This window comes from Streptomyces sp. NPDC017936, assembly GCF_044328485.1.
Classification (GTDB): Bacteria; Actinomycetota; Actinomycetes; order Streptomycetales; family Streptomycetaceae; genus Streptomyces.
Genome location: NZ_JBIRHK010000001.1, coordinates 324,995 through 506,597, shown reverse-complemented (window position 1 = coordinate 506,597; position 181,603 = coordinate 324,995). Strand labels below are relative to the sequence as shown.

At 74.5% G+C, this 181,603-nt stretch carries 149 protein-coding genes and 4 pseudogenes; 86 read left to right on the top strand and 67 right to left on the bottom strand.

The annotated features are described in order from the left end of the window. Nucleotides 1-137 precede the first annotated feature (137 nt). Nucleotides 138-1,886: an immunity 49 family protein gene (locus tag ACH4F6_RS02030; RefSeq protein WP_397957888.1), complete on the top strand. Its 1,749-nt coding sequence runs from the start codon at nt 138-140 to the stop codon at nt 1,884-1,886. A 26-nt stretch (nt 1,887-1,912) separates the two neighbouring features. Next, nucleotides 1,913-2,323 (top strand): hypothetical protein, encoded by a 411-nt coding sequence (locus ACH4F6_RS02025; RefSeq protein ID WP_397957887.1) that lies wholly within the window; start codon nt 1,913-1,915, stop codon nt 2,321-2,323. Between the two features lie 523 nt (nt 2,324-2,846). Here ACH4F6_RS02025 and ACH4F6_RS02020 read toward each other — a convergent pair. Then, a pseudogene (locus ACH4F6_RS02020) lies at nt 2,847-3,890 on the bottom strand (immunoglobulin-like domain-containing protein); the annotation flags it as partial. 170 nt (nt 3,891-4,060) lie between these two features. Between ACH4F6_RS02020 and ACH4F6_RS02015 the strand changes: the two are divergent. The 6 genes from ACH4F6_RS02015 (at nt 4,061) to ACH4F6_RS01990 (ending at nt 12,484) form a co-directional block, all read left to right on the top strand. After that, nucleotides 4,061-4,720 (top strand): beta-glucanase, encoded by a 660-nt coding sequence (locus tag ACH4F6_RS02015; RefSeq protein ID WP_397957886.1) that lies wholly within the window; start codon nt 4,061-4,063, stop codon nt 4,718-4,720. 140 nt (nt 4,721-4,860) lie between these two features. After that, nucleotides 4,861-5,058: a hypothetical protein gene (locus ACH4F6_RS02010; protein ID WP_397957884.1), complete on the top strand. Its 198-nt coding sequence runs from the start codon at nt 4,861-4,863 to the stop codon at nt 5,056-5,058. Between the two features lie 504 nt (nt 5,059-5,562). Then, nucleotides 5,563-8,937: a pyruvate carboxylase gene (locus ACH4F6_RS02005; RefSeq protein WP_397957882.1), complete on the top strand. Its 3,375-nt coding sequence runs from the start codon at nt 5,563-5,565 to the stop codon at nt 8,935-8,937. Between the two features lie 300 nt (nt 8,938-9,237). After that, a complete protein-coding gene (locus ACH4F6_RS02000; RefSeq protein ID WP_397957881.1) occupies nt 9,238-9,792 on the top strand; it encodes a hypothetical protein in 555 nt (184 codons plus the stop codon). Between the two features lie 60 nt (nt 9,793-9,852). Further along, nucleotides 9,853-10,575 carry an FAD binding domain-containing protein gene (locus ACH4F6_RS01995; RefSeq protein WP_397957880.1) on the top strand — a complete coding sequence of 241 codons (723 nt, stop codon included), beginning with the start codon at nt 9,853-9,855 and terminating at the stop codon, nt 10,573-10,575. Nucleotides 10,576-10,891: 316 nt separating this feature from the next. Next, complete coding sequence (locus ACH4F6_RS01990; RefSeq protein ID WP_397957879.1) at nt 10,892-12,484, top strand: CHAD domain-containing protein; 1,593 nt, start codon at nt 10,892-10,894, stop codon at nt 12,482-12,484. A gap of 80 nt (nt 12,485-12,564) precedes the next feature. Here ACH4F6_RS01990 and ACH4F6_RS01985 read toward each other — a convergent pair whose 3' ends face one another. The 5 genes from ACH4F6_RS01985 to ACH4F6_RS01965 all read right to left on the bottom strand — a co-directional run bounded on the left by ACH4F6_RS01985 (nt 12,565) and on the right by ACH4F6_RS01965 (nt 20,145). Continuing rightward, nucleotides 12,565-14,598, bottom strand: coding sequence for an RICIN domain-containing protein (locus ACH4F6_RS01985; protein ID WP_397957878.1), 2,034 nt, complete (start codon nt 14,596-14,598; stop codon nt 12,565-12,567). Nucleotides 14,599-14,722: 124 nt separating this feature from the next. Then, a complete protein-coding gene (locus ACH4F6_RS01980; protein ID WP_397957877.1) occupies nt 14,723-16,765 on the bottom strand; it encodes a beta-galactosidase in 2,043 nt (680 codons plus the stop codon). Between the two features lie 74 nt (nt 16,766-16,839). Further along, nucleotides 16,840-18,177 carry an ABC transporter substrate-binding protein gene (locus ACH4F6_RS01975; protein ID WP_397957876.1) on the bottom strand — a complete coding sequence of 446 codons (1,338 nt, stop codon included), beginning with the start codon at nt 18,175-18,177 and terminating at the stop codon, nt 16,840-16,842. A gap of 89 nt (nt 18,178-18,266) precedes the next feature. Continuing rightward, on the bottom strand, nt 18,267-19,214 hold the full coding sequence (locus tag ACH4F6_RS01970) for a carbohydrate ABC transporter permease (RefSeq protein ID WP_397957875.1): 948 nt from the start codon (nt 19,212-19,214) through the stop codon (nt 18,267-18,269). Nucleotides 19,215-19,218: 4 nt separating this feature from the next. Beyond that, the gene (locus tag ACH4F6_RS01965) at nt 19,219-20,145 is read right to left on the bottom strand and encodes a carbohydrate ABC transporter permease (RefSeq protein ID WP_397957874.1); all 927 of its coding nucleotides are present in this window, start codon (nt 20,143-20,145) and stop codon (nt 19,219-19,221) included. 351 nt (nt 20,146-20,496) lie between these two features. Here ACH4F6_RS01965 and ACH4F6_RS01960 point away from each other — a divergent pair, with 351 nt between their 5' ends. Next, nucleotides 20,497-21,522: a LacI family DNA-binding transcriptional regulator gene (locus ACH4F6_RS01960; protein ID WP_397958198.1), complete on the top strand. Its 1,026-nt coding sequence runs from the start codon at nt 20,497-20,499 to the stop codon at nt 21,520-21,522. Nucleotides 21,523-22,037: 515 nt separating this feature from the next. Here the strand turns inward: ACH4F6_RS01960 and ACH4F6_RS01955 are convergent. Then, nucleotides 22,038-22,706: a lysophospholipid acyltransferase family protein gene (locus tag ACH4F6_RS01955; protein ID WP_397957873.1), complete on the bottom strand. Its 669-nt coding sequence runs from the start codon at nt 22,704-22,706 to the stop codon at nt 22,038-22,040. A gap of 269 nt (nt 22,707-22,975) precedes the next feature. Here ACH4F6_RS01955 and ACH4F6_RS01950 point away from each other — a divergent pair, with 269 nt between their 5' ends. The 9 genes from ACH4F6_RS01950 (at nt 22,976) to ACH4F6_RS01910 (ending at nt 33,703) form a co-directional block, all read left to right on the top strand. After that, complete coding sequence (locus ACH4F6_RS01950; RefSeq protein WP_397957872.1) at nt 22,976-23,152, top strand: hypothetical protein; 177 nt, start codon at nt 22,976-22,978, stop codon at nt 23,150-23,152. Between the two features lie 67 nt (nt 23,153-23,219). Then, entirely contained in the window at nt 23,220-23,537 is a 318-nt protein-coding gene (locus ACH4F6_RS01945) for a hypothetical protein (protein ID WP_397957870.1), read from the top strand. A 690-nt stretch (nt 23,538-24,227) separates the two neighbouring features. Then, nucleotides 24,228-25,868, top strand: coding sequence for a phosphoglucomutase (alpha-D-glucose-1,6-bisphosphate-dependent) (gene pgm / locus ACH4F6_RS01940; RefSeq protein ID WP_397957869.1), 1,641 nt, complete (start codon nt 24,228-24,230; stop codon nt 25,866-25,868). 398 nt (nt 25,869-26,266) lie between these two features. Further along, the gene (locus tag ACH4F6_RS01935) at nt 26,267-27,925 is read left to right on the top strand and encodes a catalase (protein WP_397957868.1); all 1,659 of its coding nucleotides are present in this window, start codon (nt 26,267-26,269) and stop codon (nt 27,923-27,925) included. Nucleotides 27,926-28,152: 227 nt separating this feature from the next. Beyond that, on the top strand, nt 28,153-29,805 hold the full coding sequence (locus ACH4F6_RS01930) for a cellulase family glycosylhydrolase (protein WP_397957866.1): 1,653 nt from the start codon (nt 28,153-28,155) through the stop codon (nt 29,803-29,805). A 242-nt stretch (nt 29,806-30,047) separates the two neighbouring features. Further along, nucleotides 30,048-30,434: a hypothetical protein gene (locus ACH4F6_RS01925; protein WP_397957865.1), complete on the top strand. Its 387-nt coding sequence runs from the start codon at nt 30,048-30,050 to the stop codon at nt 30,432-30,434. Further along, nucleotides 30,428-31,240 (top strand): cupin, encoded by an 813-nt coding sequence (locus tag ACH4F6_RS01920; RefSeq protein ID WP_397957863.1) that lies wholly within the window; start codon nt 30,428-30,430, stop codon nt 31,238-31,240. The genes ACH4F6_RS01925 and ACH4F6_RS01920 overlap by 7 nt, the downstream gene beginning before the upstream one ends. Before the next feature lie 417 nt (nt 31,241-31,657). After that, nucleotides 31,658-31,804, top strand: coding sequence for a hypothetical protein (locus ACH4F6_RS01915; RefSeq protein WP_397958220.1), 147 nt, complete (start codon nt 31,658-31,660; stop codon nt 31,802-31,804). Nucleotides 31,805-32,299: 495 nt separating this feature from the next. Beyond that, on the top strand, nt 32,300-33,703 hold the full coding sequence (locus tag ACH4F6_RS01910) for a protein kinase (RefSeq protein ID WP_397957862.1): 1,404 nt from the start codon (nt 32,300-32,302) through the stop codon (nt 33,701-33,703). Nucleotides 33,704-33,793: 90 nt separating this feature from the next. On the opposite strand, the gene ACH4F6_RS01905 is transcribed toward ACH4F6_RS01910, so the two are convergent. Both ACH4F6_RS01905 and ACH4F6_RS01900 read right to left on the bottom strand, forming a co-directional pair. Further along, nucleotides 33,794-35,122 carry an acyltransferase family protein gene (locus ACH4F6_RS01905; protein WP_397957861.1) on the bottom strand — a complete coding sequence of 443 codons (1,329 nt, stop codon included), beginning with the start codon at nt 35,120-35,122 and terminating at the stop codon, nt 33,794-33,796. A 128-nt stretch (nt 35,123-35,250) separates the two neighbouring features. After that, a complete protein-coding gene (locus ACH4F6_RS01900; protein ID WP_397957860.1) occupies nt 35,251-35,721 on the bottom strand; it encodes a GNAT family N-acetyltransferase in 471 nt (156 codons plus the stop codon). Nucleotides 35,722-36,057: 336 nt separating this feature from the next. On the opposite strand from ACH4F6_RS01900, the gene htpG reads away from it, so the two are divergent. Next, complete coding sequence (gene htpG, locus ACH4F6_RS01895; protein ID WP_397957858.1) at nt 36,058-37,980, top strand: molecular chaperone HtpG; 1,923 nt, start codon at nt 36,058-36,060, stop codon at nt 37,978-37,980. Between the two features lie 54 nt (nt 37,981-38,034). Here htpG and ACH4F6_RS01890 read toward each other — a convergent pair whose 3' ends face one another. Next, nucleotides 38,035-38,925: an SDR family oxidoreductase gene (locus ACH4F6_RS01890; RefSeq protein ID WP_397957857.1), complete on the bottom strand. Its 891-nt coding sequence runs from the start codon at nt 38,923-38,925 to the stop codon at nt 38,035-38,037. Between the two features lie 393 nt (nt 38,926-39,318). Between ACH4F6_RS01890 and ACH4F6_RS01885 the strand changes: the two genes are divergently transcribed. Both ACH4F6_RS01885 and ACH4F6_RS01880 read left to right on the top strand, forming a co-directional pair. Next, nucleotides 39,319-40,317: a glycoside hydrolase family 11 protein gene (locus ACH4F6_RS01885; protein WP_397957856.1), complete on the top strand. Its 999-nt coding sequence runs from the start codon at nt 39,319-39,321 to the stop codon at nt 40,315-40,317. A gap of 36 nt (nt 40,318-40,353) precedes the next feature. Then, nucleotides 40,354-41,361: a polysaccharide deacetylase family protein gene (locus tag ACH4F6_RS01880; protein WP_397957855.1), complete on the top strand. Its 1,008-nt coding sequence runs from the start codon at nt 40,354-40,356 to the stop codon at nt 41,359-41,361. A gap of 300 nt (nt 41,362-41,661) precedes the next feature. Here ACH4F6_RS01880 and ACH4F6_RS01875 read toward each other — a convergent pair whose 3' ends face one another. Further along, entirely contained in the window at nt 41,662-43,263 is a 1,602-nt protein-coding gene (locus ACH4F6_RS01875) for a glycerol-3-phosphate dehydrogenase/oxidase (RefSeq protein WP_397957854.1), read from the bottom strand. After that, nucleotides 43,260-43,859: a TetR/AcrR family transcriptional regulator gene (locus ACH4F6_RS01870; protein WP_397957853.1), complete on the bottom strand. Its 600-nt coding sequence runs from the start codon at nt 43,857-43,859 to the stop codon at nt 43,260-43,262. Before ACH4F6_RS01870 ends, ACH4F6_RS01875 begins: the two co-directional genes overlap by 4 nt. A 71-nt stretch (nt 43,860-43,930) precedes the next feature. Here ACH4F6_RS01870 and ACH4F6_RS01865 point away from each other — a divergent pair, with 71 nt between their 5' ends. Together ACH4F6_RS01865 and ACH4F6_RS01860 are read left to right on the top strand one after the other, a co-directional pair. After that, nucleotides 43,931-45,526, top strand: coding sequence for an FAD-binding oxidoreductase (locus tag ACH4F6_RS01865; RefSeq protein ID WP_397957852.1), 1,596 nt, complete (start codon nt 43,931-43,933; stop codon nt 45,524-45,526). Between the two features lie 232 nt (nt 45,527-45,758). Then, nucleotides 45,759-46,640: a diacylglycerol kinase family protein gene (locus tag ACH4F6_RS01860; RefSeq protein ID WP_397957851.1), complete on the top strand. Its 882-nt coding sequence runs from the start codon at nt 45,759-45,761 to the stop codon at nt 46,638-46,640. Nucleotides 46,641-46,655: 15 nt separating this feature from the next. Here ACH4F6_RS01860 and ACH4F6_RS01855 read toward each other — a convergent pair whose 3' ends face one another. Both ACH4F6_RS01855 and ACH4F6_RS01850 read right to left on the bottom strand, forming a co-directional pair. Next, complete coding sequence (locus ACH4F6_RS01855) at nt 46,656-47,024, bottom strand: transglycosylase family protein (protein WP_397957850.1); 369 nt, start codon at nt 47,022-47,024, stop codon at nt 46,656-46,658. Nucleotides 47,025-47,171: 147 nt separating this feature from the next. Continuing rightward, nucleotides 47,172-47,699 (bottom strand): MarR family winged helix-turn-helix transcriptional regulator, encoded by a 528-nt coding sequence (locus ACH4F6_RS01850; RefSeq protein WP_397957849.1) that lies wholly within the window; start codon nt 47,697-47,699, stop codon nt 47,172-47,174. A 55-nt stretch (nt 47,700-47,754) separates the two neighbouring features. On the opposite strand from ACH4F6_RS01850, the gene ACH4F6_RS01845 reads away from it, so the two are divergent. Continuing rightward, nucleotides 47,755-48,318, top strand: a complete 564-nt coding sequence (locus ACH4F6_RS01845) for a quercetin 2,3-dioxygenase (RefSeq protein WP_397957848.1) — start codon at nt 47,755-47,757, stop codon at nt 48,316-48,318. Beyond that, nucleotides 48,308-49,180, top strand: a complete 873-nt coding sequence (locus tag ACH4F6_RS01840) for an alpha/beta hydrolase fold domain-containing protein (protein ID WP_397957847.1) — start codon at nt 48,308-48,310, stop codon at nt 49,178-49,180. The genes ACH4F6_RS01845 and ACH4F6_RS01840 overlap by 11 nt, the downstream gene beginning before the upstream one ends. Nucleotides 49,181-49,471: 291 nt before the next feature. Here the strand turns inward: ACH4F6_RS01840 and ACH4F6_RS01835 are convergent, their stop codons facing one another. Together ACH4F6_RS01835 and ACH4F6_RS01830 are read right to left on the bottom strand one after the other, a co-directional pair. Next, nucleotides 49,472-50,005: a DoxX family membrane protein gene (locus ACH4F6_RS01835; RefSeq protein WP_397957846.1), complete on the bottom strand. Its 534-nt coding sequence runs from the start codon at nt 50,003-50,005 to the stop codon at nt 49,472-49,474. Between the two features lie 145 nt (nt 50,006-50,150). Next, a complete protein-coding gene (locus ACH4F6_RS01830) occupies nt 50,151-51,200 on the bottom strand; it encodes an ABC transporter permease (RefSeq protein ID WP_397957845.1) in 1,050 nt (349 codons plus the stop codon). A 509-nt stretch (nt 51,201-51,709) separates the two neighbouring features. Between ACH4F6_RS01830 and ACH4F6_RS01825 the strand changes: the two genes are divergently transcribed. The 4 genes from ACH4F6_RS01825 to ACH4F6_RS01810 all read left to right on the top strand — a co-directional run bounded on the left by ACH4F6_RS01825 (nt 51,710) and on the right by ACH4F6_RS01810 (nt 57,089). Continuing rightward, nucleotides 51,710-53,416 carry a sigma-70 family RNA polymerase sigma factor gene (locus tag ACH4F6_RS01825; protein ID WP_397957844.1) on the top strand — a complete coding sequence of 569 codons (1,707 nt, stop codon included), beginning with the start codon at nt 51,710-51,712 and terminating at the stop codon, nt 53,414-53,416. A 348-nt stretch (nt 53,417-53,764) separates the two neighbouring features. Further along, complete coding sequence (locus tag ACH4F6_RS01820; RefSeq protein ID WP_397957843.1) at nt 53,765-54,637, top strand: SGNH/GDSL hydrolase family protein; 873 nt, start codon at nt 53,765-53,767, stop codon at nt 54,635-54,637. Nucleotides 54,638-54,975: 338 nt separating this feature from the next. After that, complete coding sequence (locus ACH4F6_RS01815) at nt 54,976-55,740, top strand: IclR family transcriptional regulator (protein ID WP_397957842.1); 765 nt, start codon at nt 54,976-54,978, stop codon at nt 55,738-55,740. A gap of 98 nt (nt 55,741-55,838) precedes the next feature. Beyond that, nucleotides 55,839-57,089: a PP2C family protein-serine/threonine phosphatase gene (locus tag ACH4F6_RS01810; protein WP_397957841.1), complete on the top strand. Its 1,251-nt coding sequence runs from the start codon at nt 55,839-55,841 to the stop codon at nt 57,087-57,089. A gap of 268 nt (nt 57,090-57,357) precedes the next feature. On the opposite strand, the gene ACH4F6_RS01805 is transcribed toward ACH4F6_RS01810, so the two are convergent. Next, on the bottom strand, nt 57,358-57,786 hold the full coding sequence (locus ACH4F6_RS01805; protein ID WP_397957840.1) for an ATP-binding protein: 429 nt from the start codon (nt 57,784-57,786) through the stop codon (nt 57,358-57,360). A gap of 195 nt (nt 57,787-57,981) precedes the next feature. Between ACH4F6_RS01805 and ACH4F6_RS01800 the strand changes: the two genes are divergently transcribed. The 5 genes from ACH4F6_RS01800 to ACH4F6_RS01780 all read left to right on the top strand — a co-directional run bounded on the left by ACH4F6_RS01800 (nt 57,982) and on the right by ACH4F6_RS01780 (nt 63,008). After that, a complete protein-coding gene (locus ACH4F6_RS01800) occupies nt 57,982-58,749 on the top strand; it encodes an IclR family transcriptional regulator (RefSeq protein WP_397957839.1) in 768 nt (255 codons plus the stop codon). Nucleotides 58,750-58,789: 40 nt separating this feature from the next. After that, a complete protein-coding gene (gene glpK / locus ACH4F6_RS01795; protein WP_397957837.1) occupies nt 58,790-60,340 on the top strand; it encodes a glycerol kinase GlpK in 1,551 nt (516 codons plus the stop codon). 72 nt (nt 60,341-60,412) lie between these two features. Then, a complete protein-coding gene (locus ACH4F6_RS01790; protein ID WP_397957836.1) occupies nt 60,413-61,261 on the top strand; it encodes a class I SAM-dependent methyltransferase in 849 nt (282 codons plus the stop codon). Between the two features lie 109 nt (nt 61,262-61,370). After that, nucleotides 61,371-62,030 carry a maleylpyruvate isomerase N-terminal domain-containing protein gene (locus ACH4F6_RS01785; RefSeq protein WP_397957835.1) on the top strand — a complete coding sequence of 220 codons (660 nt, stop codon included), beginning with the start codon at nt 61,371-61,373 and terminating at the stop codon, nt 62,028-62,030. Between the two features lie 255 nt (nt 62,031-62,285). Continuing rightward, nucleotides 62,286-63,008 (top strand): flavodoxin family protein, encoded by a 723-nt coding sequence (locus ACH4F6_RS01780; RefSeq protein WP_397957834.1) that lies wholly within the window; start codon nt 62,286-62,288, stop codon nt 63,006-63,008. 48 nt (nt 63,009-63,056) lie between these two features. On the opposite strand, the gene ACH4F6_RS01775 is transcribed toward ACH4F6_RS01780, so the two are convergent. Next, on the bottom strand, nt 63,057-64,046 hold the full coding sequence (locus ACH4F6_RS01775; RefSeq protein WP_397957833.1) for an NAD(P)-dependent alcohol dehydrogenase: 990 nt from the start codon (nt 64,044-64,046) through the stop codon (nt 63,057-63,059). 198 nt (nt 64,047-64,244) lie between these two features. Continuing rightward, nucleotides 64,245-64,946, bottom strand: a complete 702-nt coding sequence (locus ACH4F6_RS01770; RefSeq protein ID WP_397957832.1) for a TetR/AcrR family transcriptional regulator — start codon at nt 64,944-64,946, stop codon at nt 64,245-64,247. Between the two features lie 207 nt (nt 64,947-65,153). Here ACH4F6_RS01770 and ACH4F6_RS01765 point away from each other — a divergent pair, with 207 nt between their 5' ends. Further along, nucleotides 65,154-65,984, top strand: coding sequence for an alpha/beta fold hydrolase (locus ACH4F6_RS01765; RefSeq protein ID WP_397957831.1), 831 nt, complete (start codon nt 65,154-65,156; stop codon nt 65,982-65,984). Here ACH4F6_RS01765 and ACH4F6_RS01760 read toward each other — a convergent pair. The 3 genes from ACH4F6_RS01760 to ACH4F6_RS01750 all read right to left on the bottom strand — a co-directional run bounded on the left by ACH4F6_RS01760 (nt 65,959) and on the right by ACH4F6_RS01750 (nt 67,198). Next, nucleotides 65,959-66,237, bottom strand: a complete 279-nt coding sequence (locus ACH4F6_RS01760) for a hypothetical protein (protein ID WP_397957830.1) — start codon at nt 66,235-66,237, stop codon at nt 65,959-65,961. The genes ACH4F6_RS01765 and ACH4F6_RS01760 overlap by 26 nt on opposite strands. Then, nucleotides 66,234-66,542: a glycosyltransferase family 2 protein gene (locus tag ACH4F6_RS01755; protein ID WP_397957828.1), complete on the bottom strand. Its 309-nt coding sequence runs from the start codon at nt 66,540-66,542 to the stop codon at nt 66,234-66,236. The genes ACH4F6_RS01760 and ACH4F6_RS01755 overlap by 4 nt, the downstream gene beginning before the upstream one ends. A gap of 149 nt (nt 66,543-66,691) precedes the next feature. Next, nucleotides 66,692-67,198 carry a GNAT family N-acetyltransferase gene (locus tag ACH4F6_RS01750; RefSeq protein WP_397957827.1) on the bottom strand — a complete coding sequence of 169 codons (507 nt, stop codon included), beginning with the start codon at nt 67,196-67,198 and terminating at the stop codon, nt 66,692-66,694. 87 nt (nt 67,199-67,285) lie between these two features. Here ACH4F6_RS01750 and ACH4F6_RS01745 point away from each other — a divergent pair, with 87 nt between their 5' ends. After that, nucleotides 67,286-67,507: a hypothetical protein gene (locus tag ACH4F6_RS01745; protein WP_397957826.1), complete on the top strand. Its 222-nt coding sequence runs from the start codon at nt 67,286-67,288 to the stop codon at nt 67,505-67,507. 82 nt (nt 67,508-67,589) lie between these two features. Here ACH4F6_RS01745 and ppk2 read toward each other — a convergent pair. Then, nucleotides 67,590-68,393, bottom strand: a pseudogene (gene ppk2, locus ACH4F6_RS01740) (polyphosphate kinase 2). Nucleotides 68,394-68,686: 293 nt separating this feature from the next. On the opposite strand from ppk2, the gene ACH4F6_RS01735 reads away from it, so the two are divergent. Together ACH4F6_RS01735 and ACH4F6_RS01730 are read left to right on the top strand one after the other, a co-directional pair. Next, on the top strand, nt 68,687-69,757 hold the full coding sequence (locus tag ACH4F6_RS01735) for a zinc-dependent alcohol dehydrogenase family protein (RefSeq protein WP_397957825.1): 1,071 nt from the start codon (nt 68,687-68,689) through the stop codon (nt 69,755-69,757). A 19-nt stretch (nt 69,758-69,776) separates the two neighbouring features. Next, complete coding sequence (locus tag ACH4F6_RS01730; protein WP_397957824.1) at nt 69,777-70,451, top strand: helix-turn-helix domain-containing protein; 675 nt, start codon at nt 69,777-69,779, stop codon at nt 70,449-70,451. A gap of 665 nt (nt 70,452-71,116) precedes the next feature. Here ACH4F6_RS01730 and ACH4F6_RS01725 read toward each other — a convergent pair. The 7 genes from ACH4F6_RS01725 to mdlC form a co-directional block, all read right to left on the bottom strand. Beyond that, the gene (locus ACH4F6_RS01725) at nt 71,117-72,355 is read right to left on the bottom strand and encodes a cytochrome P450 (protein WP_397957823.1); all 1,239 of its coding nucleotides are present in this window, start codon (nt 72,353-72,355) and stop codon (nt 71,117-71,119) included. Between the two features lie 24 nt (nt 72,356-72,379). Next, the gene (locus tag ACH4F6_RS01720) at nt 72,380-73,771 is read right to left on the bottom strand and encodes an NAD(P)/FAD-dependent oxidoreductase (protein ID WP_397957821.1); all 1,392 of its coding nucleotides are present in this window, start codon (nt 73,769-73,771) and stop codon (nt 72,380-72,382) included. Next, entirely contained in the window at nt 73,761-73,985 is a 225-nt protein-coding gene (locus ACH4F6_RS01715) for a ferredoxin (protein WP_397958197.1), read from the bottom strand. Before ACH4F6_RS01715 ends, ACH4F6_RS01720 begins: the two co-directional genes overlap by 11 nt. A gap of 160 nt (nt 73,986-74,145) precedes the next feature. Next, nucleotides 74,146-74,781 (bottom strand): hypothetical protein, encoded by a 636-nt coding sequence (locus ACH4F6_RS01710; RefSeq protein WP_397957820.1) that lies wholly within the window; start codon nt 74,779-74,781, stop codon nt 74,146-74,148. Nucleotides 74,782-74,962: 181 nt separating this feature from the next. Then, on the bottom strand, nt 74,963-76,219 hold the full coding sequence (locus ACH4F6_RS01705; RefSeq protein ID WP_397957819.1) for an MFS transporter: 1,257 nt from the start codon (nt 76,217-76,219) through the stop codon (nt 74,963-74,965). A 252-nt stretch (nt 76,220-76,471) separates the two neighbouring features. Next, nucleotides 76,472-77,926, bottom strand: a complete 1,455-nt coding sequence (locus ACH4F6_RS01700) for a benzaldehyde dehydrogenase (RefSeq protein ID WP_397957818.1) — start codon at nt 77,924-77,926, stop codon at nt 76,472-76,474. Nucleotides 77,927-77,953: 27 nt separating this feature from the next. Continuing rightward, the gene (mdlC, locus tag ACH4F6_RS01695) at nt 77,954-79,534 is read right to left on the bottom strand and encodes a benzoylformate decarboxylase (RefSeq protein WP_397957817.1); all 1,581 of its coding nucleotides are present in this window, start codon (nt 79,532-79,534) and stop codon (nt 77,954-77,956) included. Between the two features lie 96 nt (nt 79,535-79,630). Between mdlC and ACH4F6_RS01690 the strand changes: the two genes are divergently transcribed. Further along, nucleotides 79,631-80,578: a LysR family transcriptional regulator gene (locus ACH4F6_RS01690; RefSeq protein ID WP_397957816.1), complete on the top strand. Its 948-nt coding sequence runs from the start codon at nt 79,631-79,633 to the stop codon at nt 80,576-80,578. A gap of 126 nt (nt 80,579-80,704) precedes the next feature. On the opposite strand, the gene ACH4F6_RS01685 is transcribed toward ACH4F6_RS01690, so the two are convergent. Then, nucleotides 80,705-81,214: a MarR family winged helix-turn-helix transcriptional regulator gene (locus tag ACH4F6_RS01685; protein WP_397957815.1), complete on the bottom strand. Its 510-nt coding sequence runs from the start codon at nt 81,212-81,214 to the stop codon at nt 80,705-80,707. Nucleotides 81,215-81,260: 46 nt separating this feature from the next. On the opposite strand from ACH4F6_RS01685, the gene ACH4F6_RS01680 reads away from it, so the two are divergent. Continuing rightward, entirely contained in the window at nt 81,261-82,586 is a 1,326-nt protein-coding gene (locus tag ACH4F6_RS01680) for a multidrug effflux MFS transporter (RefSeq protein ID WP_397957814.1), read from the top strand. A 645-nt stretch (nt 82,587-83,231) separates the two neighbouring features. On the opposite strand, the gene ACH4F6_RS01675 is transcribed toward ACH4F6_RS01680, so the two are convergent. Beyond that, nucleotides 83,232-83,864 carry a TetR/AcrR family transcriptional regulator gene (locus ACH4F6_RS01675; RefSeq protein ID WP_397957813.1) on the bottom strand — a complete coding sequence of 211 codons (633 nt, stop codon included), beginning with the start codon at nt 83,862-83,864 and terminating at the stop codon, nt 83,232-83,234. A gap of 168 nt (nt 83,865-84,032) precedes the next feature. On the opposite strand from ACH4F6_RS01675, the gene ACH4F6_RS01670 reads away from it, so the two are divergent. Further along, a complete protein-coding gene (locus ACH4F6_RS01670; protein WP_397957812.1) occupies nt 84,033-85,547 on the top strand; it encodes an MFS transporter in 1,515 nt (504 codons plus the stop codon). 66 nt (nt 85,548-85,613) lie between these two features. After that, nucleotides 85,614-88,355 carry a family 78 glycoside hydrolase catalytic domain gene (locus ACH4F6_RS01665; RefSeq protein WP_397957811.1) on the top strand — a complete coding sequence of 914 codons (2,742 nt, stop codon included), beginning with the start codon at nt 85,614-85,616 and terminating at the stop codon, nt 88,353-88,355. Here the strand turns inward: ACH4F6_RS01665 and ACH4F6_RS01660 are convergent. Both ACH4F6_RS01660 and ACH4F6_RS01655 read right to left on the bottom strand, forming a co-directional pair. After that, on the bottom strand, nt 88,336-89,136 hold the full coding sequence (locus tag ACH4F6_RS01660) for a DUF427 domain-containing protein (protein WP_397957810.1): 801 nt from the start codon (nt 89,134-89,136) through the stop codon (nt 88,336-88,338). The two genes, ACH4F6_RS01665 and ACH4F6_RS01660, sit on opposite strands and share 20 nt — an antisense overlap. A gap of 109 nt (nt 89,137-89,245) precedes the next feature. Continuing rightward, on the bottom strand, nt 89,246-90,973 hold the full coding sequence (locus ACH4F6_RS01655; protein ID WP_397957809.1) for a VanW family protein: 1,728 nt from the start codon (nt 90,971-90,973) through the stop codon (nt 89,246-89,248). Between the two features lie 229 nt (nt 90,974-91,202). Between ACH4F6_RS01655 and ACH4F6_RS01650 the strand changes: the two genes are divergently transcribed. Both ACH4F6_RS01650 and ACH4F6_RS01645 read left to right on the top strand, forming a co-directional pair. Then, a complete protein-coding gene (locus ACH4F6_RS01650; protein WP_397957808.1) occupies nt 91,203-92,054 on the top strand; it encodes an endo alpha-1,4 polygalactosaminidase in 852 nt (283 codons plus the stop codon). 156 nt (nt 92,055-92,210) lie between these two features. Then, a complete protein-coding gene (locus ACH4F6_RS01645; RefSeq protein ID WP_397957806.1) occupies nt 92,211-93,425 on the top strand; it encodes a twin-arginine translocation signal domain-containing protein in 1,215 nt (404 codons plus the stop codon). Between the two features lie 96 nt (nt 93,426-93,521). Here ACH4F6_RS01645 and ACH4F6_RS01640 read toward each other — a convergent pair whose 3' ends face one another. Continuing rightward, the gene (locus ACH4F6_RS01640) at nt 93,522-94,088 is read right to left on the bottom strand and encodes a TetR/AcrR family transcriptional regulator (protein WP_397957804.1); all 567 of its coding nucleotides are present in this window, start codon (nt 94,086-94,088) and stop codon (nt 93,522-93,524) included. 87 nt (nt 94,089-94,175) lie between these two features. Here ACH4F6_RS01640 and ACH4F6_RS01635 point away from each other — a divergent pair, with 87 nt between their 5' ends. Continuing rightward, nucleotides 94,176-95,099 (top strand): SDR family oxidoreductase, encoded by a 924-nt coding sequence (locus ACH4F6_RS01635; RefSeq protein ID WP_397957803.1) that lies wholly within the window; start codon nt 94,176-94,178, stop codon nt 95,097-95,099. Between the two features lie 30 nt (nt 95,100-95,129). Here ACH4F6_RS01635 and rox read toward each other — a convergent pair whose 3' ends face one another. The 6 genes from rox to ACH4F6_RS01605 form a co-directional block, all read right to left on the bottom strand. Beyond that, a complete protein-coding gene (gene rox, locus ACH4F6_RS01630) occupies nt 95,130-96,653 on the bottom strand; it encodes a rifampin monooxygenase (protein ID WP_397957802.1) in 1,524 nt (507 codons plus the stop codon). A gap of 223 nt (nt 96,654-96,876) precedes the next feature. Next, nucleotides 96,877-97,902: an MASE1 domain-containing protein gene (locus ACH4F6_RS01625; protein ID WP_397957800.1), complete on the bottom strand. Its 1,026-nt coding sequence runs from the start codon at nt 97,900-97,902 to the stop codon at nt 96,877-96,879. A 109-nt stretch (nt 97,903-98,011) separates the two neighbouring features. Beyond that, complete coding sequence (locus ACH4F6_RS01620) at nt 98,012-99,349, bottom strand: PP2C family protein-serine/threonine phosphatase (protein ID WP_397957798.1); 1,338 nt, start codon at nt 99,347-99,349, stop codon at nt 98,012-98,014. Between the two features lie 237 nt (nt 99,350-99,586). Beyond that, on the bottom strand, nt 99,587-100,258 hold the full coding sequence (locus tag ACH4F6_RS01615) for a class F sortase (protein ID WP_397957796.1): 672 nt from the start codon (nt 100,256-100,258) through the stop codon (nt 99,587-99,589). Between the two features lie 102 nt (nt 100,259-100,360). Then, nucleotides 100,361-100,852, bottom strand: a complete 492-nt coding sequence (locus tag ACH4F6_RS01610) for a sortase (RefSeq protein ID WP_397957795.1) — start codon at nt 100,850-100,852, stop codon at nt 100,361-100,363. A gap of 302 nt (nt 100,853-101,154) precedes the next feature. Then, the gene (locus tag ACH4F6_RS01605; protein ID WP_397957793.1) at nt 101,155-101,817 is read right to left on the bottom strand and encodes a DUF4232 domain-containing protein; all 663 of its coding nucleotides are present in this window, start codon (nt 101,815-101,817) and stop codon (nt 101,155-101,157) included. Between the two features lie 286 nt (nt 101,818-102,103). On the opposite strand from ACH4F6_RS01605, the gene ACH4F6_RS01600 reads away from it, so the two are divergent. From ACH4F6_RS01600 to ACH4F6_RS01585, 4 genes are all read left to right on the top strand, one after another. Then, nucleotides 102,104-103,072: a restriction endonuclease gene (locus ACH4F6_RS01600; protein ID WP_397957792.1), complete on the top strand. Its 969-nt coding sequence runs from the start codon at nt 102,104-102,106 to the stop codon at nt 103,070-103,072. 153 nt (nt 103,073-103,225) lie between these two features. Continuing rightward, the gene (locus ACH4F6_RS01595) at nt 103,226-104,800 is read left to right on the top strand and encodes a hypothetical protein (RefSeq protein WP_397957791.1); all 1,575 of its coding nucleotides are present in this window, start codon (nt 103,226-103,228) and stop codon (nt 104,798-104,800) included. A gap of 214 nt (nt 104,801-105,014) precedes the next feature. Next, nucleotides 105,015-106,325: a sigma 54-interacting transcriptional regulator gene (locus ACH4F6_RS01590; RefSeq protein WP_397957790.1), complete on the top strand. Its 1,311-nt coding sequence runs from the start codon at nt 105,015-105,017 to the stop codon at nt 106,323-106,325. Nucleotides 106,326-106,602: 277 nt separating this feature from the next. Beyond that, nucleotides 106,603-107,946, top strand: coding sequence for a VWA-like domain-containing protein (locus tag ACH4F6_RS01585; RefSeq protein ID WP_397958196.1), 1,344 nt, complete (start codon nt 106,603-106,605; stop codon nt 107,944-107,946). A 50-nt stretch (nt 107,947-107,996) separates the two neighbouring features. On the opposite strand, the gene ACH4F6_RS01580 is transcribed toward ACH4F6_RS01585, so the two are convergent. Next, nucleotides 107,997-108,794, bottom strand: a complete 798-nt coding sequence (locus ACH4F6_RS01580; RefSeq protein WP_397957789.1) for a TioE family transcriptional regulator — start codon at nt 108,792-108,794, stop codon at nt 107,997-107,999. 57 nt (nt 108,795-108,851) lie between these two features. On the opposite strand from ACH4F6_RS01580, the gene ACH4F6_RS01575 reads away from it, so the two are divergent. The 3 genes from ACH4F6_RS01575 to ACH4F6_RS01565 all read left to right on the top strand — a co-directional run bounded on the left by ACH4F6_RS01575 (nt 108,852) and on the right by ACH4F6_RS01565 (nt 113,941). Continuing rightward, on the top strand, nt 108,852-110,057 hold the full coding sequence (locus ACH4F6_RS01575; RefSeq protein ID WP_397957787.1) for an erythromycin esterase family protein: 1,206 nt from the start codon (nt 108,852-108,854) through the stop codon (nt 110,055-110,057). Between the two features lie 183 nt (nt 110,058-110,240). Continuing rightward, nucleotides 110,241-112,373, top strand: a complete 2,133-nt coding sequence (locus ACH4F6_RS01570; RefSeq protein ID WP_397957786.1) for a DUF4139 domain-containing protein — start codon at nt 110,241-110,243, stop codon at nt 112,371-112,373. Between the two features lie 8 nt (nt 112,374-112,381). Next, nucleotides 112,382-113,941, top strand: coding sequence for a DUF4139 domain-containing protein (locus ACH4F6_RS01565; protein ID WP_397957785.1), 1,560 nt, complete (start codon nt 112,382-112,384; stop codon nt 113,939-113,941). 268 nt (nt 113,942-114,209) lie between these two features. Here ACH4F6_RS01565 and ACH4F6_RS01560 read toward each other — a convergent pair whose 3' ends face one another. Then, a complete protein-coding gene (locus tag ACH4F6_RS01560) occupies nt 114,210-115,472 on the bottom strand; it encodes an extracellular solute-binding protein (protein WP_397957784.1) in 1,263 nt (420 codons plus the stop codon). Between the two features lie 337 nt (nt 115,473-115,809). Between ACH4F6_RS01560 and ACH4F6_RS01555 the strand changes: the two genes are divergently transcribed. After that, nucleotides 115,810-116,913 (top strand): AI-2E family transporter, encoded by a 1,104-nt coding sequence (locus ACH4F6_RS01555; RefSeq protein WP_397957783.1) that lies wholly within the window; start codon nt 115,810-115,812, stop codon nt 116,911-116,913. 101 nt (nt 116,914-117,014) lie between these two features. Beyond that, entirely contained in the window at nt 117,015-117,179 is a 165-nt protein-coding gene (locus ACH4F6_RS01550) for a hypothetical protein (protein ID WP_397957782.1), read from the top strand. 132 nt (nt 117,180-117,311) lie between these two features. Here the strand turns inward: ACH4F6_RS01550 and ACH4F6_RS01545 are convergent, their stop codons facing one another. Next, nucleotides 117,312-117,587: a hypothetical protein gene (locus ACH4F6_RS01545; protein ID WP_397957781.1), complete on the bottom strand. Its 276-nt coding sequence runs from the start codon at nt 117,585-117,587 to the stop codon at nt 117,312-117,314. Between the two features lie 70 nt (nt 117,588-117,657). Between ACH4F6_RS01545 and ACH4F6_RS01540 the strand changes: the two genes are divergently transcribed. The 4 genes from ACH4F6_RS01540 to ACH4F6_RS01525 all read left to right on the top strand — a co-directional run bounded on the left by ACH4F6_RS01540 (nt 117,658) and on the right by ACH4F6_RS01525 (nt 122,298). After that, nucleotides 117,658-118,236, top strand: a complete 579-nt coding sequence (locus ACH4F6_RS01540; protein WP_397957780.1) for a TetR/AcrR family transcriptional regulator — start codon at nt 117,658-117,660, stop codon at nt 118,234-118,236. Between the two features lie 436 nt (nt 118,237-118,672). Further along, a complete protein-coding gene (locus ACH4F6_RS01535) occupies nt 118,673-119,629 on the top strand; it encodes a GlxA family transcriptional regulator (protein WP_397957779.1) in 957 nt (318 codons plus the stop codon). Between the two features lie 106 nt (nt 119,630-119,735). After that, the gene (gap, locus tag ACH4F6_RS01530; RefSeq protein ID WP_397957778.1) at nt 119,736-120,734 is read left to right on the top strand and encodes a type I glyceraldehyde-3-phosphate dehydrogenase; all 999 of its coding nucleotides are present in this window, start codon (nt 119,736-119,738) and stop codon (nt 120,732-120,734) included. 133 nt (nt 120,735-120,867) lie between these two features. Beyond that, nucleotides 120,868-122,298, top strand: a complete 1,431-nt coding sequence (locus ACH4F6_RS01525; protein WP_397957777.1) for an MFS transporter — start codon at nt 120,868-120,870, stop codon at nt 122,296-122,298. Nucleotides 122,299-122,303: 5 nt separating this feature from the next. Here the strand turns inward: ACH4F6_RS01525 and ACH4F6_RS01520 are convergent, their stop codons facing one another. After that, nucleotides 122,304-123,107, bottom strand: coding sequence for an SDR family oxidoreductase (locus ACH4F6_RS01520; protein ID WP_397957776.1), 804 nt, complete (start codon nt 123,105-123,107; stop codon nt 122,304-122,306). A gap of 395 nt (nt 123,108-123,502) precedes the next feature. On the opposite strand from ACH4F6_RS01520, the gene ACH4F6_RS01515 reads away from it, so the two are divergent. Continuing rightward, nucleotides 123,503-124,369 (top strand): helix-turn-helix domain-containing protein, encoded by an 867-nt coding sequence (locus ACH4F6_RS01515; protein WP_397957775.1) that lies wholly within the window; start codon nt 123,503-123,505, stop codon nt 124,367-124,369. A gap of 46 nt (nt 124,370-124,415) precedes the next feature. Here the strand turns inward: ACH4F6_RS01515 and ACH4F6_RS01510 are convergent, their stop codons facing one another. From ACH4F6_RS01510 to ACH4F6_RS01485, 6 genes are all read right to left on the bottom strand, one after another. Next, nucleotides 124,416-125,261 (bottom strand): hypothetical protein, encoded by an 846-nt coding sequence (locus ACH4F6_RS01510; RefSeq protein ID WP_397957774.1) that lies wholly within the window; start codon nt 125,259-125,261, stop codon nt 124,416-124,418. 39 nt (nt 125,262-125,300) lie between these two features. After that, the gene (locus ACH4F6_RS01505; protein ID WP_397957773.1) at nt 125,301-126,713 is read right to left on the bottom strand and encodes an amino acid permease; all 1,413 of its coding nucleotides are present in this window, start codon (nt 126,711-126,713) and stop codon (nt 125,301-125,303) included. 254 nt (nt 126,714-126,967) lie between these two features. Next, nucleotides 126,968-127,588, bottom strand: coding sequence for a hypothetical protein (locus tag ACH4F6_RS01500; RefSeq protein ID WP_397957772.1), 621 nt, complete (start codon nt 127,586-127,588; stop codon nt 126,968-126,970). Between the two features lie 370 nt (nt 127,589-127,958). Next, nucleotides 127,959-128,780: a hypothetical protein gene (locus ACH4F6_RS01495; protein WP_397957771.1), complete on the bottom strand. Its 822-nt coding sequence runs from the start codon at nt 128,778-128,780 to the stop codon at nt 127,959-127,961. Further along, complete coding sequence (locus tag ACH4F6_RS01490; RefSeq protein WP_397957770.1) at nt 128,777-129,151, bottom strand: TraR/DksA family transcriptional regulator; 375 nt, start codon at nt 129,149-129,151, stop codon at nt 128,777-128,779. Before ACH4F6_RS01490 ends, ACH4F6_RS01495 begins: the two co-directional genes overlap by 4 nt. Before the next feature lie 51 nt (nt 129,152-129,202). Then, nucleotides 129,203-129,514 (bottom strand): TraR/DksA C4-type zinc finger protein, encoded by a 312-nt coding sequence (locus ACH4F6_RS01485; protein WP_397957769.1) that lies wholly within the window; start codon nt 129,512-129,514, stop codon nt 129,203-129,205. Between the two features lie 352 nt (nt 129,515-129,866). Here ACH4F6_RS01485 and ACH4F6_RS01480 point away from each other — a divergent pair, with 352 nt between their 5' ends. The 4 genes from ACH4F6_RS01480 (at nt 129,867) to secD (ending at nt 134,789) form a co-directional block, all read left to right on the top strand. Further along, complete coding sequence (locus ACH4F6_RS01480) at nt 129,867-130,820, top strand: HAMP domain-containing sensor histidine kinase (protein WP_397957768.1); 954 nt, start codon at nt 129,867-129,869, stop codon at nt 130,818-130,820. 2 nt (nt 130,821-130,822) lie between these two features. After that, entirely contained in the window at nt 130,823-131,506 is a 684-nt protein-coding gene (locus ACH4F6_RS01475; protein ID WP_397957767.1) for a response regulator, read from the top strand. Between the two features lie 576 nt (nt 131,507-132,082). After that, nucleotides 132,083-132,430: a hypothetical protein gene (locus ACH4F6_RS01470; protein WP_397957766.1), complete on the top strand. Its 348-nt coding sequence runs from the start codon at nt 132,083-132,085 to the stop codon at nt 132,428-132,430. Between the two features lie 91 nt (nt 132,431-132,521). After that, a complete protein-coding gene (gene secD, locus ACH4F6_RS01465) occupies nt 132,522-134,789 on the top strand; it encodes a protein translocase subunit SecD (protein WP_397957765.1) in 2,268 nt (755 codons plus the stop codon). 164 nt (nt 134,790-134,953) lie between these two features. Here secD and ACH4F6_RS01460 read toward each other — a convergent pair. The 5 genes and pseudogenes from ACH4F6_RS01460 to ACH4F6_RS01440 form a co-directional block, all read right to left on the bottom strand. Next, nucleotides 134,954-135,241 (bottom strand): annotated as a pseudogene (locus ACH4F6_RS01460) (M23 family metallopeptidase); the annotation flags it as partial. Between the two features lie 126 nt (nt 135,242-135,367). Further along, nucleotides 135,368-135,610, bottom strand: a pseudogene (locus ACH4F6_RS01455) (peptidoglycan-binding protein); the annotation flags it as partial. A 24-nt stretch (nt 135,611-135,634) separates the two neighbouring features. Continuing rightward, on the bottom strand, nt 135,635-136,330 hold the full coding sequence (locus tag ACH4F6_RS01450) for a transglycosylase SLT domain-containing protein (protein ID WP_397957764.1): 696 nt from the start codon (nt 136,328-136,330) through the stop codon (nt 135,635-135,637). A gap of 212 nt (nt 136,331-136,542) precedes the next feature. Beyond that, the gene (locus ACH4F6_RS01445) at nt 136,543-137,100 is read right to left on the bottom strand and encodes a pyridoxamine 5'-phosphate oxidase family protein (RefSeq protein WP_397957763.1); all 558 of its coding nucleotides are present in this window, start codon (nt 137,098-137,100) and stop codon (nt 136,543-136,545) included. A gap of 304 nt (nt 137,101-137,404) precedes the next feature. Then, on the bottom strand, nt 137,405-138,145 hold the full coding sequence (locus tag ACH4F6_RS01440; RefSeq protein WP_397957761.1) for a class I SAM-dependent DNA methyltransferase: 741 nt from the start codon (nt 138,143-138,145) through the stop codon (nt 137,405-137,407). Between the two features lie 321 nt (nt 138,146-138,466). On the opposite strand from ACH4F6_RS01440, the gene ACH4F6_RS01435 reads away from it, so the two are divergent. From ACH4F6_RS01435 to ACH4F6_RS01425, 3 genes are all read left to right on the top strand, one after another. Next, entirely contained in the window at nt 138,467-139,222 is a 756-nt protein-coding gene (locus ACH4F6_RS01435; protein ID WP_397957760.1) for an alpha/beta fold hydrolase, read from the top strand. A 572-nt stretch (nt 139,223-139,794) separates the two neighbouring features. Next, entirely contained in the window at nt 139,795-140,358 is a 564-nt protein-coding gene (locus ACH4F6_RS01430; protein ID WP_397957759.1) for a DUF2243 domain-containing protein, read from the top strand. Next, nucleotides 140,358-141,248, top strand: a complete 891-nt coding sequence (locus tag ACH4F6_RS01425; RefSeq protein WP_397957758.1) for a cytochrome c oxidase assembly protein — start codon at nt 140,358-140,360, stop codon at nt 141,246-141,248. The genes ACH4F6_RS01430 and ACH4F6_RS01425 overlap by 1 nt, the downstream gene beginning before the upstream one ends. On the opposite strand, the gene ACH4F6_RS01420 is transcribed toward ACH4F6_RS01425, so the two are convergent. Beyond that, nucleotides 141,218-142,057, bottom strand: coding sequence for an SDR family NAD(P)-dependent oxidoreductase (locus ACH4F6_RS01420; RefSeq protein ID WP_397957757.1), 840 nt, complete (start codon nt 142,055-142,057; stop codon nt 141,218-141,220). The two genes, ACH4F6_RS01425 and ACH4F6_RS01420, sit on opposite strands and share 31 nt — an antisense overlap. 530 nt (nt 142,058-142,587) lie before the next feature. Here ACH4F6_RS01420 and ACH4F6_RS01415 point away from each other — a divergent pair. The 3 genes from ACH4F6_RS01415 (at nt 142,588) to ACH4F6_RS01405 (ending at nt 146,069) form a co-directional block, all read left to right on the top strand. Beyond that, nucleotides 142,588-144,702, top strand: a complete 2,115-nt coding sequence (locus ACH4F6_RS01415; protein ID WP_397957756.1) for a SpoIIE family protein phosphatase — start codon at nt 142,588-142,590, stop codon at nt 144,700-144,702. A 77-nt stretch (nt 144,703-144,779) separates the two neighbouring features. After that, complete coding sequence (locus ACH4F6_RS01410; protein ID WP_397957755.1) at nt 144,780-145,256, top strand: AAA family ATPase; 477 nt, start codon at nt 144,780-144,782, stop codon at nt 145,254-145,256. Nucleotides 145,257-145,505: 249 nt separating this feature from the next. Further along, nucleotides 145,506-146,069, top strand: a complete 564-nt coding sequence (locus ACH4F6_RS01405) for a snapalysin family zinc-dependent metalloprotease (RefSeq protein WP_397957754.1) — start codon at nt 145,506-145,508, stop codon at nt 146,067-146,069. Between the two features lie 78 nt (nt 146,070-146,147). On the opposite strand, the gene ACH4F6_RS01400 is transcribed toward ACH4F6_RS01405, so the two are convergent. Further along, a complete protein-coding gene (locus ACH4F6_RS01400) occupies nt 146,148-146,447 on the bottom strand; it encodes a hypothetical protein (protein ID WP_397957753.1) in 300 nt (99 codons plus the stop codon). A 307-nt stretch (nt 146,448-146,754) separates the two neighbouring features. Between ACH4F6_RS01400 and ACH4F6_RS01395 the strand changes: the two genes are divergently transcribed. The 3 genes from ACH4F6_RS01395 to ACH4F6_RS01385 all read left to right on the top strand — a co-directional run bounded on the left by ACH4F6_RS01395 (nt 146,755) and on the right by ACH4F6_RS01385 (nt 149,518). After that, nucleotides 146,755-146,832 carry a putative leader peptide gene (locus ACH4F6_RS01395; protein WP_397958195.1) on the top strand — a complete coding sequence of 26 codons (78 nt, stop codon included), beginning with the start codon at nt 146,755-146,757 and terminating at the stop codon, nt 146,830-146,832. 453 nt (nt 146,833-147,285) lie between these two features. Continuing rightward, on the top strand, nt 147,286-148,377 hold the full coding sequence (locus tag ACH4F6_RS01390) for an LLM class flavin-dependent oxidoreductase (protein WP_397957752.1): 1,092 nt from the start codon (nt 147,286-147,288) through the stop codon (nt 148,375-148,377). Next, nucleotides 148,370-149,518: an LLM class flavin-dependent oxidoreductase gene (locus ACH4F6_RS01385; RefSeq protein WP_397957751.1), complete on the top strand. Its 1,149-nt coding sequence runs from the start codon at nt 148,370-148,372 to the stop codon at nt 149,516-149,518. Before ACH4F6_RS01390 ends, ACH4F6_RS01385 begins: the two co-directional genes overlap by 8 nt. A gap of 151 nt (nt 149,519-149,669) precedes the next feature. Here ACH4F6_RS01385 and ACH4F6_RS01380 read toward each other — a convergent pair whose 3' ends face one another. Further along, nucleotides 149,670-150,047 carry a MerR family transcriptional regulator gene (locus tag ACH4F6_RS01380; RefSeq protein ID WP_397957750.1) on the bottom strand — a complete coding sequence of 126 codons (378 nt, stop codon included), beginning with the start codon at nt 150,045-150,047 and terminating at the stop codon, nt 149,670-149,672. Between the two features lie 58 nt (nt 150,048-150,105). Beyond that, nucleotides 150,106-151,149, bottom strand: a complete 1,044-nt coding sequence (locus ACH4F6_RS01375; RefSeq protein ID WP_397957749.1) for an MDR family NADP-dependent oxidoreductase — start codon at nt 151,147-151,149, stop codon at nt 150,106-150,108. Nucleotides 151,150-151,884: 735 nt separating this feature from the next. On the opposite strand from ACH4F6_RS01375, the gene ACH4F6_RS01370 reads away from it, so the two are divergent. Further along, nucleotides 151,885-154,485, top strand: coding sequence for a Pls/PosA family non-ribosomal peptide synthetase (locus ACH4F6_RS01370; RefSeq protein ID WP_397957748.1), 2,601 nt, complete (start codon nt 151,885-151,887; stop codon nt 154,483-154,485). A 79-nt stretch (nt 154,486-154,564) separates the two neighbouring features. Here ACH4F6_RS01370 and ACH4F6_RS01365 read toward each other — a convergent pair whose 3' ends face one another. Then, a complete protein-coding gene (locus ACH4F6_RS01365; RefSeq protein WP_397957747.1) occupies nt 154,565-157,366 on the bottom strand; it encodes a SpoIIE family protein phosphatase in 2,802 nt (933 codons plus the stop codon). Nucleotides 157,367-157,693: 327 nt separating this feature from the next. On the opposite strand from ACH4F6_RS01365, the gene ACH4F6_RS01360 reads away from it, so the two are divergent. The 6 genes from ACH4F6_RS01360 (at nt 157,694) to ACH4F6_RS01335 (ending at nt 163,769) form a co-directional block, all read left to right on the top strand. Then, nucleotides 157,694-160,660, top strand: coding sequence for a carbohydrate binding domain-containing protein (locus ACH4F6_RS01360; RefSeq protein WP_397957746.1), 2,967 nt, complete (start codon nt 157,694-157,696; stop codon nt 160,658-160,660). Between the two features lie 221 nt (nt 160,661-160,881). After that, the gene (locus tag ACH4F6_RS01355) at nt 160,882-161,142 is read left to right on the top strand and encodes a hypothetical protein (protein WP_397957745.1); all 261 of its coding nucleotides are present in this window, start codon (nt 160,882-160,884) and stop codon (nt 161,140-161,142) included. A gap of 148 nt (nt 161,143-161,290) precedes the next feature. Continuing rightward, the gene (locus ACH4F6_RS01350) at nt 161,291-161,806 is read left to right on the top strand and encodes a helix-turn-helix domain-containing protein (RefSeq protein WP_397957744.1); all 516 of its coding nucleotides are present in this window, start codon (nt 161,291-161,293) and stop codon (nt 161,804-161,806) included. Nucleotides 161,807-162,061: 255 nt separating this feature from the next. After that, complete coding sequence (locus ACH4F6_RS01345; RefSeq protein ID WP_397958194.1) at nt 162,062-162,547, top strand: DoxX family protein; 486 nt, start codon at nt 162,062-162,064, stop codon at nt 162,545-162,547. A 113-nt stretch (nt 162,548-162,660) separates the two neighbouring features. After that, the gene (locus ACH4F6_RS01340) at nt 162,661-163,053 is read left to right on the top strand and encodes a VOC family protein (protein ID WP_397957743.1); all 393 of its coding nucleotides are present in this window, start codon (nt 162,661-162,663) and stop codon (nt 163,051-163,053) included. Nucleotides 163,054-163,166: 113 nt separating this feature from the next. Beyond that, on the top strand, nt 163,167-163,769 hold the full coding sequence (locus tag ACH4F6_RS01335; RefSeq protein ID WP_397957742.1) for an HD domain-containing protein: 603 nt from the start codon (nt 163,167-163,169) through the stop codon (nt 163,767-163,769). Nucleotides 163,770-163,964: 195 nt separating this feature from the next. Here ACH4F6_RS01335 and ACH4F6_RS01330 read toward each other — a convergent pair whose 3' ends face one another. The 3 genes from ACH4F6_RS01330 to ACH4F6_RS01320 all read right to left on the bottom strand — a co-directional run bounded on the left by ACH4F6_RS01330 (nt 163,965) and on the right by ACH4F6_RS01320 (nt 166,606). Then, on the bottom strand, nt 163,965-164,726 hold the full coding sequence (locus ACH4F6_RS01330) for a hypothetical protein (protein ID WP_397957741.1): 762 nt from the start codon (nt 164,724-164,726) through the stop codon (nt 163,965-163,967). Then, the gene (locus ACH4F6_RS01325; protein ID WP_397957740.1) at nt 164,723-165,340 is read right to left on the bottom strand and encodes an ABC transporter ATP-binding protein; all 618 of its coding nucleotides are present in this window, start codon (nt 165,338-165,340) and stop codon (nt 164,723-164,725) included. Before ACH4F6_RS01325 ends, ACH4F6_RS01330 begins: the two co-directional genes overlap by 4 nt. A 225-nt stretch (nt 165,341-165,565) precedes the next feature. Beyond that, on the bottom strand, nt 165,566-166,606 hold the full coding sequence (locus ACH4F6_RS01320) for a vWA domain-containing protein (protein WP_397957739.1): 1,041 nt from the start codon (nt 166,604-166,606) through the stop codon (nt 165,566-165,568). A 316-nt stretch (nt 166,607-166,922) separates the two neighbouring features. Between ACH4F6_RS01320 and ACH4F6_RS01315 the strand changes: the two genes are divergently transcribed. The 3 genes from ACH4F6_RS01315 to ACH4F6_RS01305 are packed head-to-tail and all read left to right on the top strand — an operon-like array spanning nt 166,923 to nt 170,076. Continuing rightward, nucleotides 166,923-168,593, top strand: a complete 1,671-nt coding sequence (locus ACH4F6_RS01315; protein ID WP_397957738.1) for a PP2C family protein-serine/threonine phosphatase — start codon at nt 166,923-166,925, stop codon at nt 168,591-168,593. Further along, on the top strand, nt 168,590-169,681 hold the full coding sequence (locus ACH4F6_RS01310) for a B12-binding domain-containing protein (RefSeq protein ID WP_397957737.1): 1,092 nt from the start codon (nt 168,590-168,592) through the stop codon (nt 169,679-169,681). The genes ACH4F6_RS01315 and ACH4F6_RS01310 overlap by 4 nt, the downstream gene beginning before the upstream one ends. Next, on the top strand, nt 169,678-170,076 hold the full coding sequence (locus tag ACH4F6_RS01305; protein WP_397957736.1) for an STAS domain-containing protein: 399 nt from the start codon (nt 169,678-169,680) through the stop codon (nt 170,074-170,076). The genes ACH4F6_RS01310 and ACH4F6_RS01305 overlap by 4 nt, the downstream gene beginning before the upstream one ends. Nucleotides 170,077-170,112: 36 nt before the next feature. Here ACH4F6_RS01305 and ACH4F6_RS01300 read toward each other — a convergent pair whose 3' ends face one another. Both ACH4F6_RS01300 and ACH4F6_RS01295 read right to left on the bottom strand, forming a co-directional pair. Then, a complete protein-coding gene (locus ACH4F6_RS01300) occupies nt 170,113-170,502 on the bottom strand; it encodes an ATP-binding protein (protein WP_397957735.1) in 390 nt (129 codons plus the stop codon). 146 nt (nt 170,503-170,648) lie between these two features. Beyond that, complete coding sequence (locus tag ACH4F6_RS01295; protein WP_397957734.1) at nt 170,649-170,996, bottom strand: STAS domain-containing protein; 348 nt, start codon at nt 170,994-170,996, stop codon at nt 170,649-170,651. Nucleotides 170,997-171,310: 314 nt separating this feature from the next. On the opposite strand from ACH4F6_RS01295, the gene ACH4F6_RS01290 reads away from it, so the two are divergent. Then, nucleotides 171,311-172,276, top strand: coding sequence for a YihY/virulence factor BrkB family protein (locus tag ACH4F6_RS01290; protein ID WP_397957733.1), 966 nt, complete (start codon nt 171,311-171,313; stop codon nt 172,274-172,276). Between the two features lie 77 nt (nt 172,277-172,353). On the opposite strand, the gene ACH4F6_RS01285 is transcribed toward ACH4F6_RS01290, so the two are convergent. Continuing rightward, on the bottom strand, nt 172,354-172,779 hold the full coding sequence (locus tag ACH4F6_RS01285) for a DUF6003 family protein (RefSeq protein ID WP_397957732.1): 426 nt from the start codon (nt 172,777-172,779) through the stop codon (nt 172,354-172,356). A gap of 793 nt (nt 172,780-173,572) precedes the next feature. Between ACH4F6_RS01285 and ACH4F6_RS01280 the strand changes: the two genes are divergently transcribed. From ACH4F6_RS01280 to ACH4F6_RS01270, 3 genes are all read left to right on the top strand, one after another. Further along, nucleotides 173,573-174,634 (top strand): PucR family transcriptional regulator, encoded by a 1,062-nt coding sequence (locus ACH4F6_RS01280; protein ID WP_397957731.1) that lies wholly within the window; start codon nt 173,573-173,575, stop codon nt 174,632-174,634. A 196-nt stretch (nt 174,635-174,830) separates the two neighbouring features. Next, nucleotides 174,831-180,317, top strand: coding sequence for an amino acid adenylation domain-containing protein (locus tag ACH4F6_RS01275; RefSeq protein WP_397957730.1), 5,487 nt, complete (start codon nt 174,831-174,833; stop codon nt 180,315-180,317). After that, nucleotides 180,314-181,456: a saccharopine dehydrogenase NADP-binding domain-containing protein gene (locus tag ACH4F6_RS01270; protein ID WP_397957729.1), complete on the top strand. Its 1,143-nt coding sequence runs from the start codon at nt 180,314-180,316 to the stop codon at nt 181,454-181,456. The genes ACH4F6_RS01275 and ACH4F6_RS01270 overlap by 4 nt, the downstream gene beginning before the upstream one ends. Nucleotides 181,457-181,603: the final 147 nt, after the last annotated feature.

The following is a 181,603-nucleotide window of genomic DNA, read 5'->3' as shown; positions in this document are numbered from 1 at the left end:
GGGCGCCCCCGGGGGGGGGGGGCCGCCCCCGCCGCCCCCCCCCCCCCCCGGCGGGGCCCCCCCCGGGGGGGGGGGGGGGGGGCCGCGGGGCGCCCCCCCCCCCCCGGGGCCCCCCGCCCCCTCCGTACAGTGATCACGTGACGCGACACGACGCACCCGACACCTCCTTGCCCTCCCTCACCGTCGCCCAGGCGGACCGCCTGCGGACCCTGACGGCCGACCACTTCGCGGCCCGGCACGGCATACGCCCGGCGGTCACGGCGGACGCCGTCGAGCACGACGGCCACCGGTACCCGCTCGCCAACCTCGCCCGCTGGTGCCGGGACGCGCCGGAGGAGACCTGGCCGGACCTCGTCGGGCAGCACTTCACCCGCCTGGAGTCCGCCTCCCGCGGCGACGAGGACGCGGAGCGACTGCTGCGCGGCACCCGGCTGCGTCTGCTGCCGCACGACGCCTTCCCGGCCGACGCCGCGGACCGGTTCCGGTACGTCCGCCCGGTGGCCGAGGACCTCGTCGTCGCCCTCGCGCTGGACGCGCCCGAGACCGTGCGCGTCCTCGGCGACAGCGACGTGGCCCGGGCCGGCCTCGACGCGCTGTGGGCCGCCGGGCGCGCGAACCTGCTCGCCGAGCCGGTCGAGCACACCCGGGTCCCCGCCCCGTCGGGAGCGCTGCTGCACTCCGTGCACGGCGACTCCCCCTTCGTCTCGAGCAAGGCGCTGGTCCTGCCGGAGCTGGTCCGGGAGGTCACCGGACGGGACCTGCCGGAGGCGGGCGCCCTCGTCGCCGTGCCGACCCGGCATCTGCTGGCCTTCCACCCGATCGTCGACGGCACGGTCGTGGACGCCGTCAACGACCTCCAGGCCTACGCCTTCGGCGCCTACCAGGACGGCCCCGGCGCGCTCACCCCGCGGCTGTACTGGTGGCACGGGGGCCGGCTGGTGTGCGTCACGGCCTTCGACCGCGACAGCCGCGTCCTGTCCGTGGTGCCGCCGCCGGAGCTGCTGGAGCTGATGAGGACCCTGCACGGCGCCGGCCGGCCGGCGTCCGCCGAGCCCGGCGTACGCACCGCGCCCGACGTGCCCGACGTCGACGGGCTCGCCCGGACCGTCGCCGAGGCGACCGAGCGGCTCACCGAGGACCCGTCCGCCTTCCCGTTCGCTCTCGAGACCGCCCTGGCCCACGCGCTGGCCCGCTGTGCCGACGACGCCGACGCGGCGGAGCTCGGGACCTGGGAGGCCTGGGTCACGGCGATGCAGATCGGCAGCGCCCTGTTCGCCACCACCCTGGTCCGCGAGGGGACGGTGGACTGCCGGATCGGCGACCGGGTCCTCGCGCTGCCCGCCACCGGCCCGGCCCCGCACGCGACCGCCCGCGCCTGGCTCGACGCCTTCTGCCTCGCCCTCGTCTGCCGCGAGGCCGCCCGGCTGAGGACCCTCGCCATGGTTCCGACGGCGGACCTGCGCCGGGCCGGTCCGGACGAGGACGACTACCTCTTCCACTGGATCGACACCCTCCAGGGCTACTTCGGGGACGTCCCCGTCGACGACGTGGTGCCCCGGCTCGTCGCCACCATGGAGACCTCCCACCCCCAGGTGGCCACCCGCACCCCGGCCGACTTCCTGAACCTCGTCGACTACCAGCCCGTCGCCGTCTTCCACCGCGTCCTCACCGGACAGCAGGACCTCTTCCCCGGGGTGCTCGCCGAGGCGCTCGCCCACCACGCCCGCTACTACGACGGATCCTCCGACCCGCGCCGCCACGTCGCGCTGGGCCCCCTCGCGATGGCCTGCCTCGCCCACGAGAGGGGCTTCCCCGTCGACACCGCCTCGCCGCACCTGCCGAAGCACCTCGTCCTGGGCTCCTGGCGCGGGGAGTTCGACACCTGACGGCGGACTTCTGGAAGGATCGGCGCATGACGTTCCCTCCCCGTACCGACGGCTCCCGGGGCGCGCCCCGGCCGGGCCGGGCGGCCCTGTCCGTGAGGTCGGCCGGTTCCTCCCTGTCCGCCGGCTCCGTCGGCAGCTTCCTGTCCGTCGGGTCCGTGGGCAGTTTCCTGTCCGTCGGGTCGGTCGGCAGTTTCCTGTCCGTCGGGTCCGTGGGCAGCGCGCTGTCCGTCGGGTCGGTCGGCAGCGTGCTGTCGGTGGTCTCGGTCGGCTCCGCCGGGTCCGTCGCCTCCGTCGGGTCCTCGCTGAGCGTGGGATCCGTCGGGTCGGCCCGCCCGCTCCCGCGGGGACGCTCCCGCGGCCGTGCCCTCGCCGCCGCCGTCGGCGTCGCGGCGGTCGGCCTGGCCCTGGTGTACGGGCGCCGCCGAGTCACCCGCTGAGCACACGACGGCCCGGTGGGCGCGCCCACCGGGCCGTGGCGTGCCGACGGCCGCGTCCGGCCGTCTCTCAGCGGCCCACGGAGACCACCCCGGCCACCTTCGCCCCGATGCCGTTGTCGTACACGACGCCCCCCGTGGACTTCTTCCAGATCCGGATCCGGAAGGCGTCCGGGGCGTCCGTGGCGGTGACGCGGAAGGCGTAGCCGTTCACGCCGTCGACCGTGCCGGAGCCCTGGAGGACGCCTTCGGAGCCCGTGACGACCAGCCGGTCGGCGGCCGTCGAGCGGAACTTCAGGCGGGCCGGGCCGAAGGCGAGGGTGACGTGGCCGGTCGGCACGGTCACGCTGCCGGCGTTCTCCAGCAGCCCGTTGGGGATCTGCACGTACGGGGAGGCGGCGGAGTCGCCCGACATGCTGAACGAGCCCCCGTGCACGCCGGTGCCGAAGCCGGGCGTGCGGACGTACGTGCCGTGGTGGCCGTGGCCGCCGGAGTCACGGGCGACGCTGCCGCCGGTCCCGTCGAAGGACCTGCCGCCGGTGCGCTGGGCGGCGTCCCAGTCGCCGTTGCCGTAGATCCTCAGGTCGGTGGCTGTCTGGTAGGACTTGTCGCCCTCCGGGGAGCGGATGACGAACGGGTCGCGCAGGCCCTTCTCGCCGAGCGACGAGGTCAGGACGGGCCTGCCGTCGTTCAGCTCGCGCCACTTCAGCGGGTCGTCGCCCTTGCTGAGCGCGAAGTGGAGCTGCTCGCCGTCGGCGGTCCCCTCGCCGGTGAAGCAGCTGAACAGGCAGCCCTTCAGGGCGGCGGGCGCGGGGAGTTCGGGGACCTTCGCGGTGAACACGCGGGTCGCCGTCGCGTCGCCCTTGGTGACGGTCGCGGTCAGTTCGACCGTGGTGGCGCCGGCGCCGTGCGCGGGCCGGTGGACCACTCCGTCCGCGGCGACCGCGTCCGGCCGCGCGGAGGCCCGGGTGACGGCGGTGCCGCGGGCGCCGGCCGACGGGAGGGTGAGGTTGCCGCGCACGTCGTCGAGGCCGTGCACGGTCAGCGCGTCGGCGGCCCGCCGGGCGGCGGTGGCGTCGGCGAAGGCCGCGAGGACCGTGACGTCGAAGGACTTGGTGGCCGTCACGGTGCCCTTCGTCAGGGTCGCCGTGAGCGTGGCGCGGCCGTCGGGCGCGCCGGCCGCGGGGCGGGTCACCTTGCCGCTGTCCGTCACCACGGACGGGGTGTCGCTGGCCCAGGTGATCGCGGAGCCGCCCGCCGTGCCGGTCCTCGGCAGGTCCAGGTCGGCGGTCACGGCGCTCGTGTCGCCGAGGCCGAGCGCGGCCCCGTCGTCGGCGACGCCCCGGGTGGCGACGGGGAGCGCGAGCTGCTCCACCTCGGCGGCCGCCAGGGCCCGGTCGTGGACGCGGAAGTCGCGCATCCGGCCCTTGAACAGCTTGTCGCCGGAGTGGACGGACCTGCCGAGGTGGTCGGCGGTGGTGGTGCCGGAGCCGATGGCGCCCGGGGTGATGGTGACGGACGTGTTGCGGGCGACCCCGACGCCGTCCTCGTACAGCACACCGGTGGGGCCGGGGGTCCTCCGCGGCCGGCGTCCCGTGACGACGCGCCCCGCACACCCGTGCCCTCCCGTCCCCCGGCCGGGCGGTTTGCCGCCCCCCGTGCCCGCGGTCCTCGCATGACGCCGGCCGGAACGGGGATGCCTCGCGCGACGCACCGCGTCCCAGGACGAGGAGGACGCCCGTGACCGACCCCTGCTTCAGAGCCGACTTCGCTTCGCCCCGGCAGTGGATCGCCGGCCGCTCGTGGGCCTATCCCGACGGCGGGCCGGTGAATCCCGGCGACAACAAACTCGACCACCTGGTGTCCGATCCCGCCTACTCCCGAAGCGGCACCTTCCGGGCCACCCGCCGCGCCGACGGACTGTGGGACAGCGGACTGCTGACCACCGAGGGCAGCGAGGAGGGCTTCACCGTCCGGGCGGGCGACCGGCTCGACGCCCGGGTCCGGCTGCCCGTCGAGACGGGGGCCTGGCCGGCGATCTGGACCTGGCGGGACGGCGACCAGGAGATCGACGTGTTCGAGTACCACCCCGACAACCCCGACCTGCTGGAACTCTCCAACCACGTACGGCGCGCCCACCGGTACCACCGCGACGAGGCCGTCCGCCCCGGCGGCTGGATCGACCTGAGCGTGCGGTTCGGCGCCGACGACGTCGTGTGGGCCCTGAACGGCCGTACCGTCTTCGCCGACCACCGGGGCGTGGGGCGGGGCTGGCACGCCTACCTCATCGTCAACCTGTCCGTATGCGCCGGCCGCTACCATCCGGCGCCCGCTCCGGACGTCACGGAGATGTCCTTCGAGGTGTCCTCCCTCACCGTGCACCGCGACGCGCGAAGCTGAACGACCCTCCCACGGCCGACGCGCCGGGGCCACCCGGGCTGCGCCGTCCGGGAGCGGGATCCTTCGAACGGCCCAGCCCGACGGGACGCGCGGCGCCGCACGCGGTCTGCTGGAGGCATGCCCGGCAGAAGGGAAGAGCCGTGTACGAGATGAAGGTGGGCCTGGCGTCGGGCGGCGGTGAGCTGGTGTGGCACGTGGTGTCCCGGCACCACCACGACAGCAGTCTGTGCGGAACCGAACTCTCGGTCGTCCGAGCGTCGTCCGCGCACGACACCGACCGCCACTGCGCCTCATGCATGGTCCGGCTCCAGGAACTGATGGACGCCGCTCGCGACTGACGACAGCCGTCCCCGGCACACCGTCCACGGTGCGGACTCCGGCCGTCGACGGCGGCCGGTCGCGAGGCCGTTCCCCCGGACCGGACCCCGCGACCCGGCGCGACCCGGAAGGGAGGCCCTGACCGTCGGCCGGCATCACCCGGGTCACCCGACCCCTGGTGCCGGCCTCCACCCACCCGGCCCGGTGCCGGCCTCCGCCCACCCGGTGCGGCCGTCCTCGTCGCCGGGGTGGACGGCCCTGTCCGCAGGGGGGCGCTCGGCGTCCGCTCCGCCTCGGCGAGCAGCGCGGGCGCCCGGTCCCGGACGGAACCGTCCGCGACCACCGGCAGCCAGGAGCCGGGCAGCCGGCCCGTGCGCCTCCCCTCGCCGTGGTCCGGGCGGCTTCCGGGGCTCCCCGCCCTCGCACGGGCGGCGGAGGAGCGGTGAGTGGCCTGACTCACATGGCACTCCGTGCCCGGCACGGACACCATGGTCCCGTCACCGGGCAGGCTGAAGGGATCCAGGATGTTCCGCAAGGTGCTGGTCGCCAACCGTGGTGAGATCGCGATCCGGGCGTTCCGCGCCGGCTACGAGCTGGGTGCGCGCACCGTCGCCGTCTTCCCCCACGAGGACCGCAACTCGCTGCACCGGCTGAAGGCCGACGAGGCCTACGAGATCGGTGAACCGGGCCACCCGGTGCGCGCCTACCTCTCCGTCGAGGAGATCGTGGCCGCGGCGCGCCGGGCGGGCGCGGACGCGGTGTACCCGGGGTACGGATTCCTCTCCGAGAACCCCGAACTGGCCCGCGCCTGCGAGGAGGCGGGCATCACCTTCGTCGGGCCGGACGCCCGCACCCTCGAGCTGACCGGCAACAAGGCCCGCGCGGTCGCCGCGGCGCGCGCCGCCGGCGTACCCGTGCTCGGCTCCTCCGCGCCCTCCAACGACGTGGACGAACTGGTGCGGGCCGCCGAGGAGATCGGCTTCCCGGTCTTCGTCAAGGCGGTCGCCGGCGGCGGCGGGCGCGGCATGCGCCGGGTGGAGGACCCCGCCCAGTTGCGCGAGTCCATCGAGGCGGCCTCCCGCGAGGCCGCGTCCGCGTTCGGCGACCCGACCGTCTTCCTGGAGAAGGCCGTCGTGGACCCGCGCCACATCGAGGTGCAGATCCTCGCCGACGGCGAGGGCGGTGTCATCCACCTCTTCGAGCGCGACTGCTCGCTCCAGCGCCGCCACCAGAAGGTCATCGAACTGGCGCCCGCGCCCGACCTCGACCCCGGACTGCGGGAGCGGATCTGCGGCGACGCGGTGCGCTTCGCCCGCGAGATCGGCTACCGCAACGCGGGCACCGTCGAGTTCCTCCTCGACCGCGACGGCAACCACGTCTTCATCGAGATGAACCCGCGCATCCAGGTCGAGCACACGGTCACCGAGGAGGTCACCGACGTCGACCTGGTCCAGGCCCAGCTGCGCATCGCCTCCGGCGAGACGCTGGCCGACCTCGGCCTGTCCCAGGACACCGTCACCCTGCGCGGCGCGGCCCTGCAGTGCCGCATCACCACCGAGGACCCCGCCAACGGGTTCCGCCCCGACACCGGCCGCATCAGCGCCTACCGCTCGCCGGGCGGCTCCGGCATCCGCCTCGACGGCGGCACCACCCACGCCGGTACGGAGATCAGCGCCCACTTCGACTCCATGCTGGTCAAGCTCACCTGCCGGGGCCGCGACTTCCAGGCCGCGATCGGCCGCGCCCGGCGCGCCGTGGCCGAGTTCCGCATCCGCGGCGTGGCCACCAACATCCCGTTCCTCCAGGCCGTCCTCGACGACCCGGACTTCCAGGCCGGACGGGTCACGACCTCGTTCATCGAGCAGCGGCCGCACCTGCTGACCGCCCGTCACTCCGCCGACCGCGGCACCAAGCTGCTCACCTACCTCGCCGACGTCACGGTCAACAAGCCGCACGGCGAGCGGCCCGACCTGGTCGACCCGGTCACCAAGCTGCCCCCGACGCCGGACGGCGAGCCGCCCGCCGGTTCCCGGCAGCGCCTGATCCACCTCGGGCCCGAGGGCTTCGCCCGCCGGCTGCGCGAGTCGCCCACCATCGGCGTCACCGACACCACCTTCCGCGACGCCCACCAGTCGCTGCTCGCCACCCGGGTCCGCACCAAGGACCTCCTCGCCTCGGCCCCGCTGGTGGCCCGCACCCTGCCCGAACTGCTCTCCCTGGAGTGCTGGGGCGGCGCCACCTACGACGTCGCCCTGCGCTTCCTCGCCGAGGACCCGTGGGAGCGGCTGGCCGCCCTGCGCGAGGTCGTCCCCAACATCTGCCTCCAGATGCTGCTGCGCGGCCGCAACACCGTCGGCTACACCCCGTACCCCACCGAGGTGACCGACGCCTTCGTGCAGGAGGCCGCCGCCACCGGCATCGACATCTTCCGCATCTTCGACGCGCTCAACGACGTCGACCAGATGCGCCCCGCCATCGACGCCGTGCGCGGGACGGGCACGGCGGTCGCCGAGGTCGCCCTCTGCTACACCTCCGACCTGTCCGACCCGAACGAGCGCCTCTACACCCTCGACTACTACCTGCGGCTCGCCGAGCGGATCGTCGAGGCCGGCGCGCACGTCCTGGCCGTCAAGGACATGGCGGGACTGCTGCGCGCCCCGGCCGCCGCCACCCTCGTCTCCGCGCTGCGCCGCGAGTTCGACCTGCCGGTGCACCTGCACACCCACGACACGGCGGGCGGCCAGCTGGCCACCTACCTCGCCGCGATCCAGGCCGGCGCGGACGCCGTCGACGGAGCCGTGGCCTCCATGGCCGGGACCACCTCGCAGCCGTCGCTGTCGGCGCTCGTCGCCGCCACCGACCACTCCGCCCGCCCCACCGGCCTCGACCTCCAGGCCGTCGGCGACCTCGAACCGTACTGGGAGGGCGTCCGCCGGATCTACGCCCCGTTCGAGGCGGGCCTCGCCTCGCCCACCGGCCGCGTCTACCACCACGAGATCCCCGGCGGCCAGCTGTCCAACCTGCGCACCCAGGCCGTCGCGCTCGGCCTCGGCGACCGCTTCGAGGAGATCGAGGCGATGTACGCCGCCGCCGACCGCATCCTCGGCCGGCTGGTCAAGGTCACCCCGTCCTCCAAGGTGGTCGGAGACCTCGCCCTGCACCTGGTCGGCGCCGGGGTGCGCCCCGAGGACTTCGAAGGGGCCCCGGACCGGTACGACATCCCCGACTCGGTCATCGGCTTCCTGCGCGGCGAACTCGGCACCCCGCCCGGCGGCTGGCCCGAGCCGTTCCGCACCAAGGCCCTCCAGGGCCGCGCCGAGCCCAAGCCCGTGACGGAGCTGACCGCCGAGGACCGCGAAGGCCTGGAGAAGACCCGCCGCACCACCCTCAACCGGCTGCTCTTCCCCGCGCCGACCCGCGAGTTCGAGACCCACCGCCAGGCCTTCGGCGACACCAGCGTCCTGGACAGCAAGGACTTCTTCTACGGGCTGCGCCCGGGCAAGGAGTACGCCGTCGACCTCGAGCCGGGCGTGCGGCTGCTGATCGAGCTCCAGGCGATCGGCGAGGCCGACGAACGCGGCATGCGCACCGTGATGTCCACCCTGAACGGCCAGCTGCGGCCCATCCAGGTCCGCGACAGGGCGGCCGCCACCGACGTCCCGGTGACCGAGAAGGCCGACCGGTCCGACCCGCGCCACGTCGCCGCGCCGTTCGCGGGCGTGGTGACGCTGGCGGTCGCCGAGGGCGACGAGGTGGAGGCCGGTGCCACCGTCGCCACCATCGAGGCGATGAAGATGGAGGCCACCATCACCGCCCCGAAGGGCGGCCGGGTGAACCGACTGGCCATCAACCGGATCCAGCAGGTGGAGGGCGGCGACCTCCTGGCCGAGATCGGCTAGCCGCCTCCCGCCCGACGGCGGCCGCGGACCGGTTCCCCGGTCGGCGACCACGAACCGGCCGCCGTCGGTCGCCGGCCGCGGACTGGTTCCTGTCGGTCGTCGGCCGCGGACCGGTTCCCGTCCGCCGTCGGCCGCGGACCGGTTCCCGTCGGTCGCCGGCCGCGCCCTGGGTTCCGTGGCGGACCGGTACAGCCCGCGCACCCGCGGCCGGTCGGCCTCGGTGGCACAGGACCGCACCCGTACGCCCTCCGGCAGGGCGGGCGCCGTGTCCGCGGCGGGGTCCACGGGCCGGCGCGGCACGTGGTGGCGCCGTACGACGGACCGGCCCCGGGCGCGGATCAGACCGGTGTCGAGCGTGGGGCGCACGTTCAGGTGCAGGTGCACCACGGCGCGCCGCGCGCCGTTCTCGCGCGCCTTGCGCACCGCGCGGGCCTCCAGCGCGTCGAAGACCAGCTGCCCGGCCTCCTGATGGCCGGGCAGGGCGTAGGGGTCGACGTCGATGCGCTCACCGCCCGACTCGTCCCCCAGCAGCCCGTGGGCCACCAGCCGGTCGCCCTCGAGGACCAGCCAGGAGTCCTGCGCGAGATCGGTGCGCGGGCGCTTCAGGTCCGCCTCGACGGTGCGCAGATCCGTCTCGGGACGGCCGATCCCCACGAGGTCGATCGCGTTGAGCAGGTCGGTGACGGCGGGCGCGTCACCGAGGGCGGCGGGACGCAGGACGGAGGACGGCGGGCCGGGGTCCGGGGCGGGACGCCGGGCCGCAACGGCATTCCCGGCACGAGGGGGCGCATGGACGAAGGGCGTGTGCTCTGTATGCGCCCCCGTCGGCACGGGCACAATCCGGTCAGCCGGTGATCGCACGGCGGAAGACCGGCTTCCGTACCGTCGACTTCCCGGGAAGGCAGGTCGGTTGTCGTGTTGGTGCGTCTTCCCACCTCCGTGTCCGAAGCGCAGCAGTGTCTCGCCGAGGGCGCCGTGCCGATCGGCGGGGCGAGCCTCGTGTGGGCGACCTGGCAGCGGGACGGCTTCCCCGAACTGGCCGTGTCCCTGCGGCAGGTGCCCGAGGCCAACGTGATCGGGCACGGGACGCTCGGCGCGGCCGTGGTGCTGCACCGGATCGACGACACCGTGCCGGAGGTGCTGCGGCGGGCGGCCGCCACGGTGGGCACGGGAGCGGTGCGCCGCACCGCCACGGTCGGCGGCAACATCGTCGGCAGCACCCTGCGCTGTCTGCTGCCCGCCGCGCTCGTCCTCGACGCCCGGGCCACGGTGCTGGAACCCGACGGCGTCCATGAGGCGGATCTCGCCGAAGTCGTCGCCAAACGGCCCCTCCTGCTGGGCATCCACTGGCAGGACCCCCTGGCCAGCGGCTACCGCAAGCTGGCCGCCGAAGCGGGCGGTCCGCCGCCCTTCGTGGTCGCCGCCGCCGTCCACGCCGACGGCGCGGGGCGCAGGCTGCTGCGCGTGGCCGTCCGCGACGGCTACGAGGTGCTCAGCGCGAGCACTCCCGGCGACGAGGGGACCGGACCGGCTCTCGACGCCCTGGAGCGGACGGACATCGGGGCGCTGCACGCTCAGGACCGGGACGCCGTCCGCGAAGTGGTCACCGACGTCCTGCACCGCGCCGCGGCCGCCTGACACCGCGCGCCCGCCCGTCCGTCCGGCCCAGCGCCGCCCGACACCGCGCGTCAGCGCCGCGCCTGACATCCTGCCTCCACGCCTCCACGCCTCCACGCCTCCACGCCTCCACGCGGACCGCGCGGCCCTCGAACGGTTCGCGCGGTGGGCCGCCTGCCGGTCCTGTCCCCCCTGTGGCGAGGGCCGGTCCGTTCCTGGGACCGGCGCGGGGGCGCGTCGCCCGCGGCCGCCGCGGGAACCGCCGTCGGCCTGCCGCGTCCCGTGCACGGGGCCGCCCGGGAGGTTTGATTCCGCCCGTCGTGTCAACCGGGAAGACATGACGCAGTCGACACGGGAGACGGAACGGAAGTACGCGGTGCCGGCCTCGGGCGGCCTGCCCCGGTTGTCCGGCCTGACCGGCGGGGGCGGCAAGGGCGGCAGGGGCGGCGGCGCCTCCCTCGTCGACGCGGGCACCCACGACCTGGACGCGGTCTACTACGACACCGCGGACCTGCGCCTGAGCCGCGGCTCCGCGACCCTGCGCCGCCGCACGGGCGGCTCGGACGCCGGCTGGCACCTCAAGCTGCCGCTGGGCGGCGACACCCGCGAGGAGATCCGCGCCCCCCTGCAGGAGGAGATCCCCGACCGGCTGCGTGAGCTGGCGCTCTCCCGGACCCGCGGCGCCCGCCTCGAGCCGGTGGTCCGCATCCGTTCCCGCCGTGCCGTGCGCGACCTCGTGGACGCCGACGGAGCGTGCGTCGCCGAGATCGTCCTCGACCGGGTGGAGGCGGAGTCGCTGCTCCCCGGGGGCGGGCGGACCGCCTGGTCGGAACTGGAGGTCGAACTCGTCGGGGACGGCGACCCCCGTCTGCTGAAGCGCGTCGACAAGGCACTCGGCAAGGAGGGCTTCACCCGGGCCGACACCCCGTCCAAGCTGGCCCGGGCGCTCGCCGAGACCCTGCCGGACCAGGGCCGGGACCAGGACCGGGACCGGGAGCCGGCTCCCGGCGGGGCCGCGCCCGGCCGGCCCGCCGGGGCGGCCCCGGGCTCCGCGGGCGAGCACGTGCTCGCCTACCTCACGGAGCAGGTCCGCACCATCGTGGCCCTCGACCCGGCGGTGCGCCGCGGGCTGCCCGACTCGGTGCACCGGATGCGGGTCGCCTGCCGGCGCCTGCGCAGCGGCCTGCGCTCCTACCGCTCGCTCCTCGACCGCGGGGTCACCGAACCGGTCCGGGCCGAGCTCAAGTGGCTCGGCGGCGAACTGGGCGCCGAACGCGACCAGGAGGTGCTGGCGGAGCGGCTGCGCCAGGGCACGGAGGAACTGCCCGGCGAACTGGTCCTCGGGCCCGTCGCGGCCCGCCTGAAGGCCTGGGACGCCGCGGAGTCCACCGCGGCCCGCGAACGCTCCCTCGCCGCGCTGTCCTCCGCCCGCTACGTCGCCCTCCTCGAGTCGCTGGACCGGCTGACGACCCACCCGCCGCTGCGCTCCCGGGCGGCCCGGAAGCCGGCGAAGGCCCTGCCCCGGGCGGTCCTGAAGGAGTACGACCGGCTCGCCGACCGCATCGACCGCGCCCGGCGCAAGTCCCCGGGACCGCAGCGCGACGCCGCTTTCCACGAAGCCCGCAAGAAGGCCAAGCGCCTCCGCTACGCCGCCGAGGCGGCCCGCCCCGCCCTCGGCAAGCCCGCCGCGCGGCTGGCCAAGGAGATCAAGGCCGTGCAGAAGTCGCTCGGCGACCACCACGACAGCGTGGTCGCCCGCGAGAGCCTGCGCCGCCACGCGGTGGCCGCCCACGCGGCGGGCGAACCGGGCTTCACCTGGGGGCTGTTGTACGGCCGGGAGCAGGCCGCGGCCGCCGAGCGGGAGCGGGAGCTCGCACAGCTGTGGCGGCGGGGCTCACGCGGACGCGTCCGCAAGGCGCTGCGCTCCTGACGGACCCGCCCCCGCCCGCACCGTGACGCGCACGGCGCGGGCGGAGGCCCTCACCAGGTGACCAGGTGACCGACACGTGTTCAGGCCGTGTCGGTCACGTCTGTCACCCTCCAGCGCTGGTTCGCGCCGGAGTTGGGCTGCCAGGTGGTGACGGCGGCGCCCTCGTGGGTCGCCTGGCCCCCGACCTCCAGGACGCGGCCGGTGGCGACGTTCACCAGGGTCCAGGTGCCGTCACCGGTGGTCGACATGATCCACTCGGTGGCCGGGTCGCGCTCGCCGGTGTCGGGCTCCACCACGGGCACGTCGTCCCGCACGGCCAGCCGCTCGCCCTCCGCCGGGTTGGCGAAGACGTACCGCTGACGGGCGCCGGTCTGACCGTACCGGGCGTCCAGCCGCCACTGCTGCGCGGTGGTGCCGTTGCCGGCGCCGATGACCAGGTGGGCGCCGTCGGCGGCGACGGTGACGGCCTTGCCGCTCTGGACGCCGGTCAGGGTGTAGGTGTGGCCCTTGCGGATCAGCGGGGCGTCCTCGGCGACGCCGGACACGCCCTTGACGGCGAAGGAGGTCACCGACCGGGCGGGCACCGTGAAGGTGGCCTTGCGGTCGCGGACCTCGACGGGCGCCTGCCGCTGGAGCTTGCCGTCGGCGCTGGTGACGACCGGAGTGACGGTCGCGTCGGCGCCGACCTTGCGGAACTTCGACAGGTCGATGGTGACCGTGCGGGCCTCGGTGGTGCTGTTGACGTGGACCAGCGAGGCGCCCTTGCCGTCCTTCGTCACCGCGGCCGCGCTGGAGGTGTCGTCCACCTTGATCAGCTTGTCGCCGGGCTTGATGAAGTGCGTGAAGTTGCGGGCGGTGTCGAACTTCGTGTTCGTGCGGATCGGGCAGGACTCGAGCGTGTCCGTGCCGGTGCAGCTGAACGGCAGCTGGATGGAGCCCCAGTTGCCGCCCTTGGCGGACTCGCCGCCCGGCTTCATGTTGTCGTGGTCCTCGACCGGCTGCCAGAACACCCAGGCCGTGGGCTCCAGTTCGCGCAGGTCGTTGACGATCTGCTGGGCGAGGCCGAGGCCCGGCCGCATGTCGGTGAAGCTCTGCCCGTCGCCCCAGTCGCCCTCGACCTCGCTCATCCACAGCGGCTTGTCGGCCGCCTTGGCGAGGTCGCGCACGGTGGTGCGCTGCCCGGTGCCGTAGGTGTGGACGTTCATCTGGCCGACGGCGTCCTTGGCCGCCTGCGAGTAGGAGTTCCAGTTCGTCGCGAAGATGCCCGGGTTGGTCTCGTCCATCGCCGAGATCTCGGCCTTGACCTTGGCCTTCTTCAGCGCGGCGGGAAGCGCGGCGAGCACCTTCTGCTGGAGCTCGGGCCCGATGTGGGCGCCCTCCTGCCGGCCGCCGACCGGCTCGCCGTCCGAGCCCAGGCGAGTGCTCCAGTAACCGGTGTTGGGCTCGTTGAACGGGTCGATCGTGTCGACCTCGATGCCCTCGGACTTCTCCAGGAGCCTGGTCGCCCCGGCGAGGTAGGCGGCGAAGTCGTCGACCGACTCGGTCTTCAACTGGTCGGCGTCGGCGTCGAACCCGCCGGAGACGTAGCCGCTGACGGTCATGAACCACGGCGGGGAGTTGCTGAAGGTCTCCCAGTGGTCGATGTCGTTCTTGATGCGGTTCACCCACCAGCGCTGGGTGGCGTCGGCGTCCTTGTTCCAGTCGGCCGGGTCGTCGGCGCTCCACCAGTCGGTGTCCTCGCGGGTGGTGCCCGCGGGCGCCTTCCACCAGCCCTCGACCGCGCCGCCGGCGCGCAGGTAGTCCTCGACGTCCGGGGCGTTGCCGCCGCCGATGTTGTACCGGGCGATGTTCAGCGCGAGCCCGTCGTCGTCGAAGAGGAGCTTCGCGAGCTTCTCGCGGATCGCGGGCGGGTAGTCGCCGGTCGCGTTGGCGAACCAGACCAGGCTGGTGCCCCAGCCCTCGAACTTCTCCTGCCGGTACGACGGGTCCGGCGTCACGGTCACGGACACGGCGGCCTCGGCCCGCGCCGGAACGGCGAGCAGGGCGGCCCCCGTGGCCAGGGCGGTCAGTGCGGCGGCCCCGAGGGTCCGTCTGCCGCGGGTACGGCGTGCCATCTGTTCTCCCAACTGCGGTGCGGTCGCTGCATGGGCCCCTCCCGCCGGGACGGGAGGGCATGGCCCTCGGCGCGGCACGCGCACGTGCCGCGCCGAGGAGTCGTGCGGGGGTGGGGCGCCCGTCTCAGCCGGCGCTCTGGCGCAGTACGGCGACCTCGCGCGGCCCGAGGACCAGGGCGCCGTCGGGGCCGCCCGTGCCGACCAGGACGTCCCCGTCCAGTCCGGCCACGGGCACCGTGTCGTCGGTGCGGTTCACCAGGAACAGGAAGCGTCCCGAGTCCCCGCGCCGGACGGTCAGTTCGACGCGGCCGCGGGCCTCCGGCGGAAGCTCGCCGGTGACCCCGGCCGGCTCCAGCAGCCGCGGCAGCAGCGCCGTCAGGCCCTCGACGCCGAGGCGGGTGGAGACGTAGACGGCCGAACCCTCTCCGGTGGCACGGCGGGTGACGGCGGGCCGTCCGGCCTGCGCACCGGTGCGGTAGCCGGCCAGGACCTGCGTGTCGGCGTCGGCGACGGTGATCCGGTCGGTCCACAGGGTGCCCGTGGTCCCGTCGTCCAGCTCCACGCTCTCCCCGGCCTGCAGCGGCCCGAATTCCTCCACGCGGATGCCGAGCAGCTCGCGCAGGGCGCCGGGGTAGCCGCCCAGCCAGACGTGGTCGTTCTCGTCGACGACACCGGAGAAGTACGTCGTGATCAGGTGACCGCCCCGCTCGGCGTACCGGGTCAGCTCCTTGGCCAGCTCGGCGGGGACCACGTGCAGCACCGGGGCGATCAGCACCTGGTGGCGGGAGAGGTCGGAGCGGGTGGTGACGAGGTCGGCGCGGACGCCGAGGGCGAGGAGCGCCGAGTACCAGTCGAGCGCCTCCTGCCGGTAGTCGAGCAGGGAGGTGGGGTGCGAGTCCTGCTCGCTGGCCCACCACGACTCCCAGTCGTACAGGATGCCGACCCGGGCGGTCTCCCGCTCGGTCCCGGCGACCGGCGCGAGGGTCTTCAGGGTGTCGCCGAGCGCGGTCACCGCGCGGAACAGGTCGCTGTCGGCACCGGCGTGCGGAACCATCGCCGAGTGGTACTTCTCGGCGCCGGCCGCCGACTGCCGCCACTGGAAGTAGCAGACCGCGTCCGCGCCGTGCGCCACGTGCAGCAGCGCGTCGCGGGCGAGGTCGCCGGGCCGCTTCGCCACGTTGACGGGCTGCCAGTTGACGGCGCTGGTGGAGTGCTCCATCAGGAACCAGGGCCGGCCGCCCGCGATGCCGCTGGTCAGGTTGGCGGAGAAGGACAGCTCGTCGCGGTCCTGCGGGCCGGGGTGGACGTAGTGGTCGTTGGAGACGAAGTCGATCTCGTCGGCCCAGTCCGCGTAGTTCATGCCCTTGGTGTTGCCCATCACCATGAAGTTCGTGGTGGCCGGCACGTCGGGGGTGATCTCGCGGAGGATCTCCCGCTCGGCGCGCAGGTAGTCCTTCAGCGCGTCGGAGGAGAAGCGCTTGAAGTCCAGTTGCTGCGTCGGGTTGGGGTGCGAGGCGGCCAGCCGCGGCGGCAGGATCTGCTCCCAGTCGCTGTAGCGCTGCGACCAGAACGCCGTGCCCCACGCGTGGTTGAGGGCCTCCAGCGTGCCGTAGCGGGCGCGCAGCCAGTCGCGGAAGGCGCGGGCCGCGTCGTCGGAGTAGTCGTAGACGTTGTGGCAGCCCAGCTCGTTGGAGATGTGCCAGGCCACCAGCGCGGGGTGGTCCTTGTACCGGGTCGCGAGCTCCCGCACCAGCCGCAGGGCGTGCTCGCGGAAGACGGGGGAGGTGGGACGCCAGTGCTGACGGGCGCCCGGCCACACCGTCTCGCCGTTCGCCGTCACCGGCAGGATCTCCGGGTGGGCGGTGGTCAGCCACGGCGGCGGGGAGGCGGTCGCGGTGGCCAGGTCGACACCGATGTCATGGGCGTGCAGGAGGTCCATGACCTCGTCGAGCCAGCCGAAGTCCCAGGTGTCGTGGCCGGGCTGGATCCGGGCCCAGGAGAAGATCGCCACGGACACCACGGTGACGCCGGCCTCGCGCATCAGCCGGACGTCCTCCTCCCACACGTCCCGTGGCCACTGCTCGGGGTTGTAGTCGGCGCCGTAGGCCAGTCGGGGGGTGGGGGCACCGTCCGCCCCGCGGCGGCGGGAGTGGAGGGTGGAGATCATGGCGGTCCTTCCGGGGTGTGGTGCACGGGGGGCGGCGCGGAGTCCGTCCGCGCCGCCCTGCGTCTGGGGCTGTCCTACTTCTCGACGGTGAAGCCCTGCTCCTCGGCGTACTTCACCGAGGCGTCCTGCCAGGCCTTCAGACCGTCCGCGAGCGTGGTGTCCGAGACGTAGGCCTTGCCGACCGTGTCGTTGAAGATCGAGTGGGCGTACTGCTGGAACGGCAGGTACGACCAGTCGCTGGCGACGTTCGCGGCGGACTCGGCGAAGATCTTGTTGGCCTCCTGGCCGCCGAGGTAGTCGAACTTGGTGCTCTGGAAGTCGGCGGACTGCAGCTCCGCCTTGGTGGCGGGGAAGGCGCCCTGCTTGACGCGGGTCTGCACCCCGTCACCGGCGTTGGCGTACTCGACGAAGGCGTAGGCGAGTTCCTTGTTCTTGCCCAGCGCGGGCAGGGTCAGGGAGCTGCCGCCGTTCTCCGCGCTGGCCTTGTCGCCCTTGGTCCAGGCCGGCATCGGGGCCGCACGCCACTGGCCGGCCGCGTTCGGCACGCCGCTGACGAAGTTGGCGGGCATCCAGGCGCCGGTGGTCAGGGTGGCTATGCTGCCGTCGCCCAGGCCCTTGTACCAGTCGTCGGTCCAGCCGGTGACCGGGGCGAGGAGCTTCTCGTCGATGAGCTTCTGCCAGGTGTCCGTGTACTTCTTGGCGTTCGCGTCGCTGAAGTCGATCTTCACGTTGGTGCCGTCGACCTTGTACGGACGCGAACCGGCCTGCCACAGCATGCTGGTGGTGAAGCCGGCGTCGCCGGTGTCGTTGGCGATGTAGACCTTGGGGTCGGCCTTGTGCAGCGCCCGCGCGGCGTCGACGTACTCGTCCCAGGTGGTGGGGACGGCGATCTTGTACTTGTCGAAGATCGTCTTGTTGTAGAACATCGCCATCGGACCGGAGTCCATCGGCAGGCCGTAGACCGCCTTGTCCTCGCTCACGGCGTTCCACGGACCGGGCGTGTACCGGGACGCCAGCTTGTCGGCGCCGAAGGGGGCCAGGTCGGTGAGACCCTTGCCGAGGGCGTACTGGTTCACCGCGAAGTACTCGACCTGCGCGACGTCCGGGACGCCCTTCTCGGCCGAGATGGCGTTCGACAGCGCGGTGTAGTGCTTGTCGCCCGACCGCTCGCTGACGAGGTTGATCTTGACCTTGGGGTACTTCTTCTCGAAGTCGGCGGCGACCGTCTTCAGCGTGGGCTCCCAGGACCACACCGTCACCGTGCCGCCCTTCTTCAGGGCAGCCTGGACGTCCGAGGCGGAGACCGCCTTCTGGTCGGAGTCGTCGTCCGAGCCGCCGCAGGCGGTGGCGCCCAGGGCCACGGCGGACAGGAGGGCGATGCCTCGCAGCAGGCGGCTGGTGTTTCTGCGCATGAGGGTGCTTCCACTTCTTCGTGGGTGGGACGGGGTGAGGGTGGTGGTGCGTGGTGTGGGGCCGAGGGGGCGGCGGGGGAGCCGCGCGGTCACTCCTTGACGCTGCCCGCGGCGAGACCCGACTGCCAGTACTTCTGGAGCAGCAGGAACGCGGCGATGAGCGGCAGGATGGTGAGCAGCGAACCGGTGATCACCAGGTTGAAGATGACCTCGCCGCCGACGGTCTCGGCCTGGGAGTTCCACGCGCTCAGACCGAGCGTCAGCGGGTACCAGTCCGAGTCCTTGAGCATGATCAGCGGCAGGAAGTAGTTGTTCCAGGTGGCGACCGTGGTGAACAGCAGCACGGTCACGATGCCGGGGGCGAGCAGCGGGAGGGCGACGGTGAAGAAGGTGCGCGCCTCGCCGGCCCCGTCGATGCGGGCGGCCTCGAGGAGTTCGGTGGGGATGGCCTCGGTGGCGAACACCCACATCAGGTACAGGCCGAACGGCGAGACCAGCGAGGGGATGATCACCGCCCACGGGGTGTCGGTCAGGCCCATCTTGCTGAACATCAGGAAGGTGGGCACCGCGAGGGCCGTACCGGGGACCGCCACCGCGCCGATGACCGTGGCGAAGATGCCGCGCTTGCCGGGGAAGTCGAACTTCGCCAGCGCGTAACCGCCGAGGACCGCGAGGAGGGTGGCCCCGCCGGCGCCCAGCACCACGTACAGCAGGGTGTTCAGCAGCCAGCGCGTGAACACGCCGTCGTGGTAGGTGAACGTGTCGCGGATGTTGTCCCACAGCGCGAAGTCGTCGGCGAACCACATCCCGGACGAGTCGGCCAGGCCCGCCTGCGTCTTGGTGGCGTTGACGGCCAGCCAGATCAACGGCACGACGGTGTAGACGACGACCAGAGAGGTCAGCGCCGTCAGCAGCACGCTGCGCCGGGGCTTGTCGGCGGAGTGCCGGCGCGTCCCGCGCAGCCGTGGCGCGCTGCGGGCGGGACCGGAGGTCGTGGCGGGTGCGGCCGGGGAGTCGGTGGTGAGGGGGCTGCTCATCGGGTCACGCTCCCTTGCGCATGCCGCGCAGCTGCACGACGTAGGCGATCACCATCGTGATCAGGCCCATGATGATGGCCACCGTCGCGGAGTAGTTGTGCTGCTGGCCGTTGAAGGACAGCGAGTACGTGTAGAAGTTCGGCGTGTAGTCGGTGGTGATGGCGTTGCGGGCGAGCGGCCGCAGGATGTTCGGCTCGTTGAACAGCTGGAAGCTGCCGATGATGGAGAAGATCGTCGCGATGACCAGGGCGCCCCGGATCGCCGGCAGTTTGATCGCGGTGATCACGCGGATCTGTCCGGCGCCGTCGATCTCCGCCGCCTCGTACAGCGAGTTCGGGATGACGCGCAGCGCCGAGTAGAAGATCAGCATGTTGTAGCCGACGAACTCCCAGGTGACGATGTTGCCGATGGACGCCAGCACCAGGTCGGGGGAGAGCGGGTCGGGCAGCGAGACGTCGAACGCCCCGTTGATGTCACCGACCAGGCCGTACTTCGTGCCGTACATGAAGCCCCACATGAGGGTGGCGACCACGGCGGGCACCGCGTACGGCAGGAAGATCGTGATGCGGAAGAAGCTCTTGCCGTAGAGCCGGCCGCTGTCCAGCGCCAGGGCCACCAGCAGGGCGATGCCCAGCATGATCGGCACCTGGACGACCAGGAACAGCGACACCCTGACCAGCGCGTCCCAGAACTTGTCGTCCTTCAGCGCCTGGGTGTAGTTGTCGAAGCCGACGAACTGGGTGCCGCCGATGAGCTGGTCGCGGAAGAGGCTGAGGTAGATCGAATACACGATCGGGGCCAGGAAGACCAGGGCGAACACGGCCACGAAGGGACCGATGAAACCCCACCCCGTCCAGGAGCGGCGGTCCCGTCGCGCCGGAGGGGGTGCCGACCGCGGTTCGGCGGCCGCCGGCGGTTGCAGCGTCGTCATGTCGTTCCTCGCTCGTCCAGTCCTGGAACCGGCGGTGCACGGCCGCCGTGGGGCAGAGCGGCACCGCCACGATGTTTGCGTAAACATCGGCCACCGCGAGAGGGCGGCGAGCTGTTATGTTTACGTAAACATCTGATGGCGGCATGTCTACACTGCCCGTCAATCACGGTCAAGGGTCCTCCGGGACAACCGTGGAACTCTGAGGCGACGGAGAAGTGGGGGCCACGCGTGGAGATGGCTGAGAGGGCCCCGGCGCGGGGAGCCGGGACGGACCGGGAGCCGGCGGAAGGCGTCCCGGACCCCGTCGGCGCCCCCCGGCGCGCCCGGTCCCGGGGCCGCGCCACCGCCTCGATGGCGGACGTGGCCCGTCTGGCGGGCGTCTCGTCGCAGACGGTCTCCCGGGTGTCCAACGGGTACGCCGGGGTGAACGAGGAGACCCGGCAGCAGGTCCTGGCCGCCATGAAGGAGCTCGGCTACCGCCCCAACAGCGCGGCCCGCGCGCTCAAGCGGGGCGAGTTCCGCACCATCGGCGTCATCACCTTCACGCTGTCCACCACCGGCAACGTGCGCACGCTGGAGGCCATCGCCACCTCCGCCGCCGCCGAGGGGTACGCGGTGACGCTGCTCCCGGTCGCCGTCCCCACCCAGGACGAGGTGCGCGGCGCGTTCTCCCGGCTGGAGGAGCTCGCCGTCGACGCGGTGATCGTCATCATGGAGGTGCACCTGCTGGACGCGGCGACGGTCGTCCTCCCGCCGCACGTCCAGGTCGTCGTCGTCGACTCCGACGCCGGCGACCGCTACACGGTCGTGGACACCGACCAGGCCGGCGGCACCCGCACCGCCGTCCAGCACCTGCTCGGCCTCGGCCACGGCACGGTGTGGCACCTCGCCGGCCCGGAGGACTCCTTCGCCGCGCAGCGGCGTGCCGACGCCTGGCGCGAGGCCCTCGTCGAGGCCGGCCGCACCCCGCCCCCGCTCGTCCGCGGCGACTGGTCGGCGGAGTCCGGCTACCACGCCGGTCTCGAACTCGCGGCCCGCGAGGACTGCACCGCCGTCTTCGCGGCCAACGACCAGATGGCCCTGGGCCTGCTGCGCGCCCTGCACGAGCGCGGCCGGCGCGTCCCCGAGGACGTCAGCGTCATCGGCTTCGACGACATCCCGGAAGCGGGTTCCTTCCTGCCGCCCCTGACCACCCTCCACCAGGACTTCGCCGAGGTCGGCCGTCTCTGCGTGCAGGCCGTCCTGCGCAAGATGCGCGGCGAGGGCCCCGAGCGCGGCACGACGCTCGTACCGACGCGCCTGGTACTGCGTCAGAGCACGGCGCCGCGGTCCGGGGCGGACGCGGGGGCCGGGGGACCGGGGACCGACGGGGGCTGACGGGCCGGGTCGCCGGGCGGCGGCTCCTGAGGGTCCGCTCGCGGGCGAGGGCGCCGGGTCGGCCGCACGGTGGGCGGAACGCCGGTGACGGTCAGTCAGGTGGGGGCGCACGTCTCCCGTGCGCACGGGAGGAGGCGTGGTCGGCCGTACGGCGGGTGGAACGCCGGTGACGGTCAGTCAGGTGGGGGCGGACGTCTCCCGTGCGCACGGGAGGAGGCGCGGTCGGTCGTGGGGGGGGGGGGGGGCCGCGGGGGGCCCCCCCCCCCCCCCCCGCCGCCCTCCTGGACGCCGTTCCCGTGCCCTGCGGGGTCCGCGGGCGGCCGTCCCGCACCCCGCGCCCCGCGGGTCCCGCGCCCGGCGCATCCCCGGGCGACCGCCCCGCACCCTGCCCGGCGCATCCCCGGGCGACCCGTCCCGCACCCCGCCCGACGTGTCCCCGGGCGACCGTCCCGCACCCCCGCTCGACGTGTCCCCGGGTGACCGCCCCGCACTCCGCACGGCGCGTCCGCGGGCGGCTACACCGGGGTGCGTTCCGCGCCCCGTTCGCCCACCGCCCGGACCGCCGTCCGCCAGGCCGCCGCCACGGCGCGGCGGGCGGCCGCCGTGCCGGTGCCCGTCTCCGCGGGCAGCCGCAGCGGGGCGCCGATGTGGACGTGGCAGCGCGGTCGGCGCACCGGGGCCGTCAGGGCGCCCGCCAGTTGTTTCGCCGTGGACCCGGAGGTGATGCGCCGGGCACCGACGTGTCCCACCGGGACGACCAGCGCGCCGGACGTCCGCGCGAGGCGGGCGAGGCCGGTCCGGAACGGCTCGGGCGGGCCGGGGGCGGCGTCCCTGCGGTCCGGCAGACCACCCTCCCCGTAGAGCAGGACGTGCCGGCCGCCGGCGAGCGCCTCGGCGGCGGCGTCGAGCGCGAGCGCGGCCCGGGCGGACCGGCGGTGGACGGGGATGTGCCCCTCGCGCGCCAGCGCCCGCCCGAGCAGCGGGACGCGCCACAGCCCCGCGGCCGCCATGACCACCGGCTCCACGCCCATCCCGCGCAGCGCCGCCAGGACGACCGCGGGGTCGGCCAGGGAGTCGTGGTTGGCCACGAAGATGGTGCCCGCGGGCAGGCGCATCCGCAGTTCGCTGGTGACGGTGAGACGTCCGAAGAAGGGCGTCAGGGCTGAGGCGGCACGACTGAGCACGAGAGGCCCTTTCGGTCGGGACGTGGAGGCCGGACGAGGTGGTCACCAGTGTCATGACGGCGCCAAGACCGCGCCTGAGTACGGCTACTCACGGCTACTCAGCCCGCCGACGGCATCCCGCGCGTACTGCCCCTCGATTCCGCCGTGTTCACGGTCCGGTCGGGGGCAACCGGAGGAGGAACGACCCGACGCCCCGACGAACCGACGACGTTCGACCGGGCCGACGGAACCCGAACGAACCGGAACCTGACCCCGAAGGGACGGACACCGTGCTGGCCATCATCGCGGCAGTGGCGTTCTTCATCGCCTTTCTGATCAACGCGGCGGAGATCTCGACCAACGACGCCTTCACCTCCACCAACATCATGCTCCTCGGTCTGACCCTGCTCGCCCTCCACGTGGCGGGCGTCGGCAGCGGCTGGTCGGCGCGCGGCCGCAGACGCTGAGGCGGCCGTCGGGAGAGGACGGCGCGCGTCGGGGTAGACGGTGACGACGGCAGAGGAAGGAAACCACATGTCGACCTATGTGATCACCGTGCCCGGTACCTTCACCTCCGGGATCGAGGAGGACGCACGAGCGCGGCTGAGCCGCACGCTGCGTCCGGCCGACCCGCACCACACCCGGATGGGAACCACCGAGGACCTCGACGCGCTCACCGTGAACGACGACGGCACGTTCACCATCCGCCTCACCGTCGAGGCGGACAGCGCTCCCCGTGCCGAGGAGTCCGCACGGGAACTGGCGGACTCCGCGCTGCGCGAGGCCGGCCTCGACGACACCAGCGCGCCCCTGGGGCCCGCGGCGGTCACGGGCATCGACTCCGACATCTGAGCCGAGCCCGTCGGGCCCGCCGACCCCGCGGGCCCTCACAGGCCCCATGGGCCACCGGTCGCATCAGCCCGTCGGCACCCCCGTCCTCCGGCTTCGCCGGGCCTGCCGGACCGGCTTGGTCTGCCGGGCCTGCCGGACCTGCCAGGCCTGCCGGACCTGCCGGACCGGCGGGGCGTGCCGTATCGGCAGGGCCTGCTGACCCAGCGGGGCGTGCCGTATCGGCAGGGTCTGCCGACCCTGCTGGACGTGCCGGGTCGGCAGGCCCTGCCGGGCGTGCCGGGACGGGCCTGCCGGGCGTGGCGCGGTCGGTCCCGTCCCGGCACGCCGCCGGGTCCGGCCTGCGGCCTCCACGCCGACCGGGCCGCTTCCGCCCGGCGCGCCGGGCCACCACGGCCCCGGCGACGGCCGGCGCGGCCGGACCGGGAGCGTCCGCTCCGGCCCCCGACCGAAGCCGTCGAGCGCGGAGCGGGCACCCGACGAGCCCGCCCGGCGCACCCCACCCGACGACCGGCCGGGCGCCTCCGCGCGCCTGACGCCGCGTCGGGCGCGCCACCGCCCCGGCACGCCGCCCGGATCCCCCGAACGGTCCGCACCGGTCGGCGTGGACGGGGCCGCCCTCGCGCGGCGGCGCCCTGACGAGGAAAGATGAGACGTCGAGCGAGCGGACCAACCCATGCGGAGGAACGGACCATGCAGCACGAACGAGCCGGCCGGACGGCCGGCCCCGAGGACCTCGTCGACGTCGCCCGACTGGTCACCGCGTACTACGCGCTGCACCCCGACCCGGCCGACCCGGCGCAGCGGGTGGCGTTCGGCACGTCGGGGCACCGCGGGTCGTCACTGAACACGGCCTTCAACGAGGACCACATCGCCGCCACCAGTCAGGCCATCTGCGAGTACCGCGCCGCCCAGGGCACCGACGGCCCCCTCTTCCTCGGCGCCGACACCCACGCGCTGTCCGAGCCCGCCCGGGTGACCGCCCTGGAGGTGTTCGCCGCCAACGACGTCACCGTGCTCGTCGACAGCGCCGACGGCTACACGCCGACCCCGGCCGTCTCGCACGCCGTCCTCACCCACAACCGGGGCCGCACCACGGGCCTCGCGGACGGAGTCGTCGTCACCCCGTCCCACAACCCGCCCGCCGACGGCGGCTTCAAGTACAACCCGCCCAGCGGCGGCCCCGCCGGCTCCGACGCCACCTCCTGGATCCAGGACCGCGCCAACGAGATCATCGCCGCGGGCCTGAAGGACGTGCGCCGCGTCCCCTACGCCCGGGCGCTCGCCGCGCCCGGCACCGGCCGCCACGACTTCCTCGGCGCGTACGTCGCCGACCTCCCGAACGTCCTGGACCTGGACGCGATCCGCGCCGCCGGCGTGCGGATCGGCGCCGACCCGCTGGGCGGGGCGTCCGTCGCCTACTGGGGCCGGATCGCCGAGGAGCACCGGCTCGACCTGACCGTGGTCAACCCGCTCACCGACCCCACCTGGCGGTTCATGACGCTGGACTGGGACGGCAAGATCCGCATGGACTGCTCGTCGCCGTACGCGATGGCCTCGCTCATCGACAAGCGGGACCGGTTCCGGATCGCCACGGGCAACGACGCCGACGCCGACCGGCACGGCATCGTCACACCGGACGCCGGCCTGATGAACCCCAACCACTACCTGGCCGCCGCCATCGCCTACCTGTACGCCCACCGCGAGCAGTGGCCCGACGACACGGGGATCGGCAAGACCCTGGTGTCGTCCTCCATGATCGACCGGGTCGCCGCCGACCTCGGCCGCCGGCTCGTCGAGGTGCCCGTCGGCTTCAAGTGGTTCGTGGACGGCCTGGCCGACGGCTCGCTCGGCTTCGGCGGCGAGGAGTCGGCCGGCGCGTCCTTCCTGCGCCGCGACGGCTCGGTGTGGACCACCGACAAGGACGGCATCATCCTGGCGCTGCTCGCCTCCGAGATCACAGCGGTCACCGACAGGACCCCTTCGGAGCACTACGCCGCCCTGACGGCCCGCTTCGGCGAACCCGCCTACGCCCGGATCGACGCACCGGCCACCCGTGAGGAGAAGGCGCTCCTCGCCAAGCTCTCGCCCGCCCAGGTCACCGCCGACACCCTCGCCGGGGAAGCGGTCACCGGAGTGCTCACCGAGGCCCCGGGCAACGGCGCGGCCATCGGCGGCATCAAGGTGACCACCGCCAACGCCTGGTTCGCGGCCCGCCCCTCGGGCACCGAGGACGTGTACAAGATCTACGCCGAGTCGTTCCAGGGGCCCGACCACCTCCGGCAGGTCCAGGAGGAGGCCAAGGACGTCGTCATGGCGGCGCTCGGCGGCTGAGCGGGCGGGACGCGGGCGCCCGCGGGCGGGCGCGCACGGTACGCGGCGGGCCTCGGACGACGCGGGCGGCACCCGGGCGGGCGTCAGGTGACGCGCGCGGCACCCGGGCGGGGGCGACGGCGGAGGAACGCGCCGTCGCCCCCGCCCGCACGGGGCCCGGGGACTCGGGGTGAGCGGGGGCGCGTGCGGTCCGGCCGGCGGGCGCGGGAGACGGACCGGGCCCCGCGGAGCGGCCCGCGACCCGGCCCTTGGTCTCCCTCAGCCGCCTCGGCCCGCTCTTCGGACGTGAGGGGTGAGGGGCGCCGGGTACCCGGACCGTCGCCGGGTGATCCGGCCGCGGCCGCCCGGCGACCCCGCACCGCCGCGAGCAGGGGGGACGAGCCGAAGGAGCCAACGACATGTCGGACGTATCGGGCCAGGGATCCGCCCCCGGAGACGACCGGAGGGTGCTCACCAACCGGCAGGGCCACCCCGTCTACGACAACCAGAACCAGCGCACCGTCGGCGCCCGCGGCCCGGCCACGCTGGAGAACTACCAGTTCCTCGAGAAGATCAGCCACTTCGACCGCGAGCGCATCCCCGAGCGCGTCGTCCACGCCCGCGGCGTCACGGCGTACGGGTACTTCGAGGCGTACGGCGCCTGGGGCGACGAGCCGGTCTCCCGCTACACCCGCGCCAAGCTGTTCCAGGAGCGCGGCAAGCGCACGGACCTCGCCGTCCGTTTCTCCACCGTCATCGGCGGACGCGACTCCTCCGAGGCCGCCCGCGACCCCCGCGGCTTCGCCGTGAAGTTCTACACCGAGGACGGCAACTGGGACCTGGTCGGCAACAACCTGGGCGTCTTCTTCATTCGGGACGCGATCAAGTTCCCGGACGTCATCCACGCCCTGAAACCGGACCCGGTCACCTTCGAGCAGCAGCCGCGGCGCATCTTCGACTTCATGTCGCAGACCCCCGAGGCCATGCACATGCTGGTCAACCTGTTCAGCCCCCGCGGCATCCCCGCCGACTACCGGCACATGCAGGGCTTCGGCGTGAACACCTACAAGTGGACGGACGACGAGGGCCGGACCGTGCTGGTGAAGTACCACTGGATGCCCAAGGCGGGCGTGCGCAGCATGACCGAGGAGGACGCGGCGAACTGCCAGGCGGAATCCCTGGGCCACGCCACGAAGGACCTGTACGACGCGGTCGCGCGCGGTGACCACCCGGAGTGGGAGCTGCTCGTCCAGATGATGGAGGACCACGACCACCCGGAACTGGACTTCGACCCCCTGGACGACACCAAGACCTGGCCCGAGCAGGACTTCCCGCCGAAGCCGGTCGGCAAGATGGTGCTGAACCGCATGCCGGAGAACTTCTTCGCCGAGAACGAGCAGATCTCCTTCGGCACCGGGGTCCTCGTCGACGGCCTGGACTTCTCCGACGACAAGATGCTCGTCGGCCGCACGTTCTCCTACAGCGACACCCAGCGCTACCGCGTCGGCCCGAACTACCTCCAGCTGCCGGTCAACCAGCCCAAGAGCGCCGAGGTCCACACCAACCAGCGCGACGGCCAGATGACGTACCACATCGACGGCGACGGAGAGCACCCGAGCGTCACCTACGAACCGTCGGTCACCGGCGGCCTGCGCGAGGCGGAGTACCCCACGGTCGACGAGGAGGGGCCGGAGATCCGCGGCCGCCTCACCCGCAAGCGCATCCCGCGCACCAACGACTACCTGCAGGCGGGCCAGCGCTACGCGCTGATGGAGCAGTGGGAGCGCGACGACCTGGTCAAGAACCTCACCTCGGCGCTCGCCCAGTGCGACCGCCCGGTGCAGGAGCGGATGGTGTGGCACTTCCTCCTGGTCGAGACCGACCTCGGCCTCAGGGTCGGTGAGGGGCTCGGCATCTCGCCGGAGGACGTCGCCGGCCTCGAACCCCTTGCGAGCCAGGACCTGACGGAGGAGGACCGCGAGCGCCTGGCGAACCTCGGCAAGAACCCGCCGCGCGACGTCGAGGGCCTCACCATGACGCACTGCGTCCCGGACGAACGGCACGTGGTGACGCGCTGAGACGACGGGGCGACGGACCGCCGCCGGGCACTCCCGCGACGCGGGGGAGTGCCCGGCGGCGTGGGTTCCGGCGGGCGCGCCGGTGCGGCGCGCCCGAGGGGCGCCGCACGGCGAGACGGCCGCCGTTGCGCAATGGCTTGACGTGTACTTGGCATAGTGGCTTCATGGGAGCGCTCCCACCCTTCCTTCCGATGCCTGAGTTTCTGGCGCTCACTCCTGGAGTCGCAGTGAGAAGAGCACGCAGCACGACACACGAGAGGTTCCTGCCCGCCCTCGCCGCCCTGCTCGGCCTGTCCGTGGTCCTCGGCTTCCTGACCCCGGCCGCCGCCCGGGCCGCCGAGTCCCCCCGCGCCCTGGCCACCGGTCTGCACATCAGCGACGGCCGCCTGGTCGAGGGCAACGGCAACGACTTCGTCATGCGCGGCGTCAACCACGCCCACACCTGGTACCCGGGCGAGACGCAGTCCCTGGCCGACGTCAAGGCGCTCGGCGCCAACACCGTCCGCGTCGTCCTCTCCGACGGCCACCGCTGGACGAAGAACGGCCCGGACGACGTCGCGAACGTCATCGCCCAGTGCAAGGCCAACCGCCTCATCTGCGTCCTGGAGGTGCACGACACCACCGGCTACGGCGAGGACACCGCCGCCGGCACCCTCGACCACGCGGCCGACTACTGGATCGGCCTGAAGGACGTCCTGGCCGGCCAGGAGAACTACGTCGTCGTCAACATCGGCAACGAGCCCTGGGGCAACACGAACCCGGAGGGCTGGACCGCCCCGACGATCGCCGCGGTCAAGAAGCTGCGCGCCGCGGGCCTCGAACACACGATCATGGTGGACGCGCCGAACTGGGGCCAGGACTGGCAGGGCGTCATGCGCGCCAACGCCCGGACCGTCTACGACGCCGACCCCACCGGCAACCTGATCTTCTCGATCCACATGTACAGCGTCTTCGACACCGCGCAGGAGATCACCGACTACCTGAACGCCTTCGTCGACGCGAAACTCCCGCTCCTCATCGGTGAGTTCGGCGGACCCGCCGACCAGTGGGGCGACCCCGACGAGGACACCATGATGGCCACGGCCCAGCAGCTGCGCCTCGGCTACCTCGCCTGGTCCTGGAGCGGCAACACCGACCCGGTCCTCGACCTGGCGATCGACTTCGACCCCGGCCGGCTCAGCTCCTGGGGCCAGCGCATCTTCCACGGCGCCAACGGCATCGCCCAGACCGCCAAGGAGGCCACCGTCTTCGGCGGCGCCTCCACCGACACCCAGGCCCCGACCGCCCCCGGCGCCCCGGCCGCCTCCGCCGTGACCGCCACGTCCGCCACCCTGACCTGGGCCGCGTCCTCCGACAACGTTGGCGTGACCCGCTACGACGTCGTCCGCGTCAGCGGCGGCACCGAAACCGTGGCCGCCTCCTCCACGACGAACACCGTCACCCTGACCGGCCTCACCGGCGGCACGGCCTACACCTTCGCCGTCTACGCACGCGACGCGGCCGGGAACCGCTCGGCACGCTCGGCCACCGTCGGCGTCACCACCGCCGCCACGCCGGCCGGGAGCTGCGCCGTCGGCTACCGCGTCGTGGGCGAGTGGCCCGGCGGCTTCCAGGGCGAGATCACCCTCCGCAACACCGGCTCGGCGCCCGTCAGCGGTTGGACCCTGGGGTTCGCCTTCGCCAACGGCCAGACCATCTCCTCCATGTGGGGCGGGACCCCCGCCCAGAGCGGCGGCGCGGTGACCGTCACCCCCGCCTCGTACACCTCCACCGTCCCGGCCGGGGGCTCGGTCACGATCGGGTTCCTCGGGAACAAGGGAACCGCCAACACCGCGCCGACCGCGTTCACCCTGAACGGCGCCGCCTGCACGACCGCCTGACCGGCGCGGCCCACCGGCCGGCGGGAGCCCGGACGACCCGCCGGCCGGTGGGGTGGTGTGTCGGCCACCCGCGCCCCGTCCTGGGCCGCGTATCGGACCGACGCCGGCGCGCGGGGGTTGTCCTGACATGGGTCCGCCCCTAGGGTCGAGCGGGTGCAAGCGCTTTCTGGGCGTCTCCCCGTCCGCGGGGAACGCCCGGGCGTGCACGGCCGACGCCCCCACTGGCCCCTCGAGGAGCGCGCGTGAGCATCCGCGTCACCCACCCCCACGGCGAGCACGTGCCGGTCGCGGCCGCGACCGGCACGGAGGTCCTCCGGCACGTCCACCGCCCCGGCCCCGAGGCCTTCGCGTCCCGCACGCCGCGCGCCCGCCCTCCGCGCCCCCTCGCCGGACGCACGGTGACCGGCCACCGCCCGCACGGCCACCGCGACGACCGGCGGGCCGGTCGCGAGGCGCACCGGTCCGTGCGCTCCGGGCCGGTCCCCACGGCGGCGTTCCCCCGGGCGTTCTCCGACGAGTTCGCGCCACCGCCCGGCAAGCCCTTCGCCTTCCTCCACCGGCTCGTCCTCGCCGACGGCGCCCGGGACCACGACCGCGTCGCCGGCCACCCGGAGGGCCTGCCGTGGTGAACGGGACCGGGCCCGCCCCCGCCCCTCCGCTGCCCGGCGCCGTCGGCCTGCCCCACCTGAGCGCCTACGACTGGGAGGCCGCCGACGGGGTGTGCGGCGGCAGCCCCCACCTGCACCTGGTGTGCACGGAGGCGTACGTCGTCACCGGCGGTCGCGGGGCGGTGCAGACGCTGAGCCCCGACGGCTGCCGGGAGGTCCCGCTGGAACCCGGCCGGGTCGCCTGGTTCACCCCGGGCACCGTGCACCGCATGGTGCAGGGCGGCGGCCTGCGCGTCACCGTCCTGATGCAGAACAGCGGCCTGCCCGAAGCCGGGGACGCCGTCTTCACCTTCCCGCCCGAGGTGCTCGCCGACCCCGGGCGGTACGCGGCGGCGGCGGCCCTCCCGCCCGGCGCCGGACCGCCGGCCGAGGCCGCCGCCCGCCGGCGCCGCGACCTCGCCGTGGAGGGCTACCTCGCCCTGCGCGAGGCCCTCGTGGCCGGCGACGACGGCCCGTACCGGGACTTCCAGCGGGCCGCCGCCCGGCTCGTCCGCGACAAGGTGCCGGCCTGGCGCGAGCTGTGGCGGGCCGGGGCCCTCGCCGCCGCCGAACGCACCGGCGCCCAGCTCGACGCGCTCGCCGCCGGGGACCCGGCGTACCTCGGCGAGGCCACCGCGCACGCGACCGCCCCCACCCGGCTCGGCGGCTACGGCATGTGCGGCCGCCGGGACGAGTACACGCTGCCGGGCACGACACCGTCGTCGGCCGTGTCCGGGGCCTGTCCGGCGGACCAGGCCGCGGGCGAGCAGCGGTCCGGCCGGACCTGACCGGCGCCGGCCGCCGAGGGCGGCGCCGGCGTCGCGGTCGTGCACGTCCGGGCGCGCACGCCCGGCGGGGGACCGGCCACCGTGCCGGTGAGGCCGGGTCGGCGACGGGACGGGACGCGGGCGGACGGTGCCCGGTGCCAGTGGCGGTGCCGGCCGCGAGGCGCCGGCTCGCTCCCGACGGCCCCGCCCGCGCGGCGCCGTTCGCCGGGGGCGGCCCCTGCACGGCTCCGACGCCACCCTCGGCTGCCCGCCTGCCCGCCTGCCCGCCTGCCCGCCTGCCCGCCTGCCCGCCCGTCCGGTCCCGGGCCACGGCTCGTGGGCACGGCGCGGGGGTGGGCCGGCCTGTTCGGGGTAGACGCGTGCGTACACAGGCCTTGTCACACCGGCCTCGTCGTCGACCGTCTCAGGAGGGCAGCCGTGCCAGGGATGCTGGAGAAGATCAAGCAGTTCAGCAGGAGCCCGCAGGGGCGCCGGACCATCGAGGAGGTGCGCCGCGCCTCCGCCGACCCGCGGCGACGGGCCCAGGCCCGGAGCCTGCTGGGCAAGCTGCGCGGGCGGCGCTGACCACCACCGGCGCGCCCGCGACGGCGCGCTGACGCCGCACGAGGGGCCGGCGGCCGTTCGCAGGACGCGAGCGGCCGCCGGCCCCTTCGCCCGGCCCACCGTGCCCCGGACGCCCCCGGGCGGGTCTCCACCCCGGGCGGCGGCCACCGCCGCCCGCCGTGCGGGCCGTTCGCCGTGAGGCGGCCGGGTACGGGATCCGGACGCAGGCAACGCATCCCGGCGTGGTCACCCCGCCGTCGTCCCCGACGCGCCCCGCACGGCGGCGCGTTCGGCCGTCCGGCCGTCCGGTCGAGGCCATCCGCCCGCCCGGGCGCCGCCGACAGGGCGTCACGGCCGGGCGTGACGGACGGGGTCGGGGGTACTCGACGCCTCACGACGAGGGCGCGCGGACATCACGCACTCACGCCCCTCGCACGGTCCTCGCCGTTCCCGGACGCGTCCGCCGCCCTCGTCGGACCCGTCCCGCCCGCCGCCTACACCCGTTTGGGGGAACACATGCCGGCACGCCTGTGGCCCACGGAGTCGAAACCCCTCCCAGGACGGGTGCTGGCGGGCCGCTACCGGGTCGGCGCCCCGCTCGGGCGCGGCGGCGCCGCCGACGTCCACGAGGCGTACGACCTCCGGCTCGGGCGCGCGGTGGCGGTGAAGCTGTTCCGCAGCGGCGGAGCACAGACGGAGGAACGATTCAGCGAGGAAGCCCTGCTGCTGGCCCGGCTCCAGCACCCCGGGCTCGTCACCGTCTACGACTTCGGGCGCGACGAGGACCTGCCCTTCCTCGTCCTCCAGCTCGTCCGGGGCGCCACCCTGCGCGCCCGCATCGCGGAGAGGACGCTGACCCCGGCCGCGGTGTGCGCCCTCGGCGCGGACCTGGCGACGACCCTCGCCCACGTCCACGCCGCCGGGGTCGTCCACCGGGACGTCAAGCCGTCCAACATCCTGCTGGACGAGTCGGGGACGCCGCACCTCACCGACTTCGGCATCTCCCGGCTGAGCGACGACACCGCCCGCACCGCGACCGGAGTGCTCGTCGGCACGGCGGCGTACCTGGCGCCGGAACAGGTCAGCGGGGGCGAGGCGGGCCCCGCCGCGGACGTGTACGCGCTCGGGCTGACGCTGCTGGAGTGCCTCAAGGGCGAACTGGAGTACCCCGGCGCCCCCTTGGAGGCGGCGATGGCGCGCCTGCACCGGCAGCCGGCCGTTCCGCCCGCGCTCGACGGGGAACTGGCCCGCCTGCTGACGGCCATGACCGCCCGCGACGAGCACGAGCGTCCCGACGCGCACACCTGTGCCGAGGTGCTGACGGCCCTGAGCCCGGCCGGGACGCCGACGGGCTGTCACGGCGTCCGCGGGGCGGGGGAGGGCGCCGGCGGGAACACCGCGGAGAAGGCCGTCGGCGCGGTCCTCGCCCGGCCGGCCCGGTCGGCGCCGGTGACCGCCGCACACGGCGGCCCCGCCGTCCGGCGCCCCGGCCGGCGCACGTTCGCGGCCGCCGGCGCCGCGCTCGCCGCCCTGCTCGGCATGACCCTCTCCGCATCCGTCGGCGACCTCCCCGACGCCGGCGCCGACAGTGCCGCGGGCGCCCGCCCGCCCGGGACGGCCGCCCCGTCCACCGAGCCGTCGAGCACGCCCTCCGTCCCGCCGGAGACGGCGACGGGTCAGGTGCCCGTCGCGCAGCGCGCATCGGCGCGGAGCGCCCCGCAGGGCCGCCCGTCCTCGGCTCCGGCTCCGGAGGACGGCGGTGCCGGCGAGCGATCCACGAACAGCGGCCGGGGGAACGGCTCCGGGGCGGGCTCCGACGGCCACGGAGCGGACTCCGGCACGAAGAAGGCCAAGGGCACGGCACGGGCGGAGGAGGTCGGCGGGCGCGGCGCCCAGCAGGGCGGCGGGCACGGCCGGTGAGCCCGCGCCCCCACCGGCGGGGCCGGGGGAGGCGCGGACGCGCACCGGATCCCGGGGCGCGTCCGGCGCGGCGGACGGGGTGAGCGGGGACTACTGATGCGAGGCGAGGCGGTGCCGCTCCTCCTGAGGAGCCGTCCGATGCCCCCGCGCCGTCTCGGGGACGACCGGTCCGCCCCCTGCGGACGGACCGCGGCGACGGTCCAGCAGGCGGCGGCCGAGCCGCTGACCCGGCAGCTCCACGAGGTGGTAGGTGAGGGCGCTCAGCAGGAGCAGGGCCGCGAGGAAGCCGGCCACCCAGACCAGCTGCTGCGCCGTGCCGTGGGGATGACCCGTCTTCTCCATGAGCCAGGACATCGTGGCGATCAGCGGACGGTGCAGCAGGTAGACGGAGAAGCTGACCAGGCCCAGCCAGGTCAGGGCCCTGGGCATCCGGCGGCGGCGCAGCAGCAGGGCCACGGCGAACAGCGCCCAGCCCGCGAGGAACGCGCTGACCCAGGCGAGGGGGGAGGCGGTCCAGGTGCGGATCTGGGCCTGCCTGTCGTCGTAGAGCAGTCCGGCCGCCGTGCCCGCCGCGATGACGAAGCCGCAGTACGCCCACGCCGTCGCCCGGCGGATCTGTCCTCGCTCGGCGCGGTGGATCACGGTTCCGCTGAACATCGTGGCCAGGATCAGCATGCTCTCCCAGGGGGTCGACCGCCCGTTCGCGATCATGAGCACCAGGCCGAGCCCCGTCAGCAGCGTCGCACCCGTCAGCTGCGCCGTCCGGCGCCCGGTGAGCAGGAACATCAGCCCCGTCCCCACCACCAGCGCGGTTCCCGCGGCCAGTTGCCGGACGGTGAACTCGGGCCGCAGGCTCCACGCCGCCGCCCACGGTCCCAGCAGCAGCGCCGCCCCGGCGAAGACGGCCGCCACGGGCCCGCTGCGGCGATGGGCGCCGGTCATGAACAGCAGCGTGACCAGGTAGTAGAAGACCATCTCGTAGGTCAGCGTCCACATCACCGGCAGACCGCTGCGCAGGCCCAGCAGATCCTGGAGCATGGTGGTGTTGGCGACGGCGGCGAGCAGCGGGTGCTCGTGGACCGAGACGTCCACGGCGGAGAAACGTTTCGGCACCAGCACGGCCGCAGCGACGAGGACCACCGCGCACAGGGGGTAGAGCCGGTACAGCCGCCCGATCCAGAACGCCCGCACGTCTCCCCGGCGCTCCAGCGAGGCGGGCACGATGTACCCGCTGACCAGGAAGAAGGCCATCACCCCGAAGATCCCGGGGTCGAACCGCTCCCGCACGGCCGCGCCGAAGCCCACGAACAGCTCGGCACTGAGATGGTGCAGGGCCACGGTCAGGGCCGCGATCCCCCGGACGGCGTCCAGCCATCCGAAGCGGGCCGCGGTCGAGGAGACAGCTCTCGGCGTTTTCACCCGCGGACCTTAACAAGGCCTTACCTCCTCGCCCCGACCGCCCCGCCCCTCACCAGCGCCGACGTCAGCCGGAACCCGGGTCTCGAGGCCGAGCCGGGGTCCGGGCGGCCGGCGCCTTCGCCGTCGGCTCACCGGGCGGGGAAGGCGAGCCGCAGCACGATCTCGCCGTCGTCGACCTCCCCGGTGGGACGGAACCCGAGTTTCCGGTAGAAGGGCCACGGTTCGCCGTCACCGGGCCAGTAGCTGGTCAGCAGCTCGGTGGCGCCGTCCGCGCGGACCAGGGCGGCGACCTGCAGGAGCGCTTCCCGGCCGATCCCCCGCCCCTGGTACCGCTTGTCGACGAGGAGACGCCAGACGAAGTGCCGTCCCCGGTACGGGCCGGCCGGCGGTTTCCACGACAGCATCACGAAGCCGACCGGCTCGTCGCCGCGGTACACGGCGCGGCACCAGGGGTTGGCCTCCGGTCTCCGCGCCGCGTCCTTGAGCGACCTGGACACGGACGCGACGAACTGCTTCTGGGCCTTTCGGACGCGGAGGGCGCGGACGGCCTCCCGGTTGTCGTCGGTGATCTCCCGCAGGTGCACGTCCGGGGATCCCATGCCGTACCCCTTTCACATCCGACGGCCGCGCCGTCCGGGCCCACGTGAAGGGCCGCCACCGGGCGGCACGCCCCCGCGTCCGGGTCGCCGAGGACGCCGGGCCGGACGTCTTCGCAGCGTATGCGACGCGGGCGGTCCGGAGCGGGACCGGCACGTCGGGCTCCGGCCGCGTCCGCGGCGGCGCCGGGAGCCGGGAACGGCAGCGGTCGAGCGGGGCGCCCCCGCAAGGGCCGGACGACCCGGGCCGGAATTTCTGGACTTCGGACCGGGGAGCACGTCAAAGTGGCTGGCGTCAGTCAGTTCCCTACGTCTGGGACCGAGAGGTAGCCGCGAACCATGCCGACCGAAACGTTTGAGTTTCAGGTGGAGGCCCGTCAGCTCCTGCAGCTGATGATCCACTCGATCTACTCGAACAAGGATGTCTTCCTGCGTGAGCTCGTCTCCAACGCCTCCGACGCGTTGGACAAGCTGCGCCTCGAAGCACTGCGGGACGACACGCTCGACGCCGACGTGTCCGACCTGCACATCGAGCTCGAGACCGACAGCGACGCCCGCACCCTCACCGTGCGGGACAACGGCATCGGGATGTCGTACGACGAGGTCTCACGGCTCATCGGCACCATCGCCAACTCGGGCACGGCCGCGTTCCTGGAGGAACTGCGGCAGGCCGAGGACGCCGCCGGCGCGGAAGGGCTCATCGGGCAGTTCGGCGTCGGCTTCTACTCCAGCTTCATGGTGGCGGACGAGGTCGTCCTGGTGACCCGGCGCGCCGGCGAGGGCCAGGGCACGCGCTGGTCGTCGCGCGGCGAGGGCACGTACACGCTGGAGACGGTCGACGACGCCCCGCAGGGCACCGCGATCACCCTGCACCTGAAGCCGGCCGACCCCGAGAACCAGCTCCACGACTACACCTCCGCGTGGAAGCTCCGGGAGATCGTCAAGCGCTACTCGGACTTCATCACCTGGCCGATCCGGATGGTGCCGCAGCCGCCGGCCGCGGCGGACGACGGCGACGGCGAGGCCGGCGCCGCGCCCGAGCCCGAGACGCTGAACTCGATGAAGGCCCTCTGGGCGCGCCCGCGCGACGAGGTGAAGGACGAGGAGTACCACGAGCTCTACAAGCACATCAGCCACGACTGGACGGACCCCCTGGAGACGATCCGGCTCCAGGCGGAGGGCACCTTCGAGTACCAGGCCCTGCTGTTCGTCCCGTCCCACGCGCCCCACGACCTGTTCACCCAGGGCTACAAGCGGGGCGTGCAGCTCTACGTCAAGCGCGTCTTCATCATGGACGACTGCGAGGCCCTGCTGCCGCCGTACCTGCGGTTCGTCAAGGGCGTCGTCGACGCCCAGGACCTCTCGCTCAACGTCTCCCGCGAGATCCTCCAGCAGGACCGCCACATCCAGCTGATGCACCGCCGGCTGGCGAAGAAGGTCCTGTCCTCGGTCAAGGACATGATGACCGCGTCGCCCGAGCGGTACGCCACCCTCTGGCGGGAGTTCGGCGCCGTCCTGAAGGAGGGCCTGGTCACCGACACGGAGAACCGTGACGCGCTCCTCGCCGTCTCGTCGTTCGCGACCACGCACCACGACACCGAGCCGACCACGCTCAAGCAGTACGTGGAGCGGATGAAGGACGGCCAGGACGACATCTACTACATGACGGGCGAGTCCCGCGCCGGCATCGAGAACTCCCCGCACATGGAGGCCTTCCGGGCCAAGGGCATCGAGGTCCTGCTGCTCACCGACCCGGTCGACGAGGTGTGGACCGACGCGGTCGGCGCGTACGAGGGCAAGCGGCTGCGGTCCGTCGCCAAGGGCGAGATCGACCTCGACTCCGACGGCGGGACCACGTCCGAGGAGGACCGCGAGAAGCAGGGCGAGGAGTACGCCGGCCTGCTCGGCTGGATGAAGGAGAGGCTCGGCGAGGAGATCAAGGACGTGCGCCTGTCCTCCCGGCTCACGGTGTCCCCGGCCTGTCTGGTCTCCGACACGCACGACCTGACCCCGGCGCTGGAGAACCTGTACCGCGCGATGGGCCAGGAGGTCCCCCGCACGCTGCGCATCCTCGAGCTGAACCCCGACCACTCCCTGGTCAAGAGCCTGAACCAGGCGTTCCGGGACGGGGCGGACCGCGCGGCCCTGGGCGAGAGCGTGGAACTCCTCCACGGCCTCGCGCTGCTGGCCGAGGGGGGTCGTCCGGCCGAGCCCGCGAGGTTCGTGCAGCTGCTCTCCGACCGCCTCGAACGCGCGCTGTAGACCGGCACGACGGACGGCGCCCCCCTGCGCAGGGGGGCGCCGTCCGTCCGCCGCTCAGGGCAGCGGGGTGCCGCCGGTGGCGTTGAGGATCTCGGCGGTGATGTAACTCGCCTCCTGCGAGGCGAGGTAGACGTAGGCGGGAGCCAGTTCGGCCGGCTGGGCCGGCCGGCCCAGCGGGCTCTGCTTGCCGAACTCGGCGGTGTCGGGCATCGTGGCGGGAATCAGGGGCGTCCACACCGGGCCCGGCGCGACCGCGTTGACGCGGACGCCGCGCTCCGCGACCATCTGCGCGAGTCCCTGGGTGAAGGTGACGATGGCGCCCTTCGTCATCGCGTAGTCCAGCAGGTGCGGGCTCGGCTTGTAGGCCTGCACCGAGGTGGAGTTGATGACGCTGCCACCCTCGGGGATGTGCGGCAGCGCGAACTTCGTCAGCCAGAACATGCCGTAGAGGTTGGTCCGCATCACCCGGTCGAACTGCTCGGTGGTGATGGCCTCGATGCCGTCCGGCTGCGACATCTGGTACGCGGCGTTGTTCACCAGGACGTCGATGGACCCGAACTCCGCCACGGCCCGTTCGATCAGCGCCCGGCACGCGTCCTCCTCGCGGATGTCGCACGGCACGGCGACGGCCTTGCGCCCGGCGTCCTCCACCAGCCGGGACGTCTCGCGCGCCTCGGCCTCCTCCTCCTCGAGGTACGTGAACAGCACGTCGGCGCCCTCGCGGGCGAAGGCGAGGGCCACCGCCCGTCCGATGCCGGAGTCGCCGCCCGTGATCACCGCCTTGCGGCCCTTCAGCCGGTCCGAGCCGCGGTAGGACTCCTCCCCGTGGTCGGGCGGCGGATCCATCGGCCCGGTCCAGCCGGGGTGCGGCTGGTCCTGCTGGGGGAAGTCCGGGCGCGGGTGCTGGGTGGTGGGGTCCTGACGGGTGCTGTGTTCGTCCGTCACGTCGGCCTCCTGTCTGTCGGCGGCGTGGTCGGAGGACCGGGTGCCCTGATCACTCCCGCGGTAAAAGCCCTTTTCGACTCCGGCCGGGAAGACGTCGAATCTTTCGACGTGAGGCACCCGGTCAATGGGCCGCGACACCGCGGATCGTCCACGGGGTTCTCCGGCGACGTCTTGGCCATGGGCGTTGAACTGCGGAGATGAGGGCCGCAGGCGATCCGAGCAAGGCGAACGTTTCGAAACTCTCTCCGAAACTGTTGACTGTTGACGGGGTCAGATCAAAACTCTCGCCATCGACGGACCGCCCTCGACGGACCGCCCTCGAGGCGTCCGCCCCCGGCAGGCCTTCCGTCGAGCGGTCCCTTCGCATCCGTCCCACGAGGAGGAAGCACCCACATGAACGCGTACGCCGATCCGAGGAGCCGTGGCCGCGGCTTCCCGTTGTCCGCCCGGAGTGTCTGGGCCGTCGCGCTGGCAGCCGTGCTCGCGCTGTTCCTGCCGAGCGCCGCCAGTGCCGACACGGTGATCACGACGAACCAGACGGGCACCGACAACGGCTACTACTACTCGTTCTGGACCGACTCCCCCGGCACGGTCTCGATGAACCTGGCCTCGGGCGGTGGCTACAGCACTTCCTGGCGCAACACCGGCAACTTCGTCGCCGGCAAGGGCTGGAGCACCGGCGGCCGCAGGAGCGTGACCTACTCGGGCACCTTCAACCCGTCCGGCAACGCCTACCTGGCCCTCTACGGATGGACCTCCAACCCGCTCGTCGAGTACTACATCGTCGACAACTGGGGCACCTACCGGCCCACGGGCACGCACATGGGCACCGTCACCAGCGACGGCGGTACGTACGACATCTACCGGACGACCCGGTACAACGCCCCCTCCGTCGAGGGCACCCGCACCTTCGACCAGTACTGGAGCGTCCGGCAGTCGAAGCGGACCGGCGGCACCATCACCACCGGCAACCACTTCGACGCCTGGGCCCGCGCCGGAATGACGCTCGGCAGCTTCAGCTACTACATGATCATGGCGACCGAGGGCTACCAGAGCAGCGGCAGCTCCAGCATCACGGTGGGCGGCACCGGTTCGGGCGGTGGCGGTGGCGGCGGTGGCGGTGGCGCCGGTTGCACCGCGACGCTGTCGGCGGGTCAGCAGTGGAGCGACCGGTACAACCTGAACGTGTCGGTCAGCGGTTCCAGTAACTGGACGGTGACGATGAACGTCCCGTCCCCGGCGAAGGTCCTGTCCACCTGGAACGTCTCCGCCAGTTACCCCAGCGCCCAGGTGCTGACCGCGAAGCCGAACGGCAGCGGCAACACCTTCGGCGTCACCATCCAGCACAACGGCAACTGGACCTGGCCCACGGTCTCCTGCGCCGCGAGCTGACCCCGCACCCCGCCCCAGGCTGGAGGACCACTCGGTATGCGCACCAGACCACACCGCTCGTTACGCTCCCTGATCACCGGGCTCGCCGTCGTCGCGACGGCCGCCGCGGCCACCCTCACCGTGGACACCGCCGCACCGGCACAGGCCGCTCCGGCGCGGGCCGCCGCCTGCACCGGGTACGTCGGGCTCACCTTCGACGACGGCCCGTCCGGCAGCACGCCGGCCCTGCTCGACGCGCTCAAGCAGAACGGGCTGCGGGCCACGATGTTCAACCAGGGCCAGTACGCCGCCGCCAACCCGTCCCAGGTCCGGGCCCAGGTCGACGCCGGCATGTGGGTCGCCAACCACAGCTACACGCACCCGCACCTGACCCAGCTCGCCCCGTCACAGATCGACTCGGAGATCTCCCGCACCCAGCAGGCCGTCGCCGCCGCGGGCGGGGGCACCCCGAAGCTCTTCCGCCCGCCGTACGGCGAGACCAACGCGACGGTGAGGTCGGTCGCGGCGAAGTACGGCCTGACCGAGATCATCTGGGACGTCGACTCGCAGGACTGGAACGGCGCGAGCACCGACGCGATCGTGCAGGCCGCCGCCCGGCTCACCAACGGCCAGATCATCCTCATGCACGACTGGCCCGCCAACACCCTCGCGGCGATCCCGCGCATCGCGCAGGGGCTCGCCGGCCGCGGCCTGTGCGCGGGGATGATCTCACCGCAGACCGGCCGCGCCGTGGCCCCCGGCGACGGCGGTTCGGGCGGTGGCGGTGGCGGCGGTGGCGCCGGTTGCACCGCGACGCTGTCGGCGGGTCAGCAGTGGAGCGACCGGTACAACCTGAACGTGTCGGTCAGCGGTTCCGGTAACTGGACGGTGACGATGAACGTCCCGTCCCCGGCGAAGGTCCTGTCCACCTGGAACGTCTCCGCCAGTTACCCCAGCGCCCAGGTGCTGACCGCGAAGCCGAACGGCAGCGGCAACACCTTCGGCGTCACCATCCAGCACAACGGCAACTGGACCTGGCCCACGGTCTCCTGCAGCACGGCCTGACCCGCCCGCCCCGGATCCACTCGTACGGCGCAGACTGCGATCCACGGGGCGGGGAACCCGCAAGGGGCGTCGGACGGTGGAGTGCTCCCCACGGTCCGGCGCCGAGGCGGCCGCGGTCGAATCCCCGAGTTCGGCCGCGGCCGCCTGCGCGCCGGGGCGCCGTGCGCCGGCCGGGGGCCTGGTGCACGGGAAAGCCGAAGCGGAAGCAAACCCTAAAGCTAGAGTTGAGGTTGAGATCGACGTCCGGACACGGCAGCCGGCGCTCCGTCCGGAGCGTGCCCGAGGGCCGTCGGCCGCTCGTCACCCGGTCCAGTCGGCCGGCTCGCCCAGCAGACGGCGCACGGCCTCCAGCGCCGGCCCCCGGTCGTCCGGCACCAGCCCGATGCGGGTGCGCCGGTCGAGCAGGTCCGCCTCGTCGAGCGCCCCTTCGTGACGGACCGCCCACACCAGCTCGGCCCCGGTGACGGGGTGACCCGGCACGACCGGTTCGGCGAGCCGCGGATCACGGGCGGCGAGGGCCCGGACGGCCACGGCCTCGGTGCCGTAGCGCCGGACGAGCCGGCTCGGCGCCGCGACCGCGCGCAGCACCCGCGCGGGCGCCGCGCCGACGAGCGGGAGCCCGGCCGTGCCGCAGCGGGCGGCCGTCAGGCGGCCCGCCGCGACCGCCGCGTCGACGGCGTCCTCGGCCATCCGCCGGTACGTGGTGAGCTTGCCGCCCACCACCGTGACCACGCCGCCGTCCCCGGTGACGACCGCGTGCCGCCGGGAGATGTCGGCGGTCCTGCCCGTGCCCCCGCGGTCCGCGGGGGACGCGGTGTCCAGCAGCGGGCGCAGCCCCGCGAAGGCGCCCACCACGTCCGAGCGGTGGAGCGGGACGTCCAGCACGGAGCCGAGGACGTCGAGGAGGAAGCCGATGTCCGTCTCGGGCGCGGTCGGGACGTCGGGCAGTTCCCCGTCGACGGGTTCGTCCGTGAGCCCGACGTAGACGCGGCCGTCGCCCTGCGGGAGGACGAGGACGAAGCGGTTGGTCTCGCCGGGGACCGGGACGTGCAGGCCGGCGGGCAGGCTGCCGAGGCGCTCGGAGCGCAGCACCAGGTGGGTGCCGCGGGAGGGCCGCACCCGGATGCCGTCCACCAGCCCGCCGGCCCACACGCCGGAGGCGTTGACGACCGTGCGGGCGCGGATCTCGCCCTCCTCGCCGGTGAGTTCGTCGCGGACGACGGCTCCGCAACCGGTGAGCCGCAGCGCCCTGACCCGGGTGAGGATCCGTGCGCCGTGAGCGGCGGCGGTCCGGGCGAGCGCGGTCACCAGGCGGGCGTCGTCGGTGACCTTGCCGTCCCAGGACAGCAGGCCGCCGCGCAGCCCCTCGGCGCGCACGGCGGGAGCCAGGAAGCGGGCCTCGGCCGCCGACAGCCGGCGCGGCGCGGGCAGCGTCGCCCGTGCCGTGCGCGCCGCCAGGCGCAGGGCGTCCCCGGCCCGGAAGCCGGCCCATGCCAGGGCGGCCTGGCCGCGGGAGACCAGCGGGGTGAGGGGCAGGACGAAGGGCTCCGCCCGGACCAGGTGCGGGGCGGTGCGCTCCATGAGCAGCCCGCGCTCCACCGCGCTCTCGTGGGCGACGTCGAACTGCGCGGAGGCGAGGTAGCGCAGTCCGCCGTGGATGAGCTTGGAGCTCCAGCGGGAGGTGCCGAAGGCGAGGTCGTGGGCGTCGACGGCGGCGACCGTCAGCCCCCGGGCGGCCGCGTCGAGGGCGGTCCCGGCGCCGGTCGCGCCCAGCCCGACGACCAGGACGTCCACCACCGGCCCGCCCACGGTGGCGGCCAGTTCGCGGGAGCGACGGCCGGCCGACAGCGACGCGGCGCCGGTCGGCGGGGCGGGGACGGCGGGGGTGCGGGTGGGGCTCATGGCGTGAGGGTCCTCTCCAGGATGGTCCGCAACTCCGCCAGGAAGGCCACGGAGTCGAGCTCCGGGTCGTCCTCGTCGGTCATGGTCCGCAGCGACAGGGTGAAGGACTGGACGACGAGGAGCACGGAACGGGCCTGCCGCTGCGGATGGCCGGGCCGTACCGAGCCGTCGGCGTGCCCCTCCCGCAGACCGCCGGCCAGCAGGTCCAGCAGCGCCTCCTGGCTCGCCCCGCGCCGGTCGAGCACATAGGGGAGCAGCAGCTCCGGATCGACGTCGACGATCTTGCGGAAGAGCGGGTGGGCGCGGAAGGCCGCCACTCCCGCCACCAGGCCCTCGACGAGCAGCGTCCGGGCGTCCGTGCCCGGACGGCGCTCCGGCATGGCGCCGGTGGCCACGCCGATCCACTCACGGGTCATCAGATCGCCGACCAGGGAGCGGACGTCGGGCCAGCGGCGGTAGAGCGTCATCCGGGAGACCCCGGCCCGGCGGGCCACGTCGGTGAGCGTCGTGCGGCGGACCCCGACGGCCAGGACGCAGTCCCGCACCGCGTCGAGCACCGCGTCCCCGTCCGACTGGTTGTGACGAATAGGCGTCATGTGTCACAGTGTAACGCCCCGTGGGGCCGTGCACGGACGGCGCCGCGACACCGACCGGGAGGACGACACCGATGGACATGCTGTGGAGCGGCTGGGGCGACCCCGCCGCGGCGACGCCGCTGCCCGACACGGTGACCGGACTGCTGCGCGACCTGCTGGGCGTGGAGCCGCGCGGCGCCGGACCGGTCGCCCTGGAGGACATCGCCGTTCCCCCGTCACCGCTGGACGCCGAGGCGCACCGCGCCCTGCTGGCCGCCGTCGGCGGGCACGACGAGCACGTGCGCACGGACGCCGGGACCCGCGTCCGCCACACCCGCGGCAAGTCCACCCCGGACCTGCTGCGGATCCGGGCCGGCGAGGTCGACGACGTCCCGGCGGCCGTGGTGCTCCCGGCCGGCCACGACGAGGTCCTCGCCGTGCTGCGGGCGTGCGCCGCGCACGGGCTGGCGGTCGTGCCGTTCGGCGGCGGGACCTCGGTCGTCGGCGGCCTCGCGCCGGTCCGGCGCGGCACCTTCGTCGCACTCGACCTGCGCCGCATGGACGGCCTGCTCGCCGTCGACCCCGTCTCGCGGACCGCCACCCTCCAGGCGGGACTGCGCGCCCCGCGCGCCGAGGCGCTGCTCGCCGAACACGGCTTCACCCTCGGCCACTTCCCGCAGTCCTACGAGTGGGCCACCATCGGCGGCTTCGCCGCCACCCGCTCCAGCGGACAGGCCTCCGCCGGCTACGGCCGCTTCGACGACATGGTGCTGGGACTGACCCTCGCCACCCCCGAGGGCACCGTCGGCACCGGCCGCGCCCCGCGCTCGGCGGCCGGCCCCGACCTGCGCCAGCTCCTGCTCGGTTCGGAGGGCGCGTTCGGCGTGATCACCTCCGTGACCGTGCGGGTCCGCCCCGTGCCGCCCACCCGCCGTTACGAAGGCTGGCGGTTCCCGTCCTTCCGGCAGGGCGCCGACGCGCTGCGCCGGCTCGCCCAGGACGGGCCCCGCCCGACCGTGCTGCGCCTGTCCGACGAGACCGAGACGCTCGTCGGCCTGGCCCAGCCCGACGCCATCGGCTCCGCCGCGCGGCAGGACGCGGGATGCCTGGCCGTCGTCGGCTTCGAGGGCGCCGCGGAGGACACCGCCCGCCGCCGTGACCGGGCGGCGGCGGCACTGCGCGACGCCGGCGGCACACCGCTGGGGGAGGAGCCGGGCCGCCGCTGGGCGCACGGCCGCTACTCCGCCCCCTACCTGCGGGACGCCCTGCTCGACGCGGGCGCGTTCGCCGAGACCCTGGAGACCGCCGCCTTCTGGTCCCGCCTGCCGGAGCTCTACGCCTCCGTCCGCGAGGCCCTGACCGCCACCCTCACCGCCGCCGGCACCCCGCCGCTGGTCATGTGCCACATCTCGCACGTCTACGAGAACGGCGCCTCCCTGTACTTCACCGTCGTCAGCGCCCAGGGCGACGACCCCGTCGCCCACTGGACCCGCGCCAAGCACGCCGCCAACGACGCGATCCTCGCCGCCGGCGGCACCATCAGCCACCACCACGGCGTGGGCGCCGACCACCGCGACTGGTACGTGCGGGAGGCGGGCCCCCTCGCCGTCGACGCCCTGCGCGCCGTCAAGCGACGCCTCGACCCGGCCGGCGTGCTCAACCCGGGAGTCCTGCTGCCCGCGGACTGAACCCGGCCCGGCACCCGCCGACCGGGCACCCGCCGCCCCCGTGGGCCCGGTGTCCCGGCCGGCCTGCCGCCCCCGTCGGCCCGGTGCCCCGGCCGGCCTGCCGCCCCGTCGGCCCGACACCCCGGTCGGCCCGGCACCGTCGACCGGCCCCCGTCGGGCCGGCGCGCGTTCTCCGACCCCGCGCCACCCCCTCGCCCCACCGTCCGTCCGCCGACCGCCCGGAGGCCCACCCATGCGACAGTTCACGGCCGTCGTCAACCCCACCGCAGGCGCAGCCACGGGCGCGGCCGCGCTCCTCGGACTGGCCCGGCTGCTGCGCGAGGCGGGCGCCGGACTCGAGACCGCCTACAGCCGCAGCCTCGCCCACGCGCAGGACCTCGCACGGGAGGCCGGGGAACGCGGCCGGGTGGTGCTGGCGGTCGGCGGCGACGGCATCACCGGCGCGATCGGCGGAGCCCTCAGCGGAACCGGCTCGGTGCTGGGGCTGGTGCCGGCCGGGCGGGGCAACGACTTCGCCCGCGCCCTGGGCCTGCCCACCGGAGCCGGCGCCCTGGCCCGTGTGCTGCTCGAAGCCGAGCCGCGGCCCGTCGACACCATCGAGGTGCGCTCCGCCGTCCACGACCGCACCGTCGTCCTCGGCAGCGTCTACGCGGGGGTCGACGCGCTCGCCAACCGCCACGCCAACCACGCCGGACTGCTGCGGGGCGCCGCCGCCTACTACGCCGGGGGCCTGCGCGCGGTCAGCACCTGGCGCCCGGCCCGCTACCGGGTGACGGTCGACGGCGTCGAACACGCGCACCGCGGGTACACGGTCGTCGCCGCCAACTCCGGCTTCTACGGCTCGGGCCGTCTCATCGCGCCCGGCGCCCGGATCGACGACGGCCTGCTGGAGGTCGTGATGATCCGGCACGCACCACGGCGCCTGTTCTTCGCCCTGATGGACGAACTGAAGGCGGGCACCCACGTCCGCCGTCCGGAGGTGCGCGTCCTGCGCGGCGCCCGGGTCCGCATCGAGGCCGACCGGACGGTCCCCTACGGCGCCGACGGCGAGGTCGAGGCCGACCTGCCCGTCACGGCCACGGTCCTGCCCGGCGCGCTGAACGCGCTGTACTGAGCCGCGCGGGGCCCGTCAGGCGCAGGCCCAGGCGCTCATGCCCTGCAGGGCCGCCAGGCGCCGGGCCACGGCGATCTGCTCCTCCTTCGTCGCCAGGTCGGCCCGGGGCGCGTACGTGAGGCCGCCCGCGGCGATCCAGCTGGACTGGCTGAACTGGAGGCCCCCGTAGTGGCCGTTGCCGGTGTTGGCCTGCCAGTCGCCGCTCGATTCGCAGCGGGCGATGGCGTCCCAGTCGACGTCCGGGGGGCGGGTCGTCGCGGCCCGGGCGTCCGGCGTGACGAGGGCGAACAGGGCGGTGAGCGGCAGCATCAGCCGCACTGCCGAGCGGGCTGCGGGGCGCGATGCGCGGTGTCCGCGCAGGCCGCGTTCGTTGAGTGAGGACATGCTGCCCGACCGTAACGGAAAGGTGTTTTTATATGGCTTTGACACGTCGGTGATGGTCCGTCAGGGGGACCTGTCGTACGCGTACCGGGTGAGGGCGGCGGGCGGGTGCGCGCCCGGAACCCCGGCGCCCGGAGCCCCCGGAGCCCGTCACTCCCCGGCGGCGGACGGCTCGGGCGGCTCTCCCCAGGGCGTCTCCAGGACGGCCCGCAGGTCCGCGACGGCCCGCTGACCGATCCGCGCGGCCAGGGTGCGCTCGAGTCCGTCGAGGATCGCCGTCGCCCGCTCGTGCGCCCGCCGGCCCTTCGGGGTGCGGCGGATCAGCAGCCGGCGCGCCGAGGCCGGGTGCGGGGCCTGCTCCAGCAGCCCCAGGACGACCAGGGTGTGCACGGCCTTGTGCGCGGTCTGCCGGGTGACGCCCATGCGCCGCGCCAGCTCGGACGCCGTCGTCCCGTCGTCGTCGAGAACCGCGAACAGCTGCAGCTGGGTCGACGACACCTGCTCCGCCCCGGCCGCCTCCAGGGCCGTCAGCAGGGCGTCGTCGAACCACTTGCGGGCCTCGCCCAGCAGTTGCGGCAGGCTGCGCTGTCCGGCGTCCATGGGCTCCTCGTCGGCGGAGAAGAAAAGGTCGGTGAAGTCTTGCACGTCCCGGGAGGCATGTGTCAGCCTCGCTGACATCACCAGTATGTCAGTCAGGCTGACATGCGTTTCGTGTGCCGAGCCGAGGAGACCCATGACCATCGAGTACGCCACCCGCTACCGCCGTTCCTCACAGATCCCCCCGGAGCCGGGCAAGCCGTACTTCATCGAGCGGGGCATGGGCGACCGCGCCCAGCTGTTCACCGACCTGTTCACCGTCTACGCGGGAGGCGAGCAGACGGAGAACACCTTCAACTTCTTCACCTGTGAGGGCCCCAAGGGCGACACCATCCCGGCCCACATGCACCCCGACACCTACGAGGTCTTCTTCGTGACGGACGGCGCCGTGCGGCTCTTCGTCGAGGACACCGCGGGAGAGCAGTACGAGAAGCTGCTGACCAGCGGGGACTTCGGATTCGTGCCGAAGAACTGCCCGCACGCCTACCGCATCGAGCGGCACGGCAGCCGGATCGTCGGCGTGGCCGCCGGTCCCGGCGGGACGTTCGAGCGGTTCTTCGAGAACCTCGGCACCCCCGTCGAAGGGCCCGGCCCGCTGCCGCAGCCGTACGTGCCCGAGCCCGGCAAGTTCGCCACCGTCCCGCAGCAGTACGACGTGCGCTTCCTCCCCGACCACCGGTGGCGCTCCCGTGAGGCCTGACACCGACCTGCGCGCCCTCGTCCCGGCCCCGCACCCGGACGAGGCGCCGCTGCCGCCGGCCGCCGTCGTCGCCGACGGGATCCGCCTGCTGCGGGGCGTCCCGTACGCGGACGTGCCGGGCGTGCGGCCGCCGGAGCTCGACCTGTGGCTGCCGCCGCGCCGGCCCGGCGACCCGCCCCCGCCCCTGGTGGTCTTCGTGCACGGCGGAGCCTGGCGCCGGGGCAGACGCGAGGACATGGGGTACCGGATGCGGCAGTGGGACCCGGGCCCCTTCGCCAGGATCGCCGCCGCCGGGCTGGCCGTCGCCTCCGTGGACTACCGCCTCAGCGGCGAGGCCGTCTTCCCCGCTCCGCTGGAGGACCTGCGCGCCGCCGTGCGCTGGCTCGTCCGGCGCTCGGCCGAACTCGGCACGGACGCGGAGCGGACGGTCGTGTGGGGGGAGTCGGCCGGCGGCCACCTCGCCGCGCTGCTCGCGCTCTCCCCGGGAGCCCCGGCACTGAGGGGCGCCGTCGCCTGGTACGCGCCCAGCGACCTCACCCTGCAGGCGGACGACCCGCACACCCCCGAAGCGCTCCTGCTCGGCGCCGCCCCCGCCGACGTGCCCGAGCTCGCGCGGGAGGCGAGTCCCGTGGCCCACGCGGGACCGGACGCCCCGCCGTTCCTGCTGGCACACGGCGAGGACGACTCCATGGTCGCCTGCGACCACAGCCGCCGTCTCGCCGCCCGCCTCCGCGACGCCGGGGCCCCCGTCGACCTGTGGACCCTCCCGGGGGCCGACCACGTCTGGCACGGACTGTCCGACGCCGGGGTCGAGGACGTCTTCGACCGCACGCTGCGCTGGATCCGGCAGCGCACCGGGTGACCGTGCGACGGGCGGGCGGAGGGACGGCCGCGGGGCGTGCCGGAGCACACCCGCCGACGGCGTGACCCTGCCGCCGACGGCGTCGGGAGCCCCGGGTGGCGGGCCCCGCGGAAGGGGCTCCGCCGGCCGTCTCCGACGCCCGCCCGTCCGCACCCGGGCCGCCCCGCGGCCCCGGACGGCATCAGCGAACCGCCGGCGACGTCCGGGCGCCGGCCGCACGCGCCGGCGCCCGGGCCGCCCGCCGGCGGCGGCCCGGGGATCAGGGGCTCGGGGCGGCGGCGGGCCGCCGGATCAGCGGCTCAGCTTCGCGCGCACCGCGCCCGCGGTGGCCGCGGGACGGGCGGTGGCCCGCACCGACCGCCGGACCAGGCGGGCCTCCCGGCGGACGCCGTGCGCGGCGTGCCGGCCGCGCCACGCCAGCGACGGACTGCCGCCGGTGTCCGCGGCCGCGATCAGCAACCCGCCCAGCACGGACACGTTCTGCAGGAAGTGGGTGCGCTGCCGGGCGCGCTCGTCCGGGTCCTTCACCTCCCAGAACCGATGGGCCGCCCAGGTGGTGGGCACGAGGGTGACGGCGGCGGCGAGCGCGGCCACCCGGGGCACGCGGCCGGTGGCGAGCAGGAGCCCGGCCGCGACCTGTACGGCGCCGTTGAGTCGTACGACCTCCTCGGTGCTGTCGGGCAGCGCCGTCACGCGTTCCCTGAGGGGGCGCACGACGGGGTCGGCGGCCGGCGCGACCTGCTCGGGCGCTCGCACGGACTGAACGCCGCCCGAGACGAGCATCGAGGCCAACAGGGGGCGACCGGCCAGACGCAGCAGGCTCATGGTCCTCTCCAGACAGGTTGATGGGGCAAGGAACGGGCGGAAAGCGTGGCCACCGTGTTCCCCGCCGAAGGGCACGTCATGCGACGGGTGCGGCGGCGCGCCGGGGACGGTCGCGAAGAGCGGCGGCGCGGTGCGCGGGCGCGCGTCACGCGGCGCCCTCGGCCGGGGGCGTCTCCCGTCCGCCCGGGTGGCGGTGGCGCCAGATCCAGAAGACCGCGCAGGACACCAGCGCCCACCCGGCCAGCACCAGGAACGGGAAGGCGTGCTGGTGACCGGCGAAGTACACCGCCGTGTGCTGGGCGTTCACCGAGGCGCCGGGCGGCAGCCAGCGGCCGATCACGCCCAGCGGGGAGGGCAGCAGGGGCCACGACACGGCGCCGCCCGACGAGGGGTTGCCCAGCAGGATCATCACCCCCCAGGTCGGCAGCATCGCCCAGCGGCCCACGAGCGTGTTGAACATGGTGAAGACCATGCCGCTGGCGAACAGCGTCAGCGACAGGATCAGCCACGACTCGACGAACGGCAGGTCCAGCGCGCCCAGCAGCCAGTCCACGGTCGCCGCGATGGCGAACCCGCCCAGCAGCGCGTAGAGGGCGGTGAAGACGATGCGCTCGGGCGGAGTGAGGGTGCGTGCGTGCACGCTGAGCTGGATGGCCCCGACGAACCCGACGATCACGGCGGCGAGCGAGATGTAGAAGATCGCCAGCCCCCGCGGGTCCCCCTCCTGGAGGGGGTTGATGTCCCGGACGCCGACCGGGACCCCCGTCCGCCTGCCCACGGCCGGGGCCGCCTCGGCCAGCACCTCGGCCACCGACGCCCCGGACGCCGAGGAGAGGTCCAGTGTCACGCCGCCCCCGCGGCGCACGTCGAGGATCGCGAAGACGCGCTGCTCCTCGACCGCGGTCCTCGCCCCGGCCGTCGTGTCGTACACCTGGACCTTCACCGCCGTGTTCAGGGCCTGTTCCATGCCGTCGAGGAAGCGCCGGCCCGCGGGCTGCTCGTAGGCGCCGGTCAGCGCGGTCGGGATGGAGCGCGGTGTCGGGTCGGCCATGGAGTAGGTGTACGAGCCGGCGAAGAGGGCCGCGGCGGCCGCCAGGATCAGCACCAGCACGGTCGCCGGCCACAGCGGTGACTCCTTGAACCGGGTCCATCGTTCCCCGGGCGTCGGCGACTCGGCACGGTCATTGTGTGACATCTCGGGCATGTTAGCCGCGCGGCGACGGGCGCCGCGGGCCGGAGGACGAGAAGGCCGCTCCTGCCCCCGGCCGCACCCCGGCGCGCTGTGGCTCAGCGGCTGCGGATGGCGCTGGTGGTGAAGAACCCGGTGGCCGCGGCGGAGATGAGGGCGCAGGCGGCGAACAGAACGGTGCGTCGCATGGAGGGACCTTTCCCGTGATGACGGATGGGCCCTGCACAACGCCGGTCGGGCCGCGGCCGGTTCGCCGACGCGCCGACGCCACCCGGACGGACGCGGCCGTGCGGGCGGCGGCGGGCGGACCGGCGTCCCGCGCCGGGCCTTCGGGCGGGCGCCGGACGACGCGCGCTTTCGGCAACACCCGGTGTGACGGCCCTCATTGCGGGGGCCTGGCCGACGGGGCCACCCTCTCCTCGCACGATTTTCCGAGGAACTGTTATCCAAGGCTCCCTCAGGGATCTCCCATGTGACGGACAGCAAGGTCCGGCGTCGACGACAGGGAAGCAGCAATGAGCGCACAGCACACGGTGGACCCGGCGGCACTGGTGACCGCCGCCCGGGCGGGCGACACGCAGGCGCAGGACGCCCTCGTCGGCGCGTACCTCCCGCTGGTCTACAACATCGTGGGCCGGGCTCTGAACGGGTCGGTCGACGTGGACGACGTGGTGCAGGACACCATGCTGCGGGCCCTCGACTCGCTGGGCGCGCTGCGGGCCCCCGAGAGCTTCCGTTCCTGGCTGGTGGCCATCACCATGAACCAGGTCCGCGCTCACTGGGAGGACCGCCGGCACGACCCGAGGCCCGTGGAGGAGGCCTCGGACGTGGCCGATCCGGGCGCCGACTTCGTGGACCTGACGATGGTTCAGCTCCAGTTGTCGGGCCAGCGCCAGGAGACCGCGCGAGCGACGCGCTGGCTGGAGCCCGACGACCGGGGGCTGCTGTCGCTGTGGTGGCTGGAGTGCGCGGGGGAGTTGGGCCGGGCCGAGGTGGCCGAGGCGCTGGGGCTGTCCCCGCAGCACACGGCGGTCCGCGTGCAGCGCATGAAGGCGCAGCTGGAGGCGGCCCGCGTGGTCGTGCGGGCGCTGGACGCGCAGCCGTCGTGCGAGGAACTGCGCAGGACGCTCGTGGACTGGGACGGCCGGCCCTCCGCGCTGTGGCGCAAGCGCATAGCCCGGCACGCCCGCGGCTGCGCCCGCTGCTCCGGCCTGTGGAACGGACTCCTGCCGGCCGAGGGGCTGCTGGCCGGGCTGGCTCTCGTGGCGGCGTCGCCGTCGCTCCTGGCGCGGATCCGCCCGGACCTCGGGGCCACCACCCCGGCCGGTTCGGCGTCCCCGCTCGGCGGGCAGCCGGACGCGGGCGGTGCGGGTGGCACGGGCGGCACCGACGGGGTCGTCCGCATCGGCGGCGCGGCCGGTCCGGGAGGGCGCCGGGCCGCGGGCCGGCAGTCCCTGTCCCGCGGTGAGGCCCGCCGTCGGCGGCGCACCAGGCGGCGGGCGGTGGGCGGAGCGGTCGTGGCGGCGTGCGTGGCCGGCGGCGGTCTCTACTGGTTCGGCACGCAGCCGGGCTCCGGGTCCGAGGGGGCGACCGCGGCGCGGGCCGCCGGTGACGTCGTCGTCCCGGGGACCCCGTCACCCGGCGCCGCCCGGGTGAGCACCCCGCCTCCCTCCCCGTCCCCCTCGCCCTCCGCGTCCTCGACCCCGTCCGCGTCGCCGTCGCACAGCGCGAGCGCCTCCCCGAGTCCCCGCCCGGCCACCAGCGCGGCCGCCGCCCCGAAGGCGCCGACCGCGACGAAGCGCCCGGCGTCGAAGACCCCTGAGCCGCAGTCGGCTCCCTCCGGCACCGCGGCCCAGGTGATCGCCCTGGTCAACAAGGAGCGGTCGGCCGCCGGTTGCGGTCCCCTCAGCGAGAACTCCCGGCTGCGCGCCGCCGCCCAGGGCCACTCCGACGACATGGCCGCCCGTGACTTCTTCGACCACACCAACCCGGACGGCGACGGCCCCGGCGAGCGCGTCACGGCCGCGGGCTACCGCTGGTCCACCTTCGGGGAGAACATCGCCAAGGGCCAGCAGACTCCCGACGCCGTGATGACGTCCTGGATGAACAGCCCGGGCCACCGCGCCAACATCCTCAACTGCTCCTTCAAGGAGATCGGCGTGGGCGTCCACCGGGGCGACGGCGGCCCGTGGTGGACGCAGAACTTCGGCGCCCAGCTCTGACGCGCGTGTCGTGACCCCGGCCGGCGGGGCGCCCGACGGGGCCCCTCCGTCGGCCGGGCGCGTCCCCCGGACCCGCGACGTCGTCCGTGAGGGAGGAAAGAATTTCGGTCAGCTCTGTTGACTCGAGTACGTGGCGCCTGCACATTACCTATCGGTAGAACCACGTGGTAACCGCGCATCCCCCACTCACCGGCCGTCGGTGTGCGTGTTCCGGCGCGCACGCGCGGCCGTCGGCACCTCCCTTCGCTCGAGCCGCTGCGTCCTCGTGATCCCGTTCGCCCGCGGGCGTCGCCGGTCCCCGGCCGCGCCCGCTCCCCACGCGTCCGAACTCCCGAGAATCGAGAGCACATGCCGAAGCACGCCCTCCGTCGTGTCATGGCCGCGTCAATAGCCTCCGCCGGTGCGCTGGCCCTCACCCTCACCGGCACCCCCTCCCACGCCACCGCCCCCCTCGACTACGCCGCCCTCGGCGACAGCTACGCCGCCGCTTCGGGCGTCCTCCCGGTGGACGTCTCGAACCTGCTCTGTCTGCGTTCCACCGCCAACTACCCCCACGTCATCGCGTCGCGGACGGGCGCCCGGCTCACGGACGTGACCTGCGGCGCCGCCCAGACCAAGGACTTCACCCAGGCCCAGTACCCGGGCGTCGCCCCCCAGGTGAACGCCCTCGACGCCGACACCGACCTGGTGACGGTGACGATCGGCGGCAACGACAACGGCACCTTCATCAACGCCGTGACCGCGTGCGGCACCGCCGGCGTCCTCAGCGGCGGCAAGGGCAGCCCCTGCAAGGACGCCAACGGCACCACGTTCGACGACCAGATCGAAGCGAACACCTACCCGGCGCTCAAGGCAGCCCTCGGCAGCGTTCGCGCCGAGGCGCCGGGCGCCCGCGTCGCGGTCCTGGGCTACCCGTGGATCACGCCCGCCACCGCCGACCCCTCCTGCTTCGCCAAGCTGCCGATCGCCTCCGGCGACGTGCCCTACCTGCGCGGCATCCAGGCGCACCTCAACGCCGTCGTCCGGCGCGCCGCCGAGGAGGCGGGCGCGACGTACGTGGACTTCGCCGGCGTGTCCGACGGCCACGACGCGTGCCGGCCCGTCGGCACCCGCTGGATCGAGCCCCTCCTCTTCGGCACCAGCCTCGTCCCGGTCCACCCCAACGCCCTCGGGGAGCGGCGCATGGCCGAGCACGCCCTGGAGGTACTCGGACTCGACTGAGCGCGACCGCTCCCGGCCGGCGGGGCTGCCCGCCCCGCCCCGCCGGCCGCGAGCACGGTGACGCGGGCCCGGGCGCCGTGGACCGCGAAGCCCGCGCCGCTCGGGTCGCCGGTGCGCCACGTGTCGCCGGTGGGCGGGACCGGGGCCGAGGCGCCGCGGAGCCGGCGGCGGCCACCCGCGAGGCACGCCGCGCCGCGGCCCTCCCGGCGAGACGCGCCGCGTCGTGGCCCTCGTGGCCGCGCGGGGCGGGCGCCGGGGCCCCGCATCGAGGTGCGGGCCCCGGCCCCGGGACCGGCGCGCGTCTTGCCCGCCCCGCGCACCCGGCGCACGCTGGGGGTATGGCAGCTCGTGACGGCCCGACGCTCATCACGTCCGTGCAGCGCGCCTTCCGCCTGCTGGAGGCCGTGGGCGCGCACGAGAACGGCGCGCCGGCGAAGCAACTGGCCCGCGAGACGGATCTGCCCCTGGCCACCGCCTACCACCTGCTGCGGACCCTGGTGCACGACGGCTACGTGCGCAAGCTCGACGACGGAGGGTTCGTCCTGGGCGACAAGCTGCACACCCTGCACACCACGGGCTCGGGCCGCGGGCAGACGCTGCTGAGCCGGGTCCGCCCCACCCTCGCCGCCCTGCGGGACGAACTGGCGGCGGCCGCCTACCTCACCTTCTACGAGGACGGCGAGATCCGGGTCGCCGAGATCGTCGACGGTCCCCGGGCGCCCCGGGCCGAACTCTGGGTGGGCTTCGAGGACGCGGGGCACGCCACCGCGCTGGGCAAGTCCGTGCTGCGCGAGATGGACACCGAATCCCGCCGGGACTACCTCTCCCGGCACCACCTCAGCGACCTGACGCCGCGGACCATCACCAGCCTTCCCGAGCTGCTGCGGCAGCTCGACCTCCCGCCCACGGCACCGGCCGTCACGGACCTGGAGGAGTACAGCCTCGGCACGGTCTGCGTCGCCGTGCCCGTCCGCTGCGGGGACACGCTCGGCTCGCTCGGCGTCTCCCTGCCGGCGGACCGTGCCTCCCGCCTCGCGGAGATCCGGGCCCGGCTGATCCCGGCCGCGAGCCGCGTGACCAGGAGCCTGTCGCTCACTATCTGAAAATACTCACCTTGTCCCTCCCGGACTCAGCCCTTTTCCTGGATGAAACGGACACGTCGGGAGCGCACCCGCCTACAGGTGAGGACCACGGACGGAACATGAGCCAGGCCCGAGACCACGGCGACGCCCACCGCCCCACACGGCCGTTCGGGAAGCGGGAAACCGGCTCCCGGACGCAGGCCCGCAGACGGGGCGCCGCACACCTTGCCGCCGGCACGCCCGTCCTGCCCGTGCTCATCGTCTCCGTCATCGTGTTCGTCGACCTGTTCGGCGGAGCCGGGACGATCTGGCTGCCCCTGCTGGCGGCCGGGCCGGCGCTGGCCGCCACCACCAACGGGCCGCGCGGCGTCCTCTGCGTCGGCCTGCTCGCCGCCGCCCTGGGCACGGCCCTCGGCACCCGGGACGGCGTTCACGACCGCGACCTCGTGGCGGTCCTGTCCGCCGTGGTGACCGTCACCCTGGCGAGCGCCCTGGCCAGCGCGCTGCGCGGCCGCCGCGAACGGGTGCTGGCGGACGTCCGCTCCGTCGCGGAGGCCGCCCAGCACGCGCTGCTGAAGCCCGTACCGGAGACCGTCGGCCCCTTCCGGGTGGCCGTCCGCTACAGCGCCGCCGCGGCGGAGGCCCGTATCGGCGGGGACCTCTACGCCCTGGTGCCCACCCCGTACGGGGTCCGGCTCATCGTCGGCGACGTGCGCGGCAAAGGGCTGCCGGCCGTGGGGACGGCCGCCCTCGTGGTCGGTGTCTTCCGCGAGGCCGCCTACGACGAACCCGATCTCCTGGCCGTCGTCGGAAGGATCGAGCGGAGCCTGGCGCGCAACCTGGGCGGCGACGACTTCGTCACCGCCGTGGTCGTCGGACACCCGCGGCCCGGGCACCTCGAAGTGGTCAACTGCGGACACGCCCCTCCGCTGCTGGTGCGCGCGAGCGGCGGCATCGAGGCGCTGGAGCCCACCCGCCCGGCCCCGCCGCTCGGACTGCGCGCCCTGTCGGGCGAGGCCCCCGGCCTCCATGTGCAGCCCTTCGCCGAGGGGGACCAGCTCCTGCTCTACACGGACGGGGTGACCGAGGCCCGCGACCACGGCCGTGCGTTCTACCCGCTCGCCGAAGGACTGGCCCGCCATGTGTCCGACGAGCCGGCGCGCACGCTCGACGCCCTCCACGACGAACTGCTGGCGCACGTGGGCGGCCGGCTGCACGACGACGCGGCGCTGCTGTTGCTGCGCAGGACGGCCCAGCCGGCGCCCGAGCCGGCGGTCGCCGAACCGCCGTCCCACGCCGCGGACACCCCGGGACGCGGTCGCGCGTGCCCGGCGAACGCTTGTGGGAGCCCCCTGCCGGACCAGGTCTGACCCGCGAAAGCGCACCGCGCGGGAGGGCTGCGCGCCCCACCGGCCGGGCGTGCGGGTCGTGGACCGCTGCGCGGGTCACGGACGGGTGTGCGGGGCACGGAGCGCTGGGGCCGCGGCCCACCGGTCAGCTGCGGCGGGCGCCGGGTGGGCGGTCGGGGAACTCCTCGGTCGGGCGGGAGGGATCACGGGCCGGGTGCCGGGGGGGAAACCCAGCCCGGGTGCGCGGATCAGCGGTCCGCGGGGCAGCTCGGCGGCCGGGCGGGACGGCTCACGCCGCGACGAGTTCGGCCCACCGGGTGACACCGCCGGAGTGCACGCGCACGCCGTGCCGGGTCGCCAGCGCGTGGACGATGTGCTCGCCCCGGCCGTGCTCGTCCGGGTCCACCGCCGAGGACGACGGCTGCGCGGGGATCAGGGGCCCCGCGTCGGTGACCTCGACGCGCAGGGTGCCGGATCCCCCGCCGCGGAACCAGACCAGCCGCAGATCGGCCGGCGGCAGGGCGTGCACGAGCGCGTTGGTGAGCAGCTCCGACACGACCAGGAGCGCGTCCTCGGCCAGGCCGGCGGAGACGCCCCAGCCGGCGAGCACCGCCTCCGCACCTCGCCGCACGGCCGATACCGCGCCGGTCACGGGAGGCAGTCGCCAGACGTGCTCGGCGACGGCCTCCCGAAGCATGGTGTTGAGCTCTACCGCCATCTGCTGTCCTCCGGTGAGCGTGGTGGGCCGGGCGCGGGCCTCAGCGCGCGGGGCCGGGCCTCGTAGCACGTTAGAAACCGGCAAGAAACGGGTCAATGAACAGCGGTCGGCATTACCGAACACCCGCGCCGGACACCGCAGAGGCGTCCACCACCCCGTACGGCGGACCGGCCCGGACGGTAATAGGCTCACCTCATGGCCGGACCGGTCCAGTCGATCGAACGGGCGGCGGCGATCCTGCGCCTCCTCGCCGGCGGGCCCCGCCGGCTCGGACTCGGCGAGGTGGCGGCCTCCCTCGGGCTGGCGAAGGGCACCGCCCACGGCATCCTGCGCACGCTCCAGCACGTGGACTTCGTGGAACAGGACGCGGCCACCGGGAAGTACCAGCTGGGGGCCGCCCTGCTGCACCTCGGCACCAGCTACCTCGACGTCAACGAACTGCGCTCGCGCTCCATCAACTGGGCCGACGCCCTGGCCGCCCGCAGCGGGGAAGCGGTCCGCCTGGGCACCCCCCTGGAGGGCAGGGTCCTCGTCGTCCACCACGTGTTCCGGCCGGACGACACGCTCCAGACCCTCGACGTGGGCTCACTGCTGCCGCTGCACGCCTCCTCGCTCGGCAAGGTCCTGCTGGCCTTCGGGACCGCCACCCTGGAGGCGGCCGTGGAGACCGGGCTGGATCCGTACACCCGGCACACCCTGATCGTCCCGGAGCAGATCCACCGGGCACTCGCCGAGATCCGGGAACTCGGATGGGCCGGCGAGGTCCAGGAGATGAGCATGGGCGAGGCCGGCGTCGCCGCGCCGATCCGGGGGCACGGCGGCCTCGTGGTCGGCGCCATCGGGCTGTCCGGCCCGGTCGAACGGGTCTGCGACAACCAGGGCCACCCCCGGCCCAGCCTGATCACCCTGCTGCGGGAGGCCGCACGGGCCATCTCCAGAGACCTCGGCGCGGCTCGCTGGTGAGAGCACCGCCTCCACGGCACAGCGGAAGGCAGACCCGATCATGGTTGAACGGTACGTGATGTCCATCGACCAGGGCACCAACTCCACCCGATGCATTCTGTTCGACCACCACGGCCGGCTGGTGACGGTCGCCCAGCGGGAGCACCAGCAGCACTTCCCGAAGCCCGGATGGGTCGAGCACGACGCGGTCGAGATCTGGCGCAACCTCCAGCGCGTCGTGCCCGAGGCGCTCGCCGAGGGCGGTGTCGCCGCCGACGAGGTCGCCGCCGTCGGCATCGCCAACCAGCGCGAGACGACGGTCCTCTGGAACCGGCGGACGGGCGCCCCGGTCGGCCGGGCCATCGTCTGGCAGGACACCCGCACCGCACCCCTCGTCGACGACCTCAGGCACCGGCCCGGGGACGAGTTCTTCCTGGAGCGGTGCGGCCTGCCCCCGTCGACCTACTTCTCGGCGCTGCGGATCCGCTGGCTGTTCGATCACGTCCAGGGCCTGGAACAGCGCGCCCGGGACGGCGAGGTGCTGTTCGGCACGGTGGAGAGCTGGCTGATCTGGAACCTCACCGGAGGAGCCGACGGCGGACTGCACATCACCGACGCGACCAACGCCAGCCGCACGATGCTGATGAACATCCGCACGCTCACCTGGGACGAGGAACTCCTGTCGTTCTTCGGGGTGCCCCGCCCGATGCTGCCCGAGATCCGCTCCTCCGCCGAGAACTACGGCGCCGCCCGCGCGGTCCTCCCCGGCGTCGGCATCACGGCCGCCCTCGGCGACCAGCAGGCCGCCCTGTTCGGCCAGACCTGCTTCGCCCCGGGCGAGGCGAAGTGCACGTACGGCACCGGCAGCTTCCTGCTGCTCAACACCGGCGGCGACGTCGTGCGGTCCCGGCACGGGCTCCTCACGACCGTCGCGTACAAGATCGGGGACCAGCCCCCGGTGTACGCCCTGGAGGGTTCGATCGCCGTCACGGGCGCGCTGGTGCAGTGGTTCCGCGACCGCCTGGGCCTGATCAGCAGCGCTCCCGAGATCGAGACCCTCGCGCGCACGGTCGAGGACAACGGCGGCTGCTACATCGTCCCCGCCTTCTCCGGCCTGTTCGCCCCCCGCTGGCGCAGCGACGCGCGCGGGGTCATCGTCGGCCTGACCTCGTACATCACCAAGGGGCACCTGGCGCGGGCCGTCCTGGAGGCCACCGGCTGGCAGACCCGGGAGGTCGTCGACGCCATGAACGCCGACTCCTCGGTCGCCCTGACCCAGCTCAAGGTGGACGGCGGCATGACGGCGGACAACCTCCTCATGCAGTTCGTCGCCGACGTGCTCGACGTGCCCGTGGTACGGCCCATGGTCGCCGAGACGGTGTCCCTCGGCGCCGCCTACGCCGCCGGGCTGGCCGCCGGCTACTGGCCGGACCTGGAGGTGCTGCGCCGCAACTGGCACAAGGCCGCCCAGTGGCTGCCGGACATGGACCCCGGACGACGCGCGTCCGAGTACGACAACTGGCGGCGTGCCGTCGAGCGGTCGGTGGGATGGATCAGGACGGCACCGGACCGTCCCGCGGACCGGACGGAGCACGGCACCGCGCCGGGCTGACCCCACCGCCGTCCTACAGTGGTGGGTCCGCACACAGGGCCGCGGTCGGCGGCCGGGCCGAGGGGGACCGACGTGCCTGACGGATGGCAGTGGGACAGCACCTTGTTCCGGGGGAGCGCGGCCCACTACGAGCGCGGCCGGCTGCCGTACGCTCCGGGCTTCGCCGACGCGCTGGCCGCGGCGCTCGGGCTGGACGGCCGGGGCCGGCTCCTCGACGTCGGCTGCGGCCCGGGCACCGTCTCGCTCGCCCTGGCGCGGTTCTTCACCGAGGTGGTCGGCGTGGACCCGGACGCGGACATGCTGGCCGAGGCCGAGCGGCAGGCCCGGCGCCGGGGAGTGACCAACGCGCGGTGGGCGGCCGCCCGGGCGGAGGACCTGCCGACCGGTCCGGGGACGTTCCGCGTGGTGGCGTTCGCCCAGTCCTTCCACTGGACGGACCGCGACCGGGTCGCCGCCACCGTGCGGCGGATGCTGGAGCCGGGAGGCGTCTTCGTCCACATCAGCGACCTCAAGGACCCGCCCGCCGCGCCGACGCCGCTGCCGCGGCCCGCTCCCCCCTACGCGCGGATCGGCGACCTGGTGCGCCGGTACCTGGGCCCGGTCCGCCGGGCCGGGCGGGGAACGCTCGTCCACGGCACGCCGGACCGGGAGGACCTCGTCCTGGCCCGGGCCGGGTTCGAGGACTTCGCGCGGTACGTCGTGCCGGCCGGCCAGGTGGTCGACCGCACCGCCGACGACCTCGTCGCGTGGGCGTTCTCCCGGTCCGACTCGGCGCCCCACCTGTTCGGCGACCGGCTCGAGGACTTCGAACGCGACCTGCGCGCGCTGCTGCGGCAGGCGTCACCCGACGACCGTTTCGCGGAGCGCCTTCCGCCGACCGAGATCATGACCTGGCGCAGGCCGGACGGGGACCCGGACTGAGGCGCGCGTCCCCGCGCGCCTCCCGTCGCCCGGACGTCGGCCCGGTGCGGCCGAACCGCGGGCAGGGCCTGTGCTTGTCGCCCCCGCGGCACCGCACTACCGTGCCGGCGTGGATCTCTTCTCCCGCTCGTGGACGGCGTTGCGCACGGCGGTCGCCGGGCTCCCCGACGAGGATTTCGGCCGGCCGTCCGGCTGCGCCGGCTGGCTCGTCCGGGACCTGGTGTGCCACCTGGTCGTCGACGCGCAGGACGTGCTGATCACCCTCGTGACCCCCGCCGAGGCGGAACCCACCCGCGACGCGGTGACCTACTGGGAGGTCGCCCCGGCGCCGCCGGCCGGCGACGACCCGCTCGACGTGCTGACCGTGCGGCTGGCGGCCGCGTACGAGGAGCCGCGGCTGCTCAGGTTCCACCTCGACGACGTGGGCTCCGCCGCCGGACGCGCCGCCGCGCTCGCGGACCCGGGCCTGCGGGTCGCCACCCGCGACCAGGTCCTCACCGTCGGCGACTACCTCGGCGCCTACGTCCTGGAGTGGACGCTGCACCACCTCGACCTCGTCGCCCACCTCCCGCACGCGGCGGGACCGCCCGCGGAGGGCCTCGCCCGGTCGCGCGAGATGCTGGAGGAGATCGCCGGGGCCGCGTTCCCCGCGTCCTTCTCCGACGCGGACGCGCTGCTCGTCGGCACCGGACGGCGTGCCCCCACCGACGCGGAGCGGGCCGCGCTGGGCGAGCCGGCCGCGAGGCGACTCCCGTTCGTCCTGGGATGAGCGGCCGGCCGGGGCGGCCCGGACGCGCGTCTCCTTTCCGCCGCCGCCCCGATGACTTCCGCGCCCCGCGGGCGTCCACAGACGCGACGGCCCCAGCAGGGGGCGCGAGACGAAGGGACGCGAGAAGAGACGAGCACCGGGCGGACCACCGCGGCCGACGGCTTCTCCTGCGCGCTGACGCACACGCGGGACCGTCCCCGCGGCAGCGGTGCGTCGAACCGGGACGAACCGGGCTGCGGGCGAGATGCTGCCCTCATGACAGACACCGACGCCGCGTACCGGTTCGACGATCTCACCGCCCTCTACGTCAACTGCACCCTCAAGCCCTCCCCGCAGCTCAGCCACACCCAAGGCCTGATCGACAGGAGCCGGGCCGTCATGGACGCGCAGGGAGTGACCACGGAACTGGTCCGGGCCGTGGACCACGACATCGCACCCGGTGTGTACCCCGACATGACCGAGCACGGCTTCGCCGCCGACGCCTGGCCGCAGCTGTACGAGAAGGTGATGGCCGCCGACATCCTGGTGCTCGCCGGACCGATCTGGCTGGGCGACAACAGCTCGGTCACCAAGAAGGTCGTCGAGCGGCTCTACGCCTGCTCCTCACTGCTCAACTCCCAGGGCCAGTACGCCTACTACGGCCGCGTCGGCGGCTGTCTGATCACGGGCAACGAGGACGGCGTGAAGCACTGCGCGATGAACGTCCTCTACAGCCTCCAGCACCTCGGCTACACGATCCCGCCCCAGGCGGACGCCGGCTGGATCGGGGCGGCGGGTCCCGGGCCGTCGTACCTCGACCCGGGCTCGGGCGGTCCGGAGAACGACTTCACCAACCGCAACACCGCCTTCATGACGTGGAACCTGATGCACCTCGCCGCCCTGCTGAAGCGGTCCGGCGGCATCCCGGCCTTCGGCAACCAGCGCTCGCAGTGGGACGCCGGCTGCCGCCCGGGTGCCGACAACCCCGAACACCGGTGAGGACGCCGCCGAGCCCGCCCCACGCGCGGCGTGCCGCCGGCCGCGCGCTCAGGGCAGGGTGATCACGGCCTTGCCGCGGGCGTGGCCCCGCTCCACGTGGCGCACGCCCTCAGCCGCGTCGGCCAGGGGATAGGTCCGGTCGACCACCGGAGTGAGCGCGCCGCTCTCGACGAGCGCGGTGACGGCGAGCAGGTCGTCGTGGGCGGGCCCGGCCGGGACCGCCGGGACGATCGGGCGCAGCCGCTGACGGACGAAGGCGTCGACCACGGCCACGCGCAGCAGGGAACCCACGGCTCCGAACACACGGCCGGGCGGGCCCCCGCCGTTGGCCACCAGGACGCCGGTCGGGGTGAGCGCCCGGCGCAGCCGGCGCAGGGGGTGGTTGCCCACGTTGTCCAGGATCACGTCGTAGCGCACGCCGCGCCCGGTGAAGTCCTCCCGCGTGTGGTCGACGACGTGGGCGGCGCCGAGCGAGCGCACCAGTTCGGCGTTGCGGGTGCCGCACACCCCGGTGACCTCCGCGCCCAGGGCCGCGGCGATCTGTACGGCGAACGTGCCCACGCCGCCGGCGGCCCCGTTGACCAGCACCCGCTGCCCGGGCCGCACCCGTCCCACGGTGCGGACGCCGCGCAGGGCGGTCACCGCCGCCATCGGCACGGCCGCCGCCTGCTCGAAGGTGAGGCCCGCCGGCTTCGGCACCAGCAGACCGGCCGTGGTGCGCGCGTACTCGGCGAAGGAGCCCGGGCAGAAGCCCATGACCTCGTCGCCGGGCCGCAGTCCGCGCACCTCGGAGCCGACGGCCTCCACCTGCCCGGCCGCGTCGATCCCGGCCACCCGGGAGGCGGGCCGGGTCAGCCCCACGGCTTTCGACAGCCGCGCCACGTAGGGGTCTCCGCGCATCATGTGCCAGTCGTACGGGTTCAGCGCGGCGGCGCGCACCCGCACCAGCACCTGGTCCGCCCCGATCCCGGGCCGGTCGACGTCCGCCACCCGCAGGACGTCCGGCGGCCCGAACCGCTCCTGGACGATCGCCTTCATCAGGTCCCCCTCGCTTCGTGACCCCACGGGTGTACGGCGTACACCCCCTTGGGGGCACGGTAGGTGTACGCCGTACACCCGTCAAGGAGCGCGGCACGGGAAGGGCGCACGAGGAGAGCGGCACGAGGGGTGGAGCGCCGGGCGGCGGCGGGAGCCGGGAACCTCCGGCGGGCACGGCCGGGCTCCGCCGGTGGCGGATCAGGCCGTGGCCCGGAGCCGTTCGAGGCCGTCCAGCGTCAGGTCCAGGGCGAACTCGAACTCGAACTGGTCGTCGCAGCCGGAACCGACGACGGACCGCCGGTCGTGGGCGACCGCCCTGGCCAGTTCGGTGAGGTGGGGGTAGCGCGCGGCCATCTCCTCGGGCGGCGGCGCGTCCGGATCCGGCTCGCCGTCCGGGGTGTCCTGGAACAGCTCCTGGGAGAAGCCCAGCAGCCGGCTGCCCATGACGTGCATCGCGTGGTGCACCAGGTCCGTCGAGAACCCGCCGGACCGGAAGATCCCGATCATCGAGTCCAGGTACTCCAGCACCGCCGGGGTCGGGGTGGGCCGCGCCTTGACGCGCGACTCGATGACCGCGGGGGCCCAGGGGTGGCGCAGGAGCATGCGACGGGCCGACAGCACCCGGCGGCGGACGGCCGTCTTCCAGTCGGTGCCGGCGGCCGGCGGGTCGATCTCGCCCATGAGGACGTCGATCATGCCGTCCAGCAACTCGTTCTTGTTCGCCACGTGCTTGTACAGGGCCATGGGCACGACACCGAGCGACTGCGCGATCCTGCGCATGCTCAGCGCGTCGACGCCGCCCTCGTCGGCCAGGGCGACGGCGGCGGCCAGCACCCGCCCCCTGCTCAGGGGAGCCCGGGGCTGCGCGGCGGCGCCGGCCTGCGTGGTGATCTCCGCCATCCCCTCTCCTCCGGGCCGGACCGGAGCCGGCCCCCGTGACCTTGACGACGGTACAGCGTCCGCCGGCCGCGCTCCGAACAGCGGTCGCCGGTCCTGCCGGCCTCGCGCGCCGGCCCCGTCCTTACCCCGGGAGTAATCGACGGGGTGATCCCCACGGGCGAGAGTCGCTCCCGCACCGCACGGCTCGACGACCGGGAGGACAAGCCCATGCCGTACTTCGAAGGTTCCGGCGGCACCAGCCTCTTCTGCACGGACTGGGGACGGGGCAGCCCCGTGGTGTTCGTGGCCGGGGCCTGGCTCAGCAGCAGCTCGTGGGAGTTCCAGATGCTGCCGCTGTCCGAACGGGGGCTGCGCTGCGTCGCGTTCGACAAGCGGGGGCACGGCCGGTCGGACTGGGTCGGCCACGGCTTCGACTACGACACCCTCGCGGACGACCTCGCGGCGCTGCTGGTCCACCTCGACCTGCGCGACGTGACCCTGGTGGCCCACTCCATGGGCAGCGGCGAGGTCATCCGCTACCTCTCCCGTCACGGCCGCGACCGGGTGAGCCGGGTGGCCCTCGTCTCGGCCACCGCGCCCCTGATGGCCTGGGCGCCGGACCATCCGCAGGGAGCCGACCGCGGCCTCCTCGAGGCCGCGCTGGCGGAGCGGACCCGGGACCGCCCGCGGTGGATGGCCCAGAACGCGCAGGCGTTCTTCGCGACGCACCTGGGCAACACGGTCTCCGCCGAACTCGTCGAGTGGACCGTGCAGAAGTGCCTCGACTGCTCGGCCAAGGCCGCCGTCGAGGTGATCAGGACGGCCTTCTGCACCGATCTGCGCGACGAGGCCGCCGCGCTCGCGCTGCCGGTCCTGATCATCCACGGCGACGCGGACGCCTCGGCTCCCGTCGCCCTGTGCGGGCGGCGCCTGGCCGAGCTGGTGCCGGACAACCGGTACGAGGAGTACCCGCGAGCCGGCCACGGCGTCTTCATCACCCACGCCGAGCGACTGAACCAGGACCTGCTCGACTTCATCGGCGACCCCGCGTCCCGGTGAGCGCCGGCCGCGCTCCCGGCGGTACCGCTCCGGCGGCCGGCGCCTGCTCCGGCCGCCGGATGTGGTGGTACTGCACGCGCGCGGTGCGCTGCAGGGCCATGACCGCGGAGAGGAACTGGTCCATCTCGGCGGCCCGGGTGAGGATGTCGTCGGGCACGTGATCGTCCCGCAGGCAGGCGTCCGCGTCCTGGGTGAGCACCGCGTGCGCCCAGCCACGGGTGACCGGCTTGAACAGCCCCGGGTGCCTGGTCACGGTCCGGGCCCGGACGGCCAGGTCGTTCTCGGTGGCCCCGATCCCCGTGTCCCGATCCCCGTGTTGCGCGCCGCGGAGACGCCGGCGTCGGGCTGCCGGAGCGGCGTGATGGACCGGCCGGGGTGACGGGTGATCAGGTACTGGGCCGCCTCGGCGGTGTCGTCGGTGCTGCCGTCGTCGACGATGACGAGCTTCCGGGCGCGGAACGTCCGCGCGAGGGCGCCGGACACCGCCTGGGGCAGATGGCGGGCGTAGCCGTGACAGGGGATGACGACGGAGACCACGAGGCCGGATCTGTGGGACATGCGCCGTCTTTCCGGGTCCGGTGCACCACGGCGGGAACGGTGGTCCGCGTCCTCATTCACGCAGTAGGTCCGTCCGCTCGGTCGATCGTGTCCGCGCGATCACCGGGCGGCCCGGACTTCACCCGGGCGGCGCTCGGGGGCCGTACGGCTCACCCGGCGCGACGGCGGGTCAGCAGGCGGGTGATGCCGCCGTCGGCCTCGTCGATGTCCCGGACGTGCTCGAAGCCGATGCGGCCCAGCAGGGTCAGGGAGGCCGTGTTCCGCGCGGCCACGGTGGCGTGCACCTCCGTCAGCCCGAGGGCGCCGAAGCCGTGGGCGACGACCGCCCGCGCCACCTCGGTCCCCAGGCCGGCCCCCCAGGCGGAGGGGGCCAGGGCGTAGACGATCTCGTGGCCGTCGACGACCTCGGCCGACTTGATCTCGGCGTGCCCGACGAGCAGTCCGTCCCGGCGCACCGCCCACACGTCGAACAGGTCCTGGGCGTAGACCTTGGTGAAGACGCGCCCGAACAGGGCCCGGTCGTCCGCCTCGGACATCGGGCCGTCACCCATCCACCGGGACACCCTCGTGTCCTGGAACAGGGCGACGAAGTCCTCCTCGTCCTCCGGGACGTACGGGTCCAGGACCAGGCGCTCGGTCCGCAGGGTCGGGGTCATGGACGGCGACGCTACCCATGCGGGATCCGGGGCCGCAAACCGCTTTCGCGCGAGCGCCGCCGCCGTGGCCGCGCCGGACGGCGGCGCTTGCCCGACGCCGCCCCCTGGCTGCGCGTCCCCGAGGAGGCGCGGCGCGTCTGCGCCGGCAGCGGGGACGCCCACGACGCGCTCGTGGCGGCGCCGGCCGCCCGGGCCGTCCGGGCGCGGCTCACCACCCGGCCGTCCGCCGAGGACGCCGGACTCGCCCGCGTCGAGGGATGGATCCACGTCCCCGACGCGGGCTCGCCGGCGCGCCTCCCGCCGGGCTGACCCGGCGTCACCTGCCGCGTGGGGGACTCAGGTCGTCACGGCGTGCGGCGCGGGAGGCCGCCAGGAGTGCCCCGGCCCGTGCTCACAGCTTCGCCGAGTGGTCGGGGACGTACGTCTGCAGATCGCGCGGCGGGCGCTCGTAGCCGGTCGACGCCGGCCGGTCCGGCAGCTCCAGCACGGGCGGCGGCACGTCGTGGTACGGCACGGACGACAGCAGATGGGCGATCATGTTCAGCCGCGCCCGGCGCTTGTCGTCGCTCTCGACGACGTACCAGGGCGCCTCGGAGATGTCCGTGTGCACCATCATCTCGTCCTTGGCCCGCGAGTAGGCCTCCCAGCGGGTGATCGACTCCAGGTCCATCGGCGACAGCTTCCAGCGCCGCAACGGGTCCTGTGCGCGGCGCCGGAACCGCTCCTGCTGCTCGGTGTCGCTCACCGAGAACCAGTACTTGCGCAGCAGGATCCCGTCCTCGACCAGCATCCGCTCGAAGATCGGGCACTGGCGCAGGAAGAGCTGGTGCTCCTCCTTCGTGCAGAAGCCCATCACGTGCTCGACCCCGGCCCTGTTCTACCAGGAGCGGTCGAACAGCACGACCTCCCCGGCGGCCGGCAGGTGCTCCACGTACCGCTGGAAGTACCACTGGCTGCGCTCGCGCTCGGTCGGCTTCGGCAGCGCCGCGATCCGCGCCACCCGGGGGTTGAGGTGCTCGGCCACGCGTTTGATCGTGCCGCCCTTGCCCGCCGCGTCCCGCCCCTCGAAGACCACCACCAGCCGGGCGCCCGTCGCCCGCACCCACTCCTGCAGCCGCACCAACTCCGTCTGAAGACGCAGCAGTTCCTTCTCGTACAGCTTGCGCGGCAGCTCCGCCGCCTTCTTGCCGGCCATGCCGCCTCCACCGCCCGATGACCTGTGCCACGACTTCCGGCGTCCCGCCCGTGCCCATGGTCGAACACCAGGACGCCACCGTACTGTCCGGCGGGAAACCGCGCACCCCTGCCCCACCCCGGCCGGCGGCCGGCCCGCGCGGGGCCCTTTGGCCCAAGCGGAACGCTCCGGCACCGGTCAAGCTGGAGGGGTGGGCGGTTCCGGAGCCGGAACCGGAGCGGGGGACGCCCCGGAACACCGAAGACCACCGGACCACCGGTTTCCACAGCGGATCACAGAGGGTGAGGAAGGTCATGAAAGGCTTCGTCTTCCACGGCCCCGGGCAGTCCGCCTGGGAGGACGTCCCGGACCCTGCCGTCAAGGAGCCCACCGACGCCATCGTGCGGGTCGACACCGTCACCATCTGCGGGACCGACCTGCACATCCTCAAGGGCGACGTCCCCGAGGTGCGCCCGGGAACGGTCCTGGGGCACGAGGCGGTCGGCGAGATCATGGAGGTCGGCAGCGACGTGCGGACCGTACGGCCCGGCGACCGGGTGCTGGTGTCCTGCATCAGCTCCTGCGGCCGCTGCCGCTTCTGCCGGGAGGCCATGTACGGCCAGTGCCGGGGCGGCGGCGGGTGGATCCTCGGTCATCTGATCGACGGCACCCAGGCCGAGTACGTCCGCGTCCCCCACGCCGACCTGTCCGTGCACGCGCTGCCCGGAGCCGTCGAGAGCAAGGACGCCGTCCTGCTCGCGGACATCTTCCCGACCTCGTACGAGGTCGGCGTCCTCAACGGACGCGTACGCCCCGGCGACACGGTCGCCGTCGTCGGCGCCGGGCCCATCGGCCTCGCCGCGATCGCCACCGCCCGCCTGTTCGCGCCCGAGCGGATCGTCGCCGTCGACCAGGCCGCGTCACGGCTGGAGGCCGCCCGGCGACTGGGCGCCGACGCGGTGGCCGACGCGGGCGAGGACCCCGAACAGCTGATCGCCGACCTCACCGACGGACTCGGCGCGGACGTGGTCATCGAGGCGGTGGGGGTACCCGAGACCTTCGAGACGTGCACGCGCATGGTGCGGCCCGGCGGACACGTGGCCAACATCGGCGTCCACGGCCGGCCCGCGACGCTGCACCTGGAAGACCTGTGGATCAAGAACGTGACCATCACCACCGGTCTGGTGGACACCCGCTCCACCCCCACCCTGCTGCGCATGGCCGCCGCCGGGCGGCTGCCCACCGCGCAGCTGGTCACCCACACCTTCCCGCTGGACCACATGGAGGAGGCGTACGACGTGTTCGCCCGGGCCGCCGTCACCGGCGCGCTCAAGGTGGTGCTCGGCGGGCAGCCGCACGAGGAGATCGCCCTTCGGGCGGCCTGACGAGAGGACGTGACGGATCATGGCCGAGCAGACACGGGTGAACGTGACGGAGGGACCGCCCTCCGGCGATCTGGGCCGCCGCATCGCCGCGCGGCGTGTCGAGCTCGGGCTGTCCCGGGAGGAGGCGGCCGTCCGAGCGGGAATGGCGCCCAGCTATCTGGCCCACCTGGAGCAGCACCCCGGTGCCGCGCCGAGCCAGGGAGTGCTGCTCAGACTGGCGGGAGTCCTGCGGACCACGGTCTCGGCGCTCACCGGCGGCGACGCCGACCTGCCGCCCGGTCCCGGCCCGGCCGGCCGCGCGCCCCGGTTCACCGAGCTGAGCCGGACCGAGTGCGGCGACCTCCTCTCGACGCACGGTGTGGGACGGCTCGGGGTGTCCACGGTGCAGGGGCCGGTCATCGTCCCGGTCAACTACAGCGTCGTCGACGGCAGGATCGTCTTCAGGACCGCCCTCGGCGCGACCCCTTCCCTCGCCGCCGGCTGCCCGGTCGCCTTCGAGGTCGACCGCATCGACGACGCGTTCAGCGAGGGCTGGAGCGTGCTCGTGCGCGGCCACGCGCGGATGGTGACGGACCTCGGCGAGGAACGGCGACTCGCCCAGCGGGCCCACAGCAGGCCGTGGGCCGGAGGCCGGCGCGAGCTGTGGGTGCGCATCGATCCCTACACCGTCACGGGACGCCGGATCACTCTCTGACCGCGCCGGGCGGGGAACGAGAGGCGGACCCCGGACGACGGCCGCCGCGTCCCCGGGGCGCCCGAGCCGACAGGCGCGGGCGCCCCGGGGACGCGGCGCGCGTGGGGCGCGCGAGTGCGCGAGAGCGGCCGGCGAGGCGCGCGGCCCCGCGCGGCGGCGGCCCGGCCGGGGAGCCGCGGCCGCGTCCTCGCCGCCCTGCCCGGCGGCGCCGCGTGCGGCAGGCCTCGACCCGCCGAGACTCCTCAAGTCGCTCGGCGGGCACGGAACACGGCAGCCACGACGACCCGCATGACGGGAATCCCGGGACTGAACGAGAAGACCGACGTCGTGCTGCTCCTACGCGGACACGGTCGCGGCCGCCCCGCGCCGGACGCCGGCCGAGGCCTCGCCCGAGGAGCGCCCGGGACTCGAACGGGCCGCCGCACTGGCGGAGTCCACCGCCGCCGCCACCGAGTCCCGGCTGCGCGCCGACCGGGTCCGCTCCCGGCCGGCCGCCGCCGGCTTCACGGGGGACGTCACCTCGGTCGCGGCGGTGACGGCGCTGCGCCGGGCGGAGCCCGGGCTGAGCCTGCCGGCGGCGGCGCGGCTCCGGAAGGAGGCCGTGGCCCACCCGGAGTGATCCGGCGGGTCCGCCGCCGCACCGCCCGCCCCGGCTCTCCGGCGGGTCAGGGACGGATCCCGTCGCAGGCGATGGACAGATGGCGGGGGCCGCGCAGCACGGCGTTGCGCCGGTAGGGGGGCGGGTCCTCCAGCAGACGCGGGTTCTCCAGTCTGCGGGCCAGCTCCGCCAGGGCGTGCTGGGCCTCCAGCCGGGCGAGGGGCGCGCCGAAGCAGCTGTGGATGCCGCTGCCCAGGCCGAGGTGCTGGATGTCCTTCCGGTCCGGGTCGAAGCGGTCGGGGTCGGGGAAGCGCCGGGGGTCGCGGTTGCCCGAGGCCAGGACGAGCCAGAGGGAGGCGCCCTTCGGGATGGTGACGCCGTGGATCTCGATGTCGGCGAGGGGGGTGCGCTGCGGTACGAGCTGCACCGGCGGCTCGAAGCGCAGCAGCTCCTCGACGATGGGCACGGCCAGCCGCGGATCGGCGCGCAGCCGCTGGAGGACGTCGGGGTTGCGCAGCAGGGTGAGCATGCCGTTGGTGACGAGGTTGACGGTGGTCTCGTGACCCGCGATCAGCAGCAGCGCGGCCGTGCTGAGGAGCTCCATCGTGGTCATCGTGCCGTCCGGGCCCCGGGCCGTCGCCAGCAGCGACAGCATGTCGGTGCCGGGCTTCTTGCGGCGCTCCTCGATGAGGCCGGCCAGGTACATGCCCAGCTGCATACGGGCGTCGCCGGACTCCTTGCCGCGCTGCGCGGGATCGGCGTCCGGGTCGGGGTCGAGGCTCGCGGCGATGGTGTCGGCCCAGGAGTGGAAGCGTGCCTCGTCCTCCCGCGGCACCCCGAGCAGCCGGCAGATCACCGTCACCGGGAACGGGTAGGAGAACTGCTCGACGAGGTCGATGCGGCCGGGGTCGGCGATGCCGTCGATGAGGCCGGTGACGATGTCGTGGAGTTCGGGGCGCATGTCGTCGACGCGGTGCGGGGAGTGCGGCGGGCCGAAGTGCCGGTTGGTCATCCGGCGCAGCCGGTCGTGCTCGGGCGGGTCCAGGCGCAGGAAGCTGGGGGGCAGGGCGCCCTGCCCCTCCTGCGCGGACTCGTCCAGCGGGTCGTCGCCGGCGGAGGCGAGGTTGCGCGCGTCGGAGCTGATCCGCGGGTCGTGCAGCAGGCTGCGGATCTCGTAGTACGTGCTGATGACGTACGGGCCGTCCTCTTCGTGGTGGACCGGAGTCCTGCGCAGCTCCTCGTAGATCGGGTAGGGGTCGGCGCGGTTGTCGTAGTCCAGGATCTGGTGCAGCAGGGATCGCGTCATGGCGGGTCCTCGTGGCGGTGCCGGTCAGTGCGCGGGCGTGAACGTCATCCGGCGGTCGGCCGGGGAGTATCCGCTGAGGGTCACGGTCGGGCCGTGGGTGGGGACGGACGGGTCGGGGAAGTCGGCGTCCAGCGGCCGCCCCGCGTCCGCACGCCGGTCGACGGTGGCGAACGACGGCGGGAACGGCGCCGTGGTCTCGATCAGCTCCTGGTAGAAGGGCAGCCAGCGTGCCTGGTCGAAGGCGACCGCGCCGATGACGCGCCCCTGGTAGCCGTAGACGCCGACGAACCGGCGGTCGGCGAGCGAGCCCTGGGTGACGACGATCTCGGTGCCCAGGGGCGGCACCCCGACGGACTTGACGTTCACGCCGAACTGCGAGGACCAGAAGGCCGGCATCCACATGTGCGGCACGCGTTCCGGGCTGGCGCTGAGCATGTTGTGCGCCGCGGTCGTGGCCTGGGAGACGGCGTTGCCCCAGTGCTCCAGCGACAGGAACTGGTAGCCGAACAACGGGTGCGGGGAGCGGGCGACGTCGCCGGCGACGTAGACGTCGTCGGTGACGATGCCACGGATGTCGAAGGCGCGGCAGCCGGCGTCGCAGGCGATGCCGCGGGGGCCGGCCCCCAGACCGGATCCGGCGAGCCACTCGGTGTTGCGGGTGGCGCCGAGCGAGACGACCACCACGTCGGTCTCGACGGTGGAGCCGTCGGACAGGTGCGCGGCGCGCACCCGGCCCGAGGCGTCGCCCTCCAGGGCGGTCACCATGACCCCGCAGCGCAGGTCCACGCCGTGCTCGCGCTGCAGCTCGGCGGCGACGGCGCCGACGACCCCGCCGAGCGCGCCGACCAGGGGCGCCGCGCCGCGCTCGGCGACGGTGACCGGGAGGCCGCGCTCCCGGCAGGCGGAGGCGATCTCCGACCCGGTGAACCCGGCGCCGATGACCAGCACCCGCCGCGGACCCTGGGCGAGCCGGCGGGCGAGCGCGACGCCGTCGTCGCGGGTGCGCAGCACGAACACGCCGTCGAGAGCCGCCTCGGCCTCGTGCGGCCACGGGCGGGCCCGCACGCCGGTGGCGATCAGCAACCGGTCGTAGGGCACCTCGTCGCCGTCGGCCAGCCGGACCCGCCGGGCGGCCATGTCCAGGCCGGTGGCGGCCACGCCCAGCCGCCAGGTCGCGTCGAGGGCCCGGCGCCGGGGCAGCGCGGTGCGCTCGGCGTCGGCGGCGCCCAGCAGCACCTGCTTGGACAGCGGAGGCCTGTCGTACGGCTCGTACGGCTCGTCGCCGATCATCGTCAGGGACCCGGCGAAGCCCTCCTCCCGCAGGGTCTCCGCGGCCCGCAGGCCCGCCAGCGAGGCGCCGACGACGACGATGCGGCCCTCCCGCCTGAGGCGTTCCAGGGACCCGTCACCGTTCACCGGACACCGCCTCCGCCGGCACGTCGGCCGAGTCGACGAGGATGGCCTGGACGGGGCAGGCGGCGGAGGCCCGCGCCAGTCGCTCGCGCTGGTCCTCCCCGGGCTCCGGGTCGTACAGCAGTCCCTCTTCACCGTGCATGGTGAAGACACCGGGAGCGAGGAACGCGCACTGGGCGTACCCCTGACAGCGGTTCAGGTCGACGACAAGCCTCACCAAGGGATCGGTCCTCTCAGACAGCCCGCCCCCCCTCACGGCCATCCTGTGCGGCCCGACGGCGCACGGCGAGGAGGAGTGGGCCGCAGGAGTGAACACCGCCGCCCGCGCGGGCGGCGGTGTCGCACGGCGAGGCCCGCGCCGGCCGGCGCACCCGGGCTCAGGCCCGGGCGCCCGGCCGTGTCCCGGCCGGACCCCGGCGGCCCCGCAGGATGTGCAGGCCGACGACCAGCGCCCAGGCGGGGAGGACGAGCTCGGACCAGGGCACGTCCGCGCCCACCACGAGCAGCGTCAGACCCGCGAGGCAGCCGAACACGACCAGCGGACGGGGGAGGACCCCCAGACGCCGGCCGATGGCCGAGGTCGTCAGGACGAACACCGCCGCCATCCGCATCGCGTACGTGGTCAGCAGGGCGTAGGCGAAGTGGCGGCCGAACGCCGAGTGCTGCTCCTCCAGCACGGTCGCCGCCGCGGCGGCGCTGCCGAACAGGGTGGCGACGAAGACCAGCCCGCTGCCCAGGAAGACGGTGGACACGAACCGGTCCTCCCGCTCGCCCACCTGCTCGCGCACGGCCCCCATGAACCACAGGAAGGCGATCCCGGCGAACGGCAGCAGCGCGAGCGCCGTCCGCACCGCGCCGCGCCGCCCGGCATCGACGGTGACGTCCTCCCCGCCCGCGCCCTCGGGCAGGGCGATCCGCATCAGGACGATCGCCGCGGCCATCAGCACCGCGAAGACGATCCCCGCGATCCCCGCCGCCCGTGGTGTCCCGAGGCGCTCGTTCGTCTGCCTCATGTCCCTCGCCTTCCGTCCGCGCTCCTTTCGTCCAGACAGCGGCAATCCGGCGCCGTCCGCCACCGGGGCGCGGCGGGGGCGGCGGCGCGGTGCTCACGGGCCGGGCCGCGGGAACAGGGGTGAACGCGCCGCCGCCCCCGACCCTGGGGGTCCGGGGCGGCGGCGCGACGGGACGGGCGGATCAGGCGGTGACCTCCGGGGCCTCGGCCGGGGCGCCTTCGGCCGGGCGCGGCAGGGTCAGCACGGCCAGCAGGGCGAGGACCGCGACGGCGGCGAAGAAGTAGAAGCCCCAGGGGTGGCCGATCCCGGCGGTGACCAGGGCACCGGTGATCGTCGGGCCGATGATCGAGCCGAGCCGGCCGATGCCGGAGGCCGAGCCCAGGGCGGTGCCGCGGACGGCGGCCGGGTAGAAGGCCGTGACGTAGGCGTAGACGAGGACCTGGGCCGAGAAGACGAACACGCCGGTGAAGAAGACGACGGTGTTGAGCAGCAGGTCGCTGTCCATCTTGACGCTCAGGCAGGCGAGCATCAGCACGGCCGCCCCGAACCAGGCGAGGGTGGTGCCCTTGATGCCCCGCCGGTCGGCGACGAGGCCGCCGACGACCAGGCCGACGACACCGCCGACGTTGAGCACGAGGAGCTGGGTGACCGCCGTGGGCACGGGGTAGCCGGCGTCGTTCATGAGCTTCGGCAGCCAGGTGTTGAGGCCGTAGACCAGCAGCAGGCCCATGAAGGACGCGACCCAGACGCCGATGCCCGCGCGCAGGTAGGCGGGCTTCAGCAGCTCCGTGAACGGCACGCGCCGGGCGTCCGGCGCCTCCTTGGCCCGGGTGAACGCCTCCGACTCCGGCAGGCGGAACCACTGGATCACGGCGACGACGAGGCCGATCACGCCCAGGAGGTAGAAGAGGACCTGCCAGTTGTCGGTCACCTGCAGAGCGAGCAGCGAGGTGATGACGGCGCCGGTGTGGTAGCCGGTCATCGTGAGCGTGCTGGCCCGGGCCCGGCGGGCGGCCGGCATGTGCTCGGCCATCATCGTGAGGGACACCGGCATGCAGGCGCCCAGGCCCAGGCCGGCGAGGAGGCGGAGCAGGGCGAACATCGTGACGGAGTCGGCCAGCGGCACCAGGATCGTGAACAGGGAGAACACGACCACCGAGCCGATGAGCAGCAGGCGCCGGCCCAGCCAGTCGGCGAGCGGGCCCACGGAGACGGCGCCGATGGCGACGCCGACGAGCGACAGCGTCGCGATGGTGGTCGCGTCACCGGCGGTCATGCCGAGGTGGTGGGTCTTGAGGAGCGTCGGGATGATGGCGCCGAGGACGACGAGGTCGTAGCCCTCGAGCAGGACGGTGATCCAGCACAGGATCACCGTCCAGGTGTTGCGGCCGGCTCTGCCGGTCTGTGCTGGTGCGGCGGACGACGTGGTGGAGGCCATGACGGCATTCCCCCCAAAGCGGCTACGGAGGACGGGTGTGGGATCGGCCGGGAGCGGTTCCCGCGGTCGGCGGAAGGGCGGCTCACGGCCGGGGGAAGAGCGGTTTCCGCGATCGGCGGGGGTGCGGAACCCGGCGGGCCGCGGTGTCTGCGGCCCGCGGGGGAGCGGAATCCGGCGGGCCGCGGTGTCCGCGGCCCGCGGGGAGCGGGACTCGGCGGGCCGCGCCGGTGCACGGCCCGCGGGGGAGCGGGGTCAGAACGGGTAGTCGGCGATGTCCGGGCGGACGGTGAGCCACTGGGTCTCGGTGAACGCCTCGACGTTGGCGGCGGCGCCGCCGAACCGGGACCCGGTGCCGGACGCCTTGACCCCGCCGAACGGCGCGTTGGGCTCGTCGCCGACGGTCTGCTCGTTGATGTGGATCTTGCCGGAGTCGATCCGGTCCGCGAGCTTCATCGCCGTTCCGACGTCACCGAGGAGGCCCACGGACAGCCCGTACTCGCAGTCGTTGACGATCCGCGCGGCCTCGTCCAGGGTCGAGAAGCCGATGACGGGCGCGACGGGCCCGAAGATCTCCTCGCGCCAGGCGGGCATGTCGGTGGTCAGACCGGTCAGGACGGTGGCCCGGTACCCGTTGCCGACGATCTCGCCGCCCGCGGCGAGGGTCGCGCCCGCCGCCACGCTGTCGGTGACGAGGGAGTGCACCCGCTCCAGCTGGCGCCGGTCGATGATCGGGCCGAGCGCCACCTCCTCGCGCGCGGGGTCGCCGACCGGCAGCGCCTTCGCCTTCGCCGCGAGCGCGGCCGTGTACTCCTCGAGCAGCGACTCGTGCACGATGTGGCGGCCGGTCGTCATGCAGATCTGGCCCTGGTGCAGGTACGAGCCGAACGCGCCCGCGGAGGCCGCCTTGGCGACGTCGGCGCCGGGCAGCACCACCAGGGCGTTGTTGCCGCCCAGTTCCAGGTGCGCCCGCTTCAGCAGCCGGCCGGCCCGCTCGCCGATGGCCCGCCCGACCGGGGTGGAGCCGGTGAAGGAGATCACCCGGACCTCGGGCGCCTCGACGACCGCCTGCCCGACCGACCCGTCGCCGGGCAGCAGGTGCAGGACGCCCGCGGGCAGCCCGGCCTCCTCGAAGATCCGCGCGATGACCACGCCGCCGCTCACCGCGGTGCGCGGATCGGGCTTGAGCAGCACGGCGTTGCCGAGCGCGAGGGCCGGGGCGACGGAGCGCAGGCCCAGGATGAGGGGGAAGTTGAACGGCGCGATCACGCTGACGACGCCGGCGGGCCGGCGGCGGGCGAACGACCAGCGGGCCTCCTCGGAGGTGAGCACCTCGCCCTGCGGATGGGTGGGCAGAGCGGCGCACTCGAAGCACTCGCCGACGGCGAGCCCGACCTCGAAGTCCGCCTTGGCCCGCACCGAGCCGGCCTCCCGCACCAGCCAGTCCCCGACCTCGGCGGCGTACCGGGTGAACAGCTCGCCCGCGCGGCGCAGCACCGCGGCCCGCTCCTGCGGGGACGTCGCCGCCCACTCCCGCTGCGCCTCGGCGGCGCGGGCGGCGGCGCGGGCCACGTCCTCGGCCGTGGCCAGGCCCACGGTGCCGAGCCGGCCGCCGGTCGCCGGCTCGACGACGGGCTGTGCGTGGGCGGCGTCCCGCCAGCCGTCGCTGAAGTACTTCTCGCCCCAGACGGCGCTGTCCAGGAGTGTCATCGGTGTGCCTTTCTTCGAACAGGTCGGTCAGGAGGGGGTCGTGAGCGCGGTGTCGACCTGCACCAGCCGGGGTCCGTCCGGCCGCTCGGCCAGGACGGCGCGCAGTTCCTCCAGGTCATGGGCGTGCTGTGCGCGGACGCCGTAGCCTTCGGCGATACGGGTGAAGTCCAGCCCGGGGATGTCCATGCCGGGCGCGTCCGGCACCCCGAGGAGGTCGCCGAACCAGCGCAGCGCGCCGTACGTCCCGTTGCGCAGCAGCACGATCGTCAGGGGCACCCGCTGCTGCGCGGCCGTCCACAGGGCGGTGACGCCGTAGTTGGCCGAGCCGTCGCCGATCACGCCGACGACGGGCCGGTCCGGCTGGGCCAGGGCGACGCCGACCGCGCCGGGCAGCCCGAAGCCGAGCCCGCCGGCCGCCGGGAAGTAGTAGGAACCGGGGCGGCGCAGATCCATCTGCCGCCACCACGCGGCGCTCGTCGAGGTCGACTCGACGACGTAGGCGGTGTCCTCGGGCTGTTCGTCGCGCAGCGCGGCGAAGACCTGCTCGGGGTGCAGCCGGGACCCCTGGGCGCCGGGCGGCTCGGGCGCCGGCCGGAAGGCCGCCGGGGGAGCGGCGGGCGCGTCCAGCGCCTTCACCAGCAGGTCGACGACGGCCGCCGGGTCGGCGACGAGCGCCTCGCCCATGGGCGCCCGGGCCGCGGCGGAGGCGTCGTCGGTGACCTGGAGCAGCCGGGTGCCCTCGGGCAGGTACCGGCCGGGCAGGTACTCGTGGTAGCGGAACACCGGCGCGCCGAGGACGAGGACGAGGTCGTGCCCCTCGAACGCCTCGGACACCGGCGCGATGCCGGCCGGCAGCACCCCGCGGAACTGCGGATGCCGGTTCGGGAAGGGCAGACGGAACTGCGAGGGCGCCGCCCACACCGGACCGCCCAGCCGCTCGGCCAGCCGGACGGCGTCGTCGAACAGACCGGCCGTGTCGATGTCGCCGCCCAGGACGAGCGCGGGCCGCCGGGCGGCCAGGACCTGCTCGACGATCCGGTCCGCCTGGTCCCCGGCGGGCGCGGAGGACCGCGCGACCCGCCGGTCCAGCACGGCCAGGCCGTTGTCGTCGGCGTCCGCGGCCCAGTCGTCGTACGGCACGGACAGGTACGTCGGCCGCCGCTGCAGCTGCGCCTCGAAGACGGCCTGCGCGAGCGCGCGCGGCACGTCCTGGGCGCACGCCGGTTCCGCGGCCCAGCCGACCAGCGGCTTCATCAGCGCGGGCGCGTCGACGTTGGCCAGGTTGGCCTCCGGGCCGATGGCGGGCCGCACCTGCTGTCCGGCCACGATCACCAGCGGCGTCCGGGAGGCCACGGCGTTGGTCAGGGTGCCCATCGCGTTGCCGGAGCCGGAGGCGGCGTGCAGGTTGACCAGCACCGGCCGGCCGCTGGCCTGCGCGTAGCCGTCGGCCATGCCGACCACGGCCCCCTCGTGCAGGCCCAGGACGTAACGGAACGCGTCGGGCAGGTCGGCGAGGAACGGCAGCTCGTTGGAGCCGGGGTTGCCGAAGACGGTGGTGAGGCCCTGACGCTGCAGGAACTCGTGGGAGACATGACGGACGGAGGGCAACGGACGTTCCTTTCCGGGGTGGCCCACGACACGCTAGGCAGGGCCGCGACATGGCACCAATAGATGTTGTGCGGCCCCGATATAGAGTTGCTCGATATGAGGAACTTCGACCTCAACCTGGCCCGCGTCTTCGTGCTGCTGTACGAGACGGGCAGCGTCACGGCCACCGCCGACACGCTCCACGTCACCCAGCCCACGGTCAGCTACAGCCTGGCCAAGCTGCGCAGACACTTCGACGACGAGCTGTTCCGGCGCACGGGCCGGGGACTGACGCCGACGGCGGGCGCCCGCCGGCTCTACGAGCCGTTGCAGCGCGCCCTGGCCGCCATCGACGCGACGATCCGCCAGGCCGACGACTTCGATCCCACGACCATGCCGGGGCGCTTCACGCTGGCCCTGTCGGACCTCGGCGAGGCGACGCTGCTGCCGCGTCTGGTGGCCGCGGCCCGCGAGCGGGCCCCCCGGGTCTCGTTCGCGGTCCGTCCGTTCGACGTCGACGAGGCCGAGAGCCAGCTGCGGCGCGGCGAGCTCGACGCGTTCGTGGCGACCCCGGTGCTGACCTCGCACCGGACGGTGCGCATCCCGCTGTTCCAGGAGCGTTACGTCGCCATGGTCGCCGCCGACCACCCCCGCGTCCGGGGCCACTCGGTCACCGCCGCGCAGCTCGCGGCCGAGCGGCACGCGACCGTCTACGGCCCCAGCGGACACGTCCTGCCGCGCGCCGTGCTGGCCGCGCACGGACTCCTGGACCGCGTCGTCGTCGACGCCACCCGCCTCTCGACGCTGCCCTACGTGCTGGAGCAGACCGACCTGATCGCCATCGTCCCCGAGTACGTCGCGGAGGTGTTCACCGCTTCCCACCGCGTGCGCCCGGTCCGGCTGCCCTTCGAGACCGAACCGATCGAGGTCGCGCTCTACGTCCGCCACGAGTCCTCGCGGAGCCCCTCGCAGCGGTGGCTGGTCCACTTCATGGCCGGGGTGCTGGGCGAACTGGTGAGCCCGGCCCAACTGCCGCCCGGTGGCCGGGAACACGGAGCCGGCTGAGCTGCCGGACGGCCTCGCGCGGCGGCCGGTGGCCGATCCGCCGCCGGCGCGCCGACCGCTGCGGCCCGCGCGGCCCGCGGGGCGGTGCCCCGGCGTCCGGACGGCCCGCGGGTCCGCCTCGGTCCCTCAGGGGCGGCTCTGCCCGCTCTCCATCGCCTCGACCAGACGGGCCAGGGCCTCGAGGACCCATTCCCGGTCGTCCCCGAGGTTCGCCAACAGCGCGACCTCCGCGGCGAGCTGGCGGGGGAAGAGGTCGTCGACGGCCCGGGCTCCGGCCTCGGTGACGGTGACGAGGGCGGCGCGGCGGTCGGCCGGGTTCGGGGTGCGGGCGATGAAGCCGCGCCTTTCCAGTCTGGCGAGCGTCTTGCTGACGCCCGCGCGGGACAGGCCGAGGTTCGCGGCGAGGCGGCGGGCGATGACCGGGCCGGTGGCGTGGCGCAGGGGGATGAGCATGTCGACCTCGGGCGCGGTGAGGGGGGCGCCCTCGTACAGGGGCTCGACGGCCCGGTCGAGCAGGCCCGTGGCGCGCTTGAGGAGGGCCACCACCTCCATCGGGGACGTGTCGAGGCCGGGGTTGTTCCGGGTCCACTGGGCGCGGACGTCGGCGGGGTCGGGGGAGGGGGTCATGCCGCTCATCACTCCGATAATGTTAACCAGTGAACCATCGGTTACCGTTGAGGTCATGATATCGCCGTCCCCCGCTCGCCCGACGGTCGCGCACCGAACCGGTGAGGCCGAACCGACCGACCCCGCCTCCCCGTCCCGGCGGTCCGCCCTCGCCCTGGTCGCCGTCCTCGGAGCGCTGACCGCGGTCGCCCCGCTCGCGACCGACATGTACGTCCCCGGCTTCCCCGCCATGGGAGAGGCGCTCGGGACGAGCTCGTCGGTGGTGCAGCTGACCATGACCGCCTTCCTGGCCGGCCTGGTCGTCGGCCAGTTGCTGATCGGGCCGCTCAGCGACGGCCTCGGGCGGCGCCGGCTGCTGCTGTCCGGCTCGGCCGGGTTCGTGCTCTTCTCCGTCGCGTGCGCCCTCGCGCCGAACGTCGCCCTGCTCACCGGGGCGCGCTTCCTCCAGGGCGTGGCCGGCGCGGCGGGCATGGTGCTGGCCCGGGCCGTCCTCACCGACCGCTTCCACGGAGCCGACCTGCCCCGCCACTTCGCGGTGCTCTCCCAGGTGATGGGCGTCGCCCCGATCGCGGCCCCGGTCCTCGGCGGGGCCGTGCTCGGCGTCTCCACCTGGCGGGCCGTGTTCGCCGTCCTGGCCGTCCTGGGCGCCCTGCTGGTGCTCGCCGTGGCGCGCGCGGTACCGGAGTCCCTGCCGCCGGAGCGCCGTCACGGCGGCGGTTTCGCCGGCACGTTCCGGGCCATGGGCTCGCTGCTGGGCCGCCGCACCTTCATGGGGTACGTCCTGGTCGTCGCCTTCGTGTCGGCGGCGCTGTTCGCCTACATCAGCGGCTCCAGCTTCGTCTTCGAGAGCCTGCACGGCGTCTCGGCGACGATGTACTCCCTCATCTTCGCCACCAACGCCGTCGGCATGCTGCTCGCCGGAGCGGTCTTCTCCCGCCTGGCCGGACGGCGCCGGCTCGACACCCTCCTCGCGGCCGGTGTCGCGGTCTGCCTGCTGGGCGCGCTGGCCCAGGTGCTGCTGGTGCTGACGGTCGGGGAGACCTTGGCCGGCACGTGGGCCGGCCTGTTCGTGACCGCCGTCGGCATCGGCCTGGTCTTCCCGGCGGGCATGAGCCTCGGCCAGACGGTGGGCCGGTCGGCGCCGGGCGCCGCCTCGGCGCTCCTGGGCGGACTGCAGTTCCTCTTCGGGGCGCTGGCCTCGCCCCTGGTGGGCCTGTTCGGGGAGGACAGCTCCCTGCCGATGGCGTCGATCATGCTCGTCGCCGCGGCTGCGGCCGCGGCCGCCCTGGCCGGACTCGCCCGGCCCTGGCAGGGGCACGGCGCACCGGAGGCGACCGGGCGCCGCGCACCCCGTGGCGGGCGGGACGCGGACGCCGGCTGACCCGCGCGGGGCACGCGGACGGCGTGGACCCGCCTCACCGGGCCGGCGCCGCCCGCGCCGCACGGCCGGCTCCCCGCGGCACGCGCCGCTCCGGAGACGCCCGGGGCGCGCGACGTGCCCGCCACGCCGCGTGCGCGCCCCGCGGCCGCGTCGGCCGCCGCTCCCCGGCTCACCGCCCCCCGGCCCGCGCCGGGGGACGGTGAGCCGTCCCGTCACGCGATGCGCGTCGCCTCCGCGGAAAGGTGCCCCGGCGGCGAGGGCGTTTTTGCCCGGCCGCCCGGCCGCCCGGCCGCCCGGCTGCTCGGCTGCTCGGCTGCTCGGCCGCCCGGCCGCCCGGCCGCCCGGCCGCCCGGCCGCCCGGGCTCCGGTTCCGTTGCCGGATCGCCGGCCGGTGCCCCGTGTGCCAGCCGTCCCGCGCCACCTCTTGCCGGCAGTCGTCCCGCGCAGCCTCTTGCCGACGGCCGTCCCGCGCAGCCCCTTGCCGACGGCCGCCACGCGCAGCCTCTTGCCGGCAGCCGTCCCACGCCGCCCCCCTGCCGGCAGCTCCTCGGTCCCGGCCCTCACCGGCGGTTCCTCGGTCCCGGCCCTTACCAGCCGCCCCTCGGCTCCCCGGCCTTCACCGGCCGCCCCTCGGCTCCCCGGCCCTCACAGGCCGCCCCCGTCCGGAGTGATCGTGCGGGCGATCCGGTCGGCGTGGGTGCGGACGGCCCGGGCGAGGTCCGTCGCTCCTTCGGAGATCACCCACTGCAACTGCAGGCCGTCGCTGACGGCGATGCACTCGCGGGCGACCGCCCGGCAGTCGGTGTCCTCGCGCAGCGAACCGTTGTCCCGCGCCCGGTGCAGCTGGCCCGCGAGTTGCTCGACGGCGCGTTCGTACCGCTCGGCGAAGAGGACGTGGGCGGCGCTGGTGGGGTCGGCCGCCTCGGCCGACGTGAGCACGAACAACTCGATCAGCCCGGGCTCGGCGAGGTGGCGCTCGGTCGCCTCGACCATGGCGCGCAGCACGGTGCGTCCGTCGGCGTCCTCGGGCAGGTGCGCCCACCACTCGGCCTCGGCGGTGAAACGGTGCTCCATGACGGCGAGCAGCAGGTGCTTCTTGCTGCGGAAATGGTGCAGCAGCCCCCCTTCGGTGATCCCGACGTCTTCGGCGATCCGGCTCAGGGCGGTGCGGTGATAGCCCTCCTGGGCGAACCGCCGCGCCGCCGCTTCCACGATCTTCCGGCGTCGGGCGATGCCGACCGAGTAGCTGCCGCGCGGGCCCCGGGTGCTGCTGGTCATGGGCCTCACCGTAGCCAGTGCCCACCGGGCGCGGGCGGCCCGGGGCGGCACTTCCCCGACTGTGTGACCTGCGTCACCCCGTAAAAACCTAGCGCACTCGGTTTTTGATTCGCATCATCGGTCGGAAACCTCGGCGTAACGACGCGCCGACCTGTTCCCGGAGCGATCATGAACACTCCGCCCCACCCGTCGACGCGTCCCGCGCACGACGACCCCCCTCCGGCCGGTCCCACGCCGTCCGACCCCGCCGCCCGCTGGACGGGTGCGGAACTGCGCCGGCTCGCCGCGCTGGTCTGGCCCGGTCAGCTGCTCGTCGTGGCCGGCATCATCGCCGCGAACGCGCAGCCGCAGGTCGCCCAGCACTTCCACACCACGCAGATCGCCTGGTTCAGCCTGTCGTTCACGCTGGCCACGATCGTGGCGACGCCCTTCGCGGTGCGGCTGGGCGACCTGCACGGCAAACGGCGCACGATGCTCGTCCTCGCCGCCGCGGGCCTCCTGGGCGACATCGTCACCGTGCTGGCCCCCACCTATCCGGTGATGGTCGTCGGCCGGGTGATCGGCGGCCTCTACGGTCCCGTCGCGGTCCTCGTCCTGGCGGCGGTGCGCGACCTGTTCCCGCCCCGCAAGGTCGCGACGGCGCTCGGCACCGTGGCCGGGTCGGTCGGTGTGCTCAGCCTCCTCGCCCCGCTGCTGTCGGGCCGGCTGCTGGACGCCTTCGGCTGGCGCGGCGCCCTGTGGTTCCTGGTCGGCTCCACCGTCGTCGCGATCGCCGCCCTGTGCGCCGTGCCCGAGACCCCGCGACGGGCCGTCGCCGGGCGGCTCGACTGGGCGGGCGCCCTGCTGCTCGGCGGCGGCCTGTCCCTGGTGGTGTTCGGCGTCGGGCAGGGCCGCGACTGGGGCTGGACCTCGGCCGGAGTCGTCACGGCGCTCGTCGCGGGCGTCGCCGCGCTGGTGGTGTGCGTCGTCGTCGAGCTGCGGGTGAGCGCTCCGATCCTGGACCTGCGTCTGCTGCGGCGCCGGTCCCTGGCCACCGTCCTGCTCGGCTCGTCGGTGCCCCAGGCGGCCTTCTTCGCCTCCCAGTCGATCCTGATCTTCCTCGCCCTGTTCCCGCCGATCCCCCACGTCTCCGACGGCCTGGGCTGGTCCACCACGTACAACGCCCTCATCGGCGTCCCGGCCGGACTGGTCACCTTCGCCGCCGGCGTCGGCGTGGGCAGGGCGGTGCGCACGGTCAGCCCGCGCTCCGTCTGGTTCGTCGGTCTGGCCGTCCTCGCCGCCGGCCTGACGCTGGCCGCGTTCCTCCACCGCGACGCGGGCCAGATCGTCGTCACCGGCATCGTCATGGGCCTCGGCGGCGGCATCCTGATGGCCGGTCAGCAGACCATGATCGTGTCGGTGGTGTCCCCCGCGGAGCAGGCCGCGGCCAACGGGATGTCCTCCCTGCTCACGCAGGTCTTCCTGGCCCTGACCAACCAGATGCTCTACGCGGTGCTCGCGGCGGACTCCACCGTGCTGGAGGGCACCGCCTTCTACCACGACCGGGCCTTCACCCACGCCTACCTCGCCATGGCCGCGATCGTCGTCGCGGGCCTGCTGATCTCCTGCGCCATCCCCCGGCTGCCGCGCCCCGCCGGGACCGCGTCCGACGCGCCGGAACCGGGCCTCACCCGGGCCGCCTGACCCCCTCCCCGCCGAAGCCCGCACCCGCGCCGCCCGCGCACCCCCGTTCACCGAGAGGAACCACCCGTGCTCCGCGCCCGCCCCACCCATCTGCGCGTCGAACACCTCGACCGGCCCCTGGGCCTCGGCGTCCCGAACCCGCGCCTGTCCTGGCGGCTTCCGCCGGCGGCCGGCGAGCAGATCGCCTACCGGCTCCGGGCCGGCGCCTGGGACACGGGCCGGATCGAGTCCCCGGTCACCACCTACCACCGCTACGACGGCCCCGCGCCCGGCCCGGCCACCCGCGTCGAGTGGCGGGTGAAGGCGTGGACCGACCAGGGGGAGACGGACTGGTCCGAGCCGTCCTGGTGGGAGACCGGCCTGCTGTCGCCCGACGACTGGCGGGCCCGCTGGATCGAACCCGCCGAGGCCGAGCCCGCCCCGCCCGGCCGCCGCCCCGCACACCTGCTGCGCCACGCCTTCGCTCTGCGCAAGCCCGTCCGCACCGCCCGCCTGCACGCCACCGCCCACGGCCTCTACGAGCTGTTCCTCAACGGCCGGCGCGTCGGGGACCTCGACCTCACCCCGGGCTTCACCGCGTACCGCACCCGGCTCCAGGTGCAGACGTACGACGTCACCGGGCTCCTCACCGACGGCGACAACGCGCTCGGCGCCCTCCTCTCGGACGGCTGGTTCCGCGGCCGCCACGGCTTCGCCCGCGAGGCCGACGGGTTCGGCACCCGCACCGCCCTCCTCGCCCAGCTCGCCGTCACGCACCCCGACGGCACGACGACCGTGCTGGGCACCGGCCCCGGCTGGCGCAGCGCCCCGGGCGCGATCACCGCGGCCGACCTGATGGACGGTCAGGAGACCGACCTCCGCGCCCATCGGCCCGGATGGGCGACGGCCTCCTTCGACGACCGGCTCTGGGCGGAAGCGGCCGTCGTCGCGGGCGGCCTCTACGACGACTTCTCCCGCCTGACCGGGACCCTCGCCCCGCCCGTGCGCCGCGTGCAGGAGATCCGCCCCGTGGCCGTGACCCGGCTGCGGGACGGCCGGCACGTCGTGGACCTCGGCCAGAACATCAACGGCTGGACACGGCTGAGCGACCTCGGTCCGGCCGGCACCCGGCTCACCCTGCTGCACGGCGAGGCCCTCGACGAACACGGCGACGTCACCACCGACAACATCCGCGCCTTCGACTGGGCCACCCACCGCCCCCTCCCGGCCGGGCAGGCCGACACGGTGATCTCCGCCGGCCGCGCCGGCGAGACCTTCGAACCCCGCCACACCACCCACGGCTTCCGCTACGTCCGCGTCGAGGGACACCCCGGCCCGCTCACCCCGGACGACGTCACCGGCATCGTCGTCCACACCGACCTGACCCGCACGGGATGGTTCACCAGCAGCGACGAGCGCGTCGACCGGCTGCACGAGGCCGCCGTGTGGAGCCTGCGCGGCAACGTCTGCGACGTCCCCACCGACTGCCCCCAGCGCGAACGCGCCGCCTGGACCGGCGACTGGCAGGTGTTCGCCCCCGCCGCCGCCTACCTCTACGACGTCGCCGGCTTCACCGCCAAATGGCTGCGCGACCTCGCGGCCGACCAGTGGGGCGACGGCGTCGTCCCCAACTTCGTGCCCGACCCGGCCGACGAGGACACCCGCCGCCGGTCGGCCGAGGGCGGCATGAACGGCTCGTCCGGCTGGGGCGACGCCGCCGTCATCGTCCCCTGGGAGATGTGGCGCGCCTACGGGGACCTGGACCTGCTGCGCACCCAGTACCCCTCGATGCGCGCGTGGGTCGAGTTCGCGGCCGGACAGGCCCGCACCCGGCGCCACCCCGACCGGGCGGCCGCCCGCCCGCGGCCGGCGCCGCACGAGGAGTTCCTGTGGGACACCGGCTTCCACTTCGGCGAGTGGCTGGAGCCCGGCGTCGCCCCCGACCTCGACCCCGCCCGCGACCGCGGCGACGTCGCCACCGCCTACCTGCACCGCTCGGCCGACCTGCTGGCCCGCACCGCCCGGCTGCTCGGCCACCGCGACGACGAGACCCGCTACCGGCGCGTCGCCGACGGCGCCCGCGCCGCCTGGCGGGCCGAGTACCTCACCGCGGACGGCACCACCGTCCCCGACACCCAGGCCACCCTCGTACGGGCCCTGGCCTTCGGACTCGTCCCCGGCCGGCTGCGGACCCGCGCGGCGGACCGGCTCGCCGCCCTGGTCCGCGCGGCCGGCACCCACCTGACGACCGGCTTCCTGTCCACGGGCCTGCTCCTGCCCGTCCTGGCCGACCACGGCCACCTCGACCTCGCCTACGCCCTGCTGCTCCAGTCCACCCCGCCGTCCTGGCTCGCCATGATCGACCGGGGAGCGACGACCGTCTGGGAGGACTGGCACGGCGTCGACGACCGGGGCCGCCCCGCCATGTCGTACAACCACTACAGCAAGGGGGCGGTGATCTCCTTCCTGCACCAGTACGTCGCCGGGATCCGGCTGCCGCGGACCCCGGACGCGGGGAGCGCCGGCTACCGGCGCTTCGTCATCGCCCCCCGGCCGGGCGGCGGCCTCACCTCGGCCGCGGCCCGCCACGACTCGCTGCACGGCACCGTCGAGAGCCGGTGGGAACGCCACGGCGACGTGTACACGCTCGACGTGCGGGTGCCGCCCGGCACCGAGGCGCAGGTCCGCCTTCCCGGCGCCGGCGAGCCGGTACGGGCGCTGCCCGGCACCCACCTCTACACGTGGCGCGCGGACGACGAGCCGCCGCGCGGCCCGGCCGGGGACACGGCGGCCGGCTCCGCGCCGGACGTCAGGTCAGCGTCCCGGTGAACCAGGTGACCGGACGCTCGAGGCGTTCGCCGTCCACGGTGATGTCGACCGCCTCGTTGTAGAAGGCGACCAGCCCGCGGACGGCGGCCACGGCGGGCAGCGGGTCGGGGTAGCTCCACACGACGTCGGCCGGGACGCCGGCCCCGCCGCGCCAGGACCAGTACCGGGCGGTGCCCTTGTAGGGGCAGCCGCTGCGGTGGCCGGTGGGGACGAACAGGTCGAGTCGCACGTCCTCGGGGGGCAGGTAGTAGCGGGTGGGCAGGCCGGTCTCGAAGAGGAGGACCGGGCGACGGGTGTCGGCGACGACCGTGCCGTCGATCTCCACCCGCACGTGCCGGCTGCTGGGCAGGGCGTCGACGCGCTTGTGCGGGTCGCGCGGGTGGACGAAGATCTCCTCCTCTTCCTCGTACCAGTGGTCGAGGCCCCTGCCCGTGCGCCGGAACCACTCGAAGGCGATGTGCCCCGCCAGCTCGTCGGCGGGGAACGTCCACGCGGCGTTCTCCAGCGGTTCGCCGCCCACCTCGAGGTCGTAGAAGACCCGGGAGCCGGTGTGCCTGCCGGTCGGCGGGTCGCCCGCCGGGCGGAGCAGGTCCTCGCGCACCTCGCCGCGCGGGAAGGCGTACAGCGGCACGGGCACCCCCGGCTCCCACACGAGGAGCGGGTGCCGGCTGTCGACGACGGTGACGTCGCCCGTGCGGCCGCGCACCCAGCGGGGACTCGGCTCCCAGAGGAGACCCTCGGGGGTGGCCCGCACGGACCCGGCGGTGCTGAGTCCGGTCATGTCCGGACCTCCTTCTTCCGACACGGACGGACACTCCTCGGCGTACCCGCGCGCACGCTCCTCCACCGGCACCGGCACCGGCACCGGCCGGCGCCGCGGCCGCACCCGCTCAGGGGGACGCGCAGACGATCTCGTCGCGCGGGGTGTAGTGCGTGCGGAACGGCTCCCGCTTCACTTCCCTGCCGCCGTCGCGGAAGACGCGCTGCACCGTCACGTCGAAGCCCTCGAGCGGGGTCTGCGGCACGCACTCCCCGGCCGCGCTCTCGTGGTGCGCGGGCTGCCGCACCTGGGTGCGCGGCCCCTTGACCGACGTGATCTCGTCGTACTTCCTGGTCCCGAGGAAGGCGACGGTCACCGAGGTGTCGGTGGACTCGGCCTGGATGTAGACGGCGTGACCGGAGTCGTTGGTGAACCTGAGGTCGAGGGTGCCCCAGGCCACCGTCGCCTCGCGGCCCTCCGGGTAGCGCTCGATGTAGAAGGAGTGGGCGCCGTGCTCCACGGGGTGGACGCCGGCGAAGAACAGCGCGTTGTAGACGGTCGTGGCCACGGCCGAGACACCGCCGCCGGGCGCCTTGGCGAACCGGCCGTCGTTGATCATGATGCCCTCGACGAAGCCGTTGGCCTCCGTGCGCTGCCCGACGGTCCGGTTGAAGCTCCAGGTCTCGTCCGGCATGACGACGGAGCCGTTGATGAGTTCCACGGCCCGGCCGATGTTCTTCGTGCGGTACGGCGCCGGTTCGAAGTGCACCGTGAACGACGACATCTTCTCCGTCAGCCCGAGCCGCGCCGCGTTCGCGCCCGTCACCTCCGGCCGGGTCAGGCGCGCGTCCACCTCGCCGGTACGGGCGGCGGCGCCCGACTTGGTCAGCAGGGGCAGCACCGCCTTGCCCAGCGCCTTGTCGGTGACCTCCACGCCGGTTCTGCCGGCGTCGGCCACCACGACCTTGTCGCCGGCGAGCCGCAGCGTGGCGTTCTCGGGCCCGCCGACGATGCGGGAAAGGGGACGCGCCACCGCGGGGGCGGCGCGCAGGCCCGCGACGTCCAGCTCGGGTGTCAGCCGTCCGGCTCCGTCCGGCCGCATCGTCAGGTGGGCGCCCAGGGTGGCCCGGTCGATCGTGAACCGCTTGCCGTCGACGACGAGCGTGACCGGCGCCGACACGGCCGGCCGCGCGAACTCGCGCACCGCCCGCCGCACCTCTTCCGCGCCGACCTTCGGCTCGGTCCTTCGCGCGGGAAGGACCGTGACCGGCTGCGTCCCACCGCGCAGGAGGGCCGCGCGCAGCGTGCCGACCGCGGCGTCCGCGTCCAGGGCGTAGCCGCTGCGCGGCGCGACCTGCTCGACCCGTCCGCCGTCGAAGGCGACGGCGCCCTCACGGACCTTCTGGTCGAGCGCCGGCGCCAGCTTCCCGAGAGCGGCCCGGGCCCGCTCCTCGTCGACGCGGACCACCGGCTCGATGTCACCGCCGGAGCGGAAGAACCCGCCGATCACGCTGAACGGGTCGGATCCGGTGACCGCCGCCCGGTCGACGGTCCGCCGGGCGTCGAAGCCGATGCCGGCCCGCTGCGGGACGACCGTGGCCGTGCGGTCCCCGACCTTCACGGTCAGTTCCCGCGCGGCGGCCGGGTTGAGCCGCTGCTCCAGCTTCCGGGTGGCCTCGGCCTTGCTCAGCCCCCCGATGTCCACCCCCCGCACGGTCGTGCCCGTGTCGATCTCACCGCCCGTCAGCAGCAGCCCGGCGAGGTACACACCGCCGATGCCGACGGTCAGCACACCTCCCGCCAGGGCGAGGGACGGAACGGACGCTCTTACCGGAGCGGACGGTATGCGGGGGCGCATGGGTCTCCCGGACGATCGATGGGACGGTACCCCCGAGACGCGACGTCGAGTACGGGGCAAGCTCACAAAAATACCCCCGATCAGGTGATAGGGGGGTATGTCCGATGCCACCGTATGGTCCGCGTCACTTCGGGCGGCGGGGCCCGAGCGCCCCGGCTCCTCCCGGGCCGGGCGGAGCCGCACCACGGGGTTTGACGTGCCGCCCTCCGCCACGGAAGCCTGTCTGCCCATGCACCTCGTCCGCGCGCGACCCCACCGGTCCGCGGCGGCGCTGACGGCCGCGGCCGCCGCCGTCTCGCTGCTCACCACCGCCTGCTCGGGTCCCGCCGCCCCGGAGCGGAAGCCGGCCCCCTCCGGGAAGGTGACGCCTCCCCCCGCCTCCGCGGGGTTCGACTACCAGCTCGGCGGTTCCTACCCCCCGCCCGCCGGCGCCTCGGTCGTCGCCCGTGACCACACGGCGTCCCCCGCGCCGGGGGTGTACACCATCTGCTACGTCAACGCCTTCCAGGCCCAGCCGGACGCGGAGGCGGAGTGGGACGACGACCTGCTGCTGCGGGACGCGGACGGCGAGGTGGTCGTGGACACGGACTGGGACGAGGCGCTCCTGGACATCCGCACCGACGCCAAGCGCCGACGCGTGGCCGCGAAGGTGAACGCCTGGATCGACACGTGTGCGGCCAAGGGCTTCCAGGCCGTCGAGCCGGACAACTACGACAGCTACACACGGGCCCCCGAGGGCCTGCTGACCGCCGCCGACGCCAAGGCGTTCCTGGCCCTGCTGGCGGACCACGCCCACGCCAGGGGGCTCGCCGTCGCGCAGAAGAACACGCCGGACCTCGCCCCCGACCGCGACGAGGTGGGCCTGGACTTCGCCGTCGCGGAGGAGTGCGGGATGTACGACGAGTGCGGTGACTACTTCGCCGCCTTCGGCGAACACGTCGTCGACGTCGAGTACGACGAGCGGGGCATGGCGAAGGCCTGCGCGGGCTGGGGCGGGCGGATCGCCGTCGTCCTGCGCGACCGGGACGTGGTCCCCGCGGGCGAGTCGGGCTACGTGCGGGAGACCTGCGCCGGCCCGTGACCGGGAAGCCGGCTCCTCCGCGACGCGCCGGCTGTCCGCGGGAGCGGCCCGTGCTGTCCCGGACACGAGGATCACGCCTGGTGGGACGGGGAGCGATGTCCGGGACAGGGCGGGGCGGTGCCGAACCACGGCGTCCGCTCCTATGGTCCCCGGACCATGGACACCACACGCAGAGCGTTGCTCAAGGGCATGGCGGCCGCCCCCCTCGCCGCGACGGCGGGCGGGCTGCTGATGCCGTCCACGGCCCACGCCGCACCGGAGACCGAGTTCGTGCTGAAGCGGGTCGACCGCGTGGGCTCGCCGCTGCAGAGCAGCTGGCCCGACGCCATCGACAGCCTCTCGGCCAGGCTGCCCGACGTGGAGCTGGCCCGGCACGTGCTCGCGGGGGCGAGGAGCAGGGGCGCCCGCGTCACCGACTGGCACGCGGCGAAACCCGACCACCTCGACTACGGCTTCGCATGGGACCCGGCGACCCGGGACGGCACGACGGCGAGCTGGTACCCGCAGGGCATGACGACCAGCTACGACGCCTACGGCGGCAGGCTTCCGGGAAGCGGCGAGAAGGTGGCCGTCGTGTCCTGGTACGCCCGGGGCGGCAACGCCCGCAAGGGCGCCCGGGTCACCTTCATCGACGTGACCGGCGACCCCCGGCGGCCGAAGTACCGGCACGTCCTGCTCGTCGAGCCGGTGAAGGCGCAGGGGAGGCGGGCCGGTTTCGTGCCGGTGAAGTTCCACGCCGGGGGCATCGCCTGGTACGGCACGTGGCTCTACGTGGCCAACACGCGCTACGGCCTCAGCGTGTTCGACACCAGCAGGATGTTCCAGGTCTCCTCGGGCGACTGGTGCGGCTACGACGCCTCCCGGAGGCGCTACGCCGCCTACGGCCACCGGTACGTCCTGCCGATGCACCACATCTACGAGAACGCCGGCGACGGCCTGACCTTCTCGCAGGTGGCCCTGGACCGGACACCCGGGTTCGTCCCGTCGCTCGTGGTCAGCGAGTACCGGGGCGCGAGTCCGGACGGCCGGGCGGTGCGCTGGGGTCTGGACGCCACGGGCGAGATCGCCGACGTGCGGACCAAGACGCACTGGACCCTGCAGAAGGCGCGCGTGCAGGGAGCGGTCACGGTGGGAAGTTCCACGGCCTACTACTCGGCCAACCGCGGTGAGGCGGACGGTCCCCGCCGGCAGGGCGACCTCTGGACCCAGTCACCGCTCGGCCACCCGATGGGCGACACGCCGGCGGCCAGGCTCTCGCTGGGGCCGGAGGACCTCAGCTACGACGTGCACTCGGGCGGCTCCCTGTGGTCGCTCGGCGAGCACGCCGGGCGGCGGAGCGTCTACCGCGTCACCGTCCGACCGGAGGTGTGACGTCGCCCGACGCCGCCGCTCCCGCCGGGCCGCCGGTCGTCCAGGGGCCCGCCGTCGAAGTCCGGCGAACCGAGGGGCCCGAGGCCGGCGGCGGCGTCAGCCGCCCGCGGTGACGGCCTTGAGTTCGGCCAGCGCTTCCCGCATCACCTGGGACATCGCGCGTTCCTCGGCCGCCTCGACCCAGCGCTCGAAGCCGACCTTGAAGACGGCGACCCCCGCCTCGGCGGTCAGGCTCGCGGCGGGCTCCGCGACACCGCGGCCCCGCAGGGCGTCGGCGAGCGCGGCGGCGATCGAGGCCAGCTTGATCAGCTCGCGCTCCCGGAGTTCGGCGTTCGCCACGATGACGGCCTGGCGTCGGCGGGAGTGGTCGCGGCGGTCGTCGAACAGGCCGGCGACCGCCTCGAGGCCCGCCGCGATCGCGTCGATCGGCGCCGCGGAGCCGGGAGCCCCGGCGACCGCGTTCACGAACAGCTCCTCCACCGCCGTCGAGCCGCCGAACAGCACCTCGCGCTTGTCGGCGTAGTGCCGGAAGAAGGTCCGCTCGGTGAGCCCGGCCCGCTGGGCGATCTCCGCCACCGTGGTCTGTTCGTAGCCGCGCTCGCCGTAGAGCTCCAACGCCGCCTTCGCCAGCCGTTCGCGTGCGTTCGGCTCCCATCTGCCCATGGGGAGATCCTAACGTGATGGCAGTGACTGACATTACCGTGCTAGCGTCGATGGCAGCCACTGACATCAACAGTTCGGAGTTCTCCCATGCGTATCTTCGTGACCGGCGCTTCCGGCTGGCTCGGCTCCGCCCTCGTGCCCGACCTCATCGACGGGGGCCACCAGGTCGTGGGGCTCGCCCGCTCCGACGCGTCCGCCGCCGCCCTCACCGCCGCCGGGGCGGAAGCGGTCCGCGGCACCCTCGACGACCTGGACGTCCTGGGCGGCACCGCCGCCGCGTCGGACGGCGTGGTCCACCTCGCCTTCCGGCACGACATCGCGTTCACCGGCGACTTCCGGGGCGCCGCCGAGGCCGACCGCCGTGCCGTGGACACCCTCGGCGACGCGCTGGCCGGCACCGGCCGGCCCCTGGTCATCGCCTCCGGCCTGATCGGCCTCAAGCCGGGACACGTGTCGACCGAACGGGACGTACCCGCCGTCGACGGCTCGCCGGCCTCCGTCCGCGCCGCCACCGCGGCGGCGGCGCTCGCCCTCGCCTCGCGCGGCGTGCGCTCGTCCGTGGTGCGTCTCTCCCCGACCTGCCACGGCGAAGGGGACAACGGGTTCATGGCGACGCTGGTCGCCATCGCCCGGGCCGAAGGCGTCTCCGGGTACGTCGGCGACGGCGCGAACCGCTGGCCGGCCGTCCACCGCCTCGACGCCGCACGGCTCTTCCGCCTGGCGGTGGAGAAGGCCCCCGCGGGGTCGGTGCTGCACGGCGCGGCGGAGGAAGGCGTCACGCTCCGTGCCGTCGCCGAGGTGATCGGCCGCCACCTCGACGTGCCGGTGGCCGCCGTGGCCCCCGAGGCCGCGGCCGAGCACTTCACCTGGCTGGGCGGTTTCCTCGGACTCGACAGCCCGGCGTCGAACGCCCTGACCCGCGAACTGCTGGACTGGCGGCCGGCCGGGCCCGGCCTCCTCGAGGACCTCGACGCGGGCCACTACTTCCGCACTCCCGCCACCGCCCTCTGACGTCGGGCGGCGGCGGGGCGCGGAAGGGCGTCACCGACCGGTGGACGCGGGTCCGGGGCCCGCGTCCCCGCCGGGGCCGGAGGCGGCGCGGTGCCGCGACGGCGTGTTCGGCCGGCGGGGGCGTGCTCGGTCGACGGGGGCGCCGAACCAGCGGGACAGCCGGCCGAGCAGCTCCCGCTGGTCGTCACCGGCCCAGGCCACGTGGCCGTCCGGGCGCAGCAGCACCGCGGGCACGTCCAGCTCCTCGCCGACGTCGACGACGTGGTCGACCCGGTCCGCCCAGCCCGGCACCGAGAGCCGGCCGGTCCGGTCGAGCAGCAGCCCGCGGCCGCCGTGCATCAGCGCGTACAGACGCCCCCGCTTCAGCCGCACGTCCCGCATCCGGCGGCCGACGAGCGGGTGGTCCTCGCCGAGGTCGTAGCGGACCGAGATCGCGGTGATCTTCTCGATCAGGTACCGGTTCACCTCCTCGAAGCCGATCAGTTCCGTCAGCAGCCGGCGCACTGCCCGCGGACCGGGTTCGGGGGACATCAGCTCCATCTGCGCGCGGGTGTTCTCCAGCACGTCGGCGGCCACCGGACGCCGTTCGCTCTCGTAGCTGTCCAGCAGTCCTTCCGGCGCCCGGCCCGCCACCTCGGCGGCCAGTTTCCAGCCGAGGTTGAACGCGTCCTGGATGCCGAGGTTGAGCCCCTGACCGCCGGTCGGCGGGTGGACGTGGGCCGCGTCGCCGGCCAGCAGCACCCGGCCGACGCGGTAGCGCTCGGCCAGCCGCGTGGCGTCGCCGAAGCGGGAGAGCCAGCGCGGCGAGTGCACGCCGAAGTCGGTGCCGGCGACCGCCCGCAGCTGCTGCCTGACCTGGTCGAGGGTCGGCGGGACCGAGCGGTCCCCGGTCACCCCCGCGGCGGGCACGACGACGCGGTACACCCCGTCCCCCAGGGGCACGGCGCCGAACCGCGCCTGGGTCTTGCGGACCTCGGTCACCACGTCGGCGAGCGTCTGCGCAGGCACGCCCACCTCCATCTCGCCCAGCAGCGTCTCGACCCTGGAGGGCTCACCGGGGAAGCCGACGCCGAGCAGCTTGCGCACCGTGCTGCGGCCGCCGTCGCAGCCGACGGCGTAGCGCGAGCGCAGCCGCGTGCCGTCGGCCAGTTCGACGGTCACCCCGTGGTCGTCCTGGCTCAGCCCGGCCAGCTCGCTGCCGCGCCGGATCTCGGCGCCGAGCTCGGTGGCGTGCTCCTCCAGCAGGCGGTCGGTGACGGTCTGCGGGATGCCGAGGACGTACGAGTGCGCGGTGTCCAGCCGGTCGGGCCACTGCGTGCCGAGACCGGCGAAGAAGCCGCCGACCCGGTACTGCGTGCCGTGCGCGAGGAACCGGTCCAGCAGGCCGCGCTGATCCATCACCTCGACGCTGCGCACGTGCAGACCCAGCGCGCGGACCACCGGGGTGCGCTCCGCGTCCCTCTCCAGCACGAGCACCCGCACACCGTGCAGCCGCAGTTCGCCGGCCAGCATCAGTCCGGTCGGTCCACCGCCGACGACGATCACGTCGATCATCACAACCCCGTCTCCGCAGCTCGTGGCTTCGGCCGGTGATTCTGCGGCAGGAAGGGGGCCTTGCCGCAAGGCCCCCGGTGCGCTATAAGTTGAGAGTGGCAAGGAGTGGGTGAACCTCCTTGCCTTTCTTTGTGTGCTTCCGTCCCGCCCCTCGCCGGGGCCGGCCCCGGTCGTCCGCCGCGGCCGGACAGCCCCCTTCCCGTCGGCTCGCGTCCCCTGCGGTTCAGCCCGGTCTTCCGGTCCGGCCGCCCTGCTCCTCGGCCGCGTGCTCCCCGTCGGCACCGGCGGGGAGCGTCGTGGGGCGGTGACCACGGGCGATCGTGGTCACCATCTCGGCGAGCTGCCCGCAAGCCCGCGCGATCTCCCGCTGGGTCTGGTCGCGTTCGCTGACGGCGGCCGCGAGGAGCAGGGCGGTCAGCGAGGCGGATCCGTTGAACGCCTGCAAGGTGATCATGTTGGTGAGCAGGTCGTGACCGGCGAACGGCCCCGCCCCCTGCGCGGCGGCGACGACCGCGAAGGTCGACACGGCCAGGGAGCAGGGCGCGGCCCCGGCCAGCTGGAAGCGGAACGCCGCCCAGATCAGCAGGGGGAAGCCGAGGAACATCAGGGGCGTGCTGCCGGTCTGGAGCCAGCCGACACCGAGGGTGGCCGCGAGGAGCAGCAGCGCCTCCACCCGGCGGAAGGGTCTCACGCCCCTCGGCCGGCGCGCCGAGCGGAGGACGAGCAGGACCGGCGTCACCACCAGGACGCCCATGGCGTCGCCGGTCCACCACACGAACCACGCCGGCCAGAAGCGGTCGGGGCTGAGCACGCCGGCGACGGCCAGGGCGCCGCTGCCCACGCCGGCGCTGACCAGCATCCCGGTGAACGCACCGAGGAAGATCAGCGCGAGCGCGTCCCGCAGCCGGTCCAGCTGGGTACGGAAGCCCGCACGGCGCAGCAGCGCGTAGGAGCAGACGGGCGCGAGGGTGTTTCCCAGGACGATCGTCAGCAGGGACGGGACCGACGGGCCGAGGGAGACGTTGGCCAGGAACGCCCCGATCGCGATCCCGGGCCAGACCCGCGGGCCGCGCAGGAGCAGGCTCGTCACGGCGATGCCGGTCGGCGGCCACAGCGGGGTGACCTGGCTGCGCACCAGCTGCTGGAACAGCCCGAGCCGGGCCGAGCCGTAGTACAGCGCGGCGACGACGAGGATGTCCAGGGCGGTCGCACCACCGCGTCGGAACCGTGCACGCCGAGCGACAGTCATCGGGCGGCCTCCGCGTCGACATCGCCCCGGGATCCATCATCCGCCGGATGCTCCGGATCCTCCACGGCGTCGCCGAGCCGCGGAACCGGACGTCCGGGGGAACGCGAGGTCAGTCGCGCGGGGTGCGCAGGGCGAGCACGGCCATGTCGTCGTGCCCGTCGCTGGGATGCCGGTCGGCCAGGGCCTGGACGAACTCCGGCAGGGGCAGGGCGGCGTGGGCGGTGGCGAGGTCGGTCAGCTCGTCGAGGCTCTGGTCGATGGACCGGCGGGGATGCTCGACGAGCCCGTCCGTGAAGAAGACCACGGTGGAGCCCGGCGGCATGAACCGGGTGTGGTCGGGGCGGGGCTGTTCGGAGTCGACGCCGAGCGGCAGCCCGGGCTCCGCGAAGAGGTACTCCGCCCGGCACCCCGGAGCGATCAGCAGGGGCGGTATGTGGCCGGCGCTGCTCCAGTGGAGGCGTCGGCCGTTCCCGGCCGGTTCGATGCGGGCCACCGTCGTGGTGGTGACGGGGTTGTCCGTGATGGCCTGCAGGGTGCGGTCGAGCTGGGTGAGGACCGCGCCGGGCGGACGGCCCCGCTCGTACAGCAGGGCGCGCAGCATGTTGCGGGTGGAGGCCATGGCGGCCGCGGCCTTGAGGTCGTGACCGACCACGTCGCCGATGACGACCGCCACGACGTCGTCGGGCAGCGGGACGGCGTCGTACCAGTCCCCGCCGAGCCGACCGGGTTCGGCCGCGGGCCGGTAGACGGCGGCGGCGGTGAAGGGCCGCAGGTCGGGCAGGGTCGGCAGCAACAGCCGCTGGAACTGCTCGGCTCCCACCCGCACCCGCTCGAACAGGCGGACGTTCTCGATCGCGATGCCGGCGGCGCCGGCCAGCGCGACGACGACCTCCTCGTCGTGGGCGTCGAAGAGCTGCCCGTCGTGCCGCTCGGAGAGGTAGAGGTCGCCGTAGATCTCGCCGCGGACCGTGATGGCCACGCCGAGCAGGGTGCGCATCCGGGGGTGGCCGGGCGGGAACCCGGCGGACGACGGATGCTCCGGGATGCTCTCCACCCGCAGCGGGGCGGGGTGGCGGATCAGGTGTCCGAGGACGCCCAGCCCACGGGGGAAGTCGGTCCCGGCGAGAGCGGCCCGTTCCTGGCCGGACAGGCCGACGGCGATGAACTGCTGCAGGTGGTCCCCGGACTCGCCCAGGACGCCCAGGGCCCCGTAGCGGGCGCCCACCAGGTCCATGGCGGTGGTCACGATGCGCTGCAGCACCGCCGGCAGTTCGACCTCCCGGCTGATGGCCACCACCGCGTCCAGCAGGCCCTGCAGCCGGTCCGTGGCGTCGAGCAGCAGGTGCAGCTGCTCGTCGATCCGGCCCAGCTCGGCGCGCAGACGCAGATGCAGGTCGGGAAGGTAGGGCTGCTGCGGTGGCTCCCCTTCCCCGATTCCTGGCTTCACGAGATCCCCGATCGCTGCCGTCACGAGCATCCGACGACCGGACGCCGGGTCCCGGTGACCTGCCTCCGGCGCGGTACGACGAAGTGCGCGAAACGGTCGTTCGCCTAGAAACAGGGTGACACAATCGGGCGAACCGGCTCGCGGCCGGGGCGCGGGCCTCGCGTCGGCTCCTCCGGTCCTCCGGCGACCGGTGGTCACCGCTCCTGCGAGACCCGTGACCGTCCGCCTCCCGCGGCCTCATCTCACCGCGGTGAGCGTCGCGTAGACCACGACGTTGCCCTGGTACCCGGTGCGCTCGGCGTAACCGCCCCCGCAGGTGATCACCCGGAGTTCGGCCCGTTCGGAGTCGCCGTACACCTTCTCGCTCGGGAAGCTCTCCTTGGCGTAGACCTCGACGGCGTCGACGGTGAAGACGGCCGTGCGCCGGTCGGCCCGGTCGACCTCGACCGTGTTGCCCTTGGCCACGGCGCCCAGGCCGTAGAAGACGCCGGGCCTGCCGGAGCGCAGGTCCACGTGCCCCGCGGTGATCGCCGTCCCCGCCGAGCCGGGCGTCGTGCCCTCGCCGTACCAGCCGGCGAGGCCGGGCTCGTCGGCGGGCGGGGGGCGCAGCGCCCCCGACGCGTCGAGGCTCAGCTCCGTCAGGGGGGCGTCCACACCGATCGCGGGGATCCGGATCCGCAGGGGTGTCGAGGACGGCAGCGGCCGGACGGCGGGGCCGGCCGCGGCGGTGCGGCCGGCCGGGGGGCGTGCCGGGGCGGAGAAGGCCTGGCCGGCTGAGGGCTGCGGCGGCTCTCCGCCGTGCAGCGCGCCGGTCACCAGCACCGCACCCGCCACCAGGGTCCAGGTCAGGAGCTTGACCGAGGGGACGAACGGGGGCGGGGGAGCGCTGTCGTCGGGTCCGGGTGCCATCGTGGTGGAGCCTCTAGCCTGCCGTGCGGGTGGGATCGCCGCCCCTGGATCCCCGGAGCGCGGGGGAGAGGCCCGGGATCCGGGGAGGCGGGGTGCGGGCGGTCAGGCGCGGCCGGCGCCCGAACGGTGACGCATCCTCACCAGCCACCCGGCGGCGGCCGCGGCGACCAGTGTTCCGCCCAGGGCGAGCTGCGGAACCGAGTCCTGCGGGTCTCCGAACCCGGCTTCGACGGCGCCGTCGGGCCGGCCGCCCCCGAGCTCGTACGAATCCGTGATCCTGGTGCGCGGCGGGCACTTGACGGTGATGGTGTCGGTGCCGGGCGAGGCCCCTTCCGGCACCGTGAACTCGCCGGTGAGCACGCCCTTGCTCTCCCCCTCGAACAGGTGGAACTTCCCGCCCACCTCGGACTCGCCCTTGCCGTAGGTCACGTCGTCGCCGCAGGCCGCCGTGCTGACCGTGACCTTGGAGCCGGGAGAGCCTCCCCGCGAGCTGATGTCGAGCCCCGAGCCGTCGGCGGCGACAGCGACCGGGACCTGCAGGGCCAGGGCGCCGACCGCCAGGCCGATACCGATGCCAATACGTGTGTTGCCCATGGGAACCCTCCGGTGGAAAGCGTCCGGCCTGTCTGTGCGGCGTCTCCGTTGTACGCCACTGACGAGGCAATCGACGCTCCGTCACCTCCGCAACATGACGGATCGGCACCTGAGTCACCCGAGCAGGCGCACTGATCGCATGAATACGATGATTTGTGCAGGTCACGGGAGTCGCGTCCGTCGCGACGGAGGAACCGTCGAAGGTCGGCGAACAGGCTAACGATCTCCCGCCGGCGGGCGGAGCGGGGCCGAGCGGGCCCGGCCGCCCCCAGGCCGGGCCCGCTCGGCCGGACGGCGGCCGTCTACAGGCTGAGCGCGTCCTCCGCGTTGTTCACCCAGGGGGTCACGGAGTTGGTGTCGGGCGAGACGTACAGGCCGGGAGTGGACGCTTCGAGCGGCGTCTGCTCCAGGTCGGACTCGGTGTTCATGGTCATCGCGATCGATCCGACGGTCCTGCCCCTTCCGTCGTCGGCGCCGCCCATGAGCCCGGCGTACGCCGACTCGCCCGGCGCGAGCCTGAGCGCGTCCTCGACGCCCGGGGCCTCGCCCCGCTCCGTGGCCTGTCCGTCGAGGTCGCCGAAGGTCACGACCGGGTGGCCGAGCGCCCGGCACGCCTCGGCGCCGATGTTGGTGATCTTCAGGAGGTAGCTGCTGGTCGTGGGTTCCGCCAGGGTCGCCGTGAACGTCACGTCGTGGGTGCTGCACGGGAAGACGTGGTCTTCGGCCGGGGAGGCGCCCCCGCCGCCGGAGGAGCCGCCCGCCGCGGACCCCGGCGGGGTCGTCGACGGCGCCTGCGGGGGCGGTGACGGCCGCGACGGCCCGGACGAGGCCGCGGACGCGGACGGGCTCGCCGCCGGTGTCGTCCCGGCGGCGCCGGCCGCGCCGTCCTCGGTGGTCTCACACCCCGTCAGCGCGAGTGCGGCGACTGCGGTGAGGGCGACGGCGGCTCTGCGAACGGTGCTCATGGTGCTCTTCCCCCGATGGATGACGACGTGTGCGATGCGGTGCCGGACCGGGCGGGACCGGGCGGGACCGGGCCGTGCCGGGTTGTGCCGTGCTGTGCCTGTGCTGTGTGCACAAGGGTCCGCCGGGTTCTTCACGGTTCGGTGACGGGATCTCGCCGGATTCACCACCGTTGTCCGCGCGCCGGACATCCGCCGGCGATCCGGCGGCCGGTGCGATCAATCGGGTGATCTTGGGGCACACGCCTTGGTGGTCCTCGTGTCCACCAGGGGAGGGGTTCCCATCACCGTGACCACACCCGTACGCCGTGTACGACGCAGCCGCCCGCGACGGTCCTTCGACCTCCGGGCGACGGCCCTGTTCTTCGGTCTTCTCGCACTCCTCCTGAGCATCCTGGGCCTGGCGTTCCGGACCGCGGCCGCCACCCTGGAGCGCCGTCCGGCGTGGGCGGTCGTGCTGGTCGTGGTCGCCGTGGTGACCGTCCTGGCGGTACGCCGACGCAGGCGGCGGTTCTCGGCGAAGAGGGCCGCCCGCCAGGCCACCGCCGCGTTGGAGGAGGCGACGCGCACGGCCCTTGACGCGCTGGAGACGCCGCCGCCCCCCACGGCCCCGGCCCCCGCGGCGCGCATCGACGCCGAGGCCCCGGCGGCAGGCGGCCCGCGGGCGCCCGGACCGCGCGCGGACCCGGAGGGGACCGAGCCGACGGTCGTGCTCACGGACGGCACCGAGCCGACCGTCGTGCTCCCGGAGGGGACGGCGGCCACCGTGGCCGCCGGTCTCGCGCCGGACACGGTCGCCGGGGCCGACGTCGTGGAACCGCTCCCCGAGGACGTCGTGCACGGGGAGCTCCTGGACTACGGCGCCCTGGACGCCGAGGAGTTCGAGCACGCGGTCGCCGGCCTGTGCGAGCGGGACGGGTGCACGGGGGTCGAAGTGGTGGGCGGAGCGGGCGACCTGGGCGCGGACGTCCTCGCCGTCGCCCCGGACGGGCGGCGCCTGGTCGTCCAGTGCAAGCGCTACTGCGACACCAACCGCGTCGGCTCGCAGGACCTGCAGCGCTTCGGCGGCACCTGCTACACCGTCCACGAGGCCGACGTCGCGATCATCGTCACCACCAGCGACTTCACCGCCCCGGCCGCCGAGTACGCCGAACAGTGCGGCATCGTCTGCGTGGACGGCGAGGCACTGCGGGCCTGGAGCGACGGCACGGGGCCGCGGCCCTGGGACGGGCCGGCCGCCGGCGGCCCCCTGGCCTGAGCCGGGAACGACCACGGGGAGGGGCGGGGGAGCCGGGTGCGGGGCGGCGGCGAAAGGGGACTGACAGATCGACTTCGGCGTGGTTAGGATGCCGGAGATGAAGAACTTCTCCTCTCGCGGATTGGGGGAATCGTTCGCTCAAGGTGAGTGCTGATGGCACATCACCTCGCGAACGGGATTCCCGCCCACCTGTCGATGTGGCAGCGCGTACGCGACTACGCCGTGCCACCGTCCATGATCGAGACCGCGACCGCACGCCGCGCGGCCGGCGACTGGGCGGGGGCCTGCGCCGCCGCCCGTGTCGACGTCGATCTCGATCTGCGCGCCGTGCGCGACCGCCACGGCACCGATCTCGTCACCCGTCTCCGTGCGGACCTGCGCCGGCTGGCGCCGGACCTGCTCCGCTGGCACATGCCCCGGATCGCTCCCGACGGGCGACTGCGGCCCGGCCTCACCCTCTCGCTGGCCCGTTACGGGAGCTCCGGCGCCACGCCGCTGCATCTGGTCGTGCGGACACCGCCGGCCCGGGCGGACGCCGGGCAGCGGATGTCCCTGGCCCTCTGGGAGGGGCCGGGGAGCGGCGCCCCCGGACACCATCCGCACCCGCATCCCGACCGGCGTTTCCGGCTCGACCTGCACCGGCACCTCTGGGACTCCGCGCGAAGCGGCGAACTGGCGCGGCGGTGCGGTGCGGGCGGGGCGCCGCCGTGGACGGGGCCGCCGCCCTGCCCGCCTCGCGTGTGCGGTCTGCCGGTCCCGCCGGACGGGCCGCTCCCGCCGGACGGGCCGGTCCTGCCCGAGGGGTCAGGCGTGCCGGATCCGGCGGGCCCGTCCGACGGGCCCGCCGGTCACTTCTCCTCGTGGGCGGTGGCCGGCTGGGCAGCCGAGGCCGAGCTGCTGCTGCGGGCCGAGGGCCGGCCTCGCGGGGCCTTCACCGTGCGGCTCGGCGCGCGGAGCCGCACGGTGCTCGAACTCGTCGCCCCCGACGAGAGCCACGCCCCGGCGCTGCGGCCACTGCGCGAGGCGCTGCCGCCGCAGGAGGTCGCGGCGCTTCCGGTGCTGCCGGAGGCGGCGGCCCGGGTCCTTCCGGATCTGCGGCTGCTGCGGGCAGGCCTGGTCACGGCCGACCGGTTGCACCCGCTCGTCGCCGCGGCACTGACCGCGTCCGGATCGGTGACGGCGTCCGGCTCGGCACCGGTGGCCGGTCCCGTCCCCGTACCCGGTGATCCGCACCGGGTGGAATGCCGGGGCGAGGTCCACCGGATCGCGCTGCGGGACGGGGTGCTGACGGCGATCGACCACGACCCGGTCCAACTGCGCCGGGAAGAGCTGCTGGTGGCACTCGGAGGGCCGGCCCTGCCGTGCCTGCGGGCGATCGACGCGGTGCACCGCAGCCCGGAGGCACTGCCCGCGGTCCGGGAGCGGCTCGGCCACGGTGACGTCGCCGGGGCGCTGGCCGTGGTCGAGGGGCTGCTCGGTCCCGGCGCGGTGCTGCGCGACGGGCCGCTGCGGGACGCCCTGCGGTCGGCCGCGGCACGCCGTGTCGACCACGGTCTCTTCCGCTCGGGGCTGGTCGCCGTGCACCCCGCTGCCGCCGGGGGCGGGAACGCCTCCGGCGCGGGGCACGCGGAGCCGGACCACCGCCCCCGGCCCGACCGCCGTATGCCCCCGGCGATGCACCACAAGCGCAGCAGCCGGGCGCGGCCCCGCACCGGCCTCCCCGGCTGACGGTCTGCCGCCACCGACTCCCTTCTCCCGCACCGGCCCGAGCAGCTGCCGGTCACCGCCACCGAAGTCCCCTTCCGGCACCGGTCCGACCGGCTTCCGGCGGTGGCCGCCACCCACGTGCCCTTACTGCGCCGCGCGTCCCGCGCCGTACGTCCTCACGGCGTCCGGGACGGGCCGGCCGTCCCGTTCCTCCCTCAACCCCCAGGTGATGCCCATGACTTCCCGTACTCTCCCGTCCGCAGCGCTCCCGGCCGCCGTCGGTGCGCCCGCGCCCACTGCCGTCGACGCGTCCGGAACCGACACCCAACTCACCCTCGCCCACGACCTGTTGACACTCCTGCGGACGACCACCACCGAGCCGCGCCCCGACGAGCAGCTCGAGGCGCTCACCCTGGCCGTCGCGGCCGACCTGCCCGTGCTGCTCTGGGGCGAGCCGGGCATCGGCAAGAGCGCGGCCCTGACGCAGCTCGCCGCCTCCCTCGACCTGCCGCTGACCACCGTGATCGCCAGCGTCCACGAGCCGTCCGACTTCGCCGGGCTGCCCATCGTGGGCGACGACCCGGCGGCGCAGGGGGTGCCGATGGCGCCGCCGCAGTGGGCCGTGGACCTCGTGCGGGCCGGGCGGGGACTGCTCTTCCTGGACGAACTCTCCACCGCCACCCCGGCCGTCCAGGCCGCACTGCTGCGCGTCGTCCTGGAACGGAGGGTCGGCGCGCTGCACCTGCCCTCCGACGTACGGATCGTGGCCGCCGCCAATCCGCGCGCGTCGGCGGCGGACGGGTGGGAGCTGAGCCCGCCGCTGGCCAACCGGTTCGTCCATCTGCACTGGGTGCACGACCGGGAGGTGGTGGTGCGCGGGCTCGGCGGGGTCTGGCCCCGGGCCGAGCTGCCCCGGCTGGCGTCCGGGCGGCTGCCGGAGGCGGTGGCCTTCGCCCGGCGCGCGGTCTGCGGTTTCCTGGAGGCCCGGCCGACGCTGATCCACCGGCTGCCGAGCACCGAGACGCGGCGCGGCGGCGCCTGGCCCTCACCCCGCAGCTGGGAGGCCGCGCTCACCCTGCTGGCCTTCGGCACGGCGGCCTCGGTCTCCCGGGACGTGCTGGCGCTGCTGGTGCGGGGCGCGGTCGGGGACGGGCCGGGGCTCGAACTCCTCGCGTATCTCGACCGGATGGACCTGCCGGATCCGGAGTCGCTGATGGCCGACCCTCCCTCCGCCGAGCTGCCGGTGCGGGGCGATCTGCGCCAGGCGGCGCTGGAGGCCGTGGTGGCCGCCGTCGGGGTGCGGCCCGAGCGGGAGCGGTGGGAGGCGGGCTGGGCGGTGCTGGTCCGGGCGCTGGAGACGGGCGCCCCGGACCTGCTGGTCGCCCCGGCGACGGCGCTGGCCGCGCTGCGACGCGACGACTGGGAGGTGCCGGAGGCGGTGGAACGGCTGGCCGGGGTGATCGGCCTGGCCCGCCGGGCGGACCGCTCGGTGGGACGGGCCACGGCATCGGCCGGCGCCGGGCGTGCGGCGGGCGCGGGCCGATGACGGGGCACGGGCCGATGGAGGCGAACGTCGGGAGCGTGACGCCCGGCGCCGGATGTGCGGCGGGGGCGGACCGATGACCGGGCACGGACCGATGACCGGGCACGGACCGATGGGCGGGCACGGGCTGACGAAAGGGCACGGGGCGATGGCGGGAGACGCCGGGCACGTGACGGCGGACGCCGGACGTGCGACGGGGGACACCGGGCGCGCCATGGGGGACGCCGGGCGCGTGAGGGGGGCCGTGAAGCGTCCGGGGCCGCGCCCGCTGCCGCGCCCGATGTCCCCGCCCCCGCCGCCGCGCCCGGTGCGGGCCACCGTGCCGGGACCGCCGGCCGGTCGGGGCGAGCGCGAAGGCGAGCCCGGACTCCCGCTGGACACGGAGAAGTTGCTGGCCGCACGGTTGCACGCGGTCAAGGTCCGCCCCTACCTGGCCGACGCGCTCTTCGCCCTGCACGTGGTGGAGGACCGGTCGGTGCCGACGATGGCGGTGGACGCGCACTGGCGCTGCTACGTCTCGCCCGGCTTCGTGGCGCGCACCCCGGTGGAGGAGCTGGCGGGCGTCTGGGTGCACGAGGTCTCCCACCTGCTCCGGGACCACCACGGGCGGGGCGAGCGGTACGCGCGGGAACACGAGGAGCGCGAACCGGACGGGCGGAGCGGGACGGGCGCCCCCCGGGCCGACGGCTGGGGCAGGCTGCGGCGGAACATCGCCGCCGACTTCGAGATCAACGACGACATCTACGGTGACGGTCTGCCCCGGCCTGCCGGGGCCGTGCTGCCGTCGCTGCTGCGGCTGCCCGACGGGCAGCTGATGGAGGAGTACCTGCGGACGACGTCGATGTCCGGGCTCGCCGCCGACCTGGCCTGGCTGGACTGCGGCAGCGGCGCCGACGGGCAGGACCGGCCGTGGGAGCTGGGACCCGAGGGGGCGCACGGGCTGAGCAGACAGCAGCGCGACGCGGTCCGCTTCCGGGTCGCCGAAGGGATCAAGGGTCGGCCGGGCGACGCGCCCGAGGGATGGCGCCGCTGGGCGGACGAGGCCTTCCATCCGCCCCAGCCGTGGCGGCGGTTGCTGGGGGCGGCGGTCCGCTCGGCGGCGGGCGCCCCCGGGGTGGGCGAGAACCACAGCTACCGGCGTCCGTCCCGGCGCTCGGCCGCCGTCCCGGGGGTGCTGCTGCCGAGCCTGCGCCGTACGCCGCCCCGGGTGTGCATCGTGATCGACACCTCCGGGTCGGTGAGCGACGCCGAGCTGGGCAGCGCGCTGCTGGAGGTCGCGGCGATCTCGCGAGCGGTGGGCGGGCGACGCGACCTGGTCTCGGTGATCTCCTGCGACGCGGCGGCCGGGGTCGCCGTCCCGCTCTGCCGCGCCGAGAACATCGAACTGGTCGGCGGCGGGGGAACCGACCTGCGCTCCGGTTTCGCCCGGGCGCTGCGCTCCCGGCCCCGCCCGGACGTGATCGTCGCCCTGACGGACGGTCAGACGCCGTGGCCCTCCGCGCAGCCGCCCTGCCGTACCGTCGTCGGCCTCTTCCCCCGTCCCGCCCGCCCCGTGGACGAGGAGGACCCCGACCACGTCCCGGACACCCCGCCGCCGTGGGCCCGTGTCGTCACCATCGGCTGAGCCCGCGCGGCGGCGCGGCACCGGCACCCGTGACGCGCGGCCGGCGCGCGTCAGCCCCCGGCCGGCCCGCGGGCACCGAGGTACGCCTCCAGCTCGGCGGCGCCGGCCAGCATCGCCCGGGAGCGGGCCGACAGCCGGCCGTGCCAGTCGCGCAGGGCGGCGTCCAGCGGCTCCAGCCCGCCGGCCGCCCGCACCCGGGCGATCAGCGGGGCGATCCGCTCCAGTGGGTAGCCGCCCCGGCGCAGCTGGTGGGCCAGCCGGGCGTCCCGCACGTCGGCCCGGTCGTAGACGCGGTATCCGGTCCGCGGGTCCCGGCGCGGGCGCACCAGCCCGGCGCGTTCCCAGGCGCGCAGCGTCGCGGGCCGGATCCCGAGCTTCCCCGCCAGCGGCCCGATGAACGTCCCGCCGGACCCGGACGGCGCGGCCGGCCCGGACCGGGACGCGGCCGTGGTCTCCGGCTCGTACGCAGCCGTGCGGGCCGGCTCCGACGCCGCCGCGGGATCCAGTTCGCGCAGGGCGCTCTCCACGGCCCGGAGGGTGCGGCGGTCGTCGAGGAGCTGGGCGTGGCTCTCGTCGATCAGGCGGAACGCCTCCTCGACCGCGCCCTCGTTCACCGCCCGCAGGATCGACGCCGCCGTCCGGTGGCCGTGACCGGGCACCAGGGCGAGGAAGGCGCGCAGGGCCGCCGCGTGCAGCGGGGTGTACGTGCGGTAGCCGTGCGGGGTGCGGTCGGCGGCCGGGAGGATGCCCGCCTCCTCGTAGTTCCTGACCGCCTGCGTCGACAGGCCGTGCCCGCGCGCCAGATCGACCGGCCTGAGCCGCACACCGCTTTGAAGGTTTCGCCCCATCGCCCCGCCAATGTCGCGGAAAAGTCTCCACCGAAAGTTCAACGATAGCGTTGAACCATGACAACCGACGTCAAGCCCACCGCCCATGCCGTCACGGCCGCCGCCGTCATGGGGCTGCTCCCGGCCCGGCCGCGGCTGCTCGCCCTGGGCGAGCCGACCCACGGCGAGGACACCCTGCTCGAGGTGCGCAACGACCTGTTCCGGCAGCTCGTGGAGCAGGAGGGCTACCGGACGATCGCGATCGAGAGCGACTGCCTGCGGGGCCTGCTCGTGGACGACCACGTCCGCTCGAACCGGGGCACCCTCGACGACGTCATGGAGCGCGGATTCAGCCACGAGTGGTTCAACGCCTCCCCGGCCAACCGCGAGCTCGTGCGCTGGATGCGCGCCCACAACGAGGGCCGGCCCGCGTCCGAGCGGCTCCGTTTCGCCGGTGTCGACGGCCCGCTGGAGATCACCGGCGCCGAGAGCCCCCGGCAGGCGCTCACCGCGCTCCACGGCTACCTGTCCGCCCGGGTGGACGCGGACCTGCTCCCCTGCACCGCGGACACGCTCGACCACCTGCTCGGCAGCGACGACCGGTGGACCGACCCCGCCGCGATGACGGACCCGGCCCGGTCCGTGGGACGGTCGCCCGAGGCCGGGCGGCTGCGGCTGCTCGCCGACGACCTGGTGGCGCTGCTCGACGAGCAGACGCCGCACCTGCTCGCGACGACCTCGCGGGAGGACCGGTACCGCGCACGCCTGTACGGGCGCACCGCGACCGGCCTGCTGCGCTACCACTTCTGGATGGCCGACGCCTCACCGGCCCGCATGGCGCGGCTGTGCGCGCTGCGGAGTTCGATGATGGCCCGCAACCTCCTCGCCCTCGCCGCCCGGGGCCCGGTGCTCGTCCACGCCCACACCTCCCATCTCCAGCGGGAGAAGAGCACGATGCGGATGTGGCAGGGGCCGGTGGAGTGGTGGAGCGCCGGAGCCCTGCTGAGCGCCCGGCTCGGCGAGGGGTACGCCTTCGTGGCCACGGCCCTCGGCACGATCCGGCACCAGGGAGTGGACACCCCGCCCCCGGACACCGTCGAAGGACTCCTGTACGGGCTCCCGCAGGACCGCTGCCTCATCGACGCCCCGCGGCTGGCCACCGCCCTCGGCGACGCGCGGCCCGCTCCCCGCGTGTCCCCCTGGCACGGGTACTCCCCCTTGGACCCGGCCCACCTGGCCGGTCACGACGCGATCGTGTTCGTCAAGGACCTCTCGCGGGACTGATCCCGCCGCCTCGGCGCGGAGCGTCGGGCCGGCCCCTGCCGGCGGGCGGGCCCGCCCGGACCGCGGCCGTGGCCCCACCGGGCCCGCCCGGACCGCGGTCCCCACCGGCTGCGATCCCGGGCGGCCGCGGCCCGCCGGGGCGTAGGCTGCACCCGGCACGGACACGGTGGGGGAGCGGAGCACATGAGGGCTGGAAGAGCACCGGCATGGGGGTCGACCCTCGACGCGGTCGTGGTCTACGCACAGGGGGCCGTCTGCAGCCGCCTGGCCCGGGGCAGCGTGCCGGCGGGCGGCCGCGTGCGGGTGACGGGACTGCCCCGTTCGCTGGACCCCGGCTCCCTGCGGGTCCGGGTCCTGCGCGGCGCACCCGGGGTGCGCGTCCGCGAGGCCCGCGTCGAGGTCGAGGCCGAACCGCTCGGCGCCGTCGCGCCCCACGAGCTGCGGCGTGAGGTCGAGCGGCTGCGCGAGGTCTGCGCGGCGGCACGCGGACGCCGGGACCGGCAGCTGACGCTGATCGCGGAGACCACGGCCCTGCACCCGGTCCCGCCGCCGCGCAAGCGCGAGGACCCGCACCGCCGCACCCCGGTCGAAGCGTGGCTGGAGCTCGCCGAGTTCGTCGACGACAGGCTGACGGCCCTGCACGCCCGCCTCGCCGAACTCGACGAGGCACTGCGCCACGCCGAGCACGAACTCGACGTCGCCGAGGACCGGCTCGCCCGCGCCTCCACCGACGCGCCGCCGGCGCACGTGGACACCATGGTCTGCGCGGTCCTGACCCTCGACGGCACCGGCGACGCCGAGGTGGAGCTGGAGTACGGGGTCCCCGGCGCCGTCTGGGTGCCGGCCTACCGCCTCACCCACCGTCAGGGCGACGACAGCGGCCGCCTGGTGCTGCGCGCCTCGGTCGCCCAGCGCACCGGGGAGGACTGGACGGGCGTGCGCGTCGCCCTGGCCACGGCCGACCTGCGGCGCCGCACCGACCTGCCCCGGCTGCGCTCGCTGAGGATCGGACGCCGCCAGTCCGCCCCCGCGCCGTCCGGGTGGCGCGAGCCCCCGGCGGGGCTGTCCGACCTGTTCGCCGGGTACGACGCGGCAGGACCGCGTCCCGCTCCGGCCGCCGTCCCCGCGGCCGGAGCGGGACGCCCGGCGCCGGCGGCCACCGCGGGCGGTCCCCCGTCCGCGCCCTTCCCGCCACCGCCGCCGGCCCCGCAGGGCTACGGCGCACCACCCGTGGCGCCCCCGATGTCCGGTGCCGCGGACGGCGCCCCACCCGGGGCCTTCGGCGGCGAGGCGCCCGCCCACGCGCAGCCGGCGCCGGCACGACCGCGCCGCGCGGCGGGCAGCGGCGGCAGGTCCTTCGCGGCCCCCGCGGCCCCCGTCATGGCTCCCGCGGCCCCGGCCATGGTTCCCGCGGCGCCCGGCCGGGCCGCGCCACCGCCGCCTTCCGCACCGGCACCGGCCCCCGCCCCGGAGGCGGGCCCGCCGCAGCCGAGCGACGCGGAGCTCGACTACGCCGCGCTCGTCCTGTGCGGCGCCGACGAGCACGGCGGTCGCCGGGGCCGGCTCTTCCCCGAGGCACCCTTCGACCCGGTCGCGGCCGAGCACCGCCGCCGCGCCGAAGCGGTGGCCGTGCTGCCGCTGCCCGGACACGCCGTGCGGCCCCGCGAGTCGGCGGGCTCCTTCGACCACCGCTTCGACGCCGCCGCCCGCGCCGACATCCCGTCGGACGGCACCTGGCACACCGTCACCGTCGGCGAGATCCCGGTCGGCCTGCGCACCGAGTACCTCTGCGTGCCGTCCGTGGAGCAGACCGTCTACGCGACGCTGGTCCTCTCCAACGCCACCGACCAGGCCCTGCTGGCCGGTCCGGTGGAGGTCGCCGTCGACGACGACCACCTGCTGACCGCCGCGCTGCCCACGCTCGCCCCCGGCGGGGTCCGCCGGGTGGGGCTCGGGCCGGCCGAGAGCATCCGCGTCACCCGCCGGACGAACCTGCACGAGTCGACCGCGGGCCTGCGCAACCACATCACCGTGCTCGACCACCGCGTGCACGTGGAGCTGGCCAACCGGCTCGCGAGGCCCGTCACCGTCGAGGTCCGCGAACGCGTACCGGTCACCTCCGAGCCGGACGTCCGCATCGAGGAACGCGCCGACTGGGCGGCGCCCGAGGACGGCGTGGGCCCCGACCGGCACGCCCCGGGCACCCGCGTCTGGCGGGTGTCCCTGCCCGCCGGCGGCACCGCCGCCCTCGACGGCGGCTACGAGATCCGCATCCCGGCCGGCAAGGCCCTGGTCGGCGGCAACCGCAGGAGCTGACGCACACCATGTCCACCGACCCGAAGCCGATCGCCCTGCCCGTCACCGCCGTCACCTGCCTGGAGGACCGCGCCCACATCGAGCGTGCCGCCGTCCTCGATCTGCGCGCCGGTGTCCAGCGGGTGCGGCTCGGACCCGTCAGCGCGCTGGCCGTCGACCGCACCCTCCACGCCGAGCTGACCGCCGAGCACCCGGCGACCGTGCTCGACGTGCGCATCGTCCGCGACTGGACACCGCGCGGGCCGCTGCCGTCCACCGAGGACTCCGCCCTGCGCCGGCGCGCGCACGCCCTCGAACAGGAGCGGTCCGCCCTCGGACAGCGACGCGACCGGCTGCGGGCCCGGCTCGACTCGCTCGGCCGCCTCGCCGCCGACCTGCTGCGGGAGATCGGCGAGGGCGCCGGCATCGGCGAGACCGAACGCCCCCGCTGGGCCCGCGAACTGGACCGCGTGGACGGCGAACGCGACGCGCACGGCGAGGAGCTGCGCGCCGTCGAGGCGCGGCTGGCCGCCCTCGCCGCCGAACTCGACGGCATACGGCGCGCCATGGAGCTCGCCGAACAGGAACCCGTCGAACTGGTCGCCCACGTCGAGCTGACCGTGCGGGCCGCGGCCGCCGGGCCGGCCGGGCTGCGGCTGGGCCACCTCACCCCGTGCGCGCTGTGGCGCCCCGCCTACCGTGTGGTGCTCGACGGGGACTCCCTGACGCTGGAGACCGAGGCGATGGTCTGGCAGCGCACCGGCGAGGACTGGTCGGACGTGCGGTTGACGCTGTCGACGGCCCGGTCGGCGTCGGCCACCGAACCACCGCGGCTGGACGAGGACCGGCTGACCCTCAGGGACCGGCCCGCGGTGGAGCGCCGCACGGTCGACGTCGAGATGCGCGAGGAGGAGATCGCAGACCTCGGTCCCACGCCGGTGCTCGGCCTGCCGGGCGTCGACGACGGCGGCGAGGCCCGGGTGCTGCACGCGCCCGCGCCGGTCTCCGTGCCCGGGGACGGCCGCGCCCACCGGGTGCCGCTCTCCGCCTTCACCACGGCCGCGCGCAGCGAGTACGCGTGCTCGCCCGAACTGTCCCCGCTCGTCACCCGGGTGGTGCGGTTCGACAACCTGTCCGGCCACGCGCTGCTCGCCGGACCCGTGGACCTCGTCCGCGGCAGCGGGTTCGCCGGCCGCGGCACGCTGGACTTCACGGCTCCCGGGACTCCCGTCGAGCTCGCCTTCGGCAGCTGCGACGACCACCGGGTGGTCCGGCAGGCCGAGGAGTCCCGCGACACCGCCGGCCTCACCCAGCGCACCGTGGTCACCCGCACCGTCCGGTTGCACCTGTCCCGGTTCTCCGCCCCCGGGGAGCGCGACGAACGGGTGGTCGTCCTCAGGGAGCGGATCCCGGTCTCCGAGGTCTCGGCGGTGGAGGTACGCCTGCGTGAGGAAGCCTGCTCCCCGGCGCCCGACGCGGTCGACGCCGAAGGCGTCGTCCGCTGGGACGTCCCCCTCCCGCCCGGCGGCCGCCGCACGGTCACCCTGGTCTACGAGCTGTCGGCGAGCGCCAAAGTCGCCGGGCTCTGACGGCTCGCGGCTCGCGGCTCGCGCGCCCCGCCGCCGTCGCGTCCGCGGAGCACGGCACGGCGCTGCTGTGCCGCGGCGCGCCGCGGGCGTGGTGCACGACGCGGGCGCGGTGTACGACGCGGGGCCGGCGGACTTCCCGCCCGGGGGCCGGCCGTCTCCCCGGGGGAAAAACCGCTGGTGCGCGCGGTGAACCACGACGTCGTCACCCCGGAGGACCTCACCCGTCCGGTGCGCCCCCGGCGGTGGGCGCGGGCGTCGCCGACGGGTGTCAGCCGGTGGAGACCGTCAGTGCCTCCGTGATCTTCCGGGAGGCGCGGCGGGCCTCCGTCGCCGGATCGGCTCCGCCGAGCACCTCGGTCATGTAGGCCTTGATCGGGTTGTCCGCCTCGACAGCGGCCCATTCGGGCGTGTTGGGCGTGGCCCGGCCGTGCGCGGCCCCCGCCGCCATGGCCGCGACCCCCTCCTCGGCCGCGACCGCCGACGCCAGCTTCGCCTTGTTCGGCACGTAGTTCATGGTGCGGGCCAGATCGGTGTTCCACCGGGCGCCGGTGAGCGCGGCGACCACGTCGATCGCTCCCTTGCGCTGGTCGGTGGTGCGGGGGACGACGAGGTCCGAGCCGCCGATGAAGACGGAGCCCGGGTGCGCGCCGGTCTTCCCCGGGACGGGGAAGAAGCCCAACTCGTCCTCCAGGCCGGGGTTCTGCCGCACGACGGCCTGCGCGAGGCCGGGGACGGCGATGATCTGGGCCACCTTGCCGGCGGCGAACACACCGGCCTGGGGCGGGTGTTCCTCGTCGGCGTCGACCGGGCCCTCGCCGAGGGACTGGAGCCGCCGGTAGAAGTCCATGCCGCGCAGGGCGGCCGGGGAGTCCAGGGCGCCCTGCCAGCGGCCGCCGTCCTCGGTGGCGAGGTCGCCGCCCTCGTCCCAGATGAAGCCGGAGAGGGTGTACCAGTCCTGGCCGGCCAGGTAGATGCCCTGGTTCCCGCCCGTGTCGAGCTTCTCGGTGGCGGTCAGCCACTCCTCGCGGGTGCGGGGCGGGGCGGTGATGCCCGCCTGCCGGAAGAGGTCCTTGCGGTAGATGACGACCCGGTTGGCCGCGTACCAGGGGATGCCGTACTGGTGGAAGCGGCGCTGTCCGGGTTCGGCCAGGCCGGGCAGCCACTCGTCCTTGCCCCACTTGGCCACGGACTCCAGGGTGAGGTCGAGCAGCCGGTCGCCGTCCACGTACCGCGGGACCTGGGTGTTGCCGACCTCGATGACGTCCGGTCCGTCCTCGCCGTCCTCCGACAGGGCCGACTGCACCTTCTCGCCGATCCCCGTCCATTCCTGGATGCGGATGTCGAGGTCCAGGTCCGGGTGGTCGCGTTCGAAGTCCTCGGTGAAGCGGTCCAGGAAGTCCTGGGAGGCACTGTCCTTCATCAGCCACACCGTGACGGTGCGGCGGTCGGTCCCGCCGGTGCCGGGCACCACACCGCAGGCGGTGAGGAGGGAGGCGGACACGCAGAGGAGGGAGAGGAGGCGGCGTCTCACGGGGGTCCTGTTCTGCCTGGTGGACAGGGGAAGGGGGCCCGACGTGGGGGTACGAGCGCGGCGGCTCGAACGGGTGGGCAGGATTTTGGTATGGACCAATGCGGAGGTCAAGGGGGCGACGCCCGCCGCTCCGTTCCCCCGCGCTCCGCCGCAGATGGGCGCGGTGCGCCGTGACGCGTCCCACAGCACGGGACGAGCCGGCCGCGGCCCGGCGGCCGCCCGGCGCTCCCGCGCGGACGGCGGCCACTGCGTCCGATCGGAGTGTCCGGTCGTGCCTTCAAGCGAATCCGGAGCCGCCCGCGCGGTGCTCCGTCCGACGGGTGGTACGAGCATGGGGATGTCCACACCCCCCGACCCGCCCGCGCCGCGCGGGCGCAGGAGCGACGTGGAGGCGCGTGTGCCGGGCGTGCTGCGGGTCGCCGCCGCGTACGCCTGGCGGATCCTCGTCGTCGGCGTGGTCGTGCAGGCCGCCTTCTCCGTGCTGGGGCAGTTCCACCGCGTCGCCGTCGCCGTGTTCCTCGGTCTCGTCGTCACCGCCGTGCTCCGGCCCGTCGCCGACCTCCTGTCCCGTGCCGTGCCCCGGTCGCTCGCGGTGGCGGTCGCCCTCGTCGGCGGCATCGTCCTCGTGCTGGGGGTGCTGGCCCTGGTCGGCGGGGCCGTGGCGGGGGAGCGCACCGGACTGGGACGGGAGTTCGTGTCCGGGACCGAACGGATCGAACGCCTGCTGGAGGAACCTCCGTTCCGGCTTGACCCGGGCGCGCTGAACGACCTGCAGTCCCGCATCGGCAGGCTCCTGTCGAACCACCGCTCCACCGTCATCAGCACGGCGCTCAGCGGCGCGAGCCGGCTCCTCGAAGTGCTCACCGTGCTGGTCCTCGCTCTGTTCTGTTCGATCTTCTTCACGCACTCCGGTGACCGGCAGTGGCGGTGGTTCTGCGAGCAGCTCCCCGCGCGGTCGCGGAAACGGGTGGCGGCCGCGGGCGGGGCCGCCTGGCGCACCTTCACCGGCTACACGCACGGCATCCTGCTGGTGGCCGCGACCAACGCGGTCCTCGTGGGCGCCGCCCTGTTCGCCCTGCGCGTGCCGCTCGCCGTGCCGCTGGCCCTCCTGGAGTTCTTCGCCGCCTTCGTTCCGCTGATCGGTTCACCGATCGCCCTGGCCGTCGCGGCGGTCGTCGCACTGGCGTCGAAGGGCCCGCTGACCGCCGCGCTGGTCGTGGTCCTGATCGTGGTCATCGGGCAGATCGAGGGGCATCTCCTGCACCCGGTCGTGATGAGCTGGGCCGTCCGCCTGCACCCGGTGGTGGTCGCCCTGTCGGTCGTCGGGGGAGCGGTCGCGGCCGGGGTGGTCGGTGCGGTCGTGGCCGTGCCGCTGGTGGCCGTGGTGTGGTCCGTGCACCAGGCGCTGCGGATCCGCACGGGTGACACCGACTTCGGCTGAGGCGCGGCGGCACCGGGCCGCGGCCGCCGCACCGCACGGCGTCCGTGCGTCCACCCGTGCGTCCGTGCGCACGGGCTCACCTCGAGTCGCTGACCGTCGAGGTGAGCCACGACGACACGGCCTGGACGAAGGTGAAGCCGGCCGGGAACGGGTTCGTGGTCCGCGACCCCGCGGCCGGCCGGGGCGTCTCGCTGCGCGCCGTCGTGGTCGACGGGCAGGGCAACACCCCGACGCAGACGATCCGCAACGCCTACCGGGGGAAGTGAGCCCGTACGGCGCCGGAGCGACCCGGCCGGCACCCGTCGGCCGGGCCGGTGAGGCCGGTGACCGCCAGGACGATCGTCGCGGCCGCGCGGGCGCCGCGGGTGAGGCCGAGTCCGATCAGGAACGGCCCGCGGTCAGGCCGCGGCGCCCGCACCCCCGCCCTCGTGCGGAACGGCCCGGCGACGGGTGAGGCGGGTGAGGGTGACGCCGTCGGGGAAGGCGGTGCGCTCGGCGACGTCGAAGACGGCACGGTGGGCGGTCGGGACGGTCTCGGGGTACAGCGTGTTCGTCCAGGCGGCGTAGGCGGCGGTCTGCCGCGCGTCACCCAGGGGGAAGAAGCCGTGCTCGCCGACGGGGCCGGCGATGCGGCCGTCGAGCGTGACGCCGATGTAGTACACGAGCTTTCGCACCTGTGGCGCCCCCTGCGTAGTACTCTGATTGAAGTGGTCAGAACGTAGTACTGCACATGGAGTGGTGTCAATGGCGAGACGGAACGACCAGCGGCGTGCCGCGCTCGTCGATGCCGCGATCGAGGTGCTGGCCAGGGAAGGGGCCCGGGGGCTGACGTTCCGGGCGGTGGACGCCGAGGCCGCCGTACCCGCCGGTACCGCGTCCAACTACTTCGCCAACCGCGACGACCTGCTCACCCAGGCCGGCGCCCGCGTCTACGAGCGGCTCCAGCCCGACGAGGCCACGATCGACCGCCAGCGCACGGCCGCCCGTGACCGGGAGACCTACGCGGAGCTGATGCGCGAACTCGTCGGCCGTATCGCCTCCTTCCGCACCGGCTACCTCGCGCTGCTGGAACTCCGCCTCGAGGCCACCCGCCGTCCGGAACTGCGCAAGGTCCTCACCGACCGCGTCCGGGCCGACGTCGACGCCAACGTCGCCTACCACGAGGCCTCCGGTCTCCCCGGCGACGCCATGGCCGTCAAGCTGCTCATCCTGACGCTGAACTGGCTGATCGTCGAGCAGCTCACCCTGCCGGACGTCTTCACGGAGGCGGAGCGCGAGCAGCTGGTCACGGCCGCGGTCGAGCGGATCGTGACGGAGGAGTAGGCGGCGGAGCACGGAGGGCCTCGCGGCGGGCGTCACCACCCGGCCCCGAGCCCTCGGCCCCCGCTCCCGTCCGGCGCCCCGCGTCCACGACCCCCGGCCCGGGGCGTCTCCGGAGCCGGCGGGCCGGCCCCTCGAAGCGGCCGCGGCGCGCGGCGGCCAGGAGGCACGGCGCCGCGCACGTGGTCCCGGCGGGCGCACCGCCCGCCTCGCCGGTCCGCTCGGCGTCTCGGCGCACGCGGTGCCCGGCGCGGGCCGCTTCCTCGCCTCCGACGGCGTCACGTCGCTGCCCGAGGTGCTCGAAGCCGTCGCCCCGTAGGGGGAGCCCGGCCGGTTCTGCGGCTGCCGGGCCGCCCGTGACCCGGTCACCCGTGGAGCGGGAGGCGGACCCAGGCGACCGCCGGCGACCGGCGCCCCGTGCCCTCGTACCCTGGTCCCCGTGCCGCCCAGCCCTCTCCGTCGTGCCGCCGTCCTCGTGCTCGAAGGCGCCAAGCCGCTCGACGTCGGCATCCCCGCGCAGGTGTTCACGACCCGCGCGAGCATGCCGTACGAAGTCCGTGTGTGCGGAGCCGCACCCGGGCTGGTGACCGGCGGGGACGGGCTGTCGTACCACGTGGCCCACGGCCTCGAGGCGCTCGAGTGGGCCGACATCGTCTTCATCCCCGGCTACCGGTCCCCGGACCGCGAGGACCCGCCGCGGGCGGTCGTCGACGCGCTGTGCGCCGCCCACGCCCGCGGCGCCCGGCTGGCCGCCATCTCCACGGGAGCCTTCGCGCTCGCCGCCACGGGCCTGCTCGACGGCAGGCGCGCCACCACGCACTGGCACTACTCCCGGGCCCTGGCCGCGAGACACCCCCTCGTACGGGTCGACGAGAACGTCCTGTTCGTCGACGAGGGCAGCGTGCTCACGTCGGCGGGCGCCGCCTCCGGTCTCGACCTGTGCCTGCACATCCTGCGCGGCGACCTCGGGGTGGCCGCCTCCAACCACGCCGCCCGGCGCTTGGTGGCCGCCCCCTACCGCAGTGGCGGCCAGGCCCAGTACGTGCCGCGCAGCGTGCCGGAACCGCTGGGCGAACGGTTCGCCGCCACCCGCGAGTGGGCCCTGCACCACCTCGACGAACCCCTCACCCTCGAGACGCTCGCCCGGCACGCGGCGGTCTCACCGCGCACCCTCTCGCGCCGCTTCGTCGAGGACACGGGCTACACACCCATGCAGTGGGTGATGCGCGCCCGTATCGACCTCGCCCGCGAGCTGCTGGAACGCTCGGAGCGCGGCGTCGAGCAGATCGCCAACGACGTCGGGCTCGGCACCGGATCCAACCTGCGGCTGCACTTCCAGCAGATCCTCGGCACCACACCCAGCGAGTACCGGCGCACCTTCACCAGGGGCGAGTAGCCGGCCCGCCCCGCCTGGCGAGATCCTTGCGAACCATGGCGCTCACGCCCCGGCCGCGGGCGGCCGCCGCACGCGAGGCTGGTGGCGAACCGAAGGGACACCAGCCATGACTCGCATCGCCATCAACGGATTCGGCCGCATCGGACGCAACGTGCTGCGCGCGCTCCTCGAACGCGACAGCAAACTCGAGATCGTCGCCGTCAACGACCTCACGGAGCCCGCCACCCTCGCGCGGCTGCTCGCCTTCGACTCGACGGCCGGCCGGCTGGGCCGCCCGGTCACCGTCGAGGACGGCTCCCTCGTCGTGGACGGCCGCCGCATCAAGGTGCTCGCCGAACGCGAGCCGGCCGAGCTGCCGTGGGCCGCGCTCGACGTCGACATCGTGCTGGAGGCGACCGGCCGCTTCACCTCCGCCGAGGCCGCCCGCGCCCACCTCGACGCGGGCGCGAGGAAGGTGCTCGTCAGCGCGCCCTCGGACGGCGCCGACGTCACGCTGGCGTACGGCGTCAACACCGGCGCCTACGACGCCGACCTGCACACGATCGTCTCGAACGCCTCCTGCACCACCAACGCGCTCGCGCCGCTGGCCGCGGTGCTGGACGAGCTCGCCGGCATCGAGCACGGCTTCATGACGACGGTGCACGCCTACACCCAGGAGCAGAACCTCCAGGACGGTCCGCACCGCGACGCCCGCCGCGCCCGTGCCGCCGCGGTCAACATCGTGCCGACCACGACGGGCGCCGCCAAGGCGATCGGCCTCGTGCTGCCGAACCTCGACGGCAAGCTGTCGGGCGACTCGATCCGCGTCCCGGTCCCGGTGGGCTCGATCGTCGAGCTCAACACCACCGTGGCCCGCGACGTGACGCGCGACGACGTGCTGGCCGCCTACCGCACCGCGGCGCAGGGCCCCCTCGCCGGCATCCTCGAGTACTCCGACGACCCGCTGGTGTCGTCCGACATCACCGGCAACCCGGCCTCCTCGATCTTCGACTCGGCCCTCACCCGCGTCGACGGCCGCCACGTCAAGGTGGTCGCCTGGTACGACAACGAGTGGGGCTTCTCGAACCGCGTGATCGACACGCTCGAACTCCTCGCGGCCCGCTGACCGCACGCGGGAAGCCCGGCGCCCCGGCCCCTCCCCGCGCCCCGTCCACGGCCCGGCTCCTGAGAAACGGCGCACATGTCCCTTACCGTGGCTTCTGCTGTCGTGCCTTCCGTGGACGGGATGGAGTGGGGCCGTGGCGTTCGCGGAGCCGGCCGGTGGTGACGGGGCCCGGCCTTCCCCCGAGCCGGCCCCCCGGCCCGGGCGGCGCTCCTGGGCGCCGCTGCTGGCGGTGTGCACGGGGTACTTCATGGTGATCCTGGACGTGACGATCATCAACGTCGCCGTGCCGGTGATCGGCCGGGAACTGTCGGCCTCGCTCACCGGAATCCAGTGGATCACCGACGGGTACACCCTCGTCTTCGCGGGGTTCCTGCTGACCGGCGGCGCGCTGGGCGACCGGCTGGGCAACCGCCGGGTCTTCTGCGCGGGCGTGGCGGTGTTCACCGCCGCCTCGGCCGCGTGCGCGCTCGCGCCGAGCGCCCCCGCCCTGGTCACGGCCCGGCTGGTGGAGGGGCTCGGCGCGGCGCTCATCGTGCCCGGCTCGCTGGCCCTGCTCCAGCAGTCCTACCCGGCGCCGGCCGCACGCGCGCGGGCCTTCGGGCTGTGGGGCTCGATGGCGGGCGTCGCGGCCTCCGCCGGCCCGCTGCTGGGCGGGCTGCTCGTCTCCACGGCGGGCTGGCGCTGGGTGTTCCTCATCAACCTGCCCGTCGGCGTGGCCTGCCTGGTCCTGACGCTGCGCCATGTGGCGTCCTCGCCCCGGCGCACCGGCCGCGCCCTGGACTGGCCGGCGCAGTGCGCGGTCGTCGCGGCGGTGGCGCTGCTGACGGCGGCGCTCAACGAGGCCGGACGGCGCGGCTGGTCCGATCCCGCCGTCCTCGCCGGGGTGGGCCTGGCCGCGTCGGCCGCCGCGGCGTTCGTGGTGCGCGAGCGGCTGGCCCGGTCTCCCGCCCTCCCGCTGCCCCTGCTGCGCTCGCGTGCGATGAGCGGCGGATCCGTCATCGGACTGCTGTTCAACTTCGGCTTCTACGGGATGGTGTTCACCGCCAGCCTGGAGTTCCAGCACCAGCGCGGCTACAGCGCCCTCGGCACCGGACTGGCCCTGTTCCCGGCGGTCGCGATGACCATGTTCGCCTCCGTCCTGTCCGGGCGGCTGAGCCGCCGTACCGGCGACCGGCCGCTGGTGGTCTCCGGCATGCTCCTGGCCGCCCTGGGGCTGGCCGGCTGGGCCGCGGCGGGGGCCGACCCGGCCTACGCGCTGCTGGTGGTCCCGATGATGGCCGCGGGCTTCGGCACCTCCTTCGCCCTCACCGGATCGACCGCCACGGTGATGGGCGCGGCACCCGCGGCCTACTCGGGCGCCGCCTCCGCCCTGTTCAACACCACCCGCCAGATCGGCAGCGCCACCGGTGTCGCGCTCGGCGGCAGCCTGATCGCCACGGCCGGCGACCACACCACCGGACTGCGCGTCAGCATGGCCCTCGGCGCGCTCGCCTACCTGACCGCCGCGGGCCTCGCGTGGCGGTGCGTGCCGCCGAAGTCCGCCCGGACGCACGGCGCTTCCTGACCGCCCTAGGCGATGCCGCCGTTGCTCATCAGCAGCTGGCCGTTGATCCACTGGCCCTCGCCGGAGCACAGGAAGTCCACGAGGTGCGCGGTGTCCTGCGGAGTGCCCAGACGGCCGAGCGGGGTGCTGCGGACGCAGTGCTCCCGGATCTCCTCGGACATCCAGCCGGTGTCGACCGGTCCGGGATTGATCACGTTGGCGGTCACGCCGAGGTGGGCGAGTTCGCGGGCGGCGGCCAGGATGATGCGGTCCAGGGCTCCCTTGCTCGCTCCGTAGGGCAGGTTGCCGACGGTGTGATCGCTGGTGAGGCCGATGATCCGGCCGGTTCCCGGGGTCGCGGCGAAACGGCGGCCGAACTCGCGGACGAGCAGCCAGGTGGCGCGCGCGTTGACGGCGAAGTGCCGGTCGAAGCTCTCGACGGTGGTGTCGAGCAGGCCGGAGTCGACGGACTCGCAGTGGCACATCACCAGCGCGGTGACCGTGCCCAACCGCTGTTCCACCTCGTCGAAGACGCGGGCCGGGGTGTCCGGGTCGGAGAGGTCCGCCTCGACCGCCGCGGTGGACGCGCCGTGTCCGGCGAGGGCTCGGCCGATCGCCTCGGTCGCGCCGGGTTCCCGGCCCCAGGGCATGCGGTCGTCGTAGGGGGTCCAGTAGGTGAAGGCGATGTCCCAGCCCGACGCGGCCAGCCTGCGGGCGATGCCGGCGCCGATACCGGCGGTGCGCCCCACGCCGGTGACCAGGGCGAGCGGACGGCCGCCCGGAGGCGTCTCCCCGTGGGCGGGCTGTTGCCGATCAGTGCTTCTCGTCACGGTCCGGGATCGTCCACGACCTCCGCCGGAGCGTCAAACGGTTTTGCCCGGACCGGGATCAGTACGCGCGCCGTCCCGCGTGGGACGGCGCGGCGGCTTTCCTCGATGCCCGTCGGCGTGTGTCCGTCCCGGGGCCCTTCCCTCCTGCCGAGGGGCACCACGAGGTCCGGGACCGGCCGTGACCGGGTCCGTCGCCGACTGCGGGACGCCTCTCGGTCCCGACGGCGACCCGCTGCGCCTCTCCCTGCCGGGACGACGGTGTGGCAGGGCCCGGACGCCGTGGTGCGCCGCCGCGGCGCCCCGTGCGCACCCGACCGGATCGGGCACGGGATGTCGGGTCCGGCAGGGTGCCCGCCGCCTAGCGTGGTGATCAGGAAAGAGGAAGGAGACCGGGAGTGCTGGAGCGTCTCAACCAGGCCCTGGAGCACATCGAGCGCCGCCTCGACCAGCAGGTCGACGTGGCCGAGCTGGCGCGCCTCGCGGCCACCTCGGAGTACCACCTGCGCCGGATGTTCTCCGCGCTCGCGGGCATGCCGCTGTCGGAGTACGTCCGGCGCCGCCGGCTCACCGTCGCGGGCGCCGAGGTGCTGGCGGGGCGTGAGCCTCTGCTGGAGATCGCGGTGCGGTACGGCTACGGCTCGGGCGAGGCGTTCGCCAGGGCGTTCCGTGCCCTGCACGGGGTCGGGCCGGGCGAGGCCCGGCGCACCGGCGCCGTGCTCGTCTCCCAGCCCCGGCTGGCCTTCCGCCTCATCGTCGAAGGGAGCAGCAGCATGCGCTATCGCGTGACGGACCGGTCCGGCTTCAACGTCGTCGGTCTCAAGGCCCGGGTGCCCCTGGTGCACACGGGGCCGAACCAGGCGATCATCGACTTCGTCCGGGGCGTCGACCCGCACGTCACGGAGCGCCTGGAGAAGCTGCCGGACCAGGAGCCGCAGGGCATCGTCGCGGTCTGCGACGACCTGGACCCGAGCCGCGCCGAAGGCACCGAGCTCGACTACTACCACGCGGTGATCACATCGGCGGCCGCCCCCGAGGGCACCACGGTGCTCCGTGTCCCGGCCGGCACCTGGGCGGTCTTCACCACCTCGGGTCCGGTGCCACACGCCATCCAAGAGCTGTGGCGGGACGTGTTCACCGAGTGGTTCCCGTCCACCCCGTACCGCAGCCGCCCCGGCCCCGAGATCCTGCGCACCCGCCTGTCCTCGGACAGGACGGCGGCCGATGCCGAGCTGTGGCTTCCGGTGGAACGGGAGTCGGGCTGAACGAGGCGCCCGGCTGAGGGGGCCCGGGCGTGAGCGCAGCGCGGACCTAGGGATGTTCGGAGAGCTGGAGGAAACCGGCCGGGGAGAAGCACAGGGCGCCGGTGAGGGTTCCCCGGTTGGCGATGTCCGCATCGACCAGGCTGCCGGTCGCGGGGCGGGTGAAGGCGGCGATCGCTGAGATCATGAACAGGACGGAGCCGAGCTGGTTCACCGCGACGATCCACCAGCCGAGGCTGTGCGGGCGGACGCAGAGCCGGCCGTGGCAGATCTCCACGAAACCCAGGTGCCCGGAGACCAGGAAGAGCACGCAGCCGACCACGTCGGGTGCCCAGATCAGCCGGTTCACCTGCTGGGCGCTCAGGCCCCGCAGGAAGGAGTCGAGCAGGGAGACGGCGAGGACGAGCGTGCCCGCGAAGAGGGCGAAGGTGCTCAGCCAGTCCACTCGCGAAGGCTCGTGGCTCCACCACCGCCAGCGCCGGGTGACCAGCCTGCCCTCTCCACCGGGGACGTGACGGGGCGCGTTGATCACCTGGAGCAGCGAGACATAGCCGCCGGTGTTGAAGAACAGGCCGCCCGCGAAGTAGAGCGAGGCGCACTCGGTGGCGTCGCCGGAGGCGAACTGGGCGACGGCCGCGCCCGCGGCGAAGAGCGCCCCGCCGACGACGAAGGCGATGGCCGCGATGACGTTGAGTCTGCGCAGCCGGCCGAGGGCAGCGGCGTCCGCACGGGAGGGCCGGCGGCTGTCCGCCGCACCGGGCGGCTTGATGACGAGCGTTCCGCGCCGCCGCGCAGGCCGTGACTCCCACACGGCGGTACCGCCGTCGGGAAGGTGCCGAGCGAGCCTGGTGGTGAACGGTCCCACGCCGTCGGCGCGCTGCTGCGGTTGCCCCACGGGCCGAGCCTGGACCGGTGGCCCGGCCCCCCGCGTCGCCTAACGACGGGCCAGCTCCGAACGCCGGTACGAGTAACCGAAGTAGATGACGAGCCCGAGCGCGAACCACACGGCGAAACGCACCCAGGTCTGCCACCGCAGGAAGGTGATCAGCCAGAGGGAGAAGAGCACGCCGACCGCCGGCACGAACGGCATCCACGGCGTGCGGAACGTCCGCGGCAGGTCCGGCTGGCGGTACCGCAGCACGATCACCGCCGTGCACACCACCACGAACGCCAGCAGGATGCCGATGTTGGTCAGCTCGGCCGCCTCGCCGATCGGCAGGAACCCGGCGATGGCCGCCGAGGCGAACCCGACGATCCAGGTGACGCGGGTCGGGACGTGCCGCGTCGGATGCGTCTTGGCGAACCACTCGGGCAGCAGCCCGTCACGGGACATCGCGAACCACACCCGGGTCACGCCCAGCATGAACGTGAACATGACCGTCAGGATGCCGATGATGGCGCCCACTGCGATCACATCGGCGAGTCCGCTCAGCCCCACCGACTTGAACGCCGTGGAGAACCCGCTCTCCGGGTCGATGTCCTGGTAGTTCTGCATGCCCGTGAGCACCAGGCACGCGGCCACGTACAGCACCATCGAGATCGCCAGCGAGTACAGGATCGCCTTCGGCATGTGCCGCTGCGCGTCCTTCGACTCCTCCGCCGCCGTCGACATCGCGTCGTACCCGAAGACCGCGAAGAACACGGTCGCCGCGCCGGTGAACGCGCCGCTGATGCCGAACGGGAAGAACGGGCTGTAGTTGGAGGCGTCGATGTGGAAGACGCCCACCGCGATCACCAGCAGCACGACCAGCACCTTCAGCACCACCACCGTGGTCTCGAAGCGGGCCGCGTTCTTGATGCCGAGGTTCAGCAGGTACGCGATGAGCAGGCACAGCACCGCGGCGAACAGGTCGATGCGGTGTCCGCCGCCGGTGCCGGGCGCGCCCAGCATCCAGTTCGGCAGGTCGGCCCCCATCTCGCCGATGAGGAAGCCGAAGTAGCCGGAGATGCCGATCGCCACCACCGCCACGATGGCCGTGTACTCCAGCAGCAGGTCCCAGCCGATGCACCAGCCCACGAGCTCCCCGAGCACCGCGTAGCCGTACGTGTACGCCGAACCCGCCTTCGGGATCAGCCCGGCGAACTCGGCGTACGACAGCGCGGCCGCGGCGCTGGCGACGCCGGCGATGAGGAACGAGATCAGCACGGCCGGTCCCGCCGTGCTGTGGGCCACGGTCCCCGCCAGGGTGAAGATGCCCGCTCCGATGATGCCGCCCACGCCGATCGCGGTCAGCTGCACCAGCCCGAGGGACCGTTCCAGCCGTGTGCCCTCGACGAGTTCCGTCTCCTCGATGTGCTCAATGGGTTTGCGGCGGAGAATCCCCTCACCCATTCGGAGCCTGGCCATGCGCCTCACCTCTTTGTGATCAGCAAACAGCTGACGGCGGATCATGATGTCCCAGCGGCGGACGCATCCCAAGCCGCCACGCACGTACCCCGCGGAGCTTCGGCTGTCGGGTCCCGCCCGGCGTCACCCACGGGCCTCACCCGCCGGCGGCTCGACGCCGGTGTTCCCGGGGCGCGCACCAGGGCCGATCGGACCGCGGGCGCGGGTGCGCGGCGGGTGCGAGGACCGCGGGGCCGCCCGGTGGGGCGCGGTGGTCAGGGCGACGCGGTCCAGCGGGGGGCCGTGTCGGCCCACGCGGCGTCCCATGCGGCGAGGTTGCGCCGCTGGATGACGCGGCCGGCCGTGCCGTAGGCGGCGGCCGCGGCGGCGTGGACGGCGAGGGCGGCGATGACGGCCGCGCCCTTGGCGCGGGCGCGGACCTGGTCGGGGGTCAGGGGCGGGCCGGTGATCTCGCCGTCGGCGCCGGCCCAGACGCGGACGGGGGTGCCCTCGGGCAGCGCGGGCAGCACGTCGGCCTCGGCGGTGCGGAGGCGCCCGTGGGGGTCGGTGAAGCGGACCTTGGTCGGGTAGCGGGTCTTCCTGGCCTCGGCCGAGCCGGGTTCGGGGTGGCGCCGGGCGTCCTCGAGGAGCACGGCGGTGGTGTGGTGGCGGGTCTCGGCCTGGTGCCGGGCGGTACGGGCGTAGTGGCGGTGGGCGGCGTCGCCGACCAGGAACAGGGCGAGCGGAGCGGCCGCCAGGACGGCCAGCAGCAGGCCCACCCCGATCCATCCCTGGGCCAGGTCGCTGCGGCGGCGCAGGGGGTTGCGCCGCAGGCGCCAGAGCACCACCCGGGGCGGCTCCCGCGGAAGCGACGGTGGGGGCGTGCGTCCGGGCACGGCCTCCTCCTTTCGGCGACGGGGGCGGGGAGCGGCCGGGGCGGGAACGCCGGTCGCGTGGCACGGGAACGGGGGAGCGGGGCCGGCACCGGTCCGGCGGGTCGCGTCGGCGACACCGGGGCCCGGCACGCGGCGTCCGCCGCGTCGACGGCGGGTCCTCGGCGGGCCGGCCCGGCACGCGCGCGTGCCCGCGCCGACGTCGGGGGCCGGCCTGCGCACGCCCGGCGCCGCTCACGCGGGGCACCCGCCGTCTTGCGGACGGCCCGCCCCGCCGCCTCGCGGCCGTACGCACCGGGCAGGCCCCGCGGACCCGCCCGCGACGAGGAACCGTGGCCGGCCGTCCTCCGGCCCGACCGGCCGGAGGACGGCCTCAGTCCGGCTGGGTGACGGGTGGCAGCGGGCCGGAGACGGAGGGGTGGGTGTGGGCGGCCCGCAGGAGCCTGGCGGCGCCGCGGACGGCCGCGGTGTGCGGGGCGGGGACCACGCGCAGCGGGGCGTGCAGCCGGCCGGTGAGGTGGTACGTGACCTCGGGACGCAGAGCGCCTCCGCCGGCCAGCAGGACGCCGCGGTGCAGGGCGTCGACGGTGAGCGAGGTGCGGTCCTGGCGGAGCATCGCGGTCAGCATCCCGGCCACCGCCTCGGCGATCTGCTCGGGTGTCGTCGTCCCGCGCAGGTCGCCGGTGCCCAGGGCGGCCCGGCGCGCGTCGGTGACGGCGCCGTCGCACAGCAGCACCACCTCGGTGAGGTGGGCGCCGATGTCCACCACCAGCAGCGGACGGTGCAGGTCCGCGCCGGCGGCCAGGGCGATGCCCCGGGCGCTGGGCACGGTCAGGACGCTGCGCGGCCGCAGCACGTCGACCACGGCGCGCGCCCGGGTGCGGTAGGCGAGGCCGTCCAGGACCGGGGCCGTGACGACGACCATGGGGCGGGTGGAGCGGGGCAGGCGTCCGGCGAGCAGCCGCTCCAGCATCCGGGCGCACCCCGCGGTGTCGACGATCGCGCCGCGCCGCACGGGGAAGACCTCGCCGGCGCCGGGGGAGCTCATGGTGGGCACGTCGAGGACCACGCCCCGGCCGGCGATCCAGACCCGGGTGCGGGCACTGCCCATGTCCAGGGCGATGCCGCAGCAGCGCCGGCACCTCGGCCAGGGCAGGTGCCGGGCCGTGGCGTGCGGATCGGGTGCGCCGGTCACGGGACGGCCTCCCTCACCTGCTGGCAGCGGGTGCAGTAGCGGGCCTGCGGCACGATCAGCAGCCGCTCCCGCTCGACGGGACGCCGGCACAGGTGGCACGTGCCGTAGGAGCCCTCGTCCATGCGGGTGAGGGCTGCTTCGACGTCGGCGAGGACCATGCGGGCGGAGGCGGCCAGCTTGACGCTGACCTCGACCTGCGCGGCGTCCTGCTGCCGGAGCCGGTCCTCGGCGCGGGAGGCGGCCGGCCCGGCGAGCCGGCACAGCTGCTCCCGGCGGAACAGGAGCTGCTCGTGCAGGTTCTCGCGCAGGGCGGCGAGGTCCTCGGCCGACAGGAGGGTCGTGCGCTGACCGATGGTCTGGTGGTTCGTCACCACGTCACCCCTTTTCAGGGCATGGGGTCGGAGGGTCGGTACGGGCGGTGGTCAGACGGCGCGGCGCTGGCAGGACACGCAGTGACGGGTGTACGGCAGGATCTCCAGCCGCTCCTGGGGGATGGGCTTGGCGCAGCCCAGGCACGTTCCGTAGGTGCCGTCCTCGATGCGGGCGAAGGCCGCCTCGATCTCCTTCAGGGCCCGCTCCATCGCGGACTTCTGCTCGGTCAGCAGGTGATCGTCCGTGGTCCGCCCGGTCGCGGCGAGGGCCCGAAGCTGGGTCAGCCGGGAGGTGCGGGCGTGCTCCAGACGCTGCCGGGCCTCGTGCGGGTGGGGCTCGGCCCGGGGGACATCGAGTGACATGGTCGATCCCTTTCTCGACGGCGTACGGCACGTGCGCCGTGACGCGCCGCGCGGCGGACGGCGGGCGGCCCGCCGACCGGGGTGGTCGTGTGTCCTCCACCCTGGCCGGGCCGGCGGCGCGTGCCTATCGGGCGCAGACCCCATTTACGCCGGGGCGCACCATCCACGCGGCGCCCCCGTGGGTGGCGCGCGCCCCGGGAAATGGGGGTCGGCCCCCATCGACGGGGCGCCCGGGACGGGAGAGGCTGGCCACGGGCTCACCCGAGCGCCCCTGCGACGCGGAAGCGGCGGGGCCGCGTGATGCCCGACAGTGGGGAGAGAACGGGACGGGAGAAAGGGAGGCGCAGGGCCGGTGTCCTTGTTCTGGCGGATCTTCGCCCTCAACGCCGTCGTGCTGGGCACGGCGACGGCCTTCCTGCTGTGGGCTCCGGTGACCGTCTCCGTGCCGGTCCTGCTCACCGAGGCGATCGTCCTCGTCGGCGGTCTGGTGGTCATGCTGGTCGCCAACGCCGCGCTGCTGCGGCTCGGCCTGGCCCCGCTGGACCGGCTCACGAGACTCATGACCACCGTGGACCTGCTGCGCCCGGGCCAGCGGCTGCCGGCTTCCGGCGGGGGCGAGGTCGCCGAGGTCATCCGCACGTTCAACGCCATGCTGGAGCGGCTGGAACAGGAACGGGCCACCAGCAGCGCCCGGGCCCTGCTGGCCCAGGAGGCCGAACGCCGCCGCATCGCCCAGGAACTGCACGACGAGGTCGGCCAGAGCATGACCGCGATCCTGCTGGGCCTCAAGCGAGCCGCGGACGACGCGCCGGCGCCGCTGCGCCGGGAACTGCACGAGGTGCAGGAGATCACCCGGGGCAGCCTGGACGAGGTCCGCCGCCTGGTGCGCCGGCTGCGGCCCGGCGTGCTGGACGACCTGGGGCTGGTCAGCGCACTGACCTCGCTCACCGAGGACTTCGCCACCCACACCGGACTCCAGGTCACCCGCGGCTTCGACGCCGACCTGCCCGCCCTCGCGCCGGAGACCGAACTGGTCCTCTACCGCGTCGCCCAGGAGTCGCTGACCAACGTCGCCCGCCACGCGGACGCCGAACGCGTCACCGTCGCGCTGCGTCACCGCGACGACAGCGTGGTGCTGACGGTCACCGACGACGGCTCCGGCATCCAGGCCCCCCAGGAGGGCGCGGGCATCCGCGGCATGCGCGAGCGGGCCCTGCTCATCGGGGGCCGCCTCGAGATCACCCCGGCGCCCCGCACCGGCACCCGGGTCCAGCTCACGGCTCCCGTCCCCAGGAAGCAGATCTGACCATGCCCGACACGACCGCGCCCGCCACGGCGGGAACGAGCCCGATCCGCATCCTGCTCGCCGACGACCACGCGCTGGTCCGCCGCGGCGTGCGGCTCATCCTCGACCAAGAACCGGACCTCGAGGTGGTCGCCGAGGCCGGTGACGGTGCCGAGGCCATCGAACTGGCCCGCGCCCACGACCTGGACCTGGCCGTGCTCGACATCGCCATGCCGCGCCTGACCGGTCTGCAGGCCGCCCGCGAACTGACCGCCCTCAAGCCGGGCCTGCGCGTCCTGATGCTCACCATGCACGACAACGAGCAGTACTTCTTCCAGGCCCTGAAGGCCGGGGCCTGCGGATACGTGCTCAAGTCCGTCGCCGACCGGGACCTGGTCGCCGCGTGCCGGGCCGCGATGCGGGACGAGCCCTTCCTGTACGCCGGGGCCGTCACCGCGCTGATCCGCAACTACCTCGACCGGGCCCGCCACGGCGAGGAGACCCCCGACCAGATCCTCACCCCCCGCGAGGAGGAGGTCCTCAAGCTGGTGGCCGAGGGGCACTCCTCCAAGGAGATCGGCGAACTGCTGTTCATCAGCATCAAGACCGTCCAGCGACACCGCGCCAACCTGCTGCAGAAGCTGGGGCTGCGGGACCGTCTGGAACTCACCCGGTACGCCATCCGCGCCGGCCTGATCGAACCCTGACCCACCGGCCGGCCCCGCCCGCCGCCCACTTCCGGGCGCGGCGCCGAGCCCGGCCGACACCCGCACACCACGACGAGAGGGGGCCGGCGCATGCACCGCCCTGCGCGCACCGCCCCCGCCGCCGGCCGCGCGCGGACCGCCCCCGGTGCCGGCTGTGCACGGACCGTCCCCGGCGCCGGCCGTGCGCGGACCGTCCCCGCCGCCGGCTGTGCGCGGACTGCTCCCGGCGCCGGCCGTGCGCGGACCGTCCCCGCCGCCGGCTGTGCGCGGACTGCTCCCGGTGCCGGCCGTGCGCGGACCGTCCCCGGCGCCGGCCGTGCGCGGACCGTCCCCGCCGCCGGCTGTGCGCGGACTGCTCCCGGTGCCGGCCGTGCGCGGACCGTCCCCGGCGCCGGCCGTGCGCGGACCGTCCCCGGTGCCTGCCGTGCGCGGACCGTCCCTGAGGTCGGCCGTGCGCGAACCGTCCCTGAGGTCGGCCGCGCGCGGACCGCCATCGGTGTCGGCCGTGCGGGCACCGTCCCCGGCGCCGGCCGTGCGCGCGCCTGCGCCGTACCGGCGCTCGCCGGGGCGGCGCTGGTGGCCGTCGTGCTGGCGCTGCTGGCGTCGTTCGTCCTCGCCGGCCCCCCGGCCGGTACGAGCGGCGGGCCGCCGGCCGGCGCGACGGCGGCCGGCTCCCGCTGGGACGACGGGCCGCGCGCCGACGACGGATGCGACGGCGCCCGCACCGGCCGGGCGGCCACCCGCCAGGATCCGCACCACGAGCACCCCGCCCCCCGCGGCCACCTCGCCGCCGGCCCCCACGACCCGCTCGCCGCCCCACCCCGGCCGGCACGGCACCCGGCGCCGGCCGGGCACCTCCCCGGCGCCGGCGCTCCCGCGGGCCACGACCGCGACCGGGCTCCTCCCGCCACCTCCGGCACCTGACACCCCTTCTTCCACCCACACCCACCTCGCCCCGCCGCGGCCCCGCACCCGCCGCAGCGGCGGCCGTGGTGCGCCTGCCGGAGGCCCCCCGTTGAACCGTTCCCTACGGGTGAGGGCGCTGCTCGCCCTCGCCGTCATCGCCGTGTCGCTGTACGTCGCCGTCACCGTGCCGGTCCGTCTCGGACTCGACCTGCGCGGCGGCACGCAGATCGTCATCGAGACCCGCTCCACCCCCACCGCCGACGCCGACCGCGAGGCCACCGACCGCACCCTGGAGGTGCTGCGCGGCCGCATCGACGCGCTCGGCGTCGCCGAACCCACCCTCGTCCGCTCCGGCGAGAACCGGATCATCGTCGAACTGCCCGGTGTGCAGGACCCCGAGAAGGCCCAGGACGTCCTGGGGCGTACCGCGCAGCTCACCTTCCACCCGGTGCTCGGCACCGCCGACGGCGCCGGCGACGGCGCCGACGAGACCTCCCGCGCACTGCCGGAGCAGCCGCGCGACCGCGTCCTCCCCGACGAGTCGGGCACGCCCCTGCGCCTCGGGGCCGCGGCCCTGACCGGCGAGCACGTCGAGGAGGCCGCCGCCCGGTTCGACCAGCAGGGCGGCGCCGGATGGCACGTCACCGTCGGCTTCGAGGGCGCCGGCCGCGACGGCTGGGCCCGGCTGACCGGCGAGGCCGCCTGCCACCCGGCGGGGGCCCCGGCGCGCCGGGTGGCCATCGTCCTCGACGACAAGGTCATCTCCTCCCCGCAGGTCGACCCGTCCGTCGCCTGCCGGACCGGCATCCGCGACGGCGCCACCCGGATCACGGGCTCCTTCGGCCCGGACGAGGCCCGTGAGCTGTCCCTGCTCATCAACGGCGGCGCCCTGCCGGTGCCCGTCGAGACGGTGGAGCAGCGCACCGTCGGCCCGACCCTCGGCGCGCAGGCCATCACCGCGAGCGCCTGGGCCGCGGTCATCGGCACCGCGCTGACCTCGCTGTTCATCATCGTCGTCTACCGGCTGATGGGCGTGCTGGCCACCGTCGCCCTGCTCTGCTACGGCCTCGTCTCCTACGCCGCCCTGGCCGCGCTCGGCGCCACCCTCACGCTGCCGGGCCTGGCCGGTTTCGTCCTGGCGATCGGCATGGCCGTGGACGCCAACGTGCTGGTCTTCGAACGGGCCCGCGAGGAGTACGCGGCCCGTCGTCGTCCCAGCACCCGCTCGGCGCTGGCCGCCGGGTTCCGCAACGCCCTCACCGCGATCGCCGACTCCAACATCACCACGCTGATCGCGGCCGCCCTGCTGTTCCTCCTCGCCTCCGGACCCGTGCGGGGCTTCGGCGTCACCCTGGGCATCGGTGTGCTCGCCTCCATGTTCAGCGCCCTGGTGATCACCCGGGTGCTCGCCGAATTCGCCGCGAACCGCACCCCGGTGCGCCGCCGCCCCCGCCTCACCGGCATCGCGAGCACGGGTGCCGTCCGCGACCGCCTCACCCGCCGCGACCCCCAGCTGATGCGCCGGCCGCGCCGCTGGCTGGCCGCCTCCGCAGCGGTCCTCGTCCTGGCCGGCTCGGGCATCGCGCTGCGCGGCGTCGACCTCGGCGTGGAGTTCACCGGCGGCCGCCTCATCGAGTACGCCACCTCCGCCCCCGTCGACCCCGACCGGGCCCGTACCGCCCTCGCCGACGCCGGACACCCCCGCGCCGTCGTGCAGTCCTCCGGGGACACGGGCCTGACGGTGCGCGCCGAGTCACTGACCGACGCGGAGGAGGCCGAGGTCACCGACACCGTCCGCGACCTCGCGGGCGGGGCGGAGAAGGTCCGCGACGAACTGATCGGCCCCAGCCTCGGCGAGGAGCTGCGCCGGGGCGCCCTGATCGCGCTCGCCGTCGCCCTCGGCGCGCAGCTCGTCTACCTCGCGGCGCGCTTCCGCTGGGTGTTCGGCACCGCCGCGGTCGTCGCCCTGGCCCACGACGTGGTGATCCTCCTGGGTGTCTTCGCCTGGCTCGGCAAGCCCGTCGACGGGGTGTTCCTGGCGGCCCTGCTCACCGTCATCGGCTACTCGGTCAACGACTCCGTCGTCCTCTTCGACCGCGTCAGGGAACTGGCCCGCAGGAGTCCCGGGGCGGCGCTGTCCGGCATCGCGAACCGGGCGATCCTGCAGACCCTGCCCCGCACCGTGAACACCGGCATGGGCGCCGCCTTCATCCTCACCGCCCTGGCCGTGCTCGGCGGGTCCTCGCTCACCGACTTCGCCCTGGCGCTCCTCGTCGGCCTCGTGGTCGGGACGTACTCCTCGGTCTTCACCGCCGCCCCCGTCGCGATCCGACTCCACGACCGCGTCTCACGCCGCCGGTCGCACCGTCCGGGCTGAACCGGGGACGCGTCTCGCCGCCGGCGGTCGCGCCGGCGGCGAGACGCGGGGCCACCGGCCGTCACCGACCGGTGACCCGCTGGGCGGTGATCCGCCGGGCGACGGCGAACCCGGCTCGATCCGCGACGCGTTCGGCGGGCGCACGAGGACCGCGCGCCCCCCGGCTACCAGTCGGGCGGCAGGTCGGACCCGAAACGGCCGCCGGCCGGACGCTTCTCGAAGTGGAGGTGGGGGCCGGTGGCGTTGCCGCTCGAGCCGACCTCCCCGACCTTCTGACCGGCCCTCACCGAGCCCCCGTCCACGGCCCGTTCGGAGAGGTGGCAGTACCAGAAGTCGAAGCCGCCGACGCGCAGCACGAGGAAGGTGCCGTAACTGCGGTCGTACCCGCTGCGGGCTATGGAGCCGCTGCGCACGGCGACACACGGCTTGCCGTGCGCGGCGGCGTAGTCCGCGCCGGTGTGGTAGCCCAGCGACCAGTGGGGCCCCTTCTTCCGGTAGGGCGTCGTGACCCCGTGCCCCGGCACGGGGGACGTGACGCGGGCACCACGGCCGGGAGGCGCCGGTGCCGGTGCCGCCGCGGGGACGTGGAGCCGGTCCCAGGAGGTCTTGCCGGGAATGCCGTTGGCGTCGGCTCCCTTGTACCCGAGCTTGCTCTGCCAGGCCGCGTACGACTGCCGGTCGACATCGGTCCACTCGGCGTCAGGACCTGCCCGGTACTTCCCGCACCCCTCCGCCACCAGGCGTCTGCCCATCGAAGCGATCACGGGACTGTGTTGTCCTTTGTGGAAGAAGGCCGCTCCCGGGAACGGTGCCAGCGCGGGCATGGCCCTCCCTCCCTTCACCTTTCAGTAAGGCGCCGGATCACGGTGCGGATTCGCCTGCTGGACACGCGAGATGTCGCCGTACCGGCGCCAGATGTAGTTGATCGCCGCCGCGATGTTCGCGACCGGCTCGTAGATGCGCTCGGACGTGCCCGCCTGGTGGTTCACCGCGAACGTATCGGGGATCACCTGGGCGTAGCCGCGTGAGCAGTTGAGCCTGGCGCCGTCCGTCTGCACCGGGCCCGTGGCGTTCACGTCGTCCTGGTTCACGGCGTTCGGCCTGAAGGACGACTCGCGGAACACGAGGGTCAACAGGTTCGCCCCGTCGCCGGCGCCCGTCACCCAGCTCATCGGCGCACCGGTCCGGGCACAGGCCTGCTCGGCGAACGCGCGGGCCGTGTCCTCGTCCACGGCCACCCCCGAGTTCCTGGAGAAGCGCACGGAACTCTTCGCGATGGCCCCGGGATGGCGGCAGTCCACGACGAACCCGGCCCTGGCGCCGAGTTCCGCGAGTGAGGAACAGCCGGGAAATCCATCGGCGGCCGGGCCGGTGAATCCCAGCATGCGCTGCCACGCCGCGTAGGCGGATCTGGTCTGCTCGCCGAAGAATCCGGTGGCGCCCGCGGGAATGTCCGCCCCGACGGCGATGAGCGCGGCCTGAGTTGCCTCGACGTCCTCGTTGCGCTTGCCGAACCGCACGTGGGAGAGAACGACCATCATGCCTCCTCGACCGTCGGAGGCCGGTAACGGGGACGGGTCCACCGGCCGGCACAGCCACAGCCGGGGCCCTGGACGGAAGCGGCGCGCACACGCTCCCGGACCGTGCGACGCCCACCGTCGCGGTCACCCCTGTTTCCACCATGCGCCGGTCGGAAGTCGCGCGCAAACGCGGCGACATGCGGGCGCGGCTCCGTTCGCGCGCACCGCGTCGCTCAGAACGTCCACCGCGTGTGGGTGAAGACCCCGTCGTCCCGGCCGAAGCCGTACGCCGTGGCCGGGCTCACCGCGAACACCACCGCGTCCCCCGTGCGGAACGCGTCCCCGATGCCGTGGAACGGGCCGTCGGGCGAGGTGATGTGCGGCCCGTACTTCGTCTCGTACGCCGCGACCACCTCGTCCAGCACGGCCGGATCGCGCACCGGCTCCGCCGTCCCCTCGACCACGAGGTCGAGGCCCTCGGTGAGCGAGTTCGCACCGGTCGTCAGCGCGCAGCGGGCGTCATGAGCGAGGTTCCTCGCCTTCTGTTCCCCGGGGCCGGTGGAGAAGTACAGCACCCCGCCGTGCCAGGCCGCGATCACCGGCGTGACGTGCGGCCCGCCGTCGGGCCGCACCGTGGACAACCAGAAGATCTCGGCGGCCTCCAGCCGCCGCCGCGCCTCGCCCCACTCGGTGGCGGTGACGTCCGCGGCTCCGGGGCGGGGGTTGAGCGCGGAACTGTAGCGGTCGTCGAGCGCGGCGGTGGGGTGCTCCGCGGGATCCTGTGCCGGCACTGCGCGTCTCCTCACTCCCGGTCCGCGTCACGACCGGCAGCCCGCGCCGATCGCCGTCACCGACACCAGCATGGAGCGCCGACGCCGCGGACGCCTCCCGAGCGGACGCCGCGCTCGCCGTCGGCTCTCCGGCGAAGGTCCCGTCCTCCTCGGCCCGTGCGTCACCCGGGAGCTCCACCGGTACGAGCCGGACCGCGACCAGCACCGCGACCAGCCCCCGGGCAGGTCCGAGGGGCGTGCCGACGGGCCTCGGCGGAGGAGTGGAGCAGTGTGCCGGCCGGGGGCGGAACCGGGAGGGGCTCTCTCAGGCGGGCTTGCGCCACACGGAGATGTGCTTCGCGGAGTCCTGGGTGAACGGCGCCCCGTCCCAGTCCGCGACGCGCCGTTCCAGCTCGAGCCCCGCGATCCGTGCCATCAGGTCGAGCTCCGCCGGCCACGCGTACCGGTGCCGGGAACTGCCGCGGCGGTAGCGGCCGTCCTCGCCGTCGCGGGTGAGGTGGTGCGAGACGAGGATCTGCTCGACCAGGTCGAAGGTGTCGAAGCCGAGATGCCGATCGGACACGTCGAACGGCACCGCGACCTGCCCGGGCGGCAGGAACCGCAGCGGCGGCACGCCCAGCTCGATGACGAACCGGCCGCCGGGCGTCAGGTGACGTGCGGCGTTGCGGAAGCACTCGACCTGCTCGTCCTGCGTGAGCAGGTTCGTGATCGTGTTGTAGACGAGGTAGACCAGGGTGAACTCGCCGGGGACGACGGTCGTGGCCATGTCTCCGATGACGACGGGGAGCATGTCCTCGTCGATCTTGCGCCGCAGGACCGCCGCCATGTGCGGGGACAGTTCGACGCCCACGACGGGCACGCCGCGTTCCCGGAGCGGGACGCCCACGCGTCCGGTCCCGACGGCGAACTCCAGTGCCCGGCCGTCCCCGGCGAGTTCGGCGAGGAAGGCGAGGGTCGGTCCGAGAACGGCGGCCGAGGACATCTCGCCCTCCTCGCCGTCGTAGCGGTCGGCGGTCGCACGCGTCCACAGCTCACTGCTCGTCACGGGCGGCCACTTTGCCGGGCACGGTCAGGCGGTGTCCACGGATTTAAGGTGCCCGGCTCGGGCTCGCGGCTTCTCGTCCAGGAACACGACGGCTGCGGAACAAGTGCTCCGCGCCGACGGGCTCCCGATCCGGAAGAGGGGGCGAGGGGACGGCGACCGGCCACCGCGCCCCCGGCGCCGCTGTCGCCGGCCGCGTCGGCCGGTGGACACCACCGCCTCGCGCCCGGCGCGGAGACGCACTGGTGATTTCGCTGATGGCGGCCGCGCCCCGCCCCACGACTCTGGTCGGGTCAGGCACCCCACCCCTGTCAGGAGGGCTCCATGCGTCGTCGTTCACCGCGCCGGCTTCTCGGCGTTCTCGCGGCCGCCACGGTCGCGTTCACCCTGTTCTCCTCAGCGCCGACGGCCGGTGCGTCGGTCACCGCGGCCGAGGCCGCGTCGACCGCGTCCGTCGCCCGGTCGGCCGGTGCCGCCGCCCAGCCCCTGTCGACCAGCACGCCGGTCGTCTTCGTCCACGGGTACACCGGCAGCGCGTCCAACTGGGTCACCGCCATGAGCGTCTTCCGGCTCAACGGCTGGTCCAGCTCCGACCTCTTCGCCTACGAGTACAACTCCTACGGCAACAACATCACCAACGCCCAGGGCCTCGCCTCCTTCGTCAACAACGTGAAGGCACGGACCGGCGCGAGCAAGGTCGCGATCGTCAACCACTCGATGGGCGGCCTGGTCAGCCAGTACTACCTGAAGGTGCTGGGCGGCCACGCCAGCGTCAGCCACCTCGCCTCGATCGCCGGCGCGAACCACGGGACCACGTACGCCGGCGCCTGTCTGATCTACACGACCTGCCAGCAGATGTACCCGGGCTCGTCGTTCATCGCCCAGATCTCCTCGGGCGACGAGACGCCCGGGGACACCAGGTACTCCACCTGGTACTCGGCGTGCGACGGCATCATCCTCCCGTACACCAGCACCCGGCTGGACGGCGCGGCGAACAACAACGTGGCCTGCCAGACCCACATCGGCTTCCTCGCGGACACGGTGGTGCTCGGCCAGATCGCCCGCTTCGTCGCCTCCTGACCACGGCGCGCCGCACCGGACCACCGGGGCCGCCGCTCCCGTCCGGCCCCCACGGCCCGCGCTCCGTCCCCGGCACGCCGCTGCCGGGGACGCAGCCGTGAAGGGACCTGACGGCCCCGGTGCGCCGGGCGGCCGGAGCGGGGCGGGGCCGAGGCTCCGGGTGAGGATCGTCGACGGCCGGAGCGGGCCCGGCGGGAGCCGTCGGGAGCATCTCGGCCGAAGTCCCCGACGCTCTCGGCCGAGGACGGCGCGACGGCCTGATGCCGTGCGCGGCGGGGACGGCCGCGTCCGGCCCGGGAACGGTGCGGCCTGTGCGGACCCGGCCCGACGGTCCGGCTCCGTGGCGTGGGCCCGCGCCGGGCCTTTGGCGGTTTCCGGTGTGCCGCCCCGCCCGTCCGGGCGGTGCCGCTGGTGGTGACGTGCCGGTCGATGGGCCGAGTGGCGGTCGGGACGGCCGGATGGCGGCCGCCGAACCGGCGGACGGACGCCGAAGCGGGGTGAGCGCCGCCGGGCGGGGGAACCTGCTGCTGAGGCATCCCCTGTGCACCCCGGTGCAGGAGTGGAGACGAGTGATGGCGACCTTGTCGGGTGAGACCCGAACCGGCATCCCACGGCCGAGGAGCATCCGGTTGCCGGGCATCGTGCTCGGGGTGGGGATGGGCGGGTTCGTCGACGGCATCCTGCTGCACCAGCTGCTGCGGTGGCACCACATGCTCAGCAGCACCGACCAGGACCACATCGGCGTGCGGTACTACGACCCCCGCACCGTCTCCGGCCTGGAGATGAACACCCTGTGGGACGGCGTCTTCCACACGGTGTGCTGGCTCTCGGTGCTGCTCGGACTCGCCGTCCTGTACGCGCGGGTCACCCACCACCGGCGTCGCGTGTGGACGTCCCGGGTGCTGTGGGGCTGGATGCTCGTCGGCTGGGGCCTGTTCAACCTCGTCGAGGGCGTGGTGGACCACCACCTCCTCGGCATCCACCACGTGCGCGGCGGGGACGGCCGGCTGTGGTGGGACATCGGCTTCCTCGTCCTGGGCGCCCTGCTGGTCGCCGGCGGATACCTGCTCCAGCGCAGCGGCCCGCCCTTCGACCCCGACGCGCCCGCCGGCCGGCCCGAAGGCCGGCACGCCTGATGGACCACGACATGCCCGCCCACGGGCACACCGCGGGCAGCCACGTCCTGGAGCCGCTGGCGCCCGCCCTCGTCCTGTCGGCCGCCGCCGTCGCCTATCTGCTGCTGGCCCGCCGGGCCCGCCGCCGCAACCCGGCCCTGGGCTGGAGCCGCCGGCGGACGGCGTCCTTCCTGACCGGCACCCTCCTGCTCGGTGTCGCGCTGCTGCCTCCCGTGGCGCCGTTCGCGCACGAGGACTTCAGCGGCCACATGGTCCAGCACATGCTCATCGGCATGTACGCGCCGCTCGCGCTCGTCCTGGCCGCCCCGGTCACCCTCCTCCTGCGCACGCTGCCCGCCGCCCGGGCACGGCGACTGACCACCGCGCTGCACAGCCCGCCCGCCCGCCTGGCCGCCCGCCCGGCGGTGGCGCTCGCCCTGTCCACGGGCGGCCTCGCGGCGCTCTACCTCACCCCCCTCTACGACGCGACCACGGGCGATCCGGCGGCGCACTGGCTGCTGCACGCGCACTTCCTCGTGTCCGGATGCCTGTTCGCCCACGTCATCGCCGGTCCCGACCCCGCCCCCGCCCGCCCCGGGGTCCGCACGCGGCTGGTCTGCCTCGGCGTCGCCGTCGCGGGGCACGCGGTGATCTCGCAGCTGATGTACGGCGGCTTCCTGGTGGACGTCCACGCGCCCGTCGGCCAGGTCCGGGCAGCGGCCGAGATCATGTACTACGGCGGCGACATCGCCGAGCTGCTGCTCGCCGCCGCCCTGGTCGCCACCTGGCGCCCCGATCACCGGCGTTCCGACCACCGGCGTTCCGACCACCGGCGTCCGGTGCACCGGACCGCTGCCGCCCCACCGGGGCCGTCCCCGCTTCAGGCCTCCGAACGCTCCGCCGAACGGTAGCGGCCGGCGATCGACGCACCGGAGCCCCGACGCACGGCGAGTTCCGCGGCGGCCAGCCGTTCGACGGCGTCCGCGTCCGCCAGGCCGGGTACGCACACGACCTCGCGGGTGCCGAGGGCGGCGAGGGAGGCGGTGACCACGTCGGCCGGGGACATCCCGCCCTCCTCGTGGACGCGTTCCTCGCCCGGTACGGGAGCCTCGCCGGCGGTGAGGTGGAACTCCGTGGCGGTGAGGCCCGGGCAGACGACCTGGACGCGCACCGGCGTGTCGGCCAGCTCGGCGGCGAGCGTCCTGGTGAAGGTCACCATGTACCCCTTGGTGCCCCCGTAGACGGCCCGGTGGGGGAGGGGCCCCGGGGGCAGGCCGCCGGCGAACGCCAGCAGCGAGGCGACGTTGACGACGGCGCCCCGGCCCCGCGCGACCATGCCGGGCAGGGCCGCGCGGGCCAGCGCGGTGGGCGCCACGACGTTCACGGCGAGCACCTTGGCGAGGAGGCCGGGATCGACCTCGGTGAACGGCCCGTACCCGTTGATGCCCGCGTTGTTCACCAACAGGGCCACGTCGTCGGCGGCGACGCGCGCCTCGACCCGCGCCAGGTCCGCCGGCTCCGCCAGGTCGGCCGTCACCGTCCCGACGGTGACGCCCGTGTCCTCGCGCAGGCGTGCCGCCAGGGCGGAGAGCCGGTCGGCGCGCCTGGCCACCAGCACCAGGTCCCAGCCGCGCCCGGCCAGCTGCCTCGCGTACTGCGCGCCGATGCCCGACGACGCTCCGGTCACCAGGGCCGTGCCGAGTGTCTGGTCCTCTGTCATCGGCGGCGCCCTTCCCTCGACGGCGCCGCACCGGGAGCCGTGGCGGGCGCCCCTTTTCGTCCCGCTGCCGGGTTTCCGGCCGCCGGACGTGTGAAACGGCCGCCACGACGCCCCCTCCGGCGCCACGAGCCGTGGCGGCGGACCGGCGCGGCCGCCCCGGGCGTCACGGCACGCGCCGCCCGGCCCCGAAAGGGGCGCTGACCTGCACGAGCCGCGGGGCGTCGGACGGTTCCTCACGCGCGTCGGCTCGCCCGGGCCGCCGGGCGGCCGGGGCCCGGTGGGCGCGGGGGCCGCGGGTGTGCGGGGATGACCGGCTCGGCGCGATGGGCAGAGTATGGATCGTGTCCGGTTCGTCCCGGGCGAAGGGGCGGCTGCGGACGCGCTGCCCGGCGGGTCCTCCTGGCCGTCGAAGACCCCGTGACGCATCGTGGAGAAGGCCGGCGACCTGCTGGAAGGCCGCCGCCGCGCCGTGCGGGCCGTGACGGGCGCGCCCGCGAGGGGCCGGCCGGCAGGCGGAAGGAGTGAGAGCGATGAGCGGAGCCGAGCAGGATCCGGAGCGGACGGATCGTCTCGAGCGCACGTCGATGGGCCCGAGCGGGCTGATGGACCTGCTGGGTGTCGCCGCGGTGCTGCTGGAGGCCGACGGCCGGATCGACATGTGGAGTCCGCAGGCCCAGGAGCTGTTCGGCTACACCTTCGACGAGGCGGTCGGGCAGTACGCGGCGCCGCTGCTGCTGCACCCCGAACACCAGGAGGCGGCGATCAGGCTGTTCGCCGAGGTGATGGCGACCGGACAGGGCTGGGCGGGGGCGTTTCCCGTCCGGCACAAGGACGGCACCACGCGCATGGTGGAGTTCCGCAACGTGCGGCTGACGGACCACCTGGGCGACCACTACGCGCTGGGGCTGGCCACCGACCGGTCCACGCTGCAGCAGGTGGAGCGCCAGGTGGCCCTGTCCACCCGGCTGGTCACCCAGGCCCCGATCGGGCTGGCCGTCCTCGACACCGACCTGCGGTACCTGGCCGTCAACCCGGCCCTCGCCGGGATGCACGGGCTGCCCGAAGCCGACCACGTCGGCCGGAGCTTCCGGGAGGTCCTGCCCGGCGAACCGTTCCTGGACGCCGAGGACACGATGCGGCAGGTCCTCGCCGACGGCGTCCCCGTGGTGGACCAGCAGGTGGTGGGCCGCACCCGCGCCGACCCGGGCAACGAACGCGCCTGGGCGGTGTCGCTGTACCGGCTGGAGGACCGCCGGGGAGGGGTGCTGGGCATCGCCAACGTCGTCGTGGACGTCACCGACCGGTACCGGGCGGCCAGACGAGCCGACCAGGCGCAGCGGCGCCTGCGGCTGATGGCGAACGGCTCGGCCCGCATCGGCACCACCCTGGAGGTGGACCGCACCGCGCAGGAACTGGCCGACGTCGTGGTGCCCGACCTGGCCGACCTGGTCGCGGTGGACCTCCTGGAGTCCGTGCTGCAGACGGGCCGCACCGACCCGGACGAGAACCCGGTGCTGTTCCGCGCCCTGGCGGTGAAGACCGCCTACCCCACCGAGGCCGCCCGGGCCCTCGTCCAGCCGGGCCGCCTCACCACCTACCACGCCGGCCACCCGGCGGCGCACTGCATCCGCACCCGCCTGCCCTCCCTGATCACCGGCCTCGACGGCGACGACGTCAGCCGCGTCGCCGCCGACTCCCGCGCGGCGCGGCTGCTCGCCGAGGCCGGTGTCCACACCGACCTGGCGGTCCCCCTCATCGCCCGCGGACAGGTGATCGGCGTCATGGACCTGGCCCGTGCCCGCAACCGCCAGCCGTTCGACCAGGACGACCTCACCCTCGCCTGTGAGCTGGCCTCGTCCGCCGCGCTGAGCATCGACAACGCCATCCTGCACCAGCGCATCCGCAGCGCCGCCGAGATGCTCCAGCGCAGCCTGCTCCCGCGGCTCTCGCCCCGCCACCCCGGCCTCGAGGTCGCCGCCCGGTACCGGCCCGCGGAGGCGTTCAGCGAGGTCGGCGGCGACTGGTACGACCTCATCCCCCTCGACGGCGACCGCACCGCCCTCTCGGTGGGCGACGTCATGGGCAGCGGCATCCCCGCCGCCACCACGATGGGCCGCCTGCGCACCGCCACCTCCACGCTCGCCGACCTCGACCTCGACCCGGCGCGCATCCTCACCCACCTCGACAGGATCACCCTCGGCCTGGACCCCTACATCGCCACCTGCGTCTACGCGGTCTACGACCCGCACCGCTGCCGCCTGCACGTGGCCTCCGCCGGCCACCTGCCGCCGGTCCTGGTGCGCGCCGGGAAGCCGCCGGAACTCCTGGACCTGCCCACCGGCCTCCCGCTGGGCGTCGGCGGCGCCCCCTTCGAGGCCACCACCGTCGACCTGCGGCCCGGCGACCAGCTGTTGCTGTACACCGACGGACTGGTCGAGACCCGCAACGACCCCATCGACGAGCGCCTGAACGACCTCCTCGGACTGCTGGCGCCGCCGTGCGCCTCCGCGGACGAGATCTGCGACCGCCTCCTGCGACAGCTGCGGCACCCCGCGGGCCATGACGACGTGGCACTGCTCGTCGCCTGCGCACAGCCACTGACGTCCGCCGGCGGACCGGCGCCGCGACGCCCGTCCCGGACGTGACGGCGGCGCCGGCGCACGGGGGAGCGGCCCGTCGGCGGACCGGCGGGCGCCGGCCGGACATCCGGAGGGGAGCACCGATGGCGACGACGCTGGACGTGGCCGTGCTCGTGGGGCTGCAGGCGTCGGGCAAGTCGACGTTCTACCGGCAGCGTCTGACCGCGAGCCACGTGCTGGTCAGCAAGGACCTGTTCCCCCGTGGCGCCCGCCGCAAGCAGGACCGGCAGATGCGCCTCGTCGAGGAGGCGCTGGCGTCGGGGAGGTCCGTGGCGATCGACAACACCAACCCCACCCCGCAGGAGTGGGGACCGCTCGTCGCGGCCGGTCACGCCCACGGGGCGCACGTCACCGCCTACTGGTTCCCGCCGGACCTGGAGGGCTCCCTGCGGCGCAACGCCGCACGACAGGGACGTGACCGGGTCCCTGACGTCGGTGTCCGCGCGACCGCCCGCCGACTGCGCCGGCCCGGGCGGGCGGACGGGTTCGACTCCGTCCTGGACGTGCGGTTCGACGGCCGCGGCGGATTCCACGTCACGCGGGCCACGGACGGTTCCTGACGTCCGGTCACCCCGCCCGGCCGGCCGGCGGACCGGTGTCCGCCGACGCGTGACCCGCCGGCCGAACGGCCGGACGGCCCACCCGTCCTTCCCGGTGGTCCGTACGAGGTGACCGAGGCGGTCGTCCGGGGGAGCGGCCGGCGCGGCGCCGGCCGTGCCGATTGAGGGATTGGTGCTCGCCGGGTACGGGCAGGGAGCCCAGCAGAACGTGACATGAGCACGCCCACCTTCCCCCACAGGAGGTCGACCTTGCACGCACGCACGTTCGTCCCCACCCTCGCGGCCGCCTTCGCCGCGGGCCTGCTCGTCGCGGGCGGCCCGGCCCACGCCGCGTCCGGCGCCCCCGGCGCCCAGCCCCTCGCGGCCCGCGTCGTCACCTACGACGCGAGCGCGTCGGCGGAGTTCAAGTCCGCCGTCGACCGGGGCGCGGCCATCTGGAACGCCGGCGTGGACAGCGTCGAGCTGCGTCCGGTCACCGCCGGACAGCGCGCCAACATCCGGATCCTGGCCGACAACGGCTGGCCCCGGGCGCTGACCACCTCGCTCGGCAACGGCACCGTCTACATCGGCCGGCAGGCCGTCACCCAGGGCTATGACACGGTCCGGATCTCGGCGCACGAACTCGGCCACATCCTGGGCCTGCCGGACCGCAAGCCCGGCCCCTGCTCCAAGCTGATGTCGGGTTCCAGCGCCGGCGTCTCGTGCACGAACCCGTACCCCGACGCGGCGGAGAAGGCGGAGGTCGAGGGCAACTTCGGTCTCGCGCCGGCACGTTCGACGAGCGTCCCGCACGGCGTGGTGCTGGTGGACTGACATCCCGTGGCGCGGGGGCGGGCCGACCGCCCCCGCGCACACGGGACCGCGGGGGCGTACGAAGGGAGCGCGGCGGGGCTACTGCGGGGACTGCTCCGCGGAAGCCATCACCTGACCGGCCGTGACCTGGGGAGGGTTGGGCAGCAACGACGCGAGGTTGTCCCGGACGAAGTCCGCGGCCGTCGAGATCGACTCCTCGGCGCCGGCCCGGTCCTGGAAGACGCTGATCGAGATCATCACTCCGTCGCCGGCGTCGATCCAGTAGTAGGCCACGAAGCCGGAGACCCGCCGCATCAGCGGCACGAAGCCCTCGTTCACGAGGCGTCCCGCCTCCGCCGGGTCGGTCACCCCTTCGTACCGCCGGACCGCTGCGTACATCACCGAACTCCTCATCGCAGGTTCTGGGTTCGTCCTCGACGGGATGACCTACCCCCACGGGAGCCGCACGGTTCGCGAGGCGTGCCGAGATCACCTCAAAGGCCGCCTCGGGTGATCCGAACGGCGGTCGCCCCCTTGCGGCGGGGAACGCTTCGGTTCACCGCCGCGGCCGGGCCGCGGCGGCCGGGGAGCAACTCCGCGCCGGGCGCGGCGTCCGTCGCGACGGTGGCCGGCTCCCGCCGGACCCGGACGCGAATTCATGCGGCTGCAATGATCCATCCCTCAACCGTCTGCTAGACATGGACGGGTGAACCCCTCCGGGCTGTACCGCAGGCTGTACGTGGACCTGGCGCGCGTCGCCGCCTCCACGTGTCGACGCTTCTGACGCCGCGTTCACCGGTCGCGGGCGGGGCGGTCACCCGCGCGCCGCTCCCGCACGGCAGCCGCGCCGAACCGCCCGTCCACGCCCCGGCCGCAGAACGATCCGCGACGCCGGTCGCAGAACGATCCGCGACGCCGGTCGCAGAACGTTTCGCGACGCCGGTCGCAGAGCGCTCCGCGAGGCCTGCCGCTCGGTGATCCGCGAGGCCTGCCGCTCGGTGATCCGCGACGCGGGGCCGACGCGCCCGGTCGCCCCGGAACCGCCGCCCCGCCGCCGTGCCCACCCCCGCCGGCATGCCGGCGATCTCGTCCATGGATCTCCAGGAAGGCGCCCCTCCGTGTCCCCAGCTCCCCCTTCTCCGCCGTGCCGTGCCGTCGTCCTCGACGGCACCGACCGGCAGCCCGCGGTCCGGCGCGCGCCGGCGGCCGGCGAGGCACATGGCCCGCGGGCGGCGGCGTGAAGTTCCTCGCCATCACCCTGATCGTGCACCGCCCGGACCCGGTCACCGGTGTGCGGAAGCCGACCCACGACCGCTTCCGCGAGGTCCTCGACAACGCGCTGCTCGCGGAGGAGCTGGGCTTCGACGGCTTCGGGGTCGGCGAGCGGCACGAACGGCCGTTCATCTCCTCCGCGCCGGCCGTCGTGCTCAGCCACGTCGCGGCACTGACGAAGCGCATCCGCCTGTTCACCGCGGTGACGACCCTCAGCCTCCTCGACCCGGTCCGCGCCTACGAGGACTACGCCACCCTCGACCACCTCTCCGACGGCCGCCTGGACCTGATCATCGGCAAGGGCAACGGCGCCGCCCAGCGCGAGCTGTTCCACGTCACGCCCGAGGACCAGTGGGAGCGCAACGCCGAGAGCTACGAGGTGTTCCGGCAGATCTGGCGGCAGGACCGGGTCACGGCACGGACCCGTTTCCGGCCCGAGCTGAAGGACGCCGAGGTGTGGCCGAGGCCGTACCAGCGGCCCGTCCGGGTCTGGCACGGCAGCGCCACCAGCAAGGAGTCCGTGGACCTGGCGGCCCGTTACGGCGACCCGCTGTTCTCGGCGAACGTCACCCACCCGATCGAGCCCTACGCCGAGCTGATCCGCCACTACCGCCGGCGCTGGGAGCACTACGGCCACGACCCGGCCGGCATCGCGGTCGGCGCCGGCACCGCCGGGCTCCTGGTGACCCGCACCTCCCAGGAGGCGCTCGCGGTGTACCGGCCGGTCTTCGAGGCGACGCTGGCGTTCCAGAAGCAGTCCGGCCTGCCGGTGGTCTTCGAGACCCTGGAGGACTTCGTCGACCGCAGCTCGGCCCTGATCGGGAGCCCGCAGCAGGTCATCGAGAAGGTGCACCGCTACCACGAGCAGTTCGGGCACACGGTGCTGCACCTGCACGCGGACGCCAACGGGCTGACCGGCGCGCAGCACCGCGCCTCCCTCGAGCTGTTCCAGTCCGAGGTCGCCTCCGTGCTGCGGCGCGAGATCCCCGACCCGCCGTTCGCCTGGGGACCCGTGCTCCCGGCGCCGCCGAACACCGAGGAGACCGCGCGTGTCTGAGATACCCCTCGGCGTCCTGGACCTGGTCCCGGTCTCCTCCGGCTCGACCGCCGCGGACGCGCTGCGCAACTCCATCGACCTCGCCCGGCAGGCCGAACGCCTCGGCTACGCCCGCCACTGGTTCGCCGAGCACCACCTCAACCCGGGAGTGGCGGGTACGTCCCCGGCGGTCGTCCTCGCGCTGACCGCGTCCGCGACCTCCACCATCCGGCTCGGCTCCGGCGCCGTACAGCTCGGCCACCGCACCGCGCTGAGCACGGTCGAGGAGTTCGGCCTGCTCGACGCCCTGCACCCCGGCCGCTTCGACCTGGGCCTGGGCCGCTCGGGCGGCCGCCCGCCGGGGCGGCCGGCCGCCCCACCGCCGACGGCCACTCCGGTCGTCGACGGGCGCGCCCCGAACGGCCTGCTGATCCCGCCCCGCTTCTCCTTCGAACACCTCCTCGGCTCGCCCCGGGTCGCCCTCCAGCGCAAGCTGCTCCTGCTGCCCGGGGCCGAGTCGCAGGACTACGCGGAGCAGATCGACGACATCCTCGCCCTGCTGGCGGGCACCTACCGCTCCCCGGAGGGCGCGGAGGCGCACGTCGTGCCGGGCGAAGGGGCCGACGTCGAGGTGTGGGTCCTGGGCAGCAGCGGCGGGCAGAGTGCCGAGGCGGCGGGCGCCCGGGGCCTGCGCTTCGCCGCCAACTACCACGTCAGCCCGGCCACGGTCCTGGAGGCGGTGGACGGCTACCGGGCCGGCTTCCGGCCCTCCGAGTTCCTGGACAAACCGTACGTCGGCGTCTCCGCCGACGTCGTCGTCGCGGAGGACGACGCGACGGCCCGTGAACTGGCCACCGGCTACGACCTGTGGGTCCGCAGCATCCGCACCGCCGAGGGCGCCATCGCGTTCCCGACGCCCGACGAAGCCCGCGCCCACGCGTGGAGCGACGCGGACAGGGCGCTGGTGCGGGACCGCGTCGACACCCGGTTCGTGGGCTCGCCGGGACGGGTGGCCGACGGCCTGGAACTGCTCCAGGAAGCCACCGGAGCCGACGAGTTGCTCATCACGACGATCACCCACGACCATGGGGACCGGGTCCGCTCCTACGAACTGCTCGCGCGGGAATGGCGGCGGCGCGGTCACCTCTCCCCGCCGGGCTGACGCCCGGGAGCACCCGCCGTGCGCCGCCGGGCCGGAGCCGAGGGCCACGGCTCCGGCGGCCACGGCCAGGCTCCCGTACCGGCGGCCACGGCCAGGCTCCCGTACCGGCGGCCGCGCCCGGCCGTGCGGGTCCTCCGCGGCCGGGACCGCGTCACAGGGCGCGCTCCCGGCCCGTCCGCCGCGCCAGGCGGGCCCGCAGGACGGTCAGACGGTCGATCTCGGCGTCGATCTCCGCCAGCCGACGGGCGACCACGGCCGAGCCGGCGGAGCCCGGTTCGCCGTCGCCGCAACGCCGTTGCGGATCCTCGACCAGGAGCTGGATCCGGTCGGCGATGCCGCGCAGGTCCTCCACGGTCAGACCGAGAGCGAGCAGTTCCCGGATGACGCGGACCCGGGCCACGTCCTGTGGCCCGTACCGGCGCTGGCCGGCGGGCGTGCGCGGCGGCGGGTCCAGCAGTCCGCGCTCCTCGTAGAACCGCAGGGCCCGTGGGGTGGTCCCGGCAGCCGCCGCCGCGTCTCCGATGCGCATCCCGTCCTCGCCTCGCTCCGTGTCACGCGCCCGCCCGCGGCACACGGCGGCGGGCGCTTCACCCCGGCGGCAGCTCCACGACGACGGTGCCGAAGTGCCGACCCTCGAACAGTTCCTGCAACGCCCGGGGGGCCTGTTCGATGCCCGGGATCCGCACGTGCGGGAAGGAGATCTCGCCGGAGCGCAACCAGTCGCCGAACCGCTCGGCCCACTCCCGCGCCACCCCGGCATGGTCCGTGCCGCTGTAGCCGGACAGGGTGATCCCCTGGGTGACGACGCGGAAGGCGTCGATCTCGACCGGGGCGCTGCCGCCGTCCCCGTGCGGTGACAGCTGGCCGGACAGCGCGCCGACGAGCGCGAAACGGGCGCCGCGGCGCGCCGCCGTGAGCGCCGCGGTCAGCTGCTCGCCGCCCACGGTGTCCAGCAGGACGTCGATGCCCTCGGGCGCCGCCGCGCGCAACTGCCGGGTGAGCGAAGGGGACCGGTCGCCGGGCACCACCACCGCGTCGTAGCCCAGCTCGGTGCGCAGCCGTTCGGCCTTGGCGGGGGACCGGGTGCTGCCGACGACCCTGCCGGCGCCCAGCAGCCTGGCGACCGGACCGGCCAGGGTCCCCACCGCGCCCGCCGCCCCGGTGACGAAGACCGTGTCGCCGGGACGCACCCCGGCGAGCCGGGTCAGCGCGCCGTAGGCGGCCGCCCCCGACGACAGGTGGGCGACCGGGTCCGGCAGCACGTCGCCGACCGGGACGCAGTCCGCCGCGGCCACCAGCGCGTGCTCGCGCCATCCGAGCAGGTGGGTGACGCCGTCGCCCGGTCGCAACGGGCTGCCCGGACCCGCGGCGACGACTTCGCCGACGGCGGGGCCGAAGAGCACGTCACCGGCGTGGATCGACGGCAGCGGCACTCCCTCGGGCGCGCCCGCGATCAGGGTCCGCAGCCCGGGGAACACGAGGAAGTACCGGTTGCGGACGAGGACCCGTCCCGGGCCGGGCGCGGGCAGCGGCTGCGCGACGGCGGCGAAGTGCTCCGGGGCGGGCAGCCCCTCGGGGGCGGTGACGAGCCGGATCTCACGGGTGGTGGACGGCGGGGGAGTGGCGGCCATGGGGAGCTCCTGATCCAGGGGAAGCGGGCCGAGCGTGACGACCGGCGGGCGCCGGCGCGCAGACGGTAGCCCCTGACGCACGCGTCAGGGGCAAGCACGGTGGCCCGCCGCGAGGCCCGCGGCCCTCCCGTCGGGCGACGCCGACCGGTCGCGCGCCGACCGGTCGGCGCGCCGGGCGGGCGGCGCGCCGGGCGGGCGGGTGCTGCGGGCGGGTGCTGCGGGCCGGGCCGTCGAGCCGTCCGCGTGACGTACGGACCGCCCGCGTCCGGGCCGCCGGGACGGCGCCCCGCCCCCCGGCCGGTCGGCGGGGGTCGGCCCCGACAGGTGGCCGGACTTCGCCTCGTGCGCAGGGCCCGGTCGACCGCAGAAGGTGGGTTCGACGCAGGTCACACGGGGGAGCCGGTGGTAGGGCGGCTTCCCGCGGCCGCCTCCGCGGGGAGGCCGGACCTCCTGGTGTTCGGGCCTACTGGAAGGAGAAGCGTCGGCACCGAGCCGTACCTCGGCCGACAACCACCTTGATCACTGCCCTTGCGCGCGGCCCGGTCCGGACGGTCCGGTGGAGGCCGGCGACGGGGCGCACTGGGGTGAACGACTCATGCGTATGCGGATTTCTCGCCGGATCCCGGACCGAGCCCGCGCGGCGTCCGCGCGGCCTGCTGCGACCGTCCTCCAGCGGGACCACCGGGTGGCGGCCGCCCGGACGGTCACCCGTCGCGGCGGCCGACGGGAGCCGTCGTGACCTGCAACACCCCCGGCAGGGACCCCGCGCTCGCCCTCGACGACACCGCCACGCCGGAGCACCGCACCGCCACGGACGGCGCCGACGGCGCCCCCGGCACCGAGGCGGCGCTGGCACGGGTGCTGGCCGACGTGCTGCACACCGAGCACGTGCCCGTGGACCGCCACTTCTTCACCGACCTCGGGGCGGACTCGCTGGTCATGGCCCACTTCTGCGCCCGGCTGCGCAAACGCGACGACCTCCCCACCGCCTCGATGAAGGACGTGTACCGGCACTCCACGATCCGCGATCTGGCGGCCGCCCTCGCCCGGGGCGACACGCCGCCCGGCCCGCCCGGCCCGGTCGGCACCGGATCCCCGGAACCCGGACGCGACGCCGTGCCGAGCGACACGCCGGCCCGTCCGCCGGCCGGCACGCCGGCGTACGTGCTGTGCGGCGCGGCCCAGCTGCTGACCTTCGCCGGCATGTCCTGCGCGGGCGGCCTCGCCTTCGTCCGGGGCTACGCGTGGATCGTCGCCGGCGCCGGCGCGGTGGACGTCTACCGGCGGGCGGTCCTCGTCGGCGCCGCTGTCTTCCTGGCCATGTGCGCTGCTCCGATCGCGGCCAAGTGGCTGCTCGTCGGCCGCTTCACCGCGCGCAGGATCCCCTTGTGGAGCCTCGCCTACCTGCGTTTCTGGTGCGTCAAGACCCTCATCCGGTCCAGCCCGGTCCGTCTGTTCACGGGGTCACCGCTGTACGTGCTGTACCTGCGGGCGATGGGCGCGCACATCGGGAAGGGCGTCACCGTCCTCGCTCGTGCCGTGCCGGTCTGCACCGACCTGATCAGCGTCGGCGACGGGACGGTGATCCGCAAGGACGTGCTGCTCTCCGGGTACCGGGCACGGGACGGCTGGATCGAGACGGGCCCGGTGACCATCGGCGCCCGCGCCACCGTCGGCGAGCAGTCCGTCGTCGACATCGGCACGGCGATGGGCGACGACGCCCGGCTCGCGCACGCCTCCTCACTGCACACGGGGCAGACCGTGCCGCCCGGCCAGGTGTGGCACGGCACGCCCGCGCAACCGGCCGGGACCGGCCTGCCGACCGTCGGCCCGGCGCGCTGCGGCACACCGCGCAGGACGCTGTACGGGGCCTGGCAGCTCGCCGGCGTGCTGCTGGTGTACCTGCCGCTGACCGTGGCGGGCCTGAGCCTGGTGGCGGCCGCGGTGCCCCAGCTGAAGGCCGTCATCACCACCGGACCGGCGGCCTTCGGCAGCCCCGGCTTCTACCTGGAGGCCCTGGCCGCCTCCCTGATCGCCTTCTTCGGAGGGCTGCTGACCGGCCTGCTGGCGGTCAACACGGTGCCGCGCCTGCTGAACCTCCTGATCGAGCCGGGCCGGACCTACCCCCTCTACGGCTTCCACTACGGTGTCCTGCGGGCGATGACGCGCCTGACCAACATCAGGTTCCTCACCACCCTGTTCGGGGACAGCTCGGCCATCGTGCACTACCTGCGGACCCTCGGCTACGACCTGTGCCGCGTCGAACAGACGGGGTCGAACTTCGGCTCCCTGGTCAAGCACGACGACCCGTACCTGACCCGGGTCGGCAGCGGAACGATGGTCGCGGACGGCCTGTCGGTCCTCAACGCGGAGTACTCGGCCACCTCCTTCCGCGTCCGCCGCACCGAGATCGGACCGCACAGCTTCCTCGGCAACAACATCGCCTACCCGCCGGGCGGCCGGACCGGCGACAACTGCCTCCTCGCGACGAAGGCCATGGTCCCCCTCGACGGCCCCGTCCGCGAAGGCGTGGGCCTGCTCGGCTCGCCGAGCTTCGAGATCCCCCGCACCGTACTGCGCGACCAGCAGTTCGACGACCTGGCCGCCGGCGACGAGCAGCGCCGTCGCCTGGCCGCCAAGAACAAGCACAACGCGATCACCGCGGGCCTGTTCCTGCTGGTGCGCTGGTGCCACTTCTTCGGCCTCGGCCTCATCACCATGGCAGCCGTCGACCTCTACGCCGTTCTCGGCGCGGGAGTGTTCGCCCTGGCCGGCCTGCTCACGCTCGCGTTCACCGTCGCCCACTTCACGCTGGTGGAACGGGTCGTCATCCGGACGCAGCCGCTGAAACCGCTGTACTGCTCGATCTACGACCTCTCCTTCTGGCGGCACGAGCGCTACTGGAAGCTGTCCTCCCACCGCTTCGAGCAGCTCTTCAACGGCACGCCGTTCAAGGCCCTGGTCTGGCGGCTGCTGGGCGTCAGGATCGGCCGCCGGGTCTTCGACGACGGCTGCGCGATGCCCGAACGCACCCTCGTCACCGTCGGGGACGGCAGCACCCTCAACGCCACCACCACCCTCCAGTGCCACTCGCAGGAGGACGGCGCCTTCAAGTCCGACCGCATCGTCCTCGGCGCGGGCGTGACCGTCGGCGTCGGCGCCCTCGTCCACTACGGCACCACGGTCGGCGACCACGGCCGTCTCACGGCCGACTCCTTCCTCATGAAGGGCGAGGAGGTGCCTCCTCACGAGGAGTGGAGCGGGAACCCCGCCCGGGCGACGCGAGCCGTGCCGGCGCGGCCGGCCGACCCGCGGTCGGCCGTCGGCCGCGGGTGACGGCCGTACGTCCTGCCGCAGCGTCACCGGGCGTCACGCGGGGCGGCGGCCGGTGACGGCGCCCGCCTGTCCTGCAGGCTCACGCGTCGAGATCGCCGAACTGGTCGAGGAGGAAGTCGACCGGGATGTGGCTCACGGCGGCGGCCACGCCGTCGTGGAGGAGCTGTTCCGTCCAGATGACCTTGCCGCGGGGCGTGTACCGCGTGCCCCACCGCTGGGCGAACTGCGCCACCAGGAACAGCCCCCGCCCGCCCTCGTCCGTGGTCGCCGCCCGCCGCAGCCGCGGCGAGGTGCCGCTGCCGTCGGACACCTCGCAGATCAGACAGCGTCCGTGCAGCAGCCGCACGCCGACCGGCGGGGAGCCGTACCGGATCGCGTTCGTGACCAGTTCGCTGAGGATCAGTTCCGTGGCGAATCCGGTCTCCTCCAGTCCCCATTCCCGCAGCGTCCGCCGGCACCGCGCCCGCACCGTGGGGACCACCGCCGGGTCCGACGGCACGTCCCACTCGGCCACGCGCGAGGGCGGGAACACCCGGGTGCGCGCCGCCAGCAGCGCGATGTCGTCGGAGGCGTGCGACGGCTTCAGCGCGTCGATCACCGTCCGGCACGTCTCCTCCGGGGTGCGGCGCCCCGAACCGTCCAGCGCCCGGCGCAGCCTGTCCAGTCCGGCGTCGAGGTCGTGGTCGCGGTCCTCCACCAGGCCGTCGGTGTACAGCACCAGCTGTGAACCCTCCGGCAAGGAGAACTCGGCCGTCTCGAAGGGGTGGCCGCCCAGGCCGAGGGGCGTCGAGGCGGGGACGCCGGGAGAGGAGACCGTCCCGTCCGGGCGCACCACGACCGGTTCCGGGTGTCCCGCACGGGCCATCGTGCAGGACCCCGCCACCGAGTCGTAGACCGCGTAGAGACAGGTCGCTCCGGTCACGCCCTGCCCTTCGTGGTCCTCCGCGGCATCGTCCGCGTTCTCCTCGTTGTCCATGCGGACGACGAGGTCGTCCAGGTTCCCGAGCACCTCGTCCACGGGGAGGTCCAGGGTGGAGAAGTTGTGCACCGCGGTGCGCAGCCGGCCCATCGTCGCCGCGGCGTGCAGCCCGCGACCGACGACGTCGCCCATGACCAGGGCCACCCGGGCGCCCGGGAGCGGGATGACGTCGAACCAGTCCCCGCCGACCCCCGCCTCGGCGGGCAGGTACCGCCAGGCCACCTCCAGCGCGTCCTGTTCGGGCTGGGTCCGCGGCAGCATGCTGCGCTGCAGCGCCACCGCCGTCGCGTGCTCACGGGTGAACCGCCGGGCGTTGTCGATGGCCAGCGCCGCCCGGGCGGCCAGTTCCTCCGCGAAGGACAGGTCCTCCGGTTCGAACGCCGGCGCGTCCGCCGTCCGGTAGAAGTTCACCACGCCCAGCGCCACGTTCCGCGCCCGCAGCGGCACGGTCACCAGGGAACGCAGCCCGCCCTCCAGGGCCTCGCGGGCGCGCCGCGGATCCTGTTCCCGCCATCCGGGCGTCCGGCGCAGGTCCGCCTCCAGCACGACCCGTCGCTCCTGCAGCGCCCGCATCTGCGGCGTTCCGGGCGAGAACGTGATGACGTCGCCCAGCGGGTACACCGGCACCGTCCGCTGTTCACCGCCGATCGCCGCCCGGCGCAGATGCCGCCAGCCCTCCGCCGTCGGCTCCCAGCCCCGCAGCACCGCGTCGAGCAGGTCCACCGTCACCAGGTCGGCGAACTGCGGGGCCGCGACGTCGGCCAGTTCCTGGGCGGTGCGTCCCACGTCCAGCGTCGTGCCGATTTTCACCCCGGCCTCGTACAGCAGCTTCAGCCGCTCCCGCGCGACCTCGGCCCGCCCCGAGACCGCCGCCAGCTCCGTGGTGTCCCGCAGGGTCACCACGCTGCCTCCCCGGTCGGCCCGCGGGTACGCCGGCCGCTTGTTCACCGCCAGCAGCCGGTCCCCCGCGAGGTGCACCTCGTCGGTGACCGTCTGCGGCGACGACAGCAGACGGACGAGCGGCTCCGGCAGCCCCAGTTCCCGCACCGGGCGTCCCTGGACGTCCGCGGGCAGGTCGAGCAGACGCCTCGTCTCGTCGTTGGCCAGCAGGACCCGTTCGTCGGCGTCGATGATCAGCACGCCTTCCCGCACCGCGTGCAGGACGGCGTCGTGGTGCTCGTACAGCTGGGCCAGCTCCGCCGGGGCCAGGCCGTGCGTCTGCCGGCGCAGCCGCCGGGCCACCAGCGTCGTGCCGGCCGTGGACAGCACCAGCGCGGCCGCGCCGCTGCCCAGGATGACCGGCAGCTGCGGCAGCCACAGCCCCGCCACGTTGCGGACCGTCATCCCGGCGGAGACCAGGCCGACCACCTTGCCGTGCGAGTCGGTCACCGGGACCACCGCCTGCACGGCCGTGCCCCTGCCGGTGGGCAGGGGCGGCCCGCCGGCCTGCTCGACGACGGTACGGCCCTCCAGAGCCGGTTCGATCGTGCCGACGAACTCCTGCCCGATCTCCTTCGCGTAGGGGTACGTGTAGCGAATTCCCTGCGTGTTCATGGCGACGACGAAGTCGAGGCCGGTGCGCTTGCGCGCCTCCTCGGCCCGCGGCTGGAGCACCGCCGTCGGATCGGGGCTCCGCAGTGCCGCCGCCGTGCCGGGGGCGCTCGCGAACGACTGGGCCGCGACGACCGACTCACGACGCCCCTGCTCCACCGCGTCACGCGCCGTCTGGAGCACCATGACGGTCACCGCGGCCACGATCAGCAGGACCACGATGACGACCTGGAGCAGGAACACCTGGCCGGCCGTGCTGTGCACGTCCAGCAGGGCGAACCGGCGCTTCCTCGAGCGTCCGTCGGACGGACGACGTCCCGGGCTCCGGGGACGCCCGGAGAACACCTTCATACACCCTTGATAGCACCGCTGCGGGGGAGCCGACGCCGGTCGCGTCCGTCCGCCCGCGGCGGTCGGACCGCCGCGGTGGACCAGGGGCGCCGCGCGCGCCGTGCTTCACGCCGTCCGGCCGCGGACGACGGCTCCGGCGGATGCCCGCGCACACCCTTTACGTCACTGTCATGTACGGGTAATCTCCGGACGCCTGCAAGGAGTTGCTAAAAATTTCAGCAAGGCAATGCAGTGCAGGCGAGGACGCCGGAGACCTCGAGGCGGGTCGAGATCTGCGCCGGCGCCCACCCCACACGGCACCCTCCCCACCGCACCCTGGAGCCGCGCATGAGACGCCGCCGCTCTCTCGCCCACCCCTGGGCGGCCGGAGCCCTGGCCGCAGCGACACTCGTCCTGCCGGTCACGATCCCCACCCCCTCCGCGGCCGCCGACCCGGCGACCGCCACGGCCGCATCGGCCACCGTCTTCTACTCCACGAAGACGAAGAACTGGTCGGACCACTACCTCCACTACGCCCCCGACGGCGGTCCGTGGACCACCGTGCCCGGCACGCGCATGCAGGCCGCGTGCACGGACTGGGTGAAACTCACCGTCGACCTGGGCTCCGCCGCCGGGCTCCAGGCCACCTTCACCGACGGCAACGGAGTCTGGGACAACAACGGCGGCCGCAACTACGCCCTGGGCACCGGGAACATCACCGTCAAGGACGGCGTCGTCGCGCACAGCGACCCGTGCGCCGCTCCGGACGAGGGGTCCGGCAACGAGGCGACCGTCTACTACTCCACCCAGACCCTCGGCTGGACCACCGCGAACGTCCACTACGCCCCCGCCGGCGGGTCCTGGACCGCCGTGCCCGGCGTGGGCATGGAAGCCGCCTGCGCCGGCTGGTGGAAGAAGACGGTCGACATCGGCTCCGCCACCTCGCTGAAGGCCGCGTTCAACAACGGCAACGGCGTCTGGGACAACAACAACGGCGCCGACTACACCATCGCGTCCGGGACGAGCACGGTGAAGAACAACACCGTCACCGCGAACGCCGAGGACCCCTGCGCGGCCGAGGAACCCGACACCCAGGCGCCGAGCGTCCCCGCCGACGTCAGGGCGAGCGCCACCGACACCTCCGTCGTCGTCTCCTGGGACGCCGCCACCGACAACGTGGGCGTCACCAGGTACCAGGTCACCCGCACCGGCGGCACCAAGGGCAGCACCGTCACCGACGTCGGCTCCACCGTCCTGTCCGACACGGGCCTGGAGGAGGACACCGCCTACACCTACACGGTCAAGGCCGTGGACGCCGCAGGCAACGTCTCCGCCGCCTCCACCGCGGCCAAGGCGACCACCGGGAAGAACCCGCCCGCCCCCGCCGCGGGAGCGCCGCTGGGCACGGACCCGCGCAAGGACCCGATCTACTTCGTCATGACCGCCCGCTTCCACGACGGCGACAGCACCAACAACCGCGGCGGCAGCCAGCACACCAAGTCCGGCAACGCGGCCAACGACGACCCCATGTTCCGCGGCGACTTCAAGGGCCTGGTGGAACGACTCGACTACATCAAGGCGCTCGGCTTCTCGGCGGTCTGGATCACGCCCGTCGTCCTCAACCGCTCGGACTACGACTACCACGGCTACCACGGCTACGACTTCTACGAGGTCGACGCCCGCCTGGAGTCGACCGGCGCCTCCTACCAGGACCTGATCAACGCGGCCCACGCCAAGGGCATGAAGATCTACCAGGACGTCGTCTACAACCACAGCTCCCGCTGGGGCGCCAAGGGCCTGTTCACCCCGACCGTGTACGGCGTCCGCGACAGCCAGTGGAGCTGGTACTACGACGAGAGGAACGAGGGCTTCGAGTACGACGGCCTCACCGTCGAGCCCAAGTCCGGGAAGTCCTACTACAACGGCGACCTGTGGTCGACCGCCGAACCCACCGGAAACACCTGTCTGAACTGGGGCAAGCCCACCGGCGGCAAGAGCGCCGAAGGCTACACGATCTACAACTGCCAGTGGCCCGGCCCCACTTCCGGCATGTTCCCCAAGGCGTACTACCACCAGTGCTGGATCGGCAACTGGGAGGGAGAGGACTCCCGCTCCTGCTGGCTGCACGAGGACCTGGCCGACTTCGACACCGAGTCCACGCCCGTGCAGAACTACCTCATCGGCGCCTACGACAAGTACATCGACATGGGCGTCGACGGCTTCCGCGTCGACACGGCCGTCCACATCCCGCGCGTCACCTGGAACCGCCGCTTCCTGCCCGCGATCCAGGAGAGGGTCACCCAGAAGTTCGGCGCCGCGGCCGCCCAGAACTTCTTCGTCTTCGGCGAGGTGGCCGCCTTCGTCAACGACAAGTGGAACCGCGGCTCGGTCAACCACTCCGCGCAGTTCTACACCTGGAAGGAGCGCAAGGAGTACAGCGCGGACGACACCACCGCGGCCATCGAGCAGTACGACCACGAGAACAACCTCGGCACCGGCAACCAGCCCACCTCCACCAACGCCTTCCTCGACGGCAACACCTACCACGCGCCCGACCACAGCAGGTTCTCCGGCATGAACATCATCGACATGCGCATGCACATGAACTTCGGGGACGCCGTCAACGCCTACCACAACGGCAAGGACTCCGACGACAGCGTCAACGACGCCACCTACAACGTCGTCTACGTCGACAGCCACGACTACGGCCCCAACAAGTCGGCCACCCGCTACAGCGGCGGCACCGACGCCTGGGCCGAGAACATGTCGCTGATGTGGACCTTCCGCGGCATCCCCACCCTCTACTACGGCTCGGAGATCGAGTTCCAGAAGGGCAAGCAGATCGACTGCGGCCCCACCTGCCCGCTCGCCACGACCGGACGGGCCTACTACGGCGACCACCTCGCCGGCTCGGTCACGGCCTCCGGCTTCGGCACGGTGGCCTCCGCGAGCGGCCAGGTCGCCACCACCCTCGCCCAGCCGCTGGTCAAGCACCTGCAACGGCTCAACCAGATCCGCCGGGCCGTCCCCGCACTGCAGACGGGCCAGTACTCCACCGAAGGCATCTCCGGATCCATGGCCTACAAGCGCCGCTACACCAGCGGAAGCACCGACAGCTTCGCGCTCGTCACCGTCACCGACGCGGCGACGTACGCGGGCATCCCGAACGGCACCTACCGGGACGCCGTGACCGGCGACGTCAGGACCGTCACGAACGGTTCCCTGAGCGTGGCCGCGCCGGGCAAGGGCAACCTGCGCGTCTACGTCCTCGACGGCCCCGGAAAGATCGGAACGGACGGCCCCTACCTCAAGTAGCGGTACCGTCCGGAGGCGTCGACCCCGGCACCGCGCGGCCGGGCGGGCGGGAACCCCGCGCCCGCCCGGCCCGCTGGTCCCACGAACCCCGCCGGGTCCCCTACGGGCCCGGGCCCGGGGAGCGGTGGTTCGGGTTCACCGCGTCGCGGCTGAAGGGACTGCCGCCGCAGATCGGACTCGTCCCCCTCGGCGGTCACACCGCCGGCCACACCGGAGTCGCCGTGCACGACGGTGACCGGTGGCTCCTCCACTGCGGCGACGCCTACTGCCACCACCGCGAGATCGGGCCCCCGAAGGAGCCCCACCCGCTGCTGGACCTCGTCCAGACGCACTCACAGGTGCACGGCGACCTGCGGCTCGGAACCCGGGCCCGGCTGCGCGAGCCGGTCCGCGACCACGGCGACCAGGTCGAGGTCTGCTGCGCGCACGACCCGTGGGAACTGGCCCGCCACCAGGACGCCGCCGCCCCGAGACGGGTGTGACCCCCGCTGCCGCGGTGCGGCGGCACCACCGCACCCTTCGGATTCGACCAACAGGACTTGGTCTTATGAAGAGGGAGTGCCGAAAGACGCAGTACATGACCACAGGCCGAGCACTTGTGCCCACGCACATGGGAGTTATCGTGGGGGTGTGGCTTCCGATCCGACTGTGCGGGCCGGAGCGGCCGGCAGCGCCATCGACTCCCTCGGCGTCCTGAGCGAGGACTCGCGGCGGCGCATGTTCACGTTCGTCCGGCGTGCGCGCCGCGCCGTCACCCGCGACGAGGCCGCCGCCGGCGTCGGCATCTCGCGCAAGCTCGCCGCCTTCCACCTCGACAAGCTCGTCGACGCCGGCCTGCTGCGCGCGCACTACGAGACCCCCGAGCGCGGACCGACCGTCCGCGAGCGGCTGCTGGAGCAGTACGGCTACGAACCCGTCCGGGAGACCGCCACCCGCCTGCGACTGCGCAACTGCCCCTTCCAGCCGCCGGCCGCGAAGGCCCCGGAGCCGGTCTGCGGCATGAACCAGGCGTTCCTCAGCGGCTGCCTCGACGGCCTGCGGGTCAACGGCGTCCACGCCGTCCTGGCCCCCGAGCCCGGGGAATGCTGCGTGCGCCCCGAACCGAGCGACCACGATCGCGATGACCGGACGACCCCGGACCGCTGAGGCGACGCCGGCCGCCCGTGCCCGTGGGCCACCGCCCGCGGGCACGGCCCCGCACCCGGCCGCGCCGGCATCGCGCCGGGGGAGCACCCCGCGGCGCTGCGCGGGGCCACCCGCCACAGGTCGCTCGGCACCAGCCCGAGCCGGGGGACACGCCCGTTCTGACGTTCCGACCGGAGCACTGCCATGTTGACCATGAGCATTCCGAACCGTGCCGCTCGTTCCGCGGAACCGGCGGCGCATTCCACCACCGCCTTCATGCCGACCGCCGCCGACGCCGGCCTGCTGCTCATCAGGCTGGCCTTCGGCCTGCTGATGGCCGCCCACGGGGCTCAGAAGGTCTTCGGGCTCTTCGGGGGCGAGGGCCTGACCGCGACCGGCAAGGGCTTCGCGGCCCTGGGGTACCACCCGGGAGAACTCTTCGCCGTGATCGGGGGTCTGTCCGAGCTCCTCGGCGGCCTCGGCCTGGCTCTCGGACTGCTGACACCGCTGGCGGCCGCCGCCCTGATCGGGGTCATGATCAATGCCATGGCCACCGTGACCGGCGCCCACGGCCTGTGGGAGACGGACGGCGGCGTGGAGTACAGCGTGTGCATCACCGTCGTCGCGCTGTCCGTCGCCGCCATCGGTCCGGGCCGGCTGGCCGTCGACCGCTTCTTCCCCTGGGGCGCCGGCGGCTGGAAGCAGGCGGCCTTCGCCCTCGGCCTCGGCGGCCTGGCCGCCGCGATCACGCTGGGCCTCTGAACCGCCCGGGCACCGCCCGCCCGGCGGGGCGGTGTCCGGGGACATCCCGGGACCGAGGCGCGCCGGAGCGGCCCGGCAGGCCTGCCGGCGGGGAAACCGGGCAGCATCACGGGATGAAGCCGCAACCGCGTCTCACGTTGGCCGCGACCACCCTCGACGCACCGGACGCCCACCGGCTGGCACGGTTCTACCAGGACCTGCTGGGGTGGCCGGTGCGCAAGGAGGAGCCGGGCTGGGTCGAGATCGGACCGCCTGACGGCGGGGCCGGGCTGTCGTTCCAGACGGAGCTGCTCTTCGCACGTCCGCGGTGGCCTTCCGCGCGGTCCGAGCAGCAGATGATGATGCACCTGGACATCGAGGCGGACGATCTGCCGTCAGCCGTCGAGCACGCCGTCGCCCTGGGGGCGACCGTCGCGGACGTCCAGCCCCAGGACGACGTGCGGGTCCTGTGCGACCCGGCGGGCCACCCGTTCTGCCTCTTCGTGCGCACCGGCCCGGGCGCCTGACGCATGACGACCGGGACCGGAACCGGAACGGCCGTCGCCGCGCGCCTCGGACGGCGGTCCTCCGGTGACCCGGCCGCCCCGACCGGACACCGCAGGAGCAGGAGGATCACGCCGTGACATGGCCCACCGCAGAGGACGCCCGTCTGCTGCACGCCAAGTACGCCCCGTCGCCCGAGGCCTTCGACCTCGTCCACACCCACTGCGAGATCGTGGCCGCCCTCGCCCTCCAGCTCGCGGACCGGTGCGCGCAGGACCTCGACCGGGACCTGGTGCGCGTCGGGGCCCTCGTCCACGACGTGGGCGTGTACGCGCTCTACCGGCCCGACGGGACGATCGCGCCGGGCACCTACGTGCGGCACGGCGTCGCCGGCCACGCGATCCTTCGGGCCGAGGGCTGGCCCCGGCCGCTGGCCCGCATCTGCTCCTGCCACACCGGCGTCGGTCTCACCCGCCAGGACATCGAGCGCCTGAGCCTGCCCGTCCCGCCGGGCGACTACACCGCGCGCACCCCGGAGGAGCGGCTGGTGATGTACGCCGACAAGTTCCACACCAAGACCCGGCCGCCCGCCTTCCTGACCTACCGCGCCTACGCCCGCGACGTGGCCCGTTTCGGCCCCGGGAAGGAGGAGGTCTTCGCGCGGCTGCGGGAGGAGTTCGGCGAACCCGACCTCGAGCCGCTGCGGGCCCGCTACCCCCACGCCGTGCGCTCCCGGTGACCACGAGCCGTCGGCTGCCGGGACCACGACGACGCGTCGACAGGTCCCGGCCACGGCGCGCGGACCGCCCCGCCCGGGGCCGGGCGGCGCCGAGGGACGGTCACGGGTGAGACGGTCGTCCTCGCCGAGGACGACGAGCCGTCCGCGCGGAGGCGTGCCGTGACGTGACCGGGACGTCGCGACGCGGCCGGGACGTCAGGTCCGCTGTCCCAGGTTCTGGACGCGCGTGCGCCGCAGGAACGCGGCGAGCGCGACCGCGGACAGGACGGCGAGCCAGGCCAGGCTGTTGGCCAGCGGCGCGAGGGCGAAGCGGTGGGTGAAGCCGGCCTGGAGGGCGGTCTGCAGGGAGCCGTAGCTGGGCAGCAGGGGGAGCAGCGGGCTGTCGGCGGTCGTCGCGGCGACGGGGTTCTGCGGCGCGAGGTCGATGATGCTGGTCATGATGATGGCGACCATGCCTTCGACCTCGCCGGGCAGGAACAGGGACAGGAACAGCCCCATCGCGCCGTAGATGAGGGACGCGGCGAGCACGGCGAGGACGAGCAGGCCGGTCTGGCGCGGTGTCCAGTACAGGAGCATCCAGGCCACCGCGTAGACGCTGACGAGGGTGGCGGTGACGAGCAGGGCGGTGAGCTTGGCCGCCAGCAGCGCCCGGCGCGGGTAGCCGGCCGCGGCCAGGCGCCGGTCGAAGGCACCGGTGCGGCGGGCGGCGCTGAACATCCAGAAGCCGACCAGCAGGGACACGGCGTTGAGGGAACCGCTGATCATGGTGATCTTGTCGCCGCCGGCCTGGAGCACCTGGCCGGCGGCGCGCAGCCGGAACGGGAACAGGTCGGGGGTGGCGACCGTTTTGGCGATGGTGATCCACAGGGGCACGAAGACGGCCAGCAGGACGAGGGCGAGGCGGTTCTTCGCCAGGGCCAGCAGGCCGTAGCCGGTGGCGGTGCGGTAAGCGGTCATCCCTGTGCTCCGCTGGTCGGGACCCGGCGCAGCCGGCCGTCGCCGAGCCGGTACAGGGCGTCCAGGCGCTCGCTGTCGTAGGCGAGGTGCGAGACGATCACCACGGTGCGCCCCGCCGCCCGCAGGTCGTGGGCGATGTCCCAGAACCGCAGGTACGTCTCCCAGTCGAAGCCCTGGTAGGGCTCGTCCAGCAACAGGACCTCGGGGTCGTGCATCAACGCGAGCACCAGGTTGAGTTTCTGCCGCGTGCCCCCGCTGAGCGTCCTGACCGGCTGCCGGTGGTGGCCGGCCAGGCCGAGCACGCGCAGCAGCCTCTCGGTCCGGTCGAGACGCGGCAGCCGGTAGGCGATCTGGAAGAGCCGCAGGTGCTGCCCCACGGTCAGCTCCTCGTCCAGCACGGGGTACTGGGGGCAGTAGCCCAGGGTGCCGCCGAGCCGGACGGTCCCGGCGTCCGCGCGCAGGTCGCCGCTGAGGACGCGCAGCAGCGTGGTCTTGCCGGCGCCGTTCTCCCCGACGACGCCGACGAGCTGCCCGGGGCCGGCGTCGAGGCTCACATCGCGCAGGACGGGCCGGGAGCCGTAGCTCTTGGCGACGTGCTCCACCCTCAGGTTCATGGCCGCGCCGTCCTCAGGGGGCGAGGACGCCGCGGGCGGCCGGGCCGGTGTCGTTCGGACGGCTGCCGGATGCGGACACGCAGGTCTCCTGGGAGTGGACGCCATGGACTCGTCGTGTGCAACGATCAGGACGCCGTGCGGACACCGCGCCCCTCGAACCGCTTCCCCTCTCCCCACGGGTCCGGCACCGGAGCCGTCCACCTCGCGGCCGGGTCCGGCGGGGCGTCAGAGCATGAGCAGCAGCCGCGTGTGCGACACGAGCTTCCGGTTCACGCTGGTGCTCTGCACGAAGATCGTGAAGTCGTCGTTGTGGTCCGGCTTGACGCGGACCTCCACGTCCGGCAGCCCGAGCAGGGCGCGGGCCTCGGGCCCCGTGTAGACCCGGTCCGTCTTCTTCTCCAGCACCGCGATCTGCTTGCGCGCCTGGACCTTCTCCGACTTGCTCAGCTGGTAGAACGCGCCACCGGTGCGGTAGGTGTGCCCGTTCTCCAGGACCCACTCCTTGATGGCCGCGTCACGCGTCACAGGTATCAGCTGGTACCGCGACGGATCGACCGGGGCGAGGCCGGCCGCCTGGATGGTGTCCTTGTTGACCGTGTCCGCACCGGTGGAGAACACCGCCCGCGATCCCCGGATGCCCTTGGTGCGGCCCACCATGAACTTCTCGGTGGCCTGCTGGATGACCTGCCCGGCCTCCTCCAGGCCCTGGGTGCTCGTGGCGTCCCAGACGGCGACGTTGTCCTTCGGGAAACCGCACTGCATGGCCTCGCGCTTGCCCATCTGGTCCGGCACGAGGACGGCCAGCGTCCAGTTGTCCCGCTGGGTCTCGATCATCTCGGCCACGGCCCGCACCAGTTCGCGCTGGTCCCTGGACGGGGCGTCCGGGCAGCGGTGACTCGCGTTCTCCTGCCCGTCGGTGAGGACGAACGTCAGGAAGCTGTGGTCGCCGTACAGCTGAGCCGTCTGCGCCAGCTCCCGCTGTGACTTCAGCGCGGCCGCCAGCAGAGCCGTCATGCCGCCGACCCGGTACAGCTGCTTCAGCGACGGCATCCGCAGCACGTCCTTGTCGTAGATGACGCACTCCACCTTGTCGGCGAAGACGTACACCGTGACGCGGGTCTCCTGGTCCAGCTCCCTCGACCGGCGGGCGAGGTAGGCGATCTGCTGATCGGCGACCTCGACGACCTTGCGGCTCAGGTGCGACATGGACGAACTGGCGTCCAGCACGAGAGCGACGTGATTGATGTAGTTCTGGCTTCCGGACATGACGGCTCCCCCTCTTTCCGACTCGGTTCTCCGACTCGGTGCCCCTATCGTCTCACCCACCACTGACAAACGATCTTGAAAACCGGGCGGCGGACGGACGGCCGCGGGCGGGGTGACGACCTCATGTCGACACGCGCGCGACACGTCCATGTCATCCGGCTATGGGACCTCCCGGGGCGAATGCCGGATGTGGCGGTCCCGTGTGGTTTTCCGGGTCGGCTTGCAACGGCGAGGGTGAGTGCGGGACTGTTGCCGGACGACATCTGTTTCCCATGGCAGGAAGGTGGTGAGGTGCGCACCATGCGTACCTCTGTCTGTGACTGCTTCCCGCGGCATCCCCGCCCGTCCGCCCGATGCCGGCCCCCAGGCCGACGCCACCTGGGCTGAGGCCCCCTATCCCGTGCTGGTCGTCGACCGGCACAGCGCCCTCGTGCGGATCAACCGGGCGGCCCGGGGCCTTCTCCCGGGCGCCGCCGACGGCGCCCGGCTGCCGGAGCAGGTCCCGTCCTGGCTCGCGGACGCCCACCGGCGCGTCACGTCCGCGGCGCACGGCACCGCCGCGGGCCCGTCGGCCGGGGAGATCAACGGCCGTCACTTCCAGGCGCACCCCACCGTCGGCGACGACGGCGACGTGGTGTGGTGGCTGGTCGACAACACCGACCGGCACCTGGCCGAGACGGCGCTGAGCGAGACCCGGATCCGTTCCGAGGTCCTCTCGAAGGCCTCGAGCGCGCTGCTGTCCACGCTGAACGTGCCGCGCTGCATGGAGGTGGCCGCTTCCATGGCCGCGGACCATCTCGCCGAAGCCGCCGTCCTCGTCGCCCCGCCCCAGGGGCGGCGCTGCGCGCTGACCTTCGCCCACCGGGGCGGACCGGTCAGCCAGACCACGCGCAAGGTCGACGTCACCGGCGTGCCGGGCCTGGCCGAGGCCCTGCAGGGCTTCCCGCCGGTACCCGCCCGCTGGATAGACCCGGCCGCCATCCCCGACTGGCTGATCCCCGAGGGGTTCGCCGGCCCCGTCGGCTCCGTGATCGTCACCCCGCTGCCCGGGCACGGCGTCCCCGCCGGTGCGCTGATCCTGCTGCGCTCCAGCACCGAGCAGGCCTTCACCGAGGGCGAGGAGGTCTTCGCCCGCCTCTTCGCCGCCCGGGCCGGCGCGGCCCTGTCCGCGGCCCGCCTGTACACCGAGCAGGCGGCCATCACCACCACGCTGATGCGCGAACTGCTGCCCCCGACGCTGACCGGCGTGCACGGCGTCGAGTACGCCGGCAGTTACCGGGCGTCCAACGACCACGAGCGCGTCGGCGGCGACTTCTACGACGTCCACCCCGGCGCCGACCCCTCCCAGGAGACCCTGGTCGTCCTCGGGGACGTCGCCGGCAAGGGCCTGGACGCCGCGGTGCTCACCGGGAAGATCCGCAACACCCTGCACGCCCTGCTGCCCCTGGCCGACGACCACGGGCGGGTCCTGACCCTGCTCAACGGCGCCCTGCACACCTCCCACCACACCCGCTTCGCCACCCTGGTGCTCGCCTCCGTGCGCCGCCGGGCCGGCCGGGCGCACCTGCGGCTGACCAGCGCAGGTCACCTGCCGCCGCTCGTCGTGCGGGCCGACGGCACGGTGGAGGAGATCTCCACCCGCGGCACCCTGGTCGGGGCGCTGCCGTCCGTGGAGGCGCACACGGCGCACACGGTGCTCGCGCCGGGAGAGACCTGCCTGCTCTACACCGACGGCATCACCGAGGCCCGCGGCGGCCCGCTGGGCGACGCGTTCTTCGGCGAACGCCGCCTGAAGCGGGCGCTCGCCGAATGCGTGGGCATGCCGGCGGAAGCGGTCGTGGAACGGGTGCAGATGCTCGCCGCCCAGTGGATCGGCGCCGGCCGGCACGACGACATGGCCACCGTGGCCATCAGCGCACCGAGGAGCGGACCCCTGACCATCGTCAACGGGCACGGCGGCGGCCCGGACAGCAGGAGGAACACGTGAGTGACCCCACCGCGACGGCCACCCTGGCGGAGCGGCTGTGGCAGGCGGTGGCCGACGGCGACGAACGCACGGCCACCGACCTCGTGCACGACGCCCGGGCCGACGGCGTACCGGAGGAGACGCTGCTACTGGAGGTGATCGCCCCGGTCCAGGAGAGAGTCGGCGCCGAATGGGCCGCCGACCGGATGACCGTGGCCCAGGAGCACGCCGCCACCGCGATCAACGAGCGCGTCGTGGCCTCCGTGGCCCACCTCCGTCACCGCGCCGGCGCCGGCGGCGCCCTCGACCGGGGCCGGGTCACGCTGAGCTGCGTGGACGGCGAATGGCACGCCTTCCCCGCCCGGCTCGTGGCGGAAGTCCTGACCCTGCGGGGCTGGCGGGTCGATTTCCTCGGCGCCCAGACCCCGACCCCGCACCTGATCGCGCATCTGCACCGCACCAACCCCGGCGCGGTCCTGCTGTCCGGGTCGATCCCCACGCACCTGCCGACCGCACACGCCGCCATCACCGCCTGCCAGGCCGTCGGCGTCCCCGTCCTGGCCGGCGGCCGCGCCTTCGGCGCCGACGGCCGCTACGCCCGCGCGCTCGGGGCCGACCGGTGGGCGGCCGACGCGCGCGGCGCCTTCGCGGTCCTGGAGGCGGGCCTGGCACGACCGGACGCGTCGGTGATCCGACAGGCGGTCGACGACCTGCCGCACCTGGCCGACCAGGAGTACACGCTGGTCGTCCAGTCCCGGCCGCAGCTCGTCAAGCAGACCCTCGTCGATCTGGAGACCCGCTTCCCCGCCATGCGCGGCTACAGCGACGACCAGCGCGAGCGCACCGCGGAGGACCTCGCCCACATCGTCGACTTCCTCGCCACCGCCCTCTACGTCGACGACCCCGACCTGTTCACCACGTTCCTCACGTGGACCGCCGACATCCTCCAGGCCCGTCACGTCCCCGCCCGCTCCCTGGTCTGCGGCCTGGACATCATGGCGGATCAGCTGCGGGACTTCCCCCGTACCCTGAAGCTGATCCACGAGGGCGCCGCCGCGCTGAGCGAGCGCCCCGCCCGTCCCGTCCCCGGCCCCGGTTTCCGCGCATGAGCCCTATGCCTCCCACCGAGTTCACCCTCGTGGTCCGACGCGAGGCCGCCACGCTGACCGTGTGCGTGAGCGGCGAGCTCGACTACGACACGTGCGACGAACTGATCGACGCGACCACCGAGAACCTGACCGGGGACGAGCCGCCGCCGCGGGCCGTGCGCCTCGACTTCCGGGACCTGACGTGGATCGACTCCTCGGGCCTGTCCGCCCTGCTGATGATCCACCGCCGCACCAGCGCCGTCGGGGCGGTCCTCCACCTGGACCACCGGCCGGACTTCCTGGAGCGCATGCTGCACGTCACCAACGTCCTGGACCACCTCACCGGCCGGGCCACGCCCGTCGAAGCACGGGAGGCCGCCCAGGAGGACGGCGTCACCGGGGCGGGCGCCACCTGACCGGCACGCGCCGCGCGTGAGCGGGACAGCGGGCCGTCAGCACAGCCGGAGCTGGGCGACGACCTGCTTCCCGGTCGTCAGGGTGATGTGCTGCAGCTGCTCGCACAGCCCCATGACCAGGCGGAGGCCGTGCCCCCGGGGGCGGCCGGGGTCCGACGCGCGGACGCGGGGCGGGCGGGGAGAGCTGTCGCGGACGGTGACCCGCAGCAGCGTGGCGTCGGGCGTGAGCTCCAGCAGGAGACCGCCCGGTCCGGGGGCGTGCCGGATCGCGTTGGTGACCAGTTCGCTGACGACGAGCTGGGCGTCCTGGCTAGGCCGCCGGTCGGGACGGTGCCCCGCCCGCGCCAGCAGCGTGCGTACGGCCCGCCTGGCGTCGGCGATCGACGTGTGGGTCGTGTCCCAGGCGGCGCTGTACTGCAGAGGCATGGCAAGCCCTTGTCCGTCGGCCTTCGGTTGGCTGTGCGGCGTGACCATAGAAGTGATCCCGGGGTCGGGTTTCGCGTTTCGACCGTCTGATGTGGTTTTCGCATTGTTCCGGCTACCCCGTGTCGCCGTTCTCATGGGACGCCGCGTCAACTGGTGGGTGTGGGACCGGTGTCGGCGATCCTGAAGTGCTCGAGCGTGCCGCTGAGGACGAGGAGCCGGCTGACCGCCGGGGACAGGGGGCCCAGGAGGACGAGGTCGCGGCCGGCGGAGGCGTGGCGGCGGCGGGCGTCGAGGAGGGCGTTGAGGAGCATGCTGTCGGCGAAGGTGACCTGGGAGAGGTCGATCGCCGTCGTGGGCAGCGCCGCCCGGTCGGCAGCGTCCCAGGCCGCTTCGAACTCGTCGACGTCGTCGTGGTCCGTCTCGCCGCGGATCAAGATCACAAAGACCTCTTCGTGGCGAACGACGTGCACTTTCCTGTCCGGCACCCCATGCATGGCGCCATCCTCACATCGGTGCGCGACGGCAGGCCAGCAACTTCGGCGACCAGAGCCGCAAGTAAGTCTTCTCACACCGCATCAGGGGCGGGCCGTGCGGCGCACGAGCCCGTGCGGGACGCCGGCCGCGGCCCCGGGGAGCGGACGCCCGGACCGGGCTCCGCCCGGGGGAGACCGCCGGGTCCCGCGCGCCGAGGGCGCTCCGGGCGACGCGCTCGCCGGTGTTCGTCCTCCGACGGCCGGAGCGTGTGGGGCGGGCGGGTTCGCGGGGCAGGAGGACAGGGAGCCGTCGCAGGACAAGGAGCGTCCACGTCATGGGTACCGCCGTCCACGTGCCACAGACCCGGGACATGATCGGGGAAGAACTCTCCGGAGACGAGGCGTTCACCGCTCTGCGCCGCTACGGAGGACTGCGGCTGCTGACCGATTCCTTCGCGCGCTTCCGTTACGCGGACGGCTTCACCAACGCGCGGGCCCTCGCCTTCCAGGTGGTGCTCGGGCTGGTTCCGTGCACCGTGGCGCTGGTCGGGCTGGCCACGTCCGTGCACACGGAGAGCGTGGGCCGGATCATCGAGCTCACGCTCGGCCGGATCGTGCCGGGCGCCAGCGTGGAGATCGTCGAGGACGCCTTCGAAGGGACGCGGCGCACCGCTCACGGCGGTACCTGGAGCACGCTCGCCCTGTGGCTCGGCCTGGGCTTCGCGCTGCTGAACCTCGCCTCGGCCATGGGCCAGATCGAGCGCGGCGCCAACCGCATCTACGGCATCGAGCGCGACCGTCCCTTCCCGCGCAAGTACGCGCGGGCGATCGTTCTCGCGCTCGCCGCCGGCCTGCCCCTGGTGCTGGGGTTCCTGGTCCTCGTGGCCGGCGAGGCGGTGGGCGACGCGGTGGCGGACTCCGCCGGCCGCAGGGGCAGCGGGCCGCAATGGTGGGCCGTGCTCGACATCCCCGTGGGGCTGGCGCTGGCCTGGGTGGCTTCCGCCGTGATCTTCCGGTGGTCCCCCCGGCGCGTCCAGCCCGGCTACACCTGGCTGGCCCTCGGCTCGGCCGTGCACCTCCTGCTGTGGGTGGCGGCCACCTGGCTGCTCGCGCTGTACGTCGAGGGCAGCGGCGCCTTCGGCGCCGTGTACGGGCCGCTCACCGCCTTCATCGCCCTGCTGTTGTGGGCGAACCTCACCGCCGTCGCGCTCTTCCTCGGCATCGCGTTCGCGGCCCAGCTGGAAGCGGCCCGGGCCGGGATCGCGTCGGCTGTCCGCCCTGACCCCGGGCCGGGTGCGTGAGGAGCCGTCCGGGCCGGCGGTGACGCCGGCGCCCGCGGCGGTGCGCCGGGACGGCGGGCGAGGCCGCCGGCACGGCGTCAGCCGGCCGCCGCGGCGGCCACCGTCGCGGGATCCACCCCGGTCAGTTCGGCGACGCGCCGCGGTGGCACGCCGGCGGCCAGCGCGCGCCCGATCAGGCCGTCGCGGCCGTCCGCGCAGTCGCGGTAGGCGAGCAGTTCCTCCTCGAGCCGGGCGAGCGGCTCGGGTGTCGTCCGGTGGCGGACCCGGTTCAGCTCCTCGGCGCTCAGCGGGACGGGCAGCCGCTCCGCCCCCTCGGGCACGGCCGCCGTCCGCTCCGGCGGCAGCAGGCGCAGGCGCGGGGAGGACGGCGTGGTTCCGTGGGCGTCCAGCCACGCGCGGACGGCCGGGGTCTCCATGCACGCGAGATCACCGACGGCGGCGGGGGCCACGCCCAGTGGCGCCGACACGTCGTCAAGCAGGAACAGGTAGGCGTCGTCGGTCATCGGTGGGCTCCTTCTCGACGGGGTTGACCGACGTCCCCTTACCCTGCCGCGCGCGGATTACCGCCGGCCCGCCGCACCGCGGTTCGCCGGATGCCGCGAAGACCGCATGCAGCGGCGGGGGCCTCCCGCCCGGGCGCCGCTGCCGGGACGGGCCGGGAGGCCGCCGTGGGGGACCGCCGCGGGGGTCGCGGCTCGGGAGGACCGGCCGTGTCCGAAGAGGCCGGGGGCCTCCCGGCCGGGTGGCGCTGCCGGGAGGGGCCGGGAGGCCGCTGTGGGGGACCGCCGCGGGGGTCGCGGCTCGGGAGGACCGGCCGTGTCCGAAGAGGCCGGGCGTCACCCAGCTGGGGGCCGGACGGCGTGGCGCCGCCGGACGCCGCCCGGGGGACGAGGCGTCACCGACCGGCCGAGCCCGGCATCGAAGTCGCGTGAAGACTGCCGGGAACAGGCAATGTCCCGGCGGCCGCCCTCATGTGAGGATGCGTGTGCCGACGGGGGACGGGCGAGGAGGGGCGGTGCCGCGGGTGACCCGGTTTCCCGGTCCCGGCAGCGCGGGGGATCCCTCCTCGCCCGGTCGTTCCTCCGACGGGAGGACCGGACCGGCCGGGACCGGCGGCGCACGGGCGTCGCGCGTGCGCGGTGGCCGGATCCGGCCCGGACCGTGCACGACGGCCCGGGGGGCGGCCGCGGTCCGTCGCGGGCCCTCAGGGAGAATCCGGGACGGCGGGGCGGGACGGTCCGTCATCCGGCTGCCGCGCCCGCGCGGGAGCAGGACGTGGAGACGCGAGGAGGAAACGTGGCGCTGCCGACGGTCCCCGACGGGTTCCTGGAGGGGTACGGCAAGATCCTCGCCGATGTCTGCGCCACCGGTCGTCGCCTGACCCGGGACGAACTCGAGGCCCTCCGCTGCCAGGGGGAGCTCGCCGCGGAAGCCGGCATGGGACTGCGCGCCCTCGTGCGCCACCACCTGTCCGCGGCCCGCGCGCTCTCCCCCGTCCTGTCTCCCGCGGGCGTCGACCGGGTGCTGTCCGCCGTCGAGCAGGCGGTCGACGCCTTCGCCGAGGGCCACGAACGGGCCCAGCAGATGGCGGTACGCCAGGAGGAGGCCGCCCGCCGGGAGTTCATCGACGACCTGCTCCACGGCCGCAGCGACCTCGGCCGGCTGGCGGAGCGCGCCGAACGCTTCGGTCTGCTCCTCTCCCACGCCCACGCGGTCGCCGTCGCCCAGGGGGCCACGCCGGTCGACGACACCCACCCCGCCACCCGCCAGGTCGACCGCGCGCTCGTCGCCCGCTTCGGCGTCCGCCGGATCCTGCTCACCACCAAGGACGGCCGCCTCGTCTGCGTCGCCCCCGGTGACCAGGACGACGTCCTGACGGTCTTCGCCAAGCAGGCGCACGCGGCCACCGAGGGCGGCCAGGTCGCCATCGGACGCGCCCACCCCGGCGTCGGCGGCGTCGTGCACTCCTACGAAGAAGCCCTCAACGCCCTCGACCTGGCCGGCCGGCTGCACTGGGACGAGCCGGTCCTGCGCGCGGCCGACCTGCTCGTCTACCCCGTCCTCACCCGCGACCGCCAGGCCATGGCCGACCTCGTCCACACGGCCCTGGGCCCGCTGCGGCAGGCCCGCGGCGGCGCCCAGCCCCTCATCGACACCCTCACCGCGTACTTCGACAGCGGCTGCGTGGCAGCCGAGGCGGCACGCCGCCTGCGCCTGAGCGTGCGCGCCCTGACCTACCGGCTGGAGCGCATCCACCAACTCACCGGAACCAACCCGGCCGACCCCGTCAACCGCTACACCCTGCAGACCGCCGTCATCGGCGCCAGGCTCCTCGGCTGGCCCGACGACCGGATCTGACCCGGCCCGCCCGGCGCCCGCCCCGCGCCCGCCCCGCGTCCGCGCGCCGGACGCCGCACGACACCGGGCGCCGCCGGCACGGTCGGCCCCGGGCGGCCATCCAGAACTTCGCCAGTGCCGGTGCACGAGGCTGGCATCCTCGCGTGGCTGTTTCGGCGCAGGTGTGCGCACCAGGGGCAAGGAAGGGCGACGGATCATGGATGTCGGGGAGTTCGTGGCCGGACTGAAGGCGGCCGGAGTGGTGATGTACGAGGAAGGAGGGAAGCTCCGCTACCGCGCGCCACAAGGGGTGATGACGGCAGAGCGACTGGAGACGCTGCGCACCCACCGCGACGCCGTCCTCGCCCTGCTGCGCGCCGAGGAGTACGGGCCCGCCGTCGTCGCCGATCCCGCCGCCGCGCACGACCCCTTCCCCCTCACGGACGTCCAGGCCGCCTACCTGCTCGGGCGGAGCGAGGCGTTCGACTACGGCGGTGTGGCCTGCCACGGCTACCTGGAGATCGCCCTCCCGCACTGGGGGACCGAGCGGGTCGAGGAGGCCTGGAACCAGCTGATCCGCCGCCACCCCATGCTGCGCGCGGTCGTCTCCGCCGAGGGCCACCAGCGCGTGCTGCCGGAGGTGCCGCACTACCGGGTCCGTCGCCAGGACCTGCGCGGCGCCGCCGGCGAAACCCGGGAACGCGCCCTGGAGGCGACCCGCGACGAGATGTCGCACCAGGTGCGGCCGACCGAGCAGTGGCCCCTGTTCGACCTGCGGGCCACCGAGACCGACGAGGCCCTGGTCCTGCACGTCGCCGTCGACCTGCTGATCTGCGACTACAGCAGCATCCGGCTGCTGCTCGCCGAGCTGGGGGACCTGTGTACCGGCGCCCCGCGGCCCGAGCCGCGGGGCGGCACGTTCCGCGACTACGTGCTCGCCGCGGGCGGGGCACGTGAGGGCACCCGCTACCGACGGGACCGCGACTACTGGTGGTCCCGGATCGACGACCTGCCGGCCGCCCCCGACCTGCCGCTGCGCACCGACTCGCTCAGCGCCCCGCCGCGCTTCACCCGGCACGGGCTGCGGCTGACGCCCGCGCAGTGGGAGACCCTGACCCGACGCTCCACCGAGGCCGGCGTGACCGCCTCCGGCGTCCTCCTGCAGGCCTTCGCCGAGACGGTCGGCCGCTGGAGCCGCCACCCTCGCTTCACCCTCAGCCTCACCGTGCAGAACCGGCTCCCGCTGCTGCCCGACGTCGACCGTGTCGTCGGCGACTTCAGCTCCACGAGCCTGCTGTGCGTGGACCTCACCGAAGGCACGACCCTGGCCGACCGCATGCGGACCGTGCAGGCCCGTCTCTGGGAGGACCTGGACCACCGGCTCTGCTCGGGCGTCGAGGTGCTGCGGGAGCTGGCACGGCGCCGCGGGCGGGCCGAGGCGCTGCTGCCGGTCACCTTCACCAGCACCCTCAGCGGCTCCACGGGGGCCGAGTCCGCCTCCCTGATGCCCGGGGGCGAGCTGGTCCACGGCATCACCCAGACCCCCCAGGTCTGGATCGACTGCCAGGTCATGAACGACGCCGGCGGCCTCCTCGTCCACTGGGACGTCCGCGAGGGCGTCTTCCCCGAGGGCGTGGTCGACGACATGTTCGCCGCCTTCCGCGACCTCGTGACGCGGCTCCTGGACACCCCCGCCGTCTGGGAGGACGCCGACCCGCTGGCCCTGCCCGCCCGGCAGACGCAGCGCGTGGCCGAGGTCAACGACACCGCCGCCGCGCGCCGCCACCAGCTCCTGCACACCGCGGTCGTCGACCAGGCGGAACGCACCCCCGACCGCATCGCGGTGGTGACCTCCTCCCGGAGCCTCGACTACGCCGAACTCCTCGGCAGGGCACGGGCCGTGGCCGACGCCGTCCTCGACGCCGGCGGCCGGCCGGGACAGCGCGTGGGCGTCGTGATGGAGAAGGGCTGGGAACAGGTCGTCGCCGTCCTCGGCGTGCTGCTCGCCGACGGCGCCTACCTGCCCGTGGACACCACACAGCCGGCGCTGCGCCGCAACGCCGTCCTGGCCGACGCCGAGGCGCACCTCGTGCTCACGCAGTCCGCGCTGCTGCCCTCCCTGGACCTCCCCGCGGGCACCCGCGCGGTCGCCGTCGACACCCTCGGTCCCGTCGGCCCGCACGACCGGGCGGCCCGCGGGGGGCGGGCGGCGCCCGACGACCTCGCGTACGTCATCTACACCTCGGGTTCCACCGGCACCCCCAAGGGCGTGATGATCAGCCACGCCGCCGCGCTCAACACCGTCGACGACATCAACACCCGCTTCTCGGTCACCGCCGACGACCGCGTGCTCGGACTCGCCCAGCTCGGCTTCGACCTGTCGGTCTACGACGTCTTCGGCCCCCTGTCGACCGGTGGGGCGCTCGTCCTGCCCGACGCCGCGCGCCGCGGCGATCCCGGACACTGGGCGGAGCTGCTCGCGGACCACGCCGTCACCGTGTGGAACTCCGTGCCCGCGCAGATGCAGATGCTGGAGGAGTACCTCCGCACCCAACCCGACCTGGACGTCTCCGGGCTGCGGCTGGCGATGCTGTCGGGCGACTGGATACCCGTCACCCTCCCCGACGCCGTGCGGCGCCGTGTGCCCGGACTCGACGTGGTGAGCCTCGGCGGCGCCACGGAGGCGGCCATCTGGTCGATCTGCCATCCGGTCACCACGGTCGACCCCGGCGCGCGCAGCATCCCGTACGGCAAGCCCCTGGCCAACCAGCGCTTCCACGTCCTCGACACGTTCCTGCGCGAGTGCCCCGCCCACGTCACCGGCGAGCTGTACATCGCCGGAGCCGGCCTCGCCCTCGGCTACCTCGGCGACCCCGAGCGCACCGCCGAGCGGTTCGTGACGCACCCCGCCACCGGCGAACGGCTCTACCGCACCGGCGACATGGGCCGGCGCCTGGACGACGGCACGATCGAGTTCCTCGGCCGCGTCGACCGCCAGGTGAAGCTGAACGGCCACCGGGTCGAGCTCGCCGAGGTGGAGGCGGTGCTCCAGACCTGTCCCGGGGTGGAGAGCTCCGCGGCCATCGTCCAGGGCGAGGGCAGCGCCCGCCGGCTCGTCGCCTTCGCCGAGCCCGTGCGGACCGACGCGCCCGTGCTCCCCACCGCGCTCCGCGACGAGGCGGCCGCGCGCGTCACCGAGGCCGTCCACGCCGTCGAGGCGGACGAGGTGGCCGAGATGGCCGACCTGCTCGACCTCTCCGCCCTCCAGTCGATGGCGGTCCTCTTCCGGTCCTGCGGGCTCTTTCCCGACGCCACGGCCGAGCACACCGCCGAGGAGGTCATCGAGGCCGTGGGCGCGGCCCCCGAGAACCACTACCTCGTGCGACGCTGGCTGACCGCCCTGGAGACCGAGGGCCGGGTGCTCCAGGACCCGGACACCGGCCGCTACCGCGCACTGCGCGAGGAGGCGCCGGGGGAGCACGAGGCCGTCCTGGACCGGATCGACGCGCTCGAGCCCCGGATCCGCTGGGGCGCCGAACTCGTCCGCTACCACCGGGTCTCCGAGCAGAACCTCGCCCCGCTCGTGCGCAACGAGATCGACCTCAAGACGCTGCTCTTCCCGGAGGGCCGCCTGGAGACCGCCGAGGCGGCGTACCGCGACAACCTGATCAGCCGCCACAACAACGCGGTCGTGGTGGGCGCGATGCGCGAGATCGCCCGGCGGCACGACGGCCCCGAACCGCTGCGGCTCCTGGAGATCGGCGCCGGAGTGGGCGGCACGAGCACGGTCCTGGTGCCCGAGCTCGACGGCCTGAACGTCGACTACCTGTTCACCGACCTGTCCCACTTCTTCCTCACCGCGGCCCAGGAGAAGTTCCGGGACCACCCCTGGGTCCGTTACGGACTGTTCGACCTCAACCGCGACTACCGCGCCCAGGGCCTCGCGCCGAACTCGTTCGACGTGATCCTGCTGGCCAACGTCCTGCACAACGCCGTGCACGCCGAGCACGTCCTGGCCCGGCTGCGGGAACTCCTCGCGCCCGGCGGCTGGCTGGTCTTCATCGAGGCGACCCGCGACGCGTACCACGTCATGACCTCCATGGAGTTCAACGCCGGCCTCCACGGCTTCGAGGACGAGCGCCGGGAGACGGGGCAGACCTTCCTCGGGCGCGAGCAGTGGCTGCGGATGCTCCGCGGGGCCGGCGCCGAGATCGCCTTCTGCCTGCCCGAGGAGGACAGCCCGCTGTCCCGCATCGGCCAGCACGTCTTCGCGTCCCGCTTCAAGGCCGACCGGACCCGGCTCCGGCCCGAGGCGCTCGTCGGCCATCTGCGCGACCGGCTCCCCTCGTACATGATCCCCGCCGAGCTCCAGGTCGTGGACCGCATCCCGCTCACCGGCAACGGCAAGGTCGACCGCGCCCGCCTCGACGCGTGGACCGCCTCCGCGGCACGCGGACGGGTCGACGAGGGCGGCGACGCGCCGCGCGCCGGCCTGGAGCAGACCCTGGCCGCGCTCTGGAGGGACGTGCTGCCGGTCGACTTCGTCGGCCGCGACGCCAACTTCTTCGACCTCGGCGGCGACTCGCTCCTCGTGGCCCGGCTGGTCACCAGGATGCGCGAACGGCTTCCCGAGGCCGCCGACCTGGAATGGGACGACCTGCTGCGTCTGGTGATGAACCGGCCGACCGTGGCGGCGCTGGCCGAGCACCTCGGCGCCACGCGCGGCGGCCTGGCGGGCCTCGCCGGGGCGGCCCCCGCCTCCCCGCTGGTCCGGATCAGCGACGGCGCCGCCGGCCCGGCGGACACCGCCACCCGGGTCCTGGTGCACGACGGGACGGGCACCCTCATCCCCTACCGCGCGGTGATGGCCGCACTGGGGGACCGCCTCCCCCTGGCCGGCCTCGTCGTCGACGACATCGAGGCGTTCCTGAAGGCGGATCCGCGCACCCAGGTGGCGGAGCTGGCCGAACGGCACGCCGACGCCCTGCTCGCCGAGGAACCGGGGCCGGTCCACCTCGTCGGCTACTGCATGGGCGGTCTGCTGGTGCCCGAACTCGCCCGCCGCCTGACCGCCGCCGGCGCCGAGGTGACCGGCGCCACCGTCATCAGCAGCTACCGCGTGCCGTACCTCGTGGAGGACGACCTGCTGGCCGAGTACATCTTCGCCCGGCTGATGCGGGCGGACCCGGTCGCGCTGGGCTACCCCCGGGACGAGTCGGCGACGCGCGAGCTGGTGCGGGCGACCACCGAGCAGTTCACGAACACCGTTCCGCAGGGCAGTCTCGTCGACCAGCCCGAGTCGGCCCTGACCGGGCCCGGGCGGGAGGCGCTGCGGGCTTTCCGGGCGCTCGCCGGGCGGCCCCAGGAGGAACGGCTGCGCGCCATCGGCGCGTCGATGCCGGTGCAGGAGGCCGAACTGCGGTCCGAGGAACGGCTGTCGAGGCTGTACCGCATCGTCAAGCACAGCCTCGTGTCCGTCGCCTCGCACGAGGCGACGCCCTGCGACCTGCCCGCGACGTTCGTCCGCCAGACGGGCGAGGCGGAGGTCTTCCCCGGCATGCACCGCGACATGACGGACCACTGGCAGCAGGTGTGCGGCGAGGGGCTGCGCGTCGTGGACGTGCCCGGTGACCACTTCACCTGCGTCCAGCCCCCCAACGCCGGGGCCGTGGCGCGCGTGCTGCTCGCGGAGGACGGCCGGTGAGCGCCGGGACACCCCTGATCGGCATCCTCGGCGGGTACGGAGCGGTCGGCGCGGCCGCCGCCCGGGCGCTCGCGGCCGAGGGAGGGTTCCGGCTGCGGATCGGCGGCCGGGACCGCGAGGCGGCCGCGCGCTGCGCGGCCGCCCTCGGCGGGCACGTCGAGGCGGAGGCGGTCGACGCCCGGTCCGACGCCGGCCTGGAACGGTTCGCCCGGGGCTGTGACGTGCTGCTCCACTGTGCGGGTCCCGCCTACGAACTGGCCGGCCGTCCGCGCCGGGCGGCGGCCGCCGCGGGAGCCGACTACGTGGACGTGATGGACGGCTGCGGCCCCGGCCCCGCCCCGGCGGGCGAGCGTACGGCGGTCCTGTCGGCCGGTCTCTCGCCGGGCCTGTCCGGTCTGCTGCCCCGGCTCCTGACGGACGGGCGGGCCGCGCCGGGGGCCGCCCGGTTCACCGGGTACTACGTGTCGCTCGGCGCGTTCACCCGGACCGGCGCCGTGGACTACCTGCTGAGCCTGGACCGCGACTACGGCACACCGCGCGCCCGGTGGCACGACGGGCGCGTGGTGCGCGACGCGCCGCGCGGCGCGGAGGAACGCGTCGTGGCGGGTGTGCCGCACCCGGTCACCGTGTACCCCTATCTCCCCCAGGAGCTGGTGGGCCAGGCCCGCGCCCTGGGCCTCGCCGAGGCCCGCTGGTACAACGGCTTCGACGGCCGCCACCTGCTCGACGCGCTGAACCGCCACCGGTCCGGCGAGGAGCGGGCGGGCGGTCTGGAGGAGCGGGCGGCCGGCGTGGTCCGGGCCAGCACCCTCGACGCCCTGGGGCGTTCCCCGTACCACGTGCTGTGCGGTGTCCTGGAACTGCCGGGCCCCGACGGCGCCCTGGTGCGCCGGACGGTGGTGATCCGCGGCGAGGACGGCTCGGCGATGACCGGCGTGGTGGGCGCGGTCGCGGCCCGGGAGGTGGCCGGGGCACGTGTGCCCGAGGGCGTGCACCAGGCCGCCCGGGTGCTGCCGGCCCGGGACGTCGTGGACGCGCTGCGGCGGCATCTGCCCGGCACGGTCGTCGCCTTCACCGACGACGTGCTCGCGGCCGGCGCGGACGCCGCGGACCCGGTCATGGAGGAAGGCGTGCTGTGACGCGCCCCGGAAACGGCACGGCGCGCGGCGGGGGCCCCGCCCCCCCCGCGCCCGGCCGGTTACCGGGGGGCGGGGGCCAAGCGGGGGGCCCACCAACCCCCCCCCCGGCGGGGGGGGGTACCCCCCGCACGCCTGCAGCCGGGGTGG

Excerpts from the sequence above, each read along its gene's own strand:
- ACH4F6_RS02025 (WP_397957887.1), top strand. The coding sequence starts at position 1,913 with ATGACGTTCCCTCCCCGTACCGACGGCTCCCGGGGCGCGCCCCGGCCG.
- ACH4F6_RS02005 (WP_397957882.1), top strand. The coding sequence starts at position 5,563 with ATGTTCCGCAAGGTGCTGGTCGCCAACCGTGGTGAGATCGCGATCCGG.
- ACH4F6_RS01990 (WP_397957879.1), top strand. The coding sequence starts at position 10,892 with ATGACGCAGTCGACACGGGAGACGGAACGGAAGTACGCGGTGCCGGCC.
- ACH4F6_RS01985 (WP_397957878.1), bottom strand. The coding sequence starts at position 14,598 with ATGGCACGCCGTACCCGCGGCAGACGGACCCTCGGGGCCGCCGCACTG.
- ACH4F6_RS01980 (WP_397957877.1), bottom strand. The coding sequence starts at position 16,765 with ATGATCTCCACCCTCCACTCCCGCCGCCGCGGGGCGGACGGTGCCCCC.
- ACH4F6_RS01975 (WP_397957876.1), bottom strand. The coding sequence starts at position 18,177 with ATGCGCAGAAACACCAGCCGCCTGCTGCGAGGCATCGCCCTCCTGTCC.
- ACH4F6_RS01970 (WP_397957875.1), bottom strand. The coding sequence starts at position 19,214 with ATGAGCAGCCCCCTCACCACCGACTCCCCGGCCGCACCCGCCACGACC.
- ACH4F6_RS01965 (WP_397957874.1), bottom strand. The coding sequence starts at position 20,145 with ATGACGACGCTGCAACCGCCGGCGGCCGCCGAACCGCGGTCGGCACCC.
- ACH4F6_RS01960 (WP_397958198.1), top strand. The coding sequence starts at position 20,497 with ATGGCGGACGTGGCCCGTCTGGCGGGCGTCTCGTCGCAGACGGTCTCC.
- ACH4F6_RS01945 (WP_397957870.1), top strand. The coding sequence starts at position 23,220 with ATGTCGACCTATGTGATCACCGTGCCCGGTACCTTCACCTCCGGGATC.
- pgm (WP_397957869.1), top strand. The coding sequence starts at position 24,228 with ATGCAGCACGAACGAGCCGGCCGGACGGCCGGCCCCGAGGACCTCGTC.
- ACH4F6_RS01935 (WP_397957868.1), top strand. The coding sequence starts at position 26,267 with ATGTCGGACGTATCGGGCCAGGGATCCGCCCCCGGAGACGACCGGAGG.
- ACH4F6_RS01910 (WP_397957862.1), top strand. The coding sequence starts at position 32,300 with ATGCCGGCACGCCTGTGGCCCACGGAGTCGAAACCCCTCCCAGGACGG.
- ACH4F6_RS01900 (WP_397957860.1), bottom strand. The coding sequence starts at position 35,721 with ATGGGATCCCCGGACGTGCACCTGCGGGAGATCACCGACGACAACCGG.
- htpG (WP_397957858.1), top strand. The coding sequence starts at position 36,058 with ATGCCGACCGAAACGTTTGAGTTTCAGGTGGAGGCCCGTCAGCTCCTG.
- ACH4F6_RS01885 (WP_397957856.1), top strand. The coding sequence starts at position 39,319 with ATGAACGCGTACGCCGATCCGAGGAGCCGTGGCCGCGGCTTCCCGTTG.
- ACH4F6_RS01880 (WP_397957855.1), top strand. The coding sequence starts at position 40,354 with ATGCGCACCAGACCACACCGCTCGTTACGCTCCCTGATCACCGGGCTC.
- ACH4F6_RS01875 (WP_397957854.1), bottom strand. The coding sequence starts at position 43,263 with ATGAGCCCCACCCGCACCCCCGCCGTCCCCGCCCCGCCGACCGGCGCC.
- ACH4F6_RS01870 (WP_397957853.1), bottom strand. The coding sequence starts at position 43,859 with ATGACGCCTATTCGTCACAACCAGTCGGACGGGGACGCGGTGCTCGAC.
- ACH4F6_RS01865 (WP_397957852.1), top strand. The coding sequence starts at position 43,931 with ATGGACATGCTGTGGAGCGGCTGGGGCGACCCCGCCGCGGCGACGCCG.
- ACH4F6_RS01860 (WP_397957851.1), top strand. The coding sequence starts at position 45,759 with ATGCGACAGTTCACGGCCGTCGTCAACCCCACCGCAGGCGCAGCCACG.
- ACH4F6_RS01855 (WP_397957850.1), bottom strand. The coding sequence starts at position 47,024 with ATGTCCTCACTCAACGAACGCGGCCTGCGCGGACACCGCGCATCGCGC.
- ACH4F6_RS01850 (WP_397957849.1), bottom strand. The coding sequence starts at position 47,699 with ATGTCAGCGAGGCTGACACATGCCTCCCGGGACGTGCAAGACTTCACC.
- ACH4F6_RS01845 (WP_397957848.1), top strand. The coding sequence starts at position 47,755 with ATGACCATCGAGTACGCCACCCGCTACCGCCGTTCCTCACAGATCCCC.
- ACH4F6_RS01835 (WP_397957846.1), bottom strand. The coding sequence starts at position 50,005 with ATGAGCCTGCTGCGTCTGGCCGGTCGCCCCCTGTTGGCCTCGATGCTC.
- ACH4F6_RS01830 (WP_397957845.1), bottom strand. The coding sequence starts at position 51,200 with ATGTCACACAATGACCGTGCCGAGTCGCCGACGCCCGGGGAACGATGG.
- ACH4F6_RS01825 (WP_397957844.1), top strand. The coding sequence starts at position 51,710 with ATGAGCGCACAGCACACGGTGGACCCGGCGGCACTGGTGACCGCCGCC.
- ACH4F6_RS01820 (WP_397957843.1), top strand. The coding sequence starts at position 53,765 with ATGCCGAAGCACGCCCTCCGTCGTGTCATGGCCGCGTCAATAGCCTCC.
- ACH4F6_RS01815 (WP_397957842.1), top strand. The coding sequence starts at position 54,976 with ATGGCAGCTCGTGACGGCCCGACGCTCATCACGTCCGTGCAGCGCGCC.
- ACH4F6_RS01810 (WP_397957841.1), top strand. The coding sequence starts at position 55,839 with ATGAGCCAGGCCCGAGACCACGGCGACGCCCACCGCCCCACACGGCCG.
- ACH4F6_RS01805 (WP_397957840.1), bottom strand. The coding sequence starts at position 57,786 with ATGGCGGTAGAGCTCAACACCATGCTTCGGGAGGCCGTCGCCGAGCAC.
- ACH4F6_RS01800 (WP_397957839.1), top strand. The coding sequence starts at position 57,982 with ATGGCCGGACCGGTCCAGTCGATCGAACGGGCGGCGGCGATCCTGCGC.
- glpK (WP_397957837.1), top strand. The coding sequence starts at position 58,790 with ATGGTTGAACGGTACGTGATGTCCATCGACCAGGGCACCAACTCCACC.
- ACH4F6_RS01780 (WP_397957834.1), top strand. The coding sequence starts at position 62,286 with ATGACAGACACCGACGCCGCGTACCGGTTCGACGATCTCACCGCCCTC.
- ACH4F6_RS01775 (WP_397957833.1), bottom strand. The coding sequence starts at position 64,046 with ATGAAGGCGATCGTCCAGGAGCGGTTCGGGCCGCCGGACGTCCTGCGG.
- ACH4F6_RS01770 (WP_397957832.1), bottom strand. The coding sequence starts at position 64,946 with ATGGCGGAGATCACCACGCAGGCCGGCGCCGCCGCGCAGCCCCGGGCT.
- ACH4F6_RS01765 (WP_397957831.1), top strand. The coding sequence starts at position 65,154 with ATGCCGTACTTCGAAGGTTCCGGCGGCACCAGCCTCTTCTGCACGGAC.
- ACH4F6_RS01755 (WP_397957828.1), bottom strand. The coding sequence starts at position 66,542 with ATGTCCCACAGATCCGGCCTCGTGGTCTCCGTCGTCATCCCCTGTCAC.
- ACH4F6_RS01750 (WP_397957827.1), bottom strand. The coding sequence starts at position 67,198 with ATGACCCCGACCCTGCGGACCGAGCGCCTGGTCCTGGACCCGTACGTC.
- ACH4F6_RS01735 (WP_397957825.1), top strand. The coding sequence starts at position 68,687 with ATGAAAGGCTTCGTCTTCCACGGCCCCGGGCAGTCCGCCTGGGAGGAC.
- ACH4F6_RS01730 (WP_397957824.1), top strand. The coding sequence starts at position 69,777 with ATGGCCGAGCAGACACGGGTGAACGTGACGGAGGGACCGCCCTCCGGC.
- ACH4F6_RS01725 (WP_397957823.1), bottom strand. The coding sequence starts at position 72,355 with ATGACGCGATCCCTGCTGCACCAGATCCTGGACTACGACAACCGCGCC.
- ACH4F6_RS01710 (WP_397957820.1), bottom strand. The coding sequence starts at position 74,781 with ATGAGGCAGACGAACGAGCGCCTCGGGACACCACGGGCGGCGGGGATC.
- ACH4F6_RS01705 (WP_397957819.1), bottom strand. The coding sequence starts at position 76,219 with ATGGCCTCCACCACGTCGTCCGCCGCACCAGCACAGACCGGCAGAGCC.
- ACH4F6_RS01700 (WP_397957818.1), bottom strand. The coding sequence starts at position 77,926 with ATGACACTCCTGGACAGCGCCGTCTGGGGCGAGAAGTACTTCAGCGAC.
- ACH4F6_RS01690 (WP_397957816.1), top strand. The coding sequence starts at position 79,631 with ATGAGGAACTTCGACCTCAACCTGGCCCGCGTCTTCGTGCTGCTGTAC.
- ACH4F6_RS01685 (WP_397957815.1), bottom strand. The coding sequence starts at position 81,214 with ATGAGCGGCATGACCCCCTCCCCCGACCCCGCCGACGTCCGCGCCCAG.
- ACH4F6_RS01680 (WP_397957814.1), top strand. The coding sequence starts at position 81,261 with ATGATATCGCCGTCCCCCGCTCGCCCGACGGTCGCGCACCGAACCGGT.
- ACH4F6_RS01675 (WP_397957813.1), bottom strand. The coding sequence starts at position 83,864 with ATGACCAGCAGCACCCGGGGCCCGCGCGGCAGCTACTCGGTCGGCATC.
- ACH4F6_RS01670 (WP_397957812.1), top strand. The coding sequence starts at position 84,033 with ATGAACACTCCGCCCCACCCGTCGACGCGTCCCGCGCACGACGACCCC.
- ACH4F6_RS01660 (WP_397957810.1), bottom strand. The coding sequence starts at position 89,136 with ATGACCGGACTCAGCACCGCCGGGTCCGTGCGGGCCACCCCCGAGGGT.
- ACH4F6_RS01655 (WP_397957809.1), bottom strand. The coding sequence starts at position 90,973 with ATGCGCCCCCGCATACCGTCCGCTCCGGTAAGAGCGTCCGTTCCGTCC.
- ACH4F6_RS01650 (WP_397957808.1), top strand. The coding sequence starts at position 91,203 with ATGCACCTCGTCCGCGCGCGACCCCACCGGTCCGCGGCGGCGCTGACG.
- ACH4F6_RS01645 (WP_397957806.1), top strand. The coding sequence starts at position 92,211 with ATGGACACCACACGCAGAGCGTTGCTCAAGGGCATGGCGGCCGCCCCC.
- ACH4F6_RS01640 (WP_397957804.1), bottom strand. The coding sequence starts at position 94,088 with ATGGGCAGATGGGAGCCGAACGCACGCGAACGGCTGGCGAAGGCGGCG.
- ACH4F6_RS01635 (WP_397957803.1), top strand. The coding sequence starts at position 94,176 with ATGCGTATCTTCGTGACCGGCGCTTCCGGCTGGCTCGGCTCCGCCCTC.
- rox (WP_397957802.1), bottom strand. The coding sequence starts at position 96,653 with ATGATCGACGTGATCGTCGTCGGCGGTGGACCGACCGGACTGATGCTG.
- ACH4F6_RS01625 (WP_397957800.1), bottom strand. The coding sequence starts at position 97,902 with ATGACTGTCGCTCGGCGTGCACGGTTCCGACGCGGTGGTGCGACCGCC.
- ACH4F6_RS01615 (WP_397957796.1), bottom strand. The coding sequence starts at position 100,258 with ATGGCACCCGGACCCGACGACAGCGCTCCCCCGCCCCCGTTCGTCCCC.
- ACH4F6_RS01610 (WP_397957795.1), bottom strand. The coding sequence starts at position 100,852 with ATGGGCAACACACGTATTGGCATCGGTATCGGCCTGGCGGTCGGCGCC.
- ACH4F6_RS01605 (WP_397957793.1), bottom strand. The coding sequence starts at position 101,817 with ATGAGCACCGTTCGCAGAGCCGCCGTCGCCCTCACCGCAGTCGCCGCA.
- ACH4F6_RS01595 (WP_397957791.1), top strand. The coding sequence starts at position 103,226 with ATGGCACATCACCTCGCGAACGGGATTCCCGCCCACCTGTCGATGTGG.
- ACH4F6_RS01590 (WP_397957790.1), top strand. The coding sequence starts at position 105,015 with ATGACTTCCCGTACTCTCCCGTCCGCAGCGCTCCCGGCCGCCGTCGGT.
- ACH4F6_RS01585 (WP_397958196.1), top strand. The coding sequence starts at position 106,603 with ATGTCCCCGCCCCCGCCGCCGCGCCCGGTGCGGGCCACCGTGCCGGGA.
- ACH4F6_RS01580 (WP_397957789.1), bottom strand. The coding sequence starts at position 108,794 with ATGGGGCGAAACCTTCAAAGCGGTGTGCGGCTCAGGCCGGTCGATCTG.
- ACH4F6_RS01575 (WP_397957787.1), top strand. The coding sequence starts at position 108,852 with ATGACAACCGACGTCAAGCCCACCGCCCATGCCGTCACGGCCGCCGCC.
- ACH4F6_RS01570 (WP_397957786.1), top strand. The coding sequence starts at position 110,241 with ATGAGGGCTGGAAGAGCACCGGCATGGGGGTCGACCCTCGACGCGGTC.
- ACH4F6_RS01565 (WP_397957785.1), top strand. The coding sequence starts at position 112,382 with ATGTCCACCGACCCGAAGCCGATCGCCCTGCCCGTCACCGCCGTCACC.
- ACH4F6_RS01555 (WP_397957783.1), top strand. The coding sequence starts at position 115,810 with ATGTCCACACCCCCCGACCCGCCCGCGCCGCGCGGGCGCAGGAGCGAC.
- ACH4F6_RS01540 (WP_397957780.1), top strand. The coding sequence starts at position 117,658 with ATGGCGAGACGGAACGACCAGCGGCGTGCCGCGCTCGTCGATGCCGCG.
- gap (WP_397957778.1), top strand. The coding sequence starts at position 119,736 with ATGACTCGCATCGCCATCAACGGATTCGGCCGCATCGGACGCAACGTG.
- ACH4F6_RS01505 (WP_397957773.1), bottom strand. The coding sequence starts at position 126,713 with ATGGCCAGGCTCCGAATGGGTGAGGGGATTCTCCGCCGCAAACCCATT.
- ACH4F6_RS01485 (WP_397957769.1), bottom strand. The coding sequence starts at position 129,514 with ATGTCACTCGATGTCCCCCGGGCCGAGCCCCACCCGCACGAGGCCCGG.
- ACH4F6_RS01475 (WP_397957767.1), top strand. The coding sequence starts at position 130,823 with ATGCCCGACACGACCGCGCCCGCCACGGCGGGAACGAGCCCGATCCGC.
- ACH4F6_RS01450 (WP_397957764.1), bottom strand. The coding sequence starts at position 136,330 with ATGATGGTCGTTCTCTCCCACGTGCGGTTCGGCAAGCGCAACGAGGAC.
- ACH4F6_RS01435 (WP_397957760.1), top strand. The coding sequence starts at position 138,467 with ATGCGTCGTCGTTCACCGCGCCGGCTTCTCGGCGTTCTCGCGGCCGCC.
- ACH4F6_RS01430 (WP_397957759.1), top strand. The coding sequence starts at position 139,795 with ATGGCGACCTTGTCGGGTGAGACCCGAACCGGCATCCCACGGCCGAGG.
- ACH4F6_RS01425 (WP_397957758.1), top strand. The coding sequence starts at position 140,358 with ATGGACCACGACATGCCCGCCCACGGGCACACCGCGGGCAGCCACGTC.
- ACH4F6_RS01420 (WP_397957757.1), bottom strand. The coding sequence starts at position 142,057 with ATGACAGAGGACCAGACACTCGGCACGGCCCTGGTGACCGGAGCGTCG.
- ACH4F6_RS01415 (WP_397957756.1), top strand. The coding sequence starts at position 142,588 with ATGAGCGGAGCCGAGCAGGATCCGGAGCGGACGGATCGTCTCGAGCGC.
- ACH4F6_RS01410 (WP_397957755.1), top strand. The coding sequence starts at position 144,780 with ATGGCGACGACGCTGGACGTGGCCGTGCTCGTGGGGCTGCAGGCGTCG.
- ACH4F6_RS01400 (WP_397957753.1), bottom strand. The coding sequence starts at position 146,447 with ATGTACGCAGCGGTCCGGCGGTACGAAGGGGTGACCGACCCGGCGGAG.
- ACH4F6_RS01380 (WP_397957750.1), bottom strand. The coding sequence starts at position 150,047 with ATGCGCATCGGAGACGCGGCGGCGGCTGCCGGGACCACCCCACGGGCC.
- ACH4F6_RS01375 (WP_397957749.1), bottom strand. The coding sequence starts at position 151,149 with ATGGCCGCCACTCCCCCGCCGTCCACCACCCGTGAGATCCGGCTCGTC.
- ACH4F6_RS01365 (WP_397957747.1), bottom strand. The coding sequence starts at position 157,366 with ATGAAGGTGTTCTCCGGGCGTCCCCGGAGCCCGGGACGTCGTCCGTCC.
- ACH4F6_RS01360 (WP_397957746.1), top strand. The coding sequence starts at position 157,694 with ATGAGACGCCGCCGCTCTCTCGCCCACCCCTGGGCGGCCGGAGCCCTG.
- ACH4F6_RS01345 (WP_397958194.1), top strand. The coding sequence starts at position 162,062 with ATGCCGACCGCCGCCGACGCCGGCCTGCTGCTCATCAGGCTGGCCTTC.
- ACH4F6_RS01340 (WP_397957743.1), top strand. The coding sequence starts at position 162,661 with ATGAAGCCGCAACCGCGTCTCACGTTGGCCGCGACCACCCTCGACGCA.
- ACH4F6_RS01330 (WP_397957741.1), bottom strand. The coding sequence starts at position 164,726 with ATGACCGCTTACCGCACCGCCACCGGCTACGGCCTGCTGGCCCTGGCG.
- ACH4F6_RS01325 (WP_397957740.1), bottom strand. The coding sequence starts at position 165,340 with ATGAACCTGAGGGTGGAGCACGTCGCCAAGAGCTACGGCTCCCGGCCC.
- ACH4F6_RS01320 (WP_397957739.1), bottom strand. The coding sequence starts at position 166,606 with ATGTCCGGAAGCCAGAACTACATCAATCACGTCGCTCTCGTGCTGGAC.
- ACH4F6_RS01305 (WP_397957736.1), top strand. The coding sequence starts at position 169,678 with ATGAGCCCTATGCCTCCCACCGAGTTCACCCTCGTGGTCCGACGCGAG.
- ACH4F6_RS01300 (WP_397957735.1), bottom strand. The coding sequence starts at position 170,502 with ATGCCTCTGCAGTACAGCGCCGCCTGGGACACGACCCACACGTCGATC.
- ACH4F6_RS01295 (WP_397957734.1), bottom strand. The coding sequence starts at position 170,996 with ATGCATGGGGTGCCGGACAGGAAAGTGCACGTCGTTCGCCACGAAGAG.
- ACH4F6_RS01290 (WP_397957733.1), top strand. The coding sequence starts at position 171,311 with ATGGGTACCGCCGTCCACGTGCCACAGACCCGGGACATGATCGGGGAA.
- ACH4F6_RS01285 (WP_397957732.1), bottom strand. The coding sequence starts at position 172,779 with ATGACCGACGACGCCTACCTGTTCCTGCTTGACGACGTGTCGGCGCCA.
- ACH4F6_RS01275 (WP_397957730.1), top strand. The coding sequence starts at position 174,831 with ATGGATGTCGGGGAGTTCGTGGCCGGACTGAAGGCGGCCGGAGTGGTG.